Genomic DNA, 167,515 nt, shown 5'->3' on the forward strand with positions numbered 1-167,515 from the left:
GCAATAGCATTTCGGGTATCGGCAATAACTCCTGGAACACCGGTAATGCGAATGGTGCCAAGGGTTATGGCGGCCGCGGCGGCACCGGCAACGGTGGCAGCGCCTCCGGTTCGGGTTCAGGCGGCACAGGGGCCGGCGGCGCAGCGGCGCCTGGTGGTGCAGGCGGCAGTGCAGATAACGGCAGTGCAGACAACGGCAGTGCACACAACGGCAGTGCTCGTGCAGGCGGCGGCGGCAATGGTCGTGGTGGCAGCGCTGCTGGCAGCAACAATGGCGGTACATCGGCCGCCAATGGCGGCGGTGGCAACGACGGTGGCAACGGCGGTGGCGCGAATGGCCGGCACGGCGGTAGCCGCGTCGGTGGTGCCGGTGGTGCCGGTGGTGCCGGTGGCGCTGGCGGCAGCTCGGCGAGTGATGGCGGCGCCAGCACCCGTAGCGGTGGGGCTGGCACCGGCGGTGCCGGTGGAATGGCTTCGAATGGCAGCGCCACCAATGGCAGCGCCACCAATGGCAGCGCTACCGCCGGGAACGGCGGCAATGGCGGCGGTGGCGCCGGTGGCACCGGTGGCGCCGGCTCGGGCGGCACCAACACGGCCATGGGTGGCACCGGCGGGGCCGGCAATGGAGGTACCGGTGGCAACGGCGGCACCATCGGTGTCACCACGGGCGCCTTCGACATGTCCAATAGCATGACCAGCGTCGGGCAATCTGCCGCGGGCATCATGATGGCCAGCCAGAACAGTGGCATGGCGTCACTGGTGCAGCAAAGCGTGAACGTTATGGCCAACGTGTACACCCACTGAGCGCGGCTTAGCCCATCCTGCAGCCGTGGAGCATCCGTAAAAGGGGCTCCATGGCTGCTGGTGGCGACCTATACGGGAAAGTAAAAAGGGAGTCATCATGCGTTTACTCAGCTGTTCCCTGTTTTTCCTTGCGGCATTGCCTCCCCTGATGCTGACGCCTGCGGCGGCGCAGACATTGGCGGCCTCTACAGCCGTCGGGGCGGCAAGCGCGGTCAGCTTTGGCTATCCGGTCAGTGCGAATGCGCTGGCAAGCCATCGCGGCGGCGACCTGACTATCACCGACACGAAACTGTCGGGCGTGACTGCAGACAACTCGGCCAACCAGGTGGTGACGGGCACGAATGCGATCGGCGGGGGCTCGTTTTCCAATCTGAGTGGCATTCCGGTGGTGATCCAGAACACGGGTGCCAACGTCCTGATCCAGAACGCGGTTACCCTGAATTTGCAGATGAAATAACAGGAGAACGCCATGCGTCTCTTCTTGTTGACCGCCCTGGTGGCGGGTGTGTGTCATGCGCAGGCCCCGGCGCCGCGCATTGAGCTGCCGAGCATGGGCAGCGGCGACTATGCGATGCCGGTTACCAGCATCAAGCAGGCGCGTCAGGCAAGCACGCTGCTGCAGCAATACGATTTCAGTTGCGGTTCGGCGGCGATTGCGACGCTGCTGACCTATCAATATGGCTACCCGATCACCGAGCGCGCGGTATTCGATGAAATGTATGCGCATGGCGATCAGGCCAAGATCCGGCGGGAGGGTTTCTCGTTGCTGGACATGAAGAACTTCCTGGCGGCCCATGGCTTCGAGGCGGACGGCTTCAATCAACCGCTGGACAAGCTGGGCGAGGCGCGGATTCCGGCGATCGTGCTGATCAACCAGCACGGCTACCACCATTTTGTGGTCGTCAAGGGACTGCAGGCGGACCGGGTGCTGATCGGTGATCCTGCGAATGGCACGCGAGTCGTGCCGCGTGCAGCGTTCGAAGCCAGCTGGGAGAGCCACCTGCTGTTTGTCATCCACAACCGGATGGACACTGCCAGGTTCAATCTCGCGGTGGACTGGCATGTGGCGCCTCGCTCGCCGCTGGCCTCCGGTATTGATAGAGCGGGGTTGGGCGGTATCACTTTGCCCAAGCTCGGCCCGGGAGACTTCTGATGAAATACCTACACTCTCTTTCGTGCCGTGTCGGCACATGGTTGTGTGTACTGGCGGGTGCGTGCTGCGTGTTTGGCGGTAACGCGATTGCGGCACAGGCCATCGCCAAGCCGGCGCAGGGTGGCGAGGTATGGCTCGCCGCCAGCAACAAGACGCTGGACGGAATGCGTGGCGGCTTTGACATCGGCGCCGGCCTGACGGTGTCGTTTGGCGTTGTGCGTTCCATTGCCATCAACGGCAATCTGCTCGTTACTACATCGTTCAACATCGCCGACCTGAGCAAAATTACGCCGGTGCAGGCGGCATTCATCAATCAGCAGGTGGGCGCCCTGAATCTGATACAAAACGGCCCGGGCAATACTGTTCAACCTGCCGCCACGCCTGCCACCGTCGCTACAGCTACGGGCCCAGTGTCTCCAGGTACTCCATCCCCGAGTTCTGCGAACTCTGCATCTCCGACTTCCGTCACCCTGGGCACCGCTACCTTGAGTACCGCTCCCTTCAATGGCGCGGCGTTCGGCACGTTTATCCAAAATACCTTGAACAACCAGAACATACAGAACCAGACCGTGATCAATACAAGCACCAATAGCTTGAGCATGTTGAAGGGGATGAATTGGCTCAACACCTTGAATAGCGCACTGTCGAGTGCGTTTGGAAGTCGGTAAGGAAGGGGCTGTTCGAATCCGGGCTGGGGCCATGCTACAATTTGCGGCTACGCGGCTGTAGCTCAGTTGGATAGAGTACTTGGCTACGAACCAAGGGGTCGTGGGTTCAATTCCTGCCAGCCGCACCAAACGACAAGCCCGCAATCCCTGGATTGCGGGCTTTTTCATTGGTTGTGAAGCCACCATGAACAAGGCCTTTACCAAAGAGACCGATGCAGATGACGATGACGCCGACCTGTCGCCGGCGCCATTGCCTGCAGGCGGGAAAAACTACATCACGCCCGCGGGATTTGCCCGGCTGCGCGCCGAATTGCTGGAGCTGATGGACAGTGAGCGGCCTAAAGTGGTGGAGGCCGTGCACTGGGCGGCCCGCAACGGGGACCGCTCGGAAAATGGCGACTACCTGTACGGCAAGAAACGCCTGCGCGAAATCGACCGGCGCATCCGTTTCCTGACGAAACGGCTGGAGATTGCCGAGGTCACCGACCCGAGCGTCCATCACGGCAGTGACCAGATTTTCTTCGGCGCCACCGTCACTTATGCCGATGCCTCCGGCCAGGAGCGCACCGTGACCATTTTGGGCATTGACGAAGCAGATAGCGCGAAGGGTCAGGTGAGCTGGATTGCGCCGATCGCCAGGGCGCTCTTGAGAGCGCACGAGGGGGACGCCGTGAAGCTGATGACGCCGGCAGGGGCGCAGGAAATCGAGGTGCTCGCGGTGGCCTATCCGCCAGCGGCGTGAGGAAGGGCGCCTGTCAAGCGGCCGGCGCCGCCCGCACGACCTTCAAAACCGACGGTGTGCGCTTCAAGTTGCGCAGCACGGAATCCAGGTGTGCCCGGTCGCGCACGGCAATGACAAACCGCAAATCGGTGGCATCCTGTGCAATCTCGTCGCTCATGTCGATATGGGTGATGTCTGCTTCCGCCGCCGCCAGCGCCGCCGCAACCCGGGCCAGGACGCCCTTGCCATTGTGGACCGTGGTGACGATGCAGGTTTCAAACGTGCGCACGGGCTCGTCGGACCACCCCACGGTGATGAAACGCTCACTGTCCTTGTGCTGCAGCCGCCTGGCGACCGCGCAGTCGCTGGTATGCACCACCAGGCCCTCGCCGCGCCCGAGATAGCCTACGATCTCGTCGCCCGGGACGGGTCTGCAGCACTGGGCGAACTGTACCGAAGCATTCTCGCTGCCGTCGAGCGTGACGGCGCCCTGCGACACATGATCATGGGCCGTGTAGCGCTCGCGCGTCATCAGCACGGCATTGGGTTTTTCGCCGCCCTCGCTGAGCAGGGTCATCAGGCGCTTGGCAACGATGCTGGCAATCCTTTTGCCCAGGCCCAGATCGGTCAGCAGTTCTTCGCGGTTGCGGCTGCCCGTAAAGCGCAGCAGTTTGTCCCAGATGGCTTGATGCGCCGCATCGTTGTCGGGCAGCTTTTCCATGCCTTCCGCCCGCAGCGCCTGGGTGAGCAGTTTCTCTCCCAGTCCCTGTGATTCGGCATAGGCGAGTGTCTTGAGGTGGTGCCGGATCTTGGAGCGCGCCCGGCCGGTGCGCACGAAGCCCAGCCACGCCGGATTGGGCGCCGATACGGGCGCCGTGATGATCTCGATCACGTCGCCATTTTTCAACTCGGTGCGCAGCGGCACCTGCTCGCCATTGATCTTGGCCGCCACCGTGCGGTCGCCCACATTGCTGTGGATGGAATAGGCAAAATCGACCACGGTTGCACCGCGGGGCAATGCCATGATCTGGCTGCGGGGCGTGAAAACGTAAACCGCATCCGGAAACAGGTCGACCTTGACGTGATCCCAGAACTCGGCCGCATCGTGGGTCTCGTACTGGATTTCGAGCAGCGACTGCAACCATTTGGAGCCCATGCGCTCGCCCGTGGCGTCGCCCGGCTCGCTTGCCTTGTACAGCCAATGCGCCGCGATGCCCGACTCCGCCACCACATTCATCCCCTCCGTGCGCAACTGGAACTCGACGTTGACGCCCGAGGGACCGACCAGCGTGGTGTGCAGCGACTGGTAGCCGTTGACCTTGGCAATGGCGATGTGGTCCTTGAATTTGCCGGGAACCGGCTTGTATAGCTGGTGCAGAACGCCCAGGGCCTTGTAGCAATCCGGAATGTCGGACAGGATCACCCGAAAGCCGTAGATATCGGTGACCTGCGCAAAGCTCAGATGCTTGTCGTTCATCTTGCTGTAGATCGAATACAGGCTCTTTTCCCGCCCCGAGATGCGTACCTGCATGCCGGCGGCGCTAAATACGGCCTCGACGTCCCGCTGCACCTTCTGGATCAGGTCGCGCCGGCGGCTGCGCGCCTTGGCCACGGCCTTGGACAGTACGCTGTAGCGCCAGGGCCGCAAATGGCTGAACGACAGGTCCTGCAGTTCGCGGTAGGTCTGGTTCAGGCCCAGCCGGTGCGCGATGGGGGCATAGATGTCGAGCGTTTCCGACGAGATGCGGCCCCATTTTTCCCGCGGCACATCCGACAGGGTGCGCATGTTGTGGGTGCGGTCGGCCAGCTTGATCAGGATGACGCGCACATCGCGGGCCATGGCCAGCAGCATCTTGCGGAACGACTCGGCCTGGTTTTCCTCTCGGGTCGTGAACTGCAGCTTTTCAAGCTTGGTCAAGCCATCGACCAGTTCGGCGACCGGCGCGCCAAAACGCTCGATCAGGTCCGGTTTGGTGATGCCGCAATCTTCCATCGCATCGTGCAGCAAGGCCGCCATCAGGGCCTGGGCGTCGAGCTTCCATTCGGCGCATTGGGCGGCGACGGCAATCGGGTGGGTGATATAGGGCTCGCCATTGTTGCGAAGCTGCCCTAGATGGGCCTGGTCGGCGTAGCGGTACGCCAGCCGTACCTGCTCCGCCTCGGATGGCTCCAGGTAGTCGAGTTTGGCCGTGAGCGCGGCAAAGCTGGCCGCGGCCGCGTTGGCCGCAGCCACGCTGGCCTCGCCCGGGTTCAAGCCAGTCGAGGCCCTGCCGCTTCCGGCAGGGGTGAGGTTAAGCACGGCGCCCATCCCCTAAATGTAGCGCGGAGCCGATATTCGTGTGATCGGGCCATAAAAAAAGCACCGGATTGCGGTGCTTTTTCGGGATGAGGCGAGAGCCCAATCAGTTGGGTACTTTTTTGAGCATTTCAAGCCCGATCTTGCCCGCGGCGATCTCGCGCAGGGCGGTCACGCCCGGCTTGTTCTTGCTCTCGATTTTAGCGGCGTGTCCCTGGCTCAGCATGCGGGCGCGGTAGGTGGCCGCCAGCACCAGCTGGAAACGGTTCGGGATTTGCAGCAGGCAATCTTCAACGGTGATACGGGCCATGAAGTTCTCCGGTAATCTAGGCAATGTGCAGTGTCTGGAAAGTGTCGGCCCGGGCACGGCGCTGGGCCGAGAATTTGAGCCGTTGCGCGTGGACAATCGCTTTCAGGTCGAAAAGCGCCCGCTCGAACAACTCGTTGATTATAACGAAGTCGAACTCGTGGGCCTGCGCCACTTCGAGCTCGGCGTTCTTCAGCCGCAATTCGATCGCCTCGGGTGAATCTTCGCCGCGGCGCTCCAGCCGGGACCGCAGCTCGTCCCAGCTGGGAGGAAGAATGAAGATCAGCACGGCGTTGGCAAAGGTCTTCTTGATCTGCAGCGCCCCCTGGAAATCAATTTCAAGAATCACATCGGCGCCCTGCGCGATGCGCTCCTCGATGGCTTTCTTGGAAGTGCCATAGCGAAAGCCGTGCACGTTCGCCCACTCCACGAAGGCGCTGCCCAAAATCATGGCGTCGAATTCCTGCTGGGACACGAAGAAGTATTCGCGGCCGTGCTTTTCCTGGCCGCGTGGCGCCCGCGTGGTGTGCGACACCGAGGGTTGAACCCGCACGTCGAGTTCCATCAGGGCCTTGACGAGACTGGATTTTCCGGCGCCACTGGGGGCCGCGACAACGAACAAATTACCTGGGTAGTCCATAGAGGGTGTAGGTAGTGTGCTATGAATATAGTAGCGTCACTCGATATTCTGAACCTGCTCGCGCATTTGCTCGATCAACACCTTCATGTCCACCGAAATGTGGGTCAGCTCCAGCGCCGCCGATTTCGAGCCCAGCGTGTTGGCCTCACGGTGCAGTTCCTGGATCAGGAAATCCAGCCGCTTGCCGACCTCGCCGCCTTTTGTCAAAAGGCGCTCGATCTCGTCCAGATGCGAGGCCAGGCGGGTCAGTTCCTCGGCGACGTCGATGCGAATGGCAAAGGCGGTGGCCTCGTTCAAGGCGCGGTCCTGCGCCGCTTCGGGCAGTGTGGCGCCGTCCGTGAGCGCCATCGCGTCCTTCCATCGCTCAAGAAAACGGTTGCGTTGCTGCTCCACTACCCGGGGCACCAGCGGCCCGGCTTGCCGGGTCAATTCGCGCAGTTGGGCCAGATGCCCGAGCAGCATGGTCGCCAGGCGCGCGCCCTCGCGCTCGCGCGCGGCCAGCAAGGCTTGCAGGGTGGTGCCCGCCAGCGCCATCAAGCCCTGGCTCCAGTCGGCATCGGTCCGGCCCTCGGGTGCCGACAGGCGGATGACATCGGCCACGCTCAGCGGCGGCGCATCGGGCAGCCAGGCCTGGATGCTGTCCTGCAGGACGTTCAGGCGCTGCAGCAGCCGTGGGGAAGGCTCGGGCAGGGGGCTGGCGGTGGCGCTCTCCAGCGCGGCACGAACCTCCACCTTGCCGCGTTTGAGCTGGGCGGTCAACAGCTCGCGCAGGGCCGGCTCGTGCGGGCGAAGCTCCTCGGGCAGGCGAAAAGTCAGGTCCAGAAAGCGGCTGTTGACGGAGCGGATTTCGAGCCCGAGGCGCATGGGCGCCGGGCTTCTCAAATCCGGCTCGGGGCTGGTTGCGGCCGCGCTGTGCTGGGCGCTGGCATAGCCGGTCATGCTGTAAACTGGCATTGATAGACGGTAGTTAGTGGTCGTTGCGTGATCGCTGAGAATAACCGGATTCCCATGCAGCCTGTCGCAGGCCAACCCGCCCCGAATTATGTCAAAGGTCAAACCAGCTCCGTTGCCGCCCGATACCGTGATTGGCGGCTACCGCGTGGTGCGCAAGGTCTCGGCCGGTGGTTTTGGCCTGGTTTACCTGGCCGTTGACAACGAAGGCCAGCAGGTCGCCGTGAAGGAATACCTGCCTTCTTCGCTCGCCACCCGCGGCCCCGGCGAATTGCTGCCGCAGGTGCAGCCCGAAAAGCTGTCGCTGTACCGGCTCGGCCTCAAGAGTTTTTTCGAAGAGGGTCGCGCCCTGGCCCAGATCTCCCATGCCTCCGTGGTGAGCGTGCTCAATTTCTTTCGGGAAAACGAGACGGTCTACATGGTGATGAACTACCTGGAGGGGGCGACGCTGCAGGACTTCATCATTGCCGCGCGCGAGCTCAAGAAGCAAAAGGTGTTCCGCGAATCCACCATCCGCTCGCTGTTCGACGAAATCCTGCGTGGCCTGCGCATCGTGCACCAGCACAAGATGCTGCACCTGGACATCAAGCCGGCCAACGTGTTCATTACCGATGACAACCGGGCCGTGATGATCGATTTCGGCGCCGCGCGCGAGGTGCTGTCCAAAGAGGGCAACTTCATCCGCCCGATGTACACCCCCGGTTTTGCCGCGCCCGAAATGTACCGCCGGGACTCCTCGATGGGCCCGTGGACCGACATCTATGCCATCGGCGCCTGCATTTATGCCTGCATGCAGGGCTATCCGCCCAACGATGCGCCGCAGCGGCTGGAAAAGGACCGGCTCGGGCTGGCGCTGTCGCGCCTGCGCGGTGTGTATTCGGACAACCTCATCGAGGTGGTGGAGTGGTGCATGTCGCTCGATCCGCTGTCGCGCCCGCAGTCGGTTTTTGCCCTGCAAAAGGAGCTGAGCCGGGAGGGCGAGCGGCGCTACACCAAGCTGACTGTCGGGGAAAAAGTGCGGCTGCAGTTTGACAATGTGATCACGGACACCAAGAAGAACCTGCGCAATGTGACGATCTTTGGCGCCAAGACGAAATGAAGTTTTCGGTCTTTCAGGTCAGTCGCAGGGGCGGACGCGAAAAAAACGAAGACCGCATGGGCTATTGCTACACCCGCGAGTCCGGCCTTTTTGTGCTGGCCGACGGCATGGGCGGACACCCCGAGGGCGAGGTCGCTTCCCAGCTTGCGCTGCAGATCGTGTCGGCGCTGTACCAGAAGGAGGCGCGCCCCATCGTCAAGGATGTGCCCGCGTTTCTGGCCTCGGCGTTGATGGCGGCACATCATCAAATCCTGCGCTACGCCAGTGAAAAAGGCATGCTCGACACACCGCGCACGACGCTGGTGGCGGCCATCGTGCAGGGCACCAGTGCCACCTGGATTCACTGCGGCGACTCGCGCCTGTACGTGGTGCGCGACGGTGAGTTGCTGACCCGCACACGGGATCACTCCTATATCGAACATAAAAACGCGGGTGCGAGCAAACTCACGGCGATGAACCGGAACATCCTGTTCACCTGCCTCGGCTCCCCGACCAAACCGAGGTTCGACGTCACCGGGCCCATCACGCTGCAGCAGGGCGACAAGATCATGCTGTGCTCGGACGGCCTGTGGGGCACGCTCGACGACTCTGAAATCGTGCGTCAGCTGAGCCAGCAGCCCGTGTCCGGGGCGGTGCCTGAACTGGTGGAGCGCGCCCTGCGCAGCGGCGGCGCCCGCAGCGACAACGTGACCGCGATCGCGCTGGAGTGGGAAACGCCCGATGTGTTCGAGTCCACGCGCGGCATTTCCACCGACAGCATCAGCGACGGCGTGTTTGCCTCCACCATCCAGGCGGGTCTGCTCGACCTCGCGGCGGTAGACCTCGACGATGCCGCGATCGAGCGCTCCATTGCCGAGATCAACGAAGCCATCCGGCGCTCCGCGGCCCGCAAGACCTGAGTCCTGCGGGGGGTGTTCTCCAGCCTTTCGCCTTAACTTTTCCACACTGAACCATGAGTCAATTTCAACGAAGCGGCGCCCGCGCCGCAGACCAGCTGCGTCCCGTGCGCATCACGCGCCACTACACGATCCATGCCGAGGGCTCGGTGCTGATCGAATTCGGCAATACCAAAGTCTTGTGCACAGCGTCGGTCGAGGAAAAAGTGCCGGGTCACAAAAAGGGCAGCGGCGAAGGCTGGGTCACGGCCGAGTACGGCATGCTGCCGCGCGCCACCCACACGCGCAGCGACCGCGAGGCCGCGCGCGGCAAGCAGAGCGGGCGCACGCAGGAAATCCAGCGCCTGATCGGGCGCTCGATGCGCGCGGTGTTCGACTTGAAAAAACTCGGCGAGCGCACGATCTATCTGGATTGCGACGTGCTGCAGGCCGACGGCGGCACGCGCACGGCGGCAATCACTGGCGCCTTCGTGGCCGCACAGGATGCGGTGGGCCAACTGATCGCGCAAGGCAAGCTCGCCGCCTCGCCGATCCTGGACCATGTGGCTGCCATCTCGGTCGGCATCGTGCAGGGCACGCCGCTGCTGGATCTGGAGTACACCGAGGATTCCGCCTGCGACACTGACATGAATGTGGTGATGACCGGCGCCGGCCATTATGTGGAAGTGCAGGGCACGGCCGAGGGTGCCGCGTTCTCGCGCCAGGAAATGGATGCGCTGCTCGCGCTGGCCGACAAGGGCATCCGTGATCTGGTGCTGGCGCAAAAGCAGTCACTATCAAATAAATAGCTGAAAGCCAACGCCCCATATGGGCTAGAGCCTGATTTCATGAAGATTGTTCTCGCATCCAACAACCCGGGCAAGCTGGCCGAACTGCAGGCCATGCTGGCGCCGCTGGGGCTGGCGTTGATCCGCCAGGCCGAATTGGGCATCGCCGAGGCCGAGGAGCCGTTTCGCACCTTCGTGGAAAACGCGCTCGCCAAGGCCCGCCACGCTGCGCAGCACAGCGGCCTGCCCGCGCTGGCCGACGACGCGGGCCTGTGCGTCGATGCCTTTGGCGGCCTGCCCGGCGTGGACACCGCGTTCTACGCCACGCAGTTTGGCTATGCCAAGGGCGACGCCAACAATGTGCGCGCCCTGCTGGAGCAAATGAAGGATCTGGAGAACCGCCGCGCGGCGCTGGTCAGCACCCTGGTGGCCGTGCGCTCGCCGCAGGACCCGGAGCCGCTGATCGCGGTCGGGCGCGTGGTCGGCGAGATCGCGCGCGAACCGGCGGGCAGCAACGGCTTCGGGTTCGACCCCGTGATGTTCATTCCGGCATTCGGCAAGACGTTTGCGCAACTGCCCGGCGAGGTCAAGAATGCCCACAGCCATCGCGGGCAGGCGGCGCGCGACATGCTGCGCCTGATGCGCGAACGCTGGTTGCCGGCATCATGAGCCGCCGGGATTGATCGCATGAACGACATCCAGCATTACATGCGGCCCGGTACCTTGCAACTGTTCACGTTGCCGCCGCTGGCGCTGTACGTGCACCTGCCCTGGTGCATCCGCAAGTGCCCCTACTGCGATTTCAATTCGCACGAAATGAAGCCGGGCGAGCTGCCCGAGCAGCGCTACCTCGATGCGCTGGTGGCCGATCTCGAGGCCGCGCTGCCGCTGGTCTGGGGCCGCACGATTCACAGTGTGTTCATCGGCGGCGGCACGCCGAGCCTGTTCTCGCCGCAGGCCATCGACCGGCTGCTGGGCGACATCCGGGCGCGGCTGCCGCTGGAGCCCAATTGTGAAATCACGCTGGAGGCCAATCCGGGCACCTTTGAGAAAGACCGCTTCAAGGCGTTTCGCGGCGCGGGCGTGACGCGTCTGTCGGTGGGCGTGCAGAGCTTCAACGATGCGCACCTGAAGGCGCTGGGCCGGGTGCACGACCGGGTCCAGGCGCTCGCCGCGGTGGAAGAAGCCGCGGCCTCGTTCGACACCTTCAACCTCGACATCATGTATGCGCTGCCCGGCCAGACGCTACAAGATGTAGAGCAGGATATCCAGACTGCGCTTGCGCTAAACCCTCCTCACATCTCGATCTACCACCTGACGATCGAACCCAACACCTATTTCGCCAAATTCCCGCCGGTGGTACCCGAGGACGACATGGCCTACGCCATGCTGGACCGCATCACCGAGCTGACCACTGCCGCGGGGCTGGAGCGCTACGAGGTGTCGGCCTATGCCAAACCCGGCCACCGCTGCGCGCACAACCTGAACTACTGGCAGTTCGGCGACTATCTGGGCATTGGCGCGGGCGCCCACAGCAAGCTGAGTTTTGCGCACCGCATCGTGCGCCAGGTGCGCTTTCGCGAGCCCCGGCTGTACATGGACAACGCGCTCGCCGGGCAGGCCGTGGCGCAGGACGAGGAGGTCGGCCGCGCCGAGCTGCCGTTCGAGTTCATGCTGAACGCGCTGCGTCTGAAGGACGGGTTCGAGCTGTCCCGGTTTTCCGAGCGCACCGGCCTGGCGTTTACCGCCATCAAGCAAGGACTCGTGGAGGCCGAACAGAAGGGCCTGATCGAGCGTGACCTTGTCAGCGTCAAGCCGACGGTGCGCGGCTTCGATTTCCTGAGCGACCTGCAGGCGATGTTCCTGGCGGCATAAAAAACCCGGGCAGTCTCTGTCCGGGCTTTTGTGGGGGGCGCGGGGAGGCGGCGCTCACACTGGGTCGACGCGCCCCAGCAGCAAATACTCCATCAGCGCCTTTTGTGCGTGCATGCGGTTCTCGGCCTCGTCCCACACGACCGACTGCGGGCCGTCGATCACGTCGGCCTCGACCTCCTCGCCGCGGTGCGCGGGCAGGCAGTGCATGAACAGCGCATCCGGCTTGGCGGCACGCATCATGTCCCCGTCCACGCACCAGTCGTTGAAGGCTTTTTTGCGCGCCTCGTTCTCGGCCTCGAAGCCCATGCTGGTCCAGACGTCGGTGGTGACCAGGTCGGCCCCGGCGCAGGCGTCCATCGGATTCTGGAAGACCTTGTAGCTGTCGGTCGAGCGGATGCCGGCCACCGACTGATCCACCTCGTAGCCGCTGGGCGTGCTCACATGCACGGTAAAGCCCAGGATCTCGGCCGCCTGCAGCCAGGTGTTGGCCATGTTGTTGCCGTCGCCGACCCAGGCCACGGTCTTGCCCTTGATGGAGCCACGGTGCTCGATGTACGTAAATATGTCAGCCAGGATCTGGCACGGGTGGAACTCGTTGGTCAGGCCGTTGATGACGGGCACACGCGAGTGTTCGGCAAAACGCTCGATCTTGGTCTGCTCGTAGGTGCGGATCATCACCAGGTCCACCATGCGGCTGATCACCTTGGCGCTGTCTTCGATCGGCTCGGCGCGGCCCAGCTGGCTGCCTTCGGTGGTGAGGTTGACCACCGAGCCGCCCAGTTGGTACATGCCGGCCTCAAAGCTCACGCGGGTGCGGGTCGATGCCTTCTCGAAGATCATGACCAGCGTGCGGTCAATCAGCGGCTGGTGCTTTTCGTAGGCCTTGAACTTTTTCTTGATCAGGGCCGCGCGTTCGAACAGGTAGGCGTACTCATTGGCGCCGAGGTCGGAAAATTGCAGGTAGTGTTTCATGGCGTCTCCGTCAGCAATTGTTTGATGAGCGGACACAAAATCGCCACCACTTCGTCCGCCTCGGCCGGGGTCATGATCAAGGGCGGCACCAGGCGGATTACGCTGTCGGCCGTGACGCTGATCAACAACCCCTTGTCGGCACAGCGCTTGACCAGCTCGCCGCAGGGTTTGGCCAGTTCGACCCCGAGCATCAACCCCTGGCCGCGGATTTCCTTCACGCCCTTGGGGTCGGCCAGCTCGGCGGCCAGCTCGCGGGCCAGCGCGGCCCTCAGATGCGCGCCTACCTTGACCGCGTTTTCCAGCAGGCCGTCTTCTTCCATGATGCGGATGGTCTCCACCCCGGCGCGCATCGCCAGCGGGTTGCCGCCGAAGGTGGTGCCGTGGTTGCCCGGCTGGAAAATATTCGCGGCTTTCGGGCCGGCCACCACCGCGCCGATCGGCACGCCCGAGCCCAGGCCCTTGGCCAGCGGCATCACGTCGGGCTTGATGCCGGCCCACTGGTGTGCGAACCACTTGCCGGTGCGGCCCATGCCGCACTGTACCTCGTCGATCATCAAGAGCCAGTCGTTCGCATCGCACAGCTGGCGCACCTGCTGCAGGTACTCGATGCGCATCGGGTTGATGCCGCCTTCGCCCTGGATGGTCTCGAAGAACACCGCCACCACGTTGGGGTTGCCGGCGGTGGCGGCCTTGAGCGCCTCGATGTCGTTCAGCGGAACCCGGATGAAGCCTTCCACCAGCGGGCCGAAGCCCTTTTGCACCTTCTCGTTGCCGGTGGCCGACAGCGTCGCGATGCTGCGGCCATGGAAGGCGTGCTCGTAGACCACGATCTCGGGCCGCTCGATGCCCTTGTCATGGCCGAACTTGCGCGCCAGCTTGAGCGCGGCCTCGTTCGCCTCAAGACCGGTGGAGCAGAAAAACACATTGGTCAGGCCCGACAGCTCCACCAGCTTCGCCGCCAGCTTTTCCTGGTTGGGCACATGGTAGTAGTTGGAGCTGTGGATGATCTTGCTGATCTGGTCCTGCAGCGCGGGCACCAGCCGGGGGTGGTTGTGGCCCAGCGTGTTGACCGCAATGCCGCCCAGCGCATCGAGGTAGGGCTTGCCGTTGATGTCCCAGACGCGGCAGCCCTGCCCATGCGACAGCGCAATCGGCACCCGGGCGTAGGTGTTCATGGTGTGCGGGGAGGCGGCTTCGAGAAACGGGGGCACGGCAGCGTTCATGTCTTTCACTCCAAAGGGATTCCAAAACAGAACGGCCCAACGAGAAGTTGAGCCGTTGAAGCACGATTTTAGGCGCACAGGCTATTTTGTTTTTTGACCATTGCGCATCACTGTGATGCGGCGGGCGGCCTGGGTTCAAGTCTTATATAAGATACAATAATTGTGCAGTGCAGCAAGGAGTGATCCTCCGGAAATGCCGCTGTTCAACAGCCTTTGCCCGATGGCCACCAGTCCCACCAAAGAAGTCTTTATCCAGGGTATCACTCGCGATGGCAAGACCTTCCGCCCCAGCGACTGGGCCGAGCGGCTGGCCGGCGTGATGAGTCCGTTTCGCCCTGGCGGGGCCAGGGCGGGCAGTCACCTGAGCTATTCGCCCTGGTGCTTTCCGACGACGCTGGGCGGCGTGAAGTGCGTGGTGGTGAACCGTGACCTGCGCGACTACGACGTGATGGCCTGGGACTTCTGCCTGAACTTCGCCAGGGACAACGATCTGCAGACGATCGAGGCCTGCCTGCTGCCCGATCCGCCCAAAGCCTGAGCCCCGGCGGAATCCGGACACAAAAAAGCCGTCTTTCGACGGCTTTTTTGCTCTTTGCTTGAGCAGCGCACCCCACAAAACGGCGGACTGAAATCAGTCCGGGCGGTTTGCCTTGTTCAGGCGGCGGTGGCCAGGGCTTTCACCTTGGTGCTCAGGCGGCTCTTGTCGCGAGCGGCCTTGTTCTTGTGAAAGATGCCCTTGTCGGCCACGGTGTCCACCACGGCCTGCATCTTGCCAAACAGCTCGGTGGCCTTGGCTTTGTCCCCGGCGAGAACGGCTTTTTCGACGTTCTTCACCGCGGTGCGGTATTTGGAACGCAGCGAGGTGTTCGCGGCGTTGATCTTGACGTCCTGGCGGACGCGTTTGCGGCCCGACGCGAGGCGCGGGTTCTTCTTTTTGGGTTTGGCTGAGGCCATAAGTCTGTTCCTTGTGTGTTAGGGGATGTTGCCAGCAAAGCCCTCAATTGTAGCAGTGCCGACGATTTTGGCTCCAGGGCACCGGTTGGCTGCGGCGCCCCAGCTACACTCGCCCGGTGTCTTTGCTCAAGTCTGCTTCCACTGTCTCCCTGCTGACCCTGGCTTCGCGCGTGACCGGCCTGGTGCGCGATGTGCTGTTTGCATCGGTGTACGGGGTCAGTCCGATGACGGACGCGTTCTACGTGGCCTTTCGCATTCCCAACCTGTTTCGCCGGGTGTTTGGCGAGGGGGCGTTCAGCCAGGCCTTTGTGCCGGTGCTGTCGGCCTGCAAGGCCGAGCATGGCGACGCCGGCGCGCACGCGCTGATCGACCATGTCGCCACGCTCCTGACATGGGTGCTGCTGCTGGTGTGTGTGGCCGGCGTGGTGGGTGCGCCCGTGCTGGTCTGGGCCTTGGCCAGTGGCTTTGAGCAGCGAGGGTTCGACGCAACCGTGGTCATGACGCGCTGGATGTTCCCTTACATCGGCTTCATGTCCCTCGTGGCGCTGGCGGGGGGCATTCTGAACACCTGGCGCAAGTTTGCGATGCCGGCGGTGTCGCCCGTGTTGCTGAACGTGGCCCTTATCCTGGCCATCGTGGTGGCCAGCCCGCTGTTCAAGCGCTATGGCATAGAGCCGATTTACTCCCAATGCGTGGGCGTGATGCTGGGCGGTGTCCTGCAGCTGTGGGTGCAATGGGTCGCACTCAAACGCCTGGGCATGCTGCCCCGCCTGGGGTGCAGCATGGCGGCCATGAAGGCCGCCTGGGCGGACCCTGGCACCCGCAAGGTCCTGCGCCTGATGGGCCCGGCGCTGCTGGGCGTGAGCGTGGCGCAGATATCGCTGCTGATTAACACCCAGATCGCCTCGCACCTGGCACCTGGCAGCGTGACCTGGATCACCAATGCCGACCGGCTCATGGAGTTCCCCACGGCCATGCTGGGCGTCGCGCTGGGCGTGGTGCTGATGCCGCAGCTGGCGGCGGCCCAGGCCAGCCGCAACGACCTTGAATATTCGGCCATGCTGGACTGGGGCCTGCGCCTGGTGGTCCTGCTGTCGGTGCCCTGCGCCGTCGGCTTGCTGCTGTTTGCCAGGCCGCTGGTGGCGACGCTGTTTGACTACCGGGCCTTCACCGCACTGGACGTCGGGCGTACCGCTGCCGCCCTGATGAATTACGGCGTGGGACTGCTCGGCATCGTGGCCATCAAGATACTGGCTCCCGGCTTCTATGCGCGCCAGGACACCGCCACGCCCATGCGCATTGCGGCGTGCGTGCTGGTGTTCGTCCAGGTGCTGAATTATTTTCTGGTGCCGTCGCTGCAGCATGCGGCGCTGACGCTGTCGATCAGCATCGGCGCGCTGGTCAATGCGCTGTGGTTGCTGGCGATCCTGGTGCGGCGCGGCAGCTACCGGCCGTTGCCGGGCTGGGGCGTGTATTTGATGCAGGTGATTGCGGCCAGCGCCTTGCTCGCCGTGTTCTTGATGTGGGGCGCCAGCGCTTTCGACTGGACCGGGTTGCGCGCCGAAAAATTCAAGAGAATTTGGCTGCTAGCCCTTATGCTATCTTCGTCTTCTGCTATTTATTTTGTAGCGCTGTGGGGCGCCGGCCTGAGAGTCCGCAAACTCCTGCGGCATTGAGGGGCGAACGCCACAGGGCCGCGGGTTATCACGAACAAGACGTGAATGGATTTTCGGGGAAAATAAAATCAATGTAACAACGGCTGCGCTGACCCCTCGTGCGATCGGTCTGCCAGCCGTGCCTCGTTGGGCATTCACAGGCGAAGAATAAACATGGCTGATGAACGGTTGCTGGACTTGTACCGGCTGATGCGGCGTATCCGCGCCTTTGAAGATGCCGCCGAAATTGCCAGCCAGGGCGGCGTCGCCGCCTGGGGTCTGGCCGCGTCCTCCAAGCCCGCGCTGGTGCGCGGCCCCTTGCATTTGTCCACGGGCCAGGAAGCGGTAGCGGCCGGGGTCTGCATCAGCCTGCAAAAAGAAGACCTGCTGACCTCCACGCATCGCGGCCATGGCCACACGCTGGCCAAAGGGGCCGGTAGCAGCCGCATGATGTGCGAGCTGTTCGGCCGCGCCACGGGCTACAACAAGGGCAAGGGCGGCTCCATGCATATCGCCGATTTTTCGGTGGGCATGCTGGGCGCGAACGGCGTGGTGGCGGCCGGCATCCCGATCGCCACGGGCGCGGCGCATGCGCTCAAGATCCGCAAACAGCCCCATGTCGTGGCCTGCTTTTTTGGCGATGGGGCCGCCAACCGAGGGCCTTTTCTGGAGGGACTGAACTGGGCGCAGGTCTATCAGCTGCCGGTGTTGTTCGTCTGTGAAGACAACCGCATTTCTGCGACGACGCCCACGGACACCATGACGGCGGGGGAGGGCGTCTCGGCGCGCGCCAGGGCGCTGGCGATTCCGTCGCTCAAGGTGGACGGCAATGACGTGGAAGCCGTGGACCAGGCCGCCGCACGGTTGATCGCGGAAGTCCGCGGCGGTGGCGGCCCGCGTTTTCTGCACGCGGTGACCTATCGTTTCAAGGGGCATGTCTCGGTCGATCCCGGCACCTACCGGGACCCCGGGGAAGTCGCGGCGGCCAAGCTCGCCGGCCCGCTGCGGCTTGCCGCCGGCAAGCTGATCGCCCGCGGCGTGAGTCAGGCGGTGATCGACCGGATCGACGCCGAAGCCCAGGCCGAAATCGAACATGCGCTGCAGGTCGCGGAGGCAGCGCCCTGGCCCGAGGCCAGCGCCGCCTACGAGGACATCCTCAACACCGGCGCGGGGATGTGGCAATGAGCGAAAAAATGACCTATGCCCAGGCTGCGTGCCTGGCGTTGCAGGAAGCGATGCGCGCCGATCCCCGCGTCGTGGCGCTGGGCGAGGACTTGGGGCGCGGCGGCGTGTTCGGCCAGTACCGCGGCCTGCCGCAGGAGTTCGGCCCCGAGCGCGTCATCGACACGCCGATTTCCGAGGCCAACATCATGGGTGCGGCCGTGGGCATGGCACTGGCCGGCTTGCGCCCGGTGGTGGAAATGCGCGTGATCGATTTCGCGCTCTGTGCGATGGACGAGATCGTCAACCAGGCCGCCAAGAACCGCTACATGTTTGGCGGGCAGGGGCGGGTGCCGCTGGTCGCGCGCATGCCGATCGGCATCTGGTCTGCCTCGGCCGCGCAGCATTCGCAATCGCTGGAGGCGTGGTTCACGCACATGCCCGGTCTGGTCGTGGTGACGCCCGCGACGCCGCAGGACAACTACGGTTTGCTCAAGGCCTCGCTGGCCTCGGGCGACCCCGTGATCTATATGGAGCACAAGGAGCTGTGGGGGCTGGAGGGCGAGGTGATCGCCGGCGAGGAGGTTCCGCTGGGGCAGGCCAGGCGCCTGGTTCAAGGCCACGACCTGACCATCGTGACCTGGTCGCGCGGCGTCGGCGTCACCCTGCAGGCGCTGGCGTTGCCGGCGCTGGCAGGCATCCGTGCGGACGTCATCGACCTGCGCACCTTGTGGCCCTGGGACAAGGATGCGGTGTACCAATCGGTCGCCAAGACCGGGCGTTTGCTGGTGGTGCACGAGGCGGTCCAGGCATCGGGATTCGGGGCGGAAATTGCGGCGAGCGCGGCACAGGAGACCGGCTGCCGGGTCCGGCGTCTGGGCGCGCCGCGCATTCCAGTGGGTTACGCCCAGGTGCTCGAAAACGAGGCGCGCCTGACCCCTGAAAAAATCGCCGGCGCCGTGCACGCGCTGCTGGCCCAACTTCACTGAAGGAGCATCCTCATGGCTGACAAGCGCAAGGCGATCGTCACGGGGGCGGCCAGTGGCATCGGTGCCGCCACGCTGCTGGAGCTGGCGCGCACGGGCTACGACGTCGTGGGCCTGGACATCAACGAAAGCGGCGTGCTGCAGGTCGCGCAGCGTGCCAGCGCCTTTGGTGGACGCAGTCTGGGGCTCGGTGTCGATGTCGCCGACGAGGCCGCCCTGGTGGCAGCATTTGCCCGGGCCTGCGAATGGCTGGGCGGGCTCGACGCCCTCACGACCTGCGCCGGCGTGGCGGACACCACGCCATTCATGGACATCACGGTGGACACGTTTCGCGAGGTGTACGCCGTCAACGTCATTGGCACCTTTGTGTGTCTGCGCGAAGCGGCCCGGTACATGCAGCCCGGCGGGCGTATTTGCACCGTGGCCAGCGTGGCGGGTCTGCGCGGCGGCGGCCTCTCGGGTACCGCGGCTTATGCCGCCAGCAAGGGCGGTGTGCTGGCGTTGACCAAGAACGCCGCGCGGGCGCTGGCCGACAGGGGCATCAGCGTGAACACCGTCGCGCCTGGCGCGACCCTCACGCCGATGATCGAAGAGGCCTGGAAGAACGAGGCGCACCGCAAGCGTGTCGAGGGCATGGCGGTGCAAAACCGGACCGCGGCGCCCGAGGAAATCGCCAAGAGCATTGCCTTCCTGCTGTCGCCCGACGCCTCGATCGTGACCGGCGCGACACTGGTGGCCGATGGCGGTCTGGTCATGTACTAGACTGTGCGTCCACCTATTATTTTCATCAAAAATAAACTGGAGACATCACCATGACTGCTGCATCCAACCCAATCACCACCATCCCGCGTCGCACCTTTATCCAGGGTGCCGCCGGCATCGGGGCGCTGGCCTCCCTCGGGCAACCGGTCTTCGCGCAAACCGCCGAATTCACGCTGAAGTGGGCCAACAATATCCCGGCAACGCATCCGTCGACCATTCGCATTCGCGAGGCGGCCGACGCAATCAAAAAAGAGACCAATGGCCGGGTCGATATCCAGGTGTTCCCCAACAACCAGCTGGGCGGCGATACCGACATGCTGTCGCAGGTGCGCTCGGGAGCCATCGACATCTTCCCGCTGTCCGGCCTGATTCTGCAGACGCTGGTGCCGGTGGCCGGCATCAACGGCCTGGCCTTTGCCTTCAAGGACTATCCAACGGTCTGGGCCGCCATGGACGGCGACCTGGGTGCGTACATCCGTGGAGCCATCGACAAGGTCAATCTGCACACCTTCGACAAGTGTCTGGACAATGGCTATCGCAACATCACCACATCGACCAAACCCATCAACACGGCGGCCGACCTCAAGGGATTCAAGATCCGGGTGCCCGTGAGCCCCCTGTGGACGTCGATGTTCAAGGCCTTTGGCGCCGCGCCCACGGGCATCAATTTCAGCGAGGTGTACTCGGCGCTGCAGACCAAGGTCGTGGAAGGCCAGGAGAACCCGCTGGCCATCATCGAGATTGCCAAGCTCTATGAAGTGCAAAAATACTGCTCGATGACGCGCCACATGTGGGACGGCCAGTGGATTCTGGCCAACGGGAAACGCTGGAACTCGCTGCCCAGGGACATCCAGGCCGTGATCAACAAAAATGTCGCCCTGGCCGTGGAGAAGCAGCGCGACGACATCCGCCGCCTCGACAACAGCGTGGAGGCCCAGCTCAAGGCCAAGGGCATGATTTTCAACGACCCCGATCCCAAGTCGTTCCGCGAGACCTTGTCCAAGGCCGGCTTCTACCAGGATTGGCGCAAGAAATTCGGTGACGAGGCGATGTCCAAACTGGAAAAATACTCCGGCAAGCTGGCCTGAACCGCCCGCGACGGTTCGCAGGCCCGCCCTGGCTTCCACGCCACGCGGGCCTGATTTTTGGGCTCTCCATGAACACCTCCGACGACATCCTGACCCGCAGCACCTCGCGACCCCTGGCGTTTTTCGACAAGGCCATGGCCTTCGTGACGGAAGTCCCCGCGGCGATCCTCGTCGTGCTGGAAACCGTGATCCTGTTCGCCGGTGTGGTTTCGCGCTACGTCTTCGATGCCCCCTTGACGTGGACGGACGAGCTCGCCTCCATCCTGTTCCTCTGGCTGGCAATGCTCGGCGCCGTGATCGCGCTGCGCCGCGGCGAACACATGCGCCTGGCCACGTTTTTGAACTGGATGTCGCCCGCGCGCCGGGCCTGGGTCGAAACGCTGGGGACCTGTACGGTCGTTTTGTTCGTGGCGATGCTGCTATTGCCGTCCTACGATCATATTGTCGACCAATGGATCGTCACGACGCCGGCGCTGGAGTGGCACGACGGCGTCCGCGTGGCGGCCATTGGTGTCGGCGCCGTGCTCATGCTGGCCATTGCGCTGGCGCGCCTGCTGGAGCGCTCCAGCGCGGCGGAGGTGGTGAGCTGCGTCGTTCTGATCGCCGCCCTGGTGGGGGCGCTGTGGTTTCTGAAGCCCGTGCTCATGACCCTGGGCAACATCAATTTACTGATTTTTTTCGTGGGCCTGGTGGGCCTGTGCGTTGCGTTGGGCGTGCCCATCGCTTTTTCATTTGGCATCGCCACGATGGGCTACCTGGTGCTCACGACCACGGCGCCCCTCACCATCGTGGTGAACCGCATGGACGAGGGCATGTCGCACATCATTTTGCTGGCGGTGCCGCTGTTTGTGTTCCTGGGGGCTCTGATCGAGATGACGGGCCTGGCCCGGGCCATGGTGGATTTTCTGGCCTCGCTGCTCGGTCATGTGCGCGGCGGCTTGCAGTATGTCCTGCTCGGCGCCATGTACCTGGTCTCGGGGATATCGGGCTCCAAGGCGGCCGATATGGCGGCCATCGCGCCGGCGCTGTTTCCCGAGATGAAAAAACGCGGGGCGGAAGAAGGGGAATTGGTGGCGCTGCTGTCGGCCTCCGGCGCCATGAGCGAGACCATCCCGCCCAGCCTGGTCCTGATCACCATTGGCGCGGTGACGGGCGTATCCATCTCTGCGCTCTTCACCGGCGGCCTGCTGCCGGCCCTGGTCGGCATGCTGGCGCTGGGCATCCTGATTTACTTCCAGATGCGGCATGAAGACATGAGCGGCGTGCCGCGCGCCACGTGGGGCCAGATCGGCAAACTGTTTCTGATCTCGCTGCCCGCGCTGGCGCTGCCGTTCGTGATCCGCACCGTGGTGGTCGAGGGGGTGGCCACTGCCACCGAGGTCTCCACCGTTGGTGTGGTCTACACCCTGCTGGCCGGCATCTTCATTTACCGCCAGTTCGACTGGGGACGCCTGTACCCGATCCTGGTGGGGACGGCGTCCCTGTCCGGCGCCATTTTGCTCATCATCGGCTGCGCCACCGCCATGGCCTGGGCGCTCACGCAGTCAGGCTTTTCGCGCTCGCTGGTCGAGCTGATGACCAACGTGCCGGGCGGCAAGATAGGCTTTCTGCTGATTTCGGCATTGATGTTCACGATTCTGGGCAGCGTGCTCGAAGGCATTCCGGCCATCGTGCTGTTCGGCCCGCTGCTGTTTCCGGTCGCGCGCGCCGTGGGCGTACACGAGGTTCACTACGCCATGGTGGCGGTATTTGCCATGGGGCTGGGCCTCTTTGCGCCGCCTTTTGGCGTGGGCTTCTATGCCGCCTGCGCGATCGGCAAGGTCGAGCCCGACAAGGCGTTTTCCCGCGTGTGGCCGTATCTGGGTGTGTTGTTCATCGCGCTGTTGATCATTGTTGCCATCCCGTGGCTGTCGATCGGCTTTTTATAAGCCGATCGGATGCAACGAAATGCAACGGTTTGGTTTTCTGCAGGGGCAATGCGCGGCACCATCTTGACGCGAATCGGCGCCGCCGTTACAACGATGAGGCGTCGAACAATTTCACGAATACGGCATCATGAAAATCAGTCTGAGGGCGCCCACGCCGCTGGAATTCTTCACCGCCCTGGTGCAGTCTGACGAGCACTTTCCCTTGCTGGAGGCTGCTGCCAGCCTGGCGCAGGACGAATACCCCGAGCTTGATGTGCAGCAGGTGCTGGGCGAGGTGGACCAGCTGCTGGCCCGGCTCAAGCGCCGCATTGCGCCCGATGCCGCTCCGCTGCAATGCCTGCGGGTGTTGAACCAGTTTTTCTTTCGCGATCTCGGTTTTGGCGGCAACGTCAATGACTATTACGACCCCGACAACAGCTACCTGAATGCCGTGCTGCGCACCCGCCGCGGCATCCCGATCTCGCTCGCCGTGCTGTGGATGGAACTGGCCCAGGGGCTGGGCCTGAGCGCGCGCGGCGTGGGCTTTCCGGGGCACTTCATGGTCAAGGTGAACCTGCCCAAGGGCCAGGTGGTGATCGACCCGTTCAGTGGCCAGTCGCTCAGCCGCGAAGAGCTGTCCGAGCGGCTCGAGCCCTACCAGCGGCGCAGCGGGCTGGTGGAAGATTTCGAGGCGCCGATCGGCCTGTATCTGCAGGCCACGCCGCCGCGTGACATGATCGCCCGCATGCTGCGCAACCTCAAGGAGATCCACAAGACCCAGCAGGACTGGCCGCGCTTGATCGCGGTACAGGACCGGCTGATCATCCTGCTGCCGCAGGCGTGGGGCGAGTACCGCGATCGGGGCCTGGCCCATGCGTCACTGGGCAACGCGGCGCAGGCGGTGCTCGATCTTGAAAATTACCTCGTGCATGCCGAGGAAGCGTTTGACATCGATACCGTGGCCGACCGTGTGGCCGAGCTTCGGCGCGCCAAGAACGGATCTGCGCCTGGCTAGCAGCCCGCCGCCGGCAAGCGGTTAGCTGACGACGACCGCGCCGGCCTCGCCGCGCGGCGCGATGGCGCCAATCTCGAACACCGTCTCCCCGGCCTCGCGCAGCGTCTGCGCCGTGGCTGCAGCGTGGGCGGCGTCAATCACCACCACCATGCCGATGCCGTTGTTGAACGTGCGGTTCATCTCGTGATCATCAATGCCCGCGGTTTTTTGCAGCCACGCAAACAGCTCGGTTTGCGGCCAGCTGCCCTGGCGCAGATGCGCCGCCATGCCTTCGGGCAGGACGCGCGGGATGTTCTCCAGCAGGCCGCCCCCCGTGATGTGCGCCAGGGCCTTGATCGGATGCGCCGCCAGCGCCGCCAGCACACTCTTGACATAGAGCCGCGTCGGCGCCATCACGGCCTGCTTGAAGGGTTGGCCGTCCAGCGTGGCGGGGAGATGGCCGCCAGCACGCTCAATGCATTTGCGCACCAGGCTGAAACCGTTGGAATGCACGCCGCTGGAGCCCAACCCCAGCACCACGTCGCCTGGTTTGACGTCCTGGCCCGTCAGGATTTTTGACTTTTCCACCGCGCCGACGGCAAAGCCGGCCAGGTCGTACTCGCCCGCGGGGTACATGCCGGGCATCTCGGCGGTTTCGCCGCCAATCAGCGCGCAGCCCGAGAGTTCGCAGCCACGCGCGATGCCGCCGACCACCGCGGCGGCGGTGTCCACATCGAGCTTGCCGCAGGCAAAGTAGTCCAGAAAAAACAGTGGCTCGGCGCCCTGTACCAGCACATCGTTGACGCTCATGGCCACCAGGTCGATGCCCACGGTGTCGTGCATGGCCCACTCGAACGCCAGCTTGAGCTTGGTGCCGACGCCGTCGGTGCCGGACACCAGCACCGGCTCCTTGTAGCGCTTGGGCACCTCGAACAGCGCGCCAAAGCCGCCGATGCCGGCCAGAACGCCTTCGCGCAGGGTCTTTTTGGCCAGCGGTTTGATGCGCTCCACCAGTGCATCGCCCGCGTCAATGTCGACGCCGGCGTCTTTGTAGGAAAGGGGGGCTAAACCCGAAGAGGAGGGGACAGATGAGCTCATTGAAGGTGGCCAGACGGGTTTGCGTGCATAGCCCTATAGAATTTGTCCTGATTTTAAGGGCTCACCCCGCGCGCCGATATTTCTGCTCGGGCCCATGTCTTTCAATAACCGCCCGCATGCAATTCACGTCTGTTCAAAAACGCGCCGCTGCCTGGATCGCCATCGCCATCCTGTTTTTGCTGGCGCTGTGGCAACTGGGTCCCGTGCTCACCCCCTTTGTGGTCGCGGCGGTACTGGCCTATGCGCTGACGCCCCTGGTGAACAGGCTGGACCGGCTCGGGCACGGGCGTATGCCGCGCGTCCTGGCGGTCCTGCTGGTGGAGCTGGTATTTATCGTGGCGCTGCTCGGCCTGTTGCTGCTGGTGGTGCCGATTCTGGCCAAGGAGCTGCCGCTGATGCGCGACCAGGTGCCGGTGCTGCTGGACCGGCTGAGCGGATGGATCGAGCCGCTGCTGGCCCAGTTTGGTGTCAAGGTCTCGCTGGATGTGGCCAGCATCAAGGGCCTGATGCTTCAGTACCTCAATGGCAATGTGGAAGAAACGCTCGGCTCGCTGCTCTCGTCGCTCAAGCTGGGCGGCAGCGTGGCGCTGGCGGTGGTGGGCAATGCGGTGCTGATTCCGGTGGCGCTGTTTTACCTGCTGATGGACTGGGACCGGTTTGTGGCCCGTATCGTGGAGCTGGTGCCGCCGCATCTGCGTGAGGCTTTCGACAGCTTCACGACCGAGTCGGATACCGTGCTGGGCCAGTACCTGCGCGGCCAGTTGCTGGTGATGCTGATGCTGGCCGTGTATTACAGCGTGGGCCTGTCCCTGTTCGGGCTGGATCTGGCCATGCCCATCGGTATCTTCACCGGGCTGGCGGTGTTTGTGCCTTACCTGGGTTTTGGTCTGGGGCTGGTACTCGCCACGCTGGCCGGACTGCTGCAATTTGCCTCGATCAAGGCCCTGGCGATGGTGGCGGTGGTGTATGGCCTGGGTCAACTGGTGGAGAGCTTCTTCCTGACGCCGCGGCTGGTCGGCGAGCGCATCGGCCTGCATCCGCTGGCAGTCATTTTTGCCTTGCTCGCGTTTGGCCAGCTGTTCGGTTTTGTCGGCGTGCTGGTGGCCTTGCCCGCCAGCGCGGTGCTGCTGGTCGGCGTCCGGCGCGTGCGTGCGAGCTACCTCGCGAGCAAGCTGTACCGGGGCTGAGGCCGGGCGGACATCACCGATGAAACAGCTCGCCCTTGATATCGGACTGGCCAGCGGCCCCACGTTCGCCAGTTTTTTCGTCGGCCCCAACGAGGCGGCGCTCAAGCACCTGCAGCTGTGGGCCGGCAACCCGACGCGCTCGCCAGTTCCCACCTATCTGTGGGGCGCCAGCGGCAGCGGCAAGACGCATTTGCTGAAAAGCGTGCGCGAGGCGCTGCGCGAACAGGGCGCCGGCGGCACCAGCGTGGGCTGGCTCGATGCGTCCGTGGCGCAGCCGCCCGAGTTCAATGAGCACTGGGCCACCGTGCTGCTCGACGACGTGCATCTGTACACCGCGGTGCAACAGCATGCGGCGTTCAACTGGTTCGTCAACGCCATGAGTTCGCGCGATGGTCAGCCGCGCTGGGTGCTGGCGGCGGGCGAGATGCCTCCCGCAGACCTGAGGCTGCGCGAGGACCTGCGCTCGCGCCTGGGCTGGGGCCACGTGTTTCAGCTGCAGGTGCTCAGCGAGCCCGAGCGGCGCGCCGTGCTGCGCCAGCAGGCCGATGCGCGCGGCGTGTTCCTGGGCGACGAGGTGATGGACTTCATGCTCACGCGTTTCAGCCGGGACCTGGGCAGCCTGGTGCAGCTGCTCGACCTGATCGACGGCTATTCGCTGCAGACCCAGCGGGCCGTCACCATTCCGCTGATCAAGTCGATGCTGGACAACGTGTGAGTCTGGGTCAATACAATTGCAGGCTGTGAAACTCACCCTTTTCGATCTCGACCACACGCTGCTGCCGATTGACTCCGACTATGCGTGGGGGCAGTTCACCATCGAGATCGGCTGGACCGACCCGGTCGAATTTGCGCGCCAGAATGACGCGTTCTATGCCCAGTACCAGGCCGGCACGCTTGACGTGCACGACTATGTGCGCTTTGCCATCGATGCCGTGCGGCGCCAGGGCGCTACCAATTCAATAGCTGCTCACTCCCGCTTCATGCGGGATGTGGTGCAAAAGAACCTCAGACCCGAGGCGCTTGCGCTGGTTGCACAGCATCAGCGCGCGGGTGACGAGGTGCTGGTCGTGACCGCCACCAACGAGTTCGTGACGCGCCCCATTGCCGATGTCTTCGGCGTCAAGGAGTTGATTGCGGTGCAACTCGAGCGCGGGCCGGACGGCTGGTTCAACGGCGAGATCCGCGGCGTGCCCTCGTTTCGAGGCGGCAAGGTAACGCGCATGGAACAATGGCTGGCCGCGCGCCAGCTCGGCTGGGCCGACGTGGACAGCACTTTTTACTCCGATTCCATCAACGATCTGCCGCTGCTGGAGAAGGTGCGCCACCCCATAGCGACCAATCCGGACGACCGCCTTCGTGCCCTCGCCGGCGAGCGCGGATGGCTCATACTGGACCTGTTTTCCAAATCATGATTAAAAAATTTATCGACAGACTGCTGGGCAAAGACCCGGCCAAATCCACCGCCGCCAAGGCCAAAAAGCCCGATTTCGGCAAACGTGTGGAAGTCAGCCAGGCGGTGCATGGCATCGACCCCAAGCTGGTGGATGAACGCGCCCTCAATGTCGTGAGCACCTTGCAGCAGGCGGGTTTCGAGGCCTACGTCGTGGGCGGCGCCGTGCGCGATCTGCTGCTGGGCCTGCGCCCCAAGGACTTCGACGTGGCCACCAACGCCACACCCGAACAGGTCAAGGGCCTGTTTCGCCGTGCCTTCATCATCGGGCGGCGTTTTCGCATCGTCCACGTGGTGTACGGGCGCGGGCGCGAGCATGAGGTGATCGAGGTTTCCACGTTCCGCGCCTACCTCGACAACGCCGCCGCCGAGCAGGTGGCCGGCAACGAAAAGACCAGCAGGAGCGAGCTCGCCGGCATGAAGCATGCCGTCGATTCGACCGGCCGCGTGCTGCGCGACAACGTCTGGGGCCCGCAGGAAGAAGACGCGGTGCGGCGCGACTTCACCATCAACGCCATGTACTACGACCCGAGAAACCAGGTCGTGGTGGACTACCACGGCGGCATCAAGGACGCCAAGAAGCTGGTGCTGCGCATGATTGGCGACCCGGCCACGCGCTACCGCGAGGACCCGGTGCGCATCATCCGCGCGGTGCGCTTTGCGGCCAAGCTGGCCCCGCTGGGCTTCAAGCTCGATCCCAAAACGGCGCAGCCGCTGGTCAAATCCGAGGCCCTGCTGGCCGATGTGCCGCAGAGCCGGCTGTTCGACGAAATGCTCAAGCTGCTGCAGACCGGCCACGCGCTGGCCACCATCGAACAACTCAAGCTGCTGGGCCTGGCGCACGGCATCTACCCGCTGCTCGACGTGGTGGTGGAGCGTGCGGAGCAGCCCTTTGTGAAGGCGGCGCTGCAGGACACCGACCGGCGCGTCGGCGAGGGCAAACCGGTGGCGCCCAGCTTCCTGCTCTCATGCGTGCTGTGGGCCGATGTGCGCGATGGCTGGCGCCAGCGCACGGAAGGGCGCCAGCGGCAACCCGCCTTCCCGGCGCTGCAGGACGCGATCGACGACGTGTTCAACGCGCGCATCGGCGATGTGTCGGGCCGCGGCAAGCTGGCCGGCGACATGCGCGAGATCTGGATGATGCAGCCGCGCTTCGAAAAGCGCACCGGCAGCACGCCCTACAGCCTGGTGGACCAGCCGCGCTTTCGCGCCGCGTTCGACTTCATGCGGCTGCGCGCCGACGTCGGCGAGATCGACGAGGCACTGGCCGCGTGGTGGCAGGAGTTCAGCATGGCCAACGACGACGAGCGCGAAGGCCTGCTCGAGCAGGTCCGGCAGGAGCAGCAGCCCGTGCGCCAGCGCGTGCGGGCGGCCAAACCTGCTTCCCCCGCGCCGTCTGGCAATGCCGATGGAGCCCGCCCGCCCGCCAGCGCCGAAGCCGGCGAGGATGCGGGTGACGACGTCGCCGGCGACGCCGGCACGCCGGACGCCCCGAAAAAACGGCGCCGCCGGCGTCGCTCGGGAGCTACAAAAAGCATAGCGACTCCCGCAGGCGACACAAGGGCTTGAGGCCTTTTTCTCTTGAGAAAAGAGTGTGTTACCGCCTACGTGGCCTTGGGTGCGAACCTGGGCGACGCTGCGGCCTCAGTTAGGCAGGCAATGGACGCCATCGGGAGTTTGGCGGACACGAAGGTGACGCGCCGCTCGTCGCTCTACCGCACCGCGCCGGTCGACGCGAGCGGCCCGGATTACATCAACGCCGTGGTGGAAGTTTCTACCGCTTTGCCCGCACCCCTGCTGCTGCAGCAGCTCCAACAACTGGAGCAGGGCGCCGGGCGTGAACGTTCCTACCGCAATGCCCCGCGCACGCTGGACCTCGATCTGCTGCTGTACGGCGATGCGCAGCTGCAAGGCCCGGCGCTGACGATTCCGCACCCGCGCATGGCGGCTCGCGCCTTTGTCCTGGTGCCGCTGGCAGAAATTGCGCCGCAGCGCGTGAGCGCCGCGCAGTTGCGCCGCGTCAGCGCGCAAGCCATTCAGCGCTTGTGAAATCCCTGATTCGCCCCACAGCCCCATGTGCCGCGCTGCCAGGACGGGCGTTTTGCACCGGGGCGTTTTGCACCGGATCGGGCGCCTCGCGCAAGGCAGCGATAGAGCGGCGGTTAAACTCTCGCCCGTCACAGAGCGCCACATTTCCGCCAATATTCCAGGATAGAACCATGCTGTTTGCAAAGTTGTTGCCGCGCGAAGGTAATTTTTTCGAAATGTTCAACCAGCATGCCGACCGGATCGTGGAGGCCGCCCACGCCTTTGCGAAACTGGTGGCCAATTACAGCGACCTGCATCTGCGCGAGAAGTACAACCAGGACGTGGACAACGCCGAGCGTGCCGCCGACCGTGTGACGCACGAGGTCAACAAGGCGCTGCACAAGACCTTCATCACGCCGATCGACCGCGAGCAGATCCACTCGCTGATCAACACCATGGACGATGTGGCCGACCTGATCCAGGACTCGGCGGAGACCATGGCGCTGTACGACGTGCACCACATGACCGAGGAGATCACGCGCCTGACCGATCTGAGCGTCAAGTGCTGCGAGCGTGTGCGCGACGCCGTCAGGCTGCTCGACAAGATTGCTGAATCCGGCAACGCCGAGGCGGCTTTGAAGACCTGCGAGGAAATCGACCGGCTCGAGTCGGATGCCGACCGCGTGATGCGCTCGGCCATGAGCAAGCTGTTTCGCGAGGAGCCCGATGTGCGCGAGGTGCTCAAGCTCAAGGCCATCTACGAGCTGCTGGAAACCATCACCGACAAGTGCGAGGACGTCGCCAACATGATCGAGGGCATCGTCCTCGAAAATTCCTGAGCCGGGACCGCACATGGCGACGGTTCAGGTGGCGGTGTGGGTGGTTGTCCTGTTGGTGGCGATGGCGCTCGTCTTTGACTTCCTGAACGGATTTCACGATGCGGCCAATGCCATTGCCACCGTGGTCTCGACCGGGGTGCTCAAGCCGAGTCAGGCCGTGGTGTTTGCGGCTTTTTTCAACTTTTTGGCGCTCTTTGTTTTTCACCTGAGCGTGGCGGCGACGGTGGGCAAAGGCATTGCCGACCCGGGCGTGGTGGATGTGCACGTGGTGTTCGGCGCCTTGATCGGCGCCATCTGCTGGAACCTGATTACCTGGTACTACGGCATTCCCAGCAGCTCCTCGCATGCCTTGATTGGCGGCATCGTGGGTGCGGTCATCGCCAAGGCCGGGACCGGCTCGCTGGTCAGCTCGGGCATCGCGAAAACCGTGCTGTTCATTTTTGTCTCGCCGCTGCTCGGATTTTTGCTGGGCTCCTTGATGATGGTGGCGGTCGCCTGGACGTTCCGGCGCGCCACACCCTCCAGGGTGGACCGGTGGTTCCGGCGCGCGCAGCTGTTCTCTGCCGGGGCTTACAGCCTGGGCCACGGCGGCAACGATGCGCAAAAAACCATTGGCATCATCTGGATGCTGCTGATTGCCACAGGTCACGCGGCGGCGTCGGACAGCTCGCCACCGTTCTGGACCATTGCGAGCTGCTACACGGCCATTGCGGCCGGCACCATGTTCGGTGGCTGGCGCATCGTCAAGACCATGGGGCAAAAAATCACCAAGCTCAAGCCGGTGGGTGGCTTTTGTGCCGAAACGGGTGGTGCCCTGACACTGTTCCTGGCCACCTTGCTGGGGATTCCGGTCTCCACCACGCACACCATCACGGGCGCGATCGTGGGGGTCGGCGCCACCCGGCGTGCCAGCGCCGTGCGCTGGGGCGTGGCGGGCAATATCGTCTGGGCCTGGATCTTCACCATTCCGGCGAGCGCCTTTGTCGCGGCCGTCGCCTGGTGGGTCAGCTGGCGCCTGTTCTGACCAGTCGCCGCTACTGGCTGATTTTGTGCGCTTCCTCGATCTGGTATTCGAAATAGTGCTGGAAGCTGAACGCGATGCTGGCCATCAGCACACTGGTGCCGATCAGCAGCGACAGCACGATGGCCCCGATGGTGAACCAGTTGGTGTGCCCGGGCGCTGCATCTTCGGCGGCCGCCGCGTTGAATCTGGCGTTCCATTTCTCGGGCGTCATGAGGCCGAAGACAATTGCCGTCAGCGCGCAGCCGGCAATGGTGAAGCCGACAAACGGAATCAACACCCAGCTCCACTGGTCGTCCAGCCCGAATTGCTGCACGCGTTCGATGCCATACAGGCCGAGCGCGGTCGGAATTGGCAGCAACCAGCCCATCAGGTCGCGCAGGCCGTGCAGATAAAAGCGGTGCAGGCCCAAAGGGCCGCCCAGGAACGCCAGCCATGCGGCGATGGTTTTGTCTTTCATAGGGCGGGATTATGGCGGGTCTGATTTTCCTGCCCGTCGGGTGGCCGGGAATCCCCCACACCCAGCGCCTTTTCCATCAGGACGACATCGAGCCATTGGTCGAACTTCCAGCCGCATGACTTGAGCACACCGACGTGCGCAAAGCCCGCCGAGCGATGCACGCCGATGGAGCCCGCATTGGCCGAGTCGCCAATCACGGCAATCAGCGTGCGCACGCCCGCGTTTTGGGCCTGCGCTGCCAGTTCCGCCAGCAAGGCGCGGCCGAGCCCCTGGCCGTGACTGCCGGGGGCCAGGTAGATCGAGTCCTCGGCCGAGAAGCGGTAGGCGGGGCGCGGCTTGAACCAGTTGCAATAGGCGAAGCCGATGACCTGGCCCGCCTGCTCCGCCACCAGGTAGGGCAGGCCCCTGGCCAGCACATCGGCGCGCCGGGCGGTCATGTCGGCCTCGGTCGGCGGGTCGATCTCGAAGGTGCCGGTACCGTGCAGCACGTGATGGGTGTAAATGGCCGTGGTGGCGGCGATATCGTCGCTGCGGCTGGGACGGATCAGGCAGGAGGTGGGAGGCATAAGAATCAAAAACGATATAATGGAGAGCTTTTCAGCGTGTGACTGGCCGGGTGGTCATGTTGCGTGTCTCAACGCCGGAATATTTGGCTGCTAAACGGTTGCTCAGGGCTTGAGGGCCATTTCAATCGTTCCCAAGGATAAATCATGGTTGTCATTCGTCTTTCACGCGGCGGCTCCAAAGCCCGCCCGTTTTTCAACATCGTCGTGGCCGACAAGCGCACGCGCCGCGATGGCAGCTTCATCGAGCGTATCGGTTTTTATAACCCGATCGCCAAAGACCACGAGGAAAGCATCCGCATTGCGCAGGATCGCCTGACCTACTGGACGGGCGTGGGCGCGCAGGCTTCCCCCACGGTGGATCGCCTGGTCAACCAGGCCGCCAAGAAGGCCGCGTAAGCCGGCCGGCTTGCGCGCCAGCCGCTCCGGTTCATTGCATGCTGCCCGGCCTGGAACCCGCTGAATTACCAGCGGACGCCATCGAAGTCGGGCGCATCCTGGACGCCTGGGGCATCAAGGGCTGGTTCAAGGTCCTGCCCCACAGCGCTTCGCCCGAGGCGCTTTTTTCTTCCAGACGCTGGTATCTGCTGCCGTCCGAGAAAGGTGCAAAAACCTTTAGCGGCACCGCCTTGCTGCGCGTGCGCGAGACCAGGGAGCACTCCGGCAGCATCGTGGCCAGCGCCAGGGAAGTCGACGACCGCGAGGGCGCCGAGGCGCTCAAGGGGGCGCGCATCTTCGTGCCGCGCTCGAGTTTCCCCACCGCCGACAAAGACGAGTACTACTGGGTCGACCTGATCGGCCTGGACGTGCTCAACCGCGAAGGCGTGGCGCTGGGGCAGGTGACGGAGCTGCTCTCCACCGGCGCGCAGACCGTGCTGGTGATTGGCTACACGCAGGACGGCAAGGCACAGGAGCGGATGGTGCCGTTCGTGTCGGCCTACGTCGATAACGTGGATCTGCCGGCGCGGCGCATCACCGTCGACTGGCAACTCGACTACTGAAAAGTACTGACGCTGGCTTTAACATCGCGCCATGCGCTTCGATGTCATCACGCTGTTTCCCGAACTGTTTGCGCCTCTCGTGGCCAGCGGTGTGACGCGCCGCGCCTACGAATCCGGGCAGATCGAACTGCGGCTATGGAGCCCGCGCGATTTCGCCGAGGGCAACTACCGCCGCGTGGACGACCGCCCGTTTGGCGGTGGCCCCGGCATGGTGATGCTGGCGCAGCCGCTGGCGCAGTGCCTGCAGGCGATCCGGGCCGAGCGCGGCGCTGCCGCCCCGGTGGTGCTGTTCTCGCCCGTGGGGACGCCGCTCGATCACGCGGGCGTGGCGCGTTGGTCCACCAGCGCCGGCGCGGTGCTGGTGTGCGGGCGCTACGAGGGCATCGACCAGCGTTTCATCGACGCGCATGTGGACGTGCAGATCAGCCTGGGCGACTTTGTGCTGTCGGGCGGCGAGATTGCGGCCATGGCGCTGCTGGATGCCGTGGCGCGGCTGCAGCCGGGCGTGCTCCACGACGAGGGCAGCCACCAGTTCGACAGCTTCAACCCCAAACTCGACGGCCTGCTCGATTGCCCCCACTACACGCGTCCCGAAGAGTGGGCGGGCCGCAAGGTGCCGCACGCGCTGCTGTCGGGCCATCATGAACAGATCGAGCGCTGGCGGCGCGACTGGCGCCTTGAAATCACCGCCCGGCAGCGCCCGGACCTGATCGAGGCGGCCCGCGCCGCGGGGCGGCTGGACCCGCAGGATGAGGCCTTCCTGGCGGGGGCGCCTTGGCCGCCAGCTTAAGGCCGGCGGCTTTATATTGCTATAATCAAAGGCTTTTCGATCCTCTGGCCGGCCGCTTTGACGCATATTGCCTAGCGATTGCCGACAAGCCTTCCAGTGCAGCGCGGCCACGATCGAGTGAGGAAACCATGAACCTGATTGAAACTCTAGAGCAGGAAGAGATTGCCCGTCTGGGCAAGAAAATCCCCGCGTTTTCCCCCGGCGACACGGTCATCGTGAGCGTCAAAGTGGTCGAAGGCACCCGCAAGCGTGTGCAGGCCTATGAAGGCGTGGTGATCGCCAAGCGCAATCGCGGCCTGAACAGCGGCTTCACGGTGCGCAAGATCTCCAGCGGCGAAGGCGTCGAGCGCACCTTCCAGACCTACAGCCCCCTGATTGCCGGCATCGAAGTCAAGCGCCGCGGCGACGTGCGCCGCGCCAAGCTGTACTATCTGCGCGAGCGCAGCGGCAAGTCGGCGCGCATCAAGGAAAAACTTCCATCCCGGGCCAAGGCTGCCGCTGCTGCCGTCTAAAGCCAGCTTCCCCCGCACAAGAGGCCGCTGCAGCATTTGCTGATGGCGGCCTTTTTCATTTCTCAAGGCCTGCACCTCTTGTCCTCCACGCCCTTCATGCCGCTCTCCGGGCTGCCGAATTTCGATCCGCGCCGGATTCCCGTGGATCGCATCGACACCGGCCTGCCTGCCGTGGCCCGCGAGCGGCTGCAACCCGATGCCCTGCAGCAGCGCTTTGCCCATCCGCCGCGCTGGCAGCCGGAAGTGGCCGTGGAAAAGAAATTCACCGACCGCCTGCCGGCGCATGCCTCGGTGCTGCTGGCCGTGGTCATGCATGACCAGCCCACGGTGCTGTTGACCGAGCGCACGGCACACCTGTCCACCCATTCGGGGCAGATCGCGTTTCCGGGCGGCAAGGTCGATGACACCGATGCCGATGCCGCCGCCACGGCGCTGCGCGAGGCGCATGAGGAGGTGGGCCTGGACGAGCGCAACGTCGAGGTCATCGGCACCCTGCCGATCTACGTCACCGGCAGCGCCTTCATCATTACGCCCGTGGTGGCGCTGGTGCGCCCGGGCTTTGTGCTGCATCCCAATCCGGACGAAGTGGCCGATGCGTTCGAGGTCCCGCTGGAGTTTCTGATGAACCCGGCGAATCACCACCTGCAGGCCTTCGAGTGGGAAGGAATGCGCCGCGAGTGGTTCTCGATGCCCTACCAGGACCATGGCAAGGAGCGCTTTATCTGGGGCGCCACGGCCGGCATGCTGCGCAACTTTTACCGCTTCCTGTCGGCTTGAAGAGTTGGCCCCCACGCTTGCCGCTTCGCGTGCTGCGCTGCCCCCCGAGGGGGCCCAGGCCGGCTTGGGGCGGCCCGGCGCCAGCCTGTCTCCCCTCGTTATGATGCGTCCATGAGTTTCTTCGCCATTTTGTTCGCCTTGCTGATCGAGCAGGTTCGTCCATTGGCGCCTGGCAACCCGTTTCATACCGGCTTGCGCCGGTGGGCACGCTGGGTCAGCCGCAACTTCGACGCGGGCAAGCCGCACCATGGCTGGGTCGCCTGGAGCCTGGCCACCGTGCTGCCCTCGCTGCTGGCGCTGGGCATCCACTGGCTGCTGGTGTGGGGCCTGGGCTGGCCCTTCGCCGTGTTGTGGCATGTGGCCGTGCTCTATGTCACGCTTGGTTTTCGCCAGTTCAGCCACTATTTCACCGACATCCGGGACGCGCTGGACGAGGGCGATGAGACGCAGGCCCGCGCCGTGCTGGCGCGATGGCAGCAGGTCGATGCCGCCGACCTGCCGCGCAGCGAGATCGTGCGTCACGTGATCGAATACTCGGTGCTGGCGGCGCACCGCCATGTGTTCGGTGTGCTGGCCTGGTACTCGGTGCTGGCGGCCTTTGGCCTGGGCCCGACCGGTGCCGTGTTCTACCGCATGAGCGAATTCGTGTCGCGCTACTGGAAATACAAAAGCAATGCCCAGAACCAGCTCGCCAGCCCCGCCTTGCAAGGCGCGGCGGCCAGCGCCTGGATGGTGGTGGACTGGCTGCCGGCGCGCCTCACGGCACTGAGTTTTGCCGTGGTCGGCAGCTTCGAGGAGGCCATCGACGGCTGGCGCAACTATGCCCAGCGCTTCCCCAGCGACAACGATGGCGTGATCCTGGCGGCCACCGCCGGCGCGGTCAACGTGCGGCTCGGGGGCGAGGCCTTGAGGGCCTCATTTGCACAAGCACAAAACCCGGGCTTCGAGGCCACGGCCGACCAGCAGGACAGCGTTTCCACACCGGGGCGCGAGCCGGAAGTGGCCCACCTGCGCAGCATCGTCGGACTGGTCTGGCGCTCGGTCGTGATGTGGATGGTGCTGCTCGCGCTGTTGACGATGGCACGGCTGCTCGGCTGATATTCGACGTTCTTGAGTCAAAACACTCTGTAGCCCTTATGGGGTGTTCGGTACCTGCTATGAATTCTGGAGCAAACGTGAACCCGGAAGAAACCTTCTGGAGCCCCGCCATCCGCGGCCTCGTGCCCTATGTGCCGGGCGAGCAGCCGCAAATTCCCCACCTGATCAAGCTCAACACCAACGAGAACCCGTACCCGCCGTCGCCGCAGGTGGTGCAGGCCATCGCGGCGGCCGCGCGCCAGGGTTTGCAGCTGTACCCGGACCCGCGGGCCACGGCCCTGCGCGAGGCCGTGGCCGCGTACCACGGCATCCATGCCGACCAGGTGTTCGCGGGCAACGGCTCCGACGAGGTGCTGGCGCACGCGTTTTTCGCCTTCTTCCGCCATGGCCGACCGCTCTTGATGCCCGACGTCACCTACAGCTTCTACCAGGTGTATTGCGGCCTGTATGGCATCGCTTTCGAGGTCGTGCCGCTGGATGCGCAGATGCAGATCCAGGTGGCGGATTACGCGCGCGCCGATCCGCTGGCCATTGGAGGCGTGGTGATCGCCAATCCCAACGCACCCACCGGCTGCGCCTTGTCGCTGGCGGCGATCGAGCAGCTGCTGCAAAGCCAGCCGCGGCGCGTGGTGCTGGTGGACGAGGCCTATGTGGACTTCGGCGGCGACAGCGCCATCAGCTTGATCGAGCGGTATCCGAACCTGCTGGTGGTGCATACGCTGTCCAAGTCGCGCTCGCTGGCGGGCCTGCGCGTGGGTTTCGCGGCGGGGCAGCGGCACCTGATCGAGGCGCTGGAGCGCGTGAAAGACAGCTTCAACTCCTACCCTTTGAGCCGCCTGGCGCTGGCCGGCGCTGTGGCGGCTTATGAGGACCGCGCGCATTTCGAGCAGACCCGCTTCGCTGTGATGCACAGCCGCGAAGGCTTGACGCTGGCGCTCGAAGACCTGGGTTTCGAGGTGCTGCCCTCCAGGGCCAATTTCATTTTGGTGCGGCACCCGCGCCGCGACGCCGCGCTGCTGGCCGCCGCGCTGCGTGAGCGCGGCATCCTGGTGCGGCACTTCAAGCTGCCGCGCGTGGCGCAGTACCTGCGCATCAGTGTCGGCACGCCGCAGCAGTGCGAGGCGCTGGTGCAGGCGCTGGGCGAGATCTTGGCGGCCTGAGCTCAGTACTTCGACTGGCTCAACTCGGCAAACAGGTCACTATAGATCTTATAGCGTCTCTCGCTGACCCCATCAGGGCTATCGGCTGGTTTGATGGCGGCGATCACGCCGCAGCCCGGTTCGTGCAGGTGCGTGCAGTTGTAGAACTTGCAGTTCGCCACCAGCGGTTTGAGGTCCGGCATGAACGCGGCCAGGTGCATGGCGTCGATGTGGTGCAAGCCGAATTCCTGAAAGCCCGGGGAGTCGATCAAGGCGGTCTCTCTGGCCGCATCGACCCAGTACCACGTCGTGCTGGTCGTGGTGTGCTTGCCCGAACTGAGCGCCTGGGAAATCTCGCCGGTGAGCGCCGCCGCACCGGGCACCAGCAGGTTGATGAGCGTGCTTTTGCCCGCGCCCGAGGGGCCGAGCACCAGCGTGGTCTTGCCCTTGAGGTGATCGATCAGCGTGGACGTCGCGGCCCGTGCCGGGGGTTGGCTTGGGTCCGCCGAAGCCTTGGGCTTGAGCGCCAGCGGCAGCACGTTGTAGCCCATGCGCCGGTAGGGTGCGAGGCGGCTCCAGGTGCGCTCGAACGGCTCCTTCAAATCGCTCTTGTTCAGCGCGATCAGGGGCGTGATGCGCTCGGCCTCGGCCGCGATCAGCGCGCGCGACAACTGGCTCTCGGAGAACTCCGGCTCGGCCGCGATCAGGATCAGCACCTGATCCAGGTTGGCCGCGAAGGACTTGGTGCGGATCTCGTCCTGGCGGTAAAACAGGTTGCGCCGTTCCTCGATCTTCTCGATCGTGCCTTCGTCCTGCGAGGCCTGCCACAGCACCCGATCGCCCACCACGGCCTGGCTTTTCTTGCCGCGCGGATGGCAGATCAGGCGCCGGCCGTCGGGCGTTTCCACCAAAAAATGCCGGCCATGGCCGGCGACTACCAGTCCGCCGTGGGACGCCGCGGCTGCGCTCAAGGCGCGGCCTTGGGATCGGGCATGGCCAGCAGCGCGTCTACCTGCGCCGCGCAGTCGAAATCGGTCACCGAGATGCCGCCGACGTCGTGCGTGTTGAAGCGCACCACGCAGCGGTTGTAGTGCACCGACAAATCCGGGTGGTGATCCTGCGCGTTGGCGATGAAGGCCACGGCGTTCACGAACGAGATGGTCTCGTAGTAATTGGCGAAGGTGTAGGTCTTCTCGATCGCCACGGCAGCGCCGTCGCCACTGAGTTTCCAGCCCTCCAATGTGGCCAGGCGAGCTATTATTTCCGTAGCGCTCAGTGCACGCCTGGTCTGGGCGCTCCAGTCTTTCTTTGTCAACATCGTGCTCATGCAGAAGCTCCTGTGATCATGCGCGCCAGGCGTTCGGACGCGGGCGGGTGGGAGTAGTAGAACTTCACGAACAGGGGATCGGGGGTCAGCGTGGAGGCGTTGTCTTCGTAGAGTTTGAGCAGGGCGGCGGACAGGTCCTGCCCGCTGGTCTGGGCCACGGCATAGGCATCGGCCTCGAACTCGTGCTTGCGCGAGAGTTGCGCGAACAGCGGGGAGACAAAGATGGAGAACACCGGCGCCGCCAGCACGAACAGCAGCAGCGCCAAGGCGTCGTTGGGCGCAGCCATGTTGGGGCTCACGCCCAGGCCGGTGTAGAACCAGACGCGCGTGGACAGCCAGCCCAGCAGCGCAAAGCCGGCCAGGCTGAGGGCGAACATGCCCGCGATCCGCTTGATGATGTGCTTGTGCTTGAAATGGCCCAGTTCGTGCGCCAGCACCGCGTCTACTTCGCCGGGCGAGAGCTTGGACAGCAACGTGTCGTAAAACACCACGCGCTTGGCGGCGCCGAAGCCGGTGAAGTAGGCATTGGCGTGCGCGCTGCGTTTGCTGCCGTCCATCACGAACAGGCCCTTGGCGGCAAAGCCGCAGCGCTGCATCAGCGTGGTGACGCGGTTCCTCAGGGTCTCGTCTTCGAGCGGTTTGAATTTGTTGAACAGCGGCGCAATGAAGGTCGGGTAAATCACGAGCAGCAGCAGGTTGAAGCCCATCCAGACGGCCCAGGCCACCAGCCACCACGAGGTCCACCAGGGGCTGCTCGGGAGCGCCCCCATCAGCCACAGGATCAGCGCGACGATCGGCAGGCCGATGACGGCGCCGACCAGCGCCGATTTCGCCAGATCGGCCAGCCACAGCCCCAGCGTCATCTTGTTGAAACCATAGCGCTGCTCGATCACAAAGGTCTGGTACAGCGCACCCGGCAGGTCGATCAGGCCGCCGATCAGCGCGAAGGCCGCCAGCAGCGCCAACTGCTGCAGCATGCCGCCGCCCAGCCAGGACAGCAGCGCCTGGTTCAGCGCGTGCAGCCCGCCCAGCAGCGTCCAGCCCAGCAGCACCGCGGCGCCAAAGGCCAGCTCCAGCAGGCCAAAGCGCGCCTTGGTCACGGTGTAGTCGGCAGCCTTTTGATGGGCGGCCAGTGTGACCGTCTTGGCGAAAGCAACAGGCACGCTATCGCGATGCCGCGCCACATGGCGGATCTGGCGTGAAGCCAGCCAGAATTTCACCAGCAGGCCGGCGACCAGCGCGACAGCAAAGACCAGCGTCAAAAGAAGTGAGGAGGACATGAATCGGAGTTTAGGCGTATTTCCGGCGGCTCTCGCGGCTTGGGCGACAATCCCCAGCATGTCTGAAGCCATCCTTGAAACAACGCCCTCCTTGCCCAAATCCGATCAAAACCTGGTTTGGCTCGACTGTGAAATGACCGGCCTGGACCCGGAAGTGGAGCGCCTGATCGAAATTGCGGTGGTCGTGACCGGCCCGAATCTGGAGCCACGCATCGAAGGCCCGGTGCTGGTCATCCACCAGAGCGACGAGCAACTGGCCAAGATGGACAAGTGGAACCAGAACACCCATGGCCGCAGCGGCCTGATCGACAAGGTGAAGGCCTCCACGATGGGCGAGGCCGAGGCCGAGAAAAAAATTCTCGAATTCCTCGCCAGATACGTGCCCAAGGGCAACGCGCCGATGTGCGGCAACACCATCAGCCAGGACCGGCGCTTTCTCGTGAAGTACATGCCCAAACTGGAGGCGTTCTTCCACTACCGCAATGTTGATGTCAGCACCCTCAAGGAGCTGGCCAAACGCTGGCGCCCCGAGGTCTACAGCGCGTTCAAGAAGCAGCAAAAACACACGGCGCTGGCCGATGTGCATGAATCGATCGACGAACTGGCGCACTACCGCGAGCACTTCCTGAAGATGTCATGACGGGGTTGGATTAGGTAAAAACCCGAATTCATGCGATAATTTAAAACTGAGCTGCAAACAGCAGCCCATTTGCACATCTCCCTTCACTCACACGGCTCGACAATACGAGCCAACTCAAGTCCAGCAGCGCCTTCGCTGCGGCCAGCATGACTGGCACTGAGCTTCGTTTGATGGTTGATGTTTTTTAACCATTGACGGGGCGCCCGCAGACCTTGCGGGGCTTTCGTGTGAGTACACCATGACTGACGCTTTTGACGCGACAGGCGATTTCTCGCTTGCCGAAACCTTTTCTACCGAATCTTCCAGCGATTCTTTTCAGGCGGAGCCCTTTGCTGCGCCTGCCGCTGAGTTTGCCGAGCCGGCCGAGGTGCTGACGCAAGACGTCGCCGAACCGGTCCCCGCCGTTCCCAACGGTTTCGTGAAGCTGGGCCTGGCGCCCGAGCTGCTGCGCGCCGTCGAAGACCTGGGCTTTACCCAGCCGACGACGGTGCAGCTGCAAACCATTCCGCTGGCCATGCAGGGCGAGGCGCAGGGCAGCGAGGCCGCGCGCTTCATCGACCTGATGGTCTCCAGCCAGACCGGCAGCGGCAAGACCGCCGCCTTCCTGTTGCCCGTGCTGCACACCCTGCTGAAACAGCAGGCGCAGGCCGAAGCCGACGAGCGTGCCGAATACGAGCGCGCGGTGGCCGATGCCGCCGCCAAGGGCGAAGCGCCCCCGAAGCGCGGCAAGCGCAAGGACCCGACCAATCCGCGCAACTTCAAGGCGGCCGCGCCCGGCGCGCTGGTGCTGTGCCCGACCCGCGAGCTGGCCCAGCAGGTGGCGCATGACGCCATTGAACTGGTCAAGCACTGCCGCGGCCTGCGCATTGCCAACGTGGTGGGCGGCATGCCCTACCAGTTGCAAATCGCCAAGCTGCAAAACGCCAACCTCGTGGTGGCCACGCCCGGCCGTCTGCTGGACCTGCAACGCTCGATGCAGATCAAGCTGGACCAGGTGCAGTTTCTGGTGGTCGACGAGGCCGACCGCATGCTCGACCTCGGCTTTGCCGACGATCTGGCGGAAGTCAACCAGCTCACCATCGAGCGCAAGCAGACCATGATGTTCAGCGCCACGCTGGCGCCGCGCATCCAGCAACTGGCCCAGCGCGTGATGCGCGAGCCGCAGCGCCTGCAGATCGACAGCCCGCAGGAAAAGCACCAGAACATCAAGCAGGTTCTATTCTGGGCCGACAACGCCCAGCACAAGCGCAAGCTGCTCGACCACTGGCTGCGCGACACCACGATCAATCAGGCGATTGTGTTTGCCAGCACCCAGATCGAGTGCGACGGCCTGGCGAATGATCTGCAGCAGGACGGCTTTTCTGCCGTGGCACTGCATGGCGCGTTGAACCAGGGCCTGCGCAACCGGCGCCTGATGGCGCTGCGCGAAGGCCATGTGCAAATCCTGGTGGCCACCGATGTGGCCGCGCGCGGCATCGACGTGCCGACCATCAGCCATGTGTTCAACTTCGGCCTGCCGATGAAGGCCGAGGACTACACCCACCGCATCGGCCGCACCGGCCGCGCCGGGCGCGATGGCATCGCCGTGACGTTTGCCGAGTTCCGCGATCGCCGCAAGATTTTCGATATCGAGAGCTACACCCGCCAGCAGTTCAAGGCCGAGACGATTCCGGGCCTGGAGCCGCAGCAGCGCTTTCCCGATGCACGCCCGCGCAGCAATTTTGGCGGCCGTGACAGCGACCGAGGTGGCCGCGACAACCATTCGCGGGATCGCAAGTTCGGCCCCGCGCGCGGTGCTGATCGCGGCGGATTTGGTGATAAAAGCGCCCGTGGCCCTTTCAATCCGGGCTCAGGTAGCTATCAAAATAATAGTAACGGCGGTTTTGGCCAGGGCAAGGAACGCCGCGAAGGCCCGCCGCGCGAGGGTTTCAGCTACGAGCGCAAGGGCGGCTTCAACGACCGCTTTGCCGGCGCCGGCCGCAGCGAAGGCGCGGCCCCGCGCGGCGACTTCGCCGCCCGCAAGCCCGCGTTTGGCAAACCCATGTCGGTCCGGCCTGGCAATGGCGGCAAGGTCTTTGTGCCGCGCGATGCCCACAAGCGTCCCGCCAAGCCGGTGCGCGACTGATCCGGTACCGCTTTGATTCAAGGGCCTGCACGTCGCAAGACGTGCAGGCCCTTTTCATGCGACGACAGCGCTGCGCAGATTACCAGTAGAGCAGGGCGTAGCCCACGATGCCCGCGACTGCCAGAAAAGGCAGGGAATAGGCGTGAAAGCTCAGCCACGCCCGGCGATCGCCCACCATGCGCAGGGCAATCAGGTTCGCCAGCGAGCCGACCATGACGCCAAAGCCGCCGATGTTCACGCCGTAGGCGATCACCCGCCAGTCGTGCGAGTATTCGGCCAGGGCAATGGCGGCCGGCACATTGCTGATGAGCTGCGAGACGCCGACGCCGGTCCAGAACAGGTGCTGCGGCTGCACCAGATCCAGCCGGCCCATCCAGCCATGCACCAGACTTTGCCCGGCCAGCAGGCGCAGATCGACAAACATCAGAATGAACACGAGCAGCAGGCCCCAGTCGATTTGCAGCAGCACGCGCCGGCGCACCAGGAGAAAGATCAGCGCCAGCGCGGCGAGCGCCCACGGCGCATGGTGCAGATCGGTGAGCAGCAGAAAAGGTACATACAGTGCCAGCGAGACGCCGAGCAGGGCGCGGTCCAGCGGCTGTTCATTTTCCTGAAGATTCACGTGCATGGGCCGGGCCGGAAATGACGCGACGGTCAGCGCCAGCAGCAGGACCATTAGCACGACGACCAGTGGCAGCATGTGGGCCACGAAATGCCCGAACGAGCTGTTCGACAGCTGCCACAAGAACAGGTTCTGCGGATTGCCGATGGGCGTGAGCGCCGAGCCTGCGTTGACCGCCAGCGCCTCGAACACGACCAGCCGCGTGGCGGGCAGTCGGGCGATGCGGCACACGCCCAGCGTCAGCGGCACCACGACGAACAGCGCGACATCGTTGGTCAGGAGCGTGGACAGCAGTGCCGCCGCCAGCACCAGGCACAGCGCCGCGGAGCGCTGCGTGTTCACCCGCGCAATGGCCCAGAGGCCCAGGCGGTGCAGGGCGCCACTGTTCTCCACCCCCTTGGTGAGCAGCAACAGGCCCGTCAGCGCCGCAATGGTGGGCCAGTCGACCAGCGAAGGGTAGGACCCGATCTGCCCGGGCGCCAGCACCGTCAGCACGGCCAGCACCGCCAGCAGCGTGAGGAAGAAAGCATCCTTGCCCAGGGTGCGCGCCAGCTGCGGCAGGAACTGCGCGGCCGTGGCCAGCGGCCCGGTCACGTGCGCCTTGCGCGGCTTGCCGTCCACAGTGCTGCCTGGCGCACCGATCAGGGTTTGACGAATTTCAGGACGAACTCGTCCTTGGGCTGCGCTGGTTCGGGCGTGTTCCTGTCGCGCGGGTCGGCCGGGTTGCGCAGGAAATTACCTTCTGCCACGAGCCTGAATCCGGCGGCTTCGACTTCCTGGCGCAGGAAGGACTCTTCAATGCGGTGCAGCGTGCCCGACTCGGAGATGCCGGTGCCGGGCCGGCCCGCGTGGTCGGCAATGACATACAGGCCCCCGGGCTTGAGCGCGGCGAACACGGCGCGGTTCACGCGCGCGCGGTCCACCCCCATGTGGCCGAAGTCGTGGTAATTGAACATCAGGGTCACAAGGTCAAGCCCGTTAGCTGCCACTTCGGGGGGCGCCGGGTCTTCAAAGGGCCGCGCGATGGGAATGATGTTGCGGGTCGCCGGATTTTGGGCGCGCTCGGCCAGCGTCAAAGGCGCCGCTGATGTCATTGGCATCACGGGGCCTGACACGCCCTCGCGGACCATGGGTTGGGCGCGGGCGGGATCGCGCGGCGCGTTTTGCCCGTACACGCGCCCGGTGGGTCCGACGGCGCGTGCAATCAGTTCGGTGGTGTAGCCGCGTGCCGCGCTCAGGTCCAGCGCCACCATGCCCGGGCGCACGCCGATAAAGGCCAGCATCTGCGCCGGTTTGCGGCGCAGGTCGTTGGTGCGGTCCGCCGCGCTGCGGTCCGGACTGGCCACGATCGCGGCAATCTGTGCGCTGGACAGCGTGGCGCCGGCAGGTGGCAAAGGTGGTGCAGTCGTGCAGGCGCCGAGCAGCAGTGCCATGCTTGCCAGCAAACCCCGCAGCACCGCGGTCCGCCGCGGTTTGATGGTGGCTAAAGTCTCGAGGAGTGAACGCATGCTGTGGCCCGGGTTGGTTGTGTGGGAATGACTATACGAGCTTGCATCAGCCGCGACGTGCCGCGTGATGCGTCGTGCGCAGGTGCTTCGCCATCCGTTGCGTCAGGCGGTTGCCGGAGCCCGCCCCACGCGCAGCGAACTGAAGGCACCCGCCACCGCCGCGAAGCAGGCCGCCAGCGCCAGTGCAATCACCGGGCCGCGCCCATTGTGGGCATTCTCGATACTGAAAATAATGGACAGCAGCACCGCGCCCAGCGTCTGGCCGGTGAGCCGCGCCGTGCCCAGCATGCCGCTGGCGCCACCTGAACGGTGCGCGGGCGCCGTTGTCACGATGGTGTGGTTGTTGGGCGACTGGAACATGCCGAAGCCGATGCCGCACAGCACCATGCGCCAGGCAATGGCGGCGTTGTCCGGCTGGGCCGGCAGCGCCGCCATCAAGGCCAGCCCGATCGCCATGATGGCCATGCCGATGCCGCCGAGCAGGCCGTCCGGGTAGCGGCCGATCAGGCGGCCCACAATGGGCGCCACGACCACGATGGCCAGCGGCCAGGCGGTGATCAACAGGCCCGCTTGCAGCGGCGTGCGGCCGTAGCTGTCGAGCAGCAGGAACGGCAGCGCGATGTAGGCCAGCATCTGCGCCGCAAAGGCGCCCACCGAGGAACACATCGACAGCGCGAACACGGGAATGCGCAGCAGGTCCAGCGGAAACAGCGGCAGCGGCTGGGTCCACTGGCGGCGTATATAGACCAGGCCAACCAGCAGGCCGCCCGCCAGCAGGGCCACGCCTGTGCCCAGGCTGGCGGGTGTCGCAGACGATCCGCCGTGCGCGCCCAGCGCATCGACCCCGAGCACCACCAGGCTGAACATCAGCGCATTGAGCAGCACGTCGAGCCATGACAGCCGCACGCCGGCCGGTGCCGCCACGGCGTTCTGCGGCAGGGCGCGCAGGCCCAGCCATAGCACGGCCACGCCCAGCGGCAGGTTGAAGACAAACAGCCAGGGCCAGGACGCCACCGACAGGATGCCGGCGGCGATGGAAGGCCCGGCCACCGCGGCGGTGGCCACCACCAGCGAATTGATCGCCACGCCGCGCCCGAGCAGGCGCCGCGGGTAAATCAGGCGCAATAGCGCTGAATTGACCGACATGATGCCGGCCGCACCCAGTCCCTGGATGGCGCGCGCCCCGGCCAGCATCGGCAGCGAATTGGACAGCGCGCAGACGAGCGAGGCCGCCGTGAACAGCACCAGCCCGCCCAGGTACACGCGCCGGTAGCCAATCAGGTCGCCCAGCGTTGCACACGGCAGCAACAGGCCGAGCGTGGCCACCTGGTAGGCGTTGACGACCCAGACGGCCTGCGAGGCGCTGGCCTGCAGGTCGCGCGCGATACCGGGCAACGCCAGGTTGACGATGGTGCCGTCGAGCACCGACAGCGCAATGCCGAGAATGATGACCGCCATCGCGTGGTAACGCGCCGGCGTGGGCAGACCGTCTTGGACAAGCATGAGAGTTTTGTGTGGGAGGGCGCGCCGTGCGCCGCGCCTTGAGAGTAGAAAGGGCTGTTAGCGAACATTATCGCCAACAGCCCTGTCATCAATGGTGGGTTCCGAGAGATCTTTGGGCGCACTACGCCAGCTCCGCCAGACTCCCGCAACGGGAAAGCCCGCCATTGGCGGGCTTTCGTGGGCGAAATTCTTTATACGTTCGTGTTCTTGCCGGCTTTGCGACGCGAAATACCGACGCCGACAAGGGCTAGCCCAAGCAACGCAAGAGTTGAGGGCTCGGGAACAGTAGCACTGAAGGACACTTGCGTTCCAGAAGTGCCATAGAGGTACGGCCCACCATTGACAAGCGAGTCATACCAGTAACTACCCGGGCCAGTTGCCCACAAATTCACCTCTAGTCCATTGCTGCCCGAAAACATCAAACCGCCAGTGGTGGTTATTAATGGGTCACTGGTTGGATTGAACTGGTTGTCGTAGTACCAGAGCCCGTCAGTTGTCGTATTTGCTTCGAAGCCGGCCGTATTTCTCGGTATCAAAGATAGCGTGTCAAAAACACCTTGCACAGTTTGCATCCCTGTCCCGTTAACGATCGTGTATGACCCGTCGCCATTAGCGGTTCCATTGAGAACCAGGGATCCAGAGATGTCGCCACCGTTAGAAAAACTCATATAAAAAGTTGTGATTGAAGCCTGAGCGGTTCCAATGGACATCGCAGCCACCGTCACAGCAACCATCAAAATATTCTTTAACGTCTTCTTGAAGCTCATATTGTTCCTTGAAATTCGGACCGATCCACTTGATTCGCAGTGTAACAAGCAGTTAACGTGCCAATAAAGAAATCATCATATGAATCAAGTAGTTACGAAAAATCAGGTAGATCGATGGTTACTATATGTAAGAATTGTCGACAATTTTACAAGAAGAAATCAGGGAGCCTTTCCCTTAAGTGCACTGGTGTAAGGATGCCTAATGGGTATTTAAGTCTCGGGAACGAGACGCTATCAAAGGAATAGCAAAAAGTTTCAAAAATGCCTGCACCAGGGCGAAGGGTCCAGGTTCGCGCGCGGCGCCGGACCAGCGGGGAAAAAGGGTACCGTCAATCGAGTCGCGGCCGTCGCTGCCTTGTCAGGGAAAGCGATATGGCGGAGCTATCGGCCAGGTGCTTCCTTTGGTAGCTGCTGTTGCCTGCTCACGACGAGCACTCTTTGCAGAGATACAAGGTCTTTGTCGGATGTACCTGCTGCCTGGGCTTGTTGCCTGCTATTGTCGGGGCAAGGTGGCAGTGTCCCGGGCTGGTGCAGGATGCCCCTGCCTGCTGGTGGATAACGACACGTATAACGACAGGACTGGCAGTCTACCCACTTGGGTGGTGAATGCCGCACCGTGCAGACCGCTTGGAAAGTGGTGGGTTCTGAGAGATTCGAACTCTCGACCTACGGATTAAGAGTCACATAAAATACTGTTTCGCTCTATCCAGAAGAATTCCACAATCGGATAGTTTGTCAATAAAATCAATAAGTTACAGTTGATTTATCTCCATAAGTAACCTACACTGAATTTCTTTAGCCAGCACTCAATTGCAACACCAATTGCAACAAGATATTCTAGGTAGGTCTATGGCAACTTCAGTTACGACGCTCAAGCGCACGGTTGGGAAGCCCCTGACAACTGCCGCCATTGCCGCAATGAAGCCGGGGCAGGTCCTTTCTGATGGCGCTATCGATACGGGGGCAGGACGGCTCAAAATTCGCAAGCGGCAAACCAAAACGGGGTCGGTGTCCGAGTGGTTGTTCATCTACTGGGGTAGCACAGGCAAGCGCGCCACCATGCTTTTGAACGGCAAGGCCAGCCGGTACAGCCCCAAAGTGCAGGAAGGATTTTTGACCATTGCCGAGGCCCGACTGCTTGCACGGAAACTTCAGGCGGGCCTTCAAACTGGGGTCGACCCAGCCGCGCAGCGTGAGCTTGAGAAAGCATCCGTACAGAAGGCCCAAGCCACTGCGGTCGCGAAGCTTCATGAACTGAAGAAAAAGACGCTACAGGCGCTCATGGATGCGTATGTCGATTCCCTGAAGGCCAAAGGCAAAGCGCGATCGGCCTACGACGTGGAGAACATGGTACAGAACCATATCGCCAAGCCGTTTCCCGAATTGGTGTCGTCGTCCGCGACCGCAGTTACGGCCCGGGACGTTTCGACGATTCTGACGCGTCTTGTTGGTCCTGATACGGCGACCAAGAAGGGCCGCACGGCGCTCAAGCTGCGCTCCTACATGGCTGCGGCGTTCAAGCTCGCCTTGGGCGCTGAGCTCGACCCGATGGCGCCGGCGAGCGCGATAGGGTTTGATCTGACGATGAACCCGGCCGCCGCCGTCCCAGCGACCAAAATGGCCGCAGCGTTTCACAAGGTCGGGGAGCGTACCCTGACAGTGGACGAACTGCGGAATTACCTGATACGACTGGAGTTGCTCCCGTCCCCGATACACCGTTTGGCGCTTGAGCTTCAAATCATGTCCGGCGGGCAGCGGCTGCAGCAACTCATCCGCTTGACCCACGCCGATGTGACAGATGGCGCATTCACGTTGTACGACCCCAAGGGGAAGCGCGCACAGCCTCGCGCCCACGTCCTGCCCCTATTGCCGGAGTTGCGGGACCGCATTGAGCAGCTCAAGGCCATTAACCCCGTGAGTGAGCGCAATGCCAAGGGCAACGTGTTTGCCAGTACTGGGGGCTCGATCATCAACGCAGAAACACTGTCGGGTGTCGTTCATGGAATCAGCATGGCCATGCTCAAAGCCAAAGAGTCCATGACACCGTTTCGCGGGGGTGATATTCGTCGAACCTGTGAAACCATGATGGCTGGGACGTTGGGTATTCACAAAGATACGCGGGCGCAGCTACTGAGCCACGGTATCAGCGGTGTTCAAGACAAGGTGTACGACAAGAGCAACCACATGAAAACCAAAGAAGCCGCATTACGTGCATGGATCGACTATCTAGGGGCTGTTCGGCACGGTGTTGAGCACGCTTCAAATGTTGTACCTCTACAGGCAGCAAAGTAGTCGGCTGCGCCGCAATGAACGCCGGATATTTCGGCCGTCAATGTTCAAGGGCATCATGCCGCTTGACCTCAGGTTGAATCTGGTTTGTAATAGCTACACCTGCGACCAATGGAGTGGACTCGGTTTAGGCGGCTTGCCGCTGAAATCGCGTGGGACTGGTGGTATGACCAGTCTAATCACTTCAACGGGAAGCATGCAATTCTCGTTATTAGGAGAACTGCATGGCAGTCACGATAGTCAATCAGCGCGAGCCCAAGCCGAACCGTGGTCGTGGGCATAGCAAAGCTCTCCCCCGTGTCGACCTAAACCAGCCCGGAAGGTTGCGCATTGGGCATCTCATGACCTATTACGATTTAGGTCACTCCACAGTTTACGTTCACCTTGAAAAAGGTCTGATTCCTGCTGCGGACGGCATGGTCAGAGGCCGCCAATATTGGCGAACAGAAACGATAAAAAACCACCTCGAAAAATGATGCACAGAAGTGCGTGGGGACTGCGCTGCGCATTCAGCAGAAATGCCGGGCATGCACAGCACCTACCCCACGATGCCTCAATACTAGTAAGCCAGTAGGATGGATATTCAAGCAGCCCAAGGAGGGGCTGTGAGATGAGCATTTGGAAACGCTTGCTCGTCGATAGGATCAGCATTACGGTCGTTATCGGCAGTAAAGACTTTTACCACCAGACAGAAAATCGGCTGTACACCCTCAAGGCAAAACAGCCTGCCTTGTTGCCCCTTGGCAAGATCAAAGTATTTCAAGGGCAGTACTTACGGCGTCTTGACTACTATGCCGCGTATGGTAAATCCAAGGCCAGCAAACGGAAAATTGCAGATATCAAAGTCGGCGCAAATCGGTTGTTCGGTGGAAAGTCGATGCACCGGTATTTCAGTCTCACCTTGTACCCATCCCAGTTTAAGGCCGGTGATTTTCAGACCTTCAAGGATTTACTGACAGCGGTGATGCCGGAGTTCAATTACGCCAAGCTGCATCAGACCGGCAAGGTCACCTACCTCGAACTCGCTGCCGATTCACTGACTCACAAGCACCATAGTTTTTTGCCCTACCGGAAGTACACCAAGACATCGAAGATATGGAAAGAAGATGGCGGTCACCTCGGCACGACCTATATCGGCAGCAACACGAGTCCCCAGCGGTTTCGCATCTACGACAAGCACAAACAGTTGCTTGACACAGGCAAAGAGCCATACTCAAACGTTTTTCCACAAACGCGGATCGAAGCTGTAGTGCGGAAACTCGGGGTCGCCCCGGTAGACCTGATAAACATGAAAAATCCGTTTAAAAAATTGGCCATCGCCGATCTTGCAGCTGCCAAAGCTGCCTCCGACGATCAGGACTGGCAGGATTTCATCGTTGAGAGCCTGAAGATAGGTGTGCCACAGGCGCTATCGAATCACCCCACAATACGCAAGAAATACATGGCGATGTTGGATACTGTGCAAGCCCCATGGTGGTCGCCCGAATTTCTCTGGCAGGGTCTGCCCAAGGCGCTTGCCGTCATCGCCCCCTGATGCCGTGCAATCAAGTGCAAAGGTCCAACCCCTATCCCACAGTGACCGAGGGCGCGGAGGTGGCCGCCCGAATTTCTCTGGCAGGGTCTGCCCAAGGCGCTGGCGGTCATCGCCCTCTGACACCGTGCAATTCAATTGCAGTGAAAACTCTGCACCACCGGATAGCTGAGCGCCGCTAACGGTCAAGCCCGTGTTGTCAGCAGGCTGTGGGGGCTGCCGCTCAAGCGGGCCGCGCTGAAAATCAACTGATGCCGATAACTATCCATCGTGTCTTGATCGGAGGATAGTCATCCACGACAATTAAAAACACGATGACGGCAGAGCACATTTACTTTTACCGGTGCTGATTTTGGCGAATTGACGTGATATGAGCCTGCGCGTCATTGCGCTGTTTTTACGGCGGCATAAACCCGAACTTTTCCGAAGACATGGTTCAACAACTAACTCAAAAACAGGCAACGGCGCTGCCCCTCCTTGCACAGGGTATGTCCGGCGTTGAGTGCGCGAAAACCATTGGCGTAAAGGCCTCCACGGTCTCTGAGTGGATGAACCACAACCCCCAATTTTCGGGTGCCCTTGCGAGTTTGCGCGATCAAATCAACAGCGCATCCATCGAGAGGCTGCAAGCCTGTGTAGGCGTGGCCGTGGACGAGGTGCAACGCATCATCACCAGTGGGAAATCTGAGGCCGTGCGTCTGCGCGCTGCCGAGTTTGTCATCACCAACTTTGCGGTACCCAACACCACGGCCAGCGCGCCTGACGGCGATGTCTTTGGGAAGAGGATGAACATGGCAATGATCTTGGAAGGTCTGGGGGTCGGTCATGGCCGTTAAGCAGGTCCTCCCCAAGACAGTGGCGCCTAATGGCGATGCGGTTGTTAAGGCCTTAAAAGATGCGAGAGAAATGAAGCACCGGGAGCAAGATCGCTACAGCGAAATTATGAAGGTGGCGATGGAGACCGAAGAGACTAGCGATGAATATTTTGCCAAGCTCGATGCGCTTGGAGGATTTCCCGGTATCGAGTTGCTTATGGTCGATGAACGCTACCCTCCTTGTAGTAGCGACTGGCAAGAATTTTTAGGGGTGGGGTGGGAAGACGTACCCAAGGAAAAGCAACTTAACCAAATTGAGGACCCGTGCATCCGTAATGCACTGTATTTTTACTCAGAAGCCGCCGAACAAACCGAGCGGATTGCCGCAATGGCGAAATACTATGGTCACTTCGGGGCTACCAGTAAAATGGGGGATGTCATGTTTAACGTTTGGGCGCGCCGATCCATTAATAAGGCCATGGGACGAAAGCCGATGACCCTCGCCGAGGTGGCGGACTGGTTGAGATCAATTGGTGAGAAAAAATGCAACTGATTGCACGGCACCAGCGCAGTTGGCGCCCCTTAAGCAAGAACATCGTTGACGACTTCCTGAACTTCGAATTGCCCCAAGGCCCCAAGGCTGGGCGGGAGCCTCGGCTACACCCTTGTATATCTCAGACGGGGCGGATGCGTTGTTGCAGTTCTACAGAGCGCCGGGCACCGTTTAGGCTTGCCGGGCCTTCAGCCGCTGTTCGACCAGACCTATCAACTCTCCGGCGGGCATCCCCAGCGCATCGGCCAGCCTAAAAATTGTTGCCAGTGCAGGCCCTTTTTCGGCGCGTTCAAGAGCGCTGATATGGCTGCGCTCGGTGTCTGCGAGTTCGGCAAGCTGGTCTTGTGTGAGTGCCTGCCGCAAGCGTAATTCTTGCAACACCTCCCCAAAGATCAACGTCGGTAGCCCCTTTTCGCGCATAAGCGGGCGAGCGTTGCCGATTTGGCAGGTATTGTCTGCATACGGTTGTATGCGTTATGCTTTGAGCAATTTCGCGTGCTAGGGCACACGCCTCAAGGAAAACGTATGAATGACGGCAATTCGCGCAACGGCTTCGCGTCCCCAAGGAGTCACCGTGCGTAAGCCACGGTCTGTCGACGCACTGGAAGAATTTGGCAAAGTTCGCCTCTCGCGCTCGTTCTACATGCGGGAGTTCCTGTACTCCGAGACCGCCAGTTTCCATGGCCTCCAAAACATCCCTGACAACCCGGACCTAGCCGTCGAGGTCGGTCGGAACTTATGTGAAGAGCTTCTTGAACCCCTGAACGCGACCTTTGGTCGGGTTGCCATTCGTTCCTCCTTTCGGTCATGCGAAGTCAACAACCTCTGCAACGAACACGGGTATGGTTGTGCCAAGAATGAGGCCAACGACGGAGGCCATATCTGGGATCGGCTTGATGCCGAGGGTCTGAAAGGTGCCACTGCGTGTATTGCGCTTCCGTGGTTCACTGACCGCTACGCGCAAGGCGCTGATTGGCGGGCGCTGGCCTATTGGGTACACGATCATCTGCCCTACAGCGAGCTTCAATTTTTCCCTGCCATCTGCGCGTTCAATATCAGTTGGCACGAGAGGCCCAAGCGGTCGATCCACAGTTTCATCGAACCCCGGGGGTACCTGCTGCGCGAGTCCCAAGCACCAAGTGGGTTCCCGGAAATCTATGCAGACTTCCCGCCGCTACGGGCGCCCAACAGGACATTGTGATGCGCTGCATGGCGAATCGTGGGTATGCGGTGCTGGGCCGGTAACTCTGCAATCAATTGCACAAAAATAGGAGTACGAAATGTTCGGTAAAAATTATCAGAAAGAGCTGGCGAAAATTCAGGTGCTTGAGTACGAGAAAAAAGCCAAAGCTGCTGCCGCGCAAGCGGCATCAGAAAAACGACAAGCCAAGGCGGCGGCGAGTCAAGTGCGTGCTGAGGCTCGTTCAGAGGCTTTCAAGGCGTTACCTACAAGTACCAAAATTTCTCAAACGCTTGGAGGGTTAATTGCTTTGGGGTTTTTGCTAGGGCTACCTCTGTTCGGCCTGTATTCCTGTGTCCACAAAACGCCAGAGGAACAGGCCCGTGTTTACCAGCAGGAAGAGAACAAACGAGCAGCGGATCAGGAGCAGGCTTTGATCGACGCCCATGCGGAGGCTGCGCGTAAGCTCAAAACCAAGATGATGGAGAGCCTGAAAGACCCGGAATCCGCAAAATTCCCATGGATGTCCATGTTGTTGGACGGTACTCTTCTTTGCGGGTACGTGAACTCTAAAAACAGTTTTGGGGCTTACACGGGCAAGGAGTTTTTCTCCTATGACGAAACCAACGGCCTCCTGATGCGCCAAAGAGGTATCAATCACTGCGATAGGTACAAAAACGACCTGCACCGGGCTCCTTGGTTAGAAACCAAATGAACCCCTACCTCAAACGGTTGGAAAAGGCCGACTCCATGGAGCATGGTTGCCGCAGTGAAAAGCGCGCGAGCCAGAAACTGGGTGCGAGATTCCAGCTGGGATTAGGGGGCGCGGGTAGCAGCAGGTTCCCCCCGACATCGTGAGAAATAGGACCGTGAATTTCAATCACAATGAGATCATAGAAAAGGCGTGTGGCCTGATCGCGGCAAACGACTTTTCGGGCGCGTCTCGCGTGGTCGCCGACGAGTATCCGTTCAGCCCACCACAGAAATCTGGCCGGCACTACTCAGCCAGAGAAATGACACGGGTTTTTGCTAGGGACGGTTTCATTGATCGCTACAAAGGCACCCGTCTTGTCTTTCCCCCGGTGCTGCATCTGCTGTCGCACTACTTGCCATCAGAATTTCCGTACCAAACGAACTGGAAGATGGCAGAGTGCCATATGGCGTACTGGCAACTGATGCCAACAATTGACCACAAAATGCCAGTGGCCCGAGGCGGCGCTGATGCGGAAGAAAACTGGGTGTGCTGTTCCATGCTGACGAACAGCATCAAGTCCAACTGGACTTTGGAGGAGCTTCAATGGGCGCTTCACCCACCGGGTAACCCCGCCGCGTGGGACGGGATGATAGGGTGGTTCCTCCAGCAGGTCACCAGAGACCCCGCCACCTTGGAGAACCCGTACATCGTGCATTGGCATGGCGCTGCCGCAGAAATAATGCATCGCGACAAACGGGACGCCCCTGCGATCATGATTGACAAGATGGCAGGATGAACGTCTACTGTGATCAGTGCCCGATTTCCTCTTTGCGGGGCGCTTAACCATCAAGCTAAGGAGAGATTTTCATGTCACAGCCCAGCAGCGGCACTGCCGTTTCTGCGGTCCCCGTCGCTCGGGACCTTGTTCGAATTACTCAGGCCTTTGATTTTGTGGCGCGTGCCCACGTGGACCAGCGCCGCAAGGGTGAGGGTGCGGAGCCCTACATCAACCACCTTGCAGAGGTCGCCCACCTTGTCGCTGAAGCAACCGGCGGGACCGATGCCAATCTGATCATCGCGGCACTGCTGCACGATGCCATCGAAGACGTGGGGGTCAGTCGCACACAGATCGCCGACATCTTTGGCGAGGATGTGGCCGCACTGGTCGCCGAGGTCACGGACGACAAGAGCCTGACCAAGGCCGAACGTAAGCAGTGGCAAATAGAGGCCGCGCCGAAAAAATCACCCCGCGCCAAGATCATCAAGATCGCGGACAAGGTAGCGAACCTCAGGTCCATTGCGGTATCCCCGCCACCCGATTGGTCCGAAGACCAAAAGCGCGAATATGTGTGGTGGTCGTCACAGGTCGTGGCCGGGTGCGCGGGTGTCAACCCGTGGCTGGAAGACCAGTTTGCGCAGGCGTGCAGGTCGGCAAAGCTCCCCCCGGCTATCGACCACGACAAGGAATCGGTGGCGGACTTCCTCAAACGGTTTGAAGCCATCAAAGCTGGACTGCCCGAGGACTTCGATGATGATCAACTCAAGGCCCATGGCGCGGTGGACGTGACGGACGACCACCGGGGGCTCGGGATCATCATCGGGCAGCGTCACCGTACTCGGGGGGAGACGTGACTGCCACGGATGCCCAAACACGCTTGTATGGTGCCGTTTATAAGAAAGTGAAATAGGTGAAAGGGAATGGAATACTACCAATACGAGAACGATGACGCGATCCCCGCTCGGTGGGATAACGCTGGGAAAGGCGTGCCACAGATTTGGTCAAATGGATGGGTGACGGGGGTTGACCCGTTCAAGTGGGCGATGCATGCCACGAAAATCAGCAAAGCTGAGTTCGATAAGTTGTGCGCTCAGTTTGGCGCCAAACAAGACGACCCGGTGAAACCCTATGGGAGCCGTTAAATCTGCCTTCAGCTAACAGGAGGTCCACGTGGCGATTCAAAATAAACAGGACAAAACGGTGAAGCCGGTAACGGCGCAGGAGTTCCTAAAAAACGTCAAACCGTGGGAAGAGACTCTGGCCGAGCTTCGGGCCGAGTTTCCGGGGCTTACGGACGAACAAATCGAAGCGCTGATACCGTAGAGGTAAACGGTACGACGGTACGTTCATGCCCAACTGACGGGTTTGCCGGGAAGCACTCAATGGTGGCATGCTGAGGTAAGAGGTGTGGACCTACAGACGACATGCCGGAACTGAAGCTTCCGGCCAAACTTCATCTGGCGGGAGTTTGAAACTCGGTGGGGATTGGCGCAGGCTACCGGCAATCGGTCGGCTGCAATTGAGTGCAAACCATCCAGCAGTAGCCACGCATGAATTGCAACACCAATTGCAATAACTTTGACTTAAATGGGTGAGGGACTCAGCCGCTGTTTAGGCTAAGTCATTGATTTCATTAGGATAAAGTGGTGGGTTCTGAGAGATTCGAACTCTCGACCTACGGATTAAGAGTCCGCTGCTCTACCAGCTGAGCTAAGAACCCACTTTTAAAAACGATACTGTGGTGGAGAGGAGGAGGATCGAACTCCCGACCTCTGCATTGCGAACGCAGCGCTCTCCCAGCTGAGCTACCCCCCCAATAACACCGGCTTGTCGTCGCCATGCGGCACGCGTGAAAGCCAGGGCGCAATTATGCCGCAAATTTTGGAGCCGGCGAGCCAGTCCGCTACATCAGCAGATGCTCGCCCGCGTTGTCGCCGCCCAGGATGACGTAGTTCACCTTGCGGATATCCATCAGGCGTTTGCCGCCCGCGTAGCTGATGGAGCTTTGCACGTCTTCCTCCATCTCGCGCAGGGTGTCGGCGAGTCGGCCCTTGATGGGCTCGAGGATGCGCTTGCCTTCCACGTGCCTGTACTCACCCTTGTTGAAGTCGCTGGCCGAGCCGTAGTACTCCTTGTACAGCTTGCCGTCGACTTCCACCGTCTGGCCCGGGCTTTCCTCGTGGCCGGCCAGCATCGAGCCGATCATGATCATGGTGGCGCCGAAGCGGATCGACTTGGCGATGTCGCCGTGCTCGCGGATGCCGCCATCGGCAATGATGGGCTTGGTCGCCACGCGCGCGCACCATTTGAGCGCCGACAGTTGCCAGCCGCCGGTGCCAAAGCCGGTCTTGAGTTTGGTGATGCAGACCTTGCCCGGCCCGATGCCGACCTTGGTCGCGTCCGCGCCCCAATTCTCCAGGTCGATGATGGCCTCGGGGGTGCCTACATTGCCCGCGATTACGAAGGCCGCGGGCAGTTTTTCCTTGAGGTAGCCGATCATGTTTTTCACGCTGTCGGCATGGCCATGGGCAACGTCAATGGTGATGTAGTCGGGCGCCAGGCCCGTGGCCACCAGCAGGTCCACGGTTTCGTAGTCGGGCTTCTTCACGCCCAGCGAGATCGAGGCAAAGATTCCCTTGGCCTTCATGTTTTTGACGAACTGCACGTTGTCCAGATCGAACCGGTGCATCACATAGAAATAGCCGTTTTGCGCCAGCCAGGTGCAGATCGATTCGTCCACCACCGTTTTCATGTTGGCCGGCACCACCGGGATGCGAAAGCTGCGCCCGCCCAGCTCCACCGCGGCATCGCACTCGGCGCGGCTTTCCACGCGGCACTTGCGCGGCAGCAAAAGAACGTTGTCGTAGTCGAAGATTTCCATGGCATCCAAGCTCCAGAATAGTCAAAAAAAGACGATTGAGCGCTTGGACTGGAGCCGGTTCTGTTTCCGGGTGCACCCTGGCGATGCGGAAACAAAAAACCGGGTCGCAATTGCTTGGGCCCGGTGATTGATTGTACTTGCTTGTGTTGATGTCATCCGCCAGGCTTGCAGCGCGACTGGGCGGCCGCCAGCACGTGCCCGTGGGCATCCTGCACCCAGCCCAGCACGCGCAAACGCTCCGGGTGGGCCCCTGGCGGAATGTACATGGGGCGCGACTCAAAGAAGCGGGGTTGCTCCGATTCTGATAGCTGCTTGTGCGCGTCCCATATGGACTCCAAGGCGTTTCTTGTGAGATTGCGTGCGACAGGCGTGCCATCCTGGCCGGCCGGAATGGTTTCCACCAGCACCAGCCAGGCGGTCCACGGGCTGCTGCTGGCTGCCGCAGCCGGTGCAGGTTTCATTTCGATCGATCCGGCGATGTAGTCGTTGAACGGCAGGCCGTGCGCCACGCGCAGCGGCAGCGCCTTTGTGCCCGCCTTGGCGCCGGCGACCGGGCTGGTGATGGTCAGGGTCTGCGTGGGCGCACTGCGGCCCAGAGCCTGCAGACGCGAGAGGGCATCGCGGCTGGCGGCGGCGGACAGTGGGGCGTCATCGCCGCGGGCGGAGGGCACGATCCAGTCGATGGCCAATTGCCTCGCCTCCGTCTTCGGGGTGCCGGCGTCGCTCCAGCAAGCCTCGCAATCGGCACTGATGAAGCGCTCCACCAGCGCCACGGGCGCCGCCTCGCCGTCGCTGGCGCAAAACGACTGCGCCTGCGCCAGCGTGCAGGTGGCAAGGCAAAACAGATAAAGCAGGGGTTTCATCGGGGGCTTTCTACAATGACCGTATGTTCTCAGAAATCACACGGCCCGGCGCGACCAACTCCCCATTGCTGGACAACCTCAACCCGGAGCAGCGCGCCGCTGTGACGCTGCCGAACGAGCATGCGCTGATTCTGGCGGGGGCCGGCTCGGGCAAGACGCGCGTGCTCACCACGCGCATCGCCTGGCTGCTGCAAACCGGCCAGATCTCGCCCGGCGGCGTGCTGGCCGTGACCTTTACCAACAAGGCCGCCAAGGAGATGATGACGCGCCTGTCCAGCATGCTGCCGGTGAACGTGCGCGGCATGTGGATCGGCACTTTCCACGGGCTGTGCAACCGTTTTTTGCGCGCGCACCACAAGCTCGCCAACCTGCCGCAAAGCTTCCAGATCCTCGATACGCAGGACCAGCTCAGCGCCATCAAGCGCCTGATGAAGCAGTTCAACGTGGACGACGAGCGCTTTCCGGCCAAGCAGACGCAATGGTTCATCGCGGGCTGCAAGGAAGACGGCCTGCGCCCCAACATGGTGGAGGCGCGCGACGAAGAAACGCGCAAGAAGATCGAGATTTACCAGCTCTACGAGGAGCAGTGCCAGCGCGAAGGCGTGGTCGATTTCGGCGAACTGATGCTGCGCTCTTATGAGCTGCTGCGCGACAACGATCCAATTCGCGAGCATTACCAGCGGCGCTTTCGGCACATCCTGATCGACGAATTCCAGGACACCAACAAGCTGCAGTACGCCTGGATCAAGCAACTGGCCGGCCAGGGATCGGTGGGCGGCGCAAGCGGCACGAGCAGCGTGCTGGCGGTGGGCGACGACGACCAGAGCATCTACGCCTTTCGCGGTGCGCGGGTCGGCAACATGGCCGACTTCGTGCGCGAGTTCGGCGTCAAGCACCAGATCAAGCTGGAGCAGAACTACCGCAGCTACAGCAACATCCTGGACTCGGCCAACGAGCTGATCAGCCACAACAGCCGGCGCCTGGGCAAGAACCTGCGCACGGATCAGGGCCCCGGTGAGCCGGTGCGCGTGTATGAATCCACCAGCGACTTCGCCGAGGCGCAGTGGATGGTCGATGAAATGCGCCAGCTGGTGCGCGGCGAAGGCCTTGATGCCGGCATCGCGCGCCACGAGATTGCCGTGCTGTACCGCAGCAATGCGCAAAGCCGGGTGATCGAGACGGCGCTGTTTAACGCCGGCGTGCCGTACCGTGTGTACGGCGGCCTGCGGTTTTTCGAGCGCGCCGAGATCAAGCATGCACTGGCCTATTTGCGCCTGCTGGAGAACCCGCGCGACGACACCAGCTTCATGCGCGTCGTCAACTTTCCGCCGCGCGGCATTGGCGCGCGCAGCATCGAGCAGCTGCAGGACGCCGCGCGCGCCGCCGGCTGCTCGCTGGTTGACGCCGTGAGCACGGTGACCGGCAAGGCCGGCGCCAACCTGGGCGCGTTCGTGGCCAAGATCGACGTGCTGCGCGAGCAGACCCAAGGCATGACGCTGCGCGACATCATCGAGATGGTGCTGGGTGCGAGCGGCCTGATCGAGCACTACAAGGCCGAACGTGAAGGCGCGGACCGCGTCGAGAACCTGGAAGAACTGGTCAACGCGGCCGAGAGCTTTGTCTCGCAGGAGGGCTTTGGCCGTGACGCGGTGGCGCTGCCGGTCGATGAGTTGGGGCACGCGCTGAGCCAATCACCCGCCAGCCAGGGGCTGGACCTCCATCGGCCCGTGGCGGACCTGCCCGCCCCCGATGCCGACACGGGCGAGACGTTGTCACCACTGGCGGCTTTCCTGACCCACGCGGCGCTCGAATCCGGCGACAACCAGGCGCAGGCCGGGCAGGACGCGGTGCAGCTGATGACCGTGCACTCCGCCAAGGGGCTGGAATTCGACTGCGTGTTCATCACCGGGCTGGAAGAAGGGCTGTTCCCGCACGAGAACTCGATGAGTGACCCCGACGGCCTGGAAGAAGAGCGCCGACTGATGTATGTGGCGATCACGCGCGCGCGCAAGCGGCTGTACCTGAGCTATTCGCAAACACGCATGCTGCACGGCCAGACACGCTACAACCCGAAGAGCCGGTTTTTTGACGAACTGCCGGAGTCGGCACTGAAGTGGCTCACCCCGAAGAATCAGGGCTTCGGCTCTGGGTTTGCTATGAATTCGGGAGCTTCAAGCGAACGCTACTCAAGGGCTGGAGGCGGTTTTGGTCAAGATTATTCGCGCTTGACGGGGCAGTACGCGAGCCCGCCCGTGCCGGCGCAAAAAGCCGTTCCCTCGCACGGCCTGCGCCTGGGGCTGCAGGTGTTTCACACCAAGTTCGGCGAAGGCACCGTGATCACGCTGGAGGGCGTGGGTGACGACGCGCGCGCGCAGGTCAACTTCCCGCGCCACGGCGTCAAGTGGCTGGCGCTGAGCGTGGCCAAGCTGGTGCCGGTGTAGAAAAGAGCCCCCACGCTCCGCACGGCGTGTCGTCGCTGCCCCCCGAGGGGCCCGGGCTTGCTCGGGGCGGCCCTTCGCTGCGCTAGGCCGTTTCGGGCTCGGTGGTGGAAAAGCTGTCCCGAAACGTGAAGTAGATCGAGGTGAAGAACATGGTCGCCATCAGCAGCGCGACCGGCATCATGGCCACCGACACGAGCTCGGGGCTGCCCACCAGCGCTGCCAGCAGCGTGAACACCAGGCCGGTGGCGATAAACACCGCGGCCCAGACCAGCCCATAAACGGTAAAGGCGCCGAAATTGCGAAAGCAGGCGACGATGCTGAAAAAAAGGCTCTTTAACGGCGGCACGCCATGCCAGTGCACCAGCGCCGGCGCGTGCCAGAACAGCAGCGACAGCGGTAGGTACAGGCCCATGGCGACCCACATGGCGAGCTGGAAATCGGAGGACAGGATCATGTCGCCCGAGACCCTGTCGCCCAGCAGATACATCCGGGCGAACTGGCCGCCGTCGAACAGGGCCGAGATGCCCATCACCAGCAGGAAACCCGCGGCGTAGAGTGCGCCCAGCACCAGCATGGAGCGCAATTGCTGGCGGCCGGCGCGAAACGCGGTGATCAGGATGGAGGGCATCGGGAACTTGCCTTTGGTCGCTTCCTGCGTGGCGGCCATCAGGCCCAGCGTGGCCGCCGGCAGGAGCGCGAGCGCGAGCGCGCCGCCAATGAAGGGGATCAGCGTGGCGATCGACATGATGGCCATGAACATGAAGAACAGGCCGGCCAGCGCGAGCGGCTGTTTGAAGAAGGTTTGTATCCCCAGTTTGACCCATTCAATGCCGGTACGCGCGGGGACGATGTTCAATTTCATGATAGGTGGTCAGCAGGGCAGCAGTTCCGGGGTTGGCATGCAAAAACCGGTTTTGCACGCCGAAAAGGGTGAATTTCAAGTGCGGCCGGACCGGCCGGTGCTGTTCAGAGTGTGACAGGGTGGCGGGTCCGCTCGCGCAATACCCGCTCGAAATGTGATGGATCGTGCGCCTTCAGGATGGCGGCCTCGCGCGGCAGGTGCTGGTCCCACAAGCGCGAAATCCAGAAGCGCAAGGCGCCGGCGCGCAGCATGGCGGGCAGCAGTTGGCGCTCGGCGGCAGTCAAAGGGCGCACCGCGGCATAGGCGGCGAGCAGGCTGTCGGCACGCATGGCGTCGTGCGTGCCGGCTTCCAAGTCAATGCACCAGTCGTTCAGGCACACGGCCAGGTCGAACAGCCAGCTGTCGACGCCGGCAAAATAAAAATCGAACACCCCGGTGAGCACGCCGTTCTCGAACAGCACGTTGTCGCGGAACAGGTCGGCATGCACCGGCCCGCGCGGCAGCGCGGCGTAGGCGGAGGAGGCCGCCACGTGGTTCTGGTAGGCCAGCTCGCTCTGAATCAGTGCCGCCTGCGATGCGCCCAGGTGCGGCAGTACCACCGGCACGGTCTGGTTCCACCAGGGCAGGCCGCGCAGGTTGGGCTGGTGCTGTGCAAAGTCACGTGCGGCCAGGTGCATGCGCGCCAGCAGGGCGCCCACCGCGGCGCAGTGAGCCGGCGTCGGTGCGAGCTCGCTGTGGCCGCGCAGGCGGTTCACGACGGCGGCGGGCTTGCCTTGCACCGTGTGCAGGATGTCGCCGTCCCGGTTCGCCGCCGGGTCGGGCACCGGCAGGCCATGCTGCGCCAGATGCTTCATCAGGTGCAGGTAAAAGGGCAGTTGCTCCGATGTCAGGCGCTCGAACAGCGTGAGCACGTAGTCCTTGGGTGTGCCGTCCTGCTCGGTGGTGACGAAGTAATTGGTGTTTTCGATGCCGCCTTCGATGCCGCGCAGCGCCGTCAACTCCCCCAGGTTCAGCAGGCGCAGCAGCTCGCGCGCCTCGTCGAAAGAGACTTCGGTATAGACAGCCATCGATCAAAACAACATTTCAATATTTCAGGATTTTCCAGACGCGCTGGCCGGCAGGCGCAGGGCTGGCACCGTCACGCGCCGCTGATTCGCCGTGGGTACCGTTGTTCGGCTGGATTTCGTAGGCCGGCACGTTGGCCTTGGGCTGCACGGTGATGCTTTGTGTCTCCCCGCCGTAGCGCAACTCGTCGATGCTGCTGCCCGCGTCCTCGTGGTGGATGCGCTCGATGCGTTGCTCCGGGGCCAATTTGGCGCCGGGCGCAGGGGCTTGCGGCGGCGCCGGCGTCTGGGCCAGGGCGGCGCCGCAGCACACGGCCAGCAACAGGGAAAAATGGGTGAGACGCATACCGTCATTGTAGGCGGCGCACGCGATGTGCGCCTGCGCGGGGCGGCCGTGCACAATCCGGGCATGAGCGACCCAAACACTGATCAAAATAGCCCGAAAAAGACCCTGCTGCTGGTGGATGGCTCCAGCTACCTGTACCGCGCATTTCATGCCATGCCCGACCTGCGCGCCGTGCCGGGCGATCCCGCCAGTGCGGCCACCGGCGCCATTCGCGGCATGGTCAACATGATGGAGCGGCTGCGCAAGGACGTGCGCGCCGACTTTGCCGCCTGCATTTTTGACGCTAAAGGGCCGACCTTTCGCGACGCCATCTATCCCGAGTACAAGCAGCACCGCAGCCCCATGCCGGACGACCTGCGCAGCCAGATCGAGCCGATCCACGAAGTCGTGCGCCTGCTCGGCTGGAAGGTGCTGGCCGTGCCCGGCGTCGAGGCCGACGACGTGATCGGCACGCTGGCCATGACGGCGGCACGGCAGGGCATCGAAGTGGTCGTTTCCAGTGGCGACAAGGATCTGGCCCAGCTCGTCAACGAGCACATCACCATCATCGACACCATGAACGGCAAGCGGCGCGACCTGGCCGGCGTGCAAGCCGAGTTCGGCGTGCCCGCGCACCTGATGGTCGATTACCAGACGCTGGTGGGCGATCAGGTCGACAACGTGCCGGGCGTGGAAAAGGTCGGCCCCAAGACCGCGGCGAAATGGCTGCAGGAGTACGGATCGCTTGAAGGCGTGGTGGCCAACGCCGGCAACATCAAGGGGGTGGCCGGCGAGAATTTGCGTAAGGCCTTCGACTGGCTGCCGACCGCCCGCCAACTGCTGACCGTCAAGACGGACTGCGATCTGACGGACTATGTCGAAGGTCTGCCGGCTATGGATTCGATAGCCATCAATCCAATGGATACGAAGGCATTGAAGGTTTTTTACGAAAAATATGGGTTCAAGGGCCTGGCCAGAGGCCTGGCCGATGAGCCGGGCGCAGGCTCAGGAATGGAGGCCGGAATGGGGGTCGGATCCACGCAGCAAAGCGGAGCTGGCTCTGACCCCCATTCCGAGCGCGCCCCAGGCCTGTTCGATGAACTCGCCTCTCCGCCCGCCCGCGTCAGCACCGTCGCCTACGACACCATTCTTGACTGGGATACCCTAAACGCGTGGCTCGCCAAAATCGAAGCCGCCGATCTGGTGGCCGTGGACACCGAAACCACCTCGCTCGACGAAATGCGCGCCCAGATCGTGGGCATTTCTTTCAGCGTGACGCCGGGCGAGGCCGCCTACATTCCGCTGCGCCACGCGGGGCCGGATGCGCCAGTACAGTTGCCCTTCGACGAGGTGCTCGCCAGACTCAAACCCTGGCTGGAAAACCCGGCCAAACTCAAGCTTGGCCAGCACATCAAGTACGACCGCCATGTGTTCGCGAACCACGGCATCGAGGTGGCCGGCTACGCACACGACACCATGCTGCAAAGCTATGTCCTGGAGGTGCACAAGCCGCATGGCCTGGCGAGTCTGGCCGAGCGCCACCTGGGGCGCAGCGGCATCCACTACGAAGACCTGTGCGGCAAGGGCGCGCACCAGATTGCGTTTGCGCAGGTCGATGTGGCCAAGGCGGCCGAGTACTCGTGCGAGGACTCGGACCAGACGCTGGATGTGCACCGGGTGCTGTGGCCGCGGCTGCAGGCCGACAGTCATCCGGGCAAGGGGCTGCACTTCATCTACGAGCTGGAGATTGCCAGCAGCGAGGCTTTGTTCCGCGTCGAGCGCAACGGTGTGCTGATCGATGCGCCGACACTGGCGCGGCAAAGCGCCGAGCTGGGCGCGCGCATTGTGCAGCTGGAGGCCGAGGCGCACGCGCTCGCGGGCCAGCCCTTCAACCTCGGGTCACCGAAGCAGATCGGCGAGATCTTCTTCACCAAGCTCGGCCTGCCCGTGGTCAAGAAAACCGCCACCGGCGCCCCCAGCACCGACGAAGAGGTGCTGGAAAAACTCGCCGAAGATTACCCGCTGCCGGCCAAGATCCTGGAGCACCGGGGACTTTCCAAACTCAAGGGCACCTACACCGACAAGCTCGCGCAGATGGCGCTGCCGCGCACGGGCCGCGTGCACACGCATTACGCGCAGGCCGTGGCGGTGACGGGGCGCCTGTCCAGCAACGACCCGAACCTGCAGAACATCCCGATCCGCACGCCCGAGGGTCGGCGCATCCGCGAAGCCTTTGTGGCGCCGCCCGGCAGCGTCATCGCGAGCGCGGACTACAGCCAGATCGAGCTGCGCATCATGGCCCACATCAGCGGCGATGAATCGCTCCTGCGCGCCTTCCACGAGGGCCTGGACGTGCACCGCGCGACCGCCGCCGAGGTGTTTGGCGTGGCGCTTGAGCAGGTCAGCAGCGAGCAGCGCCGCTATGCCAAGGTCATCAACTTCGGGTTGATCTATGGCATGAGCGCCTATGGTCTGGCGCGCAACCTGGGCATCGACAACACCGCGGCCAAGAACTACATCGAGCGCTATTTCCAGCGCTTTGCCGGCGTCAAGCGCTACATGGACGAAACCAGGCTGAGCGCCAAGGCCAAGGGCTATGTGGAGACCGTGTTCGGCCGGCGCCTGTACCTGCCCGAGATCAATTCGCCGAACGGCCCGCGCCGCAGCGGGGCCGAGCGCGCCGCCATCAACGCGCCGATGCAGGGCACCGCGGCGGACCTGATCAAGCTCAGCATGGTGAAGGTGCAGCAGGTGCTCGATCAGGAACGGCGCAGTACAAAAATGATCATGCAGGTGCACGACGAGCTGGTGTTCGAGGTGCCCGCATCAGAGGTGGACTGGTTGAAGATCGAGATCCCGCGCCTGATGGCCGGCGTCGCCGATCTCAGGGTGCCGCTGCTGGCCGAGATCGGCGTCGGGCCCAACTGGGATCAGGCGCACTGACCGGGATCAGGGCGCACCGACGCGCCGGCGCTCAGTGGCGCGCCTCGATCGGGTTGCCGTACATCGGCTTGACGCCGAATTGCGTACTGACGGCGTGGGCCACGCCGCAGGCCAGCATGACCGGCACGGTGAGCTGGAACTGGTTGGTCATCTCCAGCACCATCACGATCGCCATCAATGGGGCGTGGGTGACCGCCGTGAGCATCGCCGCCATGCCGATCACGGCCAGCGTGCGCGGGTCGCCGACCCAGGCCAGGGGCAGCCAGAAGGACATCACCTGCGCGATCAGGTAGCCGCTGGTGGCGCCGACAAACAGGGTGGGGGTGAACATGCCGCCAATCGCTCCGGAGCCCGTGCTGAGCAACGTGGCCACCAGCTTGGTAATCAGGATCAGCAGCACCCAGGTCCAGGGCGATCCCCCCTGCAGCAAGTGCGAAATGGTGCTGTAGCCATTGCCCCAGACTTCCGGCACGAACGCCGACAGCAGGCCCACCAGCACGCCGCCGGCGCCCAGGCGCAGCGGCAGTGACCGGATGCGGCCAAAAGCGCTGCGACCGCGGTCCACCAGGGCCAGCATGGCCCAGCCGATGCCGCCGCACACCAGGCCGGCGAGCAGCGCCATGCCCAGGCTGGTCGGCACCAGGTTCACGGTAGGCATCACGTAGAGCGGTGCCGGATCGACCAGGCCAAACATCAGCACCGCCGCCGTGGCCGAGGAGATCAGCACCGGTGCCACCGTCTGGGCCGCCAGAAAGCCCAGTGCGAGTTCCAGCACGAACACCACGCCGGCTACGGGCGCGTGGTAGGCCGAGCCGATGCCGGCGGCGATACCGCACACCAGCAGCACACTGCGCTGCTCGGCCGACAGCGGCGCGACGTGGGCCAACTCGGCGGCCAGCCAGGCGCCCAGTTGCACCATCGGCCCTTCGCGGCCGATCGAGGCGCCGGTGCTCACCGACAAGAGGGACGACAGGCTGCGCACCAGCGTGGTCCGGTTGTTCAGGTCGACGCGGCCGGCGCGTGCGGCCTCGATGTAGTCGAGGTTCACCGCGCCGTCCGGGCCGCGCGCGGCCCAGCGCCAGCCCCAGTACAGCGCCAGCCCGGCCAGCAGGCCGCCCACCGAGCCGACCAGCGCCCGGTGCCACGGTGGCAATGACCGGGCCGCCTCCACCAGGCTGCCGACATGGCCCGTGGTCAGCCACTCCATGCCGGTGATCAGCGCGCGAAAGCCGATCACGGCGCCGGCCGCCAGCGCGCCGGCCAGGATGGCAAAGAACCACAGGACCGGCGTGCTCGCGGCGTCCGCCGCGTCGCGCTCCATTTACTGCATGAACCAGCCGTGGCTCACGACCAGCGACTGGCCGGTGAGCGCATTGCTCGGGAACGAGGCAAACAGCAGCGCCACCTCGGCCACGTCCTGCACCGTGGTGAACTCGCCGTCCACCGTTTCTTTCAGCATCACGTTCTTGATCACTTCGGCCTCGCTGATGCCCAGCGTTTTGGCCTGCTCGGGAATCTGCTTTTCCACCAGTGCGGTGCGCACAAAGCCGGGGCAGATCACGTTGGCGCGCACGCCATGCCTGGCACCTTCCTTGGCAATGACCTTGGCCAGGCCGATCAGGCCATGCTTGGCGGTCACATAGGGCGCCTTCAGCATGGAGGCTTCCTTGGAGTGCACCGAGCCCATGAAGATCACGCTGCCGCCGCGCCCGCTCGCGTACATGTGCGGCAGGCAGGCCTTGGTGGTCAAAAATGCGCCGTCCAGGTGGATGGCGAGCATTTTTTTCCATTCCGCCAGCGTGAATTCTTCCAGCGGATGCACGATCTGGATGCCGGCGTTGCTGACCAGCACATCCACGCCGCCCCAGGCTGTCACGACTTCGGCCACGCCGGCATTGACCTGATCCTCACTGGTCACGTCCATGGCCACGCTCATGGCCCGCGCACCGGTGCCGCGCAGCTCTTGCGCCGTGGCTTCGGCTGCGTCCTTGTTCATGTCGGCGATCACCACTTTGGCACCCTCGCGCGCGTAGGTGATGGCGATTTCCTTGCCGATGCCGGCGGCGGAGCCGGTCACGATGGCGATCTTGTCTTGCATCTTCATGGTTTTTTCCTCTGTAAAAAAATCAGTTGACCAAATAATCGTGCACCACGCGGCCCAGGCCCAGGGTCAGGTCGGCCAGGATGTGCATACCCGAGACGACCTCCAGCACCGGCAGGGCGGCCACGGGGGCCAGCGCATGCTGGAACAGCTCGAGCGCGGCCGGACCCGACCAGGCGCCCTTGACCGTCACGTCCTGCAGTTCGTACTGCACCAGCTCGCAAATGCGCGCCGTGCCATCCACATGCGGAATGATCTTGAGCAGGTAGTTCGGGGCGAGCATGCCGGCAAGCACCGGCGCGGTGGCCAGTGTGCGGTGCTTGTAGCCCATGGTGGCCGTGGCCACGCGGATCGCGCCGTAGTCCAGCGTGCCGACCAGCACGTCCTTGTCCGCCGCGAGCGAGGGCGAGGCAAGCTTCTTGGGAAAGCCCCAGATTTCGCGGCCGCCGGCAATCGGCGCGTCGTCGTTCAGGTACATCGAGTGTGAGTAGCCGCCCGCCACGCCGTTCAGCTTGACGGGGATCACCTGGCCCGACTCGGTGTAGTCGCCAAAGCCGGTGGAGTCCGGCATGCGGATGAATTCGAACTTGACCAGCGGCTCGTCGATGGTGAGCGGCTCCGGCACCACGGCGCGCAGCGCCTCGGGGTCGGTGCGGTAGGTGATGATCAGGTACTCGCGATTGATGAAGCGGTACGGACCCGGCGGGTAGATCGGGCTGGTCAGCGGCATTGAAAAGGCGTTCTTGCGCACATCGTCGATTTTCATCGGGCTTCCTTGTGATGATTGTGGATTTTTGTCGGCGGCGTCAGGTCCAGCACCGTGATACCGGCGGGCGCCCTGCTGCGGGCGGCCCAGCGCGGGCTGGCCAGGCTGCACTCGACGTCGGCCTGGCCCGCGGCCCAGTGTTCCAGCATGGTCTGGCGCGAAAACTCGTAGTCCTTGGACTGCGTCTCGTAGTGCTTGCTGCGGTGGATCAGGTGCAGGATGGTGACGGCGTCGGGTGAACCCGTGGCCAGCAGTTCGGCCAGGTCCGGGTCACCGGCCATGTTGGGCGGCAATTTGGCGGCCAGGCGGCGCGCAGCGGCGCCGATCTTCTGCTGCTCCGCCACCAGGTCGGTGTTGAGCCGCGTGCGGCTGGCAAAGCGGATGTCCTTTTCGCGCTCGGCCACCTCGCTCAAATTGCGCGGCAACCGGCCCCTGGCACTGAACAGGTCCACCTGCAGCACCAGCATGTCGTGCGCGCGCGGCTGGTCGATCACGTACTGCAGCGGCGTGTTCGACACCAGGCCGCCATCCCAGTAAAACTCGCCGTCGATCTCGATCGGCGGAAACCCCGGCGGCAGTGCGCCGCTGGCCATGATGTGGCGCGGGCCAATGGGACCGTGCCGATCCGGGTCGGTCGAGTCGAAGTAGCGGAAGTTGCCAGTGGTCACGTTGACCGTACCCACCGACAGGCGCACCTTGTGGCGCGGGTCCGTGGTGTTGATCAGGTCGAAGTCGATCAGCCGCTCCAGCGTGTGCTGCAGAGGCGCCGTATCGTAGTAGCTCAGGGCCGCGCGTGTGCCCGGCTGCTGAAACGGCGCGGGCGGCATCCGCGGTATAAAAAACCCCGGTACGCCCAGCGCGGCCACCATGGCGGCGCGCGACTCGTTCAATATTTCCCGTGCCTCGGTGCCAAAGCTTTTGGGCAAATCGACAAACTTGAGCTGCGACGACACGCCGTCCCAGAACTCGCGCAGCCGCGCCACACGCCGCTCGGGCGGGTTGCCGGCGATGATGGCGGCATTGATGGCCCCGATCGACACGCCGGCCACCCAGTCGGGCCGCAGGCCATGCGCGTCCATGGCTTCGTAAACCCCGGCCTGGTAGGCGCCCAGTGCGCCGCCACCTTGCAGCACCAGGGTGCAGAGTTCCTCCTTGACGCCCGGATTTTTGGGGGAGGGTGACTTCTTCGAGGGCGATTTTTTTGCTGATTTTGCTGGTGGTGCCACGTGCGTACTTCAATCTGAACGGGATGGGATCAAAACAGTATAGGGCCGGACTATGAAGCGATTCTTAAGGGAATATTGCTTAAACTGGCGTCTGTTTTGATCACGGCCACGCGGAATCATCATGTTGCACAGAGACCTGGAAACCGACTTTGACTCGCTGCGACCCGGCCGCTCCACCGAGGCCGGCGCCAGCCGCCGCACCACCCTGAAGGCCGCGCTGGGCGTGGGTTATTCGGCCCTGGCGCTGCCCCTGATGGCACAGACGGCCATCAAAACCTCCTCCGGGGATCTCAGCGTGGGCGAGATCACGTACAAGGTCAACGGCTTCGAGGTGCCAGCCTACCGGGCCGCGCCCGCGAACGGGACAAATTTGCCCGTGGTGCTGGTGATCCACGAGATTTTTGGCGTGCACGAGTACATCGCCGATGTGGCGCGCCGCTTTGCCAGGGCCGGCTACCTGGCCATCGCGCCCGAACTGTTTGCGCGCCAGAGCGACGACCCGGGGTCCTACGGCGAAATGGCCAAGCTGATGTCGGAAGTTGTCGCCAAGGTGCCCGATGCCCAGGTCATGGCCGACCTCGATGGTGCCGCGGCGTGGGCCGGCGCCAACGGTGGCGATACCTCGCGCGTCGGCGTCACCGGCTTTTGCTGGGGTGGGCGCCAGGCGTGGCTGTACGCCGCGCACGGCAACATCAAGGCCGCGGTGGCGTGGTACGGCCGCCTGGTCGGTACGCCGAGCAGGCTCATGCCCACCAACCCGATCGATATCGCCACCCGCCTGCGCGCCCCGGTGCTCGGCCTGTATGGCGCGCAGGACGCCGGCATCCCCCTTGACACGCTTGATAAGATGAAGACAGCCTTGGCCGCGGGCAATGCCGCGTCCAGCGCCTCGCAGTTCGTGGTCTATCCCGAAGCATCGCACGCCTTCCATGCCGACTACCGCGCCAGCTACCGCAAAGAGGCGGCCGAAGATGGCTGGACGCGCTGCCTGGCCTGGTTCAAGGCGAACGGCGTAGCGTGATGCCGGCCGCCCGGTGCGGCGGCTTTTCCATTAACCTTTCAGGCGCCTGGCCCTTGATGGTCGGGCGCATATAGCTATGACTTTGATAGCAATCTTGGCCGGCACACTGGTGGCCGGCGTCGGCAGCGTCTGGCTCGCGGCCATGCTGAGCTTTCGCGCGCTGGCGCGCTACACCCCGCACATGCTCAGCCTGGCCGCCGGCGCGCTCCTGGCCACGGCCTATATGCACCTGCTGCCCGAGGCCTTCGAGAGCCAGGTCAGCCCCCAGCATCTGTTCATGGCGCTGCTCACCGGTCTGGTGTTTTTCTTTTTGCTCGACAAGGCCGAACTCTGGCACCACGGGCACGAACACCACCACGGCGACGGCGATCACGCGGGCCACGACCATGTGGATAACCACGCGCATGACCACGGCCACGCACACCACCACTTTCCCCCGCGCACCGGCAGCTGGGCCGTGCTCACGGGCGACAGCGTGCACTGCTTTGGCGACGGCGTGCTGATCGCCTCGGCCTTCTCGGCCGACCTGCGCCTGGGCGCGCTCACCGCGCTGGCCGTGCTGGTGCACGAAGTGCCGCACCACATGGGCGACCTCATGGTGCTGCGCCAGAGCACCAGCACCCGCCGCCTGGCGTTCATCAAGGTCTCGCTTGCCGGCGCGGCCACCGCCATTGGCGGGCTGCTCGGCTTCTGGCTGGTCGTGCAGCTGCACGACTTCCTGCCGTACTTCCTGGTGGTGGCTGCCAGCAGCTTCATCTACGTGGCGCTGGCCGACCTGATTCCCCAGTTGCAGATACGCCAGAGCGCCGGGCGCACCGCCGCGCAGATTGCCTGGCTGCTGCTGGGCATTGCGCTGGTCACGGCGGCGAGCCACATGGCGCATGGGTAGCGGAGACAAGCACCTGCCATCGGTCAGAATTCAGGACCAAACCTGCTGCTATCCCATACAGGACGTGAACAATCAGCTATCGAAACTGGAGTACAGGAAGTCCTCGACATGCCCGCCAGGTTTCAGGCAGGGGCACCACCCTCCGGCATCACCGGCCCGGGGATGGCGCAAAACCGGGAAGGCGTGTTGCGCGCGTGCATGAACAAAAAGGCCGCTTCTCGCAAGAGGGCGGCCTTCTTGACGGTTGCAGCAACGGGGCTGCTGCGGGATCAGCGCACCCAGTGGCACACGCGGTGGTGGTGATGCCGGTCCCAATGGCACACCTTATGACCATACGGCGCGGCCGAGGCGATGGTAGGTGCCAGGGCGGCCAGGCCGGCAAAGGCGACGAAGCTGGAGAGAAGCAGGTGTTTGATTTTCATGAGGGTTCCTTCCGGGTGGATGGCATCAAGAGATGCGTGCGCCGAACGACGCACCCCAATGAACGGCGCGCCGGCCCGATCGGATGACGCGATGGTGGTGGCCAGAATGTAAATTTTCGGTGAAGGTGCGGCACTTGCTGGTGCTGGCCGATGGATTTCAGCATGTGCCCATAATCAAGCCATGAATACACCACCACCTGCTCCTGCTCGTTCGACCGACGCCCGGCCGCCGCGCCCGCGTCCCACGCCGCGCCGTATCGAGGTCCAGCACATCCGGCGACTGAGCCCGCACATGGCGCGCATCACGTTTGGCGGGCCCGATCTGGCGGGCTTTGAATGGCGCGGTCCGGCGGGGCACCTCAAGCTGACGGTTCCCGACGAAGGCCAGATTGAAGCGCCGATGCCGCAGGACGATGGCCCGCGCTCGGGCCTGATGCGCACCTACACGCCGCGCAGTTTCGATGCGAAGGCGATGCTGCTCGATGTGGACTTTGTGCTGCACGCCTATGGGCCGGCCGGCCGCTGGGCCTCGCGCGCGCAGGTGGGCGACCGCCTGGTGCTGATGGGCCCGGCGCCGGGCTACAAGATCGACGCGGGCGCCGACTGGTTTGTGCTGGCCGGCGACGATACTGCGCTGCCGGCGATCGAGACGATCCTGGCGGAGTTGCCCGCGCGCGTGAAGGCGCTGGTGTTTGTGGAAGTGGCGGATAGCGCCGAGGCGCGCGAGTTGCACAGCCCCGCCGGCGTGGACGTGCAATGGCTGGTGCGCGATGCCGACCCGGCCGCGGCGGGCCGGGCGCTGGAGGCCGCGCTGCGCGCACTGCCGGCCTTGCCGCCCGGCCCGGGCCGGATCTATGTGGGCTGCGAATCGACGGCGATGCGCCGCATTCGCGATTTCTGGGTCAAGGAGCGCGGCGTGGAGGCCCGCGGCGTGGTGGCGCGCGGTTACTGGAAGCTGGGCAACCCGAACAACCCGGATCGCGATTTCGCCGACGAGCCGGCTCGATGATCTGATGGCCTCATGACGTGAGGCGCGCCTGGCGCCTCAACCCTGCGCGCAGGGCAGGCCCGGCGTGTTGCTCCACTCGCTCCAGCTGCCCGCGTACAGCGCCGTGCGGCCCAGGCCGGCGACTTCCATCGCAATGATGTTGGGTACGGCGCTGACGCCGCTGCCGCAGTGGTGCACCACGCTGGCCGGGTCGCGGCCGGCCAGCAGGGTGTCGAATTCGGCCTTGAGCTGTGCGGCCGGTTTGAACTTGCCGTCGACCCCGATGTTCTGGTTGAACGGGCGGTTCAGCGCGCCAGGGATGTGGCCCGCGACCGGGTCGAGCGGTTCGACCTCGCCGCGAAAGCGCGGCGCGCCGCGCGCATCAATGAGGGTCTGGGTCGGTCGGCCCAATTGGTCTGCTACTGTTTTTGTAGCTACCAGCGAAGCCCTGGCGGGGGCCAGCATGAAGTTCGACTGAAAGTGCGAGGGTTCCTCGCCGCTGGCCGTGGCGCCGCCCGCTGCAATCCAGGCCTGCAGGCCGCCGTCGAGCACGGCCACGTTCTCATGGCCGGCCCACTTGAGCATCCACCACAGGCGCCCACAATAGTTGGCGCCCTGGCGGTCGTACACCACGGCCTGCATGTCGTTGGCAAAGCCCACGCTGCTGAGCCAGATGGCAAATTTTTCGCGCGCGGGCAGCGGGTGGCGCCCGCCCGAGGCCGCGTCCGGCGGCACCTGGAATTTGCCGCTCGCATCGGGCAGGCCATGGGCGCTCAGCGCGGTGTCCAGGTGGGCATAGACCGCGCCCGGAATGTGCGCATCGCGGTATTGCTGCTCGCCCACCGCGGGCTGCATCAGCTCAAAGCTGCAGTCAAAGACCATCAGCGGCTGGCCGCTTTGGCTCAAGGCTTGCAGTTGTTCGACGGAAATCAGGGTGTTGTACATGTCAATTGCTCCACTGTGCGTTGCGCGATCTACGGCGCCTGAAACCGGTGCGGCCAGATGCCAGGGATACCGCGGAACCGGCTTTGCCGGGCCGCCGGTATCGCCCCCTTGAGGGGGCTGAGAGGCCGCGGCTCCAGACCTGCCTGAGCAGGTCTGGACGGCCTCGAAGAGCCACGGCCTCTGGCAGTGGCACTACGCCGCAGGCGCTTCGGGGGTGTTTCATCCTAATGTTCCTCGGCGGGGGCGTGGGGGACGGCGTGCTCGCGCAGCACGGTGGCGGCAATGCCGCTGATCACGATCAGGCCCATGCCGGCCCAGCCCATGAGCTCGATATGGTCGCCAAACAGGGCCACGCTGTAAATCGCGCCAAACACAATGCCCGAGTATTGCAAATTCGCCACCACCAGCGTGGCGCCATGGCTATACGCGCGGGTCATGCACAACTGGCCCAGCGAGGCCAGCACGCCGACCGGGATCAGCCACAGCGCGGACGGCCAGACCCAGGGCGAGATGCCGACCGCCATCATGCCGGCCGCGCCCGCCACCACCGAGCCCACGGAAAAGTAGAACACCACGCGCGTCTCGGGCTCGCCCAGACGCGACAGCGCCATCACCTGCATGTAGGCGAAGGCCGCGCTCATGCCCGAGAGCAGGCCCAGCAGCCCGGCGAAGGCCTGGTGGTGGTCGAAGGTGGGGCGCAGCATCAGCACCACGCCGACAAAGCCTAGCATCACGGTCAGCACCAGCGGACCCTGCTTCTGCACCCGGCCCAGCAGCAGTGAGCCGCCGACCAGGAAGGCGGCGATCCAGACGCTGCTCATGTAGTTGAGTGTCATGGCGGTGGCCAGCGGCAGGTGCGCCAGGGCGTAAAACCACGCGCCCAGCGACATCACGCCGATCAGGCTGCGCCAGGCGTGCATGCCGGGGAAGCGCGTGGCCAGGCTGATGCCGCGCGTGCGGGCCAGCGCCCCCAGGAAGACGACGCCGATCAGGCCGCGGTAAAAAATCAGCTCGGCGCTGTTGAAGGCGCTGGAGGCGAACTTGACGCACACCCCCATGCTGGCGAAAAGCAGCGAGGCAAGAATCATCCACAGGGCCTGCATCAATTCTCCAGTGTTTTGGCCAGCCAGGGCTGGCGTGCCAGGCGTGCCGCTTCGAAGGCGGCGATGGCCGGGCGCTGCGTCAGCGTGGCGGCGATCCAGTCGCCATCCTGCGTCAGCAAATGGCGCTCGCGCTGGCTCAGGTTGAAGCCGAAGGACTGCGGGCCAGCCTGCACGCGGCCGGCCATCAGGTCGATGCCGACGTTCAGCACCTGGTGCTGCGCCATGGCAAACAGGGCGTCCACGTCGCCTGCAGTCAAGGTGATGGCGGCAACGCCGCCCAGCGGGCAATTTTGCCGGAAGATGTCGCCGAAGCTGGGTGCCATGACGGCCTTGAAGCCATAGTCCCGCAGGGCCCATACCGCATGTTCGCGACTGGAGCCGCAGCCGAAGTTGCCGCGCGCCAGCAGCACCGTGGCGCCGCGCAGCGCGGGCTGGTTGAGAACGAAATCCGGGTTGCGCCGGCGTCTGGAATGGTCCTGGCCCAGATCGCCGGGGTCGAGATAGCGCCAGCTGTCGAACAGCACGTCGCCGTAGCCGCTTCTGGCGGTGGAGCGGCCGTATTGCTTGGGGAAGATGGCGTCGGTATCGACGTTGGCGCGGTCCAGCGGCGCCACGATGCCGCTGTGCCGGCCTTGCAGGAACGATGGCATCGGACTCGCCGCGTGTGAGGTCAGGCTTGCACGGGCGCGCGCCGCATCACGCGCCGGTACCACTCGTGGAAGTGCTGCATGCCGTCTTCCATCGGGCTCTGGTAGGGGCCGGCCTCGTTGTCGCCGCGCTGCATCAACGCCTTGCGGCCGGCGTCCATGCGCAGCGCGATTTCGTCGTCTTCCACGCAGGTTTCCATGTAGGCGGCCTGCTGCGACTCGACAAATTCGCGCTCGAACGCGGCGATTTCCTCGGGATAGAAGAACTCGACCATGTTCAGGGTCTTCTGCGGACCCATCGGGTACAGGGTGGACACCGTGAGCACATGCGGGTACCACTCCACCATGATGTGCGGGTAGTACGAGAGCCAGATCGCGCCGTAGCGCGGTGGCTGGCCATTGCGGTAGTTCAGCAATGCCTGCTGCCAGCGCTCGTACACGGGGCTGCCCGCCTTGCCGAGCCGGTTCGCCACGCCCACGGTCTGCACCGAGTAGGCGTCCTTGAATTCCCAGCGCAGGTCTTCGCAGCTGACAAACTGGCCCAGACCGGGGTGGAACGGGCCGACGTGGTAGTCCTCCAGGTAGACCTCGATGAAGGTTTTCCAGTTGTAGTTGCATTCGTGCAGTTCGACCCGGTCCAGCACATGGCCCGAGAAATCGAGTGCGGCGAGCGGGCCCATGTGGGCCAGATCCGCGGCCACGTCCCGGCCGTTGGCCTCGAACAGCAGGCCGTTCCACGCCTGCAGCGGGTAGTCGTTCAGGTTCAGGCAGGGGTCCTGGGCAAAATGCGGCGCCCCCAGCAGGGTGCCGGCCGGGCTGGCCTGGTCGGGGCCGCCGCCGCTGTAGGTCCAGCGGTGCAGCGGGCATACGATGTTGCCGCCCGAGCTGCCCGGCTGGCTGGTCTGCAGCGAGCCGCGGCCCTTGAGGATCAGGGCCTGGCGATGCCGGCAGACGTTGGAGATCAGCGACACCCCCTGCGGCGTGCGTACCAGGGCGCGGCCCTCGCCCTCGGCGGGCAGCGTGTGGTAATCCCCCACCTGGGGCACGGCGCACTGATGCCCCACATAGCGGGGCCCGGGCTGAAAGATAGTGCTTTGCTCGCGCTGGTACAGCGCTTCGTCAAAGTAGCTTGAAACTGGTAGTTGGCTTGCGGCCTGCTGCAGTTGAAGACTTAAATCAGTCATGGTGACCTGACCTAGAGACTCCCCCTATGAAGGGGCAGAAGGGTAGACGCTCAATCCGAAGAGAGAAACGCGGAAAGGGTGGGCCGGCAGCGCCGGGGAAGGGATTCGAAGACCCCAGAAAGGAGTCGTCGATTGTACCCCGCAGGGGCGCTGGCGGGGCGTTCCTGTCCCCAACGCCTAAAATCGGGGTTTTCGATCCGTAATAACCCCATGCCCAAGGCCCCTGCCCAGACCAAGACACCCGCTCCACCCGCCAGCTACGAGGCGGCGCTGGAAGAGCTCGAACAGCTGGTGAGCCAGATCGAGTCGGGCAAGATGCCGCTGGAGCAGTTGCTCAGCGGCTACCAGCGCGGGGCCGAGCTGCTGAAGTTCTGCCGCGACAAGCTGGAGGCGGTCGAAGGCCAGATCAAGGTGCTCGACGACGGCGTGCTCAAGCCATGGACACAAGAGTGAGGCCGCAGGTCGTCGCCCGCAGCGCGCCAGGCTTCGATCTGCGCGCGTGGAGCGGCACGCATCTGGAGAGGGTCGAGCAGGCGCTCTCCAACTGGGTTGTGATGGACGCACCTGCCGGACTGGGCGACGCGATGCGCTACGCCGTGCTGGACGGCGGCAAGCGGCTGCGGCCGCTGCTGGTGCTGGCGGCCTGCGAAGCCGTGAACGGCCATACCGATGCGGCACTGCGGGCCGCCTGCGCCGCCGAGCTGATCCATGCCTACTCGCTGGTGCACGATGACCTGCCGTGCATGGACAACGACGTGCTGCGCCGCGGCAAGCCGACGGTGCACGTCCGGTTTGGCGAGGCCCAGGCCCTGCTGGCCGGCGATGCGCTGCAGGCGCTGGCGTTTGAATTGCTCACGCCGGACGATGGCACGGTCAGCGCTGCGGTGCAGGCTGCCTTGTGTCGCCTGCTGGCCCGCTCGGCAGGGTACCAGGGCATGGCCGGCGGCCAGGCGATCGACCTGGCCAGCGTGGGCCTGGCTTTGAGCGAGGCGCAATTGCGCGAGATGCACCGCCTGAAAACCGGCGCCCTGCTGCAGGGCAGTGTGTTGATGGGCGCCGCCTGCGGTGTCGCCCCGGTGGCTGCCACAGCGGCGCTGGGCGAGTATGGTGCTGCGATCGGGCTGGCTTTTCAGGTGGTGGATGACATCCTGGACGTCACGGCCGACTCTGCCACGCTGGGCAAGACCGCCGGCAAGGACGCGGCGCAGGACAAGCCGACCTATGTGTCGCTGCTCGGGCTGGAACGCTCGCGCGCCTATGCCCAGGCGCTCTTGGCGCAGGCACTCGCCGCGCTGGATGCCAGCGGACTCGACACCAATGGCCAGGCACGGACCCAGGCGCTGCGCGCGCTGGCCGATATGGTCGTGAACAGGGATAAATAAACAATGACTTCGCTGCTGCAAACCATCAACGACCCGGCCGACCTGCGCCGGCTGCCGCGCACGCAACTGCGGGCGCTGTCCGATGAGCTGCGCGCCTATGTGCTCGACAGCGTGTCCAAAACGGGCGGGCACCTGAGCTCCAACCTCGGCACGGTCGAGCTCACGGTGGCGCTGCATTACGTGTTCAACACGCCGTATGACCGGCTGGTGTGGGATGTGGGCCATCAGACCTATCCGCACAAGATCCTGACCGGGCGGCGCGAGCGCATGGGCTCGCTGCGCCAGCTCGGCGGCCTGTCGGGCTTTCCGCAGCGCGCCGAGAGCGAGTACGACACCTTTGGCACGGCGCATTCGAGCACCTCGATCTCGGCGGCCCTGGGCATGGCGCTGGCCGCCAAACAAAAGGGCGAGGACCGCCATGCGGTGGCGATCATCGGCGACGGCGCCATGAGCGCCGGCATGGCGTTCGAGGCGCTCAATAACGCGGGCGTGGCGGAAGGCAAGCTGCTGGTGATCCTGAACGACAACGACATGAGCATCAGCCCGCCGGTCGGCGCGCTGAATCGGTACCTGGCGCAGCTGATGAGCGGGCATTTCTACGATGCCGCCAAAAACGTGGGCAAGCAGGTGCTGCGCGCCGCGCCGCCGCTGTTCGAGCTGGCCAAGCGGCTGGAACAGCACGCCAAGGGCATGGTGCTGCCGGCCACGCTGTTCGAGCAGTTCGGCTTCAACTACATCGGCCCGATCGACGGGCACGACCTCGACGCGCTGATTCCCACGCTGGAAAACATCAAGCACCTGAAGGGGCCGCAGTTCCTGCATGTGGTGACCAAAAAAGGCCAGGGCTACAAGCTGGCCGAAGCCGACCCGGTGGCTTACCACGGGCCCGGCAAGTTCGACCCGGCAATCGGGCTGCAAAAGCCCAGCACGCCGGCGCGGCAAACCTTCACCCAGGTGTTCGGCCAGTGGCTGTGCGACATGGCCGAGAAGGACCCACGGCTGGTCGGCATCACGCCCGCCATGCGCGAAGGCTCCGGCCTGGTCGAGTTCGAAAAGCGCTATCCCGGCCGCTACTACGACGTGGGCATTGCCGAGCAGCATTCGGTGACCTTCGCCGCCGGCCTCGCCTGCGAGGGCCTCAAGCCCGTGCTGGCGATTTACTCGACCTTTTTGCAGCGCGGCTACGACCAGCTGATCCACGACGTGGCGATCCAGAACCTGCCGGTGGTGTTTGCGCTGGACCGCGCCGGCATCGTGGGCGCCGACGGCGCGACTCACGCGGGCGCCTACGACATCGCTTTCCTGCGCTGCATTCCGAACATGAGCGTGGCCTGCCCGGCCGACGAGAACGAATGCCGCAAGCTCTTGAGTACCGCGTTCGAGCAGGACCACCCGGTGGCGGTGCGCTATCCGCGCGGCGCCGGTGCCGGTGTTGCGACCGAGGCGGGGCTGCGGGCGCTGCCGTTCGGCAAAGGCGAAATCCGCCGCATGGCCACCGGCCATCCGGCGGACGCGTGCAAGGGCATCGCCATCGTGGTCTTCGGCACGCTCTTGTATCCGGCGCTGCAGGCGGCCGACAAGCTCAACGCCACGGTGGTGAATATGCGCTGGGCCAAGCCGCTCGACATCGAATTGCTGCTGCAGGTCGCGGCCGGGCACGAGGCGCTGGTCACGCTGGAGGACGGCGCCATCATGGGCGGCGCGGGCAGTGCCGTGACCGAGGCCCTGAATGCCGCCGGCGTGCTCAAGCCCGTGCTGCAGCTGGGCCTGCCGGACAAATTCATCGAGCATGGCGACCCGGCCAAACTCATGGCGCTGCAGGGGCTGGACGCTGCCGGTATCGAAAAATCCATAACGAATCGCTTTTCAGCCCTTGTGGTGAATGGGCGACCCGCTCTTAAATCTGTAGCGTGACCGTCAACTGCCCAGGTAGGCTTCCTGCACCCTGGGGTTGACCAGCAGCTCGCGGCCGGTGCCGGCGAGCACGATGCTGCCGGTCTCGATCACGTAGGCGCGGTTCGCGATTTTGAGCGCCTGGCGTACGTTTTGCTCGACCAGGAAGATGGTCAGGCCGGCCTGGTTGATCTCGCGCAGGGTGCGGAAAATGTCCTGCACGATGATCGGCGCCAGCCCCATGGACGGCTCATCCAGCAGCAGCACGCGCGGCTTGGCCATCAGGGCCCGGCCAATCGCGAGCATCTGCTGCTCGCCGCCCGACAGGTTGCCCGCCAGGCCGCCGGCGCGCTCCTTGAGCACGGGAAACAGGTTGAAGACGTAGTCGAGGTCGTGCGCCCGGCCGCCCTTGTCGCGCCGCGTGTAGGCACCGAGTTCCAGGTTTTCGCGCACCGTCAGGGTGCTCAAAGTAGCGCGCCCTTCGGCCACCTGCACCACGCCGCTGGCGACAATCTTGTGCGGCGCCATTTTTGTCAAATCGCGGCCATCGAACGTGACGCGGCCCGCAGCCTTCTTGACCAGACCCGAGAGCGCCAGCAGGGTGGTTGATTTGCCGGCGCCGTTCGCGCCCACCAGCGTGGTGATCTGGCCCTCGTGCAGTTCCAGGTCGATGCCCTTGACCGCTTCGATCTTGCCGTAGGCGACCTTGAGACCGCTGACCTGCAAGAGAGGTGCGCGTGTGGTCGCCCCCGCGCTGGCCACTTCGTGCACGGCGCTCATGCGGTTGCTCCCGTGGCGTCCAGGCTGGCTTCGTCCTCTTCGCGGCCCAGGTAGGCCTCGATCACCTGCGGGTCGTTGCGGATCGCGTCGGGGGCGCCGCGCGCGATGATGCGGCCAAAATTCAGCACGGCGATGTCCTGGCACAGGCCCATCACAAAGCGCATGTCGTGTTCAATCATGAAAATCGTGTAGCCGCGCGCGCTGATGTTGCGGATCTCCACCATCAGCTCGACTTTCTCGCTGCTGTTCATGCCGGCCACCGGCTCGTCCAGCAGCAGCAGTTTGGGATTCGTGGCCAGCGCGCGCGCCAGCTCCAGCTTGCGCTGCTCGCCGTAGGAGAGGTTGTCGGCCTTGTCGCTCGCCTTGTGGTCCAGCTTGACCCACGACAGCAGCTCCTGCGCGCGCGCCCGGGCCCGGCGCTCCTCGCTGCGGAACAGTCCGGAGCTGGCGAGCAGGCCGAGCGAGCCGTACTTGAGCTGCGCATGGAAGCCGACCATCACGTTCTCCAGCAGCGACATGTCCTTGAACAGGCGAATGTTCTGGAAGGTGCGGGCCAGACCCAAGCGCGTGATGTCGTGCGGGGTGCGCCCCGCCAGATTCTGGCCGTTGAACTCGATGCGCCCGCTGGTGGGTGGCAGCAGGCCGGTGATCAGGTTGAAGACGGTGGTCTTGCCCGCGCCGTTGGGGCCGATCAGGCCGAAGATGCCGCCCTGCGGGATCTCCAGGTTCACGTCCTGCAGCACCTTGAGGCCACCGAAGTGGCGCGACAGCGCGTCCAGCCTTAGCAAGGTGTTGCCCCCACGCTCGCCCACTGCGTGTGGCTCGCTGCCCCCCGAGGGGGCCCTCACGCCTTGGGACGGCCCGGCGGCGCTCATGCCCGCCACCCGCGTTTGCCAAACCACTGGCGGAAGCGCGCCGGGTCCCAGATGCCCTTGGGCAGGAACAGCACGATCAGCACCAGGATGAAGCCGTTCACGACGCCCCGGAAGTCCTTGAACGCGCGCAGCAGCTCCGGCAGCAGCGTGAGGATCACGGCGCCGATCACGGGGCCGGTCAGGTTGCTGATGCCGCCAAGGATGGCCATGGTGAGGATGTCCACCGCGCGGTCGAAGCCGTATTCGCCCGGGCCGATGAAAAAGGTCAGGTGCGCGTTGAGCGCGCCCGCCAGACCCGCAATGGCTGCGCCCAGCACGAACGCCAGCATCTTGTAGGCGCCCACGTCGATGCCCATCAGGCCCGCGGCGGTTTCGTCTTCCTTGATCGACTCGAAGGCGCGCCCCACGCGCGAGCGGCGCAGCCGCCAGAGCAGGGCCAGCGTGAGCACCAGGGCCAGCGCCACATGCCACCACTGGGTCAGTTGCGGGATGCCGTTGAGTCCGAGCGCGCCGCCCGTGATGGACTCCGCGTTGAGCAGCGCGATGCGCACCACCTCGCCAAAGGCCAGGGTCGCCATGGCCAGGTACACGCCCGACAGCCGCAGCGTGGGTTTGCCAATGATGAAGGCCATGAGCGCGGGTGCCGCCATGCCGGCGGCCAGCACGGCCGGGAACGGCGCGCCGTAGTTCATCGTCAGCAGCGCCGAGGTATAGGCCCCGATGCCCATGAAGGCCGCATTGGCGATGGACAGCATGCCGCAGGCAAGCGTCAGGTAGATGGACAGGGCCAGCAGCGCATTCGTGCCCAGCGAGAGCACCAGGTTGCTGTAGATCGACCAGAAGTTGTTGAACCAGTCCATGATCAGACCTTGCGTTCCTGCAGGGTGCCGAACAGCCCCTTGGGCCGCACCAGCAAAATCAGGAAGAGCAGGCCGAAGGCCACGGCGTCGCGCATGCTCGAGCCGATATAGGCCACCGACAGCACCTCGGCAAAGCCCAGGAACAGGCCGCCGATCAGCGCGCCGCGGATGTCGCCCATGCCGCCCAGGATGATCACGGCGATGCCTTTTTCCAGCATGGACTTGCCCATCAGCGGGTACAGGGCATTGGAAGACAGGCCGATCAACACACCCGCCACGCCGCCGAGCCCGGCCGCGACAAAGGAGGTGAGGTAGAACAAACCCTCGACGTTGATACCCAGCAGGTAGGCCGCCTTGGGCGATTCGGCAATGGCACGCAGTGCGCGCCCGAGCTGGGTCTTCTTGAGGGCCAGCAGCAGCACGGCCATCAGCACGAAGGACAGCAGGATGATGCCGAGATCGAGCGCCGTCAGGCTCAAGCCGCCCAGGCTCAAGGTGGTGTCCGGCACCAGGCCCAGCGGAAAGCGCAGGTTCTCCGCGCCAAAAATGCCCTGGATGCCGTTGGTCAGGATGATGCCCACACCAATGGTGGCAATCATCGGAATCAGGTGCGGTGCATTGCGTGCGCGCAGCGGGCGCAGCACCAGGACGTCGATGAGCAGGCCCATAAAGCCACTGAATCCGAAGGCAAACAGCAGCGCTCCCCACAGCGGCAACGCGAGGTGCGCCACGGCCTGTTCAGCCGCATACGCGCCGACCATATAGACCGCACCATGCGACAGGTTGATGACGCCCAGCACGCCGAAGATGAGCGTGAAGCCCAGTGCAAACAGGGCGTAAACGCTCCCGAGTGACAAGGCATTGACAAGTTGCTGTTCCAGCACGATGGGGTGTCCCGGACAAGGCGCACTAGTGCGCCGGCAAGAAAAAAGACGGCGCGAAAGGCCGCGCCGTCTGACGGATCACTGCAATTATTTCTCGATCACAAACTTGTCGCCCTTCGTCACGCTGACGATCGCCTTTTGTTGCGCGTCATAACCGGCGGGCTTTCCAGCCTTGTCAACAGCACGATGGAACTGGAAGGCGCCGGTGGCACCGGTCCACTTGACGTTGGGCAGCGCATTGCGCAGCGCGCTGCGGTCGGCGGCCAGATCGCCGCTGAGCTTGACCTGCTTGAGCGCCTGCACCAGGATGTGCATGGCGTCGTAGGACTGGGCCGCAAACTGGTCGGGCGCTACCTTGAACTTGTCCTGGAAGGCCTTGATGAAGCTGGTGTTTTCCGCACTGTCGTTGCTGGCCGACCAGGGGCTGCCCACATACAGGCCGTCCGAGCTGCCCTTGGCCAGAGTGAACACCTTGACCGAGTTCATGCCGTTGCCGCCGATGAACGGCACATTCAGGCCGATCTGACGCGCCTGCACCATGATGGGCGCGCCTTCGGCCAGGAGTGCCGACAGCACGATGGCGTCCGGGTTACCGGCCTTGATCTTGGTCAACTGGGCCTTGAAATCGACGTCGCCCTTGGCGAAGGTCTCGGTCGTGGTGACCGGAATCTTCAGGTCTTCGAGTGCCTTCTTGAAGTTGTCGTAGCCGCTCTTGGTGAACACGTCGTCGTTGCCGTACATCACCGCCACCTTCTTGATGTTGGCGTGCTTGATGGCTACCCGCAGGGTCTCGGGCAGCACGTCGGCTTCGGTCACCGAATTGCGAAAGATGTAGTCACCAATCGAGGTAATGCCATCGGCCGTGTTCGAGGTGCCAAAGGCCACGGTCTTGGCGGCCTGGGCGATCGGGTCGGCCGCCTGGGCCGAGTTCGACAGCGTGGGGCCGAACACCATCAGCACCTTGTCCTGGAAAATCAGTTTCTTGAAGACGTTGATGGCCTCTTCCTTCTTGCCCTGTTCGTCTTCAATCACCAGTTGCAGCTTGTCGCCATTCACGCCGCCCGCGGCATTGATCTCATCGGCGGCGAGCTGGAAGCCGTTGCGGATGGAAATGCCGTATTGCGCGGCGCCGCCCGACAGGGCCTCGGCCACGCCGAGCTTGATGTCGGCCGCGTAGGCGCTGGCGCCAAAGCCGGCGGCGAGCGCCAGCGCGAGGAGCGAATTTGCGAAAGCTTTTTGTCTCATTTCAAGATCCTTTATGAATGCAGGTTGAAAGGTTAGCCGGCAATTTTACATCTCGCAACACCGCCTGCCTTGGCAGGGGGGCGAGGGGCTTGGGTGGGTTCACACATGGGTGAATAATGAGCCATGCCGTTTGCCTACCCTCGGGCCAGCCCCGCCTCGATCGACTCGCCCGACATGCGCCGCGCCGGGCGCGACCTGCTGTCGCTTGCGCTGATGGATGCGCGCAATCACACTTTATACCTGTTGGCCCTGTATGAGAAAGCGCTGGGTGCTACAAAAATGGTAGTCACCCAGTCTGCGGAGGCCGAACCTTTGGCGTGGCTGGCAGGCCATATCGGCTGGTTTGCCGAGTTCTGGATCGGGCGCAATACCCAGCGCGCACTGGGCAGTGACTGCCCGCACGAGCCCACGCACCTGGCCTCGATCGAGCCGCAGGCCGACCGCTGGTGGAACCCGCAACAGGCGGTGCCGGCCGATCGCTGGACCCTGGACCTGCCCGACCTGGCCGCTACCCGGGCCTACCTGCTCGACACGCTGGAGGGCACGCTGGAGCTGCTGGAGAAGGCGCCGGACGAAGACCGCGCGCTGTACTTCTATCGCCTGGCGCTGTTTCATGAAGACCTGCGCGGCGAGCAACTGATCACGATGGCGCAGACGCTGGGCATCGGCCTGCCGATCGACGCGCTGGGCGGGCTGCCGGTGCGCGAGCCGCTGCTGGTTCCCGCCACCCGCTGGATGCTGGGCTCGGCGCCCGAAGGGTTTGCCTTCGACAACGAAAAGCCGGCCCATGAAGTGCCCGTGCCCGAGTTCGAAATCGATGCACAGCCCGTGACCTGGGCGCAACTCGTGGAGTTTGTCGATGACGGCGGCTATGACCGGCCCGAGCTGTGGCAGCCGCAGGGCTGGGACTGGCTACAAGCGCTGGCGCAGGCCGAGGGCCGGCGCGGCCCGCGTTATGTGGACCAGATCGGCGTGGCCAGCGGGGCCGTCATGCAAACGCGTTTTGGCAAACCGGCGCGCATGGCCGGCAACCAGCTGGCCATGCACATGAGCTGGTGGGAGGCCGACGCCTGGTGCCGCTGGGCCGGGCGCCGGCTGCCGACCGAGGTGGAGTGGGAGATCGCCGCCCACACGGCGGTGGGACGCGGCTTTCGCTGGGGCGACGTGCATGAGTGGACGGCCGGCACGTTCAAACCCTGGCCCGGCTTCAGGGCCGATCCGTGGGAACAGTACTCGTTGCCGTGGTTCGGGCTGGCCCGGGTGCTGCGCGGTGCCTCGTTTGCCACCCGCGCGCGCATGAAGCATCCCAAGTTCCGTGGCTTTGCGCCGCCCGCGCGCGACGATCTTTTTGTCGGGTTTCGATCCTGCGCCGCTTGAGCGTGGCGTGGCCCGGGCGTCAGCCGCTGGCGCGTGGCCGGGCTTTGGGCCTGCGGTAGTCCCACCACGGCAGCACTTCGCGCATGGACAGCACCTCGCCGCTCTGCGCGGCGCGGTACCCCGCAATGGCATTGAGTTGCGTTTGCCACGATGCGCTGCGCAGCAGCTGCAGCAACGCTTGCGGCCCGGGCTGCGCCAGGGCGGACTTGAGGCACACCAGGTGGTAACGCTCCTGCACCAGGGGCACGAAGCCCAGACCGCGCGCGCGCGCGGCCACTTCGATGCCCAGCCCGGCATCGGCCTGGCCCGCCGCCACGGCATGGGCCACCGCGGCATGCGAAGGTTCGGTGTGCTCGTAGCCCGCGATGTCGGCCGGCGTGAGCCGGGCCTGTGCCAGCAGTTCGTCGAGGACCACGCGGGTGCCCGTCCCCAGGGCACGATTCACAAAGCGCGCGCCGCTGCGTTGCAAATCCTGCAGTGAAGTCAGTCCTTGTGGGTTGCCCGGGGCCACCATCAATCCCTGGGTGCGCTGCGCAAAGCCGATGATCTTGTGCAGGCCCGGTTGCAGCAGCGGCTTGTAGGTGCGCTCGGCCAGCGAGTGCGCACCGGGCCGCAGCTGCGTGTGAAAGCCGGCCATCATGCAGCGGCCCTCGTTGAGCGCGCGGATCGCATCCACGCTGCCGGTGAAGCGGATGTCCAGGTGCAGCGCACCGCGCGCCGCCTCCTGCGAGCGCGCATAGTCGCGCAGCGTGGCCAGGGCAGTGTCGTGGCTGGCGTAAAACGTCAGCACGTGGGCGCTGTCGTCGAACGCCACCGCGAAGGCGCGCTCCAGGTCGCTGCGCAGCGCCTCGATCTGCGGCGCCAGGCGCGCCTGCGCCTGGCGCTCGGCCCACATCAGCTTGGTCCCGAATTCGCTCAGTATTGCCGGCTGACCTTTTTCCCAGATGATGAGCTCGTTGCCGAGCTCGCTCTCCCAGCGCTTGAGCTCACCCCAGACGTGCCGGTAGGACAGGCCCAGCCCGCGCGCCGCGGCGGAGATGGAGCCGTGCGCCGCCACGGCCTGCAGCAGATCGATCAGGGGGTTGCGGATCAGGGCGGGGCCGCTGGTGGCGTCGCGGCCGGCTCCATCCTCGCGGCCAAGGGTGTAGTGGAACTGGAGCCTATGCACGGAACTTCATATGGTCGCAGAAGGTGGGGACGCTTACGATACCGCAAGTTATGCCATCTTTTACCGACAGCGTGGTCACCGCGCTGCTACTTATCTCCAACTTCGATCACGGTCTGCTGACCATTGTGAGCCGCTCGCTGGCCGTGAGCGGCAGTGCCTGCGTGCTGGCCAGCGGCCTGGGTCTGCTGCTGGGGGCCTGGCTCGGCGTTGCGCGCTTCGCGGGCCGCGGCGCCATCCTGACCGTGCTCAACACCCTGCTCGCGCTGCCCTCCGTCGTGGTCGGGCTGGCGGTTTACCTGCTGCTGTCGCGCAGCGGCCCGCTGGGTTTTCTCGGCTGGCTGTTTTCCTTCAAGGCCATGGTGCTGGCGCAGACGGTGCTGGTGCTGCCGGTGGTCGCCGCGCTGACGCGCCAGACCGTGGAGGATGCGGAGCGGGCGCACGGCGAGCAACTGCGCTCCATGGGCGCCGGGCCGCTCATGCGCAGCCTGTTGCTGGCCTGGGACGAACGCTATGCGCTGCTTACCGTGCTGATCGCCTCCTTTGGCCGCGCCGTCTCGGAAGTCGGTGCGGTGATGATTGTCGGCGGCAACATCGATGGCTACACCCGCGTCATGACCACCGCCATTGCACTGGAAACCAGCAAGGGCGATTTGCCGCTGGCGCTCGGCCTGGGCCTGGTGCTGCTGGGCGTGGTGTTGGGCTTGAACGTCGTGATTGCGCTGCTGCTGCGCTGGCGCGAGCGCCTCGACGGCGGCTACGACGTGGCGCGGGTGCTGCCGGCATGAGCGCCGCCCGGCCGTCCGAAGGCGTGAAGGCCCCCTTGGGGGGCAGCGAGCCACGCGCAGTGGGCGAGCGTGGGGGCGGCATGAGCCGCCGGGCCGTTCCCAAGGCGAATACCGCAGCGCGTCGCGCGCAGGTTATCCAATGAGCGCTGCGTGGCCGTCCGAAGGCGCGAGCCAAGTCGAATACCGCAGCGCGTTGCGCGCAGGGGACCCGATGAGCCCGTTGTTCCAGCTCCAGGGGGTCGATGTCCGTTTTGGAGATCTGGCAGCGCTCTCAAAAGTAGAGCTGAACATCCAGAGTGGGCAAGGGGTGGCGCTCATTGGGGCCAACGGCAGTGGCAAGAGCACCTTGCTGCGCCTGTTGCATGGACTGGCCACGCCCAGCACCGGGCACATCCAGCGCGACGCCGCGGTGCGCCAGGCCATGCTGTTCCAGCGGCCGCACATGCTGCGTACGTCCGCCCGCAACAATGTGGCGCTGGGTCTGTGGCTGCGCGGCGTGCGCTGGGGCGATGCCAAGGCGCAGGCGCTGCGGGCGCTGGGCCGGGTCGGACTGGCCCGCGTCGCCGACCAGAACGCCCGTACCCTCTCGGGCGGCCAGCAGCAGCGGCTGGCGCTGGCGCGGGCCTGGGCGTTGCAGCCCGATGTGCTGCTGCTCGACGAGCCCACGGCCAGCCTGGACCCGCACGCCAAGCGCGAGGTGGAGGCTTTGATGGCCGAATTTTCATCGGGGCAGGACGGCCGGGCCATGACCATCATCTTTGCCAGCCACAACCTGGGTCAGGTCAAGCGTCTGGCCAGCCGCGTGCTTTACCTGGAGCGCGGGCAGTTGCTGGCCGACTTGCCGGTGCATGAGTTTTTTAACCCCAACCGCCTGCAGCAAGTGTCCACGGCGGCCCAATTGTTTGTCAAAGGAGAACTCGAATGAAATCACGCACATCTGTCACATGCCACCATCTTTTCAAGCATTTTCGTGCTGCAGCCCTTGTCCGGTGGGGGCTTGCAGCTACGCTTTCGGTAGCATCGTGGAGCGCCGGCGCGCAGCCGGCAGCAGCGGTGGATGCGCAGACCATCGTGATGGCATCGACCACGTCGACCGAGCAGTCGGGTCTGTTTGGCTATCTCCTGCCGGCGTTCAAAAAAGCCAGCGGTATCGATATCAAGGTGGTAGCCGTGGGCACCGGTCAGGCGCTCGACATGGCGCGGCGCGGCGATGCCGACGTGGTGTTTGTGCATGACCAGGCCGCCGAGGAAAAATTCATGGCCGAGGGCTACGGCATCAAGCGCTTTCCCGTCATGTACAACGACTTTGTGCTGATCGGGCCGGCCGCCGACCCCGCCAAGGTCAAGGGCCGCGATATCGTTGAGGCCCTGAAAAAGCTGTCCGCCGCCAATGCCAGCTTCATCTCGCGCGGCGACAAGAGCGGCACCGATGCGGCCGAGCGGCGTTACTGGAAACAGGCCGGCCTGGCGGACCACAAGGGCACGGGCTACAAGGAGTGCGGTTGCGGCATGGGGCCGGCGCTGAACATCGCGTCGTCCACCGGCGCCTATGTGTTGTCGGATCGCGGCACGTGGCTGAGCTTCAAGAACCGCGGGGACCTGACGGTGCTGGTCGAAGGCGACACCAAACTCTTCAACCAGTACGGCGTGATGGTGGTGAATCCTGCCAAGCACCCGCAAGTCAAAGTGCCGCAAGCGCAAAAGTTTGTGGACTGGGTCATCTCGCCCGCCGGGCAGACCACGATTGCCGGCTACAAAATTGAAGGGCAGCAGCTTTTTTTCCCCGACGCCACCCAGTGACCGCACATCATGAGACTTCTATTTCGGGGTGCCGCCATGGCGGCCGTCACAGCGATGCTGGTGGGTTGCGCCAGCAGCAAGGCGCCTGTGACTGCTGAAGCGCCACCCCGCGCGCCGGCGGCCGTGCAGGTGTATGCGGCGGGCAGCCTGCGCGAGGCGCTCACGCTCATCGCCAGCGACTACGAAGCGCGCACCGGCCAGGCGGTGGCGTTGACCTTCGGCGCCTCTGGGTTGCTGCGCGAGCGCATTGAAAAGGGGGAAGCGGCGCAAGTCTTTGCCTCCGCCGATATGGATCATCCCCAGCGTCTGGCGGCCGAACACGGCTGGCAGGCGCCCACGGTGCTGGTGCGCAACGCCCTGTGTGCGCTGACCAGCGACCAGGTCAACGCCGCACCCGCGACGCTGCTGGGGACCCTGCTGCGCCCTGCGATTCGGGTGGGGACCTCCACACCCAAGGCCGACCCGTCGGGCGACTATGCCTGGGCGCTGTTTCGCAAGGCGGACGAGATACAGCCCGGCGCCTACGCGGTGCTGGACGCCAAGGCGCTCAAACTTACGGGCGGGGCCGATTCGCCCAAGCCGCCGCCCGGCCGCGGTACCTATGCCTGGATCATGGAGCAGCGCCGGGCCGACGTGTTCCTGACCTATTGCACCAACGCAATGGCCGCGCAAAAGGAAGTTCCGTGGCTCAAGGTGGTGCAACTCCCGCCCGTGCTGCAGGTCGGTGCGGCCTATGGCTTGACGGTCCGCACCACTGCGCAGCCATCCGCTGTCCAGTTCGCGCAGGCCCTGATGGCGCCGCCTGCGCAGGCGGTGTTCAGGCGCTTTGGCTTCGGTCCGCCGCCTTCAGGTCTTGAGCCGCCTCAAAGGTAATCGCCGCCCGCCTCCTTGGCAAAGCGGCCCGGGTCGCCTTCCCAGACGATGCGCGCGTGTTCCAGCACATAGACGCGGTCGGCGTGGGGCAGGGCGAACGTCACGTTTTGCTCTCCCAGCAGAACGGTGATGGGCGTGGTTTGCCGCAGCTTTTCGAGCGCCTTGGAGAGCTGCTCGAGAATCACGGGCGCCAGTCCGAGTGTGGGCTCGTCGAGAATCAGGATCTCCGGCTTCATCATCAGGGCGCGCCCGATGGCCAGCATTTGCTGCTCGCCGCCGCTGAGCGTTTGCGCCATCTGCGCCTGGCGCTCCTGCAGGATGGGAAACAGCTCGAACAGCCACGCGAGCTGCGTTTCCCGCTCCGCGTCGTCGAGATGCTGGCCCCCGAGGTCCAGGTTTTCGCGCACGCTCATTTCGCCGAACAACTCCCGCGTCTCCGGACACTGCACGATGCCGCTCTTCGCGATCTGGGCTGGTGTCCGGCCGCGCAGCCGCTGTCCGCCCCGCACGATGTCTCCCGTATAGGGCAGGAAGCCGGAAATGGTGTTGAACAGGGTTGTCTTGCCGGCGCCGTTGAGTCCGACGATCGAGACGAATTCGCGTTGATGGATGTGGATCGATACGTTTTCCAGCGCCTGTGCCTTGCCGTAATGCACGCTGATGTTTTCGACCTGCAGCAACGGGATCTTGTCCTTGAAGCTGGTTTCGGGGCGCGCCGAGGTTTCGATGGCGCCGCCGAGGTAGACGCGACGCACGGTCTCGTTGCGCATGACTTCGTCGGCGCGGCCGGTCACGATCTCTTCGCCCAGGTACATCGCGAGCACACGATCGACGAGCGCCGAGACGCTCTTCACGTTGTGGTCAACCAGCAGCACCGCGCGGCCCTCATCGCGAAAGCTGCGTATCAACTCGGAAAAGACGCCGACCTCCGCGAGCGTCAGACCCGCGAAGGGCTCGTCGACGAGAACGACCTTGGGATCTCGCGCAATGGCCTTGGCCAACTCAAGACGGCGCAGATCGGCAAACGCCAGCGTGGGCGGCCGGCGATCCAGTACCGGGCCGAGGCCCACGCGCTGCGCGATCTGCCTGGCGTGTTGCGTCAACGAGGGGTCCGCAAACACCTTCAGCAAGCTGTCGGGCAGCAGCGCCACCATGATGTTTTCAAGCACCGTCTGCCGGTTCAGGGGCCGCGAGTGCTGGAATACCATGCCGAATCCGCGCCGGGCGATCTTGTGGGCCGCAAGCCCGGCCAGGTTTTCCCCCCGGAAGAGGACCTGGCCTGCCGTGGGGCGTTCGATCCCCATGATGCTTTTCATGGCGGTCGATTTGCCCGAGCCGTTGGGCCCGATCAGCCCGAAGATTTCCCCGGCCGTGAGGCTGAAGCTCAGGTTCTTGACGGCCGTCAGGCCGCCAAAGGTCTTGGTAAGTCCGCGGACCTCGAGAATGGGGGCGGCTGGTGCGGCGGGCGTCACGACCGGGTTCCTCGCGACAGGACAACGCCCAGAAAACCGTTCGGGAAGAAAAGTATGACGAGCAGGGCGACGCTGGACACGATGAAGGTCGCGAGCTCTCCGGTTGGTCTCAGGAATTCGCCGGCGACGATCAGGAAGATCGCCCCCAGGGCGGCGCCCAGCACCGTGCGCCGCCCCCCCAGCACTGCGGCAACGATCACCTGGACGCCTACGGCAATATCGACCACCGTGCCGACCGACGCGGTTCCCATGTAGAACACCAGCAGGGCGCCCGCCAGCCCGGAAAAAAATGCGCTGACGATGAAGGCGGCGAGCTTGTGTTTGATGATGTTGAAGCCCAGTGCGCCGGCCTGCACGGGATCCTGTCCGCTGGCCTGCAAAATCAGGCCGACCGGCGACTGCGCCAGCCCGAACAGGATGGCGCCGCTCAGTGCCATGAAGCCCAGTGCGATCCAGTAATTGACGCCGGCATCGATGGAGAGCACATCCGGGATCGTGAGTCCGATTTCGCCGCCCGTGAGGTCCGCAAACACGACGACGAAACTTTGCAGGATCAGGACCGCCACCAGTGTCGTCAGTCCGAAATACGGCCCGCGCAGGCGCAGCGCCGGCAGCGCCAGCACGAAGCCCGCGACGACCGCGGCCAGGGCGCCGGCCGCAACGCATAGATAGAGTTCAAGACCATAGTGGCTGTTGAGGATTCCGGCCGTGTAGGCTCCCACGCCAATCAGAAAGGTCGGGCCAAAATTGACCTCGCCCGCAAAGCCGAACAAAAGATCCCAGCTCATGGCGAATACGCCAAAATAATAGGCAACCGTCAGCAGCCCCAGGATATAGGCTGACACATACCAGGGCAACGTCGCGGCAATGGCGAGCACTGCCAGCGTGACCCACAGGAAGGGTGACCTGATCCGGCTTCGCATGGCTATCTTCTCCCCAGCAGGCCTTGCGGCCTGATATACATGACGACGATGAGCAGCAGCAGCGCGGGAATTGTTCGATAGGCGGGCGATATCAGATAGGCCGTCATCGTTTCGAGATAGCCGACCACATAGGCGGCAATCAACGACCCCGAGACACTGCCAAGACCTCCGAGCACGACGATGGAAAAGGCGCTCGCGGTGAGCGGCCCGACACTGTAGGAGCTGACGCCCAGGAACATGCCGAGCAGTACGCCGGCGATGCCGGCCAGAATGCCGTAGATCGCCCAGACCACAATGTAGATATGGGTCAATTCGTGCCCGAGCAGGGTGACGCCACGCGGATTCATCGAGGCCGCCAGCACGGTTTTCCCCATCTTGGTCCGGTTCACCAGCAGCCACAGCAGACCGATCACCATCCAGCAGATGATGGCAGTGAAGATTTCATTCTTCGGCGTGCGCACGCCCAGGATGGAAACCACTCCCTCGACGATGGGCAGAACGGTTTTGGCATTGTTGGTGAAGAAATAGGCAATCAGCTCCTGCAGCATGATCCCCCACAGCAGCGTCGCGGTCAGGATGAAGATTTCTTTTTCTTCGTTGGGGATACGCCTGGAGCGCTGGATCGGTTGGACGACCGCGAAGTAGGTGGCGAGCGCGGCGATCAGTGCCGTCAGCAGCCCCACCAGCGCACCCGCATAGGTGTCGAGGTGAAGCACATTTCCCGCAGCCCATGCGGCCACCGCAGCCGTGACCATGACGGCACCATGCGACAAATTGAGGACGCCAGACACCCCGAAGATCAGGGTGAAGCCGGTGGCTCCAAGCGCGTACAGCGCGCTGATGGCAAAACCGTCAATCAGGATTTGTAAGGCAAGCATCTGGAATGGCCGGCAAGCAGGCCGCCTCAACGTGTTGGGAAAAGGGCACGGCGATGCGCCGGAGCGGGCCCCGGCGCATGGCGATGGTCGGAACTACAGGCCGGCGCCGAGTTTGACGAAGCTCGGGAATTTGAGCGTTCCCTTGGCGATTTCCTTGGGCCAGACGGTGACTTGTTTGCCGTCCTGCCATTGCGACATGAGGCCGGTGATCAGGCCCTTGCCGTATTTGATTGAGTGTGTGAACTGGTCATCTTTGCCGTAGAACTGGACGCGGCCAATCGTGCCTTCCCAGTCGGTCTTTTCAAGCGCTGCCACCAGCTTGTCCGCATTGGTTGATTTGGCGCGATGAATGGCGTCGGCAATGAAGTACACCTCGTCATACGCGGTGTAACCCGCATAGGAGGGAAAGTTGCCAAAGCGCTTCTTGAAGCCGTCGCTGAACGGCAAGGTTTTTGGCGTGACGGCGGCGTCGGGCGCGGACACTGCCTGGAAGATGACCCCAGCGGCCGCGCCGTTGGTGTCATTCCAGAAGGTGCTGTTGGACGCTTGCGAGCTGATCCCCAGCATGGGAATGGGTACCTGCTGCGTCTTCCACTGCACCGTGGGCTGGACACCGACATGCGAAATACCGGTGATGATGACGTCGGGCTTGGCGGCCTCGATCTTGCTGAAGATGGGGGTGAAATCCGTCGTGTCGGGCGAGAAACGGATGTGATCGAGAACCTTCAGTCCAATCTTGGGCAGGCACTCTTCATATGCCACGTCGAGTGGTTTGGTCCATGCCGCGTCTTCGCTCATGATGACTGCGGATTTCATGTGCTTGCCGTCGACCAGCAGTTCCTTGGCGGCGTCGCAGACCGAGTGTGCGAGGGCGGCGGAGGTCAGGTAGCCATGAAAGGTGTATTTGTTTTTCTCGTAGTCCTTGTGCACACTCAGGCTGATTTCGTTGGAGGCGGCGCCCGGCGTGATGAACGGCGTCTTCAGGCGCGCCGCCCAGGGCTCCAGCGCCAGCACCACTTCGCTGATGTAGCTGCCGATCACCGCAACCACTTTATCTTCGTTGACCGCGCGCTGAAATGCGCGAACCGAATCGGCGGAGGAGCTGTGATTGTCGTACGTGACGATTTCGATCTTGCGCCCATCGACGCCGCCCTTGGCATTGATTTCATCGGCGGCCATCTGCGCTGCCTGCGGAATCGAAGCTCCTGCAATCGCCTGCGCCTCCGCGATCACGCCGATCTTGATGGGAGGATCGGCGGCAAAAGCCAGTGTCGGGACACTCGCGCAAAACGCCAGGGTGGCCGCACCCAGAAGCTTGCCCAGTGGGCAGGAAGAGTGAAGTGGAACAAATTTCACCATCATGGTGTGTCTCCAAATTTTTGAGTTTTTTATTTTGGGCACTTCAAACTTGAAGCGCATCCGGGTAACCCAGTAGGGTGCGCGACTGCTTTGCCCCCGGCGTTTCACGATGTGGTCAGGGGCCGCCTCTGCGGCCTATCCCAGGATGGCCACGCCCTTGATCTGCGCAAACACCGTCTGACCCACCGCCAGCGCCAGCGCGTCGGCCGACTTGCGGGTGATGCGGGCCAGCAGCGGGCTGCCGCCCGCATCGAGCCGCACCATGACCTGGCCGGGACTGTCGCTGGCGAGTGCCATGATGGTGGCCGGCAGGATATTGAGGACGCTGGTGCCCGATTGCCGCTGCAGCGTGAGGCTGACGTCGCGCGCCTGAATGCGAACCCGGATGGCGTGACCCACCTGGATCGTTTGCTGGGGCAGGCTGAGCTGTCCACCAGAGAAATCGGCCAGCGTCAGGTGATAGCCGGCCTCGTGGCGGGCGACGGTGGCGGTGATCACGGCGCCCGCGCTGTCGCCGTGGGCCAGCGGCAGGTCCAGCCGCGTCATCAGATCAAAGGTGGCACCGCTGGCGACCACTTTGCCTGCGCCCAGCAGCACCATGTGATCGGCCAACCGGGCAACTTCGTCCGGCGCATGGCTGACGTACAGCACGGGAATATCGAGTTCGCCGTGCAGCCGTTCCAGATAGGGCAGGATTTCGGCCTTGCGTTTGGCATCCAGTGCAGCCAGCGGCTCGTCCATCAGCAAGATGCGTGGACTGGTGGCCAGTGCCCTGGCAATGGCCACGCGCTGGCGCTCGCCGCCCGACAGTGTGGCCGGCGAGCGCTGCATCAAGGGCCCCATGCCCAGCAGTTCCACCGCTTGTGCCAGCGACACGCGCCGCTGTGCCGGCGGCACCCGTTTCATGCCGTATGTCATGTTCTGGGCCACCGTGAGGTGTGCAAACAGGCTGGGCTCCTGGAACACGTAACCCAGCGCGCGCTGGTGCGTGGGCACGAACAGGCCGCGCGCATCGTCCTGCCAGACCTCGCCATTGACTTCCACATAGCCGCCCCGGGCGCGCTCCAGCCCCGCGATGGCGCGCAGGCAGGTGGTTTTGCCCGAACCGGAGGGGCCGAACATTGCGCTGACCTTGCGTCCCGGCAGGGCAAGATCGACGTCGAGCGCAAAGTCGGCGTAGTTCAGTTGCAGGCGCGCCAGCACCGCGGGATGGCCGTCGGTGCTCACCGGCTCAATCCGGTTTTGCGCTGCCCTGTGGGGTTCAGCGTGTACAGGCCCAGCAGTACGGCAAACGAAAATGCCACCATGCCGGCCGACAGCCAGTGCGCCTGCGTGAATTCCAGTGCTTCGACATGGTCGTAGATTTGCACCGACACCACGCGCGTCTTGTCGGGGATGTTGCCGCCGATCATCAGCACCACGCCAAACTCGCCCACGGTGTGCGCGAAGCCCATCACGGTGGCCGTCAGGTAACCCGGTTTGGCCAGTGGCAGCACGACGCTGAAAAACGTGTCGAGTTTTGAGGCGCGCAGCGTGGCCGCGACCTCCAGCGGCCGCTCGCCGATCGCCTCGAACGCGTTCTGGATCGGCTGCACCACGAACGGCATGGAATAGAGCACCGAGCCCACCACCAGGCCGGCAAAGGTGAACGGCAGCACACCCAGCCCGAGCGACTGGGTCAGCTGGCCGAGCGGCCCGTTCGGCCCCAGGGTCACCAGCAGATAAAAACCGAGCACACTGGGTGGCAGCACCAGCGGCAGCGCCACCAGCGCACCCGCCGGGCCTTTCCACCAGGAACGCGTGCGCGACAACCACCAGGCCAGCGGCGTGCCCAGCACCAGCAGGATCAGCGTGGTCAATCCCGCCAGTTCCAGCGTCAGCCTGATGGCGCTCCAGGCGGCGTGACCCAGCGCATCAGCGGGCAAGTGCGCCTCCCCGTCGTTGGGCTGGCGGGGCAGGGCGCCTAGATGCCATAGCCATAAGAGAGGATCGCCGCGCGGGCCTTGTCACCCTTGAGGTAGGCGAGCAGGGCTGCCGCAGCCTGGTTGTCCCTGGCGCGATTGAGCTGCACCGCGTCCTGGCGCAGCGGGGCATGCAGATTTTCCGGAACGATCCAGCCGGAGCCGCTCTTGATCTTGCCGTTCTCGAAGACCTGTGACAGTGCCACAAAGCCCAGCTCTGCGTTGCCCGTGGAGACAAAGCTGAAGGTCTGGCCAATGCTCTCGCCGGTCACGAACTTCGGTTGCAGGCTGGCCAGCAGACCCAACTGCGTCAGCGTCTGCACTGCCGCGGCGCCATAGGGCGCGAGCTTGGGCGACGCGATGGCGATGTTCTTGAAATTGTTCTTCTTCAATACATCGCCCTGGGCGTCCACCACGCCAGCCTTGGCCGACCACAGCACGAGCTTGCCTGTCGCGTAGGTGAAGCGGCTGCCGGGCACGGCGTCGCCTTCCTTTTCCAGCCGGGCGGGGGTGGCTTCGTCCGCCGACAGGAACACATCGAAGGGCGCGCCGTTCTTGATCTGCGAATAGAACTTGCCGGTGGAGCCGAACGACAGCTGGGCCGTGTGACCCGTGTCCTTTTCAAAATCCGCCGCGATGGCTTTCATCGGCTCGGTGAAGTTGGCGGCCACGGCGACCTGCACGGTTTCGGCGCGTACCGTGGCAGACAGGACCAGCGCCAGCACGGTGCACACGAAGTGGGGAAGGCGTGGCGTCATTGGCAGATCTCTTTCGCTATTACTTTGATGAATAGCGAAAGTCTAGCATTGGAAGGGGCGGCAAGGCGCGGGGGCCTTACCGGTATTACGCGGCCCCAACAACCGCGTGATCAGGGAAAACCCTATATTATCCCGACGCTCACTCGGTGTCCTGCCGACGCAAAGGAGTTCGTTTGACCCAAAGTATGGAAACGCTCCAACACCCCGCCGCCAGGAGGCCGTCAGGCCTTGCCCTGTTCAAGCGACTGATGGGCGTGCCGCCGGCCCGGCTCAATCTTGCACTGCAAGGCGGCGGCGCGCACGGGGCCTTCACCTGGGGCGTCCTGGATGCGCTGCTCGACGATTCGCGCATCCAGTTCGAGGGACTGAGCGGCAGCAGCGCCGGCGCCATGAACGCCGTGGTTTTTGCCGATGGCTGGATGAAGGGCGGGCGCGACGGTGCGCGCCAGGGCCTGCTCGATTTCTGGACGCAGACCGGCAAGCATATACCTTGGGGAATGATGACCCAGGGCGAGGGCGACGCGATCAGCCTGTCGCCGGCCGCCAGGCTGCTGACAAGCTGGGCCGGCTACTTCTCTCCATCGCAGCTCAACCCCCTGGGCCTGGACCCGTTGCGCGATCTGCTCAACGCCCAGGTCGACTTCGAGCGCTTGCGCAGCCACAGTCCGTTCAAGCTGTTCGTCGGCACCACGCAGGCGAACACCGGAAAACTGCGGGTGTTTCGGGAAAGCGAACTTAGCGTCGATGTGCTGCTCGCCTCCGCCTGCCTGCCCAAGATCCATCACCCGGTGGAGATCGATGGCGAGCCGTATTGGGACGGCGGCTATTCGGCCAATCCCGCGGTGTTTCCGCTGTTCTACGACTGCGATTCGCGCGATGTGCTGTTGGTGCTGCTGAGTCCGCTCGAGCATGAAGGCACGCCGCGCACGGCCCCGGAGATCGAGGCGCGCATCGTCGAGCTGGCGTTCAGTGCCCACTTCATGCGCGAAATGCGGATGGTCGCCCGGGCCATTGAATTCTCGGGCCCGACATTCCTGACGCTCGGACGGCTCGAGCGGCGGCTGCACAAGACGCGGTTTCACATGATCGATTCCGCCCATCTGGCGAGTCTGCAGCGCACCGAGACCAAGCTGCTGGCCTACGCCCCGTTCCTCGACCTGCTGCGGGGGCAGGGGCGCGAGCGTGCCAGCAACTGGCTCGCGGATCACGGCGACGCTGTTGGACGGCGATCGACGGTCGATGTGAAGAAGTGTTTCGCCTGAGAGCGGCGTTGCCCCGCTCAGCGCTCGTCGCTGAACCCGATGGACACATGCGTGCCGTCGCAAAACGGCTTGTTCTTCGAGGCGCCGCAGCGGCACAACGTCATGCGGTTGCGCGCTTCGTATTCGAAGCCGTCAGCGCTGACCAGTTGCACACCGCCGCGCACCGCGAGGGGCCCGGAGCAATTTTTGGCGGGGTCTTCGATCAGGCGTACCGAAGGCTCGTATTTCGGCTCGATGGGCTGGCCGGTCGCGTTGTCCCACGCCACCAGCCGCCCTGACGGGCAGTCACAGGTCTGGCGCACGAAATGCCCGCGCGCGGCCGGCTTATCCGTTTCGTTCACGAGATTCCATACTTGCCCATGCGGATCGCAAAAGCGCGCAAACGCGCACAGGCTCTCGGCATCCGTCAGCGACATCGTCGGGCCCCGAATCACCCGGGCTTGCTCCAGATAGGGTTGACGGCTCGCCGTTTCGGTGCCGTCAAATCCGACCTTCGCGTGGGTGCCGTCGCAAAACGGTTTGTTGGAGCTGTGGCCGCAGCGGCACAGCGCGTATTGCGCCTGGGCTGGGTAAGTCGGCCCCGGTTCCCATTTGATCGACTCGCCCTCGTCGTTGGTGCCAATGACCTCCTTGCCGAGCGGAACGCCGCCCGAGATGAGATACGGGCCGTTCTTCGTGATCTTGATTTTCGCGCCTGCGGGTTGTTGCGGATCCATCGGAGGCCTCCAGTTGGCGAGCGTGAGATGACGCGTTTCGCACAATGCGTTACTGTAGCGAATCACGGCATCGGCGCAAGGCCCTGCAAACCATTTGCAGGCATGGCGGCAGGCGATGCCGATCCGGAGTTTTCAATGCTGACCCGACTGCACGAGACCATCCATGGTTGATACAACGCCCAAGCCGACCGCATGGGTTCTTGCCGGCGGCGGCAGTTTTGGCGCCATACAGGTCGGCATGCTGCGCGCTCGTCGCGCACGGCCTGTTGCCCGACCTGGTGATCGGATCATCGGTGGGGGCGATCAACGGTGCTTACTGTGCCGGCGCACCGAATGCGGCCGGCATCGCGCAGCTCGAAGCCCTCTGGCGCGGCCTGCATCGCAGCACGGTTTTCCCCATTGCATGGCGCAGCATGTGGGGATTCGGCGCCAGCGGCCCGGCTGTCGCCGTCGAACTGGGCGCCAGGCGGGTGACCGTACTGCCCACGGGCCTTGCCTGCGCCCTCGACACGCCGCCGCGCGGCGCCATCGCCAACGCCCTGCACGCGGTCGCCCTGCTCATCGCGCATCAGCTGGCCAGCGAGTTTGAGCCGTACCACGCGGCGGCGGAGATCATCATGGTGCCGCCGCTGTGTCCGCTGACGGCATCGCCCTACGACTTCTCCCATGCCGGAGCTACCCACGGTGCGTGCCTTTCGCTGGTTGAAAATACCTCATGTCCAAACCTCGTGCTCCCGCCGTCTCGTACAGCACCGCCCTCGGCCACGCGTCTGCCGACAAGCGCATCGAAATCCTGCGCCTGATCGGGCGCAGCGGTTCCATTTCGCAGGCGGGGCGCGAGGCGGGCGTCAGCTACAAGGCCGCCTGGCAGGCGATCGACACGCTGACCAATCTCGCCGGGGTGGCCCTGGTCGAGCGGTCGGTGGGCGGAGCGGGCGGCGGCGGCGCCAGCGTCACGGCGGCCGGCCGGCAGTTGCTGACGCTCGCCGACGAACTGGAGCAGGCGCGCGCTCAGGTGCTGGCCCGCTTTCAGCCGCGGGGCGACTCGCAAGCTGCCGGCATGCCGCCCGCGCTGACGCAACTCCCGGTGCGCACCAGCATGCGCAACCAGCTGCCCTGCAAGGTCCAGGCGCTGGATCTGCAGGGCCAGATTGTGCGGGTATGGCTGCAACTGGCCGGTGGCGCGGCGCTGGTGTCGCGCATCACGGTGGAGAGCGCCGAGCTGCTCGGCCTGCGCGAAGCACTGCCGGTGCTGGCGCTGTGCAAGGCCACGGCGGTCTCGGTCGGCCGCGCGGCCGACGCCCCAATCCTGCATACGGCAAATGTGCTGGCGGGGCGTGCCAGCCGTGTGGCGCGCGGCCCCACCGGTGATGAAGTCGCCGCCCAGCTCGATGGCGGCTTGCAAATGGTCGGGTTTGCAGCGCCGGCCAGCGGGTTGCGCCCGGGCAGCCGCGTGGCGATGACGGTCGAGGAGTCGGCACTCGTGATTGCCCTGATCGACTGAGGGTTTGCTACCAAAATAATAGCATCTTGTGAAGGCGTGGCATGGGTTAGTGGCGTTTTCCGTTGCCAAGTTTGCGGTACACCGTGGCGCGGCTGATGCCCAGCAGGCGCGCGGCCCGGGCCACGTTGCCGCGGGCGTCATCCACGGCTTTGCGGATCAGTGCGGTTTCCACATCTTTCAACGGCCTGTTGCCGTTGCCGAGAATATCCACGCCAGCCTCCATGTGGTTCACCGCATCGGCGGGCGCCATCGGCAGCGCGTTCAGGCGCAGGCCACTCCACAGGGGGACTTCCATCGTTGGTTCCTGCCGCAGCACTGCATCAAACAGGATCTGGTAGGGCAAGCCAAAAACATCTCCGATATGCACACGCGCCGGCGTGGCAAGTTGTGACGCCATCTGGCGTGCAATCTGGTTGGCGCCGACCACCCAGCCATCGTCATCCAGGCAAACCATGCCATCGGCATCGAAGCCCAGGGGGTGGCCCGGCCAGTTCAGCCGCACCAGCAACCGGTGTGGCTGGCTGAGCAGCAGGGCGTTTTCGATGCGGCAGGCCGACTGGGCCGCCAGATGCTTGAGTTCGGGGCGTTCCACCGCCTCAATTCCGGTCAGGTCGAGCATGCCCGCGCAGCGCCCGTCGGGTCCGAACAAGGGCGCGCCCGCGCAGCTGTAAAACGAAGTGGCCGAGAAAAAGTGCTCGCCCCGGTGCAGCCAGACCGGGCGCAGTTCACCCAGGGCGGCACCAATGGCCGAAGTGCCGATACTGCGCTCGGACAGATCCACGCCGATGCGGGCGATCGCATCGGCGCGGTGATCACTGCGGTCGATCGCGCCGCTGACATCCACCACCACGCCCTGCGCATTGGTCAGGATGACGAAATAGCGGGTATCCACGATAGCCCGCCCCAGCTTTTCCAGCACCGGGCGGGCAGCTTGCACGAGGCTGTGGTTGGCCTCTTCGGTGTGCCGCTGGAGCTGCGGAGGGACCACATCAAATCCCACCTCCTGCTCGGGCCGCAGGCCGCTCGACAGGCAGCGCCGCCATGAGCGCTCGATCCACGACGCCGACAATGCCTCGTGCGGCGGTTGACTCTCGTCCAGCACGGCGCGGCGGGCCCGATCAATCTGCTGGAGGCGTTGTTCAGGAGACCGTGTCAGGACTTGCTGCATGGGGTGCTCCATGTTGTTTCATTTTGAGAATTTCATGTTGATCTTGACATGAAGCTAGGGTTTAGCCTAGGGTGACTCCTGGGTTTCGCTTGAACAATCTACTGGCATCGAACAAACTACTTCCTTGCTAACAGGAGACAAGTCTTATGCAAGTTCAACTCAAAGTCAACGGAAAGAGCTCCACCCTTGACCTGGCCCCCAACACGCTGCTGGTACAGGTGCTGCGCGAGCATCTCAAGCTCACGGGCACCCACGTCGGCTGCGACACTGCCCAGTGCGGCGCCTGTACCGTGATCATGAACGGGCATGCCGTCAAGTCATGCAACATGCTGGCGGCGCAGGCCAGCGGGGCCGACATCACCACCATCGAGGGACTGGCGCAGCCGGACGGCACCATGCACCCGATGCAGGCGGCATTCAAGGAATGCCATGGGCTGCAGTGCGGGTTCTGCACGCCCGGCATGGTGATGAGCGCGATCGACTTGTGCCAGCAGCATCCCAAGGCCACCGAGTCCGAAATCCGTGAACTGCTCGAGGGCAACATCTGCCGCTGTACGGGTTACCAGAACATCGTCAAGGCCGTGCAGCAGGGCGCTGCGGCCATGGCGGCCTGATTCACTGCCTGAACTATCCAAGGAGTACAGAACATGGGTGCACCCGATTTTGCCAGCCTGCCGCACATCGGCGAGGCGGTTCGCCGCAAGGAAGATTACCGCTTTCTCACCGGGGGAGGCCAATACACCGACGATGTGAACCTGGCGAACCAGCGCTATGCCGTGTTTGTGCGCTCGCCGCATGCGCACGCGGCCATCAAGAGCATCGACGTCAGCAAAGCCGAGGCCATGCCCGGCGTGGCCAAGGTCTTCACCGGCAAGGACGTGGAAGGCAAGATGGGCGGCCTGCCTTGTGGCTGGCTGATCACCAGCACCGACGGCACGCCGATGAAAGAGCCGCCGCATCCGATCCTGGCCCAGGGCAAGGTGCGCTACGTGGGGGACCATGTCGCCATGGTGGTGGCCGACACCCTCGAGCAGGCCAAGAACGCTGCTGAATCCGTGGAGGTTGACTACGACGTGCTGCCTGCCGTGGTCGATGTGCGCGATGCTGCCAAGGGGACGGCGCTGCACGAGGCGGCACCCGACAACCATTGCTACAAGTGGGCGCTCGGCGACAAGGCGCAGGTCGATGCCGCTTTTGCCAACGCCGCGCATGTCACCAAACTGGACCTGGTGAACAACCGGCTGATTCCCAACGCCATGGAGCCGCGCGCCGCGATCGGTTCGTACAACCGCGCCAGCGATGAGTACACGCTGTACGTGTCCAATCAGAACCCGCACGTCGAACGGCTGCTCATGACCGCTTTCGTTTTGGGCCTGCCCGAGCACAAGGTGCGCGTGATCGCGCCCGATGTGGGCGGCGGCTTCGGCTCCAAGATTTACCTCTATGCCGAAGACGTGTGCCTGACCTGGGGCGCCAAACAGCTCAACTGCGCGATCAAGTGGACAGCCGAGCGCAACGAGAGCTTTGTCAGCGACGCCCATGGCCGCGACCACGTCAGCCACGCCGAAATGGCGATGGACAAGGACGGCAAATTCCTCGCGATGCGCGTGCATACCGACGCCAACCTCGGGGCCTACCTGTCCACCTTCTCCACGGCAATCCCGACCATCCTGTACGGCACGCTGCTGGCCGGCCAGTACACCTGCCCGCAGATCTACGTGGAGGTGGACGCCTGGTTCACGAATACGGCACCGGTGGATGCATACCGCGGCGCTGGCCGGCCCGAGGCCACCTACCTGCTCGAGCGCCTGGTCAGCCGCTGCGGCTGGGACCTCGGGCTGTCGCAGGCGGACATCCGCAAGCGCAACTTTATTACCCAGTTCCCGTACCAGACACCCGTGGCGCTGCAATACGACACGGGCGACTTCCACGCCTGCATGGACAAGGCCCAGGTGCTGGCCGACGTGGACGGGTTTGACGCACGGCGCAAGGCCAGCGAGGCCAAGGGCTTCAAGCGCGGCATTGGCTATTCGAGCTACATCGAGGCCTGCGGCCTGGCGCCTAGCAACATCGCCGGTGCGCTTGGAGCGCGTGCCGGCCTGTTCGAATGCGGCGAGGTGCGCGTGCACCCGACCGGCAGCGTGACGGTGTTCACCGGTTCGCACAGCCATGGCCAGGGGCACGAGACCACCTTTGCGCAGGTAGTGGCGGCGCGTCTGGGCATCGCAGTCGACGCCGTGGACATCGTGCATGGCGACACCGGCCGTGTGCCGTTCGGCATGGGGACCTACGGTTCGCGCTCGCTCTCGGTCGGTGGCTCGGCCATCATGAAGGCGCTCGACAAGATCGAGACCAAGGCCAAGAAGATCGCCGCGCACCTGATGGAGGCGAGCGACGCCGACGTCGAGTTCGCCAACGGCGAGTTCACCGTCAAAGGCACCGACAAGAAGGTCACGTTCGGCCAGGTCGCGCTGACGGCATACGTGCCGCACAACTACCCGCTCGACAAGCTGGAGCCGGGGCTCGACGAGACCGCGTTCTACGACCCGACCAATTTCACCTATCCGGGCGGCACCCACATCTGCGAAGTCGAAATCGACCCCGAAACCGGCGTCACCCGCATCGACCGCTTCAGCGCGGTGGATGACTTTGGCAATATCGTCAACCCGATGATCGTTGAAGGGCAGGTGCACGGCGGTATTGCGCAGGGTATTGGCCAGGCGCTGCTGGAGCGCTGCGTGTACGACCGCGAAACCGGCCAGCTGCTCACCGGCAGTTTCATGGACTACACCATGCCGCGTGCCGACGATTTCCCCGAGTTCAAGCTGGACCACGTGTGCACGCCATGCACCCACAACCCGCTGGGCTCCAAGGGCTGCGGCGAGGCGGGGGCGATTGCTTCGCCGCCCGCGGTGATCAACGCCGTGCTCGATGCGCTGCATGGTGTGGGCGTGAAGGACTTCGACATGCCGGCCTCGCCCGGCCGCGTGTGGGAAGCCATCCAGTCTGCAAAAGCTTAAGGAGAATCACGATGTACGCATTCACGCTGGAGCGCCCCTCCACCCTTGCAGACGCCGCCAAACTCGCCGCCGCTGGCGCCAAGGTGCTGGCCGGCGGGCAAACCCTGCTGGCCTCGATGAAGCTGCGCCTGTCCGACCCCGGCCAACTGGTCGATCTGGCCAATATCAAGGAACTGGCCGGGATCAAGCGCGAGGGCAACGCCTTCGTGATTGGCGCCATGACGCGCCACGCCGATGTGGCCGCCAGCGCCGAGCTCAAGGCGGCCCTTCCTGTGCTGGCCGATCTGGCCGCGCACATTGGCGACCGCCAGGTGCGTGCCATGGGCACGCTGGGCGGATCGGTGGCCAACAACGATCCTGCCGCGGACTACCCCGCGGCCGTGCTGGGTCTGGGTGCCACCGTCGTGACCACGCAGCGCAAGATTACGGCCGACGACTTTTTTACCGGCATGTTCTCCACGGCGCTGAATGACGGTGAATTGATCACGGCCATCAGCTTTCCCATCCCCAAGCGCGCCGCCTACATGAAGTTCGTGCAACCGGCCTCGCGTTTTGCGCTGACCGGTGTGTTTGTGGCCCAGGGTGACTCTGGTGTGCGCGTGGCCGTGACGGGTGCGGGTAACGGCGTGTTCCGCCACAAGGGGCTGGAAGATGCTCTAAACAAGAGCTTTACGGCGCAGGCCGCGGCAGCGGTCAAGATCGATGCGACCGACCTGAACGCCGACATTCACGCCACGGCGGCCTACCGCGCCAACCTGATCAGCGTGCAAACCCAGCGGGCGGTCGCCAGGGCGCTGGGCTAGAGAAGACGTGTTTGCAACGATTGATGCACTGATCAAGGCGCTCGAGGAGGCCGGCTACTACGCCGATCGCAGGCTGGCCACCGCCGTGTTTCTGGCGCTCAAGCTGCAGCGCCCACTTTTGCTGGAGGGCGAACCGGGCGTTGGCAAGACCGAGCTGGCCAAGGCGCTGGCCGTGGCCTTGCAGCGCGCGCTGATCCGCCTGCAGTGCTACGACGGACTGGAGTTGCGTGAAGCCCTGTACGAGTGGAACTACGCGGCCCAGCTGCTGCACATGCGCGCCGCCGAATTGCGCCATGAGGGCCAGAGTGACACCGCGCAGGTCGAGCGCGAGGTCTACCAGGACCGCTACCTGATTCGCCGCCCCCTGCTGCAGGCGCTGCAGACCCCCGCGCCGGGCGCCGTGCTGCTGATCGACGAGGTGGACCGCGCCGACGAGCCGTTCGAGGCCTTCCTGCTCGAATACCTGGGCGAGTACCAGGTCAGTATTCCCGAGATCGGCACGGTAAGCGCCGTCAGCAGCCCCGTGACCATCCTCACCAGCAACCGCACGCGCGAACTGCACGATGCGGTCAAGCGGCGCTGCCTGTACCACTGGCTCGACTATCCCGAACGCGAGCGCGAACTGGCGATTGTGCGGGCCCAGGTGCCGCAGGCCAGCCCGGCGCTCGCGGCGCAGGTGGCCGAGTTTGTCGGGCGTTTGCGCAGTGCGCCGTTTGCCAACGCGTTCCAGCGGGCGCCGGGCATTGCCGAGAGTGTGGAGTGGGCCCGGGCACTGGTCGCACTCGATACGCTGGTGATGGACCCCGAAGTCGTGACCGACACCGCCGGCATCCTGTTCAAGCAGCGCGAAGACGTGGCGGCCCTGACGCGCGACCTCGCCGCGGAACTGCTGGCTCCGGAAGAAGCGCCGCAAGCTGCCTAGATGCATCGCGGTTTGAAGGAGCCTCCATGCAGCTTGGCGACGCACGCACCGGGAAACTCGCCGACAACATCACCGGTTTTGGCCGCGCCTTGCGCCGTGCCGGCGTGCGCGTTGACAGTTCGCGCATCGCGCTGGCGCAGGACGCGGCGCTGGCTGTCGGCGTCGGCGCCAAGGCGGACCTGAGCGCCGCACTGGAGGCCGTGATGATCAGCCGCGAGCAGGACCGGCTGGTATTTCGCGAACTGTTCGATGCGTATTTTCGCAACCCTGAAATAGCCAGGAAGCTGCTGGCGCAATTGCTGCCCAGTGCCGAGGGCTCGGCCGAGCCCAGCAAACGCCGTCCGCGTGTGCGCGAGGCGCTGTCGCCGCAACAGACCTATGGCCACCAGGCCAAACCCAAACAGGAAGACCAGAAGGTGGAGTTCGACGCGGCCATGACGGCCAGCGACCTGCAGCGTCTCAAGCATGCCGACTTCAATGCGCTCTCGGGCACGGAGTACCGGCTGGTCGAGCGACTCGCGCGCGACGTGCGCCTGCCGCTGCCGAACTTTGCCTCGCGCCGCACCTGTCCGGCCGGCTCGGGCGCGCGATTGCACTGGCCCGGCGTCATGCTCCAGGCCTCGCGCACCGGCGGCGAGCTGATGCACCTGCCGCGGCTCAAGCGGCGCGAGCAGCCGCTGCCGCTGCTGGTGCTGGTGGATGTATCGGGCTCGATGGAGCGCTATGCGCGCCTGCTGCTGGCTTTTCTGCATGCGGCCACCCGGCGCCACCCGCGGCGCGACGTGTTTGCGTTTGGCACCCAGCTGACCGACCTGACACCGGCCTTTCGCATTGCCGATACCGACGAAATGCTGGCCGTGGCCAGCGCTGCGATCGAAGACTTTGCCGGCGGCACCCAGCTGGGCGCGTCGCTGGCCAGCCTGCGCCTACATCATGCGCGCCGGCTGGTCGGTCGGCGCACGCTGGTGCTCATCATCACCGACGGACTGGATACCGGCGAGCCGCAGGATCTGGCACCGGAGCTGGCATGGCTGCGCCGCGCCAGCCGCCGGCTGCTCTGGCTCAACCCGCTCTTGCGTTTTGACGGCTATGCGCCCAGCGCGCGCGGTGCCGCAGTGCTGCACGCTTATGCGCACGGCATGCTGGCGGTGCACGATCTGAGCCGTCTGGAAGATCTGGCGGCCAGTCTGGCGGCCTTGATGAAGCGTTGAACAACCCCCCCCAATAACCACCAGAAATCGAGGAAAAAACAATGGACATGCAAGCCAACCGCCAACTGGCCGTGACACAGCAACAGGCCTGGGAGGCGCTGAACGACCCCGTGGTCCTCAAAACCTGTATTCCGGGTTGCGACAAGGTCGAAGCGACGGGCGAGAACCAATATGCCATCGGCCTGGCGCTCAAGATCGGCCCGGTCGCAGCCAAATTTGCCGGAAAGATCAACCTCAGCGACATCAAGCCGCCCAGCAGCTACAACATTGCTTTTGAGGGGCAGGGCGGCGTGGCGGGATTTGGCAAAGGCAACGCCCAGGTCACACTGACGCCCAACGACGCGGGCTGTGACCTGGCCTACGTTGTTCATGCGTCGGTCGGTGGCAAGGTGGCGCAACTGGGGCAGCGCCTGATCGACGGCGCGGCCAAATCCATGGCCGAAGACTTCTTCAAACGCTTCGACGAGGAGATGCAGCGCCGCTTCCCCGAGGCCTATGCTTCAAAAGTGATAGCTGGAAGCCAAGAAGTGGCGCTGGCTACGGGCACAAAAGGCGCGAAGATTCCGGTGTGGGTCTGGGTTGTTGGGGTTGTCGTGGTGGCCGCCCTCATCTGGTGGCTGCGCTAGGGCGCGGCCAAAGGGCGGCCACTACCCTGGCCCTGGCGCTCGGCTGTGCAGTTTGCCAGGCCCAGGGAAACAAGGCGGAGTCCCTCGAGTTGCCCACGGTCACCGTGGTCGGCACCAGTCCCTTGCCGGGACTGGGTGTTCCTCTGGACGATGTGCCGGCCAATGTCCAGATGATCAAGGGCAGTTCGCTCGGCGACCAGCACGACACAAGGGTGACGGATTTTCTGGAGCGCAACGTCACCAGCGTCAACATCAATTCCGAGCAGGGCAATGCGGACCAGCAAAGCGTGACGTTTCGGGGCTTTTATGCTTCACCCATTCTGGGGGTGCCGCAGGGCCTGTCCGTTTTTCAGGACGGGGTTCGCATCAACGAAACCTTTGGCGATGTCGTCAATTGGGATTTGATTCCGCCCACCGCGATCTCCAGCATGCAGTTGATTCCCGGCTCCAATCCGCTGTATGGGTTGAATACGCTCGGTGGGGCGCTGGCCGTCTATACCAAGAGTGGCAAGCAATACCCTGGATTCAGCGCTGGTGCGAGCGTGGGCTCGTTCGGCAGAAAGCAGATGGACGTTGAATACGGTGGCTTCAAGGGCAGCTGGGATTACTTCCTGACCTACAACGCCGCCAACAGTCAAGGCTATGCAACACAGAATGGGAGCCAGGTGCGGCAGTTCTTCGGCAAGGTGGGCTGGCAAGACAGCATGACCGATTTCGATGTGTCGTTGACCCTGGCGGACAACCATTTCACTGGCAACCAAGCCCTGCCATCGAGCATGCTGGATGATCTTCGACAGTCCTACACCTATCCAGACACCAACAGGAATCAATTGTCGTTTTTGACGCTCAAGGGCAGCCACTTTCTCAGTGACGACTGGCTGATTGGCGGCACCGCCTATTACCGCAGTTCGGACAATTCCGGCGCCAACAGCAATACCCAGGGTGGCCCCTACAACACACCGACCTGCGCGACGGATCCGGGGCCTGCAGACGCCAGCGGCAACCCCACCGCTCCCGACGGCAGCAACTGCTCGGGGAGCAACGTGCTTCAGCGTTTGAATCAAAGCACCTACGGACTCGGCCTGCAACTGACATCCACTCAAAAGCTGATGGGTTTCGACAATCAGATGGTTCTCGGTTTCACAGCCGATCTGGGCAGGGGCACGTTCAGCCAGTCGGAGCAGGACGGTTATTTCACCAGCGGCCGCAACACCATCGGTGTTGACGATGCATCGCAGAACGTGCTGTTGAAAACGGCCAACCGCTATTACGGTGTGTTTGTGTCGGACAGCCTGCAACTGAGTCCTAAATGGACGCTGACCGGCTCCGCGCGCTACAACATGGATCGCGTGACGATGGCGGACCAGTTGGGCAGCGCGCTCAATGGCGACCATAGCTTCACCCACCTGAGTCCGGCGCTGGGGTTGAATTTCAAGCCCAACCCGGCCGTGGTGAGTTACATCGGCTACACCGAGGGCATGCGCGTTCCTTCGCCGATCGAGCTGAGTTGCGCCGACCCGCAGGCGCCGTGTTCGCTGCCCAACGCGTTTTCGTCCGACCCGGCGCTCCAGATGGTGGTGACGCACACTTGGGAGATGGGTGCCCGCATCAAGGTGAGTGAGCAAACCCGGCTCCAGGTGGCGGCCTATCAGACCATCTCGGACAACGACATCAACTTCGTCGCCGATGCCAACTCGCCCACTCAGGGGTATTTCGCGAATGTGGGAACGACGCGCCGGCGCGGCATCGAAATATCGTCGCAGAGCACCTTTGATCACTGGAGTCTGCAGACGGCCTACAGCTACACCCAAGCCACTTACCAGAGCGCCTTTACCCTGAACAGTCCGGACAACAGCAGCGCAGATGCCAATGGCGTCATTCAGGTGTCGCCAGGGAACCGCCTGGCCAACGTGCCCAGTCAGTTGTTGAAGGTTCGCGTGGAATATTCGCCCAACGCCACTTGGAAGTTTGGGGCCAGCATGAACTACTCGGGTCCGATCTATTCACGGGGCAATGAAAACAATCTCGATCCGAATGGAAGGGTGGGTGGCTACACGGTTTTCAATCTGGACGCCTCTATGCATGTGAACAAGCAACTGGAAGTGTTTGCGCGCATCAATAACCTGCTGAACCGGCAGTACGCCAACTTCGGCGTGCTGGGTGCCAATTTCTTCTCGGGACCGGGCGACAGCTACAACGCCACGGGCATGCCATCGCAGTTTTTCGGCGTCGGACAACCCATCGGCATTTGGGTCGGGGCGCGCTACAACTTCTAACCCGTTGAGGGCAAGTGCCACGCCATCACGCGCTCTGCAGAGAAGCGATGTTTTGTGTGCCATGACTGCACCATAAGTCGCGTCATTGTCATTACAGTTCAACTACAAAATGTTGCGAATGAAACGCCGTACTTACGCGCGTTTGTTTGGCTATGGAGTCGCGTAGTTATGCGCACGATGGCACTCGCGGTGCGGACAGGATGCGACGTTGTTTCATTTTGAGAATTTGATGAGCGGCCCAATGAAAGCTAGGGTTTAGCCTAGGAACCTCCGAAAAGAACGGTCCAACAATGGCGTCGCCTGACAGGCAGACTCAACCCCAGGAGACCCTTCATGAAAACTCTTTTCCCATCCGTGGCATTCGCCTTGATGCTGGGCATTGCCTCCACCGCCAGTGCCCAGAACTGGCCGGTGTACGGTGGCGATGCCGGCAACACCCGGTTCAGCCAGTCCACCGAGATCAATACCTCGAACGTCAGCAAGCTCAAGGTCAAATGGGCCTTGCAACTAGGCAGCTTGCGCTCGCAGGAGTCGACGCCCATTCTGGTCGGCGACACGCTCTACGTGAGCTCATCGTTTGGTCCCAAGAACACGTTTGCGCTGGACGCCAGGACCGGTCAAATCAAATGGCAATATTCGCCGGATGTTCCAAAGGGGATTGATCAGTACGCCTGCTGCGACGTGGATAACCGTGGTGTGGCTTACAACGACGGAAAGATTTTTGTCGGCCGACTCGATGCCAACGTGGCTGCGCTCGATGCCAAGACCGGCAAGGAACTGTGGGTCACGAAGATCGTCGACTACACCCAGGGCTCGGTCATCACCTCGCCCCCGACGCTGGTCAAGAACCTCGTGATCACCGGCTACGGTGGTGGTGAATACGGCGCGCGTGGCGCTCTGGTGGCACTTGACCAGGCCACCGGCAAGGAGGTGTGGCGCACGTACACCACGCCGCTGCCGGGTGAAAAGAACAGCGACACCTGGAAGGGCGACAGCGGCAAGCTCGGTGGCGGCGCTGCCTGGTTCGTCGGCTCCTACGATCCGAAGTTGAACCTGGTCTATTACGGCACCAGCAACCCCTCGCCATGGGCCGCAATTGTTCGCGGCAATGACAGCTCGGATATCGGCCCCTACACCAACCTTTACACGTCGTCGGTCATTGCACTCAATCCCGAAACCGGCAATATCGTATGGCACTACCAGTTCACGCCGCACGATGCCTGGGACTACGATGGCGTCAACGAGCTGGTCTTTGCCGACCTTCCGGTCCAAGGCAAGAAGACGCCCGTCATCATGACGGCCAACCGCAACGGCTTTTTCTATGTGCTCGACCGTGCCAACGGCAAGCTGATCTCCGCCAAGCAGTTCATTGACGGAGTGAATTGGGCCACCGGCATCGACATGAAAACCGGCATGCCGATCGAGGCGGCGGATAATGCCAAGCGGCCAGGCGCGAAGCGCAAGGCGACAAACATTTGCCCGGCCCTGCTCGGCGGCAAAAACTGGATGCCGATGAGCTACGACCATGTCACTGGTCTGGTCTACATTCCCACCTTGAACATGTGCATGGACGAGGTAGGCGAGGTTGCCAACTACACGCGCGGTGCCTTCTACCTCGGCGTCAACTTCAACATGCACGAAGCCGGGGACAGTGGTTACCTGGGGGGCGTCAAGGCCTGGGATCCGGTCGCGCAGAAGACCGTCTGGTTCAACAAGGACAAACTGCCCTGGGCCGGTGGCATGCTGAGCACGGCAGGCGGCCTGGTCTTCCACGGCGACATCGAGGGATGGTTCAAGGCGCTGGATGCTAAAACTGGCAAGACGCTGTGGAAGTTCAACGCCGGCTCGGGTATTAGCGCCGCGCCGATGACCTACACCCTGGATGGCAAGCAGTACGTCGCCGTCGTGGCCGGCCGCACCGAGTCCATCCCGGCGTTCGCGGCTGCCATCGGCGAGAAAATGGTCGCCGCCAGCCCCGAAGGCGGCGCGCTGTATGTGTTCACGCTGAACTGATTCGGAGAACATACCCATGACAACACGCGGAAAGATCAGGCAATATCTGATCGGTGCTGCGTGTGCCGCCGGCGCGCTGATGGCGCCTGCGGCACACGCGGCAGGGGTGCTGCGGGTGTGCACCGATCCGGACAACCTGCCCTTCAGCAAGGCGGACGGACCCGAGCACGGCCTGTACGTGGAGCTGGCCAATATGGTGGCCCGGCGCATGGGCGATACGGCGCAGTATGTCTGGTGGCTGTCATTCAGCGAGAAGAAGGCGCTGCGCAACACCCTTCTCAATGACAAGTGCGATGCCTACTTTGCCCTGCCGGTGGACCCCGAGTACAAGGCTCCTGGTGTCCAGCGGACGCAGGCCTTTCTCGACATGAGCTACGCCATCGTCGCGCCGACCGAAGACAAGATCAACGGCCTGGCCGACCTCAGGGGCAAGCGCGTCGCCGTATTGAGCGGCTCGGCGCCGCATATTTTGCTGGCCAGCCAGAAGGGCTACACCACCAGCAGTTTCGTCCTCAACGAGGACGCGATGAATGCGCTGGAAAAAGGCGAAGTTGACGCCGCCATTTTGTGGGGCCCGAGCGCCGGCTATGAAAACCTGACGCGGTTCCACAGCCGCTGGCGTGTGACTCCCGTCAGCGGCGAGGGTATGTCCGGGCGGATGGCGGTCGCGGTACGCCGGGGCAACGATGGTCTGGCGGCCGACATCAACCAGGCGCTGATCGACCTGCGGCCCGACATCGTGGCGCTGGCAGACAAATACGGTTTCCCGCGCGGCAAGCCCATACAACTGGCGAGCGCATCGGATGGTTCGCGCAGCATGCAGGGGTCCGGTGCGAACGGGCCTGCCGATTCTCTCGTGCAGGCGAGGGTGGCGCGCGCTGGCTTCATCAAAACTGCCGACACGACGCCGCCGGCCGCTGCCACCGGTGGCGACGCGAAAGCCGGGCGCGAATTCTTCAACAGTACCTGCGCGCATTGCCACAGCACTGATGGGGCCAGCCCTATCAGTGCGCGCGATTTGCGGCGCCTTAAATCACGCTACAAGGACCAGTGGCCTGAGACGGCTGAAACTACCATCAAAAATGGCAGGCCGGATGCCGGCATGCCAACTTGGGGAGGCATTCTCAGCCAAAAGGACATCGATGACATCGTCAGTTTCCTGACGACGATCCAAAAATAGCGCATGGGGCGACGGCAGGTGAGTTCATCGCCCCTCACGCACAAATGGTCGCGCGCGTTTCGATTTCCGTCCGCGTCCGGGTTCCATGAGCGTTTTCTGGAGATCCATTGAAGTGCCAATTTATATTCGTTGATTGCAGTCTGCCGGCTGGGCGTCCGCGGCGGATCGCAGCCGGTCATGCACTGGCTTTCCTGATCGCGTCGGGCTGCACTCTACAAGCGCTGGGACAAACCGCATCAGAACCGGCTGGTGAACCTTCCCTCAGTCCGGTGGTGGTAACGGTGACACATGGCGTGGAGCAATCTGCATTCGATGCGCCGGCTTCGGTGGATGTCATTGACGCATCAACCATTCGAAATGCGGGGCCAGAGGTCAATCTGTCCGAGGCGCTGGTCCGGGTTCCCGGCGTGGTTGCGCAAAATCGCCAGAACTATGCGCAGGACATTCAGATTTCGTCGCGGGGATTTGGCGCGCGTTCTACCTTCGGTGTTCGGGGCCTGAGACTCTACGCCGACGGCATCCCTGCGAGCTTCCCGGACGGGCAAGGGCAGGTGTCGAATTTCGATCTGGCGTCTGCGTCCAGGATCGAAGTTTTGCGCGGGCCATTTTCGGTTCTTTACGGCAACTCTTCTGGCGGCGTGATCAGCCTGTTTACCGCCGACGGCGGCCCGCAAACTATTGCCGACATATCCACCACTTGGGGTAGCAACGGCGTGCAGCGCACTGGTGTGAAATTGAGTGGCACGGAAGGTGCGCTGCAGTACAACATCAGCGCCGCCAAGTTCGGTACGGATGGTTATCGCGAGCACAGCGCTGCGACCCGGGAAAATTTCAACGGCAAATTGAGATACACCGTCAGCGATGACACCCACTGGACATTCGTGCTCAATAACGTGAACATGCCCGGTGTTCAGGACCCGCTCGGGCTGACGCGAGCGGAAATGCTCGCCAATCCGCGCCAGGCGACGCCCAGTGCCTACACATTCAATACGCGCAAATCGGTGAGCCAGCTTCAAGGCGGTATCGTGTTTGATCAACGCTTGGGTGCTGGGCAGTCGTTCCAGATTACCACCTACTACGGCACGCGCAGTACCGAGCAGTTCCAGTCGATTCCCGTGGCGACCCAGGCATCGTTAACACAGCCGGGCGGCGTGATCGATTTGAGCAGCCGCTACCAGGGACTGGACGCACGCTGGATTGATAAATCCCGGTTGCTGGGCAAGCCGTTGACACTGACAGCTGGCGTGTCGACGGATCAGCTGAGCCAGGCGAGACTTGGTTTCCAAAACTTTGTTGGCACCACACTCGGAGTGCAGGGAGCCCTGCGACGTGACGAGCTCGATACGGTTAACGCGTTCGATCAATACGTGCAGGGGCAATGGGAAGTGGCTGAGCGATGGAGTGTTTCTGCAGGCTTGCGTCATTCGCGCGTGTCGTTCGGCTCGCAAGACCGCTACATTGTTGTCGGTAACGGCGACGACAGCGGCTCCGTCAGCTATCAGGCCACAACGCCAGCACTCGGTGTGGTGTTCCATGTCACCGACGCCTTGAACCTCTACGCGTCAGCGGGGCGCGGTTTTGAGACGCCAACCCTTAATGAATTGGCCTATCGTGCCGATGGGGGGACGGGCCTGAATTTTGACTTGCAGAGCGCAACCAGCCGGCAATGGGAAGTCGGGATGAAAACCGAGTTCATTTCGAACTGGCGCTTGAATGCGGCCTATTTCCGGGCGAATACGGCCAATGAGACGGTGGTGCTGAGTAACTTTGGTGGCCGCAGCACCTACCAAAATGCCGGGATGACCCAGCGCGACGGCATTGAGGCCGCGCTGTCCGGACACTGGGGTAAGGGCTGGTCGACGTATCTGGCCGCGACGTATCTGAATGCTACATACGGCAGTAGTTTCCTGACTTGCGTCGCCGCACCGTGCACCACACCGAACACGCTGATTGCCGCGGGAAACCGGATCCCCGGCATTCCCCGCGCCAGCCTTTTTGGTGAGCTGGCCTGGCAGCACCCGGCCTGGGGTCTGGAAACTGCTCTGGAATGGCGTCACGTGGGGAAAATCTATGTGGATGATCGCAACAGCGACGCCGCGTCGCAGGTGAGTCTGATTAACTTGAGGGCGTCGCTGACGCAGAAATTGGGCCACTGGGCAGTCAGGGAATTTGTTCGCGTCGACAATCTAACCAATCGCAACTATTCGGGCTCGGTCATTGTCAATGAAGGTACCAGCCGCTTCTTCGAACCTGCACCGGGCCGCAACTGGCTGGCTGGTTTGGGCGCAGCATATACGTTCTAGGCAGTGCTTCGAACACGCCGCCGTCTGGGCGGTCTGAATTTGATGAAAGGGGAATGGTATGGAAAACCTCGATGTGATGGTGCTGCGCACCCTGCGCGACTGGCGCACGTCCGGCAAGCGCGCCTTGCTGGCCACTGTGGTGCGCACCTGGGGCTCCTCGCCGCGGCCCGTGGGCTCGATCATGGCGCTGTGCGAAGACGGCCTGGTCGTGGGCTCTGTGTCGGGCGGCTGCATCGAAGACGACCTGATCTATCGCCACACGCAGGCTTATTCAGGCAAGGATTCGGGCAACCAGATTCCCATGGGCGCGCCCGGTTTCGTCAAATACGGTGTCACGGCCGACGAGGCGCACCGCTTCGGCCTGCCCTGCGGCGGCACGCTCGAGTTGCTGCTGGAATACGACCCGGACGCCGCCAGCCTGTCCACGCTGGTCAACGCCCTGGACGCGGGCCAGTCGATGCAGCGTACCGTGCGCCTCGCTGACGGCAGCGTGTCGCTCACGCCGGCCACGGCGCCGGCAGAACTGGACTTGTCGCAGACCGAACTGGTGAATACCTTTGGCCCCGAGTACCGCATGCTGGTGATCGGCGCGGGCCAGTTGAGTGAATATCTCGCGACCATGGCCCTGTTCAGTGGCTTTGCCGTGACGGTGTGCGATCCGCGCGAAGAATACCGCAGTGGCTGGTCGGTGGCCGGCGCCAAGGTGGTCAGCGAGATGCCCGACGACGTGGTGGCGGCCTTCAGGGCGGATCGGCGCAGCTGTGTCGTGGCCCTCACGCACGACCCCAAGCTGGACGACCTCGCGCTGCTGGAGGCGCTCAAGACCGACGCCTTCTACGTGGGTGCCATTGGTTCGCGCCGCAACAACAGCGCGCGCAAGCAGCGCATGATCGAGCACTTCGAGCAGACCGAGGCCAGCCTGGCGCGCCTGCGCGGGCCGATCGGCATCTACATCGGCAGCAAGACGCCGCCGGAAATTGCGGTCAGCGTGATGGCCGAAATCCTCGCCGTCAAAAACGGCGTCACCTTGCCGCGCGACATGGACGTGGCCCGGGCCAAGGACGAGCTTGCCATCGTCGCCAACGATCCCGGCGAGCTGGTGTGCGCCATGCCGCGCAGCTACGCTTGAGCGTGCGCGCGACTGCGTAACAAAGTGCATACGAACATACCGGCCGCACCTTAACGGAATAGACTGACTCCTGCCCATCGGCCCCGTTCCCGTCACGTGGGCGCCCGGCCGACCGTGGATCGAGGGGTGCCAATTGAATCCGAATGATCACGTCCGCGTACTGATCGTCGACGACGAGGCGCAATCTTTGCAGCGGTGCAGTGCTGCCGTGCTGGCCGACCCGAGCCTGCGCCTGATCGGGGCGGTGACCAGCGGCGCTGCTGCCATCGCGCTGCTGGATCATTGCCCGCCCGATGTGATGCTGATCGATCCGGGCCTGCCCGACATGCTCGGCATCGAAGTGATCCGCCACGCAGTCAGGCACTGTCCGAACACGCATGTTCTGGTGGTGGCCGCGTCGGCGGGTGCCGGCCATGTGCTGGCCTGTGTTGAGGCGGGCGCGACGGGTTACCTGCTCAAGGATGTACCGGCGCCGCGCATCTGCGTCAGTATTCATGAGCTGCACGACGGCGGCGCATCGATCGGCCCCGGCATGGCCCGCCATGTTCTCGCGTGCTTCCCGCAGACTCCGGCTCCGGCGGCACCTGTGGCCCCGGTGAATGGGGCCGTACGCAACGGAAGTCCCGTGTTGCTGTCGCAGCGCGAGTCGGACATCCTGCGACTCGTGGCCAAGGGCATGGCCTTCGCCGAGGTTGGTGCGCTGCTCTCCATCTCGCCGCATACGGTGGTGACGCACGTGAAGAAAATCTACCGCAAGCTGGCAGTTCATTCGCGCGGGGAGGCCGTTTTCGAGGCCAGCCAGATGGGGCTGCTGTAAGGGCGCGCGCGTGCGCCCCGGGCGGCGCTGTGCCTGTCGCTGGTCGCTGGTTGCATACCGTGTTCGCGTGATTCTCCCTTTGCCGAAACACCTGTTTGCGGTATTGGAGCGGGCGGCGCAGCTTTCTATATTGACTGATCCATACCATGGCCGTGGCGCAAAGCGGCGCCTGCAAGGAGGAGTCAGTATGAATCACCATTCCGGCCGTTCCCTGCCATCGCACCGAAAAGGCGGGGGTTTTGGGCGCTGGGCGAGCCTTGTGCTGGGGCTGGCGCTGGCCATCATCGGATTGCTGCTGGTGGGCGGGCGGGCTGGCGGCAGCGGCCGGCTGCTCGACGACATCACCACGCCGGCTGGGGTGCCTTTGCCGGCCAGCTATGCCGGCAGCCGCGACCCGTCAGTCCCGGCGGCTGAAACCGTGCATTTCACCGCGCAAGACAGCGATACCGCGCCCGTTGCCACTTTCTGATTAACCGGTCCTGCTGCGCGCGCCGTGGAGCGCGCGGGTCATCAAAGATGCGGCCGTCCGCATGCCCGCAAGGTTAGGCTGCGCGCCATCATTTTTTCCGAAACAATGGTGAAATGCGGCAACGCATGGGATAAGGGCAAACTCCCACACCATGACCCCTGATGCTTCCCTTCGCTGGCAGTTCTGGATCGACCGTGGCGGCACGTTCACGGATGTGGTGGGGCGGCGCCCCCATGCAGATGGCAGCTTCTCGCTGGTGACGCACAAGCTGCTGTCCGACAACCCCGAGCAGTACCGCGACGCGGCGGTGGCAGGCATCCGCCATCTGCTGGGCCTGCGGACCGGCGAGCCGGTCACGCCGGCGCAGGTGGCGTGCGTGAAGATGGGCACCACGGTCGCGACCAACGCGCTGCTCGAGCGCAAGGGCGAGCCCACGCTCTTGGTGACCACGCGCGGCTTTCGCGATGCGTTGCGCATCGCCTACCAGAACCGGCCGCGCCTGTTCGATCGCCACATCCTGCTGCCCGAGCTGCTGTACAGCGCGGTGGTCGAGGCGTCGGAGCGTGTCGGCGCGCACGGCGAGGTGATTGCGCCCCTCGACGAGGCGCTATTGAAACAGGAGCTTCTTGCCCAATACCGGCGAGGGCTGCGCAGTGTTTCGATCGTATTTATGCACGGCTACCGCTACACCGGCCACGAGAAGGCCGCGAGCCGGATCGCCGCCGAGGTGGGTTTCACGCAGATCAGTACCTCGCATGAAACCAGTCCGATGATGAAGCTGGTCAGCCGCGGCGACACGACCGTGGTGGATGCTTATCTGTCACCCATCCTGCGCCGCTACGTGGACCAGGTGCAGGCCGAGATGCCGGGCGTGCGGCTGTTCTTCATGCAGTCGTCGGGCGGCCTCGCCGATGCGCACGCCTTTCAGGGCAAGGATGCTATTTTGAGCGGCCCGGCGGGCGGCATCGTCGGCATGGCACGCACCGCGCAACTGGCCGGCATCGGGCGCGTGATCGGCTTCGACATGGGCGGCACCTCCACCGACGTGAGTCACTTCGCGGGCGAGTTCGAGCGCGAGTTCGAGACCCAGGTGGCGGGCGTGCGCGTGCGCGCGCCGATGATGAGTATCCATACGGTGGCGGCCGGGGGCGGCTCGATTCTGGCCTTCGACGGCGCGCGCTTTCGTGTCGGCCCCGAGAGCGCCGGCGCGAATCCGGGCCCGGCCAGCTACCGGCGCGGCGGGCCGCTGGCGGTGACCGACGCGAATGTGATGCTCGGCAAGCTCCAGCCGCGCTACTTCCCCCGGGTGTTCGGCCACCAGGCCAACGAGGCGCTGGATGCGGACGTGGTGACCGCGAAGTTCGCGGCGCTGGCGCAGCAGACCGGCCGCACGGCGGAGGATGTGGCCGAGGGCTTCATCCACATTGCCGTGCAGCAGATGGCCAACGCCATCAAGAAAATCTCGGTGGCGCGCGGCTACGACGTGACGCGCTACACCCTGCAGTGCTTCGGCGGCGCCGGCGGTCAGCATGCCTGCCTGGTGGCTGATGCACTGGGCATGACGCGCGTCTTTGTGCACCCGCTGGCCGGCGTGCTGTCGGCCTACGGCATGGGGCTGGCCGACCAGAACGTGATTCGCGAGCAGGCGGTAGAGATCAAACTGACCGACACCGCCTTGCTGGAAATCGCCGCCCGGCTGGACGCCCTGGCGGCGACGGCCGAGGCCGAGCTGGCGCGCCAGGACGTCGGCCACGGTGGCACCACCACGCACCGGCGCGTGCATGTGCGCTACGAGGGCAGCGACGCCGCGCTGATCGTTCCGTGGCCCGCTCCCTCCCCCTCTGGGGGAGGGCAGGGATGGGGGCGCGCTGCTGCCGCCATCACGGCCGCTTTCGAAGCCGCCTACCGCCAGCGTTTTTCGTTCCTGATGCAGGGCAAGGGCCTGGTGGTCGAAGCGGTCTCGGTGGAGGCGGTGGCGGCGGCCGATGCGCCGTCCGAGCCGCGCCTGGCCCTGCAGGAGGCGCGCGAGGTGCCGCGCAGGGAAACTGTGCGCCTGTACTCGGCGGGCCAGTGGCATGATGCGGCCCTGGTGGTGCGCGAAGATCTGCGCCCGGGCGACGTGATTCAGGGGCCGGCCATCATCGCCGAGCAGAACGCCACCACCGTGGTGGAGCCCGGCTGGGCCGCGGCCTTGACAGAGTTGAACCATCTGCTTTTGGAGCGGCGTGTGCCGCGCGCCATCACGTTCGCGGCAGGTACGCACGCGGACCCGGTGTTGTTGGAGGTCTTCAACAACCTATTCATGAATATCGCCGAGCAGATGGGCCTGCAGCTGCAAAACACGGCCTACTCGGTGAACATCAAGGAGCGGCTGGACTTCAGCTGCGCGCTGTTCGACTTTGATGGCAACCTGATCGCCAACGCGCCGCACATGCCGGTGCATCTGGGCTCGATGGGCGAGAGCATCAAGACCGTGATCCGCGAGAACGCGGGGGCCATGCAGCCGGGCAATGTGTACGTGCTCAACGATCCGTACCACGGCGGCACGCATCTGCCCGACATCACCGTGATCACGCCGGTGTATTTACCAGCTGCGGGCGGGACCGACACGCTGCGCCCGCTGTTCTACGTCGGTTCGCGCGGGCATCACGCCGACATCGGCGGCATCACGCCGGGATCGATGCCGCCGTTCTCCACCACGATCGAGGAAGAGGGCGTGCAGATCAACAACTTCCTGCTGGTCGAGCGCGGCGTCTTGCGCGAGGCCGAACTGCTGGCGCTGCTGGGCCGTGGCAAATATCCTTCGAGAAATCCGCAGCAGAACCTGGCCGACCTCAAGGCGCAGATCGCGGCCAACGAAAAGGGCGTGCAGGAATTGCGCAAGATGGTCGAGCACTTCGGGCTGGAGGTGGTGCAGGCCTACATGCGCCATGTGCAGGACAACGCCGAGGAGTCGGTGCGGCGGGTCATCACGCGGCTGCGCGACGGCAGCTTCACGTTGCTGCTGGACAACGGCGCGCAGATCAGCGTGGCAATCCGCGTCAATGCGGCCGAGCGCAGCGCCGAGATCGACTTCACCGGTACCTCAAAGCAGCAGGCCAACAACTTCAACGCACCCACGGCGGTGTGCATGGCAGCGGTGCTGTACGTGTTCCGCACGCTGGTGGACGACGACATTCCGCTCAACGCCGGCTGCCTCAAGCCACTAGCGGTCATCATCCCGCCCGGCTCCATGCTCAACCCGAACCCGCCGGCCTCGGTGGTGGCGGGCAATGTGGAGACCTCGACCTGCATCACCAACGCGCTGTTCGGTGCCTTGGGCGTGATGGCGTCCAGTCAGCCGACCATGAACAACTTCACCTTTGGCAACGCGCGGCACCAGTACTACGAGACCATTTCGGGCGGCAGTGGTGCGGGCGGCGAGTTCGACGCCGGCGGCGCGCTGGTGGGTGGTTTCGACGGCACCAGCGTCGTGCAAACCCACATGACCAACTCGCGCCTGACCGATCCCGAGGTGCTGGAGTTCCGCTTTCCGGTGCGGCTGCTGAGCTATGAGATCCGCCGGGGTTCCGGCGGCGCAGGGCGCTGGCGCGGCGGCGACGGTGGCGTGCGGCGCGTGCAATTCCTGGAGGCCATGACGGCCAGCATCCTGTCGAACGGACGGGTGCATCCGGCCTTCGGCATGGCGGGCGGGCAGCCGGGGCAGGTCGGCCTCAACCGCGTGCTGCGTGGCGATGGCGCGGTGGAGGAACTGGCGCACATCGGCCAGGCCGAGATGCGGCCCGGCGATGTGTTCGAGATTCACACGCCGGGCGGTGGCGGGTTCGGCAGCGCATGAAACGGCGCACCTCCTGGTTGTGCATCAAATGTGACTGTACCCCTTGTCCGGCATGCGCTATATGCTATCAATTAAGGAGTTTCGATGATGACGAACGCCTTTTCAGATAACTACCGTTTTCTGGCGCGCTACAACCGCTGGTTCAACGGGCGGCTGTACGACGCCTGCGAAAAACTTGACGATGTGGAGCGCAAGCGCGACCGCGGCGCCTTCTTCGGCTCCATCCACCATACGCTCACTCATCTGGTGCTGGCCGACAAGATGTGGCTGCAGCGCTTTGCGCGCCAGGGCGTGGCTTTCGAGGCGTTCCCGCCCGAGCTGCTGACCCTGCCAGAAGGCTCGGACTACACCAGCGATTTGCATCCGCATTGGCACGATCTCAAACACACGCGCGAGGCGCTGGACGCCGCCATCGAAGCCTGGGTCGCCGAAATGCCCGATGACTTTTTGACGCGCACCATGCGCTACAGCAACACCAAGGGCGTGCAGCGCGCGCATCCGATGTGGCAGGCCATGACTCACTTCTTCAACCACCAGACGCACCACCGCGGGCAGGTGACCACCTTGCTTATGCAGGCCGGCGTGGACGTGGGGGTGACGGACTTGATTGCGCTTGTGTAGCGCGGAACACGTCCAGCAGCGCAGGCAATGCCGTCGGCAGGCGCCGCTCCTGCCAGACGCAATAGACCTCGGAGCGGTACTTGGAGGCACTCAAGGGCACGAACCGCACGCCGGCGATGCCGGCCTCGCGCAGCGCATTCGGAACCACGGCGATGCCCACGCCCTTGGCGACCAGTGAGATCACACTCAGCCAGTGACGCACTTCGTGCTTGACCAGCGGTTGCAAACCCTGCTCGGCGCACAGGGCGAGGATGCGCTCAAAGTAGTCAGGGGAGGCGCCGCGCGAGAACAGGATGAACGCGTCGCTGGACAGTTCGCGCAGTTCAACGCTGGCCTGGCGCGCGGCCGGATGGGACTGGGGCAGGCAGCAGACAAAGGGCTCGGACATGTACATGAAGCGCTTCATGTCGGCCGGGATGCGGCTGGTGTGGACAAAGCCGACGTCGAGTTGCCGGCGTCCGATTGCCTCCACCTGCTCGGCCGAGTTCAACTCGGTCAACTGGACCTGGACCAGCGGATGGGCTTCCTGAAAGCTGCGCAGCCGCTCGGGCAGGCCGCGGTAAATCATCGACCCCACAAAGCCCACCCGCAGCTTGCTGGTGGTGCCCGCCGCCACCTGCCGCGCCAGGGTTTGCGCCTGCTCGGCCTCGGCCAGTAGCCGCAGCGCCGATTCGCGAAAGCTGTCGCCCGCCGGCGTCAGCTTGACGCCCTTGCTGCTGCGCTCGAACAGCGCAACACCCAGTGACGCCTCCAGCTGCTTGATGTTGAAGCTCAGCGGTGGCTGCGTCATGGCCAGGCGCTGGGCGGCCCGGCCAAAGTGCAGCTCATCGGCCAGCACGACAAAGTAACGCAGGTGTCGAAGTTCCATCGTGATTCAAGATTTGTATTGAATAAGTGATATTCGGTATTGGAAATTAGATCACAGGCGTCGAATAATCAAACCAGATAACCAATGGAGACAGACGATGGGCCAGCGATTTGCGAATGCCGCCGACGCCACACCTGCGATTCCCGATCGCAGCGGCACGAACTTTTTCAATGACGACGCCGAGCTGCAATCGCTGCTCAAGCTCTATCTGCCGGAGCCGCTGCATGCCCATTTGCTGCCTCATTTCAAGCGCCTTGGCGCGCTGGCCGGTGGCCCGCTGGATGAACTCGCCAACACCGCGGACCACAACGCGCCGACCCTGGAGCACCGCTCACGCACGGGCGAGGATGCCCAGCGCATCGTCAAGCATCCGGCCTATGTCGAGATGGAGCGCCTCGCGTTCTCGGAGTTTGGGCTGGCCGCCATGTCGCACCGCGCCGGTGTTTTTGACTGGCCGCAGACGCTGCCTGCCGCCGCCAAATACGCCCTGACTTTTCTTTTCGTGCAGGCCGAGTTCGGCTTGTGCTGCCCGCTGTCCATGACCGATTCGCTGGCCCGCACGCTGCGCAAGTTTGGCGAGCCGGACCTGGTGGCCCGCTACCTGCCCGCGCTGATCTCGCAGGATGTCGAGACGCTGGCGCAGGGCGCCATGTTCATGACCGAGCAGGGCGCGGGCTCCGACGTGGCCGCCACCGCCACGCTGGCGCACCGTGAGGGTGATGCGTGGCGCCTGACCGGCGACAAATGGTTTTGCTCCAACCCGGATGCCGAACTGGCCATGGTGCTGGCGCGCACGGGGGAGGCCGCAGCAGGCATTCGCGGGGTCTCGCTGTTTTTGCTGCCCCGCCATCGGCCGGACGGCTCGTTGAATGCCTATCGCATCGTCCGCCTGAAGGACAAGATGGGCACGCGCTCGATGGCCAGCGGCGAAATCCGGCTCGACGGGGCGCTGGCCTATCTGGTCGGCGAGGAAGGGCGCGGCTTTGTGCAAATGGCCGACATGGTGAACAACTCGCGCCTGTCGAACGGCGTGCGCGCTGCCGGCCTGATGCGCCGCGCGGTGGGTGAAGCGTTCTTCATCGCGCGCCATCGCGAAGCCTTCGGCCGCAAACTGATCGACATGCCGTTGATGCGCCGCCAGCTGGTGAAGCTGCTGCTGCCCAGCGAGCAGGCGCGCACCATGATGTTCCAGACCGCCGAGGCCCTGCGCCGCGCCGATGCGGGCGACGCCAAGGCCTACCAGCTGGTGCGCATTCTGACGCCGCTGATCAAGTTCCGCGCGTGCCGGGATGCGCGCAAGGTCACGGGCGACGCCATGGAAGTGCGCGGCGGCTGCGGCTACATCGAGGAGTGGAGCGATCCGCGCCTGGTGCGCGATGCGCATCTGGGCTCCATCTGGGAGGGCACCAGCAACATCGTGGCGCTGGACGTCATGCGTGCCATCCGGCGCGAAGATTCGCTCACGGCACTGGTGGCTTATCTGGAAGGTCTTTTGAGCGAGGCCAAGCTGGACCAGGGGTTGCGCGGGCGGTTTGCCGCCATGCTGGTTCGCGTCACGGCGCTGGCGAATGTGGCGGTCGGCGATGGCGGGGAGGCGCTGGCGCGGCGCGCGGCCTCGGCGCTGTACCACCTGACCACGTCGGTGGCGATGGCCTGGGAAGCTAGTCAAACGGGCTCGCTCGCCAGAATGCGGCTGGCTGGGCTGGTGCTTCAACACCGGCTGTCGCCGAACGATCCGCTCACCGCTGATCTGGATGACGCCGACGATCTGGCGGCGCTGTTTGGTACGGCGGCGCAGACGAAATCCGGCGCAGGGACTTCCGTGGCCTAAATAGCCGGGCAGGTCTTGGCCATCTTTTCACTCATCTATTTTTCATCGCCGCGCACCATGCCGGCTCATCCAATCAAAGGACAAACATGAATATCCGCAGAATTATTTTGGGGCTCGGTCTTGGCCTGATGGTGAGCACCGCAGCGCTGGCGCAGAAGGATTTCCCGAGCAAGCCGCTGACGCTGGTGGTACCGTTCGCCGCCGGTGGCCCCACCGATGCCATGGCCCGTACCCTGGCTCACGCGCTCGGCCCAATTCTCGGGCAGCCCATGATCGTGGACAACCGGCCCGGCGCCGGTGGCAACATCGGCGCGGATTATGTGGCGCGCGCCCAGCCCGATGGCTACACGTTGCTGTTTGGAACCTCCGGCCCGCTTGCCATCAACGTGAGCCTGTACGGCAAAATCACCTACGACCCGATCAAGAGCTTCGCGCCCGTCATCCAGATCGGGCATTTGCCCAATGTGCTGGTGGTCAATCCCAGTGTGCCGGCCCACAATGTCAAGGAACTGATTGCCTACGCCAAGGCCAACCCGGGCAAGCTCTCCTTTGCCTCTTCCGGCAATGGCGCGTCATCCCATCTGGCAGGCGTGATGTTCAATTCGATGGCGGGCACCGATGTTCAGCACATTCCCTACAAAGGAACGGGGCCTGCATTGAACGATCTGCTCGGCGGGCAGGTTGCCATGGCATTCACCGACGTGCTGACGGCGTTGCCGCACATCAAGGCCGGCAAGCTGCGCGTCCTGGGCGTGACCACGGCCACACGCTCGCAAGTCCTCCCCGATGTGCCGACGCTCGCGGAGCAGGGCTTGAAAGGGTTCGACGTGAGCGTGTTCTTCGGCATCGTGGCCCCTGCGGGGACGCAGCAGGAAACCATCACGCGCCTGAATGCCGCCTTCGTCAAAGCGTTGGCCCAGCCGGATGTGCGCAAGACCCTGACGGCACAAGGCCTGGAGCCGGCGCCTGCCACCAGCCCGGCACAACTGGGGACTTTCATGCGCAGCGAAGTGGTCAAGTGGCGCGACGTGGTCAAGACCTCGGGTGCGAAGCTCGACTGAGCATAGTCAACGAAGCATCCACTGAATGGAGTCCAAGATGGCAGATAGTCCCAAGCCCGGCGCACTGGCCGGCATCCGGGTGATTGACGTGTCGCGCATTCTGGGCGGCCCGTACTGTGGGCAGATCCTGGGTGACCATGGTGCTGATGTGCTCAAGGTCGAGCCGCCTCAGGGCGACGACACGCGCGCCTGGGGGCCGCCGTTCCAGAACGGCGTGGCGTCCTATTACATGGGTCTGAACCGCAACAAGCTCGGCACGCAGCTCGACCTGGCCAGCGAGTGTGGGCAAAGCGTGCTGTTGGGGCTGCTCGAAGGCGCGGATGTGTTGATCGAGAACTTCAAGACGGGAACCCTGGAGAAATGGGGCCTGGGCTACGAGGCCCTGGCCCAGCGTTTTCCGCGTCTGATCCATTGCCGGGTGAGCGGGTTCGGCGCCGACGGCCCGCTCGGCGGCCTGGCGGGTTATGACGCCGCGGTGCAGGCGCTCACCGGCATCATGAGCGTCAACGGCGAAGTGGGAGGCGAGCCGCTGCGGGTCGGACTGCCAGTGGTGGATCTGGTCACCGGATTGAACGCGGCTCTGGGCGTGCTGCTGGCACTACAAGAACGAGAGCGCAGTGGCCGCGGGCAGTTTGTCGAGGCCAGCCTGTTCGATTGCGGCCTGTCCTTGCTGCACCCGCACGCGGCGAACTGGTTTGCGGACGGCCAAAAACCGAAACTCACGGGCAACGCACACCCCAACATCTACCCCTACGACGCGTTTGCGACGCACACCGTGCCTATTTTTCTGGCTGTGGGCAATGACCGGCAATTCGAGCTGCTGTGCCGGCACCTCGGGACACCGGAGCTGGCGCAGGACGAGCGTTTTGTCAGGACGTATTCGCGATCGCAGCATCGCGCCGCGCTGCGCCAGCGGTTAGAGACCGAGCTGTCCCGGCATGACGGCGCGGCGCTGGCCGAGGCGCTGATGCAAATCGGCGTGCCGTGCGCCCCCATCCTGACGGTGGACGCGGCTCTGCAACACCCCCACACCGCCCATCGGGAAATGGTCGTGCGCATTGGCGACAACTACACCGGTGTGGCGTCGCCCATCAAGCTGAGCCGCACGCCGGCCACCTACCGGCACGCACCGCCCGTGGAACTATCGGGCAGTTGAAGGTCTGAGCATCCTCGCTCGTGCTGTCCGCGTTTCCTGAGCAATAGAGGGCGGCCCATCGCTGGAGCGCGTGGGACAAATAAAAAAACCCGCTTCGGCGGGTTTTTTCACGGGATCGCCTGGAATTAATTCTTGGCAGCGCTGGCCGCCGGTTTGGCGGCATCGGCTTTGGCGGCCTTGGCTGCTTTGGCTGCTTTGGCGTCATCAGCCTTCTTTTTCTTGGCCTCGGCTTTGGCGGCCTTGTCTGCGGCTTTCTTGGCTTTGGCGTCAGCCTTCGCATCGCCAGCCGCTGCGGGGGCGGCCGTTGCAGCCGTGGGCGCAGCAGCGGCCGGTGCAGCGGCAGCCGGTTTCGCGTCGGCTTTCTTCTGGCTTGTTTTTGCGGCGGGCGCGGCCGCTGCACCATTGAATGGCGCGCCGTTGACCGTCATGCCTTCAGAGGAAAATGTGGCAGCGTTTTTTTCACCGACGCCCTTGACGCGCCCGATGAAGTCGTTCCAGTCCTTGAAATCGCCTTTCTTGCGCTCATCGACGATCCTGCTGGAAATGCCGGGGCCGATGCCTTTGAGGCCATCGAGTTCGGCCGCGGTGGCCTTGTTCACATCGACAGCAGCGAAAGACGCAACTGCGTACAGCATGGCCACAATGGCGAGGATTTTCTTCAACATTGACGGAACTCCTGGTAGTAAAAGAAACCCGGCAGAAAAGCCACCGGGACTGTCTGGTTATAACGGCGTCAGACTCCCGTTCGTTGACCTCCAGGTGTCACAAGAGTTGGTGAATACCCTGATTCCCGGCACGGCAGGGCAACTTGAAGTGCGTCGCTACTAGAGCTCTTCGACCCGGCGTGCCGGGTAGCTGTCCCATGCCTGGCAGCCGGGACATTGCCAGAAGTGCTGTGTGGCTTCAAAGCCGCAGGCAGCGCAGCGGTAGCGCATGAGCGGGCGCGCAGCGTGGTCCAGCGCACGCTGCACCTGGGGGTGGAACTGCTCGTGCTCCAGTTTTTCGCCCGCAATCCATTTGGCTGCCGCGACCAGTGACGGCTCGCGTTCAAGGTGCTTGAGATACCAGTCGCGGCCACCTTGCACCTCCTGTGCGGGTTCGCCAGCCGCCGCCGTCAGGGTCACGATAGCGTCCAGCACGTCAAGGCTGGGGTCTTGCACGTAACTGGTTTTCAGAAGACTCAAGGCCTGCGCCGAGCGCCCACAAGCCATTGCGGCTTCGCACAGCGCGTGCGCCACCAGCGGCAGCGAAAGAGGCGCCACTTCGAGCAAGGCCTGCAAGCTCTCGAACGCGGCGCCGGCTTCACCGAGCCGCAGATGCAAGGCGGCCAGATCGATGCGCGGACGGGGCGCATGGGGCGCCGTCGTCAGCGCCTGGTCGAGCAGCCGGTGGGCGGCAGCGTTGTTGCCTTCGGCAGTTTGGGCTGCCGCCTGCTCGCACAGGTAATGCGCCTGCCGCGCGCTGAAGCTGCCCTGGCCGGCGTCTTCGAGTTTTTGCGCAATCCGCGCCGCCTGCGGCCAGTCGCGTGAGCGCTCGAAGATGGCCAGCAAAGCCAGGCTGGCCTGTGTTTCGAATGGCGTCCCTTCGAGCTTGCGCAAGGCCTCTTCGGCGCGGTCGAGCAGGCCCGCCTTCAGGAAATCCAGCGCCAGCGCATGCTGGGCGCGTTCACGGTCGGCGCGGCTCAGGTCGCCCCGCGAGAGCAGATGCTCGTGCACGCGCACGGCGCGTTCGTACTCGCCGCGGCGCCGGAACAGGTTGCCCAGCGCGAAGTGCAATTCAGACGTGTCCGGGTCGTTTTGCACGGCCTCGATGAAGGCGTCGATGGCCTGGTCCTGCTGCTCGTTCAGCAGAAAGTTCAGGCCCTTGAAGTACGCCTTGGGCGCCTGCCGGTTCTCCATGCGCAACTGGCGCAGGTCGAACCGTGACGCGGCCCATCCCAGGATGAATGCGACGGGCAGACCCAGCAGAATCCAGCTCAGGTCAAAGTCCATCGTGGATGCTGGCGCTGACCGAGTCGGTGGGGTGGGGCGCCGATGCGGCGCCCTGACGGGCCTTTTTGGCGGCAACGCGGTGCTTCCACCAGCGCGGCACCATGCCCAGCACGCCCAGCACGACGCCGGCCGCAAAAGCCGCCAGCACCACCAGCACCAGCGGCGCGCGCCATTGCGTGCCAAAGAAAAAATGCACGATGGTGTCCTGCTGATTGTTCAGCGCGAAAGCGAACAGGGTAAAAAAAATGGCTGCCTTGAGCAGCCACATGAGGTATTTCATGAATCGTCCTCAGTGACGAGGAGATTCTACCGACGGATTCAAGCGTCAAGCCTTGCCGGCTGCTGCCTCGAGCTCCTGCGTGCGTTTGTCCACCGCTTCACGCAGCGCCTTGCCCGGTTTGAAATGCGGGACGCGTTTTTCCGGAATGGCCACGCTTTCGCCCGAACGCGGGTTGCGACCCATGCGGGGCGAGCGCCGGTTGATCGAGAAACTGCCAAAGCCGCGGATTTCGATGCGGTGCCCGCGCACCAGGGCGTCGCTCATGGCGTCGAGAATCGTCTTGACGGCATATTCGGCGTCGCGGTGCGTAAGCTGACTAAAGCGGGCAGCCAGTTCTTCAACGAGGTCGGAGCGGGTCATCTGGAAACGAAGGCAGGGGGCCAAGCGGGCGTCCTGCCACCCCGCAAAGGGTGGTGTGACGCGCGGCTTCGCCCCCGTCCGGCTGGCTTAGTTATTGTTGTTGTCCAGCTTGGCGCGCAACAGCGCACCCAGGCTGGTCGTGCCGGCGTTTTCACGCGCGGATTGCTGGCTCAGGCTTGACATGGCTTCCTGCTGGTCGGCCATGTCCTTGGCCTTGATGGACAGCTGGATGTTGCGCGTCTTGCGATCCACGTTGACCACCACGGCGGTGACTTCGTCGCCTTCCTTCAGCACGTTGCGCGCGTCTTCGACACGGTCGCGGCTGATCTCGGAAGCACGCAGGTAACCGATGATGTCCTCACCCAGGTCGATTTCAGCGCCACGGGCGTCCACGGTCTTGACCTTGCCGGTCACGATCTGGCCCTTGTCGTTGATGGTGGTGAAGGTGGTGAACGGATCGCTGTCGAGCTGTTTGATACCGAGCGAGATGCGTTCGCGGTCCACGTCCACGGCCAGCACGATGGCTTCGACTTCCTGGCCCTTTTTGTAGTTGCGCACGGCGGCTTCGCCAGGCTCGTTCCAGGACAGGTCGGACAGGTGCACCAGGCCGTCGATGCCGGCAGCCAGGCCCACGAACACGCCGAAGTCGGTGATCGACTTGATCGGACCCTTGACGCGGTCGCCGCGCTTGGTGTCCTGCGCAAACTCCTGCCAGGGGTTGGCCTTGCACTGCTTCATGCCAAGGCTGATGCGGCGCTTGTCTTCGTCGATTTCCAGAACCATGACTTCGACTTCGTCGCCCAGCGACACGATCTTGCTCGGCGCCACGTTCTTGTTGGTCCAGTCCATCTCGGACACGTGAACCAGGCCTTCGATGCCGGGTTCGAGTTCCACAAACGCGCCGTAGTCGGCGATGTTGGTGATCTTGCCAAACATGCGCGTGCCTTGCGGGTAGCGGCGGCTCACGCCCATCCAGGGGTCGTCGCCCATTTGCTTCAGACCCAGCGACACGCGGTTCTTTTCGGTGTCGAACTTGAGGATCTTGGCGGTGATTTCCTGGCCGGCCGTCACCACTTCGCTCGGGTGACGCACGCGGCGCCAGGCCATGTCGGTGATGTGCAGCAGGCCGTCGATGCCGCCCAGGTCCACGAACGCACCATACTCGGTGATGTTCTTGACCACGCCATGCACCACGGCGCCTTCCTTGAGGGTTTCCATCAGCTTGGCGCGTTCTTCGCCCATGCTGGCCTCGACCACGGCGCGGCGCGACAACACGACGTTGTTGCGCTTGCGGTCGAGCTTGATGACCTTGAATTCCATCGTCTTGTTCTCGTACGGAGACAGGTCCTTGATGGGGCGGGTGTCGATCAGCGAGCCTGGCAGGAAGGCGCGGATGCCGTTGACCAGCACGGTCAGGCCGCCCTTGACCTTGCCGCTGGTGGTGCCGGTGACGAATTCGCCGGATTCCAGGGCTTTTTCGAGCGCCATCCAGGACGCCAGGCGCTTGGCCTTGTCGCGCGACAGGATGGTGTCGCCATAGCCGTTTTCGATGGCGTCGATGGCCACCGAGACGAAGTCGCCGACCTGGACTTCGAGCTCGCCCTTGTCGTTCTTGAATTCTTCGATGGGCACATAGGCTTCGGATTTGAGGCCGGCGTTGACCACCACGAAGCTGTGCTCGATACGCACGACTTCAGCGGTGACCACTTCACCCATGCGCATTTCAGAGCGTTGCAGTGATTCTTCAAACAGGGCGGCGAAAGATTCAGACATTAAGTTTCCTTGGGCTACACAGGCAGGGTTGACGAGCGCGGGATTGCTATCGTTTCTATAGCTGACTGTGGCAGTTTCTTGCGGCCAGACAAGCGATAAGGCCGCGGGTTAGGTTGACAAACCACACGACCGATGCGCCTGAATGGCGCGATGCGGGCCGTATGGGCCTGATAGCTGTTCAGGACGTCCCGAACGGCTGCTTGCCCTGCCACCAGCCCAACACCTGATCGACCGATTCTTCAATCGTCAAATCCGAGTTGTCCAGCAGCAGGGCATCTCCGGCCGGTTTGAGAGGCGCAACGCTGCGGGACGAATCCCTCGCATCGCGCGCTTCCAAGTCTGCCCGAAGACTATCAAGTATAGCTGGAAAACCCTTTGAAATCAATTGCTTATAGCGCCGTTCGGCGCGGTGGCCGGCGTTCGCGGTGAGGTAGATCTTGAGCGGCGCGTCGGGAAAAATGACGGTGCCCATGTCGCGCCCGTCGGCCACCAGCCCGGGCAGCTGGCGAAAGCTGTGCTGCAGCGCCACCAGGGCCGTGCGCACGGCGGGCAGGGCCGACACTTTGGAGGCGTTCATGCCGGCTTCCTCGGTGCGGATGGCGTCGGTCACGTTGGCGCCATCGAGCCAGACCTGGTCGGCGACAAAGCGCACAGGCAGGCGCTGTGCCAGTGCGGCAATGGCGACTTCATGGGCGGCGTCCAGCGCCAGACCGGAGCGCACCGCGGCCAGCGCCGCGACGCGGTACAGGGCGCCGGAGTCCAGGTAGTGGTAGCCGAGCCGGTGCGCCAGCGTGGCGGCCAGCGTGCCCTTGCCCGAGGCGGTGGGGCCGTCCACGCAAATCACGGGAATGCGGGCGGCGAACGTGTGGGCCAGCGAAAACAGGGCCTCGAAGTAGTCCGGGAAGGTTTTGGCAACACACTTCGGGTCTTCGATGCGGACCGGCAGCCCCGCCGGATTGAAGGCCGCCAGCGAGAAACACATGGCGACCCGGTGGTCGTCGTAGGTGTGAATGCTGGCCGCGCGCCAGTGGGCTGGCGAGACCGGCGGCGTGATGCGCAGGAAGTCGGCTCCTTCTTCCACCGTCGCGCCGAGTTTGCGCAGCTCGGCGGCCATGGCTTTGATCCGGTCGGTTTCCTTGACGCGCCAGCTCGCGATGTTGCGAAGCAGGCTCGGGCCGTCGGCATACAGGGCCATGACCGCCAGTGTCATCGCCGCATCGGGGATGTGGTTGCAGTCGAGGTCGACGGCGTGCAGCGGCCAGGCGCCGCGCGAGATTTCGAGCCAGTTCGGGCCGCTGGCAATCTGCGCGCCCATCAACCGCGCCGCTTCAATGAAGCGGATGTCGCCCTGAATGGAATTTGCGCCCACGCCTTCAATTCTTACGTCTTTTTGACCTGAAGTCCCCGCCGTGATTGCGCCTACCGCTATGAAATAGCTAGCAGACGAGGCGTCGGCCTCGACGTGGATCGCGCCCGGCGACTGGTAGCGGCTGCCCGCCGGGATAGTGAAGCGCTGCCAGCCCTCGCGCCGCACGGCAATGCCGAAGCGCGCGAGCAGATTGAGCGTGATCTCGATGTAGGGCTTGGAGATCAGCTCGCCCACGACCTCGATCACCACGTCCCGAGCCGCCGACGGGCCGCCCCTGGGCGGCACAGCCCCCTCGGGGGGCAGCGGGGACACGTCAGTGCCGAGCGTGGGGGCCCGCTCCGCCGCTAGGAGGGGCAGCGCCATCAGCAGTGCGGTCAGGAACTGGCTGGACACTTCGCCGCGCACCCGGATTGGCGCGCCCGCTTGCAAGGTGGGCGGGCCCACGCGCAGCGGCGGATAGCCCTCTTGGCCCAGGTAGTCGATGCGGCACCCCAATTGGCGCAGCGCGTCGACCAGATCGCCGATCGGGCGCTCGTGCATGCGGGGCACGCCGCTGAGCTCAAAGTTGCCACCCAGCAGCGCCAGCGCCGCGGTCAGCGGGCGCATGGCGGTTCCGGCGTTGCCCAGGAACAGCTGGGCCCGGGTGTTTTTGAGTTGGCCGCCCAAGCCTTCGATGATGACGGAGTCGGCGTCGCGCGTGATGCCGCAGCCGAGTTGCTGCAGCGCCGCCAGCATGACGCGCGTGTCGTCGGAGTCGAGCAGGTCGTGCACGGTGGTGCTGCCGCCGCTGAGCGCGGCCAGCAACAGCACCCGGTTGGAAATGCTCTTGGAGCCGGGCAGCACGACCGTGCCGCTCGCCGCTTGCAGCGACGGAATATCCAGAAATTCGGTCGTGAACATTTACTTGCCCGGTTTGCCGGAGGTCATGCGCCAATGGGCCCGCGTGTCGCTGGCCTGTGCAATCTGCGCTTCCAGCGCCTCGGCATTGCCGCTGGCAATCAGCGCCTCCATGGCTTGCAGTGATCGCTGGAAAATCTGGGACTGCGCGAGCAACTCTTCGCGGTTGGCGACCATGATGTCGCGCCACATGAGCGGATCGCTGGCGGCGATGCGGGTGAAGTCGCGAAACCCCGGGCCGGCCAGCGACAGGTAGTCCTGCCCGCCCGCCTGGCCGGTGATTCCGTTCATCAGCGCAAATGCAATCAGGTGCGGCAAATGGCTGACCGCGGCGAATGCCGCGTCGTGCGCCTCGGGCGCCATCTTCTGCACATGGCAGCCCAGTGCGGTCCAGACCTCGGTGGCTTTTTGCAGGTGCGCCGTCAGGGTGCGCTCGATCGGGGTCAGGATCACCTGCTTGCCCACGTAGAGATCGGCATCGGCATGCTCCACCCCCGAGACTTCCCGGCCGGTAATCGGGTGCGCCGGCACGAACGAGCCGACCTGCTCGCGCAACACCCGCCGCGCGGCATCGACCACGTCGCGCTTGGTCGAGCCCACATCCATGATCAGCGTCTGCGGCGTGAGCAGGTGTTTGATGGCCTTGAAGGTGGCCTCGGTGGCGGCCACTGGAATCGCCAGCAGCACGATGTCGGCGCCCGATACGGCCAGCAGGGCCGAGGGCGCTTCCAGGTCGATCACGCCCATCTGGCGCGCGCGCTCGGTGGTGGAGGGCGACTTGCTGTAGCCGACCACGCGCTTGACCAGCCCCGCACGCTTGAGCGCGAGCGCGAACGAGCCACCCATCAGGCCGCAGCCAATCAGTCCGAGTTGCTCAAACATCGGTGTGCACCCTGTAGCCCGCCATGGTCAGTCGCCCACCGGGTAGGTGCCCAGCACCTTGTAGAACGCGCACAGGCCTTGAAGATCCTTCAAGGCGGCGGCCACATTGGGCTGTGACGGGTGGCCCTGGATGTCAACGTAGAAAAAGTATTCCCACTGGCCCGAGCGTGCAGGGCGCGACTCGAAGCGCGTCATCGATACGCCGTGGGTCTTGAGCGGCACCAGCAGGTCGTGCACCGCGCCTGGCTTGTTGGGCACCGAGACGATCAGGCTCACACAGTCCCGGCCGGAGGCTTGTGGCGCCTGCAGCGTTTGCGGCAGGCAGATCACGGCAAACCGGGTGCGATTGAAGGCATCGTCCTGGATCGCGTGCGCGGCGACGTGCAGGCCGAATTCACTGCCGGCACGCTCGCTCGCGATGCCGGCCCAGGCCGGGTGCGTCGCTGCCAGCCGGGCGCCTTCGGCGTTGCTGGAGACGGCGCGGCGCTCCACATCCGGCAGATGGGTGTTGAGCCAGCCCTGGCATTGCGCCAGTGCCTGCGGATGCGCCAGCACGACCTCGATGCCTTCGAGCGAAGCGCTCTGGCGCAGCAGGTTGTGGCGCACCAGCAGGCTGGTTTCGCCCACGATGTGCAGCGGCGAGTTCAGAAAGAGGTCCAGCGAACGCGCCACCACGCCTTCGGTGGAGTTCTCCACCGGCACCACGCCGAACTCGGCCGTACCCGCCGCCGTCGCGCGGAACACCTCGTCGAAGTTGACGCAGGGCACATGCTCGATGCTGGTGCCGAAGAACCGCAGTGCGGCCTCTTCGCTGAAGGTGCCTGAGGGGCCCAGGTAGGCGATGCGCTGCGGCGCTTCGAGCGCACGGCAGGCCGACATGATTTCGCGCCAGATGCTGGCCACATTACCCGGCTTGAGCGGCCCCGGATTGGAAGACTGCAGTCCGTGAATCACCTCGGCTTCGCGTTCCGGCCGGAACACCGGCGAGCCTTCGGCGCGCTTGATCTCGCCCACCTCGTTGGCGAGCTCGGCGCGGCGATTCAGCAGCGCCAGCAGTTCACGGTCCGCTGCGTCGATCTGGATGCGCAGTTGCGCGAGGGTCTTGGCCATGGGTCAGCTCAGGGTTCTCTCAAATTCTTGCATATAGTCCACCAGCGCCTGCACGCCCGCAATCGGCATTGCGTTGTAAATACTGGCACGCATGCCCCCGACCGATTTGTGGCCCTTGAGCTGGAGCAGGCCACGGTCTTTGGCGCCGGCCAGAAAGGCTTCGCTGCGCGACTCGTCGCGCAGAAAGAATGGCACGTTCATGCGCGAGCGGCAACTCGGCGCCACCTTGTTGGCATAGAACTGCGAGCGATCGATGAAGTCGTAGAGCAGTTGGGCTTTGGCGATGTTGCGCTGTTCCATGGCCGCAATGCCACCCTGCTTTTTGAGCCACTGGAAGGTCAGTCCGGCGACGTAGATGGCCCAGGTCGGCGGCGTGTTGTACATCGAGTGGCTGTCCGCCACGGTTTTGTAGTCAAACGCACTGGGACAGGCGGGCAGGGCGTGGCCCAGCAGATCCTCGCGCACCACCACCAGCGTGACGCCGGCCGGCCCCAGGTTCTTTTGCGCACCGCCAAACGCCAGTCCGACGCGACTCCAGTCGACGGGGCGGGACGCCACATGGGACGAGAAGTCGATCACCAGCGGCGCCTTGCTGCCCAGCGCCTGCAGGTCCGGCAGCGTCTGGAATTCCACGCCGTGGATGGTCTCGTTGCTGCAGATGTGCACATAGGCGGCATTGTTGGCAAGCTGCCAGCCGGCCGGGTCGGGTAGCGTGGTGTAGCCGTCCGCCTCGGTGCTGGCTGCGACGTGCGCCGTGCAGTACTTGCGCGCTTCCTTGAGCGACTTCTGGCTCCAGCTGCCCGTGACCACGAAATCGGCGCTCGTGCCGCGTGACAGGTTCAGCGGAACAATCGCGTTTTCAGCCAGCCCGCCGCCCTGCATGAACAGGATCCTGAAATGCGGCGGGACGGCCAGCAGCTCGCGCAAATCGGCCTCGGCCCGTTCACAGATCGAGATGAATTCCTTGCCGCGGTGACTCATCTCCATCACGCTCATGCCGCTGCCATGCCAGTCCAGCATGTCGGCAGCGGCCAGGCGCAAAACCTCCTCGGGAATGGCGGCAGGGCCTGCGGAGAAGTTGTACGGGCGCGTACTCGCCGGCGCTGTCACTTCTTGGCGGGGGCGGGGGCCTTGGCCGGTGCCGCAGGAGGCGGTGCGCCCAGCGCCTTGGCCACCGCGGGGCCGAGCAGACTCAGCTTGGGCTCGATACTCGCACGCGTTTCGGCCACCACTTTCTCACCCAGGGCGGTCTGTAATTTTGGATTCAGGTCCTGGTATTTCTTGGCCAGCGGCGAGCTGATCCACGCCACCAACTGGCGCAACTCATCCTCGCTGAGGTTTTGCTCCAGAATCGGACCCAGCGCGGCGGGGGCGACCTGCAGCGCCTTGTCACGGACGATGGGAAAGGCTCCATCGAAGTACTTTTTAAGCTCGGCATCGGCGGCCTTGGCGGCGGCCTCACGCTTTTCGGGGGGCACCTGGGTTTGCAGGTATTGAGAGCCTGCCTGCGCGATGGACGCGCTCGATTGCTGAACCAGCCCGCGTGCCAGGGATTCGATGCCGGGACGCTGCAGGTCGATGAATTGCTTGATGAGAGCAGCCTTTCCGTCCTGGGCCATGGCGATGGAGCTGGTCGCTAATGCGACCGCCAAAAGGGCGAGTTTGAAACTTTTCACTGAGGATTCTCCGTTGTAGATGAGGAAGTGCTGCTGTCGTCGGGGTCGCTGTCGCCGTTTACGTCGTTTTCCACGATGCGCTGCAAGCCGCTGAGTCTGGAGCCCTCGTCGAGCCCGATCAGCGTCACCCCCTGGGTGGCGCGCCCCATTTCGCGAATTTCGCTGACCCGGGTACGTACCAGCACGCCCTTGTCGGTAATCAGCATGATTTCGTCGTCGGCGCGCACCAGCGTGGCCGCCACGACCTTGCCGTTGCGCCCCGTTTGCTGGATCGCGATCATGCCCTTGGTGCCGCGCCCGTGGCGCGTGTACTCGGTGATGCCGGTGCGTTTGCCGTAGCCGTTTTCGGTGGCTGTCAGCACGCTCTGACTTTCGTCCTCGGCCACGAGCATGGCGATCACGCTTTGGCCCACTTCGAGCGACATGCCTCGCACACCGCGGGCGTTACGGCCCAGCGGACGGACATCGTCCTCGTCGAAGCGCACGGCCTTGCCGCCATCGGAAAACAGCATCACATCATGCTGGCCGTCGGTCAGCGCTGCGCCGATCAGGAAGTCCCCTTCGTCGAGCGAGACCGCGATGATGCCGGCCTTGCGCGGGTTGCCGAATTCATCGAGCGTGGTTTTCTTGACCGTCCCCATGGAGGTCGCCATAAACACGTACTGGTTGGCCGGGAAACTGCGCTTCTCACCCGTCAGCGGCAAGACGACGGTGATTTTTTCACCTTCCTGCAGCGGAAACATATTCACGATGGGGCGCCCGCGCGAGCCGCGCGAACCCTGCGGCACCTCCCAGACCTTGAGCCAGTACAGGCGCCCCCGATCGGAGAAGCACAGGATGTAGTCGTGCGTGTTGGCAATGAAGAGCTGGTCGACCCAGTCATCTTCCTTCGTCGCCGTGGCCTGCTTGCCGCGCCCGCCGCGCTTCTGGGACCGGTACTCGGAGAGCGGCTGGCTCTTGATGTAGCCGCTGTGCGACAGTGTGACCACCATGTCGGTCGGGGTGATCAGATCCTCGGTGCTCAGGTCGAACGAGCTGTGTTCCACCAGGCTGCGGCGCGCGCCGATTTTGGTCTGGCCGAATTCCTGCTTGAGGGCGCCCAGCTCGTCGCCAATGATGGTCGAGACGCGCGCCGGTTTGGCCAGGATGTCGAGCAAATCCTCGATTTCGGCCATGACTTCCTTGTACTCGGCCACGATCTTGTCCTGCTCGAGGCCGGTCAGGCGTTGCAGACGCATTTGCAGAATTTCCTGCGCCTGCGTGTCAGAGAGCCGGTACAGGCCATCGCTGCCCATGCCGTAGGTTTTTTCCAGGCCGTCAGGGCGGTAGTCGTCGGCGTTGATCACGCCGCCGTCGGCCCGCGTGCGGGTCAGCATTTCGCGCACCAGCTGGCTGTCCCAGGGCCGCGCCATCAGCTCAACCTTGGCTACGGGTGGCGTCGGCGCGTTGCGGATGATGGCGATGAAGTCGTCGATGTTGGCCAGCGCCACGGCCAGGCCTTCGAGCACGTGGCCGCGTTCGCGCGCCTTGCGCAGCGTGAACACGGTGCGACGGGTGACCACTTCGCGGCGGTGTTCCAGAAAGACTTCGATCAGGTCCTTGAGATTGCACAGTTTGGGCTGGCCGTTGACCAGCGCCACCATGTTGATGCCAAAGGTGTCCTGCAGCTGCGTCTGTTTATAGAGGTTGTTGAGCACCACTTCGGGCACTTCGCCGCGCTTGAGTTCGATTACGAGGCGCATGCCCGATTTGTCGGACTCGTCCTGGATATGGCTGATGCCCTCGATTTTCTTCTCGTGCACCAGTTCGGCCATGCGCTCCTGCAGGGTCTTTTTGTTCACCTGGTATGGCAATTCGTCCACGATGATCGACTGGCGCTGCCCCTTGTCGATGTCTTCGAAGTGGCACTTGGCGCGCATCACCACCTTGCCGCGGCCGGTGCGGTAACCGTCCTTGACGCCATTGATGCCATAAATAATGCCTGCCGTGGGGAAGTCAGGCGCCGGAATGATCTCCATCAACTCGTCAATACCGGCGTGCGGGTTTTTCAGCAGATGCAGGCATGCATCGACCACCTCGTTGAGGTTGTGCGGCGGGATATTGGTCGCCATGCCCACCGCAATCCCGCCGGAGCCGTTGATCAGCAGGTTGGGAACCCGGGACGGCAACACCAGGGGCTCCTTTTCGCTGCCGTCGTAGTTGGGGCCGAAATCGACCGTTTCCTTGTCGATATCCGACAGCATTTCCTGGGCGATCTTGGACAGGCGGACCTCGGTGTAACGCATGGCTGCGGCACTGTCGCCGTCCACTGAGCCAAAGTTGCCTTGCCCGTCCACCAGCATGTGACGCAGCGAAAAATCCTGTGCCATGCGCACGATGGCGTCATATACCGACTGATCGCCGTGCGGGTGGTACTTGCCGATGACGTCACCGACGATACGCGCCGATTTCTTGTAAGGGCGATTCCAGTCGTTGTTGAGTTCGTGCATCGCGTACAACACACGCCGGTGCACGGGTTTCAGTCCGTCCCGCGCATCAGGCAGGGCGCGCCCCACGATGACGCTCATGGCGTAATCGAGGTAACTGCGCCGCATTTCCTCTTCAAGACTGATGGGCAGGGTTTCTTTGGCGAACTGGGTCATGGGGAGGGATTCTCGGCAAGTGAAGTCTGATTTTACGGGCAAGGCGCTGTCGCTAAGCCGCAACACATCGGCCTAATTGCGGTTTTGTCCTACGGTACGCGGCCCGATTTACCCCTGAACGTGCGGGGACGTGTGGCACAATTGCCAGAACGTTTTGGGTGATGGTCACTCAGATCGTCCTGTTTCGCAGCGCGGCTGCGGCTTTTTCCCCAAGAGGAGAACCATGAAGAAATTGAATAAAGTGGCGATGTTGATTGCCTCCGCAGCGCTTGTTACTGCCGCTGGTGCCCAAACTGTGGATAACTGGCGTAATGGCACTTCCGAACTCGTTTGGAAGAACGGCACCAATGAGCTGTGCTGGCGCGATGCCAACTGGACCCCGGCGACTGCCGCGGCCACTTGCGATGGCGCCATCGTCCCCGTGGCCGCACCGGCCCCTGCTGTAGTTGCTCCGGCTGCTCCGGCGCCTGCTCCTGCTCCTGCTGCCGTCCCCGCTGCCACCAAGGTGACATACGCTGCCGATGCTTTCTTCAACTTCGACAAATCCGTCCTGAAGCCTGAAGGCAAAGCCAAGCTGGACGACCTGATCGGCAAGATCAAGGACATCAACCTGGAAGTCATCATCGCCGTGGGTCACACCGACTCCATCGGTACCGTTGCCTACAACCAGAAGCTGTCGGTTCGCCGCGCTGAAGCCGTCAAGGCCTATCTGGTGTCCAAGGGCATTGAGAAAAACCGTGTGTACACCGAAGGCAAGGGCAAATCCCAGCCTGTGGCTGACAACAAGACCGCCGAAGGCCGTGCGAAGAACCGTCGCGTGGAAATCGAAGTCGTCGGCACCCGCGCCGGCCAGTAATCCGCAAGGCTTGCTTCGAAAAGCCCCGCAAGCTCCGGCTTGCGGGGCTTTTTTCATGAGTTCGAGGACAATTGGCGTATGAGTGATCCCGTGAATGCCGACCCGGCCGAGCTGGCCAAATTTTCTGACCTGGCGCACCGCTGGTGGGATAAGGAGAGTGAATTTCGCCCCCTGCACCAGATCAATCCCCTGCGTCTGGACTGGATCAACAGCCTGTCCGGCGTTTCGGGCTTGCAGGTGCTCGATGTCGGCTGCGGCGGCGGCATCCTGGCTGACGCCATGGCCCGCAAGGGCGCCCAGGTGCTCGGTATCGACCTGGCCGCGAAGGCGCTCAAGGTTGCGCAACTGCATGCGCTTGAGGCGCAAACGCCCAACGTGCTGTACCGTGAAATCAGCGCGGAAGCACTCGCAATGGAGCAGCCGGGCTGCTTTGACGTGGTCACGTGCATGGAGATGCTCGAACACGTTCCTGATCCCGCCTCGGTCGTGGCGGCATGCGCGACGCTGGTCAAGCCGGGGGGGTGGGTGTTTTTCTCAACCATCAACCGCAATCCGAAGTCATTTTTGCTGGCGATTGTCGGCGCCGAGTACGTTCTGAACATGCTGCCGCGCGGCACCCACGAATACGCGAAGTTGATTCGTCCCGCTGAATTGGCGAGTTATTGCCGCGCTGCCGGGCTGGAATTGAGCCATACACGCGGCATGGAATACAACCCTCTGACTCAGCGCTACTGGCTCAGTAGCGACACCAGCGTGAATTACCTGTTCGCAACGCAAAAGGGTGGAGGTGTTTGACGCATGTTTACGGATATAGAGGCCGTGCTGTTCGATCTGGATGGCACCCTGATCGACAGCGCGCCGGACCTTGGCGCTGCCGCAGACAAAATGAGAACCGACCGGGGCCTGGCCTCGTTGCCGCTGGCGCTGTATCGGCCCATGACCGGCGCCGGCGCGCGGGGCATGCTCGGCGTCGCCTTCGGCGTGACCCCGGAGCACCCTGATTTCCCGGTACTGCGGGAAGAGTTTTTTACCAATTACGAAGCCTGCATGACGCGGCGCACCTTTGCCTTTGATGAAGTGGCCGAGCTGATTCAAGCGCTTTTGGCGCGTCGGCTCGCCTGGGGCGTGGTCACCAACAAGGCCTCCCGCTTCACCGACCCCCTGACCCGCTCCATGCCGCTGTTTGCCACGGCGAGCGCGGTCATCAGCGGCGATACCACACCCCATTCCAAGCCGCATCCAGAGCCCTTGCTGGAGGCGGCACGGCGCCTGGGGCTGGCGCCGGAAAAATGCGTGTATGTGGGTGATGACGAGCGCGACGTGGTTGCGGGACTGGCCGCCGGCATGGGCACCGTGGCGGCAACATATGGCTATTTGGGCAATCGGGCGGATACCGCGCAGTGGGGCGCACACGCTGCAATAGCGTCCCCGCTGCAGCTATTGCATTTGCTGCAGGGCTTGCAATCGCCCGCAATGACCTAAAATGCTTATTGAGGGGCTGCACTGGTTTCGACGTGGGTACGGAATCGCTGTGGTGCATGTCGAGCTTGAGTAACGCTCGTAAAAATCGACTCAACAAACTAACTGCAAACGACGAACGTTTCGCACTCGCTGCTTAATAACCAGTGAGCCTTACAACAGCAGGCCGATGGGCTGGGCAAGGGTGCCGCAAGGCGTCCAGGCTGTAAGGTTATTCACATCGGCTGGCTTCGGACCGGGTACCTTGGTTCAGAGCGAGACAATAGGGTGCTGGCGTCCTGTGTAGCGTGCGACTGCGCGACACAGGTGGCGAGACTTAAATCAGACCGCTAAACATGTAGATCTGCGCGAAGAAGGCTTGCGGACGGGGGTTCGAATCCCCCCAGCTCCACCATAAAAGGCAATCTGCGCCAATGCAAAATCATTGGCGCAGGTTTCCCCAAACCACTATCAATGGCGTTCATCAAATGAGGGGCGGTAAAAGCGCGCATCTCGCGGCATACTTGCAGCATTATTTTCAACAGGAGCCCGCCAATGATCAAAACCGAATTGTTTCTTCGAACCATTCCAGCCGTGCTGGTTATGAGTGCAGCCGCGTACGGATTGACGGCGCATGCGCAAACCCAGTCCGGCACGAACGAGCGGGCCAGCACGTCTTCCGGTAACGGCGTCGTCCAGAAGGTTGAAAAGACCACCAAGAAGGCCGTGAACGCAACCGAGCGAACTGCCAAAAAGGTCGGTCGAGCCACCAGCAAGACGGCCAGCCGCGCTGCAGGGGCGGTGCGGCATACGGGTGAAAAAATTGGTAAGAAGCTACCCAAAGGCAACGCCACGCGGCCGGTTGATGAGCAGGGAAGGCCCGGCAACTAGGCGCCTTGAGCGTCCTGAGATAAATGGAAAAGCCCGCAACAGCGGGCTTTTTGCTTGGAACCGGATGAGCCGCCTGAGAAAAGTCAGCGCAAGTCTCCTTCCCGGCTGTCCAGCGGGGTCAGAAAAGAATTGGGCTGCAATTCTCCTGAGAGCGTGGTGAAACTGCTGTGCAGGCCAGCGCTTGCGGAGTCTGGCGTCGGGCTCAGCGGGCTCAGGTCGCTGTTGCGAATCTCGCGCTGGCGAAGCAGTGCTTCGCGCAAGCTCGCCCTGGCGGCAGACATTGCGCTTTCACTGCGCTCGCGATCCATGCTCATGGATGCCATCTCGCCGAGAAATTCGGTGCGGATTTCACTCAAGGTCGGCAGCTTGTCGGATTCGACCACGGTATAGGCGATGCCGCATTGGCTCAGCAGCTTGCGCTTCAGGCGCTGGTTTTTTTCGGCCAATCCCAAACGCCCTGGAACATCCACGCAGCCGATGACGTTGCCGTCCGCGCGACACACGGTGAACGTGCAATACACCCCCGTCAGCAATTCGTACCAGTGCAGGCCCTGTTCCTTGCTGCGTGGCATGGTGAACCGCGTGACTGGAATTTTGATCATCACGTGGTGGCCAAAAAAAGCCCGGGTCAACCAGCGCCACACCTGGCGCTCCCGGCTGTTGGCCAGCGGCCGCGGGCTCAGTGGCCACCGCTTCGGGATGCGACGGCGCTCATGGGCTTGCCGGCGTAGCCACCAGGCGTGAACAGTCGCGCCAAGCACCAGGCTGGCCAGCAATGCCAATCCGATTGAAAGCCCTCCTGTGTATTTGTCCATTTTTCGGTGTTTCCGTGAGTCATTTTGAGTGTAACTAAAGTTAACAAATGAAGTCCATAGCGTGGGGCGGTAAAAAATCACGGAAACGCCTTCGGCGTGTGCTCATTCATGTCCGATGGGTCTGCTGCGTCACAATGAGGTCATGCACACCATGTCATTGCAGGACATTCTTTTTACACAGGGATTCGGGACGCGTCGCGTCTGCGCCGGTCTGATTCAACAGGGATTTGTGTCGGTAGCCCAGCAGCCATCCACCGATCCAGCTATGGAATTTGTAGCGAAAGGGTTGCGTTTCACGGTTCAGGGTGCGGCGTGGGAGTACCACGAGCTGGCGTACCTGATGCTGCACAAGCCGGCTGGCACCGAGTGCTCGCAAAAGCCCTCGACCTGGCCGAGCATCTACACGCTGCTGCCATCGCCGCTGCGCCAGCGGCCGCAGAGAGGGGCGGTGCAGGGCGTGCAGGCGGTCGGCCGGCTCGACCAGGACACGACGGGACTGCTGCTGCTGACCGACGACGGCAAATTCATCCACCGCATGAGTTCGCCCCGGCATCATGTGCCCAAGGTGTACGAGGTCACGGCCAAACACCCGCTCGACGACAAACAGGTGCAAAAGCTGCTGGAGGGCGTGGTGCTGGAAGATGACCCGAAGCCGGTCCGTGCCAGTGCCTGCGAAGCGGTGGCGCCGCACCGCTTGCGCCTGACGCTGACCGAGGGCAAGTACCACCAGGTCAAGCGCATGGTGGCCGCCGTGGGCAACCGGGTCGAGGCGCTGCACCGCTCGCAGATCGGCGGCCTGGCCCTGCCCGATGACCTGGCGCCAGGCCAGTGGCGCTGGCTCGGGGCCGACGATCTCGCACGGATCGCTGGCTGAGCGTCAGCCTATCCGATCGGGGCGAGGAAATCGGCGATCAGCTGCGTGGTCAGGGCCGTTTGATCGCGGTGCGGCGAATGTCCGCATTGCTCCAGTTTTTGTAGCACACAGTGCTCGCCGGTCGTGCGGATCTGGTCGATTTGCTGCATGGTGCCGTAGGCATCATCAACCCCCTGAATGGCCAGCACCGGGGCGCGGATGCGCTGGCAGTCGCCGCGGATATCGAAACTGCGGAACGCCTCGTCCAGCCAGATGTCGTTCCACTGCCAGAAAGCGCAGTCGACGTCGGCGTGGTAGCGCGCCAGCCGTTCGCGCAGATCGCCGCTCTCGTAGGCCGTGCGGGCCTGCGCAATCGAGCGCACCGAAATGTCTTCGACGATCACATGCGGGGCCAGCACGATGCAGGCCTGCACCGGGTAGCGGCTCGCGTACAGCAGCGCAATGCTGGCGCCATCGGAATGACCGAGCAGCACGGGCTTGTCGATCTGCAGCACACGAAGCAGTTCGGGCAGCACCTCCCACGCCTCCCGGTGCATGTAGTCCGGCTGCAAGCGCCCCACGCGCAAGCCCTCGCGCTCGGAAGATGCGCCGCGTACGTCGGGCACCGGATCGGACCGGCCGTAGCCGCGGCGCGAATACACCACGCCGGCGCGCCCGGTGGCCAGACATACCTGGTCGGGCCAGTCGCGCCACATGGCGACCGAACCCAAACCCTCATGCAGAAAAACGATGGGAGCGCGGCGCTGCTCGCCGGCCGCCGCCTCGATCTGGCGCACTTCCAGTTGCACGCCATGGATGCGAATCATGCTCATCGGGGAATGGTAAGGGATGTGCGCCATGGCTGTCGCGCCGGCGCTGCCGCGGTATGCTTCATGCCATGACTCTATTTCTCGATTCGTTCTGGCGCGCGGTGGCGTATTGCCTGCGCCCGCGCGTGATTGCGCTGTCATTCCTGCCATTGGTCATCATGGTCGGACTGTCACTGGGGTTGGGCTATTTTTTCTGGACGCCCGCGCTCGATTGGGTGCGCGGCATGCTGGACGCCTCCGTCTGGCTCACCCACCTGTGGTCGTGGCTGGACGGGGTTGGCGCGGGCAACCTCAAGACGGTGGCGGCCCCGCTGATCGTGATCTTCACCGTCACGCCGCTGCTGGTGATCGTGTCGCTGCTGATCGTGGCCGCCCTGATGACGCCCGCGCTGGTGGGGCTGGTCGCCGAGCGCCGTTTCCCCACTCTGGAGCGCAAGAAGGGCGGCTCTGTGCTGGTCAGCATCCTCTGGTCGCTCGGCTCCACCTTGCTGGCCGCGATCGCACTGGTGATCTCGATTCCGCTGTGGCTGGTGCCGCCCCTGATTCTGATCCTGCCGCCGCTGATCTGGGGCTGGCTGACGTATCGCGTCATGGCTTTCGATGCCCTGTCCAGCCATGCCAGCCGCGACGAGCGGCGCGAGATTTTCCGCCGCCATCGGGGCTGGCTGCTGGGCATCGGCGTGCTTTCGGGCTACCTGGGCGCGGCGCCCAGCATCGTGTGGGCCTCGGGTGCGCTGTTTGCGGCCGCGTTTGTGATCCTGGTGCCGGTGGCGATCTGGATCTACACCCTGATCTTTGCGTTCTCGTCGCTGTGGTTCTCGCACTATTGCCTCACCGCTTTGGCAAACCTGCGGGCCGAGGCCACTTCCGCTGCTTCGCCCGCCCCCGTCACACCTGTCGCGCCCACCTTGATCCATGACCTCCATCCAGACCCCGCCGCAACCGGCCACACGCTCGCACCCTGAAGAGCGGCCCCATTTCGGGCTCATCATCGTCGGTGACGAGATCCTCTCGGGCAAGCGTGCCGACAAGCATATGCCCCGGGTCATCGAATTGCTGGGCGAGCGCGGCCTGCAGCTCGACTACGCCGAGTGCCTTGGCGATGTGCCCGAACGCATCACCGCCACGCTGCATCGCGCCTTTGCCTCGGGCGACGTGGTGTTCAGCTGTGGCGGCATAGGCGCCACACCCGACGACCATACGCGCCAGTGCGCGGCCAGGGCGCTTGGCGTGCCTCTTGAATTGCACCCGCAAGCCGAGCGCCTGATTCGCGAGCGCATGCAGGATATCGCCAGGGAGCAGGGCACGGCCTACGAGCCGGATCGGCCCGACAACATCCACCGCCTCAACATGGGCGTCTTTCCCCAAGGCGCGCAGCTGATCCCGAATCCCTACAACAAGATTCCGGGCTTCAGCTGCGTTGGCCCGGGCGGTGGCGCGGTGCATTTCGTGCCGGGCTTTCCCGTCATGGCCTGGCCCATGATTGAGTGGGTGCTGGAGCACCATTACGCGCACCTGTTCCGGCAAGCCGCTTACGAGGAAAGATCGGTCATCGTGTTTGGCTCCATGGAAGCGGCGCTCACGCCCTTGATGGAAGAAATCGAGCGAGTGCATGCGGGCGTCAAGGTATTCAGCCTGCCCAGCGTGGATCACCCCGAATATGGCCGCCATATAGAGCTTGGCGTCAAGGGTGATCCGGCCGCGGTGGCTGCCGCCTACCCGGTCTTGCTGGCAGGGCTGCACGGTTTTAACGCGCAACTAGGCCCCGAACTGGTGCGTAAAACCTGATGCACCAATATGGTTCATTAATGCAACGTACCAACATGGTGCATGCGAAAACCCCGCTGGACCAAAAAAGCGGGCGCGAGTCGCCGGCAACGTATCGCCTCAAGGCAGAATACGAGGCTCGGCCCAAAACAGACGCGTCGGCTTTGGCACAGAAACTGCATTAGCTTGCCGTTCCCCGAATTTTTTAACCAACTTCCAACCAGGAGAAACTGATGGCAAAGACCGTCGCAGACGTGATGAAAATGGTGAAAGAAAACGAAGTCAAGTTTGTCGACTTCCGTTTCACCGATACCCGCGGCAAAGAGCAGCACGTCACCGTTCCCGCTTCACATTTCGATGAAGACAAATTCAGCGCCGGGCACGCGTTCGACGGCTCATCCATTGGCGGCTGGAAGGGCATCGAAGCCTCCGACATGCTGCTGATGCCGGACGCCAATACCGCCAACATCGACCCGTTTTACGAAGAAACCACGCTGTTCATGAGTTGCGACGTGCTCGAGCCCGGTGACGGCAAGGCCTATGACCGCGATCCGCGCTCGATCGCCAAGCGCGCCGAGGCCTACCTCAAGGCCTCCGGCATTGGCGACACCGCCTTTTTCGGCCCGGAGCCCGAATTCTTCATCTTCGACGATGTGCGCTGGAACACCGACATGTCGGGCACTTTCTTCAAGATCGAAGAATACGAAGCGCCCTGGAACAGCGGCAAAAAGCTCGAAGGCGGCAACCGCGGCCACCGTCCCACCGTCAAGGGTGGCTACTTTCCAGTACCTCCAGTCGACAGCACGCAGGACATGCGCGCTGAAATATCCCTGGTTCTCGAGTCGCTGGGCGTGCCCGTGGAAGTGTTCCACCATGAAGTGGGCGGCGCCGGCCAGAACGAAATCGGCACCAAGTTCAGCACGCTGGTCGAGCGCGCCGACTGGACCCAGATCCTCAAGTACGTGGTCTGGAACGTGGCCAACGCCTATGGCAAAACCGCCACCTTCATGCCCAAGCCCATCGTCGGCGACAACGGCTCGGGCATGCACGTGCACCAGTCGGTCTGGAAAGACGGCAAGAACCTGTTCGCGGGCGACGGCTACGCCGGCCTGTCGGATTTTGCGCTGTACTACATCGGCGGCATCATCAAGCATGCGCGCGCGCTCAACGCCATCACGAATCCCGGCACCAACAGCTACAAGCGCCTGGTGCCCGGCTACGAGGCCCCGGTGAAGCTGGCGTACTCCGCCAAGAACCGTTCTGCCTCGATCCGCATTCCGTATGTGGCCAACCCCAAGGGCCGGCGCGTCGAAGCGCGCTTCCCCGACCCGCTGATGAACCCGTACCTCGGTTTTGCGGCACTGCTGATGGCGGGGCTGGACGGCGTCGAAAACAAGATCCATCCCGGCGAAGCCGCGACCAAGGACCTGTACCACCTGCCGCCCGAGGAAGATGCGAAGGTGCCAACTGTCTGCCACAGCCTGGACCAGGCGCTGGACCACCTGGATGCCGAGCGCGGCTTCCTGACCAAGGGCGGCGTGTTCTCCGACAGCATGCTGGACGCCTACATCGAGCTGAAGATGGGCGAAGTCACGCGCTTGCGCATGGCCACGCACCCCATTGAGTTCGACATGTATTACTCGCTGTAATCACGAGGCAACTGAAAAAAAGGCGGCCTGTGCCGCCTTTTTCATGGGCGGCCGATCCGTCCTGGCGAGCCGCCGGCGCCTGGTGCCGGGCAAATTTTGCGTTCGAAGTTGATTGGGCGATACTTCAATGAACTTCCCTGGCGTGTCATGCTCGGAAACCGTATGAAAAAAGCACTATTGATCTCACTTCTTCCGTTCGCCACCGTCCTTCTTGCCGCCAGCAGCTTTGCCCAGAGCCAGATCTACCGCTGCGGCAACGAATACACCAACAATGCCTCGGACGCCAAGGCCCGTGGCTGCAAGCCCTTTGCGGGAGGCAACATCACCATCGTGCCGGGCACCCGGCCCAGCACCGCCGCCGCACCCGCGCGTGCCGGCGCGGCTCCGCAGCCGCGGGTGGGCGCGGCCGACCAGCGGGCCCGCGATGCGGACGCACGCGCCATCCTGGAATCGGAGCTGAGCAAGGCCCAGGCCCGGCAGACGGATCTGCTCGCGCAGTACAACAATGGCCAGCCCGAAATGCTGGGCCCCGAGCACCGCAACCACCAGAAATACCTCGATCGCGTGGCGGAGCTCAAGGCCAGCATCGACCGCAACCAGAGCGACATTGATGGTATCCAGCGCGAGCTGAGCCGCCTTCCCGCGCCAGCTGCAGCACAATAGACGGCTTGAGCAAGCCCGCCCCTACTGCCGCCTCGCGTTTCCAGGCGTTTGACCTGCTGGCGACGCTGGTCGCCGTGGTGCACACCGATGGCACGGTGCTGTTTGCCAATGCGGCGCTCGAAGACGCCATCGGGGCCTCGCGCCGCACCATCGAAGGCTCGCAGTTCCCGGGCTTTTTCACTGAACCCCACATCCTGGCCAACGCCCTGAGCGGCGCCGGCAGCAATGAGTTCGCCGCGCTGCGCTATGACGCGTGGCTGAACCGCCTGAATCACGAACCCATTCCCGTGCATGTGATCGTGGCGCAGACCGAGAGGCCGAACGAGATCATTGTGGAATTGCTGCCGCTGGAGCAGCAGGCCCGGCAGGATCGCGAGGAGCGGCTGATCGACCAGGCGCAGGCCAACAAGGAGCTGATCCGCAACCTGGCGCACGAGATCAAGAATCCGCTGGGCGGCATCCGCGGCGCGGCGCAGCTGCTGGAGATGGAGATCGACTCGCGCGAGCTGACCGAATACACCCAGGTCATCATCCACGAGGCCGATCGCCTGCAAACCCTGGTGGACCGGCTGCTGGCGCCGCACCGCAAGCCGCATGTGGTGGGCGACGTGAACATCCACGAGGTGTGCGAGCGCGTGCGCGCGCTGGTGCAGGCGGAATTCCCCAAGGGACTGCAGGTGGTTCAGGACTACGACATCTCGATCCCCGAGTTCCGCGGCGACCGCGAGCAGCTGATCCAGGCGCTGCTCAACGTCGTCCACAACGCCGCGCAGGCGCTGGCCGAGCGCATCAAGGCGGGCGATGCGCAAATCATTTTCCGCACCCGCATTGCGCGGCAGGTCACGTTTGGCAAACAGCGCTATCGGTTGGCACTGGAATTGCATGTCATCGACAATGGGCCCGGCGTGCCGGACTCGATCAAGGACCGCATTTTCTTCCCGCTGGTGTCGGGCCGGGATGGCGGCTCCGGACTGGGGCTGACGCTGGCGCAAACCTTTGTGCAGCAACACCACGGCTTGATCGAGTGCGACAGCGTGCCCGGCCGGACGGATTTCAAGATACTGATTCCGCTGCCCTGACTGTTTGACCTGAGGTGACATACAAGCCATGAAGCCGATCTGGATAGTTGATGATGACCAGTCGATCCGCTTCGTGCTGGAAAAGGCGCTGCTGCGCGAAGACCTGCCCACGCGCAGCTTCACGAACCCGCGCGACGTGCTGGCGGCCCTGGACGAAAACGGGGGCGAAGGCCCCCAGGTGCTGGTGAGCGACATCCGCATGCCGGGCGGCTCGGGCCTGGATCTGCTGGAGAAGGTCAAGGCCAGGCACCCCGGCCTGCCCGTCATCATCATGACGGCGTTCTCGGACCTGGACAGTGCCGTCTCGGCCTTTCAGGGCGGCGCCTTCGAATACCTGCCCAAGCCGTTCGACCTGCCCAAGGCGGTGGAGCTGATCCGCCGCGCGGTCGAGGAGAGCCAGCGCGAAGAGGTGGCGGAAGAGCGCATGGCCGATGCGCCCGAAATGCTGGGCCAGGCGCCCGCCATGCAGGACGTGTTTCGCGCCATTGGGCGCCTGTCCCAGAGCAACGTCACGGTCATGATCACGGGTGAATCAGGCTCGGGCAAGGAACTGGTGGCGCGCGCGCTGCACAAGCATTCGCCGCGCGGCGACGCCGGCAACAACGGCCCGTTCGTGGCCATCAACACCGCCGCCATCCCGAAAGACCTGCTGGAGTCCGAGCTGTTTGGCCATGAGCGCGGCGCCTTCACCGGTGCGCAAACCATGCGCCGCGGGCGCTTCGAGCAGGCCGAGGGCGGCACGCTGTTCCTCGACGAAATCGGCGACATGCCGTTTGACTTGCAGACGCGCCTGCTGCGCGTGCTCTCCGACGGACATTTTTATCGCGTGGGCGGCCACACCGCGGTCAAGGCCAACGTGCGCGTGATTGCCGCCACGCACCAGGATCTGGAGCAGCGCGTCAAGGAGGGCGCTTTCCGCGAGGATTTGTTCCACCGCCTGAACGTGATCCGGCTGCGCCTGCCCGCGCTGCGCGAGCGCCGCGAAGACATCCCCACGCTGACGCGCCACTTCCTGCAGCAAAGCGCCAAGCAGCTCGGCATCGAGCCCAAACGCATCTCCGACGCGGCGCTGGCCCGCTTGAGCGCGTTCAACTTTCCCGGCAACGTGCGCCAGCTGGAGAACATCTGCCACTGGCTGACCGTGATGGCGCCCGCGCAGGTCATCGAGCCCAAGGATTTGCCGCCCGAGGTCCTGCTGGCAGCGCCGGGCGATGCGGTGGCGCCGGCGCCTGCCGCCGCTGCGGGACCGGCCGAGCCGCATGGGGGCACTGCGGCTACCGGCGGCGGTGACACCGCTGCCACGGGACTGCCTGCGGAACCATTGGCCGGTGCACCAGCCCCCGTGGGCACGGCTCTGCTTTCTGCGCCGGCAGGCGCCTGGGAGCATGGGCTCGAAGTCGAGGCGCAGATGCTGCTGGCTGCGGGGCGCCTCGATGTGTGGGATGAGTTGACGCGCCGCTTCGAGTCCCGGTTGATCCTCACGGCGCTGGCCAATACGAAAGGCCGGCGCATCGAGGCGGCGCACAAACTGGGCATCGGCCGCAACACCATCACGCGCAAGATCCAGGAGCTGGGTCTTGAATGAAATAGGCTGTTAGCCCTTATCTGATCTGCGCAGTCTGCTATTAAAATTATAGTAGCTGTAGATCCATCACGACTGGTGCATGGTCGCTGGGGCGCTCGTTCTTGCGCGGTGCCTTGTCGATCACGCAGCCTTGCACTCCGGGCTTGAGCGCGGCGCTGACCAGGATGTGGTCGATGCGCAGGCCGTGGTTGCGCCGGAACGCGAAATCGCGGTAGTCCCACCAGCTGTAGCTTTTTTCGGGCTGCGCAAACAGCCGGTGGGCATCCACCAGGCCCAGCGCAACCAGCGCGCGCAGGTGGTAGCGCTCTTCTTCCGTGCAATGAATCTGGTCCTTCAGGCCCACCGGGTCCCATACATCGGCGTCGTCGAACGTGATGTTGTAGTCGCCCATCAGCACCAGCTTCGGATGCGTCGCCAGCTCCTCGCGCACCCAGTCGCGCAGCGCGCGCAGCCAGTGCATCTTGTATTCGAATTTCTCGGTGCCCGGCGCCTGCCCGTTCGGGAAATAGGCCCCGATCACGCGCACGCCGTCCACCGTGCCGCACAGCACGCGCGACTGGTCGTCGCTGAAGCCGGGGATGTTCTTGATCACGTCCGAGGCGGGTGTGCGCGACAGCAGCGCCACACCGTTGTAGGTTTTCTGGCCGAACCATTGGGCCTGGTAACCCGCTTCAAGAAATGCCGCTGCGGGGAATTTATCGTCCGTCATCTTCAGTTCCTGCAGCGTCAGCACGTCCACCGGATTCGCGGCCAGCCAGTCCAGCACCTGCGGCAGCCGCACGGTGAGCGAGTTGATGTTCCAGGTGGCGAGTCTCATGAGCTTATTTAACCTATTGATTCAGATAGAGAATTTCGGCCTGAATGGCACAGGACGCGGGGAGTGAAGGCATCCGTCGGCGACGCCTGATTGTCCCTCAGCGCGCCGCGTCCGCAACTGTGGCTGGAGAGGTGATAATTGAAATTGCACCCAACCCACCACTCGATGAGGAGACATGCCATGACCAAGGATTCCAACCCGTTCGGCGACGTGACCAAGATGATCGAGAAGTTCAAACTGCCTGGGGTCGATCTGTCGGCCATCGTCGAGGCGCGGCGCAAGGACCTCGAGGCGCTGGTCGCGGCCAACAAGGCGGCCTACGAGTCCATGCAGGCGCTGGCGCATAAGCAGACCGAGATGCTGACCCAGGCGATGCAGGGGATTCAGGAAGCGGTCAAAGAGGCGGCCGCCAGCAAGGGCGGATTGCCCGATCCGAAAAAACAGACCGAGCTGGCGCGCGACGCCTGGAAGAAGACGCTTGCCGACATGAAGGATCTGGCCGAGATGGCCCGCAAGGCGCAGGCCGATGCGATGGCCGGCCTCACGGAGCGCGCGACGCAAAGCGTGCAGGAAATCAAGAAGATGATGCAGCCCAAATAGGCGGCAGTGGATTCATTTTTTAAATTTTGTTCTCAAGGAGATGGAGCATGAGCAAGCGTGATGTGGTGGTTCTGGGCGCGGCCCGTTCGGCCATCGGTACCTTCGGCGGCTCGCTGGCCGACACCGAGCCCGCCGAGCTGGCCGGCATCGTGATGAAGGAAGCGGTCAAGCGCTCCGGCGTCGACCCCAAGGCGATCAACTACGTGACGGTCGGCAACACCATTCCCACCGACAGCCGCTTCGCCTACGTGGCGCGCGTGGCGTCCATTCAGGCCGGGCTGCCGATGGAGTCGGTCGCCATGGCGGTGAACCGGCTGTGCTCGTCGGGCCTGCAGGGCATCGTGACGACGGCGCAGAACATCCTGCTCGGCGACTGCGACTATGGCGTCGGCGGCGGCGTGGAAGTCATGAGCCGCGGCGGCTACCTTTCCACTGCGATGCGCAGCGGCGCGCGCATGGGCGACAGCAAGATGATCGACACCATGGTCGCCACCTTAACCGACCCGTTCGGCGTCGGCCACATGGGCATCACGGCCGAGAACCTGGTGACCAAGTGGGGCATCACGCGCGAGGAGCAGGATGCGCTCGCGGTCGAGTCGCACCGCCGTGCCGCGGCGGCAATCAAAGAGGGCCGCTTCAAGTCGCAGATCGTGCCCATCGTGAAGCAGACGCGCAAGGGCGAGGTCACTTTCGATACCGATGAGCACGTCAAGCCCAATACCACGATGGAAACGCTCGCCAAGATGAAACCGGCCTTCAAGAAGGACGGCTCGGTCACGGCCGGCAACGCATCCGGGATCAACGACGGCGCGGCCTTCTTCGTGCTGGCCGATGCCGCGGTGGCGGCTGCCGCCGGCCACAAGCCGATGGCGCGGCTCGTGTCCTACGCGGTGGCCGGCGTGCCCAACGAGATCATGGGCGAGGGTCCGATCCCGGCCACCAGGCTGGCGCTCAAGAAGGGCGGCCTCACGCTGGATCAGATGGACGTGATCGAGTCCAACGAAGCCTTCGCGGCGCAGGCTATCGCGGTGTCGCGCGCGCTCGAACTTGACATGAAGAAGACCAACCCGAACGGCGGCGCGATCGCGCTGGGCCATCCCATCGGCTGCTCGGGCGCCTTCCTCGCGACCAAGGCGGTGTACGAGCTGCACCGCACGGGCGGCCGTTACGCGCTGGTCACCATGTGCATCGGCGGCGGGCAGGGCATCGCGGCGGTGTTCGAGCGGCTCTGAAGCGCGCGTCCCGGCTCAAGAGCGGTCGAGGGTAATAAAGCTGTAGGCCAGGCCCGAGCTGGCCACATGCGACTCTCGCGCTGTCTCGTGCCACTCGGGGCCGAAGACCGGCGCGAAGGCGTCGCCCTCGAAGTCCTGCGCGATTTCGGTGATCACCGCGCGCTGCGCCAGCGGCAGGGCCTGCGCAAAAAGTTGCGCGCCGCCGATGACCCACACTTCTTCGAACTGCTCACAAAAACGGAGCGCATCGTCCAGACTGGTAAAGGGCTGCGCGCCATTTTGATGCCAATCCGGCTGGCGCGTGATGACGATGTTGACGCGCCCGGGGAGCGGTCGGAACTTTGCCGGCAGCGAGTCCCAGGTCTTGCGCCCCATGATCACCGGGCAGCCCAGCGTGGTGCGTTTGAAGTGCGCCAGGTCCTCCGGCAGGTGCCAGGGCAGGGTGCCATCGGCGCCGATCACGCCGTTGGCGGCGCGCGCAAAAATCAGGTGCAACTTCATGTTTGATTCACCATCCCGGGTTGATTCGCCATCCCCACGTTGACTCGTGTCATTCCCGCGCAGGCGGGAATCCATTGCAGCGTCAAACGGCCACTGGCGCCTTGATCGCCGGATGGCACTGGTAGTCCAGTACCTCGAAATCCTCAAACTCGTACTCGAAAATCGAGGCCGGCTTGCGCTTGATGTGCAGCGTGGGGTAAGGGTAGGGCGCGCGGCTCAGTTGCAGCGCCACCTGCTCGTGGTGATTGCTGTAGATGTGGCAGTCGCCGCCGGTCCAGATGAAATCGCCCACGGCCAGGTCGCACTGCTGCGCCACCATGTGCGTGAGCAGCGCGTAGCTGGCGATGTTGAACGGCACGCCCAGGAAGATGTCGGCGCTGCGCTGGTACAGCTGGCACGAGAGCCGAGCCGGTCCTGAGCCTGTCGAAGGGGCCACATAGAACTGGAAGAACGCATGGCACGGCATCAGCGCCATCTTGTTCAGCTCGGCCACGTTCCACGCGCTCACGATGATGCGGCGCGAATCGGGGTTGGTCTTGAGTGTCTTGATGACCTCGGCAATCTGGTCGATGTGGCCACCGTCCGGCGTCGGCCAGCTGCGCCACTGCACGCCGTACACCGGGCCGAGGTCGCCGTCCGGCCTGGCCCACTCGTCCCAGATCGTCACGCCGCGCTCTTTCAGCCAGTTGTTGTTGCTTGATCCGGTCAGAAACCACAACAGTTCCTGGATGATGGAGCGCAGGTGCACCTTCTTGGTCGTCACCAGCGGAAAGCCCTCGTTCAGGTCAAACCGCATCTGGTAGCCGAACACGCTCTTGGTGCCGGTGCCCGTGCGATCGGTCTTCGGTGTGCCATGCGCGTCCACATGGCGCATGAAGTCTTCGTATTGGGAGCGGATGGGGTGGGCAGGCATCAGTAACTTCCGAAAAACAGGGGTATCACGACTTGGATCATCTCAGGAGGCCTTGCGCCCATCGCCCAGACTCTTGCCGAAAGTGCGGTACTTGGCCAGGGGAAGTCCGTACTTGGCAATGCGGGCGTTGTCAGCATCGAAGGCTTCCCGGTTGCGCTCGCTCCACTGCGCCCAGCAGCGGCGCTTGACCTCTTCGGCCAGCAGAGCCTCCACCGTCTGCGAGACGTTCACGCCCAGCTCCCTGGCCATCGTCAGCAGCTCGGCGTTGAGCGACAGGTTGGTGGCTTTTTTCGGAGCCTTGGCAGACGGGAGCATGGCACATGCCCTGGATAACGATGCATGAATTGTATGCGCATGATGCTTGCGCAGAAATGGCGTCTCAAGCTGCCAACACTTCTCCATCTCTCCGTGGTATGTCGATTTTGATCCACCTCAATCGTCGTACATTCAGAGGGTCGTCCTCTATTTTGAAAGCTGACCATGCCTACAAACACCGTTCGACTTCACCGGGTGGTTCGGGCTACTCCGGAGCGGATCTACCGTGCCTTCCTTGATGCTGATGCGATGGCCAAGTGGCTTCCGCCCTACGGCTTCACTTGCAAGGTCCATCACATGGACGCCAAAGTCAAAGGCACGTTCAAGATGTCCTTCACGAACTTCTCGACGGGCCACGGCCACTCCTTCGGCGGAGAGTATCGCGAGCTTGTGCCGCATGAGCGCATCCGCTATTCCGACAAGTTCGACGATCCGAACCTGCCCGGAGAGATGGAGACAACCGTTTCCCTGCGGCCGGTCACGTGCGGAACCGAGTTGAACATCGTGCAGGAAGGAATTCCGCAGGCTATTCCCGTCGAGATGTGCTACCTCGGGTGGCAGGAGTCGCTCGCGCAGCTTGTGAAGCTGGTCGAGCCCGTGATTCCAGACTAACTGACCCCACAGTGAGGAACGTCATGTCAAAACTCCGCGTCCAAAGTTTTGCAATTTCCATCGACGGCTACGGTGCCGGCCCGAACCAGGACCTGCAAAATCCGCTCGGCGTGGGCGGCCCCGAGTTGATGGAGTGGTTCTTCCCCACACGCCTGTGGCGCAGGATGCAGGGCCAGGGCGATGGGGAGACGGGGGTCGATAACGGAATGGCGGAGCAGGGCTTCGCCGGCATCGGCGCCTGGATTCTGGGGCGCAACATGTTCGGCCCGGTCCGGGGCCCGTGGCCAGATGAGAGCTGGAAGGGCTGGTGGGGCGATGAGCCGCCCTACCACACGCCCGTCTTCGTGCTGACGCAGTATCCGCGGGCGCCGCTCAGGATGGCGGGAGGCACGGAATTCCGCTTTGTCACCGAAGGCATTCACGCCGCGCTGGAGCAGGCGAGGGCGGCAGCGGGCGGCCTCGACGTGCGCCTGGGTGGCGGTGTCGCCACGGTCCGGCAATACCTGCGCGCGGGTCTGATTGACGAGCTGCACCTCGCCATGCGGCCCGTCCTGCTCGGTTCGGGCGAGCATCTCTTGAACGGCATTGATCTGCGTGCCCTGGGCTATGAATGCGCGAAGTGCGTCGCGGGCGAACGTGCGACCCATGTCTTTTTGCGCAAGCATGCGTGACTGGAGAGTTCCGATGCCCATGCACATTCGCCATCCCTGGCTGATCGCCATCCTGACCGTGCTGCTGGCGTGCGGCGCATGCGCCAGGGAGCTTTCGTCGAAGGCTCAAACCCGCTGCGGCTGGGGGGTCACTCCCACGCCCGGTTATCCGTCTTGACAGAGAAGAAATTAAGTGCACGGCAGAGGTGCACGGATCAGCATCCATAACAACGAGGAACTTTGTCATGCGTCCACATCACCGGGAACGACACCGCACTGAGCGCATCGGCTGGCTTCGCGCTGCCGTATTGGGTGCGAACGATGGCATCGTCTCCACCGCAAGCCTGGTATTGGGGGTTGCTGCGGCGCATGCAACGCACAGCAGCATATTGGTCGCGGGGCTGGCCGGCCTGGTCGCCGGCGCCATGTCGATGGCCGCGGGCGAGTATGTGTCTGTCCACACGCAGGCCGATACCGAAAACGCAGACATTGCGCAGGAACGCAGGGAGCTCAAGGCAGATGACGCGGGAGAGCACAGGGAACTGGCGGCGATCTATGTGGCTCGGGGTCTTGCTCCGGCGCTGGCAAAACAGGTCGCCGAGCAACTCATGGCGCATGACGGGCTCGGTGCGCATGTGCGCGACGAACTCGGGATTTCCCCGGCCCTCAGCGCACGGCCGATTCAGGCTGCCTTTGCTTCCGCCGCCAGTTTCTCTGCTGGAGCCGCCATGCCCCTGGCGGTCGCCTGGCTGGCCCCGCAGGCAAGCCTGGTCATCCTCGTCGCGTTGACATCACTCGCTTTCCTGGCGTTCCTGGGGGCAGTGGCTGCACGCGCTGGTGGTGCCCCTTTGGCGGCGGGCGCAATGCGTGTCACGTTTTGGGGGGCGCTGGCGATGGGGTTGACGGCTGGCGTTGGCGCTCTGTTTGGAGCGGTTGGCTAACCTGTTTATTGAGCGGGCCGCGTGAAAACCCCGGGAACGCCTCGCTGTTCGACCGCGACGGCGAGTGGACTATCGGCATTCAAGGCGGCCATCAGGCCGAGGGCGATTGGCCCGACTTCACAGCATCGCAATGGGTCAACACGAACCGGGGCCATGACTATAGCTGCGCCTGCCTCGATGGGGTTGCCGACCCGCGCACGCATGAGGTGGCCCGCATCCGCTTCGCCCACGCCCGTGCGCTCAGTGTTTGCCGCAGGGTCCCTATGCTCAAAGGAGTGGCGCCCTGACGGGGCGGGCTGCCGTGCATCGCCAGCAGGTAAGATGTCCAGGCGATGCCTTGTCTGCAGTTCGCTGCTGGACGATGAGGAAAAAACATGAACGATAAACGCAAGCCGGATTGGGATCCGAGATCCGAAGAGGTCGTGCGCGACCAGCGTGCGGCTTACGACGAAATGCGCGAGCGCTGCCCCGTTGCCTATAGTGAGTTCATGCAGTGGTCGCTGTTCCGCCATGAGGACGTGAGTCGCGTTCTGCACGATCACAAAACGTTCAGTAACGCCGTATCCCGGCATCTCTCCGTGCCCAACGGGATGGATCCCCCCGAGCACACGAAATATCGCCGCATCATCGAGTCCTATTTCACGGTGCAACGGATGGACGCCTTCGAACCCGTGTGTCGGCAACTGGTCGCGGAGTTGGTGCGGGACGTGCTGGCCAGCGGCGAGGTGGAACTGATGGCCGACTTTGCGCTGCCCTTCGCGGTGCGGGTCCAGTGCGCCTTTCTGGGCTGGCCGCCGACGTTGCGCGAACGACTGGTCCGCTGGACCAGGAAGAACTACGAGGCCACGCTCGCCCAGGATTTGCAGGCCATGTCGGAAATCGCGCGTGAGTTCGAGGGTTTCATCGACGGCATGCTGGAAACCCGAATGCAGACCGGCGCAAAGCCCGAAGACGACGTCATGGGTGCGCTGACGCACGAAAAAGTTTGGGGGCGGCCGCTGAGCAACGAGGAGATTGCCAGTATTTTGCGGAACTGGACCGTTGGGGAGATCGGCACCATTTCCGCGTCGGTTGGCATCCTGATTCACCATCTTTCACAACACGTTGAGTTGCAGCAGCGATTGCGCGCCCAGCCGCTTCTGTTGCCCGCCGCCATCGACGAAATTCTCCGGATTCACGGACCGCTGGTTGCCAACCGACGCGTCACGACCCGCAAGGTGGCAATTGGCGGCCAAAAAATCGGTGCCGGCGAGAGAATTTCGCTGAACTGGGTCTCCGCCAACCGGGACGGCCGCGTTTTCGAGGATCCGCAAGCGTTTCGGCTGGACCGCGATCCGGCGGCGAATCTGCTGTATGGCGCGGGCGTCCACGTCTGCCCAGGCGCTCCACTGGCCCGCATGGAGATGCGCGTGTGTCTGGAACAACTGCTGGAACGCACCACACGGATTCAGGATGTCCCGGGCAAGGCGCCGAGGCTGGCGGTGTACCCGGCGAGTGGTTTTGCCACCTTGCCGCTGCAGGTTCGATGAGCGCCATCGCTGCGGCAGCAATTTCCGGACAGTGGAATTTTCATGAGTACAGGCGGCGCCGGAATGAGCAAGACCAGGATCGAAGCATTCAGCGATGGCGTGATCGCGATCATCATTACCATCATGGTGCTGGAGCTCAGGGTGCCACATGGCGAGGGCATGGATGCGCTGGTGCCGCTGATCCCGGTGTTTTTCAGCTATGTGCTGAGCTTCGTTTACGTCGGCATTTACTGGAACAATCACCATCACATGTTGCAGGCCGTGCGCACCGTGACCGGACCCATGCTGTGGGCCAACCTGCACCTGCTGTTCTGGCTCTCGCTGTTTCCGTTCGCCACGGGCTGGATGGGTGAGAATCACTTTGCTGCGGCACCGTCGGCCGTCTATGGGGTCGTGCTGCTGATGGCAGCCATCGCCTACTGGGTGCTCCAGCAAATCATCATTGCCTCGCAGGGCCCCGACTCGCTCCTGAAAAAGGCGGTCGGCAGCGACTGGAAGGGCAAGGCATCACCTTTTCTTTATCTCGCCGGCATCGCGGCGGCATTCTGGTCGCACTGGATGGCGCAGGGGCTTTACGTGTTCGTGGCGCTGATGTGGCTCGTTCCCGATCGGCGCATCGAGCACCTGCTGGCCAGCAAGGACGCCGGATAGGGGAACTGAAGTGGCTGGTCCCACTCCAATCCAGGACGATGACCATCCCAGTGCCAAAGAACTCCCTCAAACATCTGCGCGCCTCGGATCTTCGGGGCGTAGCCCAATTGGCAACACAGGCCACCGCGGGCGTGACCCGCATTGCCGAGGGCGTGCACCAGGCGGTATGGCGCAGCTTGGGTGCGTCAGGTGGCCCATTGCCCGATCAAACCGGCGGCATCACCGGCCTGGTTTACAAGAGCATCCAGGGCGTCACGCAACTGCTGGGGAAAGGTGTTGATGCGCTGTTCGCCCGCTTGCAGCCGCTGCTGGAATCCGCCGACACAGCCCAGCCCGGAACGCCCCAGCGCGAAGCGGTGCTCGCCGCGCTCAATGGCGTGATGGGCGACCGTCTGGTGGCCGGCAACAATTCGCTGGCCACGCCCATGACGCTGCGCTACCGGGGCGAAGCGCTGGACTGGCAGGCCTTGCCGCCGGGTCTTGCGGTCACGGGCAAGGTGCTGCTGCTGATTCATGGCCTGTGCATGAACGACCTGCAATGGCACATATGGCACGCAGGAGAGCCGGCGCAAGAGGTGGGCCATGGCGCGGCGCTGGCGGCGCAACTGGGCTACACCCCCGTTTACCTGCGTTACAACACGGGCCTGCATATCTCGGAAAACGGGCACGAACTCTCCCGCCAGCTGGAGCAACTGGTCGCGCACTGGCCCGTACCCATCGACGAATTCACCGTGGTGGCGCACAGCATGGGCGGTCTGGTCATTCGCAGCGCCGTGTACTACGGCAGGCAGGACGCCGCGCGCTGGCCGGGCCGGCTGAGCAACATTGTGTTTCTGGGGACACCGCACCATGGCGCGCCGCTGGAGCGGGCCGGCAACTGGATCGACGTCATCCTGGGGCGCACACCCTTCAGCGCGCCGTTTGTCCGGCTGACCCGCTTGCGCAGCGCCGGCATCACCGACCTGCGCTACGGCTATGTGCTGGACGTTGACTGGCGGGGCCAGGACCTGTTTCGCCCCAGGCTCGACAGCCGCAAAGCAGTGCCCTTACCCGAGGGCGTGGCCTGCTACGCGGTGGCCGGGACCACCGCCGCCAAACGCAGCGCCCTGGCCGACCGCCTGGTGGGCGACGGCCTGGTGCCCTTGAACAGCGCACTGGGCCAGCACGATGACCCGCGGCGCAGCCTGGCGTTTGCCAAAGCCTCGCAGTGGATTGCCTACCGCACGAATCACATGGCGCTGCTGAGCAGCCCGGCGGTGACGCAGCAACTGGTGCAGTGGCTGACGCCGCCGCCGCGAGCCTGAACGGCTACATCCGCAGCACGCGTCCCGGATTCATCCGGTTCTGCGGGTCCAGCGCGCGCTTGACGGCGCGCATCATGGCCAGCGCCACCGGTGATTTGTGGTGCTCCAGCTTGTCCACCTTGAGGCTGCCGACGCCGTGCTCGGCCGAGATGGAGCCGCCGAAGGCCTGCACCGAATCGAACACCAGGGTGTTGATGCGTGCCTCCTGCTCGCGCAGGAAAACCCTGGCGTCGCCGCCTTCGGGCGCCTGTACGTTGTAGTGCAGGTTGCCGTCGCCCAGATGCCCGAAGTTGACCAGGCGCACGCCGGCGATTTCGCGTGCCAGCAGCGCATCGGTCACGCGCACGAACTCGGGAATGCGCGAGACCGGGATGGAGATGTCGTGCTTGATGTTCAGGCCTTCCTCGGCCTGCGCCAGCGGAATGCTCTCGCGAATGTGCCAGAGCTGGTGCGCCTGCGTGAGGTTCTCCGCGACCACGGCGTCGCTCACGCAGCCGCTCTCCAGCGCGGTCTCCAGCAGGCGCTCGAACTGCGCGCGCGCGTGGGCCTGCGACTCGTGGTCGGAGTTTTCCAGCAGCACGCAGTACGGCATGTCCTGGAACAGCGGCACGCGCTGCTGCGGGAAGTGGCTGGCCACCAGACTCAACGCAAACTGGCCCATCACCTCGAAGCCTGTCAGCCCCGCGCCCAGGTGCCGGTGCGCCAGGCCGAGCAGCGTGACGGCGGCGTCCAGCGACGGCACGGCCGCCCAGGCGGTGAGCTGCGCGGCGGGCAGCGGATACAGCTTCATCGTCGCGGCCGTGATGACGCCCAGCGTGCCCTCCGAGCCGATGAACAGGTCGCGCAGGTCGTAGCCCGTGTTGTCCTTGCGCAGGCCCGACAGACCTTCCCACACCTCGCCCTGGGCCGTGACGACCTCCAGCCCGAGGCACAGCTCGCGTGTATTGCCGTAGCGCACCACCTGGGTGCCGCCGGCGTTGGTGCCCAGGTTGCCGCCGATCGTGCAACTGCCCTCGGCCGCCAGACTCAGCGGGAACAAAAAACCGGCGTGCTCGGCCGCTTCCTGCAGGGTTTGCAGCACGCAACCGGCCTCGACGGTGACGGTCAGGTTCGCGGCATCGATGGCGCGCACGGCGTTCATGCGCTGCAGGCTCAGCACCACCTGGGTGCCGCTGGCGTCGGGTGTGGAGCCCGCGACCAGCCCGGTGTTGCCACCCTGGGGCACGATGCTGGCGCCGGCTGCCGCGCAGGCCCGCACCACGTCCGCTACTTCTTTGGTAGCGCCAGGTCTAACCACGGCAAGGGCTTTTCCGCGTTCCCGCTTGCGCCAGTCGTTTTCCCAGGCGCTCAGGTCGCCCTCGGTCAGGACGTTGGCGGGGCCCACGATGCGGCGCAGCGATTCGATCAAATGATTCATGGCAAGGTGTTGACGATGAGGTCGTTCAGGCCACGGTCCGGGTGTCCGCGGCCAGTTTCGCGTTCTTCAGGCGCATGCGCACATGCAGGGCGCAGGCGATGAACAACAGCAGGCACAGCGCCACCTCGGCCATCGCGAGCCCGGCGCTGAGGCCATGGTCGCTGGTGGCGCGCACCACGCCCTCGGTGAAGTACACCCATACCAGCAGGCTGACCCAGCGGTAGGTGTACATGCGGTTTTTCAAAAGGCCGCCCAGCGGAATGCACAGCGGCAGCACCTTGAGGGCCAGCCACGAGCCACCCGGGCGGATCGGCGCCAACCACAGCTCCCACGCCAGCCCCAGCACGATCAGGCCCGCGAGACTGCCGACCGCGAGCCAGCGGGTGGTGGCGACGAGGGGCGGGGCGGTGTTGGGT

The 167,515-nt window shown here is 63.9% G+C and carries 167 protein-coding genes, 3 tRNA genes and 1 other RNA gene (1 of these 171 cut by a window edge); 102 read left to right on the plus strand and 69 right to left on the minus strand.

Annotated features, from left to right (window positions below; all coding sequences use genetic code 11):
* The 6 genes from B0E49_RS02825 to greB form a co-directional block, all read left to right on the plus strand.
* A protein-coding gene (locus B0E49_RS02825) for a hypothetical protein (protein ID WP_077560438.1) crosses the window boundary here: on the plus strand, positions 1 to 803 show its 3' portion. The gene continues 397 nt to the left of window position 1, outside the view; the window shows 803 of its 1,200 coding nt (coding positions 398-1,200); its start codon lies off the left edge, out of view; the stop codon is at positions 801 to 803.
* Between the two features lie 97 nt (positions 804 to 900).
* Positions 901 to 1,260, plus strand: coding sequence for a hypothetical protein (locus tag B0E49_RS02830; protein WP_286137754.1), 360 nt, complete (start codon positions 901 to 903; stop codon positions 1,258 to 1,260).
* A gap of 12 nt (positions 1,261 to 1,272) precedes the next feature.
* Positions 1,273 to 1,956 (plus strand): C39 family peptidase, encoded by a 684-nt coding sequence (locus tag B0E49_RS02835; protein ID WP_077560440.1) that lies wholly within the window; start codon positions 1,273 to 1,275, stop codon positions 1,954 to 1,956.
* Positions 1,956 to 2,624 carry a hypothetical protein gene (locus B0E49_RS02840; RefSeq protein WP_144264401.1) on the plus strand — a complete coding sequence of 223 codons (669 nt, stop codon included), beginning with the start codon at positions 1,956 to 1,958 and terminating at the stop codon, positions 2,622 to 2,624. Before B0E49_RS02835 ends, B0E49_RS02840 begins: the two co-directional genes overlap by 1 nt.
* 51 nt (positions 2,625 to 2,675) lie before the next feature.
* Positions 2,676 to 2,752: transfer RNA gene (locus B0E49_RS02845), tRNA-Arg, on the plus strand.
* A gap of 56 nt (positions 2,753 to 2,808) precedes the next feature.
* Entirely contained in the window at positions 2,809 to 3,366 is a 558-nt protein-coding gene (gene greB / locus B0E49_RS02850) for a transcription elongation factor GreB (protein WP_077560442.1), read from the plus strand.
* Positions 3,367 to 3,379: 13 nt separating this feature from the next.
* Here the strand turns inward: greB and B0E49_RS02855 are convergent, their stop codons facing one another.
* From B0E49_RS02855 to B0E49_RS02870, 4 genes are all read right to left on the minus strand, one after another.
* The gene (locus B0E49_RS02855) at positions 3,380 to 5,653 is read right to left on the minus strand and encodes a RelA/SpoT family protein (RefSeq protein WP_077560443.1); all 2,274 of its coding nucleotides are present in this window, start codon (positions 5,651 to 5,653) and stop codon (positions 3,380 to 3,382) included.
* 94 nt (positions 5,654 to 5,747) lie between these two features.
* Positions 5,748 to 5,951 (minus strand): DNA-directed RNA polymerase subunit omega, encoded by a 204-nt coding sequence (gene rpoZ, locus B0E49_RS02860; protein ID WP_077560444.1) that lies wholly within the window; start codon positions 5,949 to 5,951, stop codon positions 5,748 to 5,750.
* 16 nt (positions 5,952 to 5,967) lie between these two features.
* Positions 5,968 to 6,588 carry a guanylate kinase gene (gene gmk / locus B0E49_RS02865; RefSeq protein WP_077560445.1) on the minus strand — a complete coding sequence of 207 codons (621 nt, stop codon included), beginning with the start codon at positions 6,586 to 6,588 and terminating at the stop codon, positions 5,968 to 5,970.
* Positions 6,589 to 6,624: 36 nt separating this feature from the next.
* On the minus strand, positions 6,625 to 7,542 hold the full coding sequence (locus B0E49_RS02870) for a YicC/YloC family endoribonuclease (protein ID WP_077560446.1): 918 nt from the start codon (positions 7,540 to 7,542) through the stop codon (positions 6,625 to 6,627).
* A gap of 88 nt (positions 7,543 to 7,630) precedes the next feature.
* Here B0E49_RS02870 and B0E49_RS02875 point away from each other — a divergent pair, with 88 nt between their 5' ends.
* Genes B0E49_RS02875 through hemW form a run of 5 tightly spaced genes read left to right on the plus strand, consistent with a single transcriptional unit; the run spans position 7,631 to position 12,176 of the window.
* Positions 7,631 to 8,638 (plus strand): serine/threonine protein kinase, encoded by a 1,008-nt coding sequence (locus tag B0E49_RS02875; protein WP_077560447.1) that lies wholly within the window; start codon positions 7,631 to 7,633, stop codon positions 8,636 to 8,638.
* The gene (locus B0E49_RS02880; RefSeq protein ID WP_077560448.1) at positions 8,635 to 9,537 is read left to right on the plus strand and encodes a PP2C family protein-serine/threonine phosphatase; all 903 of its coding nucleotides are present in this window, start codon (positions 8,635 to 8,637) and stop codon (positions 9,535 to 9,537) included. Before B0E49_RS02875 ends, B0E49_RS02880 begins: the two co-directional genes overlap by 4 nt.
* A gap of 53 nt (positions 9,538 to 9,590) precedes the next feature.
* A complete protein-coding gene (gene rph, locus B0E49_RS02885) occupies positions 9,591 to 10,322 on the plus strand; it encodes a ribonuclease PH (protein WP_077560449.1) in 732 nt (243 codons plus the stop codon).
* A 39-nt stretch (positions 10,323 to 10,361) separates the two neighbouring features.
* Positions 10,362 to 10,970 (plus strand): RdgB/HAM1 family non-canonical purine NTP pyrophosphatase, encoded by a 609-nt coding sequence (rdgB, locus tag B0E49_RS02890; protein WP_077560450.1) that lies wholly within the window; start codon positions 10,362 to 10,364, stop codon positions 10,968 to 10,970.
* Between the two features lie 18 nt (positions 10,971 to 10,988).
* Positions 10,989 to 12,176, plus strand: a complete 1,188-nt coding sequence (gene hemW, locus B0E49_RS02895) for a radical SAM family heme chaperone HemW (protein WP_077560451.1) — start codon at positions 10,989 to 10,991, stop codon at positions 12,174 to 12,176.
* A gap of 54 nt (positions 12,177 to 12,230) precedes the next feature.
* Here hemW and argF read toward each other — a convergent pair whose 3' ends face one another.
* Positions 12,231 to 13,148, minus strand: coding sequence for an ornithine carbamoyltransferase (gene argF / locus B0E49_RS02900; RefSeq protein ID WP_077560452.1), 918 nt, complete (start codon positions 13,146 to 13,148; stop codon positions 12,231 to 12,233).
* The gene (locus tag B0E49_RS02905) at positions 13,145 to 14,371 is read right to left on the minus strand and encodes an aspartate aminotransferase family protein (RefSeq protein WP_077560453.1); all 1,227 of its coding nucleotides are present in this window, start codon (positions 14,369 to 14,371) and stop codon (positions 13,145 to 13,147) included. Before B0E49_RS02905 ends, argF begins: the two co-directional genes overlap by 4 nt.
* 220 nt (positions 14,372 to 14,591) lie before the next feature.
* Between B0E49_RS02905 and B0E49_RS02910 the strand changes: the two genes are divergently transcribed.
* Positions 14,592 to 14,909 carry a DUF3579 domain-containing protein gene (locus tag B0E49_RS02910; RefSeq protein WP_077560610.1) on the plus strand — a complete coding sequence of 106 codons (318 nt, stop codon included), beginning with the start codon at positions 14,592 to 14,594 and terminating at the stop codon, positions 14,907 to 14,909.
* 116 nt (positions 14,910 to 15,025) lie between these two features.
* Here the strand turns inward: B0E49_RS02910 and rpsT are convergent, their stop codons facing one another.
* Positions 15,026 to 15,325 (minus strand): 30S ribosomal protein S20, encoded by a 300-nt coding sequence (gene rpsT, locus B0E49_RS02915; protein WP_077560454.1) that lies wholly within the window; start codon positions 15,323 to 15,325, stop codon positions 15,026 to 15,028.
* Positions 15,326 to 15,441: 116 nt separating this feature from the next.
* On the opposite strand from rpsT, the gene murJ reads away from it, so the two are divergent.
* The 7 genes from murJ (at position 15,442) to B0E49_RS02950 (ending at position 23,899) form a co-directional block, all read left to right on the plus strand.
* Positions 15,442 to 17,001, plus strand: a complete 1,560-nt coding sequence (gene murJ, locus B0E49_RS02920) for a murein biosynthesis integral membrane protein MurJ (protein ID WP_077560455.1) — start codon at positions 15,442 to 15,444, stop codon at positions 16,999 to 17,001.
* A 153-nt stretch (positions 17,002 to 17,154) separates the two neighbouring features.
* Positions 17,155 to 18,165 (plus strand): thiamine pyrophosphate-dependent dehydrogenase E1 component subunit alpha, encoded by a 1,011-nt coding sequence (locus B0E49_RS02925; RefSeq protein ID WP_286137758.1) that lies wholly within the window; start codon positions 17,155 to 17,157, stop codon positions 18,163 to 18,165.
* Positions 18,162 to 19,130 carry an alpha-ketoacid dehydrogenase subunit beta gene (locus tag B0E49_RS02930; protein ID WP_077560456.1) on the plus strand — a complete coding sequence of 323 codons (969 nt, stop codon included), beginning with the start codon at positions 18,162 to 18,164 and terminating at the stop codon, positions 19,128 to 19,130. Before B0E49_RS02925 ends, B0E49_RS02930 begins: the two co-directional genes overlap by 4 nt.
* A gap of 12 nt (positions 19,131 to 19,142) precedes the next feature.
* Complete coding sequence (locus B0E49_RS02935; RefSeq protein ID WP_077560457.1) at positions 19,143 to 19,889, plus strand: SDR family NAD(P)-dependent oxidoreductase; 747 nt, start codon at positions 19,143 to 19,145, stop codon at positions 19,887 to 19,889.
* A gap of 50 nt (positions 19,890 to 19,939) precedes the next feature.
* Positions 19,940 to 20,977: a TRAP transporter substrate-binding protein gene (locus B0E49_RS02940; protein ID WP_077560458.1), complete on the plus strand. Its 1,038-nt coding sequence runs from the start codon at positions 19,940 to 19,942 to the stop codon at positions 20,975 to 20,977.
* Between the two features lie 68 nt (positions 20,978 to 21,045).
* A complete protein-coding gene (locus B0E49_RS02945; RefSeq protein ID WP_077560459.1) occupies positions 21,046 to 22,905 on the plus strand; it encodes a TRAP transporter large permease in 1,860 nt (619 codons plus the stop codon).
* Positions 22,906 to 23,032: 127 nt separating this feature from the next.
* Positions 23,033 to 23,899 carry a SirB1 family protein gene (locus tag B0E49_RS02950; RefSeq protein ID WP_077560460.1) on the plus strand — a complete coding sequence of 289 codons (867 nt, stop codon included), beginning with the start codon at positions 23,033 to 23,035 and terminating at the stop codon, positions 23,897 to 23,899.
* Between the two features lie 21 nt (positions 23,900 to 23,920).
* Here the strand turns inward: B0E49_RS02950 and purM are convergent, their stop codons facing one another.
* Positions 23,921 to 24,976 (minus strand): phosphoribosylformylglycinamidine cyclo-ligase, encoded by a 1,056-nt coding sequence (purM, locus tag B0E49_RS02955; protein ID WP_077560461.1) that lies wholly within the window; start codon positions 24,974 to 24,976, stop codon positions 23,921 to 23,923.
* A 116-nt stretch (positions 24,977 to 25,092) separates the two neighbouring features.
* Between purM and B0E49_RS02960 the strand changes: the two genes are divergently transcribed.
* The 7 genes from B0E49_RS02960 (at position 25,093) to B0E49_RS02990 (ending at position 31,504) form a co-directional block, all read left to right on the plus strand.
* Entirely contained in the window at positions 25,093 to 26,163 is a 1,071-nt protein-coding gene (locus tag B0E49_RS02960) for an AI-2E family transporter (protein WP_077560462.1), read from the plus strand.
* A gap of 19 nt (positions 26,164 to 26,182) precedes the next feature.
* Positions 26,183 to 26,878: a DnaA regulatory inactivator Hda gene (gene hda, locus B0E49_RS02965; RefSeq protein WP_077560463.1), complete on the plus strand. Its 696-nt coding sequence runs from the start codon at positions 26,183 to 26,185 to the stop codon at positions 26,876 to 26,878.
* A gap of 25 nt (positions 26,879 to 26,903) precedes the next feature.
* Positions 26,904 to 27,575 carry a histidinol-phosphatase gene (locus tag B0E49_RS02970; protein ID WP_077560612.1) on the plus strand — a complete coding sequence of 224 codons (672 nt, stop codon included), beginning with the start codon at positions 26,904 to 26,906 and terminating at the stop codon, positions 27,573 to 27,575.
* Complete coding sequence (gene pcnB, locus B0E49_RS02975; RefSeq protein WP_077560464.1) at positions 27,572 to 29,182, plus strand: polynucleotide adenylyltransferase PcnB; 1,611 nt, start codon at positions 27,572 to 27,574, stop codon at positions 29,180 to 29,182. The genes B0E49_RS02970 and pcnB overlap by 4 nt, the downstream gene beginning before the upstream one ends.
* Before the next feature lie 39 nt (positions 29,183 to 29,221).
* A complete protein-coding gene (folK, locus tag B0E49_RS02980) occupies positions 29,222 to 29,662 on the plus strand; it encodes a 2-amino-4-hydroxy-6-hydroxymethyldihydropteridine diphosphokinase (RefSeq protein ID WP_353647339.1) in 441 nt (146 codons plus the stop codon).
* Positions 29,663 to 29,832: 170 nt separating this feature from the next.
* Positions 29,833 to 30,480, plus strand: a complete 648-nt coding sequence (locus B0E49_RS02985) for a DUF47 domain-containing protein (protein WP_077560466.1) — start codon at positions 29,833 to 29,835, stop codon at positions 30,478 to 30,480.
* 13 nt (positions 30,481 to 30,493) lie between these two features.
* Positions 30,494 to 31,504 carry an inorganic phosphate transporter gene (locus B0E49_RS02990; protein WP_077560467.1) on the plus strand — a complete coding sequence of 337 codons (1,011 nt, stop codon included), beginning with the start codon at positions 30,494 to 30,496 and terminating at the stop codon, positions 31,502 to 31,504.
* 10 nt (positions 31,505 to 31,514) lie between these two features.
* Here B0E49_RS02990 and B0E49_RS02995 read toward each other — a convergent pair whose 3' ends face one another.
* Together B0E49_RS02995 and B0E49_RS03000 are read right to left on the minus strand one after the other, a co-directional pair.
* Positions 31,515 to 31,961, minus strand: a complete 447-nt coding sequence (locus tag B0E49_RS02995; protein ID WP_077560468.1) for a TM2 domain-containing protein — start codon at positions 31,959 to 31,961, stop codon at positions 31,515 to 31,517.
* On the minus strand, positions 31,958 to 32,527 hold the full coding sequence (locus B0E49_RS03000; RefSeq protein ID WP_077560469.1) for a GNAT family N-acetyltransferase: 570 nt from the start codon (positions 32,525 to 32,527) through the stop codon (positions 31,958 to 31,960). The genes B0E49_RS02995 and B0E49_RS03000 overlap by 4 nt, the downstream gene beginning before the upstream one ends.
* Positions 32,528 to 32,671: 144 nt before the next feature.
* On the opposite strand from B0E49_RS03000, the gene rpsP reads away from it, so the two are divergent.
* The 7 genes from rpsP (at position 32,672) to hisC (ending at position 37,862) form a co-directional block, all read left to right on the plus strand.
* Complete coding sequence (gene rpsP / locus B0E49_RS03005; protein ID WP_077560470.1) at positions 32,672 to 32,923, plus strand: 30S ribosomal protein S16; 252 nt, start codon at positions 32,672 to 32,674, stop codon at positions 32,921 to 32,923.
* Between the two features lie 38 nt (positions 32,924 to 32,961).
* Positions 32,962 to 33,525 (plus strand): ribosome maturation factor RimM, encoded by a 564-nt coding sequence (gene rimM / locus B0E49_RS03010; RefSeq protein WP_077560471.1) that lies wholly within the window; start codon positions 32,962 to 32,964, stop codon positions 33,523 to 33,525.
* Between the two features lie 31 nt (positions 33,526 to 33,556).
* Positions 33,557 to 34,315: a tRNA (guanosine(37)-N1)-methyltransferase TrmD gene (gene trmD / locus B0E49_RS03015; RefSeq protein WP_077560472.1), complete on the plus strand. Its 759-nt coding sequence runs from the start codon at positions 33,557 to 33,559 to the stop codon at positions 34,313 to 34,315.
* 128 nt (positions 34,316 to 34,443) lie between these two features.
* Positions 34,444 to 34,827, plus strand: a complete 384-nt coding sequence (rplS, locus tag B0E49_RS03020) for a 50S ribosomal protein L19 (RefSeq protein WP_077560473.1) — start codon at positions 34,444 to 34,446, stop codon at positions 34,825 to 34,827.
* Between the two features lie 96 nt (positions 34,828 to 34,923).
* A complete protein-coding gene (locus B0E49_RS03025; protein WP_077560613.1) occupies positions 34,924 to 35,604 on the plus strand; it encodes a CoA pyrophosphatase in 681 nt (226 codons plus the stop codon).
* Between the two features lie 111 nt (positions 35,605 to 35,715).
* On the plus strand, positions 35,716 to 36,702 hold the full coding sequence (locus tag B0E49_RS03030) for a CobD/CbiB family protein (RefSeq protein WP_077560474.1): 987 nt from the start codon (positions 35,716 to 35,718) through the stop codon (positions 36,700 to 36,702).
* Between the two features lie 59 nt (positions 36,703 to 36,761).
* Complete coding sequence (gene hisC, locus B0E49_RS03035; RefSeq protein WP_077560475.1) at positions 36,762 to 37,862, plus strand: histidinol-phosphate transaminase; 1,101 nt, start codon at positions 36,762 to 36,764, stop codon at positions 37,860 to 37,862.
* Between the two features lie 2 nt (positions 37,863 to 37,864).
* On the opposite strand, the gene rsgA is transcribed toward hisC, so the two are convergent.
* Genes rsgA through B0E49_RS03050 form a run of 3 tightly spaced genes read right to left on the minus strand, consistent with a single transcriptional unit; the run spans position 37,865 to position 40,448 of the window.
* Positions 37,865 to 38,866, minus strand: a complete 1,002-nt coding sequence (gene rsgA / locus B0E49_RS03040) for a ribosome small subunit-dependent GTPase A (RefSeq protein ID WP_502688694.1) — start codon at positions 38,864 to 38,866, stop codon at positions 37,865 to 37,867.
* The gene (locus tag B0E49_RS03045) at positions 38,809 to 39,168 is read right to left on the minus strand and encodes a 4a-hydroxytetrahydrobiopterin dehydratase (RefSeq protein WP_077560477.1); all 360 of its coding nucleotides are present in this window, start codon (positions 39,166 to 39,168) and stop codon (positions 38,809 to 38,811) included. The genes rsgA and B0E49_RS03045 overlap by 58 nt, the downstream gene beginning before the upstream one ends.
* Positions 39,165 to 40,448 (minus strand): M48 family metallopeptidase, encoded by a 1,284-nt coding sequence (locus tag B0E49_RS03050; protein WP_077560478.1) that lies wholly within the window; start codon positions 40,446 to 40,448, stop codon positions 39,165 to 39,167. Before B0E49_RS03050 ends, B0E49_RS03045 begins: the two co-directional genes overlap by 4 nt.
* 58 nt (positions 40,449 to 40,506) lie before the next feature.
* Here B0E49_RS03050 and orn point away from each other — a divergent pair, with 58 nt between their 5' ends.
* On the plus strand, positions 40,507 to 41,088 hold the full coding sequence (gene orn, locus B0E49_RS03055; protein ID WP_077560479.1) for an oligoribonuclease: 582 nt from the start codon (positions 40,507 to 40,509) through the stop codon (positions 41,086 to 41,088).
* Positions 41,089 to 41,326: 238 nt separating this feature from the next.
* Positions 41,327 to 43,213 carry a DEAD/DEAH box helicase gene (locus B0E49_RS03060; protein ID WP_077560480.1) on the plus strand — a complete coding sequence of 629 codons (1,887 nt, stop codon included), beginning with the start codon at positions 41,327 to 41,329 and terminating at the stop codon, positions 43,211 to 43,213.
* A gap of 79 nt (positions 43,214 to 43,292) precedes the next feature.
* Here B0E49_RS03060 and B0E49_RS03065 read toward each other — a convergent pair whose 3' ends face one another.
* From B0E49_RS03065 to B0E49_RS03080, 4 genes are all read right to left on the minus strand, one after another.
* Positions 43,293 to 44,456 (minus strand): SLC13 family permease, encoded by a 1,164-nt coding sequence (locus tag B0E49_RS03065; protein WP_174571053.1) that lies wholly within the window; start codon positions 44,454 to 44,456, stop codon positions 43,293 to 43,295.
* A gap of 20 nt (positions 44,457 to 44,476) precedes the next feature.
* Positions 44,477 to 45,343 carry a class I SAM-dependent methyltransferase gene (locus B0E49_RS03070; protein ID WP_286137763.1) on the minus strand — a complete coding sequence of 289 codons (867 nt, stop codon included), beginning with the start codon at positions 45,341 to 45,343 and terminating at the stop codon, positions 44,477 to 44,479.
* A gap of 102 nt (positions 45,344 to 45,445) precedes the next feature.
* Positions 45,446 to 46,846, minus strand: coding sequence for an MFS transporter (locus B0E49_RS03075; protein WP_217349206.1), 1,401 nt, complete (start codon positions 46,844 to 46,846; stop codon positions 45,446 to 45,448).
* A gap of 191 nt (positions 46,847 to 47,037) precedes the next feature.
* On the minus strand, positions 47,038 to 47,613 hold the full coding sequence (locus B0E49_RS03080; protein ID WP_077560482.1) for a PEP-CTERM sorting domain-containing protein: 576 nt from the start codon (positions 47,611 to 47,613) through the stop codon (positions 47,038 to 47,040).
* 849 nt (positions 47,614 to 48,462) lie between these two features.
* Between B0E49_RS03080 and B0E49_RS03085 the strand changes: the two genes are divergently transcribed.
* The 5 genes from B0E49_RS03085 (at position 48,463) to B0E49_RS03100 (ending at position 52,801) form a co-directional block, all read left to right on the plus strand.
* Positions 48,463 to 49,905, plus strand: coding sequence for a tyrosine-type recombinase/integrase (locus B0E49_RS03085; protein WP_077560483.1), 1,443 nt, complete (start codon positions 48,463 to 48,465; stop codon positions 49,903 to 49,905).
* Positions 49,906 to 50,126: 221 nt separating this feature from the next.
* Positions 50,127 to 50,378 carry a hypothetical protein gene (locus tag B0E49_RS19960; protein WP_144264403.1) on the plus strand — a complete coding sequence of 84 codons (252 nt, stop codon included), beginning with the start codon at positions 50,127 to 50,129 and terminating at the stop codon, positions 50,376 to 50,378.
* 134 nt (positions 50,379 to 50,512) lie between these two features.
* A complete protein-coding gene (locus B0E49_RS03090; RefSeq protein WP_077560484.1) occupies positions 50,513 to 51,436 on the plus strand; it encodes a replication initiation factor domain-containing protein in 924 nt (307 codons plus the stop codon).
* A gap of 383 nt (positions 51,437 to 51,819) precedes the next feature.
* The gene (locus B0E49_RS03095) at positions 51,820 to 52,269 is read left to right on the plus strand and encodes a hypothetical protein (RefSeq protein WP_168174983.1); all 450 of its coding nucleotides are present in this window, start codon (positions 51,820 to 51,822) and stop codon (positions 52,267 to 52,269) included.
* The gene (locus tag B0E49_RS03100; protein ID WP_077560486.1) at positions 52,259 to 52,801 is read left to right on the plus strand and encodes a hypothetical protein; all 543 of its coding nucleotides are present in this window, start codon (positions 52,259 to 52,261) and stop codon (positions 52,799 to 52,801) included. The genes B0E49_RS03095 and B0E49_RS03100 overlap by 11 nt, the downstream gene beginning before the upstream one ends.
* Before the next feature lie 171 nt (positions 52,802 to 52,972).
* On the opposite strand, the gene B0E49_RS03105 is transcribed toward B0E49_RS03100, so the two are convergent.
* Positions 52,973 to 53,221 carry a helix-turn-helix domain-containing protein gene (locus tag B0E49_RS03105; protein WP_077560487.1) on the minus strand — a complete coding sequence of 83 codons (249 nt, stop codon included), beginning with the start codon at positions 53,219 to 53,221 and terminating at the stop codon, positions 52,973 to 52,975.
* 109 nt (positions 53,222 to 53,330) lie between these two features.
* Between B0E49_RS03105 and B0E49_RS03110 the strand changes: the two genes are divergently transcribed.
* The 6 genes from B0E49_RS03110 (at position 53,331) to B0E49_RS20415 (ending at position 56,776) form a co-directional block, all read left to right on the plus strand.
* A complete protein-coding gene (locus B0E49_RS03110; protein WP_077560488.1) occupies positions 53,331 to 54,002 on the plus strand; it encodes a hypothetical protein in 672 nt (223 codons plus the stop codon).
* A gap of 79 nt (positions 54,003 to 54,081) precedes the next feature.
* On the plus strand, positions 54,082 to 54,696 hold the full coding sequence (locus B0E49_RS03115; protein WP_077560489.1) for a hypothetical protein: 615 nt from the start codon (positions 54,082 to 54,084) through the stop codon (positions 54,694 to 54,696).
* Positions 54,697 to 54,850: 154 nt separating this feature from the next.
* Positions 54,851 to 55,471 carry an HNH endonuclease gene (locus B0E49_RS03120; protein WP_217349207.1) on the plus strand — a complete coding sequence of 207 codons (621 nt, stop codon included), beginning with the start codon at positions 54,851 to 54,853 and terminating at the stop codon, positions 55,469 to 55,471.
* Between the two features lie 71 nt (positions 55,472 to 55,542).
* Positions 55,543 to 56,307 carry an HD domain-containing protein gene (locus tag B0E49_RS03125; protein WP_077560491.1) on the plus strand — a complete coding sequence of 255 codons (765 nt, stop codon included), beginning with the start codon at positions 55,543 to 55,545 and terminating at the stop codon, positions 56,305 to 56,307.
* A gap of 66 nt (positions 56,308 to 56,373) precedes the next feature.
* Positions 56,374 to 56,595 carry a hypothetical protein gene (locus B0E49_RS03130; RefSeq protein WP_077560492.1) on the plus strand — a complete coding sequence of 74 codons (222 nt, stop codon included), beginning with the start codon at positions 56,374 to 56,376 and terminating at the stop codon, positions 56,593 to 56,595.
* Positions 56,596 to 56,623: 28 nt separating this feature from the next.
* On the plus strand, positions 56,624 to 56,776 hold the full coding sequence (locus tag B0E49_RS20415) for a hypothetical protein (RefSeq protein ID WP_168174984.1): 153 nt from the start codon (positions 56,624 to 56,626) through the stop codon (positions 56,774 to 56,776).
* A 321-nt stretch (positions 56,777 to 57,097) separates the two neighbouring features.
* Here B0E49_RS20415 and B0E49_RS03135 read toward each other — a convergent pair.
* From B0E49_RS03135 to B0E49_RS03150, 4 genes are all read right to left on the minus strand, one after another.
* A tRNA-Lys gene (locus tag B0E49_RS03135) sits at positions 57,098 to 57,173 on the minus strand.
* A 19-nt stretch (positions 57,174 to 57,192) separates the two neighbouring features.
* Positions 57,193 to 57,268: transfer RNA gene (locus B0E49_RS03140), tRNA-Ala, on the minus strand.
* A gap of 88 nt (positions 57,269 to 57,356) precedes the next feature.
* Entirely contained in the window at positions 57,357 to 58,334 is a 978-nt protein-coding gene (locus B0E49_RS03145) for a GMP reductase (RefSeq protein ID WP_077560493.1), read from the minus strand.
* Between the two features lie 152 nt (positions 58,335 to 58,486).
* Positions 58,487 to 59,197: a hypothetical protein gene (locus B0E49_RS03150; protein ID WP_077560494.1), complete on the minus strand. Its 711-nt coding sequence runs from the start codon at positions 59,195 to 59,197 to the stop codon at positions 58,487 to 58,489.
* Positions 59,198 to 59,220: 23 nt separating this feature from the next.
* On the opposite strand from B0E49_RS03150, the gene B0E49_RS03155 reads away from it, so the two are divergent.
* Positions 59,221 to 61,638, plus strand: coding sequence for a UvrD-helicase domain-containing protein (locus tag B0E49_RS03155; RefSeq protein WP_077560495.1), 2,418 nt, complete (start codon positions 59,221 to 59,223; stop codon positions 61,636 to 61,638).
* Between the two features lie 82 nt (positions 61,639 to 61,720).
* On the opposite strand, the gene B0E49_RS03160 is transcribed toward B0E49_RS03155, so the two are convergent.
* The 3 genes from B0E49_RS03160 to B0E49_RS03170 form a co-directional block, all read right to left on the minus strand.
* A complete protein-coding gene (locus B0E49_RS03160) occupies positions 61,721 to 62,500 on the minus strand; it encodes a BPSS1780 family membrane protein (RefSeq protein WP_077560496.1) in 780 nt (259 codons plus the stop codon).
* Between the two features lie 104 nt (positions 62,501 to 62,604).
* A complete protein-coding gene (locus B0E49_RS03165) occupies positions 62,605 to 63,567 on the minus strand; it encodes a homoserine kinase (protein WP_077560497.1) in 963 nt (320 codons plus the stop codon).
* A gap of 16 nt (positions 63,568 to 63,583) precedes the next feature.
* Complete coding sequence (locus B0E49_RS03170; protein WP_077560616.1) at positions 63,584 to 63,910, minus strand: hypothetical protein; 327 nt, start codon at positions 63,908 to 63,910, stop codon at positions 63,584 to 63,586.
* Between the two features lie 63 nt (positions 63,911 to 63,973).
* Here B0E49_RS03170 and polA point away from each other — a divergent pair, with 63 nt between their 5' ends.
* Entirely contained in the window at positions 63,974 to 66,832 is a 2,859-nt protein-coding gene (polA, locus tag B0E49_RS03175) for a DNA polymerase I (RefSeq protein ID WP_077560617.1), read from the plus strand.
* A gap of 31 nt (positions 66,833 to 66,863) precedes the next feature.
* Here polA and B0E49_RS03180 read toward each other — a convergent pair whose 3' ends face one another.
* From B0E49_RS03180 to B0E49_RS03195, 4 genes are read right to left on the minus strand one after another with little or no spacing between them, the layout of a single operon-like run.
* Complete coding sequence (locus tag B0E49_RS03180) at positions 66,864 to 68,153, minus strand: chloride channel protein (RefSeq protein WP_077560498.1); 1,290 nt, start codon at positions 68,151 to 68,153, stop codon at positions 66,864 to 66,866.
* Positions 68,154 to 68,936 carry a 3-hydroxybutyrate dehydrogenase gene (locus B0E49_RS03185; RefSeq protein WP_077560499.1) on the minus strand — a complete coding sequence of 261 codons (783 nt, stop codon included), beginning with the start codon at positions 68,934 to 68,936 and terminating at the stop codon, positions 68,154 to 68,156. It lies immediately after the preceding gene.
* A 22-nt stretch (positions 68,937 to 68,958) separates the two neighbouring features.
* On the minus strand, positions 68,959 to 69,699 hold the full coding sequence (locus tag B0E49_RS03190) for an acetoacetate decarboxylase (RefSeq protein WP_077560500.1): 741 nt from the start codon (positions 69,697 to 69,699) through the stop codon (positions 68,959 to 68,961).
* A complete protein-coding gene (locus B0E49_RS03195) occupies positions 69,696 to 70,925 on the minus strand; it encodes a patatin-like phospholipase family protein (RefSeq protein WP_077560501.1) in 1,230 nt (409 codons plus the stop codon). The genes B0E49_RS03190 and B0E49_RS03195 overlap by 4 nt, the downstream gene beginning before the upstream one ends.
* A 121-nt stretch (positions 70,926 to 71,046) precedes the next feature.
* Between B0E49_RS03195 and B0E49_RS03200 the strand changes: the two genes are divergently transcribed.
* Together B0E49_RS03200 and B0E49_RS03205 are read left to right on the plus strand one after the other, a co-directional pair.
* Positions 71,047 to 71,946, plus strand: coding sequence for a dienelactone hydrolase family protein (locus B0E49_RS03200; protein ID WP_077560502.1), 900 nt, complete (start codon positions 71,047 to 71,049; stop codon positions 71,944 to 71,946).
* Positions 71,947 to 72,022: 76 nt separating this feature from the next.
* Positions 72,023 to 72,835, plus strand: coding sequence for a ZIP family metal transporter (locus B0E49_RS03205; protein WP_077560503.1), 813 nt, complete (start codon positions 72,023 to 72,025; stop codon positions 72,833 to 72,835).
* 269 nt (positions 72,836 to 73,104) lie between these two features.
* Here B0E49_RS03205 and B0E49_RS20420 read toward each other — a convergent pair whose 3' ends face one another.
* The gene (locus B0E49_RS20420) at positions 73,105 to 73,257 is read right to left on the minus strand and encodes an HHHH-motif protein (RefSeq protein ID WP_168174985.1); all 153 of its coding nucleotides are present in this window, start codon (positions 73,255 to 73,257) and stop codon (positions 73,105 to 73,107) included.
* 181 nt (positions 73,258 to 73,438) lie between these two features.
* Between B0E49_RS20420 and B0E49_RS03210 the strand changes: the two genes are divergently transcribed.
* Positions 73,439 to 74,266: a siderophore-interacting protein gene (locus B0E49_RS03210; RefSeq protein WP_077560504.1), complete on the plus strand. Its 828-nt coding sequence runs from the start codon at positions 73,439 to 73,441 to the stop codon at positions 74,264 to 74,266.
* Between the two features lie 36 nt (positions 74,267 to 74,302).
* Here the strand turns inward: B0E49_RS03210 and B0E49_RS03215 are convergent, their stop codons facing one another.
* The 4 genes from B0E49_RS03215 to B0E49_RS03230 all read right to left on the minus strand — a co-directional run bounded on the left by B0E49_RS03215 (position 74,303) and on the right by B0E49_RS03230 (position 78,124).
* Positions 74,303 to 75,190, minus strand: a complete 888-nt coding sequence (locus tag B0E49_RS03215; RefSeq protein ID WP_077560505.1) for a sulfurtransferase — start codon at positions 75,188 to 75,190, stop codon at positions 74,303 to 74,305.
* Positions 75,191 to 75,414: 224 nt separating this feature from the next.
* Entirely contained in the window at positions 75,415 to 76,293 is an 879-nt protein-coding gene (locus tag B0E49_RS03220; protein ID WP_077560506.1) for a DMT family transporter, read from the minus strand.
* Positions 76,293 to 76,943, minus strand: coding sequence for a 3-isopropylmalate dehydratase small subunit (gene leuD, locus B0E49_RS03225; protein ID WP_077560507.1), 651 nt, complete (start codon positions 76,941 to 76,943; stop codon positions 76,293 to 76,295). The genes B0E49_RS03220 and leuD overlap by 1 nt, the downstream gene beginning before the upstream one ends.
* A gap of 20 nt (positions 76,944 to 76,963) precedes the next feature.
* Positions 76,964 to 78,124: an aromatic ring-hydroxylating oxygenase subunit alpha gene (locus B0E49_RS03230; protein ID WP_077560508.1), complete on the minus strand. Its 1,161-nt coding sequence runs from the start codon at positions 78,122 to 78,124 to the stop codon at positions 76,964 to 76,966.
* 210 nt (positions 78,125 to 78,334) lie between these two features.
* Between B0E49_RS03230 and B0E49_RS03235 the strand changes: the two genes are divergently transcribed.
* Genes B0E49_RS03235 through dxs form a run of 3 tightly spaced genes read left to right on the plus strand, consistent with a single transcriptional unit; the run spans position 78,335 to position 81,420 of the window.
* On the plus strand, positions 78,335 to 78,577 hold the full coding sequence (locus B0E49_RS03235; RefSeq protein ID WP_077560509.1) for an exodeoxyribonuclease VII small subunit: 243 nt from the start codon (positions 78,335 to 78,337) through the stop codon (positions 78,575 to 78,577).
* A complete protein-coding gene (locus B0E49_RS03240) occupies positions 78,562 to 79,506 on the plus strand; it encodes a polyprenyl synthetase family protein (protein ID WP_077560510.1) in 945 nt (314 codons plus the stop codon). The genes B0E49_RS03235 and B0E49_RS03240 overlap by 16 nt, the downstream gene beginning before the upstream one ends.
* Before the next feature lie 3 nt (positions 79,507 to 79,509).
* Complete coding sequence (gene dxs, locus B0E49_RS03245) at positions 79,510 to 81,420, plus strand: 1-deoxy-D-xylulose-5-phosphate synthase (RefSeq protein ID WP_077560511.1); 1,911 nt, start codon at positions 79,510 to 79,512, stop codon at positions 81,418 to 81,420.
* 3 nt (positions 81,421 to 81,423) lie between these two features.
* Here dxs and B0E49_RS03250 read toward each other — a convergent pair whose 3' ends face one another.
* The 5 genes from B0E49_RS03250 to B0E49_RS03270 form a co-directional block, all read right to left on the minus strand.
* Positions 81,424 to 82,179: an ABC transporter ATP-binding protein gene (locus B0E49_RS03250; RefSeq protein WP_077560512.1), complete on the minus strand. Its 756-nt coding sequence runs from the start codon at positions 82,177 to 82,179 to the stop codon at positions 81,424 to 81,426.
* Positions 82,176 to 82,967, minus strand: a complete 792-nt coding sequence (locus B0E49_RS03255; RefSeq protein WP_077560618.1) for an ABC transporter ATP-binding protein — start codon at positions 82,965 to 82,967, stop codon at positions 82,176 to 82,178. The genes B0E49_RS03250 and B0E49_RS03255 overlap by 4 nt, the downstream gene beginning before the upstream one ends.
* Before the next feature lie 83 nt (positions 82,968 to 83,050).
* On the minus strand, positions 83,051 to 83,914 hold the full coding sequence (locus tag B0E49_RS03260) for a branched-chain amino acid ABC transporter permease (RefSeq protein WP_077560513.1): 864 nt from the start codon (positions 83,912 to 83,914) through the stop codon (positions 83,051 to 83,053).
* A gap of 2 nt (positions 83,915 to 83,916) precedes the next feature.
* Positions 83,917 to 84,798, minus strand: a complete 882-nt coding sequence (locus B0E49_RS03265) for a branched-chain amino acid ABC transporter permease (protein WP_077560514.1) — start codon at positions 84,796 to 84,798, stop codon at positions 83,917 to 83,919.
* Between the two features lie 87 nt (positions 84,799 to 84,885).
* Entirely contained in the window at positions 84,886 to 86,043 is a 1,158-nt protein-coding gene (locus B0E49_RS03270) for an ABC transporter substrate-binding protein (protein WP_077560515.1), read from the minus strand.
* 123 nt (positions 86,044 to 86,166) lie between these two features.
* Here B0E49_RS03270 and senA point away from each other — a divergent pair, with 123 nt between their 5' ends.
* A complete protein-coding gene (gene senA, locus B0E49_RS03275; protein WP_077560516.1) occupies positions 86,167 to 87,420 on the plus strand; it encodes a selenoneine synthase SenA in 1,254 nt (417 codons plus the stop codon).
* A 19-nt stretch (positions 87,421 to 87,439) separates the two neighbouring features.
* Here the strand turns inward: senA and B0E49_RS03280 are convergent, their stop codons facing one another.
* Complete coding sequence (locus tag B0E49_RS03280) at positions 87,440 to 88,588, minus strand: substrate-binding domain-containing protein (protein WP_077560517.1); 1,149 nt, start codon at positions 88,586 to 88,588, stop codon at positions 87,440 to 87,442.
* Positions 88,589 to 88,638: 50 nt separating this feature from the next.
* Here B0E49_RS03280 and B0E49_RS03285 point away from each other — a divergent pair, with 50 nt between their 5' ends.
* From B0E49_RS03285 to B0E49_RS03300, 4 genes are all read left to right on the plus strand, one after another.
* Positions 88,639 to 89,373: an ABC transporter permease gene (locus B0E49_RS03285; RefSeq protein ID WP_077560518.1), complete on the plus strand. Its 735-nt coding sequence runs from the start codon at positions 88,639 to 88,641 to the stop codon at positions 89,371 to 89,373.
* A gap of 211 nt (positions 89,374 to 89,584) precedes the next feature.
* Positions 89,585 to 90,298, plus strand: a complete 714-nt coding sequence (locus B0E49_RS03290) for an ABC transporter ATP-binding protein (RefSeq protein ID WP_077560619.1) — start codon at positions 89,585 to 89,587, stop codon at positions 90,296 to 90,298.
* Complete coding sequence (locus B0E49_RS03295; RefSeq protein ID WP_077560519.1) at positions 90,295 to 91,173, plus strand: ABC transporter substrate-binding protein; 879 nt, start codon at positions 90,295 to 90,297, stop codon at positions 91,171 to 91,173. Before B0E49_RS03290 ends, B0E49_RS03295 begins: the two co-directional genes overlap by 4 nt.
* 36 nt (positions 91,174 to 91,209) lie before the next feature.
* Complete coding sequence (locus B0E49_RS03300) at positions 91,210 to 92,046, plus strand: molybdate ABC transporter substrate-binding protein (protein WP_286137771.1); 837 nt, start codon at positions 91,210 to 91,212, stop codon at positions 92,044 to 92,046.
* Here the strand turns inward: B0E49_RS03300 and B0E49_RS03305 are convergent.
* From B0E49_RS03305 to modA, 7 genes are all read right to left on the minus strand, one after another.
* Complete coding sequence (locus tag B0E49_RS03305) at positions 92,037 to 93,518, minus strand: ATP-binding cassette domain-containing protein (RefSeq protein ID WP_077560521.1); 1,482 nt, start codon at positions 93,516 to 93,518, stop codon at positions 92,037 to 92,039. The two genes, B0E49_RS03300 and B0E49_RS03305, sit on opposite strands and share 10 nt — an antisense overlap.
* Positions 93,515 to 94,441, minus strand: coding sequence for a branched-chain amino acid ABC transporter permease (locus B0E49_RS03310; RefSeq protein WP_077560522.1), 927 nt, complete (start codon positions 94,439 to 94,441; stop codon positions 93,515 to 93,517). Before B0E49_RS03310 ends, B0E49_RS03305 begins: the two co-directional genes overlap by 4 nt.
* A gap of 2 nt (positions 94,442 to 94,443) precedes the next feature.
* A complete protein-coding gene (locus B0E49_RS03315) occupies positions 94,444 to 95,319 on the minus strand; it encodes a branched-chain amino acid ABC transporter permease (protein WP_077560523.1) in 876 nt (291 codons plus the stop codon).
* Between the two features lie 93 nt (positions 95,320 to 95,412).
* On the minus strand, positions 95,413 to 96,681 hold the full coding sequence (locus B0E49_RS03320) for an ABC transporter substrate-binding protein (protein ID WP_286137772.1): 1,269 nt from the start codon (positions 96,679 to 96,681) through the stop codon (positions 95,413 to 95,415).
* Between the two features lie 132 nt (positions 96,682 to 96,813).
* Positions 96,814 to 97,905, minus strand: a complete 1,092-nt coding sequence (gene modC, locus B0E49_RS03325; RefSeq protein ID WP_174571054.1) for a molybdenum ABC transporter ATP-binding protein — start codon at positions 97,903 to 97,905, stop codon at positions 96,814 to 96,816.
* Positions 97,902 to 98,603, minus strand: a complete 702-nt coding sequence (gene modB / locus B0E49_RS03330; RefSeq protein ID WP_077560524.1) for a molybdate ABC transporter permease subunit — start codon at positions 98,601 to 98,603, stop codon at positions 97,902 to 97,904. Before modB ends, modC begins: the two co-directional genes overlap by 4 nt.
* A gap of 38 nt (positions 98,604 to 98,641) precedes the next feature.
* Positions 98,642 to 99,397: a molybdate ABC transporter substrate-binding protein gene (gene modA / locus B0E49_RS03335; protein ID WP_077560525.1), complete on the minus strand. Its 756-nt coding sequence runs from the start codon at positions 99,395 to 99,397 to the stop codon at positions 98,642 to 98,644.
* A gap of 185 nt (positions 99,398 to 99,582) precedes the next feature.
* Between modA and B0E49_RS03340 the strand changes: the two genes are divergently transcribed.
* Positions 99,583 to 100,659 (plus strand): patatin-like phospholipase family protein, encoded by a 1,077-nt coding sequence (locus tag B0E49_RS03340; protein ID WP_174571055.1) that lies wholly within the window; start codon positions 99,583 to 99,585, stop codon positions 100,657 to 100,659.
* 17 nt (positions 100,660 to 100,676) lie between these two features.
* On the opposite strand, the gene B0E49_RS03345 is transcribed toward B0E49_RS03340, so the two are convergent.
* Entirely contained in the window at positions 100,677 to 101,375 is a 699-nt protein-coding gene (locus B0E49_RS03345; protein ID WP_077560527.1) for a CDGSH iron-sulfur domain-containing protein, read from the minus strand.
* Between the two features lie 266 nt (positions 101,376 to 101,641).
* On the opposite strand from B0E49_RS03345, the gene B0E49_RS20595 reads away from it, so the two are divergent.
* Complete coding sequence (locus B0E49_RS20595) at positions 101,642 to 102,178, plus strand: hypothetical protein (protein ID WP_077560528.1); 537 nt, start codon at positions 101,642 to 101,644, stop codon at positions 102,176 to 102,178.
* Positions 102,091 to 102,879, plus strand: coding sequence for a TOBE domain-containing protein (locus B0E49_RS03355; RefSeq protein WP_077560529.1), 789 nt, complete (start codon positions 102,091 to 102,093; stop codon positions 102,877 to 102,879). The genes B0E49_RS20595 and B0E49_RS03355 overlap by 88 nt, the downstream gene beginning before the upstream one ends.
* A gap of 46 nt (positions 102,880 to 102,925) precedes the next feature.
* Here B0E49_RS03355 and B0E49_RS03360 read toward each other — a convergent pair whose 3' ends face one another.
* Positions 102,926 to 104,047, minus strand: coding sequence for a helix-turn-helix domain-containing protein (locus tag B0E49_RS03360; protein ID WP_077560622.1), 1,122 nt, complete (start codon positions 104,045 to 104,047; stop codon positions 102,926 to 102,928).
* Between the two features lie 146 nt (positions 104,048 to 104,193).
* On the opposite strand from B0E49_RS03360, the gene B0E49_RS03365 reads away from it, so the two are divergent.
* From B0E49_RS03365 to B0E49_RS03435, 15 genes are all read left to right on the plus strand, one after another.
* Positions 104,194 to 104,661 carry a (2Fe-2S)-binding protein gene (locus B0E49_RS03365; RefSeq protein ID WP_077560530.1) on the plus strand — a complete coding sequence of 156 codons (468 nt, stop codon included), beginning with the start codon at positions 104,194 to 104,196 and terminating at the stop codon, positions 104,659 to 104,661.
* 33 nt (positions 104,662 to 104,694) lie between these two features.
* Positions 104,695 to 107,067 carry a xanthine dehydrogenase family protein molybdopterin-binding subunit gene (locus tag B0E49_RS03370; protein ID WP_077560531.1) on the plus strand — a complete coding sequence of 791 codons (2,373 nt, stop codon included), beginning with the start codon at positions 104,695 to 104,697 and terminating at the stop codon, positions 107,065 to 107,067.
* A gap of 11 nt (positions 107,068 to 107,078) precedes the next feature.
* On the plus strand, positions 107,079 to 107,870 hold the full coding sequence (locus B0E49_RS03375) for an FAD binding domain-containing protein (protein WP_077560532.1): 792 nt from the start codon (positions 107,079 to 107,081) through the stop codon (positions 107,868 to 107,870).
* 7 nt (positions 107,871 to 107,877) lie between these two features.
* Entirely contained in the window at positions 107,878 to 108,792 is a 915-nt protein-coding gene (locus B0E49_RS03380) for an AAA family ATPase (protein WP_077560533.1), read from the plus strand.
* A 26-nt stretch (positions 108,793 to 108,818) separates the two neighbouring features.
* On the plus strand, positions 108,819 to 110,003 hold the full coding sequence (locus B0E49_RS03385) for a vWA domain-containing protein (RefSeq protein ID WP_077560534.1): 1,185 nt from the start codon (positions 108,819 to 108,821) through the stop codon (positions 110,001 to 110,003).
* A gap of 41 nt (positions 110,004 to 110,044) precedes the next feature.
* Positions 110,045 to 110,629, plus strand: coding sequence for an SRPBCC family protein (locus B0E49_RS03390; RefSeq protein WP_077560535.1), 585 nt, complete (start codon positions 110,045 to 110,047; stop codon positions 110,627 to 110,629).
* An 89-nt stretch (positions 110,630 to 110,718) separates the two neighbouring features.
* Positions 110,719 to 112,905: a TonB-dependent receptor gene (locus B0E49_RS03395; RefSeq protein ID WP_077560536.1), complete on the plus strand. Its 2,187-nt coding sequence runs from the start codon at positions 110,719 to 110,721 to the stop codon at positions 112,903 to 112,905.
* A 333-nt stretch (positions 112,906 to 113,238) separates the two neighbouring features.
* Entirely contained in the window at positions 113,239 to 114,918 is a 1,680-nt protein-coding gene (locus B0E49_RS03400; protein ID WP_077560537.1) for a PQQ-dependent dehydrogenase, methanol/ethanol family, read from the plus strand.
* A gap of 16 nt (positions 114,919 to 114,934) precedes the next feature.
* The gene (locus B0E49_RS03405; RefSeq protein ID WP_077560538.1) at positions 114,935 to 116,098 is read left to right on the plus strand and encodes a c-type cytochrome; all 1,164 of its coding nucleotides are present in this window, start codon (positions 114,935 to 114,937) and stop codon (positions 116,096 to 116,098) included.
* Between the two features lie 107 nt (positions 116,099 to 116,205).
* Positions 116,206 to 118,401 (plus strand): TonB-dependent receptor family protein, encoded by a 2,196-nt coding sequence (locus tag B0E49_RS03410; protein WP_286137773.1) that lies wholly within the window; start codon positions 116,206 to 116,208, stop codon positions 118,399 to 118,401.
* Positions 118,402 to 118,459: 58 nt separating this feature from the next.
* Positions 118,460 to 119,530 carry an XdhC family protein gene (locus tag B0E49_RS03415; RefSeq protein WP_077560539.1) on the plus strand — a complete coding sequence of 357 codons (1,071 nt, stop codon included), beginning with the start codon at positions 118,460 to 118,462 and terminating at the stop codon, positions 119,528 to 119,530.
* 133 nt (positions 119,531 to 119,663) lie between these two features.
* Entirely contained in the window at positions 119,664 to 120,347 is a 684-nt protein-coding gene (locus B0E49_RS03420) for a response regulator (RefSeq protein WP_077560540.1), read from the plus strand.
* Positions 120,348 to 120,534: 187 nt separating this feature from the next.
* Positions 120,535 to 120,816 carry a hypothetical protein gene (locus tag B0E49_RS03425; RefSeq protein ID WP_077560541.1) on the plus strand — a complete coding sequence of 94 codons (282 nt, stop codon included), beginning with the start codon at positions 120,535 to 120,537 and terminating at the stop codon, positions 120,814 to 120,816.
* 151 nt (positions 120,817 to 120,967) lie between these two features.
* Entirely contained in the window at positions 120,968 to 124,654 is a 3,687-nt protein-coding gene (locus B0E49_RS03430; protein ID WP_077560542.1) for a hydantoinase B/oxoprolinase family protein, read from the plus strand.
* An 84-nt stretch (positions 124,655 to 124,738) separates the two neighbouring features.
* On the plus strand, positions 124,739 to 125,275 hold the full coding sequence (locus B0E49_RS03435) for a DinB family protein (protein ID WP_077560543.1): 537 nt from the start codon (positions 124,739 to 124,741) through the stop codon (positions 125,273 to 125,275).
* On the opposite strand, the gene B0E49_RS03440 is transcribed toward B0E49_RS03435, so the two are convergent.
* Positions 125,223 to 126,143, minus strand: a complete 921-nt coding sequence (locus B0E49_RS03440; RefSeq protein WP_077560544.1) for a LysR family transcriptional regulator — start codon at positions 126,141 to 126,143, stop codon at positions 125,223 to 125,225. The two genes, B0E49_RS03435 and B0E49_RS03440, sit on opposite strands and share 53 nt — an antisense overlap.
* Positions 126,144 to 126,240: 97 nt before the next feature.
* On the opposite strand from B0E49_RS03440, the gene B0E49_RS03445 reads away from it, so the two are divergent.
* From B0E49_RS03445 to B0E49_RS03455, 3 genes are all read left to right on the plus strand, one after another.
* The gene (locus tag B0E49_RS03445; RefSeq protein ID WP_077560545.1) at positions 126,241 to 127,974 is read left to right on the plus strand and encodes an acyl-CoA dehydrogenase family protein; all 1,734 of its coding nucleotides are present in this window, start codon (positions 126,241 to 126,243) and stop codon (positions 127,972 to 127,974) included.
* Positions 127,975 to 128,060: 86 nt separating this feature from the next.
* Positions 128,061 to 129,035 carry a Bug family tripartite tricarboxylate transporter substrate binding protein gene (locus B0E49_RS03450; protein WP_077560546.1) on the plus strand — a complete coding sequence of 325 codons (975 nt, stop codon included), beginning with the start codon at positions 128,061 to 128,063 and terminating at the stop codon, positions 129,033 to 129,035.
* Between the two features lie 37 nt (positions 129,036 to 129,072).
* Positions 129,073 to 130,191 (plus strand): CaiB/BaiF CoA transferase family protein, encoded by a 1,119-nt coding sequence (locus B0E49_RS03455; RefSeq protein WP_077560624.1) that lies wholly within the window; start codon positions 129,073 to 129,075, stop codon positions 130,189 to 130,191.
* A gap of 125 nt (positions 130,192 to 130,316) precedes the next feature.
* Here B0E49_RS03455 and B0E49_RS03460 read toward each other — a convergent pair whose 3' ends face one another.
* From B0E49_RS03460 to gyrA, 11 genes are all read right to left on the minus strand, one after another.
* A complete protein-coding gene (locus tag B0E49_RS03460) occupies positions 130,317 to 130,856 on the minus strand; it encodes a ComEA family DNA-binding protein (protein WP_077560547.1) in 540 nt (179 codons plus the stop codon).
* A gap of 159 nt (positions 130,857 to 131,015) precedes the next feature.
* On the minus strand, positions 131,016 to 132,182 hold the full coding sequence (lapB, locus tag B0E49_RS03465) for a lipopolysaccharide assembly protein LapB (RefSeq protein WP_077560548.1): 1,167 nt from the start codon (positions 132,180 to 132,182) through the stop codon (positions 131,016 to 131,018).
* Entirely contained in the window at positions 132,172 to 132,462 is a 291-nt protein-coding gene (locus B0E49_RS03470; RefSeq protein WP_077560549.1) for a LapA family protein, read from the minus strand. Before B0E49_RS03470 ends, lapB begins: the two co-directional genes overlap by 11 nt.
* 45 nt (positions 132,463 to 132,507) lie before the next feature.
* On the minus strand, positions 132,508 to 132,822 hold the full coding sequence (locus B0E49_RS03475) for an integration host factor subunit beta (protein ID WP_077560550.1): 315 nt from the start codon (positions 132,820 to 132,822) through the stop codon (positions 132,508 to 132,510).
* 87 nt (positions 132,823 to 132,909) lie between these two features.
* Positions 132,910 to 134,595, minus strand: a complete 1,686-nt coding sequence (rpsA, locus tag B0E49_RS03480; RefSeq protein WP_077560551.1) for a 30S ribosomal protein S1 — start codon at positions 134,593 to 134,595, stop codon at positions 132,910 to 132,912.
* 178 nt (positions 134,596 to 134,773) lie between these two features.
* On the minus strand, positions 134,774 to 136,864 hold the full coding sequence (locus B0E49_RS03485) for a bifunctional 3-phosphoshikimate 1-carboxyvinyltransferase/cytidylate kinase (protein ID WP_077560552.1): 2,091 nt from the start codon (positions 136,862 to 136,864) through the stop codon (positions 134,774 to 134,776).
* On the minus strand, positions 136,865 to 137,743 hold the full coding sequence (locus B0E49_RS03490) for a prephenate dehydrogenase (protein ID WP_077560553.1): 879 nt from the start codon (positions 137,741 to 137,743) through the stop codon (positions 136,865 to 136,867).
* Between the two features lie 27 nt (positions 137,744 to 137,770).
* Positions 137,771 to 138,853 (minus strand): prephenate dehydratase, encoded by a 1,083-nt coding sequence (pheA, locus tag B0E49_RS03495; RefSeq protein WP_077560554.1) that lies wholly within the window; start codon positions 138,851 to 138,853, stop codon positions 137,771 to 137,773.
* Positions 138,854 to 138,856: 3 nt separating this feature from the next.
* Positions 138,857 to 139,963 (minus strand): 3-phosphoserine/phosphohydroxythreonine transaminase, encoded by a 1,107-nt coding sequence (serC, locus tag B0E49_RS03500; protein WP_077560555.1) that lies wholly within the window; start codon positions 139,961 to 139,963, stop codon positions 138,857 to 138,859.
* On the minus strand, positions 139,960 to 140,529 hold the full coding sequence (locus B0E49_RS03505; RefSeq protein ID WP_077560556.1) for a DUF2059 domain-containing protein: 570 nt from the start codon (positions 140,527 to 140,529) through the stop codon (positions 139,960 to 139,962). The genes serC and B0E49_RS03505 overlap by 4 nt, the downstream gene beginning before the upstream one ends.
* Positions 140,526 to 143,171 carry a DNA gyrase subunit A gene (gene gyrA / locus B0E49_RS03510; protein ID WP_077560557.1) on the minus strand — a complete coding sequence of 882 codons (2,646 nt, stop codon included), beginning with the start codon at positions 143,169 to 143,171 and terminating at the stop codon, positions 140,526 to 140,528. The genes B0E49_RS03505 and gyrA overlap by 4 nt, the downstream gene beginning before the upstream one ends.
* 223 nt (positions 143,172 to 143,394) lie before the next feature.
* On the opposite strand from gyrA, the gene ompA reads away from it, so the two are divergent.
* From ompA to B0E49_RS03535, 5 genes are all read left to right on the plus strand, one after another.
* A complete protein-coding gene (gene ompA / locus B0E49_RS03515; RefSeq protein WP_077560558.1) occupies positions 143,395 to 144,027 on the plus strand; it encodes an outer membrane protein OmpA in 633 nt (210 codons plus the stop codon).
* Positions 144,028 to 144,105: 78 nt separating this feature from the next.
* Entirely contained in the window at positions 144,106 to 144,822 is a 717-nt protein-coding gene (gene ubiG / locus B0E49_RS03520) for a bifunctional 2-polyprenyl-6-hydroxyphenol methylase/3-demethylubiquinol 3-O-methyltransferase UbiG (protein ID WP_077560559.1), read from the plus strand.
* Positions 144,823 to 144,825: 3 nt separating this feature from the next.
* A complete protein-coding gene (locus tag B0E49_RS03525) occupies positions 144,826 to 145,509 on the plus strand; it encodes an HAD-IA family hydrolase (protein ID WP_077560560.1) in 684 nt (227 codons plus the stop codon).
* 12 nt (positions 145,510 to 145,521) lie between these two features.
* Positions 145,522 to 145,900, plus strand: a transfer-messenger RNA (tmRNA) gene (ssrA, locus tag B0E49_RS03530).
* 140 nt (positions 145,901 to 146,040) lie between these two features.
* A complete protein-coding gene (locus tag B0E49_RS03535; protein WP_077560561.1) occupies positions 146,041 to 146,376 on the plus strand; it encodes a hypothetical protein in 336 nt (111 codons plus the stop codon).
* Positions 146,377 to 146,459: 83 nt separating this feature from the next.
* On the opposite strand, the gene B0E49_RS03540 is transcribed toward B0E49_RS03535, so the two are convergent.
* Entirely contained in the window at positions 146,460 to 147,272 is an 813-nt protein-coding gene (locus B0E49_RS03540; protein ID WP_144264404.1) for a DUF2726 domain-containing protein, read from the minus strand.
* 70 nt (positions 147,273 to 147,342) lie between these two features.
* Here B0E49_RS03540 and B0E49_RS03545 point away from each other — a divergent pair, with 70 nt between their 5' ends.
* Positions 147,343 to 148,065, plus strand: coding sequence for a pseudouridine synthase (locus B0E49_RS03545; RefSeq protein ID WP_077560625.1), 723 nt, complete (start codon positions 147,343 to 147,345; stop codon positions 148,063 to 148,065).
* An 8-nt stretch (positions 148,066 to 148,073) separates the two neighbouring features.
* Here the strand turns inward: B0E49_RS03545 and B0E49_RS03550 are convergent, their stop codons facing one another.
* Positions 148,074 to 148,877 (minus strand): alpha/beta fold hydrolase, encoded by an 804-nt coding sequence (locus B0E49_RS03550; RefSeq protein ID WP_077560626.1) that lies wholly within the window; start codon positions 148,875 to 148,877, stop codon positions 148,074 to 148,076.
* 65 nt (positions 148,878 to 148,942) lie between these two features.
* On the opposite strand from B0E49_RS03550, the gene B0E49_RS03555 reads away from it, so the two are divergent.
* The 6 genes from B0E49_RS03555 (at position 148,943) to ntrC (ending at position 155,617) form a co-directional block, all read left to right on the plus strand.
* On the plus strand, positions 148,943 to 149,839 hold the full coding sequence (locus B0E49_RS03555; RefSeq protein ID WP_077560627.1) for an EI24 domain-containing protein: 897 nt from the start codon (positions 148,943 to 148,945) through the stop codon (positions 149,837 to 149,839).
* A complete protein-coding gene (locus B0E49_RS03560; RefSeq protein WP_077560563.1) occupies positions 149,790 to 150,662 on the plus strand; it encodes a competence/damage-inducible protein A in 873 nt (290 codons plus the stop codon). The genes B0E49_RS03555 and B0E49_RS03560 overlap by 50 nt, the downstream gene beginning before the upstream one ends.
* 212 nt (positions 150,663 to 150,874) lie before the next feature.
* Positions 150,875 to 152,290 (plus strand): type I glutamate--ammonia ligase, encoded by a 1,416-nt coding sequence (gene glnA, locus B0E49_RS03565; RefSeq protein ID WP_077560564.1) that lies wholly within the window; start codon positions 150,875 to 150,877, stop codon positions 152,288 to 152,290.
* A gap of 162 nt (positions 152,291 to 152,452) precedes the next feature.
* Positions 152,453 to 152,953 (plus strand): hypothetical protein, encoded by a 501-nt coding sequence (locus B0E49_RS03570; RefSeq protein WP_077560565.1) that lies wholly within the window; start codon positions 152,453 to 152,455, stop codon positions 152,951 to 152,953.
* Entirely contained in the window at positions 152,950 to 154,032 is a 1,083-nt protein-coding gene (gene glnL / locus B0E49_RS03575) for a nitrogen regulation protein NR(II) (RefSeq protein WP_077560566.1), read from the plus strand. Before B0E49_RS03570 ends, glnL begins: the two co-directional genes overlap by 4 nt.
* A gap of 28 nt (positions 154,033 to 154,060) precedes the next feature.
* Complete coding sequence (ntrC, locus tag B0E49_RS03580) at positions 154,061 to 155,617, plus strand: nitrogen regulation protein NR(I) (protein ID WP_077560567.1); 1,557 nt, start codon at positions 154,061 to 154,063, stop codon at positions 155,615 to 155,617.
* Positions 155,618 to 155,663: 46 nt separating this feature from the next.
* Here ntrC and B0E49_RS03585 read toward each other — a convergent pair whose 3' ends face one another.
* On the minus strand, positions 155,664 to 156,434 hold the full coding sequence (locus tag B0E49_RS03585) for an exodeoxyribonuclease III (protein WP_077560568.1): 771 nt from the start codon (positions 156,432 to 156,434) through the stop codon (positions 155,664 to 155,666).
* Between the two features lie 180 nt (positions 156,435 to 156,614).
* Between B0E49_RS03585 and B0E49_RS03590 the strand changes: the two genes are divergently transcribed.
* Together B0E49_RS03590 and B0E49_RS03595 are read left to right on the plus strand one after the other, a co-directional pair.
* Positions 156,615 to 157,034 (plus strand): phasin family protein, encoded by a 420-nt coding sequence (locus B0E49_RS03590; protein ID WP_077560569.1) that lies wholly within the window; start codon positions 156,615 to 156,617, stop codon positions 157,032 to 157,034.
* Positions 157,035 to 157,081: 47 nt separating this feature from the next.
* Complete coding sequence (locus B0E49_RS03595; protein ID WP_077560570.1) at positions 157,082 to 158,266, plus strand: acetyl-CoA C-acyltransferase family protein; 1,185 nt, start codon at positions 157,082 to 157,084, stop codon at positions 158,264 to 158,266.
* Positions 158,267 to 158,281: 15 nt separating this feature from the next.
* Here B0E49_RS03595 and B0E49_RS03600 read toward each other — a convergent pair whose 3' ends face one another.
* From B0E49_RS03600 to B0E49_RS03610, 3 genes are all read right to left on the minus strand, one after another.
* Positions 158,282 to 158,767, minus strand: coding sequence for a dihydrofolate reductase (locus tag B0E49_RS03600; protein WP_077560571.1), 486 nt, complete (start codon positions 158,765 to 158,767; stop codon positions 158,282 to 158,284).
* 82 nt (positions 158,768 to 158,849) lie between these two features.
* Entirely contained in the window at positions 158,850 to 159,680 is an 831-nt protein-coding gene (locus B0E49_RS03605) for a thymidylate synthase (protein ID WP_077560572.1), read from the minus strand.
* A gap of 42 nt (positions 159,681 to 159,722) precedes the next feature.
* Positions 159,723 to 159,995, minus strand: a complete 273-nt coding sequence (locus tag B0E49_RS03610) for a type II toxin-antitoxin system CcdA family antitoxin (RefSeq protein WP_077560573.1) — start codon at positions 159,993 to 159,995, stop codon at positions 159,723 to 159,725.
* A gap of 165 nt (positions 159,996 to 160,160) precedes the next feature.
* Here B0E49_RS03610 and B0E49_RS03615 point away from each other — a divergent pair, with 165 nt between their 5' ends.
* From B0E49_RS03615 to B0E49_RS03645, 8 genes are all read left to right on the plus strand, one after another.
* Positions 160,161 to 160,607, plus strand: a complete 447-nt coding sequence (locus tag B0E49_RS03615; RefSeq protein WP_077560574.1) for an SRPBCC family protein — start codon at positions 160,161 to 160,163, stop codon at positions 160,605 to 160,607.
* A 23-nt stretch (positions 160,608 to 160,630) separates the two neighbouring features.
* Positions 160,631 to 161,278 carry a dihydrofolate reductase family protein gene (locus B0E49_RS03620; protein WP_077560575.1) on the plus strand — a complete coding sequence of 216 codons (648 nt, stop codon included), beginning with the start codon at positions 160,631 to 160,633 and terminating at the stop codon, positions 161,276 to 161,278.
* A gap of 13 nt (positions 161,279 to 161,291) precedes the next feature.
* A complete protein-coding gene (locus B0E49_RS20425) occupies positions 161,292 to 161,435 on the plus strand; it encodes a hypothetical protein (RefSeq protein WP_168174986.1) in 144 nt (47 codons plus the stop codon).
* Positions 161,436 to 161,502: 67 nt separating this feature from the next.
* Positions 161,503 to 162,198 carry a VIT1/CCC1 transporter family protein gene (locus B0E49_RS03625; protein WP_077560576.1) on the plus strand — a complete coding sequence of 232 codons (696 nt, stop codon included), beginning with the start codon at positions 161,503 to 161,505 and terminating at the stop codon, positions 162,196 to 162,198.
* A gap of 8 nt (positions 162,199 to 162,206) precedes the next feature.
* Positions 162,207 to 162,485, plus strand: coding sequence for a DUF4087 domain-containing protein (locus B0E49_RS03630; RefSeq protein ID WP_286137776.1), 279 nt, complete (start codon positions 162,207 to 162,209; stop codon positions 162,483 to 162,485).
* A gap of 87 nt (positions 162,486 to 162,572) precedes the next feature.
* Complete coding sequence (locus B0E49_RS03635; RefSeq protein ID WP_077560578.1) at positions 162,573 to 163,727, plus strand: cytochrome P450; 1,155 nt, start codon at positions 162,573 to 162,575, stop codon at positions 163,725 to 163,727.
* Positions 163,728 to 163,790: 63 nt separating this feature from the next.
* Positions 163,791 to 164,378, plus strand: a complete 588-nt coding sequence (locus B0E49_RS03640) for a TMEM175 family protein (protein ID WP_077560579.1) — start codon at positions 163,791 to 163,793, stop codon at positions 164,376 to 164,378.
* Between the two features lie 50 nt (positions 164,379 to 164,428).
* Positions 164,429 to 165,682 (plus strand): esterase/lipase family protein, encoded by a 1,254-nt coding sequence (locus B0E49_RS03645; RefSeq protein ID WP_353647337.1) that lies wholly within the window; start codon positions 164,429 to 164,431, stop codon positions 165,680 to 165,682.
* Positions 165,683 to 165,686: 4 nt separating this feature from the next.
* Here B0E49_RS03645 and B0E49_RS03650 read toward each other — a convergent pair whose 3' ends face one another.
* The gene (locus B0E49_RS03650) at positions 165,687 to 167,099 is read right to left on the minus strand and encodes an FAD-binding oxidoreductase (RefSeq protein WP_077560581.1); all 1,413 of its coding nucleotides are present in this window, start codon (positions 167,097 to 167,099) and stop codon (positions 165,687 to 165,689) included.
* A gap of 25 nt (positions 167,100 to 167,124) precedes the next feature.
* Positions 167,125 to 167,515, minus strand: a 391-nt coding sequence (locus tag B0E49_RS03655; protein ID WP_286137777.1) for a DUF2069 domain-containing protein, incomplete at its 5' end; no start/stop codon positions are given.

The organism is Polaromonas sp. C04 (genome assembly GCF_002002705.1).
GTDB lineage: Bacteria > Pseudomonadota > Gammaproteobacteria > Burkholderiales > Burkholderiaceae_C > Rhodoferax_A.

What these genes read in the sequence shown, in the direction of transcription:
- B0E49_RS02830 (WP_286137754.1), top strand. Translation starts at nt 901, where the DNA reads ATGCGTTTACTCAGCTGTTCCCTGTTTTTCCTTGCGGCATTGCCTCCC.
- B0E49_RS02835 (WP_077560440.1), top strand. Translation starts at nt 1,273, where the DNA reads ATGCGTCTCTTCTTGTTGACCGCCCTGGTGGCGGGTGTGTGTCATGCG.
- B0E49_RS02840 (WP_144264401.1), top strand. Translation starts at nt 1,956, where the DNA reads ATGAAATACCTACACTCTCTTTCGTGCCGTGTCGGCACATGGTTGTGT.
- greB (WP_077560442.1), top strand. Translation starts at nt 2,809, where the DNA reads ATGAACAAGGCCTTTACCAAAGAGACCGATGCAGATGACGATGACGCC.
- B0E49_RS02855 (WP_077560443.1), bottom strand. Translation starts at nt 5,653, where the DNA reads ATGGGCGCCGTGCTTAACCTCACCCCTGCCGGAAGCGGCAGGGCCTCG.
- rpoZ (WP_077560444.1), bottom strand. Translation starts at nt 5,951, where the DNA reads ATGGCCCGTATCACCGTTGAAGATTGCCTGCTGCAAATCCCGAACCGT.
- gmk (WP_077560445.1), bottom strand. Translation starts at nt 6,588, where the DNA reads ATGGACTACCCAGGTAATTTGTTCGTTGTCGCGGCCCCCAGTGGCGCC.
- B0E49_RS02870 (WP_077560446.1), bottom strand. Translation starts at nt 7,542, where the DNA reads ATGCCAGTTTACAGCATGACCGGCTATGCCAGCGCCCAGCACAGCGCG.
- B0E49_RS02875 (WP_077560447.1), top strand. Translation starts at nt 7,631, where the DNA reads ATGTCAAAGGTCAAACCAGCTCCGTTGCCGCCCGATACCGTGATTGGC.
- B0E49_RS02880 (WP_077560448.1), top strand. Translation starts at nt 8,635, where the DNA reads ATGAAGTTTTCGGTCTTTCAGGTCAGTCGCAGGGGCGGACGCGAAAAA.
- rph (WP_077560449.1), top strand. Translation starts at nt 9,591, where the DNA reads ATGAGTCAATTTCAACGAAGCGGCGCCCGCGCCGCAGACCAGCTGCGT.
- rdgB (WP_077560450.1), top strand. Translation starts at nt 10,362, where the DNA reads ATGAAGATTGTTCTCGCATCCAACAACCCGGGCAAGCTGGCCGAACTG.
- hemW (WP_077560451.1), top strand. Translation starts at nt 10,989, where the DNA reads ATGAACGACATCCAGCATTACATGCGGCCCGGTACCTTGCAACTGTTC.
- argF (WP_077560452.1), bottom strand. Translation starts at nt 13,148, where the DNA reads ATGAAACACTACCTGCAATTTTCCGACCTCGGCGCCAATGAGTACGCC.
- B0E49_RS02905 (WP_077560453.1), bottom strand. Translation starts at nt 14,371, where the DNA reads ATGAACGCTGCCGTGCCCCCGTTTCTCGAAGCCGCCTCCCCGCACACC.
- B0E49_RS02910 (WP_077560610.1), top strand. Translation starts at nt 14,592, where the DNA reads ATGGCCACCAGTCCCACCAAAGAAGTCTTTATCCAGGGTATCACTCGC.
- rpsT (WP_077560454.1), bottom strand. Translation starts at nt 15,325, where the DNA reads ATGGCCTCAGCCAAACCCAAAAAGAAGAACCCGCGCCTCGCGTCGGGC.
- B0E49_RS02925 (WP_286137758.1), top strand. Translation starts at nt 17,155, where the DNA reads ATGGCTGATGAACGGTTGCTGGACTTGTACCGGCTGATGCGGCGTATC.
- B0E49_RS02930 (WP_077560456.1), top strand. Translation starts at nt 18,162, where the DNA reads ATGAGCGAAAAAATGACCTATGCCCAGGCTGCGTGCCTGGCGTTGCAG.
- B0E49_RS02935 (WP_077560457.1), top strand. Translation starts at nt 19,143, where the DNA reads ATGGCTGACAAGCGCAAGGCGATCGTCACGGGGGCGGCCAGTGGCATC.
- B0E49_RS02940 (WP_077560458.1), top strand. Translation starts at nt 19,940, where the DNA reads ATGACTGCTGCATCCAACCCAATCACCACCATCCCGCGTCGCACCTTT.
- B0E49_RS02945 (WP_077560459.1), top strand. Translation starts at nt 21,046, where the DNA reads ATGAACACCTCCGACGACATCCTGACCCGCAGCACCTCGCGACCCCTG.
- B0E49_RS02950 (WP_077560460.1), top strand. Translation starts at nt 23,033, where the DNA reads ATGAAAATCAGTCTGAGGGCGCCCACGCCGCTGGAATTCTTCACCGCC.
- purM (WP_077560461.1), bottom strand. Translation starts at nt 24,976, where the DNA reads ATGAGCTCATCTGTCCCCTCCTCTTCGGGTTTAGCCCCCCTTTCCTAC.
- B0E49_RS02960 (WP_077560462.1), top strand. Translation starts at nt 25,093, where the DNA reads ATGCAATTCACGTCTGTTCAAAAACGCGCCGCTGCCTGGATCGCCATC.
- hda (WP_077560463.1), top strand. Translation starts at nt 26,183, where the DNA reads ATGAAACAGCTCGCCCTTGATATCGGACTGGCCAGCGGCCCCACGTTC.
- pcnB (WP_077560464.1), top strand. Translation starts at nt 27,572, where the DNA reads ATGATTAAAAAATTTATCGACAGACTGCTGGGCAAAGACCCGGCCAAA.
- B0E49_RS02985 (WP_077560466.1), top strand. Translation starts at nt 29,833, where the DNA reads ATGCTGTTTGCAAAGTTGTTGCCGCGCGAAGGTAATTTTTTCGAAATG.
- B0E49_RS02990 (WP_077560467.1), top strand. Translation starts at nt 30,494, where the DNA reads ATGGCGACGGTTCAGGTGGCGGTGTGGGTGGTTGTCCTGTTGGTGGCG.
- B0E49_RS02995 (WP_077560468.1), bottom strand. Translation starts at nt 31,961, where the DNA reads ATGAAAGACAAAACCATCGCCGCATGGCTGGCGTTCCTGGGCGGCCCT.
- B0E49_RS03000 (WP_077560469.1), bottom strand. Translation starts at nt 32,527, where the DNA reads ATGCCTCCCACCTCCTGCCTGATCCGTCCCAGCCGCAGCGACGATATC.
- rpsP (WP_077560470.1), top strand. Translation starts at nt 32,672, where the DNA reads ATGGTTGTCATTCGTCTTTCACGCGGCGGCTCCAAAGCCCGCCCGTTT.
- rimM (WP_077560471.1), top strand. Translation starts at nt 32,962, where the DNA reads ATGCTGCCCGGCCTGGAACCCGCTGAATTACCAGCGGACGCCATCGAA.
- trmD (WP_077560472.1), top strand. Translation starts at nt 33,557, where the DNA reads ATGCGCTTCGATGTCATCACGCTGTTTCCCGAACTGTTTGCGCCTCTC.
- rplS (WP_077560473.1), top strand. Translation starts at nt 34,444, where the DNA reads ATGAACCTGATTGAAACTCTAGAGCAGGAAGAGATTGCCCGTCTGGGC.
- B0E49_RS03025 (WP_077560613.1), top strand. Translation starts at nt 34,924, where the DNA reads ATGCCGCTCTCCGGGCTGCCGAATTTCGATCCGCGCCGGATTCCCGTG.
- B0E49_RS03030 (WP_077560474.1), top strand. Translation starts at nt 35,716, where the DNA reads ATGAGTTTCTTCGCCATTTTGTTCGCCTTGCTGATCGAGCAGGTTCGT.
- hisC (WP_077560475.1), top strand. Translation starts at nt 36,762, where the DNA reads ATGAATTCTGGAGCAAACGTGAACCCGGAAGAAACCTTCTGGAGCCCC.
- B0E49_RS03045 (WP_077560477.1), bottom strand. Translation starts at nt 39,168, where the DNA reads ATGAGCACGATGTTGACAAAGAAAGACTGGAGCGCCCAGACCAGGCGT.
- B0E49_RS03050 (WP_077560478.1), bottom strand. Translation starts at nt 40,448, where the DNA reads ATGTCCTCCTCACTTCTTTTGACGCTGGTCTTTGCTGTCGCGCTGGTC.
- orn (WP_077560479.1), top strand. Translation starts at nt 40,507, where the DNA reads ATGTCTGAAGCCATCCTTGAAACAACGCCCTCCTTGCCCAAATCCGAT.
- B0E49_RS03060 (WP_077560480.1), top strand. Translation starts at nt 41,327, where the DNA reads ATGACTGACGCTTTTGACGCGACAGGCGATTTCTCGCTTGCCGAAACC.
- B0E49_RS03070 (WP_286137763.1), bottom strand. Translation starts at nt 45,343, where the DNA reads ATGCGTTCACTCCTCGAGACTTTAGCCACCATCAAACCGCGGCGGACC.
- B0E49_RS03075 (WP_217349206.1), bottom strand. Translation starts at nt 46,846, where the DNA reads ATGCTTGTCCAAGACGGTCTGCCCACGCCGGCGCGTTACCACGCGATG.
- B0E49_RS03080 (WP_077560482.1), bottom strand. Translation starts at nt 47,613, where the DNA reads ATGAGCTTCAAGAAGACGTTAAAGAATATTTTGATGGTTGCTGTGACG.
- B0E49_RS03085 (WP_077560483.1), top strand. Translation starts at nt 48,463, where the DNA reads ATGGCAACTTCAGTTACGACGCTCAAGCGCACGGTTGGGAAGCCCCTG.
- B0E49_RS19960 (WP_144264403.1), top strand. Translation starts at nt 50,127, where the DNA reads ATGGCAGTCACGATAGTCAATCAGCGCGAGCCCAAGCCGAACCGTGGT.
- B0E49_RS03090 (WP_077560484.1), top strand. Translation starts at nt 50,513, where the DNA reads ATGAGCATTTGGAAACGCTTGCTCGTCGATAGGATCAGCATTACGGTC.
- B0E49_RS03100 (WP_077560486.1), top strand. Translation starts at nt 52,259, where the DNA reads ATGGCCGTTAAGCAGGTCCTCCCCAAGACAGTGGCGCCTAATGGCGAT.
- B0E49_RS03105 (WP_077560487.1), bottom strand. Translation starts at nt 53,221, where the DNA reads ATGCGCGAAAAGGGGCTACCGACGTTGATCTTTGGGGAGGTGTTGCAA.
- B0E49_RS03110 (WP_077560488.1), top strand. Translation starts at nt 53,331, where the DNA reads ATGACGGCAATTCGCGCAACGGCTTCGCGTCCCCAAGGAGTCACCGTG.
- B0E49_RS03115 (WP_077560489.1), top strand. Translation starts at nt 54,082, where the DNA reads ATGTTCGGTAAAAATTATCAGAAAGAGCTGGCGAAAATTCAGGTGCTT.
- B0E49_RS03125 (WP_077560491.1), top strand. Translation starts at nt 55,543, where the DNA reads ATGTCACAGCCCAGCAGCGGCACTGCCGTTTCTGCGGTCCCCGTCGCT.
- B0E49_RS03130 (WP_077560492.1), top strand. Translation starts at nt 56,374, where the DNA reads ATGGAATACTACCAATACGAGAACGATGACGCGATCCCCGCTCGGTGG.
- B0E49_RS03145 (WP_077560493.1), bottom strand. Translation starts at nt 58,334, where the DNA reads ATGGAAATCTTCGACTACGACAACGTTCTTTTGCTGCCGCGCAAGTGC.
- B0E49_RS03150 (WP_077560494.1), bottom strand. Translation starts at nt 59,197, where the DNA reads ATGAAACCCCTGCTTTATCTGTTTTGCCTTGCCACCTGCACGCTGGCG.
- B0E49_RS03155 (WP_077560495.1), top strand. Translation starts at nt 59,221, where the DNA reads ATGTTCTCAGAAATCACACGGCCCGGCGCGACCAACTCCCCATTGCTG.
- B0E49_RS03160 (WP_077560496.1), bottom strand. Translation starts at nt 62,500, where the DNA reads ATGAAATTGAACATCGTCCCCGCGCGTACCGGCATTGAATGGGTCAAA.
- B0E49_RS03165 (WP_077560497.1), bottom strand. Translation starts at nt 63,567, where the DNA reads ATGGCTGTCTATACCGAAGTCTCTTTCGACGAGGCGCGCGAGCTGCTG.
- B0E49_RS03170 (WP_077560616.1), bottom strand. Translation starts at nt 63,910, where the DNA reads ATGCGTCTCACCCATTTTTCCCTGTTGCTGGCCGTGTGCTGCGGCGCC.
- polA (WP_077560617.1), top strand. Translation starts at nt 63,974, where the DNA reads ATGAGCGACCCAAACACTGATCAAAATAGCCCGAAAAAGACCCTGCTG.
- B0E49_RS03180 (WP_077560498.1), bottom strand. Translation starts at nt 68,153, where the DNA reads ATGGAGCGCGACGCGGCGGACGCCGCGAGCACGCCGGTCCTGTGGTTC.
- B0E49_RS03185 (WP_077560499.1), bottom strand. Translation starts at nt 68,936, where the DNA reads ATGAAGATGCAAGACAAGATCGCCATCGTGACCGGCTCCGCCGCCGGC.
- B0E49_RS03190 (WP_077560500.1), bottom strand. Translation starts at nt 69,699, where the DNA reads ATGAAAATCGACGATGTGCGCAAGAACGCCTTTTCAATGCCGCTGACC.
- B0E49_RS03200 (WP_077560502.1), top strand. Translation starts at nt 71,047, where the DNA reads ATGTTGCACAGAGACCTGGAAACCGACTTTGACTCGCTGCGACCCGGC.
- B0E49_RS03205 (WP_077560503.1), top strand. Translation starts at nt 72,023, where the DNA reads ATGACTTTGATAGCAATCTTGGCCGGCACACTGGTGGCCGGCGTCGGC.
- B0E49_RS20420 (WP_168174985.1), bottom strand. Translation starts at nt 73,257, where the DNA reads ATGAAAATCAAACACCTGCTTCTCTCCAGCTTCGTCGCCTTTGCCGGC.
- B0E49_RS03210 (WP_077560504.1), top strand. Translation starts at nt 73,439, where the DNA reads ATGAATACACCACCACCTGCTCCTGCTCGTTCGACCGACGCCCGGCCG.
- B0E49_RS03215 (WP_077560505.1), bottom strand. Translation starts at nt 75,190, where the DNA reads ATGTACAACACCCTGATTTCCGTCGAACAACTGCAAGCCTTGAGCCAA.
- B0E49_RS03220 (WP_077560506.1), bottom strand. Translation starts at nt 76,293, where the DNA reads ATGCAGGCCCTGTGGATGATTCTTGCCTCGCTGCTTTTCGCCAGCATG.
- leuD (WP_077560507.1), bottom strand. Translation starts at nt 76,943, where the DNA reads ATGCCATCGTTCCTGCAAGGCCGGCACAGCGGCATCGTGGCGCCGCTG.
- B0E49_RS03230 (WP_077560508.1), bottom strand. Translation starts at nt 78,124, where the DNA reads ATGACTGATTTAAGTCTTCAACTGCAGCAGGCCGCAAGCCAACTACCA.
- B0E49_RS03235 (WP_077560509.1), top strand. Translation starts at nt 78,335, where the DNA reads ATGCCCAAGGCCCCTGCCCAGACCAAGACACCCGCTCCACCCGCCAGC.
- B0E49_RS03240 (WP_077560510.1), top strand. Translation starts at nt 78,562, where the DNA reads ATGGACACAAGAGTGAGGCCGCAGGTCGTCGCCCGCAGCGCGCCAGGC.
- dxs (WP_077560511.1), top strand. Translation starts at nt 79,510, where the DNA reads ATGACTTCGCTGCTGCAAACCATCAACGACCCGGCCGACCTGCGCCGG.
- B0E49_RS03250 (WP_077560512.1), bottom strand. Translation starts at nt 82,179, where the DNA reads ATGAGCGCCGTGCACGAAGTGGCCAGCGCGGGGGCGACCACACGCGCA.
- B0E49_RS03260 (WP_077560513.1), bottom strand. Translation starts at nt 83,914, where the DNA reads ATGGACTGGTTCAACAACTTCTGGTCGATCTACAGCAACCTGGTGCTC.
- B0E49_RS03270 (WP_077560515.1), bottom strand. Translation starts at nt 86,043, where the DNA reads ATGAGACAAAAAGCTTTCGCAAATTCGCTCCTCGCGCTGGCGCTCGCC.
- senA (WP_077560516.1), top strand. Translation starts at nt 86,167, where the DNA reads ATGCCGTTTGCCTACCCTCGGGCCAGCCCCGCCTCGATCGACTCGCCC.
- B0E49_RS03285 (WP_077560518.1), top strand. Translation starts at nt 88,639, where the DNA reads ATGCCATCTTTTACCGACAGCGTGGTCACCGCGCTGCTACTTATCTCC.
- B0E49_RS03290 (WP_077560619.1), top strand. Translation starts at nt 89,585, where the DNA reads ATGAGCCCGTTGTTCCAGCTCCAGGGGGTCGATGTCCGTTTTGGAGAT.
- B0E49_RS03295 (WP_077560519.1), top strand. Translation starts at nt 90,295, where the DNA reads ATGAAATCACGCACATCTGTCACATGCCACCATCTTTTCAAGCATTTT.
- B0E49_RS03300 (WP_286137771.1), top strand. Translation starts at nt 91,210, where the DNA reads ATGGCGGCCGTCACAGCGATGCTGGTGGGTTGCGCCAGCAGCAAGGCG.
- B0E49_RS03310 (WP_077560522.1), bottom strand. Translation starts at nt 94,441, where the DNA reads ATGCGAAGCCGGATCAGGTCACCCTTCCTGTGGGTCACGCTGGCAGTG.
- B0E49_RS03315 (WP_077560523.1), bottom strand. Translation starts at nt 95,319, where the DNA reads ATGCTTGCCTTACAAATCCTGATTGACGGTTTTGCCATCAGCGCGCTG.
- B0E49_RS03320 (WP_286137772.1), bottom strand. Translation starts at nt 96,681, where the DNA reads ATGATGGTGAAATTTGTTCCACTTCACTCTTCCTGCCCACTGGGCAAG.
- modA (WP_077560525.1), bottom strand. Translation starts at nt 99,397, where the DNA reads ATGACGCCACGCCTTCCCCACTTCGTGTGCACCGTGCTGGCGCTGGTC.
- B0E49_RS03340 (WP_174571055.1), top strand. Translation starts at nt 99,583, where the DNA reads ATGGAAACGCTCCAACACCCCGCCGCCAGGAGGCCGTCAGGCCTTGCC.
- B0E49_RS03345 (WP_077560527.1), bottom strand. Translation starts at nt 101,375, where the DNA reads ATGGATCCGCAACAACCCGCAGGCGCGAAAATCAAGATCACGAAGAAC.
- B0E49_RS03355 (WP_077560529.1), top strand. Translation starts at nt 102,091, where the DNA reads ATGTCCAAACCTCGTGCTCCCGCCGTCTCGTACAGCACCGCCCTCGGC.
- B0E49_RS03360 (WP_077560622.1), bottom strand. Translation starts at nt 104,047, where the DNA reads ATGCAGCAAGTCCTGACACGGTCTCCTGAACAACGCCTCCAGCAGATT.
- B0E49_RS03365 (WP_077560530.1), top strand. Translation starts at nt 104,194, where the DNA reads ATGCAAGTTCAACTCAAAGTCAACGGAAAGAGCTCCACCCTTGACCTG.
- B0E49_RS03370 (WP_077560531.1), top strand. Translation starts at nt 104,695, where the DNA reads ATGGGTGCACCCGATTTTGCCAGCCTGCCGCACATCGGCGAGGCGGTT.
- B0E49_RS03375 (WP_077560532.1), top strand. Translation starts at nt 107,079, where the DNA reads ATGTACGCATTCACGCTGGAGCGCCCCTCCACCCTTGCAGACGCCGCC.
- B0E49_RS03385 (WP_077560534.1), top strand. Translation starts at nt 108,819, where the DNA reads ATGCAGCTTGGCGACGCACGCACCGGGAAACTCGCCGACAACATCACC.
- B0E49_RS03390 (WP_077560535.1), top strand. Translation starts at nt 110,045, where the DNA reads ATGGACATGCAAGCCAACCGCCAACTGGCCGTGACACAGCAACAGGCC.
- B0E49_RS03400 (WP_077560537.1), top strand. Translation starts at nt 113,239, where the DNA reads ATGAAAACTCTTTTCCCATCCGTGGCATTCGCCTTGATGCTGGGCATT.
- B0E49_RS03405 (WP_077560538.1), top strand. Translation starts at nt 114,935, where the DNA reads ATGACAACACGCGGAAAGATCAGGCAATATCTGATCGGTGCTGCGTGT.
- B0E49_RS03415 (WP_077560539.1), top strand. Translation starts at nt 118,460, where the DNA reads ATGGAAAACCTCGATGTGATGGTGCTGCGCACCCTGCGCGACTGGCGC.
- B0E49_RS03425 (WP_077560541.1), top strand. Translation starts at nt 120,535, where the DNA reads ATGAATCACCATTCCGGCCGTTCCCTGCCATCGCACCGAAAAGGCGGG.
- B0E49_RS03430 (WP_077560542.1), top strand. Translation starts at nt 120,968, where the DNA reads ATGACCCCTGATGCTTCCCTTCGCTGGCAGTTCTGGATCGACCGTGGC.
- B0E49_RS03435 (WP_077560543.1), top strand. Translation starts at nt 124,739, where the DNA reads ATGATGACGAACGCCTTTTCAGATAACTACCGTTTTCTGGCGCGCTAC.
- B0E49_RS03440 (WP_077560544.1), bottom strand. Translation starts at nt 126,143, where the DNA reads ATGGAACTTCGACACCTGCGTTACTTTGTCGTGCTGGCCGATGAGCTG.
- B0E49_RS03445 (WP_077560545.1), top strand. Translation starts at nt 126,241, where the DNA reads ATGGGCCAGCGATTTGCGAATGCCGCCGACGCCACACCTGCGATTCCC.
- B0E49_RS03450 (WP_077560546.1), top strand. Translation starts at nt 128,061, where the DNA reads ATGAATATCCGCAGAATTATTTTGGGGCTCGGTCTTGGCCTGATGGTG.
- B0E49_RS03455 (WP_077560624.1), top strand. Translation starts at nt 129,073, where the DNA reads ATGGCAGATAGTCCCAAGCCCGGCGCACTGGCCGGCATCCGGGTGATT.
- B0E49_RS03460 (WP_077560547.1), bottom strand. Translation starts at nt 130,856, where the DNA reads ATGTTGAAGAAAATCCTCGCCATTGTGGCCATGCTGTACGCAGTTGCG.
- lapB (WP_077560548.1), bottom strand. Translation starts at nt 132,182, where the DNA reads ATGGACTTTGACCTGAGCTGGATTCTGCTGGGTCTGCCCGTCGCATTC.
- B0E49_RS03470 (WP_077560549.1), bottom strand. Translation starts at nt 132,462, where the DNA reads ATGAAATACCTCATGTGGCTGCTCAAGGCAGCCATTTTTTTTACCCTG.
- B0E49_RS03475 (WP_077560550.1), bottom strand. Translation starts at nt 132,822, where the DNA reads ATGACCCGCTCCGACCTCGTTGAAGAACTGGCTGCCCGCTTTAGTCAG.
- rpsA (WP_077560551.1), bottom strand. Translation starts at nt 134,595, where the DNA reads ATGTCTGAATCTTTCGCCGCCCTGTTTGAAGAATCACTGCAACGCTCT.
- B0E49_RS03485 (WP_077560552.1), bottom strand. Translation starts at nt 136,864, where the DNA reads ATGTTCACGACCGAATTTCTGGATATTCCGTCGCTGCAAGCGGCGAGC.
- B0E49_RS03490 (WP_077560553.1), bottom strand. Translation starts at nt 137,743, where the DNA reads ATGTTTGAGCAACTCGGACTGATTGGCTGCGGCCTGATGGGTGGCTCG.
- pheA (WP_077560554.1), bottom strand. Translation starts at nt 138,853, where the DNA reads ATGGCCAAGACCCTCGCGCAACTGCGCATCCAGATCGACGCAGCGGAC.
- gyrA (WP_077560557.1), bottom strand. Translation starts at nt 143,171, where the DNA reads ATGACCCAGTTCGCCAAAGAAACCCTGCCCATCAGTCTTGAAGAGGAA.
- ompA (WP_077560558.1), top strand. Translation starts at nt 143,395, where the DNA reads ATGAAGAAATTGAATAAAGTGGCGATGTTGATTGCCTCCGCAGCGCTT.
- ubiG (WP_077560559.1), top strand. Translation starts at nt 144,106, where the DNA reads ATGAGTGATCCCGTGAATGCCGACCCGGCCGAGCTGGCCAAATTTTCT.
- B0E49_RS03525 (WP_077560560.1), top strand. Translation starts at nt 144,826, where the DNA reads ATGTTTACGGATATAGAGGCCGTGCTGTTCGATCTGGATGGCACCCTG.
- B0E49_RS03535 (WP_077560561.1), top strand. Translation starts at nt 146,041, where the DNA reads ATGATCAAAACCGAATTGTTTCTTCGAACCATTCCAGCCGTGCTGGTT.
- B0E49_RS03545 (WP_077560625.1), top strand. Translation starts at nt 147,343, where the DNA reads ATGTCATTGCAGGACATTCTTTTTACACAGGGATTCGGGACGCGTCGC.
- B0E49_RS03550 (WP_077560626.1), bottom strand. Translation starts at nt 148,877, where the DNA reads ATGAGCATGATTCGCATCCATGGCGTGCAACTGGAAGTGCGCCAGATC.
- B0E49_RS03555 (WP_077560627.1), top strand. Translation starts at nt 148,943, where the DNA reads ATGACTCTATTTCTCGATTCGTTCTGGCGCGCGGTGGCGTATTGCCTG.
- B0E49_RS03560 (WP_077560563.1), top strand. Translation starts at nt 149,790, where the DNA reads ATGACCTCCATCCAGACCCCGCCGCAACCGGCCACACGCTCGCACCCT.
- glnA (WP_077560564.1), top strand. Translation starts at nt 150,875, where the DNA reads ATGGCAAAGACCGTCGCAGACGTGATGAAAATGGTGAAAGAAAACGAA.
- B0E49_RS03570 (WP_077560565.1), top strand. Translation starts at nt 152,453, where the DNA reads ATGAAAAAAGCACTATTGATCTCACTTCTTCCGTTCGCCACCGTCCTT.
- ntrC (WP_077560567.1), top strand. Translation starts at nt 154,061, where the DNA reads ATGAAGCCGATCTGGATAGTTGATGATGACCAGTCGATCCGCTTCGTG.
- B0E49_RS03585 (WP_077560568.1), bottom strand. Translation starts at nt 156,434, where the DNA reads ATGAGACTCGCCACCTGGAACATCAACTCGCTCACCGTGCGGCTGCCG.
- B0E49_RS03590 (WP_077560569.1), top strand. Translation starts at nt 156,615, where the DNA reads ATGACCAAGGATTCCAACCCGTTCGGCGACGTGACCAAGATGATCGAG.
- B0E49_RS03595 (WP_077560570.1), top strand. Translation starts at nt 157,082, where the DNA reads ATGAGCAAGCGTGATGTGGTGGTTCTGGGCGCGGCCCGTTCGGCCATC.
- B0E49_RS03600 (WP_077560571.1), bottom strand. Translation starts at nt 158,767, where the DNA reads ATGAAGTTGCACCTGATTTTTGCGCGCGCCGCCAACGGCGTGATCGGC.
- B0E49_RS03605 (WP_077560572.1), bottom strand. Translation starts at nt 159,680, where the DNA reads ATGCCTGCCCACCCCATCCGCTCCCAATACGAAGACTTCATGCGCCAT.
- B0E49_RS03610 (WP_077560573.1), bottom strand. Translation starts at nt 159,995, where the DNA reads ATGCTCCCGTCTGCCAAGGCTCCGAAAAAAGCCACCAACCTGTCGCTC.
- B0E49_RS03615 (WP_077560574.1), top strand. Translation starts at nt 160,161, where the DNA reads ATGCCTACAAACACCGTTCGACTTCACCGGGTGGTTCGGGCTACTCCG.
- B0E49_RS03620 (WP_077560575.1), top strand. Translation starts at nt 160,631, where the DNA reads ATGTCAAAACTCCGCGTCCAAAGTTTTGCAATTTCCATCGACGGCTAC.
- B0E49_RS20425 (WP_168174986.1), top strand. Translation starts at nt 161,292, where the DNA reads ATGCCCATGCACATTCGCCATCCCTGGCTGATCGCCATCCTGACCGTG.
- B0E49_RS03625 (WP_077560576.1), top strand. Translation starts at nt 161,503, where the DNA reads ATGCGTCCACATCACCGGGAACGACACCGCACTGAGCGCATCGGCTGG.
- B0E49_RS03635 (WP_077560578.1), top strand. Translation starts at nt 162,573, where the DNA reads ATGAACGATAAACGCAAGCCGGATTGGGATCCGAGATCCGAAGAGGTC.
- B0E49_RS03640 (WP_077560579.1), top strand. Translation starts at nt 163,791, where the DNA reads ATGAGCAAGACCAGGATCGAAGCATTCAGCGATGGCGTGATCGCGATC.
- B0E49_RS03650 (WP_077560581.1), bottom strand. Translation starts at nt 167,099, where the DNA reads ATGAATCATTTGATCGAATCGCTGCGCCGCATCGTGGGCCCCGCCAAC.